This is a genomic window from Allobosea sp. TND4EK4 (genome assembly GCF_900156025.1).
Taxonomy (GTDB): domain Bacteria; phylum Pseudomonadota; class Alphaproteobacteria; order Rhizobiales; family Beijerinckiaceae; genus Allobosea.
This window is the reverse complement of the sequence record NZ_FTMO01000006.1, coordinates 57,672-223,611: the sequence shown is the minus strand read 5'-3', so window position 1 is coordinate 223,611 and position 165,940 is coordinate 57,672. Positions and strand designations below refer to the sequence as shown.

The 165,940-nt window shown below is 68.5% G+C and carries 147 protein-coding genes, 1 pseudogene and 1 riboswitch; of the genes and pseudogenes, 75 read left to right on the top strand and 73 right to left on the bottom strand.

What is annotated here, in order from left to right; all coding sequences use genetic code 11:
- Positions 1-286: 286 nt before the first annotated feature.
- Positions 287-733 (bottom strand): RbsD/FucU family protein, encoded by a 447-nt coding sequence (locus BW981_RS13305; RefSeq protein WP_076439880.1) that lies wholly within the window; start codon positions 731-733, stop codon positions 287-289.
- Positions 733-1,758 carry an aldo/keto reductase gene (locus BW981_RS13300; protein WP_076439949.1) on the bottom strand — a complete coding sequence of 342 codons (1,026 nt, stop codon included), beginning with the start codon at positions 1,756-1,758 and terminating at the stop codon, positions 733-735. The genes BW981_RS13305 and BW981_RS13300 overlap by 1 nt, the downstream gene beginning before the upstream one ends.
- Before the next feature lie 316 nt (positions 1,759-2,074).
- Here BW981_RS13300 and BW981_RS13295 point away from each other — a divergent pair, with 316 nt between their 5' ends.
- From BW981_RS13295 to BW981_RS13270, 6 genes are all read left to right on the top strand, one after another.
- Positions 2,075-3,667 carry an ABC transporter substrate-binding protein gene (locus tag BW981_RS13295; protein ID WP_076439878.1) on the top strand — a complete coding sequence of 531 codons (1,593 nt, stop codon included), beginning with the start codon at positions 2,075-2,077 and terminating at the stop codon, positions 3,665-3,667.
- Positions 3,668-3,827: 160 nt separating this feature from the next.
- On the top strand, positions 3,828-5,444 hold the full coding sequence (locus tag BW981_RS13290; protein WP_076439876.1) for an ABC transporter substrate-binding protein: 1,617 nt from the start codon (positions 3,828-3,830) through the stop codon (positions 5,442-5,444).
- A 281-nt stretch (positions 5,445-5,725) separates the two neighbouring features.
- Complete coding sequence (locus BW981_RS13285; RefSeq protein WP_076439874.1) at positions 5,726-6,736, top strand: ABC transporter permease subunit; 1,011 nt, start codon at positions 5,726-5,728, stop codon at positions 6,734-6,736.
- A gap of 40 nt (positions 6,737-6,776) precedes the next feature.
- The gene (locus BW981_RS13280; RefSeq protein WP_076439872.1) at positions 6,777-7,688 is read left to right on the top strand and encodes an ABC transporter permease subunit; all 912 of its coding nucleotides are present in this window, start codon (positions 6,777-6,779) and stop codon (positions 7,686-7,688) included.
- Positions 7,689-7,692: 4 nt separating this feature from the next.
- A complete protein-coding gene (locus tag BW981_RS13275) occupies positions 7,693-8,715 on the top strand; it encodes an ABC transporter ATP-binding protein (RefSeq protein WP_076439870.1) in 1,023 nt (340 codons plus the stop codon).
- A complete protein-coding gene (locus BW981_RS13270) occupies positions 8,712-9,695 on the top strand; it encodes a peptide ABC transporter ATP-binding protein (protein WP_076439868.1) in 984 nt (327 codons plus the stop codon). Before BW981_RS13275 ends, BW981_RS13270 begins: the two co-directional genes overlap by 4 nt.
- Positions 9,696-9,871: 176 nt before the next feature.
- On the opposite strand, the gene BW981_RS13265 is transcribed toward BW981_RS13270, so the two are convergent.
- Complete coding sequence (locus BW981_RS13265; RefSeq protein ID WP_076439866.1) at positions 9,872-10,570, bottom strand: SDR family oxidoreductase; 699 nt, start codon at positions 10,568-10,570, stop codon at positions 9,872-9,874.
- Positions 10,571-10,777: 207 nt separating this feature from the next.
- Here BW981_RS13265 and BW981_RS13260 point away from each other — a divergent pair, with 207 nt between their 5' ends.
- Both BW981_RS13260 and BW981_RS13255 read left to right on the top strand, forming a co-directional pair.
- The gene (locus tag BW981_RS13260) at positions 10,778-13,330 is read left to right on the top strand and encodes a bifunctional acetate--CoA ligase family protein/GNAT family N-acetyltransferase (RefSeq protein WP_076439864.1); all 2,553 of its coding nucleotides are present in this window, start codon (positions 10,778-10,780) and stop codon (positions 13,328-13,330) included.
- A 33-nt stretch (positions 13,331-13,363) separates the two neighbouring features.
- Positions 13,364-14,296 (top strand): acetamidase/formamidase family protein, encoded by a 933-nt coding sequence (locus tag BW981_RS13255; RefSeq protein WP_076439862.1) that lies wholly within the window; start codon positions 13,364-13,366, stop codon positions 14,294-14,296.
- A 9-nt stretch (positions 14,297-14,305) separates the two neighbouring features.
- On the opposite strand, the gene BW981_RS13250 is transcribed toward BW981_RS13255, so the two are convergent.
- The 4 genes from BW981_RS13250 to BW981_RS13235 all read right to left on the bottom strand — a co-directional run bounded on the left by BW981_RS13250 (position 14,306) and on the right by BW981_RS13235 (position 18,372).
- Positions 14,306-15,118: an ABC transporter permease gene (locus BW981_RS13250; protein WP_076439948.1), complete on the bottom strand. Its 813-nt coding sequence runs from the start codon at positions 15,116-15,118 to the stop codon at positions 14,306-14,308.
- A complete protein-coding gene (locus tag BW981_RS13245; RefSeq protein ID WP_076439860.1) occupies positions 15,118-15,954 on the bottom strand; it encodes an ABC transporter permease in 837 nt (278 codons plus the stop codon). The genes BW981_RS13250 and BW981_RS13245 overlap by 1 nt, the downstream gene beginning before the upstream one ends.
- A 165-nt stretch (positions 15,955-16,119) precedes the next feature.
- Complete coding sequence (locus tag BW981_RS13240; protein ID WP_076439858.1) at positions 16,120-17,250, bottom strand: ABC transporter substrate-binding protein; 1,131 nt, start codon at positions 17,248-17,250, stop codon at positions 16,120-16,122.
- Between the two features lie 15 nt (positions 17,251-17,265).
- Positions 17,266-18,372 carry an ABC transporter ATP-binding protein gene (locus BW981_RS13235; RefSeq protein ID WP_244560320.1) on the bottom strand — a complete coding sequence of 369 codons (1,107 nt, stop codon included), beginning with the start codon at positions 18,370-18,372 and terminating at the stop codon, positions 17,266-17,268.
- A gap of 128 nt (positions 18,373-18,500) precedes the next feature.
- On the opposite strand from BW981_RS13235, the gene BW981_RS13230 reads away from it, so the two are divergent.
- Complete coding sequence (locus tag BW981_RS13230) at positions 18,501-19,016, top strand: 2'-5' RNA ligase family protein (protein ID WP_076439856.1); 516 nt, start codon at positions 18,501-18,503, stop codon at positions 19,014-19,016.
- 165 nt (positions 19,017-19,181) lie between these two features.
- On the opposite strand, the gene BW981_RS13225 is transcribed toward BW981_RS13230, so the two are convergent.
- Entirely contained in the window at positions 19,182-20,981 is a 1,800-nt protein-coding gene (locus BW981_RS13225; RefSeq protein ID WP_244560315.1) for a chloride channel protein, read from the bottom strand.
- Positions 20,982-21,242: 261 nt separating this feature from the next.
- Here BW981_RS13225 and BW981_RS13220 point away from each other — a divergent pair, with 261 nt between their 5' ends.
- From BW981_RS13220 to BW981_RS13210, 3 genes are read left to right on the top strand one after another with little or no spacing between them, the layout of a single operon-like run.
- Positions 21,243-21,980 carry a gluconate 2-dehydrogenase subunit 3 family protein gene (locus tag BW981_RS13220; RefSeq protein ID WP_076439854.1) on the top strand — a complete coding sequence of 246 codons (738 nt, stop codon included), beginning with the start codon at positions 21,243-21,245 and terminating at the stop codon, positions 21,978-21,980.
- A 15-nt stretch (positions 21,981-21,995) separates the two neighbouring features.
- A complete protein-coding gene (locus tag BW981_RS13215; RefSeq protein WP_076439852.1) occupies positions 21,996-23,759 on the top strand; it encodes a GMC family oxidoreductase in 1,764 nt (587 codons plus the stop codon).
- Complete coding sequence (locus BW981_RS13210; protein ID WP_076439850.1) at positions 23,756-24,976, top strand: c-type cytochrome; 1,221 nt, start codon at positions 23,756-23,758, stop codon at positions 24,974-24,976. The genes BW981_RS13215 and BW981_RS13210 overlap by 4 nt, the downstream gene beginning before the upstream one ends.
- A 135-nt stretch (positions 24,977-25,111) precedes the next feature.
- Here the strand turns inward: BW981_RS13210 and BW981_RS13205 are convergent, their stop codons facing one another.
- Positions 25,112-25,588: an Lrp/AsnC family transcriptional regulator gene (locus BW981_RS13205; RefSeq protein ID WP_076439848.1), complete on the bottom strand. Its 477-nt coding sequence runs from the start codon at positions 25,586-25,588 to the stop codon at positions 25,112-25,114.
- A 103-nt stretch (positions 25,589-25,691) separates the two neighbouring features.
- Here BW981_RS13205 and BW981_RS13200 point away from each other — a divergent pair, with 103 nt between their 5' ends.
- Both BW981_RS13200 and BW981_RS13195 read left to right on the top strand, forming a co-directional pair.
- Entirely contained in the window at positions 25,692-26,888 is a 1,197-nt protein-coding gene (locus BW981_RS13200) for a diaminopropionate ammonia-lyase (protein ID WP_076439846.1), read from the top strand.
- Positions 26,889-26,979: 91 nt separating this feature from the next.
- Positions 26,980-28,176: a multidrug effflux MFS transporter gene (locus BW981_RS13195; protein ID WP_076439844.1), complete on the top strand. Its 1,197-nt coding sequence runs from the start codon at positions 26,980-26,982 to the stop codon at positions 28,174-28,176.
- Positions 28,177-28,192: 16 nt separating this feature from the next.
- On the opposite strand, the gene BW981_RS13190 is transcribed toward BW981_RS13195, so the two are convergent.
- Positions 28,193-30,343 (bottom strand): transglycosylase domain-containing protein, encoded by a 2,151-nt coding sequence (locus BW981_RS13190; RefSeq protein ID WP_244560319.1) that lies wholly within the window; start codon positions 30,341-30,343, stop codon positions 28,193-28,195.
- Positions 30,344-30,658: 315 nt separating this feature from the next.
- On the opposite strand from BW981_RS13190, the gene BW981_RS13185 reads away from it, so the two are divergent.
- A complete protein-coding gene (locus tag BW981_RS13185) occupies positions 30,659-31,054 on the top strand; it encodes a DoxX family protein (protein ID WP_076439840.1) in 396 nt (131 codons plus the stop codon).
- Between the two features lie 79 nt (positions 31,055-31,133).
- On the opposite strand, the gene trxA is transcribed toward BW981_RS13185, so the two are convergent.
- From trxA to BW981_RS13115, 14 genes are all read right to left on the bottom strand, one after another.
- Positions 31,134-31,454, bottom strand: coding sequence for a thioredoxin (trxA, locus tag BW981_RS13180; RefSeq protein ID WP_038366779.1), 321 nt, complete (start codon positions 31,452-31,454; stop codon positions 31,134-31,136).
- Between the two features lie 120 nt (positions 31,455-31,574).
- Positions 31,575-32,234: a DUF1345 domain-containing protein gene (locus BW981_RS13175; protein ID WP_076439838.1), complete on the bottom strand. Its 660-nt coding sequence runs from the start codon at positions 32,232-32,234 to the stop codon at positions 31,575-31,577.
- Positions 32,231-35,728: a double-strand break repair helicase AddA gene (gene addA / locus BW981_RS13170; RefSeq protein WP_076439836.1), complete on the bottom strand. Its 3,498-nt coding sequence runs from the start codon at positions 35,726-35,728 to the stop codon at positions 32,231-32,233. The genes BW981_RS13175 and addA overlap by 4 nt, the downstream gene beginning before the upstream one ends.
- The gene (addB, locus tag BW981_RS13165) at positions 35,725-38,832 is read right to left on the bottom strand and encodes a double-strand break repair protein AddB (RefSeq protein ID WP_076439834.1); all 3,108 of its coding nucleotides are present in this window, start codon (positions 38,830-38,832) and stop codon (positions 35,725-35,727) included. Before addB ends, addA begins: the two co-directional genes overlap by 4 nt.
- On the bottom strand, positions 38,825-39,565 hold the full coding sequence (locus BW981_RS13160) for a nucleotidyltransferase family protein (protein WP_244560314.1): 741 nt from the start codon (positions 39,563-39,565) through the stop codon (positions 38,825-38,827). Before BW981_RS13160 ends, addB begins: the two co-directional genes overlap by 8 nt.
- Before the next feature lie 184 nt (positions 39,566-39,749).
- Positions 39,750-41,297, bottom strand: coding sequence for a tRNA (adenosine(37)-N6)-threonylcarbamoyltransferase complex ATPase subunit type 1 TsaE (gene tsaE / locus BW981_RS13155; RefSeq protein WP_139333754.1), 1,548 nt, complete (start codon positions 41,295-41,297; stop codon positions 39,750-39,752).
- A complete protein-coding gene (locus tag BW981_RS13150) occupies positions 41,294-43,690 on the bottom strand; it encodes a sensor histidine kinase (RefSeq protein ID WP_244560313.1) in 2,397 nt (798 codons plus the stop codon). Before BW981_RS13150 ends, tsaE begins: the two co-directional genes overlap by 4 nt.
- Before the next feature lie 483 nt (positions 43,691-44,173).
- Positions 44,174-45,568, bottom strand: coding sequence for an adenosylhomocysteinase (gene ahcY, locus BW981_RS13145; protein ID WP_076439826.1), 1,395 nt, complete (start codon positions 45,566-45,568; stop codon positions 44,174-44,176).
- A 121-nt stretch (positions 45,569-45,689) separates the two neighbouring features.
- Entirely contained in the window at positions 45,690-46,049 is a 360-nt protein-coding gene (locus BW981_RS13140; protein ID WP_139333753.1) for a hypothetical protein, read from the bottom strand.
- A gap of 6 nt (positions 46,050-46,055) precedes the next feature.
- A complete protein-coding gene (locus tag BW981_RS13135; protein ID WP_139333752.1) occupies positions 46,056-46,388 on the bottom strand; it encodes an HPr family phosphocarrier protein in 333 nt (110 codons plus the stop codon).
- A gap of 15 nt (positions 46,389-46,403) precedes the next feature.
- Positions 46,404-46,805, bottom strand: a complete 402-nt coding sequence (locus BW981_RS13130; RefSeq protein WP_076439822.1) for a PTS sugar transporter subunit IIA — start codon at positions 46,803-46,805, stop codon at positions 46,404-46,406.
- A gap of 112 nt (positions 46,806-46,917) precedes the next feature.
- The gene (locus tag BW981_RS13125; protein ID WP_076439820.1) at positions 46,918-47,391 is read right to left on the bottom strand and encodes an HPr kinase/phosphorylase; all 474 of its coding nucleotides are present in this window, start codon (positions 47,389-47,391) and stop codon (positions 46,918-46,920) included.
- The gene (locus BW981_RS13120) at positions 47,381-49,180 is read right to left on the bottom strand and encodes a sensor histidine kinase (RefSeq protein ID WP_076439818.1); all 1,800 of its coding nucleotides are present in this window, start codon (positions 49,178-49,180) and stop codon (positions 47,381-47,383) included. The genes BW981_RS13125 and BW981_RS13120 overlap by 11 nt, the downstream gene beginning before the upstream one ends.
- A gap of 145 nt (positions 49,181-49,325) precedes the next feature.
- Complete coding sequence (locus BW981_RS13115) at positions 49,326-50,027, bottom strand: response regulator transcription factor (RefSeq protein WP_076439815.1); 702 nt, start codon at positions 50,025-50,027, stop codon at positions 49,326-49,328.
- 189 nt (positions 50,028-50,216) lie between these two features.
- Between BW981_RS13115 and BW981_RS13110 the strand changes: the two genes are divergently transcribed.
- The 3 genes from BW981_RS13110 (at position 50,217) to BW981_RS13100 (ending at position 53,925) form a co-directional block, all read left to right on the top strand.
- Entirely contained in the window at positions 50,217-51,005 is a 789-nt protein-coding gene (locus BW981_RS13110) for a HugZ family pyridoxamine 5'-phosphate oxidase (protein ID WP_076439813.1), read from the top strand.
- A 263-nt stretch (positions 51,006-51,268) separates the two neighbouring features.
- On the top strand, positions 51,269-52,879 hold the full coding sequence (locus tag BW981_RS13105; RefSeq protein WP_076439811.1) for a phosphoenolpyruvate carboxykinase: 1,611 nt from the start codon (positions 51,269-51,271) through the stop codon (positions 52,877-52,879).
- A 35-nt stretch (positions 52,880-52,914) separates the two neighbouring features.
- Complete coding sequence (locus BW981_RS13100) at positions 52,915-53,925, top strand: Lnb N-terminal periplasmic domain-containing protein (protein WP_076439809.1); 1,011 nt, start codon at positions 52,915-52,917, stop codon at positions 53,923-53,925.
- Between the two features lie 128 nt (positions 53,926-54,053).
- Here BW981_RS13100 and BW981_RS13095 read toward each other — a convergent pair whose 3' ends face one another.
- The 3 genes from BW981_RS13095 to BW981_RS13085 form a co-directional block, all read right to left on the bottom strand.
- Positions 54,054-55,469: a sodium:proton antiporter gene (locus tag BW981_RS13095; protein WP_076439807.1), complete on the bottom strand. Its 1,416-nt coding sequence runs from the start codon at positions 55,467-55,469 to the stop codon at positions 54,054-54,056.
- Positions 55,470-55,482: 13 nt separating this feature from the next.
- Positions 55,483-57,144 (bottom strand): TRAP transporter large permease, encoded by a 1,662-nt coding sequence (locus BW981_RS13090; protein WP_076439940.1) that lies wholly within the window; start codon positions 57,142-57,144, stop codon positions 55,483-55,485.
- A 158-nt stretch (positions 57,145-57,302) separates the two neighbouring features.
- Positions 57,303-57,902, bottom strand: a complete 600-nt coding sequence (locus BW981_RS13085; protein WP_076439938.1) for a TRAP transporter small permease subunit — start codon at positions 57,900-57,902, stop codon at positions 57,303-57,305.
- 277 nt (positions 57,903-58,179) lie between these two features.
- Between BW981_RS13085 and BW981_RS13080 the strand changes: the two genes are divergently transcribed.
- The 3 genes from BW981_RS13080 (at position 58,180) to BW981_RS13070 (ending at position 61,453) form a co-directional block, all read left to right on the top strand.
- Positions 58,180-58,968 (top strand): class II glutamine amidotransferase, encoded by a 789-nt coding sequence (locus BW981_RS13080; protein WP_076439805.1) that lies wholly within the window; start codon positions 58,180-58,182, stop codon positions 58,966-58,968.
- A 98-nt stretch (positions 58,969-59,066) separates the two neighbouring features.
- The gene (rocF, locus tag BW981_RS13075; protein WP_076439803.1) at positions 59,067-60,041 is read left to right on the top strand and encodes an arginase; all 975 of its coding nucleotides are present in this window, start codon (positions 59,067-59,069) and stop codon (positions 60,039-60,041) included.
- Positions 60,042-60,223: 182 nt separating this feature from the next.
- Complete coding sequence (locus BW981_RS13070) at positions 60,224-61,453, top strand: GTP-binding protein (protein WP_076439801.1); 1,230 nt, start codon at positions 60,224-60,226, stop codon at positions 61,451-61,453.
- Positions 61,454-61,457: 4 nt separating this feature from the next.
- Here BW981_RS13070 and BW981_RS13065 read toward each other — a convergent pair whose 3' ends face one another.
- Positions 61,458-62,534, bottom strand: coding sequence for an ornithine cyclodeaminase (locus BW981_RS13065; protein ID WP_076439799.1), 1,077 nt, complete (start codon positions 62,532-62,534; stop codon positions 61,458-61,460).
- 126 nt (positions 62,535-62,660) lie between these two features.
- Here BW981_RS13065 and BW981_RS13060 point away from each other — a divergent pair, with 126 nt between their 5' ends.
- Positions 62,661-63,098: an Lrp/AsnC family transcriptional regulator gene (locus tag BW981_RS13060; protein ID WP_076439936.1), complete on the top strand. Its 438-nt coding sequence runs from the start codon at positions 62,661-62,663 to the stop codon at positions 63,096-63,098.
- 66 nt (positions 63,099-63,164) lie between these two features.
- Here BW981_RS13060 and BW981_RS13055 read toward each other — a convergent pair whose 3' ends face one another.
- The 3 genes from BW981_RS13055 to BW981_RS13045 all read right to left on the bottom strand — a co-directional run bounded on the left by BW981_RS13055 (position 63,165) and on the right by BW981_RS13045 (position 65,832).
- Positions 63,165-63,653: an Lrp/AsnC family transcriptional regulator gene (locus BW981_RS13055; protein WP_076439796.1), complete on the bottom strand. Its 489-nt coding sequence runs from the start codon at positions 63,651-63,653 to the stop codon at positions 63,165-63,167.
- Positions 63,654-63,682: 29 nt separating this feature from the next.
- On the bottom strand, positions 63,683-64,450 hold the full coding sequence (locus BW981_RS13050; RefSeq protein WP_076439793.1) for an SDR family oxidoreductase: 768 nt from the start codon (positions 64,448-64,450) through the stop codon (positions 63,683-63,685).
- Positions 64,451-64,632: 182 nt separating this feature from the next.
- On the bottom strand, positions 64,633-65,832 hold the full coding sequence (locus BW981_RS13045) for a mandelate racemase/muconate lactonizing enzyme family protein (protein WP_076439791.1): 1,200 nt from the start codon (positions 65,830-65,832) through the stop codon (positions 64,633-64,635).
- A gap of 213 nt (positions 65,833-66,045) precedes the next feature.
- On the opposite strand from BW981_RS13045, the gene BW981_RS13040 reads away from it, so the two are divergent.
- The 6 genes from BW981_RS13040 to BW981_RS13015 all read left to right on the top strand — a co-directional run bounded on the left by BW981_RS13040 (position 66,046) and on the right by BW981_RS13015 (position 70,826).
- Complete coding sequence (locus BW981_RS13040) at positions 66,046-66,816, top strand: GntR family transcriptional regulator (protein WP_076439788.1); 771 nt, start codon at positions 66,046-66,048, stop codon at positions 66,814-66,816.
- Positions 66,817-66,824: 8 nt separating this feature from the next.
- Positions 66,825-67,802, top strand: coding sequence for a 2-hydroxyacid dehydrogenase (locus BW981_RS13035; protein ID WP_076439786.1), 978 nt, complete (start codon positions 66,825-66,827; stop codon positions 67,800-67,802).
- A gap of 79 nt (positions 67,803-67,881) precedes the next feature.
- The gene (locus tag BW981_RS13030; RefSeq protein ID WP_076439784.1) at positions 67,882-68,685 is read left to right on the top strand and encodes a transporter substrate-binding domain-containing protein; all 804 of its coding nucleotides are present in this window, start codon (positions 67,882-67,884) and stop codon (positions 68,683-68,685) included.
- An 80-nt stretch (positions 68,686-68,765) separates the two neighbouring features.
- Positions 68,766-69,461, top strand: a complete 696-nt coding sequence (locus tag BW981_RS13025; RefSeq protein ID WP_076439782.1) for an amino acid ABC transporter permease — start codon at positions 68,766-68,768, stop codon at positions 69,459-69,461.
- Positions 69,461-70,114, top strand: coding sequence for an amino acid ABC transporter permease (locus tag BW981_RS13020; protein WP_076439781.1), 654 nt, complete (start codon positions 69,461-69,463; stop codon positions 70,112-70,114). Before BW981_RS13025 ends, BW981_RS13020 begins: the two co-directional genes overlap by 1 nt.
- A complete protein-coding gene (locus BW981_RS13015; RefSeq protein ID WP_076439779.1) occupies positions 70,095-70,826 on the top strand; it encodes an amino acid ABC transporter ATP-binding protein in 732 nt (243 codons plus the stop codon). The genes BW981_RS13020 and BW981_RS13015 overlap by 20 nt, the downstream gene beginning before the upstream one ends.
- A gap of 96 nt (positions 70,827-70,922) precedes the next feature.
- Here BW981_RS13015 and BW981_RS13010 read toward each other — a convergent pair whose 3' ends face one another.
- The 5 genes from BW981_RS13010 to BW981_RS12990 all read right to left on the bottom strand — a co-directional run bounded on the left by BW981_RS13010 (position 70,923) and on the right by BW981_RS12990 (position 76,727).
- The gene (locus BW981_RS13010; RefSeq protein ID WP_076439777.1) at positions 70,923-71,327 is read right to left on the bottom strand and encodes a DUF983 domain-containing protein; all 405 of its coding nucleotides are present in this window, start codon (positions 71,325-71,327) and stop codon (positions 70,923-70,925) included.
- Between the two features lie 108 nt (positions 71,328-71,435).
- Positions 71,436-72,833: a dihydrolipoyl dehydrogenase gene (lpdA, locus tag BW981_RS13005; protein ID WP_076439775.1), complete on the bottom strand. Its 1,398-nt coding sequence runs from the start codon at positions 72,831-72,833 to the stop codon at positions 71,436-71,438.
- A 168-nt stretch (positions 72,834-73,001) separates the two neighbouring features.
- Positions 73,002-74,306, bottom strand: coding sequence for a dihydrolipoamide acetyltransferase family protein (locus BW981_RS13000; RefSeq protein WP_076439773.1), 1,305 nt, complete (start codon positions 74,304-74,306; stop codon positions 73,002-73,004).
- A complete protein-coding gene (locus BW981_RS12995) occupies positions 74,306-75,322 on the bottom strand; it encodes an alpha-ketoacid dehydrogenase subunit beta (RefSeq protein WP_076439771.1) in 1,017 nt (338 codons plus the stop codon). The genes BW981_RS13000 and BW981_RS12995 overlap by 1 nt, the downstream gene beginning before the upstream one ends.
- Before the next feature lie 127 nt (positions 75,323-75,449).
- Positions 75,450-76,727 (bottom strand): thiamine pyrophosphate-dependent enzyme, encoded by a 1,278-nt coding sequence (locus BW981_RS12990; protein ID WP_244560312.1) that lies wholly within the window; start codon positions 76,725-76,727, stop codon positions 75,450-75,452.
- A gap of 212 nt (positions 76,728-76,939) precedes the next feature.
- On the opposite strand from BW981_RS12990, the gene BW981_RS12985 reads away from it, so the two are divergent.
- Positions 76,940-77,437, top strand: a complete 498-nt coding sequence (locus BW981_RS12985; RefSeq protein ID WP_076439769.1) for an Lrp/AsnC family transcriptional regulator — start codon at positions 76,940-76,942, stop codon at positions 77,435-77,437.
- A 142-nt stretch (positions 77,438-77,579) separates the two neighbouring features.
- Here the strand turns inward: BW981_RS12985 and BW981_RS12980 are convergent, their stop codons facing one another.
- On the bottom strand, positions 77,580-78,617 hold the full coding sequence (locus tag BW981_RS12980) for an LLM class flavin-dependent oxidoreductase (protein ID WP_076439766.1): 1,038 nt from the start codon (positions 78,615-78,617) through the stop codon (positions 77,580-77,582).
- Between the two features lie 185 nt (positions 78,618-78,802).
- Here BW981_RS12980 and BW981_RS12975 point away from each other — a divergent pair, with 185 nt between their 5' ends.
- From BW981_RS12975 to BW981_RS12930, 10 genes are all read left to right on the top strand, one after another.
- Positions 78,803-79,717, top strand: coding sequence for a LysR family transcriptional regulator (locus BW981_RS12975; protein ID WP_175624122.1), 915 nt, complete (start codon positions 78,803-78,805; stop codon positions 79,715-79,717).
- A gap of 227 nt (positions 79,718-79,944) precedes the next feature.
- On the top strand, positions 79,945-80,415 hold the full coding sequence (locus BW981_RS12970; protein WP_076439764.1) for an NAD(P)H-dependent oxidoreductase subunit E: 471 nt from the start codon (positions 79,945-79,947) through the stop codon (positions 80,413-80,415).
- A 14-nt stretch (positions 80,416-80,429) separates the two neighbouring features.
- The gene (locus tag BW981_RS12965; RefSeq protein WP_244560311.1) at positions 80,430-82,013 is read left to right on the top strand and encodes a formate dehydrogenase beta subunit; all 1,584 of its coding nucleotides are present in this window, start codon (positions 80,430-80,432) and stop codon (positions 82,011-82,013) included.
- A gap of 14 nt (positions 82,014-82,027) precedes the next feature.
- Positions 82,028-84,910, top strand: a complete 2,883-nt coding sequence (fdhF, locus tag BW981_RS12960) for a formate dehydrogenase subunit alpha (protein WP_076439761.1) — start codon at positions 82,028-82,030, stop codon at positions 84,908-84,910.
- Positions 84,897-85,739, top strand: coding sequence for a formate dehydrogenase accessory sulfurtransferase FdhD (fdhD, locus tag BW981_RS12955; RefSeq protein WP_076439759.1), 843 nt, complete (start codon positions 84,897-84,899; stop codon positions 85,737-85,739). Before fdhF ends, fdhD begins: the two co-directional genes overlap by 14 nt.
- Positions 85,736-86,020, top strand: a complete 285-nt coding sequence (locus tag BW981_RS12950) for a formate dehydrogenase subunit delta (RefSeq protein WP_083712330.1) — start codon at positions 85,736-85,738, stop codon at positions 86,018-86,020. The genes fdhD and BW981_RS12950 overlap by 4 nt, the downstream gene beginning before the upstream one ends.
- A gap of 101 nt (positions 86,021-86,121) precedes the next feature.
- Entirely contained in the window at positions 86,122-87,780 is a 1,659-nt protein-coding gene (locus BW981_RS12945; protein WP_076439757.1) for an OFA family MFS transporter, read from the top strand.
- A gap of 347 nt (positions 87,781-88,127) precedes the next feature.
- On the top strand, positions 88,128-88,937 hold the full coding sequence (locus BW981_RS12940; protein WP_076439755.1) for an alpha/beta fold hydrolase: 810 nt from the start codon (positions 88,128-88,130) through the stop codon (positions 88,935-88,937).
- 99 nt (positions 88,938-89,036) lie between these two features.
- Positions 89,037-89,438 carry a c-type cytochrome gene (locus BW981_RS12935; protein ID WP_076439753.1) on the top strand — a complete coding sequence of 134 codons (402 nt, stop codon included), beginning with the start codon at positions 89,037-89,039 and terminating at the stop codon, positions 89,436-89,438.
- 192 nt (positions 89,439-89,630) lie between these two features.
- Positions 89,631-90,080, top strand: a complete 450-nt coding sequence (locus tag BW981_RS12930) for an NUDIX hydrolase (protein WP_076439751.1) — start codon at positions 89,631-89,633, stop codon at positions 90,078-90,080.
- A gap of 15 nt (positions 90,081-90,095) precedes the next feature.
- On the opposite strand, the gene BW981_RS23080 is transcribed toward BW981_RS12930, so the two are convergent.
- The 16 genes from BW981_RS23080 to BW981_RS12860 all read right to left on the bottom strand — a co-directional run bounded on the left by BW981_RS23080 (position 90,096) and on the right by BW981_RS12860 (position 108,031).
- Positions 90,096-90,233, bottom strand: a complete 138-nt coding sequence (locus BW981_RS23080; RefSeq protein ID WP_175624121.1) for a hypothetical protein — start codon at positions 90,231-90,233, stop codon at positions 90,096-90,098.
- 17 nt (positions 90,234-90,250) lie between these two features.
- A complete protein-coding gene (locus BW981_RS23075) occupies positions 90,251-90,427 on the bottom strand; it encodes a hypothetical protein (protein ID WP_175624120.1) in 177 nt (58 codons plus the stop codon).
- 733 nt (positions 90,428-91,160) lie between these two features.
- The gene (locus BW981_RS22315) at positions 91,161-91,394 is read right to left on the bottom strand and encodes a DUF2267 domain-containing protein (protein WP_348521406.1); all 234 of its coding nucleotides are present in this window, start codon (positions 91,392-91,394) and stop codon (positions 91,161-91,163) included.
- 49 nt (positions 91,395-91,443) lie between these two features.
- Entirely contained in the window at positions 91,444-91,635 is a 192-nt protein-coding gene (locus BW981_RS22310) for a DUF2267 domain-containing protein (RefSeq protein WP_083712328.1), read from the bottom strand.
- Between the two features lie 315 nt (positions 91,636-91,950).
- Positions 91,951-93,342, bottom strand: coding sequence for an ATP-binding protein (locus tag BW981_RS22610; protein WP_076439747.1), 1,392 nt, complete (start codon positions 93,340-93,342; stop codon positions 91,951-91,953).
- Between the two features lie 119 nt (positions 93,343-93,461).
- A complete protein-coding gene (uvrB, locus tag BW981_RS12910; protein ID WP_076439745.1) occupies positions 93,462-96,122 on the bottom strand; it encodes an excinuclease ABC subunit UvrB in 2,661 nt (886 codons plus the stop codon).
- Between the two features lie 555 nt (positions 96,123-96,677).
- Positions 96,678-96,962, bottom strand: coding sequence for a GIY-YIG nuclease family protein (locus tag BW981_RS12905; protein ID WP_076439743.1), 285 nt, complete (start codon positions 96,960-96,962; stop codon positions 96,678-96,680).
- Positions 96,963-97,170: 208 nt separating this feature from the next.
- Complete coding sequence (locus BW981_RS12900; protein WP_076439926.1) at positions 97,171-97,392, bottom strand: hypervirulence associated TUDOR domain-containing protein; 222 nt, start codon at positions 97,390-97,392, stop codon at positions 97,171-97,173.
- Positions 97,393-97,443: 51 nt separating this feature from the next.
- Positions 97,444-98,661 (bottom strand): TIGR03862 family flavoprotein, encoded by a 1,218-nt coding sequence (locus BW981_RS12895; RefSeq protein WP_076439741.1) that lies wholly within the window; start codon positions 98,659-98,661, stop codon positions 97,444-97,446.
- Positions 98,662-98,810: 149 nt separating this feature from the next.
- Positions 98,811-100,538 (bottom strand): Na/Pi cotransporter family protein, encoded by a 1,728-nt coding sequence (locus BW981_RS12890; RefSeq protein ID WP_076439739.1) that lies wholly within the window; start codon positions 100,536-100,538, stop codon positions 98,811-98,813.
- A gap of 175 nt (positions 100,539-100,713) precedes the next feature.
- A complete protein-coding gene (locus BW981_RS12885; RefSeq protein WP_076439737.1) occupies positions 100,714-101,793 on the bottom strand; it encodes an ABC transporter ATP-binding protein in 1,080 nt (359 codons plus the stop codon).
- Positions 101,794-101,803: 10 nt separating this feature from the next.
- Positions 101,804-104,011, bottom strand: coding sequence for an ABC transporter permease (locus tag BW981_RS12880; RefSeq protein WP_076439735.1), 2,208 nt, complete (start codon positions 104,009-104,011; stop codon positions 101,804-101,806).
- A gap of 233 nt (positions 104,012-104,244) precedes the next feature.
- Positions 104,245-105,285: an ABC transporter substrate-binding protein gene (locus BW981_RS12875; RefSeq protein WP_076439734.1), complete on the bottom strand. Its 1,041-nt coding sequence runs from the start codon at positions 105,283-105,285 to the stop codon at positions 104,245-104,247.
- Between the two features lie 91 nt (positions 105,286-105,376).
- On the bottom strand, positions 105,377-106,177 hold the full coding sequence (locus tag BW981_RS12870; protein WP_244560310.1) for an inositol monophosphatase family protein: 801 nt from the start codon (positions 106,175-106,177) through the stop codon (positions 105,377-105,379).
- Positions 106,177-107,175, bottom strand: a complete 999-nt coding sequence (iolG, locus tag BW981_RS12865; protein WP_076439732.1) for an inositol 2-dehydrogenase — start codon at positions 107,173-107,175, stop codon at positions 106,177-106,179. Before iolG ends, BW981_RS12870 begins: the two co-directional genes overlap by 1 nt.
- 58 nt (positions 107,176-107,233) lie before the next feature.
- Positions 107,234-108,031: an SDR family oxidoreductase gene (locus tag BW981_RS12860; RefSeq protein WP_076439730.1), complete on the bottom strand. Its 798-nt coding sequence runs from the start codon at positions 108,029-108,031 to the stop codon at positions 107,234-107,236.
- A gap of 558 nt (positions 108,032-108,589) precedes the next feature.
- Here BW981_RS12860 and BW981_RS12855 point away from each other — a divergent pair.
- The 7 genes from BW981_RS12855 to BW981_RS12825 all read left to right on the top strand — a co-directional run bounded on the left by BW981_RS12855 (position 108,590) and on the right by BW981_RS12825 (position 117,172).
- Positions 108,590-110,377, top strand: coding sequence for a peptide ABC transporter substrate-binding protein (locus BW981_RS12855; protein WP_076439728.1), 1,788 nt, complete (start codon positions 108,590-108,592; stop codon positions 110,375-110,377).
- 234 nt (positions 110,378-110,611) lie between these two features.
- The gene (locus BW981_RS12850; RefSeq protein ID WP_076439726.1) at positions 110,612-111,571 is read left to right on the top strand and encodes an ABC transporter permease; all 960 of its coding nucleotides are present in this window, start codon (positions 110,612-110,614) and stop codon (positions 111,569-111,571) included.
- On the top strand, positions 111,537-112,475 hold the full coding sequence (locus tag BW981_RS12845) for an ABC transporter permease (RefSeq protein ID WP_076439724.1): 939 nt from the start codon (positions 111,537-111,539) through the stop codon (positions 112,473-112,475). The genes BW981_RS12850 and BW981_RS12845 overlap by 35 nt, the downstream gene beginning before the upstream one ends.
- An 18-nt stretch (positions 112,476-112,493) precedes the next feature.
- A complete protein-coding gene (locus BW981_RS12840; RefSeq protein WP_175624119.1) occupies positions 112,494-114,344 on the top strand; it encodes an ABC transporter ATP-binding protein in 1,851 nt (616 codons plus the stop codon).
- A 149-nt stretch (positions 114,345-114,493) separates the two neighbouring features.
- Complete coding sequence (locus tag BW981_RS12835; RefSeq protein WP_076439722.1) at positions 114,494-115,195, top strand: L,D-transpeptidase; 702 nt, start codon at positions 114,494-114,496, stop codon at positions 115,193-115,195.
- A gap of 161 nt (positions 115,196-115,356) precedes the next feature.
- Complete coding sequence (locus BW981_RS12830; RefSeq protein WP_210188666.1) at positions 115,357-115,755, top strand: hypothetical protein; 399 nt, start codon at positions 115,357-115,359, stop codon at positions 115,753-115,755.
- A gap of 61 nt (positions 115,756-115,816) precedes the next feature.
- A complete protein-coding gene (locus BW981_RS12825; protein WP_076439920.1) occupies positions 115,817-117,172 on the top strand; it encodes a PepSY-associated TM helix domain-containing protein in 1,356 nt (451 codons plus the stop codon).
- A gap of 48 nt (positions 117,173-117,220) precedes the next feature.
- Here the strand turns inward: BW981_RS12825 and BW981_RS12820 are convergent, their stop codons facing one another.
- Positions 117,221-119,260, bottom strand: coding sequence for an NAD(+) synthase (locus BW981_RS12820; RefSeq protein ID WP_076439718.1), 2,040 nt, complete (start codon positions 119,258-119,260; stop codon positions 117,221-117,223).
- A 188-nt stretch (positions 119,261-119,448) separates the two neighbouring features.
- Between BW981_RS12820 and BW981_RS12815 the strand changes: the two genes are divergently transcribed.
- Together BW981_RS12815 and BW981_RS12810 are read left to right on the top strand one after the other, a co-directional pair.
- On the top strand, positions 119,449-121,116 hold the full coding sequence (locus BW981_RS12815) for a GMC family oxidoreductase (RefSeq protein WP_076439716.1): 1,668 nt from the start codon (positions 119,449-119,451) through the stop codon (positions 121,114-121,116).
- Between the two features lie 134 nt (positions 121,117-121,250).
- Entirely contained in the window at positions 121,251-121,778 is a 528-nt protein-coding gene (locus BW981_RS12810) for a hypothetical protein (protein ID WP_076439715.1), read from the top strand.
- A 3-nt stretch (positions 121,779-121,781) separates the two neighbouring features.
- Here the strand turns inward: BW981_RS12810 and BW981_RS12805 are convergent, their stop codons facing one another.
- From BW981_RS12805 to cobD, 3 genes are all read right to left on the bottom strand, one after another.
- Positions 121,782-122,996 (bottom strand): MFS transporter, encoded by a 1,215-nt coding sequence (locus BW981_RS12805; protein ID WP_076439713.1) that lies wholly within the window; start codon positions 122,994-122,996, stop codon positions 121,782-121,784.
- An 8-nt stretch (positions 122,997-123,004) separates the two neighbouring features.
- Positions 123,005-123,976 (bottom strand): D-2-hydroxyacid dehydrogenase, encoded by a 972-nt coding sequence (locus BW981_RS12800; protein ID WP_076439712.1) that lies wholly within the window; start codon positions 123,974-123,976, stop codon positions 123,005-123,007.
- 76 nt (positions 123,977-124,052) lie between these two features.
- A complete protein-coding gene (gene cobD / locus BW981_RS12795; RefSeq protein ID WP_076439918.1) occupies positions 124,053-125,084 on the bottom strand; it encodes a threonine-phosphate decarboxylase CobD in 1,032 nt (343 codons plus the stop codon).
- 21 nt (positions 125,085-125,105) lie between these two features.
- On the opposite strand from cobD, the gene cbiB reads away from it, so the two are divergent.
- The 3 genes and pseudogenes from cbiB (at position 125,106) to BW981_RS12780 (ending at position 126,820) form a co-directional block, all read left to right on the top strand.
- Complete coding sequence (gene cbiB / locus BW981_RS12790) at positions 125,106-126,092, top strand: adenosylcobinamide-phosphate synthase CbiB (RefSeq protein WP_076439710.1); 987 nt, start codon at positions 125,106-125,108, stop codon at positions 126,090-126,092.
- Between the two features lie 68 nt (positions 126,093-126,160).
- Positions 126,161-126,382, top strand: coding sequence for a hypothetical protein (locus BW981_RS12785; RefSeq protein ID WP_076439708.1), 222 nt, complete (start codon positions 126,161-126,163; stop codon positions 126,380-126,382).
- A pseudogene (locus BW981_RS12780) lies at positions 126,379-126,820 on the top strand (TA system VapC family ribonuclease toxin). Before BW981_RS12785 ends, BW981_RS12780 begins: the two are co-directional and overlap by 4 nt.
- Positions 126,821-126,826: 6 nt before the next feature.
- Here BW981_RS12780 and cobO read toward each other — a convergent pair.
- Both cobO and cobU read right to left on the bottom strand, forming a co-directional pair.
- Positions 126,827-127,435 carry a cob(I)yrinic acid a,c-diamide adenosyltransferase gene (gene cobO / locus BW981_RS12775; protein WP_076439917.1) on the bottom strand — a complete coding sequence of 203 codons (609 nt, stop codon included), beginning with the start codon at positions 127,433-127,435 and terminating at the stop codon, positions 126,827-126,829.
- Positions 127,436-127,449: 14 nt separating this feature from the next.
- Positions 127,450-127,965 (bottom strand): bifunctional adenosylcobinamide kinase/adenosylcobinamide-phosphate guanylyltransferase, encoded by a 516-nt coding sequence (gene cobU, locus BW981_RS12770; protein WP_076439706.1) that lies wholly within the window; start codon positions 127,963-127,965, stop codon positions 127,450-127,452.
- A 50-nt stretch (positions 127,966-128,015) separates the two neighbouring features.
- Positions 128,016-128,202, top strand: a riboswitch (cobalamin riboswitch).
- A gap of 36 nt (positions 128,203-128,238) precedes the next feature.
- Here cobU and BW981_RS12765 point away from each other — a divergent pair.
- Genes BW981_RS12765 through cobJ form a run of 9 tightly spaced genes read left to right on the top strand, consistent with a single transcriptional unit; the run spans position 128,239 to position 137,521 of the window.
- Positions 128,239-128,415, top strand: coding sequence for a CbtB domain-containing protein (locus tag BW981_RS12765; protein ID WP_076439704.1), 177 nt, complete (start codon positions 128,239-128,241; stop codon positions 128,413-128,415).
- A 12-nt stretch (positions 128,416-128,427) separates the two neighbouring features.
- Positions 128,428-129,168: a CbtA family protein gene (locus BW981_RS12760; protein ID WP_076439702.1), complete on the top strand. Its 741-nt coding sequence runs from the start codon at positions 128,428-128,430 to the stop codon at positions 129,166-129,168.
- A gap of 41 nt (positions 129,169-129,209) precedes the next feature.
- Positions 129,210-129,629, top strand: a complete 420-nt coding sequence (locus BW981_RS12755) for a DUF1636 family protein (RefSeq protein WP_076439700.1) — start codon at positions 129,210-129,212, stop codon at positions 129,627-129,629.
- A 4-nt stretch (positions 129,630-129,633) separates the two neighbouring features.
- Positions 129,634-130,692, top strand: a complete 1,059-nt coding sequence (gene cobW, locus BW981_RS12750) for a cobalamin biosynthesis protein CobW (protein WP_076439698.1) — start codon at positions 129,634-129,636, stop codon at positions 130,690-130,692.
- Positions 130,693-130,701: 9 nt separating this feature from the next.
- Complete coding sequence (gene cobN, locus BW981_RS12745) at positions 130,702-134,064, top strand: cobaltochelatase subunit CobN (protein ID WP_076439696.1); 3,363 nt, start codon at positions 130,702-130,704, stop codon at positions 134,062-134,064.
- The gene (gene cobG, locus BW981_RS12740; RefSeq protein ID WP_076439694.1) at positions 134,061-135,353 is read left to right on the top strand and encodes a precorrin-3B synthase; all 1,293 of its coding nucleotides are present in this window, start codon (positions 134,061-134,063) and stop codon (positions 135,351-135,353) included. The genes cobN and cobG overlap by 4 nt, the downstream gene beginning before the upstream one ends.
- A complete protein-coding gene (locus tag BW981_RS12735; protein ID WP_076439692.1) occupies positions 135,350-135,982 on the top strand; it encodes a precorrin-8X methylmutase in 633 nt (210 codons plus the stop codon). The genes cobG and BW981_RS12735 overlap by 4 nt, the downstream gene beginning before the upstream one ends.
- Positions 135,983-135,998: 16 nt before the next feature.
- Positions 135,999-136,733 (top strand): precorrin-2 C(20)-methyltransferase, encoded by a 735-nt coding sequence (locus BW981_RS12730; protein ID WP_083712326.1) that lies wholly within the window; start codon positions 135,999-136,001, stop codon positions 136,731-136,733.
- Complete coding sequence (gene cobJ, locus BW981_RS12725) at positions 136,730-137,521, top strand: precorrin-3B C(17)-methyltransferase (RefSeq protein ID WP_076439687.1); 792 nt, start codon at positions 136,730-136,732, stop codon at positions 137,519-137,521. The genes BW981_RS12730 and cobJ overlap by 4 nt, the downstream gene beginning before the upstream one ends.
- Here the strand turns inward: cobJ and BW981_RS12720 are convergent.
- Positions 137,464-138,228, bottom strand: a complete 765-nt coding sequence (locus BW981_RS12720; protein ID WP_076439685.1) for a cobalt-precorrin-6A reductase — start codon at positions 138,226-138,228, stop codon at positions 137,464-137,466. The two genes, cobJ and BW981_RS12720, sit on opposite strands and share 58 nt — an antisense overlap.
- On the opposite strand from BW981_RS12720, the gene cbiE reads away from it, so the two are divergent.
- The 5 genes from cbiE to bluB are packed head-to-tail and all read left to right on the top strand — an operon-like array spanning position 138,227 to position 142,568.
- Positions 138,227-139,474 carry a precorrin-6y C5,15-methyltransferase (decarboxylating) subunit CbiE gene (gene cbiE, locus BW981_RS12715; protein WP_076439683.1) on the top strand — a complete coding sequence of 416 codons (1,248 nt, stop codon included), beginning with the start codon at positions 138,227-138,229 and terminating at the stop codon, positions 139,472-139,474. The genes BW981_RS12720 and cbiE overlap by 2 nt on opposite strands.
- Positions 139,471-139,860 carry a cobalamin biosynthesis protein gene (locus BW981_RS12710; protein WP_244560309.1) on the top strand — a complete coding sequence of 130 codons (390 nt, stop codon included), beginning with the start codon at positions 139,471-139,473 and terminating at the stop codon, positions 139,858-139,860. Before cbiE ends, BW981_RS12710 begins: the two co-directional genes overlap by 4 nt.
- A 4-nt stretch (positions 139,861-139,864) precedes the next feature.
- Positions 139,865-140,629: a precorrin-4 C(11)-methyltransferase gene (gene cobM / locus BW981_RS12705; RefSeq protein WP_076439679.1), complete on the top strand. Its 765-nt coding sequence runs from the start codon at positions 139,865-139,867 to the stop codon at positions 140,627-140,629.
- Positions 140,626-141,957, top strand: coding sequence for a cobyrinate a,c-diamide synthase (locus BW981_RS12700; RefSeq protein WP_076439677.1), 1,332 nt, complete (start codon positions 140,626-140,628; stop codon positions 141,955-141,957). The genes cobM and BW981_RS12700 overlap by 4 nt, the downstream gene beginning before the upstream one ends.
- Positions 141,954-142,568: a 5,6-dimethylbenzimidazole synthase gene (gene bluB, locus BW981_RS12695; RefSeq protein WP_175624118.1), complete on the top strand. Its 615-nt coding sequence runs from the start codon at positions 141,954-141,956 to the stop codon at positions 142,566-142,568. Before BW981_RS12700 ends, bluB begins: the two co-directional genes overlap by 4 nt.
- Positions 142,569-142,643: 75 nt before the next feature.
- Here the strand turns inward: bluB and BW981_RS12690 are convergent, their stop codons facing one another.
- Positions 142,644-144,311, bottom strand: a complete 1,668-nt coding sequence (locus BW981_RS12690) for a caspase family protein (protein ID WP_139333750.1) — start codon at positions 144,309-144,311, stop codon at positions 142,644-142,646.
- 411 nt (positions 144,312-144,722) lie between these two features.
- Between BW981_RS12690 and BW981_RS12685 the strand changes: the two genes are divergently transcribed.
- The 5 genes from BW981_RS12685 (at position 144,723) to BW981_RS12665 (ending at position 149,568) form a co-directional block, all read left to right on the top strand.
- Positions 144,723-145,490: an ABC transporter ATP-binding protein gene (locus BW981_RS12685; protein ID WP_076439674.1), complete on the top strand. Its 768-nt coding sequence runs from the start codon at positions 144,723-144,725 to the stop codon at positions 145,488-145,490.
- The gene (locus tag BW981_RS12680) at positions 145,477-146,223 is read left to right on the top strand and encodes an ABC transporter ATP-binding protein (RefSeq protein ID WP_076439672.1); all 747 of its coding nucleotides are present in this window, start codon (positions 145,477-145,479) and stop codon (positions 146,221-146,223) included. The genes BW981_RS12685 and BW981_RS12680 overlap by 14 nt, the downstream gene beginning before the upstream one ends.
- Positions 146,224-146,288: 65 nt before the next feature.
- Entirely contained in the window at positions 146,289-147,491 is a 1,203-nt protein-coding gene (locus tag BW981_RS12675) for an ABC transporter substrate-binding protein (protein WP_076439670.1), read from the top strand.
- Positions 147,492-147,668: 177 nt separating this feature from the next.
- Entirely contained in the window at positions 147,669-148,556 is an 888-nt protein-coding gene (locus tag BW981_RS12670) for a branched-chain amino acid ABC transporter permease (RefSeq protein WP_076439669.1), read from the top strand.
- Between the two features lie 19 nt (positions 148,557-148,575).
- A complete protein-coding gene (locus BW981_RS12665; RefSeq protein WP_076439667.1) occupies positions 148,576-149,568 on the top strand; it encodes a branched-chain amino acid ABC transporter permease in 993 nt (330 codons plus the stop codon).
- A 12-nt stretch (positions 149,569-149,580) separates the two neighbouring features.
- On the opposite strand, the gene BW981_RS12660 is transcribed toward BW981_RS12665, so the two are convergent.
- Both BW981_RS12660 and BW981_RS12655 read right to left on the bottom strand, forming a co-directional pair.
- Entirely contained in the window at positions 149,581-150,111 is a 531-nt protein-coding gene (locus tag BW981_RS12660; RefSeq protein ID WP_076439665.1) for an isochorismatase family protein, read from the bottom strand.
- 13 nt (positions 150,112-150,124) lie between these two features.
- Positions 150,125-151,180, bottom strand: a complete 1,056-nt coding sequence (locus BW981_RS12655; protein WP_210188667.1) for an alpha/beta fold hydrolase — start codon at positions 151,178-151,180, stop codon at positions 150,125-150,127.
- Between the two features lie 258 nt (positions 151,181-151,438).
- Between BW981_RS12655 and BW981_RS12650 the strand changes: the two genes are divergently transcribed.
- Positions 151,439-152,932, top strand: coding sequence for an MDR family MFS transporter (locus tag BW981_RS12650; protein WP_076439661.1), 1,494 nt, complete (start codon positions 151,439-151,441; stop codon positions 152,930-152,932).
- A gap of 86 nt (positions 152,933-153,018) precedes the next feature.
- A complete protein-coding gene (locus tag BW981_RS12645) occupies positions 153,019-153,582 on the top strand; it encodes a DUF1269 domain-containing protein (RefSeq protein ID WP_076439659.1) in 564 nt (187 codons plus the stop codon).
- Positions 153,583-153,700: 118 nt separating this feature from the next.
- Here the strand turns inward: BW981_RS12645 and dapD are convergent, their stop codons facing one another.
- From dapD to BW981_RS12625, 4 genes are all read right to left on the bottom strand, one after another.
- The gene (gene dapD / locus BW981_RS12640; protein WP_076439657.1) at positions 153,701-154,543 is read right to left on the bottom strand and encodes a 2,3,4,5-tetrahydropyridine-2,6-dicarboxylate N-succinyltransferase; all 843 of its coding nucleotides are present in this window, start codon (positions 154,541-154,543) and stop codon (positions 153,701-153,703) included.
- A 65-nt stretch (positions 154,544-154,608) separates the two neighbouring features.
- Positions 154,609-155,364 carry a precorrin-6A synthase (deacetylating) gene (gene cobF / locus BW981_RS12635; protein WP_076439655.1) on the bottom strand — a complete coding sequence of 252 codons (756 nt, stop codon included), beginning with the start codon at positions 155,362-155,364 and terminating at the stop codon, positions 154,609-154,611.
- Positions 155,365-155,416: 52 nt separating this feature from the next.
- A complete protein-coding gene (locus BW981_RS12630) occupies positions 155,417-155,701 on the bottom strand; it encodes a hypothetical protein (protein ID WP_076439653.1) in 285 nt (94 codons plus the stop codon).
- Between the two features lie 172 nt (positions 155,702-155,873).
- The gene (locus BW981_RS12625) at positions 155,874-156,857 is read right to left on the bottom strand and encodes a TRAP transporter substrate-binding protein (protein WP_076439651.1); all 984 of its coding nucleotides are present in this window, start codon (positions 156,855-156,857) and stop codon (positions 155,874-155,876) included.
- Between the two features lie 150 nt (positions 156,858-157,007).
- Between BW981_RS12625 and BW981_RS12620 the strand changes: the two genes are divergently transcribed.
- Positions 157,008-157,898 carry an aldose 1-epimerase family protein gene (locus BW981_RS12620; protein ID WP_076439649.1) on the top strand — a complete coding sequence of 297 codons (891 nt, stop codon included), beginning with the start codon at positions 157,008-157,010 and terminating at the stop codon, positions 157,896-157,898.
- Between the two features lie 2 nt (positions 157,899-157,900).
- Here BW981_RS12620 and BW981_RS12615 read toward each other — a convergent pair whose 3' ends face one another.
- The 5 genes from BW981_RS12615 to phaZ all read right to left on the bottom strand — a co-directional run bounded on the left by BW981_RS12615 (position 157,901) and on the right by phaZ (position 163,123).
- Entirely contained in the window at positions 157,901-159,400 is a 1,500-nt protein-coding gene (locus BW981_RS12615; protein ID WP_076439647.1) for a serine hydrolase domain-containing protein, read from the bottom strand.
- A gap of 5 nt (positions 159,401-159,405) precedes the next feature.
- The gene (locus tag BW981_RS12610) at positions 159,406-160,563 is read right to left on the bottom strand and encodes an amidohydrolase (RefSeq protein ID WP_076439913.1); all 1,158 of its coding nucleotides are present in this window, start codon (positions 160,561-160,563) and stop codon (positions 159,406-159,408) included.
- A gap of 123 nt (positions 160,564-160,686) precedes the next feature.
- Entirely contained in the window at positions 160,687-160,902 is a 216-nt protein-coding gene (locus BW981_RS12605) for a hypothetical protein (protein ID WP_076439645.1), read from the bottom strand.
- 94 nt (positions 160,903-160,996) lie between these two features.
- A complete protein-coding gene (locus tag BW981_RS12600) occupies positions 160,997-161,737 on the bottom strand; it encodes a M48 family metallopeptidase (protein WP_076439643.1) in 741 nt (246 codons plus the stop codon).
- 84 nt (positions 161,738-161,821) lie between these two features.
- Positions 161,822-163,123 carry a polyhydroxyalkanoate depolymerase gene (gene phaZ, locus BW981_RS12595; protein ID WP_076439911.1) on the bottom strand — a complete coding sequence of 434 codons (1,302 nt, stop codon included), beginning with the start codon at positions 163,121-163,123 and terminating at the stop codon, positions 161,822-161,824.
- A gap of 191 nt (positions 163,124-163,314) precedes the next feature.
- Here phaZ and BW981_RS12590 point away from each other — a divergent pair, with 191 nt between their 5' ends.
- Positions 163,315-164,658 (top strand): ActS/PrrB/RegB family redox-sensitive histidine kinase, encoded by a 1,344-nt coding sequence (locus tag BW981_RS12590; protein ID WP_076439909.1) that lies wholly within the window; start codon positions 163,315-163,317, stop codon positions 164,656-164,658.
- Positions 164,659-164,752: 94 nt separating this feature from the next.
- The gene (locus BW981_RS12585) at positions 164,753-165,319 is read left to right on the top strand and encodes an ActR/PrrA/RegA family redox response regulator transcription factor (protein ID WP_076439907.1); all 567 of its coding nucleotides are present in this window, start codon (positions 164,753-164,755) and stop codon (positions 165,317-165,319) included.
- Positions 165,320-165,323: 4 nt separating this feature from the next.
- On the opposite strand, the gene BW981_RS12580 is transcribed toward BW981_RS12585, so the two are convergent.
- Positions 165,324-165,800, bottom strand: coding sequence for an MmcB family DNA repair protein (locus BW981_RS12580; RefSeq protein ID WP_076439903.1), 477 nt, complete (start codon positions 165,798-165,800; stop codon positions 165,324-165,326).
- Between the last annotated feature and the right edge of the window lie 140 nt (positions 165,801-165,940).

Here is a 165,940-nt window from a genome sequence, read left to right as displayed (position 1 = left end):
CAGATCGGCTACAACCGCGCCGCATCCATCATGGAGCGCATGGAACACGAAGGCATCGTCGGACCCGCAAACCACGCCGGAAAAAGAGAGATCCTGGTCGATGGCGTGAGCCGGATCGACGACGAGGATTGAGGTCCCGGTTCCGACTTGGCGTCGTCCCGGGCGACCGGAGACAGACCCGGGATCCATGCCGGAACCTGACCGACAGCGTTCCGGAACGGATCCCGGATCGGCGCCGCTTAGCGGCTTGTCCGGGATGACTGTTCATTTAGCCGGATAGCGAGGCCTAGCCAGCGATCACGCCCTTACGGAGCAGAAAGCAGCCATAGGGCCGCGCATCGCCAACCTGGACCACGCCGAAGGATCTGCGCGCCGCCTCGTAGAAGGCGAAGCGCTCGATGCCGGGCAGCGGGCCCGCCTGCAGGCCTGCGCCGGCCACCTCCGCCGCCACCTCCTGCTGCACCAGCGGCACGGCTGAGGCATCGCCCACCACCAGCATCCGGCGGATCGGATCGGGCTCGAAATCGTCGATCGGCAGCACGGTGAGGATCGCGCGCAGGGCGCGCGCCATGGTCAGGCCCGGCAGCCGCACGATGCGGCCGGTGGTCGTGGCCCGCGCGATCGTCTCGGCGGGATGGTTGGCATCGACCACCGCGAGGTCGTCGCCATGGCCCATGGCGGCGAGCAGCCAGAGCAGGTCCGGGCCGAGAACGGGGTCGATCGATTTCAGCATCATGGCACCGGGGCGTGGGCGGGGATGAGCCCCCCGGCGCGCAGATCGCTCCAGAGGGCGGCGGGGACGGGGCGGGCGACCAGCGCGACGTTGCGCTCGATCTCGGCGGGTGTCACCGCACCGAGGACGACCGTGGCGACGGCAGGATGGGCGGAGGCGAAGGCCGGCGCCGCCTGCGGCAAGGCAACGCCGTGGGCCGCGCAGACCGCCTCGATGCGCGCGACCTTCGCGAGAATGTCGGGAGGCGCCGGCTTGTAGTTGTAATGCGCACCGGGCCTGGCCCCCGTCGCGAGGATGCCGGAATTGAAGACGCCGGCCAGCATCACCGCGATGCTCTTCTCCAGCGCCAGCGGCAGAAAGCCGTCGAGCGCGCCCTGCTCCAGCAGCGAATAGCGGCCAGCCAGCATCATCACGTCGAAATCGCCGGCGCGGGCGAAGCGCTCGCACATCTCGGATTCGTTGACGCCGACGCCGATGGCCTTGACCGTGCCGTCGGAGCGCAGCTTCTCCAGCGCCCTGTAGGCGCCGTCCATCGCCTCGGCGAAGCGCTGCTCCATCATCGCGCCATGGGTCCAGACATCGACGTCGTGGATCAGGAGGATATCGACATGGTCGGTGCCGAGCCTGAGCAGGGACTGCTCCAGCGAGCGCATGGCGCCGTCATAGGAATAGTCGATCACGGCCGGATGCGGCAGGCCGCCGGCATAGCCGGAGCCGTCCGTCTTGGGCGCGCCGGCTCTCATCCAGCGGCCGACCTTGGTGGAGAGGATCACGCTGTCGCGCGGAACGCTGCGCAGCGCTGCTCCGATGCGATGCTCGGAGAGGCCGTGGCCGTAGAGCGGCGAGGTGTCGATCAGGCTGATGCCGGCGCCAAGCGCCGCGGTCACCGTCGCCTGCGCGGTCTTCTCCTCGAGATGGCCGTAGAGGTCCCCGAGCGGCGCGCCGCCGAAGCCGATCAGGCTGGGCTTCAGCCCGGCGATCGGCCGACCCTCGGGCATCGGTGTCGCAGTCGCTCCGGCGGTCATCGCGCTCCCCTTTTCGGCGGCGCGCATCTGAGGGGGCTTCGCACCGGAAATCAACCGGAGCGGACCGTGGAGCGGCATCGGCGGGCTCGCCCGCTACGGGATTTCGCGGGCGGCCTGTGGGGAGCGCTGAACGCGGCCGGCGGCCTTAACCCTGCCCCGAGCCCCGCGCGACACCACCTTTCGGACCCCTATTCCTGCCAATCGAGTTTCAATAAGACTATCCGGCAAGGCAGCACCGGGCCTCAGGCCTGCGGAGCTTCCGACAAAACAGGGCCGCCTTCGCCGGAGGGGCGAAGCGGCGCTCAAGGAGACATCCATGAAGAAAATCCTTTTGGCGACGCTGTCGGCCTCCGCGCTGATGGCGGCCTCGCCGCTGATGGCGAAGACGCTGGTCTACTGCTCGGAGGGCAGCCCCGAGAACTTCGCGCCGAGCGTCAACACCACCGGCACCTCCTTCGACGCCAACACGCAGATCTACGACACCCTCGTGCAGTTCGAGCGCGGCGGCACCAAGGTCCAGCCGGCGCTGGCGGAGAAGTGGGACATCTCGGCCGACGGCCTGACCTACACCTTCCATCTGCGCAAAGGCGTGAAGTGGCATTCGAACAAGACGTTCAAGCCGACGCGCGATTTCAACGCCGACGACATCATGTTCATGATCGAGCGGCAGTGGAAGGAAAACCACCCGTTCTTCAAGGTCACCAGCTCGAACCACTCCTACTTCAACGACATGGGCATGCCCAAGCTCTTGAAGTCGGTCGAGAAGGTCGATGACTACACCGTCAAGATCACGCTGAACCAGCCGGAAGCGCCGTTCCTCTCCGACCTCGCGATGCAGTATGCCAGCGTGCAGTCGAAGGAATATGCCGACGCGATGCTGAAGGCGGGCACGCCCGAGAAGATCGACCAGGACCCGATCGGCACCGGCCCGTTCTACCTGGTGCAGTATCAGAAGGACGCGATCATCCGCTACAAGGCCTTCGCGGACTACTGGGCCGGCAAGGCCAAGATCGACGATCTCGTCTTCGCGATCACGCCCGATGCGTCGGTGCGCTGGGCCAAGCTCCAGAAGGGCGAATGCCATGTCATGCCCTATCCGAACCCGGCCGATCTCGACGCGATGAAGAAGGACGCCAACGTCCAGATTCTGGAGCAGCCCGGCCTGAACATCGGCTATCTCGCCTACAACACGACCAAGAAGCCCTTCGACAACGTCAAGGTGCGCCACGCCATCAACAAGGCGATCAACAAGAAGGCGATCATCGACGCCGTCTACCTGTCCAGCGGCATCGCGGCCACCAACCCGATCCCGCCCTCGATGTGGTCCTATAACGAGACCATCAAGGACGATCCCTTCGATCCGGAGGCCGCCAAGAAGGAACTGGCGGAAGCCGGCTATCCGAACGGCATGGAGATGGACCTCTGGGCCATGCCGGTGCAGCGCCCCTATAACCCCAACGCCAAGCGCATCGCCGAGCTGATGCAGGCGGATCTGGCGAAGATCGGCGTCAAGGCCGAGATCAAGACCTATGAATGGGGCGAGTACCGCAAGCGCATGCAGGCGGGCGAGCACCAGACCGGCATGCTCGGCTGGACCGGCGACAATGGCGACCCGGACAACTTCCTGCACACGCTGCTGGGCTGCGACTCGGCCAAGACCAACGGCTCGAACGTCGCCAAGTTCTGCTACCAGCCCTTCGAGGATCTGGTGGTGAAGGCCAAGACCGTGACCGACCAGGCCGAGCGCGAGAAGCTCTACCGGCAGGCGCAGGTGGTGTTCAAGGAGCAGTCGCCCTGGTTCACCATCGCCCATGCGGTGCAGCTGAAGCCGGTGCGCAAGGAGGTGAAGGACTTCAAGCTCTCTCCCTTCAGCCGCCACACCTTCTACGGCGTCGACATCGGCAACTGAGCCGCGTCAGGCGCGCCGGCCACCTCTCCGACAGGCTGGCGCTGTTCCTGCATCACGATGCTGCGGCCCGTCACGGGCCGCAGCACTTCGGAGCGGGACGACGACGGGACATGAGCCCCGCGCCGGCTCCCGGCTTCACCGCGATCCCGAGAGACTGCCCATGTCACGTCCCCTGCTTCACGCCGCTCTCGCCTTGAGCCTCGGCGCGGTCACCCTGCCCGCCGCAGCACAGGCGCAGGCGCTCGTCGTCTGCACCGAAGCGAGCCCCGACTTCCTCAATCCGCAATTCAGCAGCCAGAACACGGCCTATGACGTCGCCGCGCAGGTCTATGAGCGGCTCACCGCGACGGAGCGCGGCGGGTCGCAGATCATTCCCAGCCTGGCGGAATCGTGGACGATTTCGGATGACGGGCTCGCCTATACCTTCAAGCTGCGCAAGGGCGTGAAATTCCATTCCGCGAAGGGCTTCACGCCGACTCGGGATTTCAACGCCGACGACGTCGTCTTCTCGCTCGGGCGCATGGCCGACCCCGCGAACCCCTTCAACAAGGTCGGCAGCGGCAACTACCAGTTCTTCAACGAGATCGTGAAGCCGAGCTTCAAATCGGTCGAGAAGATCGACGATCTCACCGTCAGGATCACGCTCTCCAGGCCGAATTCGCCGCTGCTCTCGGCTCTGTCGGTGGAGCCGATGTCGATCCTCTCGGCCGAATATGCCGCCGCGATGATGAAGGCCGGCACGCCCGAGCAGATCGATTTCCAGCCGGTCGGCACCGGCCCGTTCTCGTTGCTGTCCTACCAGAAGGACGCGACCATCCGCTTCAAGGCCGTGCCCGACCATTGGACCAAGGCCGTCGGCAACAAGGACAGGATGGCGCTGGTCAGCGACCTCATCTTCGTGATCACGCCGGATGCGGCGGTGCGTTTCGCCAAGGTTCGCTCCGGCGAGTGCCAGATCGCGCGCTATCCAAACCCCGGCGACCTGCCGGCCATGAAGGCGGATTCCAACCTCTCGATCCTCCAGGGCAGCATCGCCGACCAGAGCTTCCTGGCGTTCAACGAGCGCAAGAAGCCCTTCGACGACCAGCGCGTCCGCGAAGCGCTGGCCTATGCCACGAACATCCCGGCCATCATCGACGCGGTCTATCAGGGCACCGGCAAGGCCGCCGCCGCCGCCGTGCCCCCCGCCCTCTGGTCGCATGACGAGAAGCTGAAGCCGCGCCCCTACGACCCCGAGAAGGCCAAGGCGCTGCTCAGGGAAGCGGGCCTGCCGAACGGTTTCGAGACGACGCTCTGGGCCATCCCCGTGGTCCGGGCCTATATGCCGAACGGGCGCCGCGCTGCGGAGCTGATCCAGGCGGACTGGGCCAAGGTCGGCGTCAAGGCCAACATCCAGACCTTCGAATGGGGCGAGTACCTCAAGCGCGGCCGGGCCGGCGAGCATGAGGTCGGCATGTTCGGCTACACCTGGGACTATCCGGACCCGAGCCAGATCCTCCTCTCGGGCTGGACCTGCGCGGGCGTGAAGAGCGGCTCCAATCGCGCCGGCTGGTGCAACCAGGAAGCCTCGGACGCACTGGACAAGGCCAACACGATCACCGACCAGGCCGAGCGCGCGAAGCTCTACACCCGCTTCCAGGAGCTCTTCCATCAGGATGTGGCCGGTCTGCTCTTCGCCAATGCGCAGGCCTTCACGCCGGTGCGCAAGGAAGTGAAGGACTACAAGATCCACTTCTTCGGCGGCCAACCCTTCTACGGCGTGTCGGTCGCGAAGTAATTCGAGCCTCGGCACAAAATCGGCGCCGCCGCGCATTCGTTGCGCTGGCGGCGCCGCTGCTTTCCTGCCATTGCTCGGCAGCCGCCTCGATCTTGCCGAACATTGCGGGGCGAGGTTGGCCGCGAAAGCCTTCAAAACGGCCATGCCCAAATTTCCGCCACGTGGCGCTTGATCTTGCCGCCGATCTGGTGTTTCCGCTGCGCCGGATTTCGAAATCGACTAAAAAACGACAAGAACGGAACGCCGCGCGCCGACGTGCCCGGCTTTAACACTGGCAAACCATGCTCCGCTTCATCTTCACGCGGGTCAGCCTGGTGATCCCGACCTTCGTCGGGATCACGCTGCTCGCCTTCTTCCTCGTGCGGCTCGTGCCGGGCGATCCGATCGAGACCATGGCCGGCGAGCGCGGCATCGACGCGACGCGCCATGCGCAGCTGCTGAAGGAATATGGCCTCGACCAGCCCGTTCTGGTCCAGTACGGCAAATACATCGAACGGGTCGTGCAGGGCGATCTCGGGAAGTCGATCGTCACCCGCGACAGCGTGCTCGGGGAGTTCGGCCAGCTCTTCCCGGCCACGATCGAGCTCGCGCTCTGCGCCATCCTGATCGCGCTGGTCATCGGGCTTCCGGCGGGCATCCTGGCGGCGGTGAAGCGAAACTCGGTCTTCGACCATGGCGTGATGGGCATTTCGCTCACCGGCTATTCGATGCCGATCTTCTGGTGGGGCCTGCTGCTGATCCTGCTGTTCTCGGTGCAGCTCGGCATCACGCCGGTCTCGGGCCGGATCGCGGTGCAGTACTTTATCGAGCCCGTGACCGGCTTCCTGACCATCGACAGCCTGCTGGCGGGCGATGTCGACGCCTTCTGGTCGGCCCTGTCGCATCTCGTCCTGCCGGCAATCGTGCTGGGCACCGTGCCGCTCGCGGTCATCGCCCGCATGACCCGCTCGGCGATGCTGGAGGTGCTGGGCGAGGACTATATCCGCACGGCCCGCGCCAAGGGCATGGCGCCGCTGCGGGTCGTCGCGCTGCATGCGCTGCGCAACGCGCTGATCCCGGTGGTCACCGTGATCGGCCTGCAGGTCGGCACGCTCTTTACCGGCGCGATCCTGACCGAGACGATCTTCTCCTGGCCCGGCGTCGGCAAATGGCTGATCGAGGCGATCAGCCGGCGCGACTATCCGGTCCTGCAGGGCGGCACATTGCTGCTCGGCATGGTGGTGATGAGCGTCAACCTGATCGTCGACCTGCTCTACGGCCTGATCAACCCGCGCATCAGGCACGCCCGATGACCCGTCTTTCGAACCGTCGCGCCAACTGGAGCCATCGCCCATGAGCGCCGAGACCCTCGAAGCCCCGGCCGTCGCCGCGCCGGGCGGCGCACCACCGCATCCGGCCCGCGAGTTCTGGAGCTATTTCAGCGCCAACAAGGGCGCCGTCGCCGGGCTCGCCGTCATCGTCGTGGTGCTGGTCTGCGCGCTTTTTGCCCCGCTGATCGCGCCGCATAACCCCGACCTCACCAACAACGCCGTCTTCCTCAAGCCGCCCTTCTGGCAGGAGGGTGGCTCGCTCTCCTACCCGCTCGGCACCGACGCGATCGGCCGCGACATCCTCTCGCGCCTGATCTATGGCGCCCGGCTCTCGCTGGTGATCGGCATCGCGGTCGTCGCGCTGGCCATCGTCATCGGCGTCGTGCTCGGGCTCGTCGCCGGCTATTTCAAGGGCGTCGCCGACATCGCGATCATGCGGTTGATGGACATCCTGATGACGATGCCGAGCCTGCTGCTCGCCATCGTCATCGTCGCGATCCTCGGCCCCGGCCTGATGAACGCGATGCTGGCGGTCGCCATCGTTGTGCTGCCGCATTACGTGCGCATCACGCGCGCCGCGGTCATCACCGAGGCGAGCAAGGACTATGTCGTGGCGGCGCAGGTCAGCGGCGCCCAGACGATCCGGCTGATGTTCTCGGAGATCCTGCCGAACTGCGCCGCGCCCCTCATCGTGCAGGCGACGCTCGGCGTCTCCACCGCCATTCTCGACGCGGCCGCGCTCGGCTTTCTCGGCCTCGGAGCCCAGCCGCCGACACCGGAATGGGGCACGATGCTGGCCGATGCGCGCGAATTCGTGCTGCGCGCCTGGTGGGTCGTGACCTTCCCCGGCCTCGCCATCCTGATCACGGTGCTCGCCTTCAACTTGCTCGGCGACGGTCTGCGCGATGCGCTCGACCCCAAACTGAAGCGCTGATCCCATGCCCCTTCTCGAAATCGAAAACCTCAGCGTCGAGTTTCCCACCTCGCAGGGAACCTTGCGCGCGGTCGACCGCATCGACCTCACCCTCGAAGAGGGCGAGATCCTCGGCGTGGTCGGCGAATCCGGCTCCGGCAAGAGCGTCACCATGCTCGCGCTGATGGGGCTGGTCGCCTATCCCGGCCGGGTCCGCGCCGACAAGCTGCGCTTCGACGGGCGCGACCTGCTGACCATGTCCGCGCGCGAGCGCCGCCACCTCACCGGCAAGGACGTGGCGATGATCTTCCAGGAGCCGACGACCAGCCTGAACCCGTGCTTCACCATCGGCTTCCAGCTGGCCGAGACCCTGAAGAAGCACGAGGGCATGGACAGCAAGGCCGCCAAGCGCCGCTCGATCGAGCTGCTCGAACAGGTCGGCATTCCCGCCCCCGAGAGCCGCCTCAAGGCCTTTCCGCACCAGATGTCGGGCGGCATGAACCAGCGCGTGATGATCGCGATGGCGATCGCCTGCAATCCGCGCCTGCTGATCGCGGACGAGCCGACCACCGCGCTCGACGTCACCATCCAGGCGCAGATCCTCGACCTGCTGATGTCGCTCCAGAAGGAGCGCGGGATGGCGCTGGTGCTGATCACCCACAATATGGGCGTGGTGGCCGAGACGGCGCAGCGCATCATGGTGATGTATGCCGGCCAGATCATGGAGGAGCGCAAGGTCGACGCGCTCTTCGCCGCCCCGCAGCATCCCTATTCCGCCGCCCTGCTCTCGGCCCTGCCTGAGCGCAGCGAGAACGCGACGCGGCTCGCCACCATCCCCGGGATGGTGCCGGGACTGAACGACCGGCCCAAGGGCTGCCTGTTCAGCCCGCGCTGTGCCTATGCCACCGAGCATTCGCGCCTGGTCCAGCCGCAGCTGCGTCCCTGGATGGACGGCAGGGTACGCTGTCACTACCCGCTGGGCGATCCCCAGCGCGAGGCCGAGCGTGCCCGCGACGAGGGCCGGGCGACGACGGAGGCGAGCCGATGAGCGACATCGTCATCGAGGCCCGCGAGCTGACGCAGACCTACCCGGTCAAGCAGGGGCTGTTCAAGCCGCCGGCGCAACTGCAAGCCGTCAACAAGGTGTCGTTCTCGGTCGCGGCGGGGCGGACGCTCGCCATCGTCGGCGAATCCGGCTGCGGCAAGTCCACGCTCGCGCGCATGGCGACGCTGATCGAGAAGCCGACCTCCGGCGAGCTGACGCTCGACGGGCTGGACGCCGTCAACCCGCCGGCCGACCAGCGCCGGCACCTGCGCCGCACCGTGCAGTTCGTCTTCCAGAACCCGTATGGCTCGCTGAACCCGCGCAAGAAGGTCGGCACGATCCTCGAACAGCCGCTGCTGATCAACACCAAGCTCAGCAAGGCCGAGCGCGAGGCCAAGGTGCGCGCGATCATGGCCAAGGTCGGCCTGCGGCCGGAACACTACAACCGCTATCCGCACATGTTCTCCGGCGGGCAGCGCCAGCGCATCGCGATCGCGCGCGCGCTGATCCTCTCGCCGAAGCTGGTGGTGGCGGACGAGCCGGTCTCGGCGCTCGACATCTCGATCCAGGCGCAGGTGCTGAACCTGCTGGCCGATCTGCAGGAGGAACTGCATCTCGCCTATCTCTTCATCTCGCACGATCTCGGCGTGGTCCGGCACATCGCCCATGACGTGCTGGTGATGTATCTCGGCAATGCGATCGAGCACGGGCCGAAGGAGGCGATCTACGCCCGCCCCCTGCATCCCTATACGCAGGCGTTGCTGGCCTCGACCCCGCGCGTCGATGGCGGCAAGCGCGAGCGGATGATCCTGCGCGGCGAACTGCCCTCCCCGCTCGATCCGCCGAAGGGCTGCGTGTTCTCGACGCGCTGCCCCTTCGTGACCGATCGCTGCCGGGCCGAGCGGCCGGAAAAACGCGAGATCGACGGGCGGCTGGTCGCCTGCCACTACGCCGAGGATTTCCTGGCGAAGGCGGCGGCTTAGCCGAATTTCCTCGCTCTTGCAGGTTGCCGCAAAAAGCGAGCGTCATGCCCGGCGCAGCGAAGCGAAGACCCGTGATCCATGCCGGAACAGTTCAGGCATGGATCCAGGGTCTCCCTCCGGTCGCCGGTGATGACCGACTATGAACAACAGGCTACAGAACGCGCGCCCGATCGTTCTCAAATTCCCTTGGTCACGCCGCCATCGACGCGGATGTTCTGGCCGGTGATGTAGCCGGCATCCGCCGAGAGCAGGAAGGCGACCGTGCCGGAGATCTCGTCGGCGCTGCCATAGCGCTGCATCGGCACCGTGGCCCGGCGCGCCTCGGTCGCGGGCAGGCTGTCGATCCAGCCCGGCTGGACGTTGTTGATGCGGATGTTGTTGGCCGCGTATTTGTCGGCGAAGATCTTGGTGAAGGTGGCGAGGCCGGCCCGCGCCATCGCCGAGGTCGGGAACATGTCGCTCGGCTCGAAGGCCCAGGCAGTGGAGATGTTGACGATGGCGCCGCCGTTCTGCCGCTCCATCACCGGCGTCACCAGCCGGATCGGCCTGACCGCGCTGAGGAAATAGACGTCGAGCCCCTTCTGCCAGTCCGCGTCGGTAAGATCGAGGATCGGCGCGCGCGGGCCGTGGCCGGCGCTGTTGACCAGCGCGTCGATGCGGCCCCATTTGTCGAGCGTGGCATCGACCAGCCGCTTGACGTCGTCGTTCGACTGGTTGGAGCCGGTGATTCCGAGGCCGCCGAGCTCCTGCGCCAGCGCCTCGCCCTTGCCGGAGGAGGACAGGATCGCGACCTTGTAGCCGTCCCGGGCCAGGCGCCGCGCGACAGCGGCCCCCATGCCACTCCCGCCGGCGGTGACGATCGCGACCTTGTCCATGCGCTGCGCTCCAGAATTTCGTTGACGCTCGATGCGGGAGAGGCCGCCATTCTGGACGAGGCCGGTCCCGGGCGCCACCGTCATCTGCCCGAGTTGGCCCGGCCGGCGGGCCTATGTCAAAGCGCGAGGTCGGCTTTTGGCGGATTCTCTTTCCGGCACGCCCGGGATCATGTCTGATACGGGCTCGAGGCAGGATTTGTTCGAATCATGACGCTCGCTCAGCTCAAGCGCATGCTCGCGCCGCAATCGGTCGCCGTCCTCGGCACCGCCGACGCTTGCGCGCGGATCGGCAGCTCGATCGAGGCCGGCGGCTTCCGCGGCCGGCTGTCGCGCATCGCGGATATGGCGGAGGGGGCCGCCCTGCCGCAAGGCTATGACCTCGTCATCGCGGGAGCCGCGGATGCGACGCATCTCCTGCCGAAAGGCGCGCTGGACGGCTCCGCAGGGTTGCTCGTGCCGGACGGCTCGGCATCCGCGGCGGTAGAACTGCGCTCTGCTGCGGGCGCCGCCGGAATCCGCCTGATCGGCCCGGATGCTCTTGGCCTGATGGCGCCGCGCCTCGGCCTCAATGCGACACCCATCTCCGCGATGCCGCCGGCCGGCTCGCTGGCGCTGGTGGCGCAGTCCAACTCGATCGCGGCGGGCATCATCGCCTGGGCGGCGCGGCGCGGCATCGGCCTTTCCGGCGCGGTCACGCTCGGCGAGGGCGCCGATGTCGATGTCGCCGACTGCCTCGACCATTTCGCCAATGACGGGGCGACCCGCACCATCCTTCTCGCCATCGACGAGGTGACGCAGGCGGGGCGCTTCCTCTCCTCGGCGCGGGCCGCGGCGCGGCTGAAGCCGGTGCTGGTCCTGAAGCCGCCGGGACGACCGCCGGAGGGACCCGCCCTCACCCATGCCGCGCTGATCGTGACCAGCGACGCTGCCCATGACGCCGCCTTCCACCGCGCCGGCCTGCTGCGCGTCAGCGACCTCGACGAACTCTTCGCCGCCGCCGAAACCCTCGGGCGGGCCCGCGCGGCGGATGCGGGCCGCCTCGCGATCGTCAGCAATGGCGACGGGCTCGCAGCCCTGGCCGCGGGCCAGCTTCGCCAGCTTGGCGGATCGCCGCGGCTGGAGCGGGAGCCCCTCCGGGTGCGCAGCGCCGCCGATTACCGCAGCGCCACGGCTGAACTGCTCGCCGATCCGGAGATCGACGCCGTGCTGGCGCTCAACGCCCCGATCCCGCCCGGCGATCCGCTGGATTGCGCCCGTGCCGTGGTGGACGCACGGCAGGACGCCGCATCGCGCAAGCCCGTCCTCGCCGTCTGGCTCGGCGGGTCGGACGAGGTCACCGCCCTGTTCGCTGCCGGCGGCATCCCCTCTTTCTCGACCGAGGCCGAGGCGGTCACCGGCTTCCAGCACCTCACCCGGCATGCCCGGCTGCAGCGCGAGCTGATGGCGACGCCGCCCTCCAATCTGCAGGACCGGCCGACCGACCTCGCAGCGGCGCGCGGCATCGTCGGCAGGGCCCTCGCCGACGACCGGCATTGGCTCAATCCGGACGAGGTGAGCGACCTGCTGGCGATTTTCGACATCCCGATGTTGCGGCCGCTCGTCGTGCCGGACGAGGCCTCCGCCGCGGCCGCAGCCCGGCCGTTCATCGCCGCCGGACGGACCGTCGCGCTCAAGATCGTCTCCCCCGACGTGGCGCATAAATCCGATGTCGGCGGCGTGGCGCTGGACCTCGCCAGCGAGGATGCCGTCGTCCAGGCAGCGCGGCGGATGGCGGCACGGCTGAAGGAGCTGCGGCCCGAGGCCCAGCTCGACGGCTTCTCGATCCAGCCGATGGCGCATTGTGCCAAGGCGCGCGAACTGATCGCCGGCTTCGCCACCGACCCCTGCTTCGGCCCGGTAATCATCTTCGGGCGCGGCGGCACGGCGGCCGAGCTGATCGCCGACACGCATGCGGCGCTGCCGCCGCTCGACCTCGCCTCGGCAGAGGGGCTGATCTCTCGCACCCGCGTCTCGCGCATCCTCGCCGCCTATCGCGACGTGCCGGCGGCCGATCGCGGCGCCATCGCGGCCGTCCTGGTGGCGCTGGCGGAGATGGCTTCGAGCCTCCCGGAAATCCGCGAGATCGACCTCAACCCGATCCTCGCCGATGCCAGCGGGGCGGTGGCGGTCGATGCCCGCATCGTGCTGGAGCCGACCCCCGCGCTGCGCCGGCGCCCGGCGATCCGGCCCTATCCGGCGAGCTGGACGCGCCGCCTGTCGCTCGGTCAGCGCCATTTCGCCGTGCGCCCGATCAAGCCGGAGGACGAGGGCGCCATCGCGGACATGCTGAAGCGGGTGACGCCGGAGGATCTGCGCCTGCGGTTCTTCGCGCCGGTCAAGAGCTTCAGCCACAACTTCCTCGCCCGGCTGACCCAGCTCGACTATGCGCGGGAAATGGCCTTCATCGCTTCCGAGGACAACAGCGGCGCGGCTGCGGGCGTGGTGCGGCTGCATGCCGACCCGGGGCATGTCGAAGCCGAATACGCCATCCTGCTGCGCTCCGACCTCAAGGGCATCGGGCTCGGCCGTGCCTTGATGCTGCTGATCATCGAATGGGGCCGGGCCGAGGGGCTTTCGCTGATCCAGAGCCAGGTGCTGGCGGAGAACGGGCCGATGCTCGAACTCTGCCGCAGCCTCGGCTTCTCGGTCTCGGTCGATCCTGAGGACAGTGCCATCCGGCGGGTCACTCTTGTCGTCCCGCCTCCCTCCCCCGGCGCCTGACGCCGGCCAGCCACCGCTACGGGATCGCTTGTCATGACGCAGCATCGCTTCACGCCGACGCAGTATTGGAACGTGATCGGCACCGTGCCGCCAGTGCTCGAACTCGCGAGCGGCGACAGCGTCGTCACCACGACGCTCGACGCCGCCGGCTTCGATGGCGAGGGCGTGCAGCGTGCCCCGCGCGGCAACCCGATGACGGGGCCTTTCGCGGTCGCGGGCGCCGCGCCGGGCGACGCGCTGCTGGTGACGATCCGGCGGATGACGCCGAACCGGCGCACCGGCTGGACCTACGCGCCGCTGGCCCCCGGTGTCCTCGATCCGGCCGCTCTCGCCGGAATGCCCAGGCAGGAGCGCCACGAATGGGCTATCGATGCCCAGGCCGGCACGGTGTCGCTGCTCGATCCCTCGCCCCGCATCCGCGACTGGCGGTTTCCGCTGCGGCCGATGCTCGGGTGCTTCGGCGTCGCGCCCGATCGGGGCCAGGCGATCTCCACCGCCACGAGCGGTCCCCATGGCGGCAATATGGATTACCGGCTGTTCGGCCCCGGCGCCACCATCGCCTTTCCCGTCTTCGCCGAGGGCGGGCTGTTCTTTCTTGGCGACGGCCATGCCAGCCAGGGCGATGGCGAGATCGCCGGCACCGGCGTGGAGACCAGCTTCGAGGTCGAGTTCAGCGTCGAGTTGCGCAAGGGGCTGCCCCTCCGCTGGCCGCGCTGCGAGACGGAGACCGACGTGCTGGTGATCGCCAGCGGGCGGCCGCTCGACCAGCCGCTGCAGTTCGCGACGACGGAGATGCTGCGCTGGGCGGGCGAGGCCCTGGGTGTCGACGCGGTCGAGGCGAGCCACCTGCTCGGCCAGGCGGTGCGCTACGACGTCGCCAACGTCTTCAACCCGGCGTATTGCGTCGCCTGCCGGCTGGAGAAGACTGCGATCACGCAGGCGATGTCGCTGCGCGGCGCCGGCTGAAGCCGGCGCTCAGGCGCCGACCTTCGCCAGCACGTCGGCCCGCAGGAAGCGCTCGATGAACAGCATGAACAGGACCGAGGGCACGAGCAGGATCAGCGCCGTGATCGAGGCAACCTGGTAGTTGCCGCCCATCGCCGCATTGTAGAGCAGCAGCGGCAGCGTCGTGACCTGCGGCACGCCGACGAAGAAAGTGCCGGTGAACTCGTCGAGCGATTCCAGGAAGACGAAGATGCCGCTGGCGATGATGCCAGGGGCTGCGAGCGGCAGCGTCACCGAAAAGAAGGTCTTCATCGGCGAGGCCCCGATGTTGCGCGCCGCCAGTTCCAGATCCTTGTCGACCGCCCCGAACGCCGCCGCCGCGATCCAGACCGAATAGACCAGCCCATGCGCGGCATGGACCAGCACCACCGCGAAGACCGTGCCGTTTATGCCGAGCTGGTAGAAGACGCGCGCGACGTTGATGTAGATCGCGACCGAGGGGAAGGCTTGCGGCAGCAGGAACAGCACCATGAACAGCGCCCGCGCCGGCAGCTTCAGCCGCGCCAGCGCGTAGCCGGCCGGGATCGAGAGCGCGAGCGCCACCACGACCGTCAGCACCGCGATCCAGACCGAGGTGCCGAGCGAGGCCATGGCGTCCCCGGTCGGGCGGAAGACCTGCTCCCAATAGCGCGTGCCGTAGACGACCGGCAGCTTGTAGGGCGTGTACCAGCGCTCGGCGACCGACCAGAGCGCAAGATTGGCCAGCGGGCCGATCAGCACGAAGGCGAAGGCCGCGAGCAGGAAGGCCGCGAGCGCCGTCTTCAGCGAGGAGGCGAGGCGGATCACCGTGTGCTCTCCTGCGACATGCCGCGTTTCAGATAGATGATCGCCGCCCCCGCCGAGAGCAGGTAGGTGATGACGCCGAGCGCGTTGGCCGTGGAGTAATCGCCATAGGCATTGATGCGGAAGGCCATGTCGACCGTCAGCATGGTCGGCTGCGAGCCGGACACCATCATCGGCACCGAGAGGACCGAGAGCATCGTCACGAAGGAGAGGACGAGCGCGACGAGGAGCTGCGGCATCACCTGCGGCAGGGCGAGTTCGACCAGCACCCGCAGCCGCGAGGCGCCGAGATTGCGGCCGGCCTCCAGCGTCGCGCGGTCGAGCGAGGCGAGCGCGCCAGCCAGCAGCAGCGCGACGAAGGGCGTCTGCTTCCAGACGAAGGTGGCGATGATGCCGCGCCAGTCGAGGAAGCTGACCGCCTGCAGCGGCTCCATCAGCCCGAGCGAGACGAAGGTGTTGTTCATCAGCCCGTTCTTGGCGAGGAAGGTGCGCATGCACTGCGCCGCCACGATGAAGGGGATGAAGAGGGGCCAGCGATAGAGCGCCTTCAGCGTGCCGACGATGTAGCGGTTCTCTCCCAGCGTCAGCGTGCCGGCGATGACGACCGCCATGAGGCCCGTGAGCAGGCAGGAGGAGAGGACGATGACGACGGTGAAGACCACGTCGCCGGAATAGAGCTCCCAGGCCTTGCGGAACGACCCGAGCGAGAAACCGCCATCGGGGCCGGTGAAGGCCGAGACCAGCGAGAAGCTGAGCGGATACAGGAACAGCGCCGCAACGAGCGCAAGGCCGGGCGCGATCAGCAGCAGAGCGAGGTTGCGTTGTGAGAGGGGCATGCGGCGCGGCTTTTCGGCAGGGGCGGGATGTCATCCCGGACGCAGCGAAGCGGAGATCCGGGACCCATGCCGGAACGGCTCAGGCATGGATCCCGGATCGGTGTCGCTGACGCGACTTGTCCGGGATGACGCGGTCTCTCTCCGCCTCATCCCGGCAGGCGAACCTCAGTTCGCGACCTTCTTCTCGTAGCCCTCGAGAATGTCGTTGAAGTAGGGCGCGATCGGGAAGGGCTTGGCGTTCTTCGACAGATCGGTGGGCGTGATGTCCGTGAAGAGCTTGTCCCAGGCGGCCTTGTCGAGCTTGCCCTCGAGGTTCTTGGCGTCGATGCCCGGATACCAGTTGAACTTCTTGACGATGCCGTCCGCCTGCACCTGGGGGCTGGTGGCGAGCGCGATGAACTCCTCCGCCAGCTTTCGCTGAGCCGACTTCTCCGGCACCGCATAGTACATCGGCTGGCCCGGCATGCCCGGCGCGGCGAGCTTCAGCTTCATGTTCGGCGGCAGCTTGCCGTCGGCCTGCCAGGAATAGAACATGTCGACCCAGACAGGCCCCATCGCGATCTCGCCGCGGTTGAGCATGTCGAGCGTGCCGGCATTGCCGGGGGTGATGACGGCGTTCTTGTTGAACTCCTTCAGCTCGGCGAAGGCAGTGTCCCATTTGGCCTTCTCGGCCGCGTCGTAGGGACCCTGCACCAGCTTGTTCGCATCGCCGCCGAAGGCGTAGACCCAGCCGGCGACGAAGGCGACGCCGGACATGCCGCCCTTGATGCCGTTATAGCCGAACTGCTTGGGGTTCTTCTTCGCCCAGTCCTTCAGCTCGGCGAAGCTGTTCGGCGGGGTCTTCAGCATGTCGGCGTTGTAGGCGAGTGCCGTCTGCGACTGGAACATCGGCATGACATAGCCGGAGACGTCCGCGCCGAGCGAATTCTTGGCGGCCTCGCTGGAGACGAGCTTGGCGGTGTCGATCTTGTCGGTGTACTTCGCCAACAGGCCGTCCTTGACCATCTGGCCGGCGGCCTTCTGGTGGATAACCACCACGTCGAAATCGGTGGTCGCAGAGCCCTTCTGGGCGTCCAGCTTCTCCAGGATCTTCTGGGACCCGGAATCGCCGGGGCCGGTGCCGACCGAGACGACCTTCACGCCGGGATGGGCCTTCTCGAACATCGGGCCGAGATAGTCCTTCACATAGTCGACCATATTCTGGTCGCCGGCGGAGGCGACATTGAGCGTCTGCGCCGAAAGCGGGGATGCCGCCATCAGCGCGGCGAGCGAGCAGGCAAGCGTGAGGATGCGCATCGTGTCCGACTCCTGTCAGGCGGAGATCCCGGCCTCGGATGCCGGGAAAATGTGAAGGCGCTGCAGCGGGATGCGCAGGCCGACCTTGGTTCCGAGTTCGTGACGGTCGGCGTCGTCGACCGTGATCTGGCGGCCGGCGGCCTCGACCTTGTAGCGATAGACGCCGCCGGGATAGGCGCGCGCCGCGATGGTGCCGGGCACGACGAGATCGCCGCCCGCGGCGGGAGCATCGGGCGCGCCGAGCCGCGCGACGTCGTCGCGGAAATAGGCCAGCGTCTCGCCGGCCGGCAGCGCCGAGGCCGGAGCGCCCGTGAGGATGGCACGGGCCTCGCCGGCGGCGACGGAGGCCTGGCCCTCGCCCTGCGTGACGACAAGCGGCAGCACGTTCTCCGCACCCATGAAATTCGCGACGAAGGCGCTCGCAGGGTGGTCGTAGACCTCCTCCGGCGTGCCGACCTGCGCGACGCGGCCGGCCTGCATGATGACCAGCCGGTCGGCCATGGTCATGGCCTCCTCGCGGTCATGCGTGACATGGACGGCGGTGAGGCCGAGCCGCTGCTGGATGGAGCGGATCTCGTGACGCATCACCATGCGGATCTTTGCGTCGAGATTGGAGAGCGGCTCGTCGAGCAGCAGGATGCCGGGGTCGATGGCGAGCGCACGTCCCAGGGCAACCCGCTGGCGCTGGCCTCCGGACAGAGCCGTGACCTTGCGATCCTCATAGCCGGCGAGGCCGAGGAAACGCAGCATCTCGCCGACCTTGGCGGCGATCTCCGCCTTCGACCTGCCGCGCAGCTTGAGCCCGTAGCCGATGTTCTGCAGCACGGTCATGTGCGGCCAGAGCGCATAGGACTGGAAGACCATCGCCATGCCGCGCTTCTCGGGCGGCAGGCCGGCGACATTGCTGCCGCCAACGACGATGGAGCCGCTCTCGACGGGGACGAAGCCAGAGAGCGAGCGCAGCAAGGTGGTCTTGCCGCAGCCGGAGGAGCCGAGCAGCGCCGTGAAGCTGCCGGGCGCGAAGTCGAGATCGACGCCGTGCAGCACGCGAGTGCCGCCATAGGCGACCTGAAGACCGCGCACGGCGATGGCCGAGCCACTGCCCGTTCTGGCTTGCGTCACCGGCTGCAAGGCGCCACTCCTGATTTCCTCTGGCGTCAGCGAATTGGAATATTTCTTCCATTGCCGATCTGTTTGATACAAACATTGCATCGGCAAGGGCCTATCTGCAAGGGATTTGTGAAACTCCGATGACAGCGACGATTCATTCGATCTGGCTGATGCCGGTGGCTCCCGACGAGGCCCTGCTGGCCGGCATCGTGACCGAGCTCTCAGTGCGGTTCGGCACACCGGTTTTCGCGCCGCATCTGACCGTGCTGGGCGATAGCGAGACGGCCGCCGAGCGCCTGCGCCAGGCGATCCAAGCGGCGGCCGGCCAGGTCACGGCGTTTGCCGAAGACGTCCGCGCAGTCGAGACCAGCGAGAGCTATTTCCGCTCGTTCTATGCGCGCTTTGCCGTGGCGCCCTCGCTGGCGCGGTTGAAGCAGGCGCTCGATCCGCAAGGGCTCGACAGCTTCATGCCGCATGTCTCGCTGCTGTACGGGGCGGTCGAGGCCGCCGCGAAAGCGGCGGCGGCGCGGGAGATCGGCGAGCGGCTGGCAGGACGGAGCCTCCGCTTCGACCGGCTCTGCGTCGTCACCTCGGGGCAGCACATCCCGATCGCGGACTGGCGGGTTGCGGCAGCGGCGCCGCTGGCCGGGGCATAGGGCCGACCAGGCTGTCACGGAAATGCTGGTCATCCCTGGCGAAGCGGAGCGGAGACCCGGGATCCAGCCGGAACCGTTCAGGCATGGATCCCGGATCGGAGCCGCTGTGCGGCTTGTCCGGGATGACGCGGTCCTGCCGTATGGGAGAGCGCGCCCGTCGAACGCCTACTCCCCCGTCAGCTCCCGGTTGCGGCGGCTGACTTCCTCGCTGTAGCGCTTGATCGCATGCGCCTCGCTGAGAATGCCGACGAGCCGGCGGCTGCCGCGGTCGGCCACCACCGGCAGGGCCTCGCTTTCGGCCTCGTCGAAGAGCTTGAGCGTGTCGCGGACCGACATGTTGGAGAGCAGCATCCTGTCGGGATTGCGCAGGAGATCGCGGATCGTGACGGGCTTGGGCGCATCGGCATTGCCGTCCAGCGCGAGCTCCGGATCATAGAGCGCGCCGGGCGAGACCATGCCGGCATAGGCGTCGCCGGGACCCACGGCCACGAGATAGTTGGTGGAACCCGGCGGATACTTCAGCCGCGCCTCGGCAATCGTGGCCGCGACATCGATCTTGGGCACCTCCAGTCGCATCATGCTGCCGGCCGTCAGGTCGCGGATCCAGCCGACATCATAGGCGCCGCGGATACTCTCTCCGCGCAGATGGAACCGCCAGGTGGCGAAGGAGAAGCCGAAGAGCCGGCGCGTGACGAGCGAGGCCGCGCCGGCCGCGCCCATGACCGCGAGCGTCAGCTTGAGGTCGCCGGTCATTTCCAGCGCAAGCAGCGCCATCGTCATCGGCCCGCCGACGACCGAGACCGCGAGCGCGCTCATGCCGACCAGCGCGAAAAGGGTCTGATGGGCCGCGACATCGGGGAAGAGCAGCGAAAGCAGCCCTGCAAAGAGCCGCCCCGTCAGGACGCCGAGCAGCAGCGAGGCGAAGAACAGGCCGCCGCGAAAGCCGGCGCCGATCGAGACCGAGGAGGCCAGAGCCTTCGCGATCAGGACGAGCGCCAGCAGGCCGAGCCCGATCGGCGCACCGATGAACAGGTTGATCGCGCCGTGGCCGGCCGAGAAGACGTAAGGGTTCCAGATCGCAAGCCCGCCGACGACCAGTCCGCCGAAGGCAGGTCGCAGGTAGTTCGGGATGCGCGAGCGGCGGAAACCGGCCTCGACGAAGGCGGCCGCACGCATCACCACGATGCCGACGAGGCCGCAGGCGCCGCCCAGCAGCACGACGAGCGGCAGGTCGGCGATGGTGATCTGTCCGACCGGCGGCACTTCGATCGCGAGCAAGGCAGGCGCGATCAGATCATGCGTCACCGTCGCCATGAAGGTCGCGGCCATGACCGGCACGAAGACGGCGATCGAGTAGCTGCCGAGGATCAGCTCGAAGGCATAGAAGGCGCCGGTCAGCGGGGCGTTGAAGGCGGCGCCGATCGCGCCGCCCGCGGCGCAGCCGACGATGAGACGCATATCCGCCCGCCGCAGCCGCAGGCGCCGGCCGAGATGGGAAGCGAAGCCCGAGGCCGCCTGCGTATAGCCGGCTTCCAGCCCGACCGAGGCGCCCGAGCCGCTGGAGCCGATCGTCTGCAGCGCCAGAGCGATGCTGTCGCGCATCGACATCCGCCCGCCATGCAGCGCGTTGGCCTCGATCGGGTCGATCGGGGCGCTGCGCCGGCGGAAGAAGAGCCAGGTCGACAGGCCGATCACCAGCCCGCCGAGGACGGGGCCGGCCAGGGCGCGCCATGGCGGAATGCCCTCCGACACCGAAAGATGCTCGCCGCGGCCGATGCCGAAGATGAGCTCGTGCAGGGCCTGTGTCGCCGCGGACATCGCGACGACGATGAGGCCCGCCATCACGCCGACGAGCGAGGCGAGGATGACGATCCCGATCTCGTTCGAGCGGATGAAGGCGCGCAAGCCCCCCTGCGGCGGATCGGCCGGAGCGGTGGCGGGTTCGGAGGCTTTGACCGTGATCACGAAAAGGGCTCGCCCGGAAGGATCGGCACTTGTCGGCCCGCGGTTCGCACATCGCCGGCTCGAGAACAAGGCGAAGCTGCGCGCTTTGCCGGGTTTGGTGCGGAAACCGGGCGTTCGCGGGGTTCTGCCGGCTCCTGCGGATTGTTCCATGCTCCACACGCATGACGGAGCAGAGGCCCCCGCGATTGCCTGTCATGATTCCAAGGTAGAGCGTTCAGCGCCTTCAGCGGTGCGGTAGCGCACGGAAGAGTGAGAGTTCCTATGCCCCTGCGCCCGCAGAGCCGCCGCCAGTTCCTCTCCTCGACAGGGATGCTGCTGCTCGCCGCCTCGATGCCGGCCAGCGCCGCCGAGCATTCCGGAACGTTGCCCTGGCGGCCCTTCGCGGCCCTTCCGCCCGATCCGCTGCCCGGCGGGCGCTGGTATGTGTTCACGCCGGAGGAGGCGCGCACCGTCGAGGCGATCGTCGATCGCATCGTGCCGTCCGACGATCTCAGCATCGGCGGCAAGGAAGCGGGCTGCGCCAGCTTCATCGACCGGCAGCTCGCCGGCAGCTACGGCACCTCCGACCGGCTCTACATGCAGGGGCCGTTCATGCCGGGGCTGCCGACCCAGGGCTATCAGGGCAGCGCCGCGCCGGCTGCCCGCTATCGGGACGGCCTTGCCGCGCTCAACAAGCACAGCCGCGACAAGCTCGGCGGCAAGGCCTTCTTCGAACTGGCGCCGGCCGAGCAGGACCAGGTCCTCAAGGATTTCGAGGCCGGCAAGGTCGAATACAAGGCCTCCGCCGGCTTCTTCAACCTCGTGCTGCAGAACACGATGGAGGGCTTCTTCGCCGACCCGATCTATGGCGGCAACAAGGACATGGCCGGCTGGAAGTTCATCGGCTTCCCCGGCGCCCGCTATGACTACCGCGACTATGTCACGGCCCATAACAAGCCCTTCCCGCTGCCGCCGCTCTCGATCGGCGGCCGGCCGGAATGGAAGACCGGAAGCCGGTAGGCGGGAGCGTTCGAGATGGTGAGAAAACTGCCCCGCAAGGATGCCGTGATCATCGGCCTGGGCTGGACCGGCGCGATCCTCGGCCATGAGCTGACCGATGCCGGCCTCGATGTCGTCGCGATCGAGCGCGGCCCCTGGCGCGACACGGCGACCGACTTCAACGTCGCCTACGCGCCCGACGAGCTGCGCTACGCCGTGCGCAAGGACCTGTTCCTGCAGCCGGCGCAGGAAGCGATGACGATGCGCAACAACGTCTCGCAGACCGCGCTGCCGATGCGCGACTACGGCTCCTTCCTGCCCGGCCATGGCGTCGGCGGCGCCGGCACGCACTGGAACGGCCACACCTGGCGCTTCTTCCCGAGCGATTTCCGGCTGAAGTCCCATCTCACCGAGCGCTATGGCGCCGAGCGGGTGCAGGATCTCCAGATCCAGGATTGGGGCGTCAGCTACGACGAACTCGAAAGCGCCTTCGACCGCTTCGAGTATCTCTGCGGCATCTCCGGCAAGGCCGGCAACCTGAACGGCACGATCCAGGATGGCGGCAATCCCTTCGAGGGGCCGCGCAAGCGCGACTATCCGCTGCCGCCGATGCAGATGACCTATGCCCCGACGCTGTTCGCGGAAGCGGCGCGGGCGAAGGGGCTGCATCCCTTCCCGACGCCCTCGGCCAATCTCTCGGGTGCCTATGTCAATCCGCTCGGCGTCGCGATGGGGCAATGCACCTTCTGCGGCCATTGCGAGCGCTTCGGCTGCGCGAACTACTCGAAGTCGAGCGCGCATACGACCGTGCTGCCGGTGCTGATGCGCAAGTCGAACTTCGAGGCGCGCACGGAATGCGAGGTGCTGAAGATCAACCTTGCGCCGGACGGCAAGAGCGCAACCGGCGTGACCTATATCGACGTCAACGGCGAGATCTTCGAGCAGCCGGCCGACATCGTGCTCCTCAACGCCTATGGCCTGTTCAACGTCCGGCTGATGCTGCTCTCGGGCATCGGCAAGCCCTATGATCCGTCGACCGGCGAAGGCGTGGTGGGCCGCAACTACTGCTACCAGACCAATGCCGGCACGCAGGTCTTCTTCGAAGGCAAGCACATGAACCCGTTCATCGCCGCCGGCGCGCTCGGCCAGACGGTGGACGACTACAATGGCGATGCCTTCGACCATGGCGCGCTCGACTTCGTCGGCGGGGCCGGCCTCAACTGTATCCCCACCAATGGCCGGCCGATCCAGTACCGGCCCGTACCGCCCGGCACGCCGCGCTGGGGCTCGGAATGGAAGAAGGCGACGAAGGCCTACTACAACAACACGCTGACCTTCTCGTCTCAGGGATCGTCCTACGCGACGCGCGGCAATTATCTCGACCTCGACCCGACCTACAAGGATCGCTTCGGCCGCCCGCTGCTGAGGATCACCTTCGACTTCCCGGATAACGACATCCGCATGTCGAACTGGATCAGCGGCCGCATGCAGGAGATCGCCGACCAGCTCGGCGGCAAGCAGGCCGTGGTCGCCAGGGCTCGCAAGGGCTGGAATTCCGTGCCCTATCAGAGCACGCACAACACCGGCGGCGCGATCATGGGCACCGATCCGAACACCAGCGCGGTCAACCGGCATCTGCAGAGCTGGGACGTGCCGAACGTCTTCGCCATCGGCGCCTCTGCCTTCCCGCAGAACGCCGGCAAGAACCCGACCGGGCCGGTGGGCGCGCTGGCCTATTGGGCGGCGGATTCGATCCGAAACCACTACCTCAAGAACCCTGGCAGGCTGGTGGAAGCATGAAGACGGCAGCGCTCTTCGCCGGCCTCGCGGCCGCCACTCTGGTCGGCACGGCAGGCTTCGCCTCCGACCTGTTCGACCGGATCGAGGCCGGCCGCTACCAGGCGATCCTGGGCGACTGTTCGGCCTGTCACACCCGGCCCGGGGGCAAGCCCTTCGCTGGCGGCGAGCCGCTGGAGACGCCCTTCGGCAGGCTCGTGCCCTCCAACATCACGCCCGATCCGGAAACCGGCATTGGCCGCTGGAGCTACGAGGATTTCCGCAGCGCGCTGAAGCGCGGCATCGGCAAGGACGGCAAGCGGCTCTATCCGGCGATGCCCTACCCCGCCTATTCCTCGATGAGCGATTCCGACATCGCCGATCTCTGGGCCTATTTCCAGAAGGTCGAGCCGGTCTCCAACCGCGTCGTCTCCAACCAGCTGCCCTTCCCCTTCAGCATCCGCACCGTGATGGCAGGCTGGAACCTGCTGAACTTCTCGCCGAAGGAATTCCAGTCCGACCCGGCCAAGTCTGCCGAATGGAACCGCGGTGCCTATCTCGTCAACGGAGCCGGTCATTGCGGCACCTGTCATACGCCGCGGAGCCTGACCGGAGCCGACAAGGGCGGGGAGTTCCTGCGCGGCGGCAATCTGCAGGACTGGTTCGCGCCGAGCCTGACCGGCGACCCGCACAAGGGCATCGGCGCCTGGTCGAAGGACGACGTCGTCGCTTATCTCAAGACCGGGGCGAACCGCTTCGACATCGCCTCGGGTCCGATGGCCGAGGCGGTGGCTCAATCGACCAGCAAATGGGCGGATTCCGACCTCCAGGCCGTCGCGACCTATCTGAAGGACGTGAAGAGTGACGGCACAGCTGCGCCGAAGCCTGTCGCGGCCGACGAGCAGGCGATGGTCAGCGGCAAGGCGGTCTATTTCGACCGCTGCTCTGCCTGTCACGTCTCCTCTGGACAGGGCCAGCCCTCGCTCTTCCCGACGCTGGCCAAGGCGCCCCTCGTGAACAGCACCGACCCGAGCTCCCTGATCCGGGTGGTGCTGGCGGGCAGCCAGGCGGTCGGCACGGCGGCCAAGCCGACGACCCCCGCGATGCCGTCCTTCGCCTGGAACCTCGACGACGCGGCAGTGGCCAACGTCCTGACCTATGTCCGCAACAGCTGGGGCAATGCGGCACCGGCCGTGACACCGGGTCAGGTGAAGGACATGCGGGCGAGCTTGCGGAAGTAGCGCCCATCGGCCCTTCCGCGCCGTCATTGCGAGGAGCGCAGCGACGCAATCCAGGGGGGTGGAGCGCACCCGCCCCCCTGGATTGCTTCGCTGCGCTCGGAATCACGATGATGCGTGCGGCGGGCGGAAGAGCACTCAATCGACCGGCACGCCGAGCCCCGCCTTGACCCGGTCCATCGCCACGAAGCTGCGGAACTTGCGGATGTTGGGGTTGGCGAAGAACAGCCGGCGCGTCAGCGCCTCATAGGCCGCCATGCTCGGCACCAGCACGACCAGCATGAAGTCGACCTCCCCGGTGACGTAGTAGCATTGCTGGACTTCCGCAGCCGCGAGGAAGGCGTTCTTTGCGGCATCGATGTCGGGCGCGGTTTCGCTCACCAGCTCGACCTCGACGAAGATCGTGATCGGGTGGCCGAGCGCGGCAGGGTCGACCACCGCGACATTGGCGCGGATGATTCCTTGCGCCTCCATCCGCCGGATACGGCGCTGCACCGCCGGCGCCGACAGATTGACCCTCTCCCCGATCACCCGCTGCGGAATGGAATTGTCCTGCTGCAGGATGGCGAGGATCGCCCTGTCGAAGGCGTCGAGGCGAGAGTCCGTTTCAGGCATGGGTCTTGTCGCGATCCGAACTTGCACGGGTCCGGCGAGAATGCAGCGTTCTTTTCGCCGCGATTGCAATATCCATTCGCCAACGATGATGGCGAGGCCCCCGATGCTGCTGCTCAACACCCATCCCGACTACAAAAGCGATCTCGATCCGAGAGACCTCGCCATGCTAGGCCCCGACGGGGCCGCAGCCATTGGCCGGCATCTGGCGGCGCGGGAGAACCCGATGCCGACGCCGCTCCGCGCGCTGCCGGGGCTGGCTGCCGCGCTGGGGATCGGCGCGCTCTTCGTCAAGGATGAGGGCCAGCGGCTCGGTCTGGGCAGCTTCAAGGCGCTGGGCGGCGCCTATGCGGTGATCCGGCTCGCGATCGAGGAGGCCTCGCGTCAGCTGGGGCGGCAATTCGACGATGCCGACATCGCCGATCCGGCCCTGCGCAAGGCGGCGGCGACGATGACTTTCGCCTGCGCGACGGATGGCAACCATGGCCGGTCGGTGGCGCAGGGCGCCGGACTCGTCGGAGCCAAGGCCGTGATCTTCGTGCATGGCGGGGTGAGCGCGGAGCGGGTCGCGGCCATCGCCCGCTTCGGCGCCGAGATGGTGCGCGTCGCCGGAACCTATGACGACTCGGTTAGGGAGGCTGCGCGCGTCGCGACCGAGCGCGGCTGGACCGTCGTCTCCGATACCTCATGGGAGGGCTATGAGCGCATTCCAGGGCTGGTGATGCAGGGCTACACGGCGATCGCAAGCGAGGCGTTCGCCCAGCTTCCGCAGGCTCCGACCCATGTCTTCGTCCAGGCCGGCGTCGGGGGGATCGCCGCAGCGATGGCGGCACAGATGGCGACGCATTATGGCCCCGCCCGGCCGCTCTTCACCGTGGTCGAACCCGAGCTGGCGGCCTGCCTCTTCGAGGCGGCGCGCCAGGGCCGGCCGGTGACGATCGCGCATGGCAAGCCGACCGTCATGGCGATGCTGGAATGCTACGAGCCCTCCCCGATCGCGCTGCGCGTGCTGTATCGCGCCGCCGACGCCTTCATGACCGCGACCGATGCCGATGCCGTGGAGGCGATGAACCGCCTCGCCCGCCCGACCGCCGGCGATTCCGCCATCGTCGCGGGCGAAAGCGGAGCGGCAGGGCTTGCCGGATTGCTGGCCGCGATGCGGGACCCCGAAGCCCGCACCGCCTTGAAGCTCGATGCCCGCTCGCGGGTGCTGCTGATCAATACGGAAGGCGCGACCGATCCGGCCCGCTATGCCGAGCTGGTCGGCCTCTCTCCCGAACAGGTGCTGGCGGGAGCCGCATGAGCGACCTGCCCGCCCTGCCCTTGCAGGCGCTCGGCCCGGCATCGTAGCAGGGTCTTGCGGCGCGGCATGCGGGCCGCGCCGGAGGCGCCCGATGAAGCTTCGTCCCGACACGCTGGCGATGACCGCCGTCCTCGCCATGCTGACGGCGCTCGGGCCGCTCTCGACCGATTTCTACCTGCCCTCCCTGCCCGAGATCGTGCGCGTCATGGGCACGGATGTCGCCGGGGCGCAGGCGACGCTCTCCTCCTTCCTCTTCGGCTTCGCCGCCGGGCAGATCGTCTGGGGGCCGCTGTCCGACCGCATCGGCCGCAAGCCGATCCTGCTCGCCGGGCTCGGCCTCTTTGCTCTGGCGACGCTCGCCTGCGCCATCGCTCCCTCGATCGGCGCGCTGACGGCCGCGCGCGCCCTGCAGGCGCTGGGCGCCTCGGGCCCGATCGTGCTGGGCCGCGCCATGGTGCGCGACCTTTATGAAGGCCCGCGTGCCGGCAAGGAGCTGGCGCGGATGGGCATGATCATGGGGCTGGTGCCGGCGGTCGCGCCGGTGCTCGGCGGCGTGCTGCAGGTCGCCTTCGGCTGGCGCTCGACCTTCGTCGCCTCGCTGGTCTTTGCGCTGGCACTGACCGCGGTGATCGTCGCGGTGATGCCGGAAACGCTGCGGCAGCGCTCGCCCCAGCCGCTCTCGGTCAAGGCGATCTTCGGCGGCTACGGCGTCCTGCTCCGCAACCGTGCCTTCCGCGTCTATGTCGCCCTGACGGCGCTCGCCTATGCCGGGCTGTTCGCTTTCATCTCGGGCTCCTCCTTCGTTCTGAGCGGCGTTTACGGGCTGACGCCGGTGCAGTACGGCTTCTCCTTCGCCTTCGGCGTGCTCGGCTTCATCGGCGGAACGATCCTGGCGCAGCGGCTCGTCGGCTCGCGCGGCATGGACGGGGTGCTGGGGCTCGGCGTGCTGTTCCTCGCGCTCGGCGGCCTGCTCATGCTCGGCAGCGTCGCGACCGGAGCCGGAGGAGCGGTCGGCATCGCCCTGTCCTGGGCCGTCTATGCCTGCGGAGTCGGGCTCACCATGCCGCAGGCCCAGGCCTCGGCGATGATGCCGTTTCCGGACCGGGCCGGTGCGGCCTCCTCCTTCAATGGACTGTGCCAGATGCTGCTCTCGGCCTGCGTCGGGCTGCTCGTCGGCCACCTGCTGAAGGGCTCCGCCCTGCCGCTGCCGCTCGTGATGTCGGCACTCGGCCTCGCGGCCTTCGCCACCTTCAAGCTGAGTGCGGGGATCCGGGCGGCGAAGCGCTGAACGCGGATACCGAAGGCTACCCGCCGAAGAGCCGCTCGAGGAAGTTCTTCTCCTGCGGCGCCGGCGGCGCCCAGGCCCTGTCGCTGCTCGGCGGCGCCTCGTTCGGCTGCCGGGCATCGGCCACCGGCGCACCGGTGTCGAGCGGGCGCGGGGCGCCCTGCCAGAAGCCGCCCGGCAGCGGGATCGGCTGCGAGCCGACATGGGCCGCCTTCATGAACTTGCCCCAGATCTCTCCCGGCAATCCGCTGCCCGTGACGCGCTTCATGTTGGAGTTGTCGTCGTTGCCGACCCAGACGGCGGTGACCAGCTTGGCGGTGAAGCCGACGAACCAGGCGTCGCGGAAGTCCTGCGTCGTCCCAGACTTGCCGCCGACCTGCCAGCCGGGAATGTTGAACTTGGCGCCGGTGCCGCCGGTCATCACGCCGTTGAACATCGTGTCCATCATGGCGAGATATTGCGGCTGGATCACCTGGCCGAGATTGGCCCCCTTGCGGGCATAGACCACCTTGCCATCGGTCTGGCGCACCTCGCGGATGACATAGGGCAGAACGGACTGCCCCCCATTGGCGAAGGTCGCGTAGGCTGCCGTCATCTCCAGCGGCGTCACCTCGGAGGTGCCGAGCGCAAGCGACAGATTGGGCTGCAGCGCCGAGGTGATACCCAGGCGCTGGGCCGTGCGGATGACCTCCTTCGGCGTCACCTCCTGGATCAGCCGGGCCGCGACCGTGTTGAGCGAGTGCTGCATCGCCGTCGCCAATGTCACCGGGCCGCGATAGTTGCGCGAGTAGTTCTCCGGCTCCCATCCCTTGATCGAAACCGGCGCGTCGTCGCGGATCGTGTCCGGCGTCAGGCCCTTCTCCATCGCTGTCAGATAGACGAAGGGCTTGAAGGAGGAACCGGGCTGACGCTTGGCGGCGGTGGCGCGGTTGAACTGGCTGCGAGTGTAGTCGCGCCCGCCGATCAGCGCGCGCAGCGCGCCGTCCGGCGCGAGCGAGACGACCGCGCCCTGCGAGGCGTGGAGCTTTGCCCCCTGCGCCGACAGCGCATCGACCAGGGTGGTCTCGGCCGAGGCCTGCAGCCTGGAATCGATCGTGGTCAGCACGGTGACGTCGCCATCGACCGCGCCGATGAAGTCGTCCAGCACATCCATCACATAGTCGGCCGCATAGTTGACCGAGCCGGCACCGATGCGCTCGGGCACCTCGGCCGGGGCCGTCAGCGCGGTCTTGGCCGCGTCCTGCGTGATGAAGCCCTGATCGGCCATCGCGGCGATGACGAGCTGGGCGCGCTTTTCGGCGAGCTCCGGATTGCGGTTCGGCGCCAGCCGCGAGGGCGCCTGGACGAGACCCGCCAGCATCGCGGCCTCGGCGATCGTCACCGAGCGGGCCGACTTGTTGAAGTAACGCTGCGCCGCCGCCTCGACGCCATAGGCGCCGGAGCCGAAATAGACGCGGTTGAGATAGAGCTCGAGGATCTGGTTCTTGCTGTAGGTCCGCTCCAGCCAGAGCGACAGGATCGCCTCCTGGATCTTGCGGGAAGCGGTGCGCTCCTGCGTCAGGAACAGGTTCTTGGCGAGCTGCTGGGTGAGGGTCGAGCCGCCCTGAACGCCGCTGCGACCACGCAGATTGTTGACCACCGCGCGGGTGATGCCGATCGGATCGATGCCGAAATGGTCGTAGAAGCGGCGGTCCTCGATCGCGACGAAGGCCTTGGGCAGATAGGGCGGCACCTCGCCGATGGTGACAGTGCGCCCGCCGGTCTCGCCGCGATTGGCGAGCAGGGAGCCGTCAGCCGCCAGAATCGCGATGTTCGGCGGCCGCTTCGGCACCGTGAGCTGATTGATCGGCGGCAATTGCGAGGCGTAGTAGGCGACGATGCCGCCCAGTCCGATCACGCACCAGAGGCCGAGCACCATCGTCCAGTAGATCAGACCGCCGAACAGCGAGCGGCGGCGCCGGCGGCGCTTGCCCGGGCTCTTGCCGCCGCCTCCGCCGCCATTGCCCCCACGCTTCGGCGGGTTGCGCAATTGCCGAGCCGGCTCTGGCCGTGCGGGTGCTGTGCGGAAGGGGGTGGCGCGGTCGTCTGGAGATAGGCGCATGTCACCGTCGTCGCGGCTCTCGCCACGCCCGTAGCCAAAGGAGGGCTCGCGCCGCTCGCCTCGTGAAATCCGGTCGTTCATCCTGTCCCGTTCGGCCGCCAGCCCCAGAGCCGGATACGGCCGGGCTCGATCGCCCGATCGGCTCTCGTCCGGACGCCCGTCAAAGCGGCTCCGTCAATGGGGATTTAAACATGGCGCTTTTAAGGGTTCGTAAAGCCTGGCCCGAGACCTGCGTGCGAAGGTCACGCTCCACCGTCGCGCGAACGTGATCAATCTTGCAATCACGCAATGGAAAGATGGCCACCCTGGGATATTGCGCAAAATCCTCCGGGCTGTCACCAAACTGCCGGACCTGCCGTATCGTTTCCCCGACAGAGGATACCCATGCTGACCTCCCTGAACCGCTATGCGCCGCATGCCCTTGGCGTTCTGCGCATCGTCACCGCGCTGATCTTCATCGCCCACGGCACCCAGAAGCTGTTCGGCTTCCCGGCGCTGCCGCCGAGCGGCAGCCTGCCGCCCGCCATGTCGATCTACTGGTTCGCGGGCGTTCTGGAACTCGTCGGCGGCCTGCTGATCCTCGTCGGCTTCCAGACCCGGATCGTCGCCTTCATCCTCTCAGGCCAGATGGCGGTCGCCTACTGGATGGCCCATGCGCCGAAGAGCCCCTTCCCCGTCCTGAACAGCGGCGACGCGGCGATCCTGTACTGCTTCGTCTTCCTGTACCTCGTCTTCGCAGGCGCCGGCGCCTTCGCGATCGACAAGGACAGCCGCGCCTGAGCTCGCCATCTGCTTCAAACGGAAAAGGCCCGCTTCCTCACGGAAGCGGGCCTTTTCATGTGGTGCAGGTGCTGGCGAATCAGACCGCGGCGGAAATCCAGCGGGAGAGATCGCTCTTGGGTGCGGCGCCGACCTTCTGGGAGGCGAGCTTGCCGTCCTTGAACAGCATCAGCGTCGGGATCGAGCGGATGCCGAACTGGGCCGGGATCTGCTGGTTCTCGTCGACGTTCATCTTCACGATCTTGACCTTGCCGTTCAGCTCGGTCGCGATCTCCTCGAGCGCCGGGCCGATCATGCGGCAGGGGCCGCACCATTCCGCCCAGAAATCGACCACGACCGGCTCGGACGACTTCAGCACGTCGGCCTCGAAGCTCTGATCGGTTACCTTGCTCGTCGCCATGGCTGGCTGCCTTTCGGTTCACGGTGGGCGGCAGCGCCGCCCTTCGCCACCGAAGCTATGAATGCCCGTTGCCGCGGTCAAGGCGCGTGCCCCGCAGGGCAGAGGCGCCGCGCATGCTGGTCACTGGCCGCCCGAGACCAGGCTCGCTCCGACATTGATGCCCAGCGCCAGGATCGTGGTGTTGAAGACGAAGGCGAGGATCGAGTGCAGGAGCACCACGCCGCGCGCCTGCCGCGTCGTCACCGCCACGTCCGATGTCTGCGAGGTGCAGCCGACCGTGTAGGAGAAATACAGGAAGTCGAGATAGTTCGGATCGCCCTCGCCGGGGAAATCGAGGCAGGGCTCGCTCCTGCCGCCGCGATAATAGCTCCCCGCATAGTGCATGGTGAAGAAGGCGTGCAGCAGCGTCCACGAGCACAGCACGGTGATGCCGCCGAGGGCGAAATGCCAGCCCTTCTGATCTGCCGGCACGCTGCCGAGGCCGGCGAACTGCACCGCGATGGCGACGAGGCTCATCGTCGCGGCGAGGCTGGCGATGATCAGGATCGCCAGCGCACCTTCATCCTGCTCCTCGGCGCGCGCGCGGATCTGGTCGACGGTTTCCGTCAACATCGTCGTGGACAGCAGTACGAGGTAGAGGATCGCCCCGGCGTCCCAGGCGACGAGCAGGCGTGTCGCCCAGCGCCATTCGCCCGGCAGGGCGATGGCCAGCAGCGCCAGCGCCGCGAGCGCGATCAGCAGCCGCGGGCGCACCAGCAGCGAACGGGGAACGAATCTCATCGTGGCGCCTGCTCCTGCGGCGGATCGAGGCTCGCTCCCTGCGCCTGCTCCGCCAGTCCCGCAAGCGCCGCCCGGCGCTGGCCAGCATCGAGCGCGAAGCAACTCAGATCGGCGGTGTAGACGGCGAGCGCCCGGACCCGCCGGTCCGGATAGATCTCTCCCATCAGAGCCGCATAGGCGGCAAGCTGCGCGACCGTCTGCGGCGCGATCGCCTCAACCCGTTCGGGCGGCCGGGCCGTGGTTTTGAAATCCGCGATCACCACGGCGTCGGGCAGGACCACGAGCCGGTCGATCCGTCCGGAGACCGCGCGCCGCGTACCGCCCGGCAGCCCGATCTCGCCGGAAATGGGCACCTCCGCCAGCGCGGAGGGACCGAACAGGGCAGCGAGGAAAGGCTCCTCGAGCAGGCGCAGCGCGTCCAAGACGATGCGTGCACGCCGCTCCGCCGGCAGACTGCGGCCGCGGGCTTCAGCGAGGCTCCGCGCGGCCTCGGCCCGGTTTCCCGCAGGCACGTCCGGCAGGATCTGGAGAAGGAGATGGGCGAGGCGCCCGGCCGCGGCCGCCTCCGCCAGGAAGGGACCATCGCCCGGGCGCTCCTCGCCATCGGCGGCGGCGAGCGCACCGGAGGGCCTGAGCGGAGGCGCCGGCTCGGCCTCGCGGGATACCGGCTGGTCCAGCCAGGGCGGGACGGCAGAAGAGCTCGCTTCGGGAACCCGCACCGCGTCTTCAGGCGTCGCCGGCGGCGTCACGCTGAAGCGCCGGATGGCTTCGTCCCCCGTGCCGATCTCCTGCAGGCCGGGCTCGGAGGCAGCGAGACCTTCTGCGATCATCGCGTACCAGCTTCCGGCGGGCGCCTCGCCCTTGGCCTGCGCGGCGCAGACGATCAGGCGGTCCTCCGCGCGGGTCATCGCGACATAGAGCAGGCGGTGGTGCTCCTCGACCATCTGCGCGACGACGGCAGCCTTGGCCTGCGCTGTCCGGGCCGTATCCTCGGCGCTGGCAGGCGGCCAGATCGGGACGAGCACGCTGCGCGGTGCCGGCACGGCCAGGATCTTGGGCAGGCGCTTATGGCCGGGCTCGGGGCCAAGATCGGCGAGGATGACGATCTTCGCCTCGAGGCCCTTCGAGCCGTGGACGGTCATGACCCGGACCTCGCCCGCGCTGGCGGAGAGGTCGCGCTTCACATCGGTCGCGCTGCCGGTCACGTATTGCAGGAAGCCGGCCAGGGAGGGGCCGTAGCGTCGCTCATGGTCGAGCGCGGCGTTGAGGAAGGCGTCGAGCGCATCGCCCGCCTCGGCGCCGAGCCGGGCGAGCGCGAGGCTCCGTCCGCCGCCCGGCCCGAGCAGGTCGGCATAGAAGCGGAAGGGGCCGCAGCGCCCGGCCTCCCGCGTCCAGCGGACCAGCTTGTCCTCGGCAGCGGCGTAACGCGGCTCGGCCAAGGCCGCGGCCTGCAAGGCCGCGCGCAGCGAGCCCTCGCGCAACGGCGCAAGCCGCAGCAGGTCGTCGTCGTCGAGGTCGATCAGCGGCGTCTTCAGGGCGGTCGCGAGCGCCAGGTCGTCGTCGGGCAGCAGCAGCACGCGGCCGAGCACGACGAGGTCCTCGACCGCCGGATGCTCGGCGAGCGTCAGCCGGTCGCGACCGGCCACCGGGACCCCCGCATCCTTCAGCGCCTTCACGATCGCCTCGAACAGCGCCCCGCGCTGGCGCAGCAGGATCATGACGTCGCCGGCCCCGAAGGGATTGCCGCGATCGTCACGGCGGTCCCGGTGCCAGCGCTGCAAGGTCCGGGCGATGCGCTCGGCGAGCTTGACCGTGCCGCTGCGCCGCTCGGGCGCATCGACCGGCGTCGTCCAGGCGTCAGGCGGCTCACCCGTATCGTTGGCCGCGAGAGGCCAGATATCGACGGTGCCCGGCGCGCCATGGCGCACCGTGTCGTGCGTCTCGGGCCGCGGCGAGCCGTCGAAGACGAGGCCGCGCGCATGGTCTGGCAGCGCGAAGACGGCATCCACCGCCTGCATGATGTCCGGCGCCGAGCGGAAGGAGGTGTTCAGGCTGATCGCCTCGAAGGCCAGTTCCGCTTCCCTGACGCGCCGGTCGAGCGCGCGCCGCTCCTCGCCGAAGGCGCTGGGGGCTGCCCCCTGGAACCCATAGATCGACTGCTTCTCGTCGCCGACGACGAAGATCGTCCGCGGCTTCTCGCGGATGTCGCCGCCGCTGGTGAACTCCTCGGCCAGCTTGCGCAGGATCGCCCATTGCGCCTCGCCGGTGTCCTGTGCCTCGTCGAGCAGGATGTGGTCGATGCCGGCATCCAGCTTGTAGAGCACCCAGGCCGCCTCGACCCGCTCGAACAGCGCGCGCGTCCGGGCGATCAGGTCGTCATAGTCGAGGAGCGAGCGCAGGCTCTTCTGGCGCTGATAGGAGGCGAGCATCCGCGTCACCAGCAAGGCGAGCGCGGCGCTGCGGTCCCGGATCGCGACCGCGTTCAGCCGTTCGGCAGCCGCCAGAACGAGGTTGCCCAGCGCCTCCAGCGCCGCGAGCGGCGCGCCTTCCAGCTCGGATTTGCCGCGGCCGCGAATATGGCTGCTGACCGTCCCTTCCGCGGTGATCAGCCCACGCCGGCAGAAGGCGACCGGGTCGCCGTCATCCTGCCCCGCCAGCAGCGTGCGCAGGCTCGTCGCGCAATTCTGCCGCGTGGTGCTGCCGGCCTGGAGCGTCTCGATCAGCAGCGGCAGACCGGGCAGGGCCGCGAGCTCGCGCCGGAACGCGCTCCTGACGCTGTCCGCGTCGAGATCGGGCGCGATGCCCAGGACCGCGCTGATGCCGGCGCGCATCTCGGAGGCATCGCGGGCGCGGCCGTTCTCGTCGTTGAACAGGGCCCGCTGGCGCAGGGCCTCCTGCACCATGGTCTCGAAGGAATCCTGCGCCGCGAGCCGCGCCAGGAGGTCGAGCGCCCTGGCCTCGGCACCGCCCGGATGCGTGGCGACGAAGGCGAGCAGTTCCCGGCGCGCCTCGCGCAGCATCTGCGCCTGCGCCAGATCGTCGGCGACCTCGAAGCGCGGTGGCACATTCGCCTCGAAGGGCGCCGCCTGCAGCACGCGGGTGCAGAAGGCGTGGATCGTCTCGATGCGCAGCCCGCCCGGCGTTTCCAGCGATTCCGCGAAGAGGCGGCGCGCCTTGGCCCGCTCGGCCGGCGTCGGCGAGCGCCCCGTCAGCTTCGCCAGCGCCTCGGCCAGGGCCAGCTCCGGCATGGTCGCCCAGTCGCCCAGCGCCTTGAAGATGCGGTTCGCCATGTTGGAGGCGGCCGCCTTGGTATAGGTGATGCACAGCATGCGGCCGGGCGCGACGTCGTCGAGCAGCAGCCGCAGCACCCGGTTGACCAGCACATGGGTCTTGCCCGAGCCGGCATTGGCCGAGACCCAGGCGGACAGACGCGGCTCCGCCGCCCGCGCCTGGCGCTGGCTGGTGAGCGGCGGGACGTTCCAGCCCGGCTTCACGCCTCGCCCCCTTCGTCACCGCCCGGAGCGGCCGACCATTCCTTGACCCGGGCGAGGTGGTCATAGGGACTGGCATAGCGGATGTAGTCCGGCGCGCGCCGGGAGAGATAGGCTTCTTTCCCGGACCGCAGCGCCTCGATGTGCTCGAGCAGGTTCTGGAGATGCCGGGCCGCCACGTCGGCGAGGCTCTCCTCGCCGAAAACCAGCGGCTTGTCCTTCTCCCAGCCCTTCGGATCGTGGTGGAGCTTCATGTAGATCACGCCGGACACGGGCGTCGGGCCGGCGAGGCCCTTGAAGCCGGCGCGGGCGGCCAGCTCCGCCTCCAGGGTGAGCTGCGGCGCAAAACCCTTCTCCACCTGCGCCTTGCTCGGCGGAGCACCCGTCTTGAAATCGACGATGCGCAGGCTCGGCTCGCGCGTCAGCTCGATGCGGTCGGCGCGGCCATGCAGGCGGAATTCGGAGCCGTCGCTCAAGGGGAAGCTCGCCCCGGTGCCGAGCTCGACGCCGATGCGCGCGATGTCGCTCCGGCGGCGCTCCTCCCAGCGGATGAAGTGCCCGGCCGTCAGCAGGAAGCGCGGCCACCAGAAGGCGCGCACCTCGGGCACGTCGTCATAGTCGCGGAAGAGCCGGTCTCCGATCGCGACGATCTGCGCCTGCGCATCGGCCGGAAGCCGCTCGGGATAGGTCTTGGTGAAGGTCTCGACGATGCCGTGCAGCAGCTTGCCGCGATCCTGCGCCGTCGGCTCCTCGACCAGCGCGTCGAGCGCATCGAGCCTCAGGATCTTGCGGGCGTGGATCTGGTAGGGGTCGCGATACAGCGTCTCGACCTCGGTGACGCTGAGCGAGAGCGGCTGCAGCGCGCGCGGCGGCCGCGGCTGCGGGCGTCCCACGGGCTTCGCCTCGGCCGGCACGCCGAGCACCCCGGCGAGGCGGCGCAGGGCCGCGCCTTGCCCCAGAGCCTCCTGCCAGACCGGCGGCGGCGTCACCGCCTGCAGTCGCTGCCAGAAGCGGGAGGCGATCGTCTCGGCCTCGCCGGCCTTGCGCGGGCGGGTCAGCGTGACGGAGCGCGCCATCAGTGCCTGCGCGAAATCATGCGCCGTCTGGCCGATGCGGCGCTCCGGCGGCGACAGCCCCAGTTCGGCACGCATCGGCCGGTTGATGAAGGAATCGGTCGTGGTCTGCGGCGGCCAGACCGTCTCGTTCAGCCCGCCGAGCACGACATGGTCGGCCTCCAGCAGGCGTGCCTCCAGCAGCCCCCAGATCGCGACGCGCGGATGGGCGGAGCCGGCGCGCCGCACCGCCTTCTCGTTCAGGAGGCCGTCGAGGATGGCGACAAGGTCCTGAGGCCGCCCGCCCGGCGGCATCGCATCCTGCGCGGCGGCAAGCTCGTCGAAGAGCCCGGCCAGCGCCTCCCCATCCGGCCCGACGAAGGCGAGCGAGCCCCCGCCCTGCATCGCGCCAAAGGCTTCCACCGCGCCCTGCGCCGCGCGGGCGACGGCCGCCAGCGAGGGAGCCTCCAGAAAAAGGGCTTCGAGCAGCGGCGCGCTCGCCTTCTCGATCGCGTGCAGCAGCGCGGTCGCGGCGGCCCGGTCCTCCGCTGCCAGCCGCGCGCGCGGGCCCGGCACGTGCCGCCCTTCGCGCAGCGTGTCCCATTCGCCGAGCGCGACATGCAAGCCCGCCAGTCCCGGCCCGACCGCATGGCCGCGCCAGGTCCCGATCTCCAGCGCCGCGGCGCCTTTCAGAACGGCCTCGCGGTTGAGCCCAAGGCGGCAGAGCGGATGGGCGAGCAGGGGCACCAACGCGGAAGGGGCCATCTTCGTCAGCGCCGCGTCGACCACCAGCCGCAGCAGCGATCCGGCAGGCCAGCGTCCCAGTGGAAGACCGGCCGAATCGTCGACCTCGACATTCCAGCGCTTCAGCTCGACGACGACGCGCTCGGCGAGGCCGCGATCAGGTGTCACCAGCGCCACGTTCGAATCCGGCTGTTCGAGGGCCTCGCGCAGCGCGAGCGCGACGCAGAGAGCCTCTTCCCGCTCGTCGGCCGCCTCGACGATGCGCAGACCGCGCATCGCCTGTTCTGCAAGTTCGGGCGGAAGGCGCTGATCAAGTCCCGCCCAAAGTTCTGTCACGGAGGCCGGCAGCATGGCCTCCCGCAGCAGGCCGGCGCGGGCGGAGCGCAGCGCATCCGGCTCGGCCAGCTCGCGCACGTCCTCCCGCGTCGCCTGCAGAACCTGCATCAGGTGGTGCAGCGCCGCCTGCGGATGCGAGGGAGCGGGCTCGGTCCCGATGGCACTCCAGGCGCGCTCGGGCAATGCGAGGTCGAGACCGGGCAGGACCACCGCCCCCTCCGGCAGACGGGCGATGGCGGCGAGCAGTTCGGCCGTCGCGGGCACCGTGCCGGTCGAGCCGGCGGCGATGATCGGGCCCCTCGCCCCACCCGCCAGAAGCCGCTCGCGCTCCGCCGCGAGCATGCGGTTGCGGAAGGCGGCAGGGTCGCAGAGGCCTTCGGCGTCGAGAATCTTCGGCCAGGCCTCGCCCAGGATGGCGAGGAAGCTGGCATTGAGCTGCCAGACCTTGTCGAAGCGCTGCGCGTCGAGGCTGGCCAACCTCTCCACCGCGACGCGCTCGGTCTGCAACTGGTCGAGCAGCGTGGCGAGATCGCCGGCGAGCGCATAGGCATCCGCCAGCGTCGCCGGTACCAGGGCAGGCTCGGACGGGTCGAGGCGCAGATGGCTGCGGTTGGCGCTGCGGCCCCAGGCATCGACGAGCTGCGTCAGCAGCATGCGCCGCCGCAGCGGCTCGATCGGCGCGATGCGCTCGGCCGCCCAGCCCCCGGCCCCGATCAGGGCGGTCTCGGCCTCGTCGACATCGCCGAGCGGGACGATCCGCGGCAGCAGCAGCGGCCGGCCGCCGAGCTTCTGCGCCAGCAGTGCCGTGAAGGCGCGCGCGGCACGGCGTGTCGGCAGGTAAAGCGTCGTCCGCGCCATCGCGGCGGGGTCCGCCGGATCGTGGACGCGGCCAAAGCGGCCGTCGAGCATCGCCTGCGCCAGCACCTCCAGGAAGGGCGCGCCGGCCGGGATATTGAACAGGTTGAGTTCAGGCATCGACCGGCGGGGCGGCGAAGGCGGCCTCTGCCGGCGCGATCGCCTCCGGCCGGTCGACATGCAGCCAGCGGCCTTGCAGCACATGGCCGAACAGGCGCCCGCGCCCGATCGCGAAATCGAACATCCGGTTCAGCGAGAACGAGCCCTCCGGCATATGGACATAGAGTTCGGGCTTGGAGATCGCGACCCCGGCATAGACATAAGGCGCGCTCTGCGCCCCGCCGCGCCGGGTCAGGTGCCCCGCCCCGCCGCGAAAGAAATCGCCCGCGCCGTTGAAGCCGATGCTCTCCCCCCGGTCCGCCAGCAGCAGCAGCATGTCCATCCGCTCCGGATCCCAGGCCGCGGCCATTCCGGCGATGTTGCTGACGCCCCACTCGCTCCAGAGCGAATCCGAGTTGACGCTGAAGATCGGGTCGCTGCCCAGCAGAGGCAGTGCCTTCTTGACCCCGCCGCCGGTTTCCAGCAGCTCGCCGCGCTCGTCGGAAATGGTGATGCGCGGCCGCGTGCGGCCGGCCAGATGCGCCTCGACCTTGTCGGCGAGGTGATGGACATTGACCACTGCCTCCTCGACGCCGGCCTCGGCCAGCCTGTCGAGCGCATGGTCGAGCATCGCCTTGCCGCCGATCGTCACCAGCGGCTTGGGCAGCGTGTCTGTGATCGGGCGCATGCGCTGGCCGAGCCCCGCCGCCAGCACCATCGCGCGGCGGATTGGCTGCGAAGCGGGTTGGGTCACGCGAATCTCTCCGTTGGTCGCGCACACGCTAGCAGCCGCACGCGTTTCCCGCACTCCCGTTGCAGCCCGCGTCATTCACGCGCGGAGCACAGCGCAGACCCGGGAATCTCTCGATAATGAGGCGCCGGAGCCCTTTTCGGCCGCAGATGCTCGGGTCAGGCCGGAGCATGACGGCGGTGTTCCCTCAAGCCGTCTCGAACAGCTTCGGCATATGCGCCTCATACCAGGCCTTGAGCTCCTCCAGCGCCGGGTGCTCGAGGTTGCGGCGCAGATAGGCCTCGATGCGCGGCAGGTGCTTGAGATAGACGGGCTTGCCGTCGCGCTTGTCGAGGCGGGCGAAGATGCCGGCGATCTTGGTGTTGCGCTGGGCACCGAGGATGGCATAGGCGCGGGCAAACTGGGCGAGGTCGAATTCCGGTGCGTCGGAGCGCCTGGCAGAACCGTAGGCCGCCAGCAGGCGCAGCTCCAGCGCGGCCGGCACATCGACGCGCGCATCCTGCCCGAGCGAGACGAGGTCATAGGCCGGGTGGCCGAGCACCGCGTCCTGGAAGTCGATCAGGCCGATCCTGCCCAGCCCCTCGCGCTCATGCAGCCAGATCAGGTTGGGCGAGTGGAAGTCGCGCAGCGTCCAGGTGGACGGCGCGGCCAGGATTTCGTCGAACAGCTTGTTCCAGATGCGGCCGAACTCGGCCTGCGTCACTGCCGGCAAGGTCACGCCGGCGATATGGGGACCGTACCAGTCGAGCATCAGCTCGGTCTCGATCGCCAGCGCCTGCCGGTCGTATTCCGGGATCGCGTGGTCACGCCCCTCGGCCACGGGCAGGATCGCCGGCAGAGTGTGGCGGTGCAGGTCGGCGAGCAGCCGGGCCGAGGCTTCGTAGCGCTCGACGATCGGCCTGCGCTCGGCATCAAGCACGCCCTCGCCGCCGAGATCCTCGATCAGCAGCAGCCCGCTCTCCAGATCCTCGGCGAGGATTTCCGGCGCCGAATAGCCGAGCGAGCGCAGGCCGCGATCCATCGCGACGAAAGCATCGACGGTCTCCGCCAGATGCGCGATGGCGCTGTAGGACTTGCCCATGCGGATCGGCGGGCCGTCCGGCCGCGGCGGCGAGATCATCAGCACCGCGGTCGTGCCGCCCGGCATCGTCAGGCGCTCATAGGCCCTGGTCGAGGCGTCGCCCATCATGAAGTCGCGACGCGCATCGGCCCAGCCGGCGCCGTCGATCAACCGCCGGGCCGCCACCGCGATGGCGAGCCGCTGCTTCCAGAGCACGCCGCCGGCGAGGTCGACGATGCGGCCGGTCTCCGGCCGGTCGGGATCGACCTCCAGCACGATGTCGAGCCGGCGCCCTGCAGCCAGGCGCGAACCGGCGCGATCGGGCCACTCGACCAGCAGCACCGCCTGCTCGATATCCTCGATCAGGCCGATATCGTCGAGCTCATCCGGCGAGCGCACGCGGTAGAGATCGGCGTGGAGCACCGGGCCGCGCGGCGTATCGTAGCTCTGGACGAGCGTGAAGGTCGGGCTCGGCGCGTCGAGCGCGGGATCGTCCGCAAGTTCGCGCAGCATTGCGCGGGCGAAGAAGGATTTGCCGGCGCCGAGATGCCCCGACAGCGCGACGATGTCGCCCGGTCTGACGATGGCGGCGATGTCGGCAGCCAGCCGGATGGTCGCCGCCTCGTCGGCGAGCGCGAGCCGGTGCTGACCGGCCGTTCCCGTATCGTCCATCATTCGGCGGCGTCCGAAAGCGGCACGCCGCGGGCCGGGAACACCGCGGTGACGCAGGTGCCCTCGCCGGGGCTCGACTCCAGCTCGACATGGCCGCCATGGAGCTCGACGATCGACCGCACGATCGACAGGCCCAGGCCCACGCCGCGATGGCCGGACCCAAGCGCATGGCTCTCGAAGCGCTCGAACACCTTTTCGCGGATCTCGGCCGGAATGCCGGGCCCCTTGTCTGAGACGGCAATGCGCACGTCGTTGCCGCCACGCCCGGCGCTGACAACGACGGTCTGGCCCGGGGCCGAGACGCCGATCGCGTTGGAGAGCAGGTTGAACAGCACCTGGCGCAGGCGCTTGCCATCGGCGCGCAGGGGGCCGGTGCGCGGGTCGATCTCGACCTTGAGGGCGAGGCGGCCATCGGTCAGGCGGTCCTGCAGCCCGGCGGCGGCCTCGGCGATCGTCTCCGCCACGTCGATGTCCTGGACGTCGAGCGTCAGCGCGCCATTGTCGATGCTGGCGAGGTCGAGAATGTCGTTGATGATCGCCAGCAGCGCGCCGGACGAGCGCACGATATGGCCGGTGTAGTCGCGCTGCTTCTCGTTGAGCGCGCCGACCGTCTCGGTGCCGAGAAGCTGGGCGAAGCCGATGATGTTGGTGAGCGGCGAGCGCAGCTCGTAGGAGACGTGGTGGACGAAGTCCTCGCGCAGCCGCGAGACCTTCTCCAGCGCGTCGTTCTTCTCCGTCAGCGCCCGCTCGACATTGACGCTGGCGGTGACGTCGGCGAAGGAGATCAGCGTCGCGCCATCGGGGAGCGGGGCGGTGGCGATGTCGAGCACCGTGCCGTCGCGGCGCTCGATGCGGCTGCGATATTCCTCGCGCGCATCGCGGACGCCGGTGACGGCGCTGACGAGTTCGCGCCAGACATCCTCCTGCGGGAAGAGCGGGCGGCAGAGCGTGACCACCTGCTCGACATGCGGGGCGCTGGCGAGCAACCCGGCATCGATGCGCCAGGACTGGGCGAAAGCCGGGTTGGAGAGCTTGAGCTTGCCGTCCGAGCCGAACACGGCGACGCCTTCGCGCAGCGAATCCAGCGTCTCGCGCTGGGTACGCATCAACGCGTTGAAGCGCGATTCCAGCGTGAAGCGCTCGGTGACGTCGTCATAGAGATAGGTGACGCCGCCCTGCGGGTTCGGGCTGGAGACGACGTGGATGGTGCGCCCGTCGGGCAGATACCACCAGTCCTCGCTCGCCCGCGTTGCGGTGTAGGCGGCGTGGACCGCCCCCTTCCAGCTGCGGTAATCGCCAAGCTCGGGCAGGCGGCGCTCGGAGCGCAGCCGATCCAGAATCTCGCCATCGGTCGGCAGCCCGTCGAGGAATCCCGGATCGAGCGACCAGAGCGTCTCGAAGCCGCTGTTGCGGTAGACCAGGCGCTGCGAGCCGTCGAAGACCGCGACCGCCGTCTTCAGGCGATCGAGGGTGCGGACATGGGCATCCATCTGGCGCTGGAGATCGGCACGCACCGCCTCCAGCTCGCTCATATCAGTGGCAAATCCGGCAAAGCCGCTGGGGGTCGGCAGTTCGACCACGTCCAGCATGCGGCGCTGGCCGGCCATGACAGCAGGCGTGCGCAGCGAGAACGAATTGCCCTCGCGGCGGGCCCGCAGGGCGGTATCGCGATCGTTTCGGTCAAGGAGCTCGAGCCCGGACGCGACGCAACTTGCAGGGTCCGCGGCTTCGACCGCCTTGGCATAGGCGGGATTGACCCAGGTGAGGCGCCCGTCCGTATCGCGCATCCAGGCCGGATGGGCGAGACCGCCGAGCAGGCTGGTGAAGGCGGCCTGCTGGGCAGTCGCCCGCTCGAGCTCGCTGCGCAGCGTCATTGCCTTGGCTCGCTCGCCCGTCACCTCGCGGAACCGGATGACGGCACGCCCGGCCACGGGTCTGCCCTCGACATCGATGAAGGGACCGGACTTGCTGCGCAAGGTGAAGCCGAAGGCCTCGCCGCGCTCCTTCAGCGCGTCGGTGGCGATTTCGAGCCGCTTTGCATCGGCCGGCGGCGCCCAGCTTCCATAAGCCAGCGCAAGCGTCGAACCGGGAGCGCCGAGGAAGCCGCTGTCGCCCTCGAAGACGGGCTGCGCATCGCGCCCGCTCCAGCTCACCACCACCTGGGGGTCGGAGGCCAGCAGCATCGACAGCCGCTCCTGGTGGCTGCGGGCTGCTTCGAGGTCACCCGCGAGCTTGGCCTCGCGCTTCTGCCAGCGGGCGCGCTCGCGCACATAGACGAAGGAGGTCGTGGCCGCGAAGACGGTGAGCCCGGCAAAGATCAGGGACAGCGCTCCGGCGGCATTCACGATGTCGCTCTTCACCGGGGTGAGCCAGGCATGCTGGGCAAGAGCCGGCATGGGAACCAGGCTCAGGGCGGCCGGCAGAAGAATGCGCGGTCGGCGGCCGCGATCCTTCATCTGTCGCTTTGCGCATCTCATCTCTGCGTCTGCCGCCTTTTGCGCCCGAAGCGCATCATTCAAGCGTATCGCACCCGGAATCGCCGCCGCAGAGCCGGGCTTCCGCCCATCCCTCCGACGCCGACAACTGAGCGCCACCACGCCAATCACATAGAGCTTGGAACGGGTCCTGCGTGCCGCGCAGCCCCGAATCAGCCCCACTGTAATCATCGCCCGACTCCGTCAGGAAGTGCTTAATCGGGCGTAAACGGAGGGTTTTTTGCTCCGCCTGCGACAAGATGCGCAGAACACGCAAGGACTAGGCGAAGCCGCGCCCTCGGACACTATTAGTGGTGTACCGGCGTCGTATGCGCATCATCCACAGGCGCATAAAAAAGGCCCGGCTGACGCCGGGCCTTCCGCATCCGGGGGCTGGCCCGAATGTCAGTAGCGATAATGCTCGGGCTTGAAGGGGCCCGCCTGCGGCACGCCGATATACTTTGCCTGCTGGTCGTTCAGGACGGTCAGCTTGGCGCCGACCTTGGCGAGGTGCAGCGCCGCGACCTTCTCGTCGAGGTGCTTGGGTAGGGTGTAGACCTTGCTCTCGTACTTCGCGTGGTGGTTCCAGAGCTCGATCTGGGCCAGCGTCTGGTTCGAGAACGAGCAGGACATCACGAAGGAGGGGTGGCCGGTGGCGTTGCCGAGATTCACCAGGCGGCCTTCCGAGAGCAGGATGATGCGCTTGCCGTCGGGGAACTCGACCTCGTCGACCTGCGGCTTGACGTTATCCCACTTGAAGTTCTTCAGGCCGGCGACCTGAATCTCCGAGTCGAAATGGCCGATGTTGCAGACGATGGCGCGGTGCTTCATCGCCCGCATGTGGTCCACCGTGATGACGTCGAGATTGCCGGTGGCGGTGCAGAAGATGTCACCGCGGGGAGCCGCGTCGTCCATCGTCACGACCTCGTAGCCTTCCATCGCCGCCTGCAGGGCGCATATCGGGTCGACCTCGGTGACGAGCACGCGGCAGCCGGCCTGGCGCAGCGAGGCGGCCGAGCCCTTGCCGACGTCGCCATAGCCGGCGACGACCGCGACCTTGCCCGACATCATCACGTCGGTGCCGCGACGGATGGCGTCGACGAGCGACTCGCGGCAGCCATAGAGGTTGTCGAACTTCGACTTCGTGACCGAGTCGTTGACGTTGATCGCCGGGAACGGCAGGCGGTTCGCCTTGGCCAGCTCATAGAGGCGGTGGACGCCGGTGGTGGTCTCCTCGGAGACGCCCTTGATCGCGTCGCGGGTCTTGGTGAACCAGCCGGGGTTGTCATTGAGCTGGCGCTTGATCAGCGCGAAGAAGATCGTCTCTTCCTCATTGCCCGGCTTGTCGAGGAACGCGGCCTTGCCGGCCTCGGCCTCGGCACCGAGGATGATCAGCATGGTGAGGTCGCCGCCGTCGTCTAGGATCATGTTGGGCGTGCCGCCGTCACCCCAGGTCGCGGTCTTCAGCACATACTCCCAGTAGTCCTCCAGCGTCTCGCCCTTGATGGCGAAGACGGGGGTGCCGGTCGCGGCGATGGCGGCGGCGGCGTGGTCCTGGGTCGAGAAGATGTTGCAGGAGGACCAGCGGACATCGGCGCCGAGTTCCTTCAGCGTCTCGATCAGCACGGCGGTCTGGATGGTCATGTGCAGGCAGCCGGCGATGCGCGCGCCCTTGAGCGGGGCCTTGCCCTTGTGCTCCTCGCGGATCGCCATCAGGCCGGGCATCTCGTCCTGCGCCATGTTGATTTCCTTGCGGCCATAATCCGCAAGCGCGATGTCCTTGACGATGTAATCCGACACGGGGTGTCTCCGCTGCTGTCCCGAAATGATGCGCGTCCTTAGCAGGGCCGGCGAGGGCGCGCAATCAAAGATATAAAGATGTCTTTATATCCTCGTGGCAATGGTCAACGGAATCCTTCGCTCACTTCGGGCAGGCGAAGGGCGGGAAGGTGCTGGCCATGCCGGCATTCATCGCAACGATGACCATGATGTTCGCCATCTTCAGCTCCTCCGCTGACCGCGCGCAGACGTCGTGCGCGCCGCTGCAACCGGAGGCAAGGAAGGCGTCGTGACGCGCGAGGAACTGGGGACCGAGGCCCGCCTGGCCGAAGCGCTTCAGCGCCTCGCTCCAGCCCCTGCCGTAGCGGACGCATTTCTCGTCGGCCCAGTTGCGCTTGGAGGGAGCGGGCTGCGCCGCGACGGGAGAAAGGTCGGAGGCGGACAAGGCCGCGAGGAACGCGAAGGCAAGCGGCAAGCTGCGCCGATCGGCAGATGACGGCATCGTGGCCTATTCGCCCTCGCCGAACCGATCGGCGATGAGCGCGCCCAGCGCATCGAGCGCTTCGGCCGCGTCAGGCCCTTTGGCGATGATGGTGATGGTCGAGCCGATGCCGGCGCCGAGGGTCAGCACGCCCATGATCGAGGTCGCGCCCACGGTTTCGCCGCAGCGGCTGACGGTGACCTCGGAGTCGAAGCGGGCGGCGCATTGCACGAACTTCGCCGTGGCGCGGGCGTGCAGCCCCTTCTTGTTGACGATCTCGAAGTCGCGATGGAGGGCGCCGGGAGGGATCTCGGTCTCGGGGCAGTCGCAGTCGTCCTCCATGCCGATCGCCCTCTCCATCCGGTCGCGCCGCTCCTACTTGCCCGCCAGCACGCGGCTGGCGACGGTGATGTATTTGCGCCCCGCATCCTGCGCGGCCGTCACAGCCTCGTCGAGGGTCTTTTCCTCGCGGACGCTGGCGAGCTTGATCAGCATCGGCAGGTTGACGCCGGCGACCACGTCGATCCGGCCCGGCTCCATCACGGAGATGGCGAGGTTCGACGGGGTGCCGCCGAACATGTCGGTCAGGATGACGACGCCGCGGCCGCTCTCGACCTGCTCGACAGCCGTGATGATGTCGCGGCGGCGGCTCTCCATATCGTCATCGGGGGCGATGGCGATGGTGGCGAGATGGGCCTGGGGGCCGACGACGTGTTCGAGCGCGGCGCGGAACTCCGTCGCCAGGTGCCCATGAGTCACGAGGACCAGTCCGATCATTCAATCCATCACCGGAGAGCGCGCGAGGGCGCCCGGACAAGGTGGCGGTTTATGCGGCAGGTGCGAGACAATCGCAAGCCGGTTGCCGACAAAGATGTCGAAAACACGGCGTTCAGCCGGCTTCAATGAACAGATCCAGGGCGGCGAGCACCAGCCTCTCGTCCCCGGCACGTCCCGCCACGCGCAGCCGCGGCAGGTCGATCCCGCAGAGGTTGTCGACCAGGTCCTCCGGCTCGGGCATGCGCGCCGGCTCCTCGCCGAGCAGATCGACCACCAGCCGCAGGACGGCTGCCGGTGTCGCAGCTTCGGGGGTGAGGCCGAGCCCGCGGCGCTCGACGACGCCGGCGAGCGGGGCGACAGGCCTCGCGATCAGCCGGCCTGCGCCGGCCGCCAGTTCGACCCGGTCGTCGCCGACGAGGCGGGCGAAGCGGCCGGAGCCTGCGGCAAGGCCGATCAGGGCCAGCGCAAGGATCGATTTGCCGGCGCCGGACGCGCCGCGGATCAGGATGCCCGCCTCGCCGATGGCGATCGCCGTGGCATGGACGCGCTCGGGCCGTGGCGGGACGGATGCGGGTTCAGGCGGCATGCTGATGCGCCGCGGGCAGCCGGACGATGAAGCGGGCACCCAGCCGCTGCGCCTCTCCGTCCGGTCCCGGTGGACCCAGGCGGTTCTCGGCGCGGATCGAGCCGCGATGAGCCTCGATGATCTGGCGCGAGATCGAGAGGCCGAGCCCCGAATTCTGCCCGAAGCCCTCATTGGGGCGGTCGGTGTAGAAGCGCTCGAAGACACGCTCCAGCGCGTGCGGCTCGATGCCCGGGCCCTCGTCCTCGACGGTCACGAGCACGTCATTGGCGACCCGCGACAGCGTGACCTTGACCGGCTTGTCCGGCGGCGAGAAGGAGCGGGCATTGTCGATCAGATTGACCATGACCTGGCCGATCCGGGAATCGTGCCCCAGCACGAAGAAGGCATCGTCGCCGAGCTTCTGGCTGCGGCGGTCGGCGGTGAGCTCGATCCTGGCCTGACCCTCGCGGCGGGTCTCGTTCTGGATGGTCGTCACCGCCTCCAGCACCTGTGCGACATCGACCGGGGCGGAATCGTTGCGAGCGAGTTCGGCGTCGAGGCGGGAGGCATCGGAGATGTCCGAGATCAGCCGGTCGAGCCGGCGCACATCGTGCTGGATCACGGCCATCAGGCGACCGCGGGACTCGTCGTTCTTGGCGCGCGGAAGCGTCTCGACGGCGCTGCGCAGCGAGGTGAGCGGATTCTTCAGCTCATGCGCGACGTCGGCCGCGAAGCTCTCGATCGCCTCGATGCGGCTGTAGAGCGCCTCGGTCATCTCGCGCAGCGAGCCGGAGAGATGGCCGATCTCGTCGTGGCGGCTGCTGAAATCGGGAATCTGCTCGCGCGACTTGACGCCCCGCCGCACGCGCTGGGCCGCATCGGCGAGCTTGCGGATCGGCTCGGCGATGGTGCCGGCGAGCAGTACCGAGAGCACGATCATGACGGCGGCCGCCACCGCGAAGACCTGGAAGATGGCGAAGCGTTCGGAGCCGATCACGGCGTCGATGTCGCCGCCTTGCGTCGAGAGCAGCAGCGCACCCTTGATGGCGCGGAAGCGCTGCACCGGCACCGCGACCGAGACGATGGTCTGGCCGCGCGTGTTGACGCGCACGACGCTGGCCGGCGCACCGGAGAGGGCCCGCGCCACCTCCGGATAGGATTTTCCGTTGGCGTTCTCGAAATCGTCATAGGTCGGCACGTCGGCACGGCCGAGCTTGTTGCGCAGCATGTTCCAGGTGCGCTCGAGCAAAGGCGGCTCGTCCGGCTCGCCGACGCGCGGCAGGTCGAGCCTCAGCACCTCACCGCGCGAATACAGGCTGCGCGAGTCGATCGTCAGCATCCCGTCCCTGTCATAGACGCGGGCCCGCGTCTTGGTCGGGGTGACAAGGCGGCGCAGCAGCGGCGCCACCTTTTCCGGATTGATCGAGAAATCGAGCGGGTCCTCGGCGATGCCGGCGCTCTCGCCGGCCTGCATCTGGAGCAGCTTGTCGGGATCGATGGTGATGGCATCGGTATCGACCGTGGCGGAGGCCGCGATCGCGCCGGCAATGATCTCGCCCTGCGTCAAGAGGCTCTGGACGCGGGCCTCGATCAGCCCCTCGCGGAACTGGTTGAGGTAGAGGAAGCCGACGAACAGGGCGAACAGCCCGCCGAGATTGAGCACGACGATGCGGCGCGTCAGACTGGAGGCGGCGCGCGAGGAGACGGCTCGTCCGAGCCTGCGGCCCGCCAGGACGAGCCGTTTGCGCAAGCCCCCGCCCGGCGCCCTGCCGGCCGGAGCCGGCCGGGCTTCATCGTCGATCGTTGCCATCGTCCGCGATCGTTGCCATTTCCGGCCGGGCCCAGCCCCGGCTCGCGACCGTCACCCGCGGGACCGGCGTGGCCCGCCTTGCGACCGGATCACCCGTCCCGCCCCTCTCCGGACCGTGCTTTCACACCCGGAGAGATGCCATGCCTCAGGCTTCCTTGAAGCGATAGCCGACGCCGTAGAGCGTCTCGATCATGTCGAATTCCGCATCGACCTGGTTGAACTTCTTGCGCAGCCGCTTGATGTGGCTGTCGATGGTGCGGTCGTCGACATAGACCTCGTCGTCATAGGCCGCATCCATCAGCGCGTTGCGGCTCTTCACCACGCCGGGACGCTGCGCCAGCGACTGCAGGATCAGGAACTCGGTCACCGTCAGCGTCACCGGCTCGCCCTTCCAGGTGCAGGTGTGGCGCTCCGGGTCCATGCGCAGCAGGCCGCGCTCAAGCGCCTTGGCGTCTTCCGCGCGGGTCGTGGCGGTGGCATCCTTGGCGCCGGCCCGGCGCAGGATCGCCTTGACGCGCTCGACCAGGAGGCGCTGGGAGAACGGCTTCCGGATGAAGTCGTCAGCGCCCATCTTCAGGCCGAAGAGCTCATCGATCTCCTCGTCCTTCGAGGTCAGGAAGATGACCGGCAGGTCGGATTTCTGGCGCAGCCGGCGCAACAGCTCCATCCCGTCCATGCGCGGCATCTTGATGTCGAAGATCGCCAGATCCGGCGGGTTCTGCTTCAACCCGTCGAGGGCCGAGGCGCCGTCCGTATAGGTCATGATCCTGTAGCCCTCGGCTTCGAGCGCGATGGAGACCGAAGTCAGGATGTTGCGGTCGTCATCGACCAGCGCAATCGTCGGCATCAGAATGACATCTCTTGTTCTTGCGGTAATAAAGATGGGTCCACTCCCCTGCGAGAGCGGCCAAAGCATGGCAGCAATCTAGCGGGTTATGGGCGGGTTCGCTATGGCTGAACGCTCGGGCGCTGCGGGAGTTCGTCGAGAGCGCCATTCCGCAGCTTCAGAATGCCAGGGGACATGGGCCCAAGAGACATGACCGAAGCGACGACCGCACCCGCCATTACCCCGCGCGGCCTGGAGCTCGGCGGCAGCGCGCCCGCCGATTTCGACCCGGTCGCGATGGCTCGGCAGGTGCTGCGCACGGCGCGGACCGCGGCGCTGGCGACGCTCGACCCGCAGAGCGGCTTTCCGCTGGCAACGCTGACGAATATCGCGACGGATGCCGACGGCAGCCCGCTCTTCCTCGCCTCGCGGCTCTCGCTCCACACCCGCAACATCGAGGCGGATGCGCGCCTCTCGCTGCTGGTGTCGTCGCTCGGCAAGGGCGACCCGCTCGCCGCTTCCGCGCGGCTCTCGGTCGTCGGCCGCGCGCAGCGCTGCATCGACGTCAATGCCAGGCGCCGCTTCCTCGCCCGGCATCCCAAGGCGAAGCTCTATGCCGACTTCCCCGATTTCGCGCTCTACCGCGTGGAGGTGCTCGGGCTCCACCCCAATGGCGGTTTCGCCCGCGCCGGAGAGATCGCGCCGGGGGAGGTGTTGCTCGACCTCTCCGGTTGCGAGGCGCTCCTGGCGACCGAGGGCGAGGCGCTGGAGCATCTGAACGCCGATCATGCCGAGGCGCTCGCCCTGTATGCGACACGGCTGCTCGGCCTGCCGGCCGGGCGCTGGAAGGCGAGCGGGCTCGATCCCGAGGGGCTCGACCTGGTCAGCGGCGAGGAAGCGGGCCGGCTGATCTTCCCGGAGCGCATTCGCGAGCCCTCGGCGCTGCGCCGCGTTCTCGTCGCTCTCGCCGACAAGGCCCGCGCGCAGGCGGACAGCTAGGGCGAAGAGACAGCTAGGGCGTAGAGGAAGATTCGCAGGGCTGTTCACCATTCCCCGGGTTCAATCGATCCCTGGGATTCAATCGATTTAGCTTCCGGCGGCGCGATTTTTGTCTTTTCAATGACTTGAGCCGGAAGCCGCCACGCCCTAAGAACCGCGGCAAGCCAACAGGCCACGTCTCGGCGCCCGCTTTGTCACAAGGCGGGGCGCGTCCGTTACGATACCCGGCCCGATCGGGAGCGGCCGGCATCCGGAGGATCCCTGTGAAGAACATCGGTCAGTTCAACGCCGCCCAAGACTCCGAGGGCTTCGGCTTCCGCAAGCTGGCGGCGGTTCGCTGGAACCTCGAGGCGCCGCAGCTCTATGAAGAATCCCTGCGTCGCGGGGAGTCCGAGCTGGCGCGTGGCGGCGCGCTCTGCGCCGATACCGGCACCCATACCGGCCGCTCGCCGAAGGACAAGTTCACGGTGCGCGACGCGCTGACCGAGAACACCGTCTGGTGGGACAACAACAACGCGATGAAGCCCGAGCAGTTCGAGACGCTGCTGGCCGACTTCATCGCCCATGCCGAGGGCAAGGAGCTCTTCGCGCAGGATCTCTATGGCGGCGCCGATCCGGCCCACCGCGTCAAGGCCCGCGTCTACACCGAGCTGGCCTGGCACTCGCTGTTCATCCGCAACCTGCTCATCCGGCCGGAGCGCGCCGAGATCGACGGTTACGTGCCCGAGATGACGATCGTCGACCTGCCGAGCTTCAAGGCGGATCCCGCCCGCCATGGCTGCCGCAGCGAGACCGTCGTCGCGATCGACTTCACCCGCAAGATCGTCCTGATCGGCGGCTCGGCCTATGCCGGCGAGATGAAGAAGTCGGTCTTCACCTATCTGAACTACGTGCTGCCGACCAAGGGCGTGGTGCCGATGCACTGCTCGGCCAATGTCGGCCCGAAGGACGACCCGGCGATCTTCTTCGGCCTCTCCGGCACGGGCAAGACCACGCTTTCGGCCGACCCGGAGCGCACCCTCATCGGCGACGACGAGCATGGCTGGTCGAAGGAAGGCATCTTCAATTTCGAGGGCGGCTGCTACGCCAAGACGATCCGCCTCTCGGCCGAGGCCGAGCCGCAGATCCACGCCGCCTCGCTGCGCTTCGGCACGGTGCTCGAGAACACGGTGATGGACGAGATCACCCGCGAGGTCGATTTCGACGACGAGAGCAAAACCGAAAACACCCGCTCGGCCTATCCGCTCGACTTCATCCCGAACGCCTCGCGCACCGGCCGCGCCGGCATCCCGAAGAACATCGTGATGCTGACCGCCGACGCCTTCGGCGTGATGCCGCCGATCGCCAAGCTCACCCCGGCGGAGGCGATGTACCACTTCCTCTCCGGCTACACCGCCAAGGTCGCCGGCACCGAGCGCGGGCTGACCGGCGTCACGCCGGAATTCTCGACCTGCTTCGGCTCGCCCTTCCTGCCGCGGCACCCGTCCGAATATGCGAACCTGCTGCGCGACTTCATCGCCAAGCACCATGTCGATTGCTGGCTGGTGAACACCGGCTGGACCGGCGGGCAGTACGGCACCGGCCGGCGCATGCCGATCCGCGTCACCCGCCGCCTGCTCTCGGCCGCGCTCGACGGCTCGCTCAACCGCGCCGACTTCCGACGCGACCCCTATTTCGGCTTCGCGGTGCCGACCTCGGTGCCCGGCGTCGAGCCGCATATCCTCTATCCGGTGAAGACCTGGGCCGACAAGGCCGCCTTCGCCGAGACGGCCAAGAACCTGACCGAGATGTTCGCCAAGAACTTCGCCAAGTTCGAGGCCCATGTCGACGATGCGGTGAAGGCGGCGGCGCCCGCGAGTTCGCTGGCCGCCTGAGACCACCTGCCGAAACCATGCTAGGAGAGGCGGCGATGAGCCGCCTCTTTTTCGTTGTGCTGAAGCTTCTGCTGATGCTCCTCATTCTCGGCGCCACGCTGTGGGGCGCCGGCCTGCTGTTTTTCCGGCTGCCTGGCGCCATGGGCGTCGTCGCCGCGCTCGGATTCGGGCTGGCAGGCCTCGCCGGGCTCATTGGGCTCTGGACGCAGGAGCCGCGGCTGCCGCTCGGCTTTGCCATGCTGCTTGTCTCCCTGCTCGGGTGGTGGGCGACCCTGGCGCCGTCGCACCAGCGCGACTGGATCCCCGAGCTCGCGCATCTGCCGGTGATCTCGCGCGACGGCGATGTCCTCACCGTCTCGAACCTGCGCGACTTCAGGTGGCGGACGGAGCAGGATTACGACCAGCGCTGGGAGACGCGGCGCTACGATCTGGCGAAGATCACCGGAACGGATGTCTTCCTGAGCTACTGGACCGGGGAGGCGATCGCGCATCTGCTCGTCTCCTTCACCTTCTCCGATCAAGCGCCCCTGACCTTCTCGGTCGAGATCCGGCGGCAGCAGGGGCAGGATTACTCCGCGCTGGCCGGCTTCTTTCGCAGCTACGAGATGGCCTATGTCGCGGCCGACGAGCGCGACATCGTGGCGCTGCGCACCAATGCCCGCCGCGAAGATACGCGGCTCTACCGGATCAACGCCTCGCCGGCCCAGTCGCGCGACCTGCTGCTGGCCTATGCGCGCGACATCAACGACCTTGCCGCCAGGCCGCGCTGGTACAACACGCTGACGACGAACTGCACGACGGTGGTCTTCCATCTCGTCGGACAGGTCGCACCAGCCTGGAAATTCTCGCTGCCGCTCGATCCGCGCGTGCTGCTCTCGGGCTATCTCGCCGGCTACCTCCAGCAGATTGGCGCGCTCAACCAGCATGTCCCGCTCGCGGAGCTGACAAGGCTCGCCCGCATCAGCGACAAGGCACGCACGCTCTCGCCGGACGACCCGGATTTTTCCGCGAAGATCAGGGAAGGCGTTCCCGCGGGAGGGCCTTGAACGGCTCCGCCATTGCGAGGCGTCCAACGCCGAAGCAATCCGCGGAGACCGGGATCAACCGTTGGACCCGATCCCTGTGGATTGCTTCGCTGCGCTCGCCATGACGGCGAATACGGCTCCCGCTGACTTTACCGGAAGAACAGCAGCGTCTGCACCAGGAAGAGCGGGATGAGGATGCCGCCCGACCAGAGCATGTAGCCGAAGAAGCTCGGCATCCTGACCTTCCGGTCCTTGGCGATGGCGTAGACCATGAAGTTGGGCGCATTGCCGATATAGGTGTTGGCGCCCATGAAGACCGCGCCGGCCGAGATCGCCGCCAGCGTCAGCGCCCCGGTCATCATCAGTTCCCTCGCATTCCCGCCAGCCAGCTCGAAGAAAACGAGATAGGTCGGCGCATTGTCGAGGAACGACGAGAGGATGCCGGTCAACCAGAAATAGGCGACGGTGTCGTGGCTGCCATCGGCGTGGTTGACCAGGCCGACCAGCCCGGAGAAGGCCCCCTCGCGCCCCGCCTGCAGCATCGCCAGCACCGGAATGATGCAGACGAAGATGCCGGCGAAAAGCTTCGCGACCTCGAGGATCGGCCCCCAGGAGAACTCGTTGCCGGCGCGCACGGGCCGCGGCGTCAGCCAGAGCGACAAGCCGGCGAGCCCGAGCAGGATCAGGTCGCGCGCAAGGTTCTGCCATTCGACGGCAACGCCGTGGACGGTGAAGGCCACTCCCGGCTTCCAGTTCGCGGAGAGCAGGATGGCTGCGACGACACCGGCCAGCAGCGGCAGGTTGACCTTGCCCCAGAGCTTCAGGTTGCGGTCCGGGGTTGGGTCCTTCAGCGGCGGCATGCCGGCATCGCGGCGGTAGAGAAAGCTGTCGATCGCGTAGAACAGCGCGAGAAGGACGATCACGGCAAAGCCGGTCTCCGGCAGGAGATGCGTCGTCGTCCAGAAGAAATCGACGCCGCGCAAGAAGCCGAGGAAGAGCGGCGGGTCGCCGAGCGGCGTCAGCGAGCCGCCGATATTCGAGACCAGGAAGATGAAGAAGACTACGACATGGACGTTGTGGTGCCGCTCGTCATTGGCCCGCAGCAGCGGCCGGATCATGATCATCGACGCGCCCGTCGTGCCGACGAGGCTCGCCATCACCGTGCCAATGGCGAGGATCGCGGTGTTGGTCGCCGGAGAGCCGTGCAGGTTGCCGGTGATCAGGATGCCGCCGGCGATGGTGAAGAGAGCGAAGAGGAGGATGATGAAGGGCAGGTATTCGAGCAGCGCAGTGTGCAGCAAGGCCGCCAGCGAGGCGTCGATCCCACGCAGCAGAACGAGCGGTACCAGCAGCAGAAGTGCCCAGAACGCAGCGAACTTGCCGTAATGCAGTTCCCAGAGGTGGGGAAAAAGGATCGGGCCGAGCGCGATCGAGAGCAGCATGCCGGCGAAAGGCAGGGCCCAGAGAGGGCCCATGCTCGCGCCGCCGATCTCGCTCGCGAAGGCCGTCCCCGGTACCAGCGTGGCCAGCGCCACGCAGGCGAGCCCCTTGCCCCAACCCCGCATGGCCGTTCCCCGGTTAAGGCTTGGGCGCGTCGAAGGTCGGCGGGGCGCTGAAGTCGAAGCCTCCCGGCCCGCCGATGCCCGGCACCTGGATCTGCTCGAACTGCTTGTCGATCGCCTTCTGGTCGAGCTGCACCGCGGACGCCTTGTAGTGCATCACCATCTGCGGGAAGAGCACGACCAGCGCCACCATGATGCACTGGATCACCACGAACGGCACGGCGCCCCAATAGATCTGCGCGGTGGTGACGGGCTCCATCATGCGGCCGGTGACGCGGTCCCTGTAGGGGTTTTTCGGCGCGACGGAACGCAGGAAGAACAGCGCGAAGCCGAAGGGCGGGTGCATGAAGGAGGTCTGCATGTTCACGCCCAGGATGACGCCGAACCAGATCAGGTCGATGCCGAGCTTCTCGGCCGCGGGGCCGAGCAGCGGCACGATGATGAAGGCGAGCTCGAAGAAGTCGAGGAAGAAGGCGAGCAGGAAGACCATGATGTTGACCACGATCAGGAAGCCCGTCGACCCGCCCGGCAGACCGACCAGCAGATGCTCGACCCAGACATGGCCGTTGACGCCGTAGAAGGTCAGCGAGAAGACGCGGGCGCCGACCAGGATGAAGAGCACGAAGGCCGAGAGCTTGGCGGTCGATTCCACGGCCTGCTTCAGCAGGTCGAAGGTCATGCGCTTCTTGCCAAGGGCAAGGAGGATCGCGCCAGCCGCGCCCATGGCGCCGCCTTCGGTGGGCGTCGCGACGCCGATGAAGATGGTGCCCAGCACGAGGAAGATCAGCGCCAGCGGCGGCACCATCACGAACACGACCTGCTCGGCCATGCGCGAGAGCAGGTTGAGGCCGAGCGCCTTGTTGACCAGCGCGATGATGAAGGAGACGCCGACGGCGATCGACATCGTCAGCACCACGAAGTCGGAGCCGGCCGCGACCTTGGTGTAGAACTTCATATAGGCGTAAGCGACGGCAAACGAGATGACCGTGACCACCAGCAGCGAGAAGCGCCGGGTCTGGCCATCCGCATCGCGCAGGGTCTGCGCCTCAGGCGGCAGGCCGGGCGCGCGGCGGGGCGCGATCATGGTGATGATGAAGACGTAGCCGGCATACATCGCCGAGAGCACGAGGCCGGGGATGAAGGCCCCTTCATACATGTCGCCGACGGAGCGGCCGAGCTGGTCGGCGAGCACGATCAGCACGAGCGAAGGCGGGATGATCTGCGCCAGCGTGCCCGAGGCCGCGATGACACCCGAGGCCAGGCGCCGGTCGTAACCGTAGCGGAGCATGATCGGCAGCGAGATCAGGCCCATCGAGATCACCGAGGCGGCAACCACGCCGGTCGTGGCCGCCAGCAATGCGCCGACGAAGATCACGGCATAGGCAAGGCCGCCACGCACCGGGCCGAAGAGCTGGCCGATGGTGTCGAGCAGATCCTCGGCCATGCCGGAACGCTCGAGGATGAGCCCCATGAAGGTGAAGAACGGGATCGCCAGCAGCACGTCGTTGTTCATCGTGCCGTAGATGCGTTCCGGCAGCGCCTGCAGGAAGTTCTCCTGGAACAGGCCGAGCTCGATGCCGAGGATCGCGAAGAGCAGGCCGTTGGCAGCGAGCGCGAAGGCGACCGGATAGCCCAGCAGCAGGAAGACGACGAGCGTCGCAAACATCACCGGCGCCATGTTGACGCGCAGGAAATCGCCGAGGCCGCCACCCGCGGCGAAGGCATCGCCGGTGTGCAGGCTGAAGAAGGCGAAGACGGTGAGCGCCAGCAGGAGCGCGGCGGCGCGCGAGGAGCGGAGCAGGGTCATGGCAGGTTTCCGATCGTCTCGCTGGCGGCTCACGAGGCCAGGCCCTGCTGCTTGGCCTGGTCGAGGAGGCGCTGGGCCTCCGCCTCAGCGGCGGCGGCGTGGCCGGCTGCCGCCTCCTGGTCCTCCAGCTCGCCGCGCATGATCGCGATCTGCTTGATGATCTCGGAGATGCCCTGGATCGTCAGCATCACGAAGCCGACGACGACCAGCCCCTTGGCCGGCCATTGCGGCAGGCCGCCGGCCGAAAGCGACTGCTCGCCGATGGCGTAGGAGCGCGTGAAGAACGGCCAGGAATGGTAGACGATCAGCAGGCAGAACGGCATCAGGAAGAAAATATGGCCGAGCAGCTCGATCCACTGGCGGACGCGCCGGGGCAGCGTGCTGTTCACGATGTCGATGCGGATATGCTCCTTCACCTGCATCGTCCATGACGCGCACATCAGGAAGACCGCGCCGAACAGCATCCATTGCAGCTCGAGCCAGGCGTTCGACGACATGTTGAACACCTTGCGGATGATCGCGTTCACGGTCGCGACGATCACCGCGACGAGAATCAGCCACGCGACCTTCTTGCCGATCTGGCTGTTGACCGCATCGATGACCCGGCTGACGGCTAGCAGACCCTTCACGTCGCTCGCTCCCCTCGCGATAAGTTCCGCCCGGCCATGCCGGGCAGGCCTGTCGGCCATGCGCTGGTGTTTCCGGTATAGGAGCGGCCGAAACGGCGCAAGACGGGGCCGGCCTTATCCATTAGACGAAAGCCTTAGGGCCGCTGGCCCGGCGGAGGCTGCGGCCCCCCCCGTGCCAGGCCCGTTCGTTATGTCCGCATTCATCAAAGTGCATTAAACCTCTCCGGGTCGCCCGTCGGGCCGACGGCCGATTCGAGCCCGCCCATTCGAGCCTGCCATGTGCCGTTTCCTCGCCTATTCCGGACTTCCCGTCTTTCTCGAGGACTTCGTCGCCTCGCCCTGTCATTCCTTGATCCACCAGTCGCTCCATGCCGAGGAGGCCAAGACGGGGACCAATGGCGACGGCTTCGGCGTCGGCTGGTACGGGGACAGGCCCGAGCCGGGGCAGTACCGCGAGGTCAGGCCGGCCTGGTCGGACGAGAACCTGCTTTCCATCGCGCGGCAGGTGCGCTCGCATCTGTTCTTCGCGCATGTGCGCGCCGCGACCGGCACGGCGACGACGCGGGCGAACTGCCACCCCTTCGTCCATGGCCGCTACATGTTCATGCATAATGGCCAGATCGGCGGCTATGGCGGCATCCGCCGCAAACTCGAGGCGCTGATCCCGGATTCGCTTTACGCCGCGCGTGCCGGCACCACCGATTCCGAGGCCCTCTTCTTGCTCGCTCTCGCGCATCTCGAACAGGGCTTCACGCCGGGCGAAGCGCTGGCGGCCGCGATCGGGGATGCGCTGTCGCTCATGCTCCTTTCCGGCACGCGCGAGCCGCTGCGCTGCGCGGCCGCGCTCGCCGACGGCGAGACGATCCACGCCGTGCGCTGGTCCTCCGACGCCAAGCCGCCGAGCCTCTATCTTTGCGAGAAGCCCGACAGCATCGTCGTCGCCTCGGAGCCGGTTGATGCGGCGCGCGAATGCTGGCACGCCCTGCCCTGCAACACGCTGGCGACGGTTTCGGCCGGCCGCGTGACGCTGACGCCGCTCACCATCGCGCTGAACGAAGCGGCCTGAGCCTGCCGCACAGCCGCCTCGCGGCCGATGGCTCTCGACAAGGCCTCCCGGCTGGGCCAAGCACGGCGCCCCACGACCCTTTCAGGACGAGAGCCGCCATGAGCGCCCCCGCCATTCCGGCCGATGCCGGCCGCATCGCCCTGCTGGGCTGCCCGATCGAGGTCGGGGCGTCGCAACGCGGCGCGCTGATGGGTCCCGCCGGTCTGCGCACCGCCGGCCTCGCACGGGTCCTTGAAAGCCTCGGCTACAGCGTTCAGGACCATGGCGACATCCTGCCGCGTGACCTGACTCCGGTGGGAGGCGCCGCGCCCGAGAATGCGCGCTTCTACCATGAGATCGCCGCCTGGATGCGGGCGCTCAGCGCCCGCTCCTACGAGATCGCCCGCTCGGGCGCGACGCCGATCTTCCTCGGTGGCGACCACAGCCTGTCGATGGGCTCTGTCAACGGCGTCGCCCGCCATTGGGCCGAGCAGGGCCGCAGCCTCTTCGTGCTCTGGCTCGACGCCCATGCCGACTACAACATGCCGGCGATCTCCCCCTCCGGGAACATGCACGGCATGTCCTCGGCCTTCCTCTGCGGCGAGAGCGGGCTCGACGACCTGCTCGGGCCTGAGCCGCGAGCCTCGATCACGCCTGCCCAGCTCAGCCTGTTCGGCATCCGCTCCATCGACCCGCTCGAAAAGGCCGCGGTGAAAGACCGCGGGGTGGACATCGCCGATATGCGGGCCATCGACGAGCATGGCGTCGGCGTGCTGATCCGGCAGGTGATCGACAAGGTGCGCGCGGCCAACGGCGTGCTGCACGTCTCCTTCGACGTCGACTTCCTCGATCCGCCGCTGGCGCCCGGCGTCGGCACCACCGTGCCCGGCGGCGCGACCTATCGCGAGGCGCATCTCGTGATGGAGCTGCTGCACGATTCCGGACTGGTGCGCTCGCTCGACATCGTCGAGCTCAACCCGTTCCTGGACGATCGCGGGCAGACGGCGCGGCTCGCGGTGGAACTGGCGGGCAGCCTGTTCGGCCAGCAGATCACCGATCGGCGCACCCCTTCGAACGCCATCGGCGCGGCCTGAGGCGTACTGCCTCGGTCGCGCTTGCGCCGGGCTTGGCAGGCAACCCCAGGCAGGTTCCTGCGCCGACGATCCTTCAGGCGCCACAGGCGAGCGGGCCCGCCCGGAGGAGCGTCGCGACGGTTGACATATGTGTTATGTTATACTGTAACAAATTTCTCCTTGTTACAGATCGAGCGCCTCCGATGCCTTCTTCCGACCTGTTCGTCGACCGGCGCCTGCCGGTCACGGTCCTCTCCGGCTTTCTCGGCGCCGGCAAGACCACCCTGCTCAACCACATCCTCAACAACCGCGAGGGCCGGCGCGTCGCCGTCATCGTCAACGACATGAGCGAGGTGAACATCGACGCCGATCTCGTGCGGGAGGGCGGCGCCAACCTGTCGCAGACCGAGGAGCGGCTGGTCGAGATGAGCAATGGCTGCATCTGCTGCACCCTGCGCGACGACCTGCTGAGCGAGGTGCGCCGCCTCGCCGCCGAGAAGCGGTTCGACTACCTGCTGATCGAAGGCACGGGCATCGCCGAGCCGCTGCCGATCGCCGCGACCTTCTCCTTCCGCGACGAGAAGGACCGCTCGCTCGACGACGTGGCGCGGCTCGACACCATGGCGACGGTGGTCGATGCGCTGAACCTGCTCAAGGACTACGACAGCCGCGACTTTCTCGCCGATCGCGGCGAAACGGCCGGGGAAGGCGATCAGCGCACGCTGGTCGATCTGCTGGTCGAGCAGATCGAGTTCGCCGACGTGGTGGTGATCAACAAGGCGAGCGAGGTCACGGCGGACGAGCTGGAGAGAGTCAGGCAGGTGGTGCGGGGGCTGAATGCCGACGCGCGCATCGTCGAGGCCGATTTCGGCCGCGTGCCGCTCGATCGATTGCTCGACACCCGGCTCTACAGCGAGGAGAAGGCGCAGAACCACCCGCTCTGGCACAAGGAGCTCTACGGCTTCGACCAGCATGTGCCGGAGACCGAGGAATACGGCATCCGTTCCTTCGTCTACCGGGCGCGCCGCCCCTTCCATCCAGGCAAGCTGCACGCTTTCATGGACGCACTCTGGCCCGGCCTGATCCGGGCCAAGGGCCATTTCTGGCTGGCGACGCGGCCGCACTGGGTCGGGGAGTATTCGCTGGCCGGGCGCATCGCCCGGACCGAGGGCATGGGGCGCTGGTGGGCGGCGGTGCCGAAGGAGCGCTGGCCGCGCTCGGAAGAGTTCCAGTCGCTGATGCGCAAGCACTGGTCGCCGACATGGGGTGACCGGCGCCAGGAGATGGTCTTCATCGGTGGCCCGGCGATGGACGAGGCTGCGATCCGCGCAGCGCTCGACGCCTGCCTGACCGGCAGCCCTGCCACCGGGATGACGCAGGCGCTGCTCGGGCTGGAAGACCCCTTTCCGCAATGGGACCGTTCGGCGGCCTGACCGCTCAGGCCACGGCGGCGGGCTTCGGCGCCACGCGGATTTCGGGCGCCGCGCGCATCAGCATGCCGAAGAGATCGCGCGGATCGTCCGGATCGGCGATCAGGTCGAGTTCGGCATAGGTGCCGGCCTCGCGGATGCGGGCGTGGACGTAGCGCAGCGCCGAAAAATCCTCGATCGCGAAACCGACCGAGTCGAAGAGCGTGATCTGGCGCGGATCGGAGCGGCCGGGCTTCTGCCCGGCGATGACCTGCCACAGCTCCTCGACCGGGTGATCGGCCGGGAGCTGCTGGATATCGCCTTCGACGCGCGTCTGCGGCGGGTATTCCACGAAGATGGCGGAGCGCCTCAGCACGTCCGGATGGATCTCGGTCTTGCCGGGGCAGTCGCCGCCCACCGCGTTGATGTGAATGCCGGCGCCGACCATGTTGTCGGTCAGGATCGTCGCCTGCTGCTTGTCGGCAGTGACGGTGGTGACGATCTGCGCCCCCTCCACCGCCTCCATCGCGCTGGCGCAACGGGTGATGCGGAAGCCGTGCCGGGTGAGGTTGCGGGCGCATTTGTCGGTCGCGGCCGGGTCGATGTCGTGGAGCCGCAGGCTCTCGATGCCGAGCAGCGCGCGGAAGGCGAAGGCCTGGAACTCCGACTGGGCCCCGTTGCCGATCAGCGCCATCGTCGCGGCGTTCTTGGGCGCCAGATATTTCGCCGCCACTGCCGACATCGCCGCGGTGCGCAAGGCGGTCAGGATCGTCATTTCGGAGAGCAGCACCGGATAACCGGTCGCGACGTCGGAGAGCAGGCCGAAGGCGGTCACCGTCTGCAGGCCGGCCTTCATGTTGCGCGGGTGGCCGTTGACGTATTTGAAGCCGTACAGCGTGCCGTCGCTGGTCGGCATCAGCTCGATCACGCCATCGAGGCTGTGCGAGGCGATGCGCGGCGTCTTGTCGAAGCTCGGCCAGCGCCGGAAATCCTCCTCGATCGCCGCCGCGATCTCCGACAGCATCCGCTCGATGCCGATCGCATGGACGAGCTTCATCATGTCGTCGACGCTGACGAAGGGAACGACGTTGAGCGGGTTCGACATGCAGCCTCGCGCGAGCGTTTCAAAGACCCATTGCAGCGGGTTTCGGCGGCAGGAGGAAGAAGCCGGATCGCGCAGGATGCGCACCGATTTGCCCGATCTGGTTAAAGCGATTATCCAATCCGGATGATCGACGAGACGGATCGCAAACTCATCACGCTGCTGCGCCATGATGGGCGGCGCAGCATCTCCGACCTCGCGGCCGATCTCGGCCTGACCCGCGCGACCGTGCGCGCCCGGCTCGAGAAGCTGGAAAAGGCCGGCGAGATCGTCGGCTTCACCGTGATCCTGCGCTCGGACGCGATCGATCTGCCGGTGCGCGGCATCACCATGATCGAGATCTCGGGACAGGCGGCGGATGCGGTGATCGCGGCGCTCTCCGGCTTCAGCGAGGTCTCCAGCGTGCACACCACGAACGGGAAATGGGACCTCGTGGCCGAACTCGGCACCTCGGACCTGATCGCCTTCGACCAGGTGCTGCGCCGCATCCGCATGATCCCCGGCGTTGCCAACAGCGAGACCAGCCTGCTGCTGGCCACGCCGCGCAGCGTCAAGGCGCGGCTCTAACGCTGGCTGCGGGACAAGCGCCGCGCCCCGGACAAGCCCGGATGACGAGGTGTTTGCGCGCTTGTCTCAGTCGTCGTCCGGCAGGGCGGCGATCGGCAGGGCGCTGGAGCGCTTGACCTGGCCCAGCGCGAAGCTCGACTCGATCGAGGCGACGCCGTCGAGGCGCGTCAGCTTGTCCTTCAGGAAGCGCTCATAGGCCGGCAGGTCGCGCACGACGATACGCAGCAGATAGTCGCGCTGGCCGGTCATCAGGTAGCAATCCACGACCTCCGGCCACCGCGCCACCGCCTGCGAGAAGCGGTCCAGCTCGTCCTCGCGCTGGCGTTCCAGCTTGACGGAGACAAAGACGCTGATCGGCAGGCCGACCTTGGTCTGGTCGATGATCGCGGCATAGCCCTGGATGACGCCCGCCTCCTCCAGGATGCGGATGCGCCGGGCGCAAGGGCTGGCGGAGAGGCCGACCCGCTCCGACAGCTCCTGCACCGAGAGGCGAGAATTGCTCTGCAGCTCGGCGATGATCCTGCGGTCGAGCGCATCGAGGCGCGGGCGCGGCATTCGTCTCCTCCGGGATGGAACGGCCCTTCTTACAGGACCGCGAGCATCCCGCCATCGACATAGATGATCTGGCCGTTGACGTAGTCCGAGGCCGGCGCGGCGAGGAAGACCGCGGCGCCGACGATCTCGTCCGGACGGCCCCAGCGCTTCGAGGGCGTGCGGCCCTTGACCCAGGCGTCGAAGGCCGGGTTTGCGATCAGCGCCTCGTTCATGTCCGTCAGCATGTAGCCCGGCCCGATGGCGTTGGCCTGGATACCGTGCTCGGCCCATTCGGCGGCCATCGCCTGGGTCAGCATCTTGATGCCGCCCTTGGCCACCGTATAGGGCGCGACCGTGGCCCGCGCGAGCGCGCTGGTGAGCGAGCCGATGTTGATGACCTTGCCGTGGCCGCGCGCGATCATGCGCTTGGCCGCCTCGCGCCCGATGACGAAGGCGGAGGTCAGGTTGGTGTCGATGACGCGCTGCCAGTCGGCCGTGGCCAGTTCGACCATCGGCTTGCGGAACTGGATGCCGGCATTGTTGACGAGGATGTCGACGGCGATGCCCTCGGCGTCGAACCGCTCGAAGGCAGCGACGATCTGGTCTTCGGACGTCACGTCGAAGGCCGCGGCATCGGCGTCATAGCCGGCCTGGCGCATCTCCTTGACCGCCGCGTCCGCGCGGGCGGCGTCGGTGCCGTTGACGAGGATGCGCGCGCCGGCCTTGGCGAGGCCTTCCGCCATGGCGCGGCCGAGGCCGCGGGAGGAACCGGTGACGAGGGCGGTCCGGCCGGTGAGGTCGAAGAGCGGGTTGGTCATGGGCACTGGCCTCCAACAGTCATGGTGATGCGAAGCAACCTCGCCGTCCTCCCGGACAAGCCGCGCGAGCGGCGCCGATCGGGTATCCATGCCGGAGCGTCCCGGCAGGTTCAGGCATGGATCCCGGGCCTGCGCTTCGCTCCGCCCGGGATGACGGCACGTTTGAAGCCCGAGAGCGGAGACTACAGGCTCGAGCGGCGCACGGTCAGGTCCGAACGCTCGAACACCGCCGGCAGCAATTCGACGCCCAGGCCCGGCGCCTCCATCGGGTAGACATAGCCGCCCTCGATGCGCGGCATCTCTGTCACCAGCTCCTTGTACCAGCCGGTGTAGAAGGCCCGCACCGATTCCTGGATCAGCGTGTTGGGCTGGCTGAAGGAGGCGTGGATCGCGGCGATGAAGCCGACCGGGCCGATGCAGTCATGCGGCGCGAAGGGGCGGTGATAGGTCTCGGCCATGGCGGCGATCTTGCGGCCCTCGGTCAAGCCGCCGGTCCAGCACAGATCGGCCATCACGACATGCATCGCGTCGCGGTCGAGCATGTCCTTGTAGGGGAAGCGCGAGCCCAGCGTCTCGCTCGCCGTCACCGAAACCGTCGTCGAGCGGGCGAACTCGGCCAGCGCCTGCGGCGAATTCATCCGGATCGGGTCCTCGTACCAGCTCGGCTCGTACTGCTCGAGCACGCGGGCGATCTTGATCGCGGTCGGCAGGTTCCAGAGCGAATGGAACTCGACCATGATCTCCATCCTGTCGCCGACGGCCTTGCGGATCTTCTCGAAGGGCTCGCAGGCCTTGCGCATCTGGTCGGGCGTGATGAACAGGCCCTGGTTCTCGATGGCAGGCGGATCGAAGGGCCAGATCTTCATCGCGGTGATGCCGCTCGCGAGCAGGCTCTCGGCGACCTCGTCGGCGCGGGTCATGAAGCCGTGCAGATCTTCATAGGGGCCTTCGGCCGCGCCGAAGTTCCAGGTCGAGACCGGCTTGATGTTGTGCGAGCGGACATATCCGTAGCCGGCGCAGGTGTTGTAGATGCGCTGCTTGTCGCGGCACAGCCCGCCCAGCATCTGATGCACCGGCTGGCCGCAGACCTTGCCGAAAATGTCCCACAGGGCGATGTCGACCGCCGAGGTGGCGCGCGATTCCGCCCCCGTCGAGGCCTGCGCCATCGGCAGGTTCGTCATCTCCTTGTGCAGCGCCTCGATATGCAGCGGGTTCTTGCCCAGCAGCCGCATCGCCAGCGTGTCGTGCAGATGCGCCTCGACGGAGGCCGCGCCGTAGAAGGTCTCGCCGAGCCCGACGATGCCGGCATCGGTATGCACCCGCACCCACAGGACATTGGCAAACTCTTCCGTCCGCAGGGTCTCGATCGCGGTGATCTTCATGGTTGCTTCCCCTGGCTCGGCCTCGGCTTCGACTTTGGTCGAGCGGCCTGCGTGCTTTTGTGCGCGTCGCCGCCATCCTAGACTGGCCGGGCGCGGCGCCGACCATAAGAGCGCTTGTAAAATATCACAACATGTTTATCGTTCCGGGAAAGGCCATCGAAGAGCCTGCCGGAACGTCGCATCCACGGCGAGCCGTGCCTTTGGGAGGAATCGATGGCTGCACGGAAGGCCAAGCCGCAGCTGGTCTTGCAGGATTCGCTGGACCCGCCGCCGCGGCGCAACCGGCTGAACTTCTTCGAGCTCGCCTATGAGCGCATCGAGGCGATGCTGATCGACTGCCAGCTCAGGCCCGGCCGTCTGCTGACGATGCAGGATCTGCAGGAGATGACCGGCTTCGGCCGCACCCCCGTGCACCACGCCGTCAGCCGGCTGGCGGCCGATACGCTGATCACGGTACGTCCGCGCCACGGCCTGCAGATCGCCCCGATCGACCTTGCCCGCGAGCGCCTTCTGCTGAAGCTGCGCCGCGACCTCGAACGCTTCGTCGCCCGCCTTGCGGCGGAGCGGGCCGGCCCGATGCACCGCAACCAGATGCTGCACATGGCCCGGCTGCTGCGCGACAAGCGCGAGGAGATGACGCTGGCGGCCTTCAACCCGCTCGACCGGCGCATCGACCAGATGATCCTGTCGGCGGCGGGCGAGCCCTTCCTCGAGCACACGCTGCGGCCGCTGCACACGATCTTCCGCCGCATCGGCCACATCTATCACAGCCATGTCGCGACCCCCGCCGACCTCAGCGGGACGATCGACCACCATCTCGCCTTGCTCAACGGCATCGCATCCTCCCAGGCCGACCGTGCCATCGCCGCGTCGGACGCGCTCGTCGGCTTCGTCGACGGCATGTTCGACGAGCTCGAGAAAACCGTCGATCCCGCGCTGCTCGACTGCAGCATCGAACCGCTCCTGCCTCATCAACCCGGCTGACCCCCATCATGCGCATTGTCTTCCACGGCGAGAACGCCGCTTCCTTCAGCCACGGCTTTGCCGAGCGACTGGGCCAGCCCGCCGAGATCGCGCTGCTGCCCGACACGCTGGCGAGCGAGGCCGACCGGGCGGCCTATGCCGCGGCGGAGGCGATCATCGGCGTGAAGTTCGATGCGAGCCTGCCGAGCCCGGCCGGGCTGAAGCTGTTCCATGTCCCGGGCGCCGGCTACGACATGGTCGATCTCCCGGCCCTGCCGGCCGCGACGGCGGTCTGCAACTGCTTCGGACACGAGCAGGCCATCGCCGAATACGTCATGAGCGCGATCCTCTCCCGCCATATTCCGCTCGCCGATGCCGACGCCCGCCTGCGCCGGGGCGACTGGACCTACTGGGCGGGCGCTCCCGAGCGCGTCCATGGCGAGATCGCGGGCAAGACCATCGGCCTCCTCGGCTTCGGCCATATCGGCAAGGCCATCGCCGCCCGTGCCAAGGCCTTCGAGATGACGGTCCATGTCGCCAATCGCAGCAAGGTGGCGACCTCCGCCCTCGTGGACCGCGCCTTCACGCTCGACGCCCTCGGCGATTTCTGGGGCTCGGCCGACATCATCGTCGTCTCGGTGCCGCTGACCGCGGAGACCAAGGGCATCGTCGCCGCCGCCGCCTTCGCCGCGATGCGGCCGGACGCGGTGGTGATCAATGTCGGGCGCGGCCCGACCATCGACGAAGAGGCGCTCTATGCGGCGCTGAAGGACAAGCAGATCGGCGGGGCGATCATCGACACCTGGTATCGCTACCCCTCTGCTGGGGACAGCAAGCCGCTGCCGTCGAATCTGCCTTTCCACGAGCTTTCAAACGTTTTAATGACCCCGCATATGTCCGGATGGACAAGTGGCACGATCAGCCGCAGGCAGGGGGTCATCGCCGACAACATCAGGCGGCGTTTCGCGGGCGAACCGCTCGTCAACGTCGTGCGTGAAGGCGCCTGACCTTTTTCCATTCCCAGAGCCGGCCAGCAAGAGCCGGGTTCAAGATCGGCGGCAGCGCCGCAGCAGAGAGGAAACGAGCATGACCTTCTTCAAGCATCTCCGCATCGCGGGCACGTTGCTGGCGCTCGGCGCCGGCATGATGGCCGCCAGCCAGGCCTCGGCCCAGTCGGTCACCGACATCGTCAAGCGCGGCAAGGTGCGCATCGGCGTCCTGATCGGCGCCCCGCCCTATGGCTCCGTCGATTCGACCGGCAACGCCATCGGCTATGACGCCGACGTCGCGACCCTCGTCGCGAAGTATCTCGGCGTGCCGATGGAAGTGGTGCAGCTGACCCCGCCCTCGCGCATTCCCGCGCTGGAAGCCGGCAAGGTGGACTTCCTCGTCGCCACCCTGGCGCCGACGCCCGAGCGCGCCCGCGCGGTGATGTTCACCAGCCCCTACAGCGCCTTCCAGATGGGCATCTACGCCAAGAAGGGCACGCCGATCAAAACCTGGGCGGACCTCAAGGGCCGCACCGTCGGCGTCAACCGCGGCTCCAGCGTCGAGCGCGAATTCACCAACCGCGAGAAGGAGCTGAACCTCAAGATCCTGCGCTTCGAAGACGACGCCACCACGATGCAGGCGCTGTTCTCCGGCCAGGTCGAGGCGATCGCGGGCCCCGACGCCCAGGCGAATGCCGCCATCAAGGCGCGTGGCGAGACCGAGACCGAGGTGAAGTTCTTCTTCGGCATGCAGCCGAACTCGATGACCGTCCGCAAGGACGCCTATGAGCTGAAGCAGTGGCTCGACAACGTCATCTACTACATCAAGCAGAACGGCGAGCTCAACGCGATCTCGGAGAAGTGGGTCGGCGGCCCGCTGCCGCAGCTCCCGACCTTCTGAAGTCCAGCCGGCCTGACAAGGCCTGATATCGACCGCCGGCGGATCGCTCCGCCGGCGCCCGAGGCAAGGATATCCCGCCGATGCAATTCCAGTTCGAGCCGGTCATCGCCGAGAGCGACCGGATCATCCAAGGCGTGCTGCTGACGATTGGCCTGTCCTTCGGGGCGATCGTGCTGGGGCTGACGTTGGCGGTGCTGCTCGTCGCGGCCAAGAGCCTGTTCGGCCGCTGGGTCGGCCTGCTGGTCGACTCTTATGTCGAGCTGATGCGGAACACGCCCTTCCTGGTCCAGCTCTTCATGATGTTCTTCGGCCTGCCGCTGCTCGGCATCCGGCTGGCGGGCACGGAAGCGGCGCTGCTGGCGATGACGCTGAATCTCGGCGCCTACGCGACCGAGATCATCCGGGCCGGCGTGGACTCGATCCACCGATCGCAGATCGAGGCCGGCCTGTCGCTCGCGATGACCAAGCGCCAGGTCTTCCAGCATGTCGTGCTGATGCCGGCTCTGGCGCGCGTCTGGCCGGCGCTGTCCTCGCAATTCGTTCTGATGCTGCTGGCCTCCTCGATCTGCTCGTTCATCGCCGTTCCGGAACTTTCCGGCACCGCCGCGATCATCGAGCAGAACACCTTCCGCAGCTTCGAGACCTACATCATCGTGACGATCATCTACCTGGTGCTCGCGCTGACGCTGAAGGTCGCGCTGAACCAGCTGGGCCGCGCCCTCTTCCCGCGGGTCTCCAGCATCGACAGGCTCGACGCCAAGGCGGAGGCAGCCTGATGACCACGTTCGGCTGGCCCGAAATCCTCTTCCTGCTCCGCGCGGCGGGCTGGACGCTGCTGCTGACGGCGATCGCCTTCCTGATCGGCGGGGCCATCGGCGGCGTCTTCGCGATCATGCGGCTGTCGCGGATCAAGATCCTGCGCCGGATCGCCGCGACCTACATCCTGGTGATCCAGTCGATCCCCGTGCTCATGGTGCTGTTCATGAGCTATTACGGGCTGTCGGTGATCGGCTTCGAGCTGCCGCCCTTCCTGGCGGCTTCCGCCTCGCTCGCGATTTATGTCAGCGCCTATCTCGCCGAGATCTGGCGCGGCTCGATCGAGTCCGTGCCCTTCCAGCAATGGGAGGCGTCGTCCTCGCTGGCGCATTCGCGGGCGCAGACCTATCGCTACGTCATCCTGCCGCAGGCGATCCGGATCTCGCTGCCGCCGACGGTCGGCTTTCTCGTCCAGCTGGTGAAGAACACCTCGATCGTCTCGGTCGTCGGTTTCGTCGAGCTCGCGCGCGCCGGCCAGCTCGTCAACAACGCGACCTTCGATTCCTTCCGCGTCTTCGGGCTCGTCGCGCTGATCTACTTCGCGATCTGCTTCCCGCTGTCCCGGCTCAGCCGCCATCTCGAAAAGGTGATGAATGCCAGCCGTCCTCATTGACGACGTCCACAAGAGCTACGGCAAGCTCGAGGTCCTGAAGGGCGTCTCCCTCTCCGTCGAGACCGGCCAGGTCATCGCGCTGATCGGCCGCTCCGGCTCGGGCAAGTCGACGCTGCTGCGCTGCATCAACGGGCTCGAGGCCTTCCAGTCCGGCCGGATCGAGGTCGCCGGCCATGTCCTCGACCAGGACCCCAAGCATCTGCGCGAGCTGCGCAAGGATGTCGGCATCGTCTTCCAGAGCTACAATCTCTTCCCGCACCTCACGGTCGGGCAGAACATCATGCTCTCGCCGCGCATCACCAAGAACGTGCCGCAAGCCGAAGCGCTGGCGCTCGCCAAGGAGGTGCTGGCGCAAGTCGGCCTCTCCGACAAGTTCGACGCCTATCCCGACAATCTCTCCGGCGGACAGCAGCAGCGTGTCGCCATCGCCCGCTCGCTGGCGATGAAGCCGAAGGTGATGCTGTTCGACGAGGTGACTTCGGCGCTCGACCCGGAGCTGACGGGCGAAGTGCTGCTCGTGATGGAAAAGCTCGCCCAGGGCGGCATGACCATGATCCTGGTCACGCACGAGATGAACTTCGCGCGCAATGTCGCCAGCACCACGGTCTTCATGCATCAGGGCAAGATCTGGGAACAGGGCCCCTCGAAGGAGCTGTTCGCCAACCCGCAGACGCCGGAACTTCGCGGCTTCGTCACCGCCGGCGCGCATTGAGGCGACGCGCCGTGCGGCGCTTCTGCAGCCTCCCATAGGCGCTTCATTACACGGTCATCCCGGGCTTGCCCCGGGATGACGCAGTTCGACGGGGCGTCAGCCCTGAACGCCGCCTTCCGGCGCGGGCGGCGCCAGGCGCCCCTCCTCGGCCTTGTGGACATATTGCGAGGCGACCAGCCAGCCCTTGAGCGGCTGGAGCGGCGGGATGCAGGTGAGCAGGATCAGCGGCAGGGTCGTGACCAGATGCACCCAGCCCGGCGGGTCGTAGGTCAGCTCCAGCCAGAGCGGGAAAGCCACCGCCGGTACGCAGACGAACATCATCACGAAGAAGGCCGGGCCGTCCGCCGGATCGGCGAAGGAGTAGTCGAGCCCGCAATTCTCGCAAACCGGCTTGATCTTCAGGAAGCCCTCGAACATCCGCCCCTGGCCGCAGCGCGGGCAGCGGCCGCGCAGGCCGGTCTGGAGGGGGGACAGTGTCGGCCATTCGGTCTGGGCAGGCATGATCTCACTCGCGGTGCTGCGCCTCGGTCGGCGGCTTTGCTGGAGATCGCGCCAGCTTTGCCACAGATCAAGGCGCCAGCGTGACGCTGCGCCGAAACGCCGCGCCGGCTAGATATGCAGCGCGTGCCCCAGCGCCTTCATCGCCGCTTCCGGGAAGGCTTCCCCGAGCGTCGGATGGGCATGGATGGTGCCGGCGACGTCCTGCAGGGTCGCACCCATCTCGATGGCGAGCCCGAAGGCCGCCGAGAGTTCCGAGACGCCCTGCCCCACCGCCTGGATACCCAGAACGAGATCGTTGCGCGCATCCGCCACCACCCGCACGAATCCGGCCTCGCCATGGCGCGTCATCGCCCGGCCATTGGCCTGGAACGGGAACTGGCCCAGCTTGAGATCGTGGCCGGCCTGCTTCGCCTGCTCCGGCGAGAGCCCGACCGAGACGATCTCGGGATCGGTGAAGCAGACCGCCGGCATGGCGCGCTTGTCCCAGGCGCGGGCCAAGCCCGCGACGATCTCGGCCACCATCTCGCCCTGAGCCATGGCGCGGTGGGCCAGCATCGGCTCGCCGGTGACGTCGCCGATGGCGTAGATGCCGCGCATCGCGGTCTCGCAGCGCTCGCCGATGCGGACGAAGCGGCCCTCCATGTCGAGAACGAGGTTTTCGAGCCCGAGATCCTCGGTGACGGGCTTGCGGCCGACCGTGACGAGGATCCTGTCGGCCGGCAGCTCCCGCTCGCGCCCCTCGGCCGTCTCGATGCGCAGGCCGTCGCCCTTCGCCGTCGGGCCGAGGGCCTTGGCGCCCGGCAGCACCTCGACGCCGAGCGCAGTCAGCCGCTTGGCCACGGGCGCGGTCAGTTCGGCATCGTAGAGCGGCAGGATGCGCTGCTGCGCCTCCACCACCGTGACCTTGGCGCCAAGCTTGGCGAAGGCGGTGCCCAGCTCCAGCCCGATATAGCCGCCGCCGACCACGACCAGGCGCTTCGGCACCTCGGTGAGCGCAAGCGCTCCCGTCGAGGAGATCACGTTGCCGCCGAAGCGCAGGAAGGGCAGCTCGACCGGGGCAGAGCCGGTGGCGATGACGATCGCCTCGGCATGGATCGTCTTCGGACCGGTCTCGGTGTCGACGACGACCGTCTTGCCGTCGCGGAAGCGGGCGCGGCCCTGGACGATCTTCACCTTGGCCTTGCGCAGCAGGCCGCCGACGCCGCTGTTGAGGCGCTGGACGATGCCGTCCTTCCAGGCAACGGCCTGCTTCAGGTCGAGCTTCGGCTCGGCCGAGGTGAGGCCGAAGGGCGTCTTGCCGGCCGCCGCCTCGGTGGCCTTCTCGAACTCCTCGGCGACATGGATCATCGCCTTGGACGGGATGCAGCCGACATTGAGGCAGGAGCCGCCGAGCTTGCCGCTCTCGACGATGACGGTGTCGAGGCCGAGCTGCCCGGCGCGGATGGCGCAGACATAGCCGCCGGGCCCGGCTCCGATGACGAGGAGCTTGCAGGTGATGTCGGTCATGAACGGTCTCCGCCATCGAAGGCGCGCATTTCTCGCCTGAACCACGCCTTCATCCCGGGCGTGGCCCGGAATCCATGCCGGAGCGCTTCCGACGGAGACTCAGGCATGGATCCCGGATCTCCGCTGCGCTGCGTCCGGGATGACGTCGTGTTTCCGCGCTTCACCGCATCACCCATCGATAAACAGCGTCGCCGGGGTCTCCAGCAGCTCCTTCAGCCGTTGCACGAAGACGGCGGCGTCCCAGCCGTCGACGACGCGGTGGTCGAAGCTGGAGGAGAGGTTCATCATCTTGCGCGGCACGAAGGTCGCGCCGTCCCAGACCGGGCGCATGGCCATCTTGTTGACGCCGACGATGGCGACCTCCGGATGGTTGATCACCGGCGTCGTCGCGATGCCGCCCATCGCGCCGAGCGAGGTGATGGTGATGGTCGAGCCGGTGAGCTCGTCGCGCGTCGCCGTGCCGTCGCGGGCGCGGTCCGCGATGCGGGAGAGTTCGAGCGCGCAGCCCCAGAGATCGCGCGCCTCGGCATGCTTCACCACCGGCACGATCAGGCCCGACGGCGTCTGCGTCGCGATGCCGATGTCGATCGCGGCATGGCGACGGACGATACCCGCCTCGTCGTCATAGAGCGCGTTCAGCCCCGGCTGCTCGGCGAGCGCCTTGACCATGGCGCGCATCAGGAAGGGCAGCACGGTCAGCTTCGGCCGCTCCGCCGTCGGCTTCCTGTTGAGGGCCGCCCGCAGCTCCTCGAGCGCGGTCATGTCGACCTCCTCGACGATGGTGATGTGCGGGATGCGCGACTTCGACAGCGCCATCTTCTCGGCGATGCGGCGGCGCAGGCCGACCACCTTCACCTCGGTGACGGCGCTCTTCTCGACCAGCCCACCGCCGCGCGCTGGCTCGGGGCCGCGCAGCAGGAAGGCGTCGATGTCCTCATGGGTGATGCGGCCGGCCGGGCCGCTGCCCTGGACCTGGCGCAGGTCGACGCCGGCCTCGCGGGCCTTCAGGCGCACGGCCGGCGAGGCGAGTGGCTTTTCTCCGGCGGCTCGGCGCTGGACGGCGACCGCTCCGAGGCGAGCCGGGGCGGGCTTCGGCGGCGCGACCGATGCGGCCGGCCCGGCGGGAGCCGGTTGCGCCGCAGGCCGCTCGGCTTTCGGCGCGGGCGGGGCGGGAGCCGGCTTCTCGGCAGGCGCGACATCGACAGCCTCTTCGGCTGCCGCGCCGCCCTCGCCCGCCACCTTCAGCTTCACGATGACCGAGCCGATCGGGACCGTGTCGCCAACCTCGGCGCCGATCCAGGTGACCTCGCCATCGGTCGGCGCGGGGATCTCCACTGTCGCCTTGTCGGTCATCACCGCGGCGAGCAGATCATCCTCGCGGACGATGTCGCCGATCTTGACGTGCCATTCGACCAGTTCGGCCTCGGCGATGCCCTCGCCGACGTCGGGCAGCTTGATGATGCGCTCGGCCATCAGCGGGCCTCCACGATGTCGCGCAGCGCCTGGCCCAAGCGGGCGGGGCCGGGGAAATAGTCCCATTCCTGCGCATGCGGATAGGGCGTGTCCCAACCGGTGACGCGCATGACCGGCGCTTCCAGATGATAGAAGCAATGCTCCTGCACCAGCGCGGCCAGCTCGCCGCCGAAGCCGGAGGTCAGCGTCGCCTCGTGCAGCACGATGCAGCGGCCGGTCTTCTCGACCGAGGAGACGATGGCCTCCAGGTCGAGCGGGACAAGGGTACGCAGGTCGATGACCTCGGCGTCGATGCCGGTGTCCTCGGCCGCCGCCAGTGCGACATGCACCATGGTGCCATAGGCGAGGATGGTGACGGCCGAGCCCTCGCGCCGCGTCGCCGCCTTGCCGAAAGGCACGGTGTAGTGGCCTTCCGGCACCTCGGAGAGCGCGTGCTTCGACCAGGCCGTGACCGGCCGGTCGTGATGCCCGTCGAAGGGGCCGTTATAGAGCCGCTTCGGTTCGAGGAAGATCACCGGGTCCGGGTCCTCGATGGCGGAAATCAGCAGGCCCTTGGCGTCGTAGGGGTTGGAGGGAACGATCGTCTTCAGCCCCGCGACATGGGTGAAGAGGGCTTCCGGGCTCTGGCTGTGGGTCTGGCCGCCGAAGATGCCGCCGCCGGTCGGCATGCGGATCACCAGCGGGCAGGTGAAATCGCCGGCCGAGCGATAGCGCAGCCGCGCCGCCTCCGAGACGATCTGGTCATAGGCCGGATACATGTAGTCGGCGAACTGGATCTCGACGCAGGGCTTGAGGCCATAGGCGGCCATGCCGATCGCCGTGCCGACGATGCCGGCCTCGCTGATCGGCGCGTCGAAGCAGCGCGAGACCCCATATTTCTGCTGCAGGCCATGGGTGCAGCGGAAGACGCCGCCGAAATAGCCGACATCCTCGCCGAAGACGACGACATCGTCGTCGCGGTCCATGGCGACGTCCATGGCAGAGCGGATCGCCTCGATCATCGTCATGCGCAGCATGAGATGCTCCCCCCGTCATTGCGAGCCAAGCGAAGCAATCCAGCCGGCCCGCTCGACGTCCCCCTGGATTGCTTCGTCACTGCGCTCCTCGCAATGACGGCGTGATGCTCGCGCGCCGAGGCCATCCTCACACCCCGATCTGCTGGCGCTGGCGGCGCAGATGCGGCGGCAGCTCGGCATAGACGTCCTCGAAGATGTCGCGCGCCGAGGGCTTGCCGCCGGAATGCAGGGTGCCGAAGCTCTCGGCCTCCTTCTGCGCGGCGATGACGGTGGCGAGGATTTCGGCCTCCGTCTGCTTGTGCCGCTCCTCCGACCAGGCGCCGATGGCGATTAGGTGCTGCTTCAGCCGGATCAGCGGGTCGCCCAGCGGCCAATCGTCGGATTCGTGCTTGGGGCGATAGGCGGAGGGGTCGTCCGATGTGGAGTGCGCGCCGGCGCGGTAGGTGACGTACTCGACCAGCGTCGGCCCCAGGTTGCGGCGGGCCCGCTCGATCGCCCATTGCGCCACCGCATAGGTGGCGAGGTAGTCGTTTCCGTCGACGCGCAGCGCCGGGATGCCGAAGCCCAGGCCGCGGGCAGCGAAGGTGCCGGAGCCGCCGCGGGCGATGCCCTGGAAGGTCGAGATCGCCCACTGGTTGTTGACGACGTTGAGGACGACCGGCGCCTTGTAGGTCGATGCGAAGACCAAAGCGGCATGGAAATCCGATTCCGCCGTCGAGCCGTCGCCGATCCAGGCGGCGGCGATGCGCGTGTCCTGCTTGATCGCGGACGCCATCGCCCAGCCAACAGCCTGCACGAACTGCGTCGCGAGATTGCCGGAGATCGTGAAGAAGCCGTGGTCCTTCGATGAATACATGATCGGGAGCTGGCGCCCGCGCAGCGGGTCGCGCTCGTTCGAGTAGATCTGGTTCATCATGTCGACGAGCGGGTAGTCGTTCGCGATCAGCAGCCCGGCCTGGCGATAGGTCGGGAAGTTCATGTCGCCGGGCTTCAGCGCGATGCGGAAGGCGCAACTCACCGCCTCCTCGCCGGTGTGCTGCATGTAGAAGGAGGTCTTGCCCTGGCGCTGCGCCATCTGCATGCGCGCATCGAAGGCGCGCAGCGTCATCATGTGCCGCAGGCCGCGGATCAGCTCGTCCTGGCCGAGGTCCGGCACCCAGGGGCCGACCGCCTGTCCCTCGCGGTTGAGCACGCGGATGATCGAATAGGCGAGGTCGCGGATGTCCTTGGGGTCGACATCGACCGGGGGGCGGTCGACCGTGCCGGCGCGCGGGATCACCACATGCGAGAAGTCGGGTTTTTCGCCCGGCCGGCTCGCGGGCCTGGGAACATGGAACTGCAGGGGCTGTGGCGCAGCCGATCCGGACCGTGCCGCCGCCGGCCTGCTCGCCTCGTCACCGCTCATGCGCCTCTCCCTGCCTGGCCTCTGCCCATCGCGCCGCGACGAGCAAGGCCATCGACCCGCTCCCGCCGGCAACCGGCAAGCCCGGGCGATCGTTCCCCTTGCAACCAACGCTAGACCCAGTTTCGCGGAGGTTCATTCCGAACTTGCCCGCCCGGTTGCGATTGGGCAGAAAATCCTTTGGCAAATTCCTCGATCGGCGGAATAATTCTTCGATGACCCGCAAGGCCCCGAACGGCTCCGCCCTCGATCCGATCGACCGCAAGATTCTGGCGGCGTTGCGCGAGGATGGGCGGCTGACGACGCAGGCCTTGGCCGAGAAGGTGGGCCTTTCGCCCTCGCCCTGCTGGACGCGGGTGAAGCGGCTGGAGGAATCGGGCGCGATCGAGAGATATGTCGCGCTGCTCGATCACAAGGCGCTCGGCTACGCCAACATCGTCTTCGTCGAGATCACGCTCGACAAGCATGACGACAAGGTGCTCGACCAGTGCGGCGAGGCGCTGGTGCGCGCGCCGGAGGTGATCGAGGCCTATCTCGTGACCGGCGAATACGACTATCTCGCCAAGGTCGCGGTCAGCGGCACCGACCATTACGAGCGCTTCCTGCGCGAGACGCTCTACAGGCTTCCGGGCGTGAGGCAGACGCGCACGACCTTCGGCCTGCGGGCGCTGAAGCGCTCGATCTCGGTCGATCCGCTGAAGGCGCCCATTTAACCCGCCGGTCATTCCAGGCGACCGGAGGGAGACCCGGGACCCATTCCGGAACGCCGGCGATCGAGGTTCAGGAATGGATCCCGGATCGGCGCCGCGTCGCGGCTTGTCCGGGATGACGGCGCGAAGGCCGGCGAGAGCGAGCCTACGCCGGCATCAGCATCTCACGCACCAGCGGCACGACCTCTTCGCCATAAAGCCGGATGCAGTCCATCATCCGCTCATGCGCCAAAGGCCCGGCGCTGTATTTGAGCTGGAAGCGCGAGAGCCCCAGCCCCTTGGCCGTCGCCGCGATCTTGCGCGCCACCGTCTCGGGCGAGCCGAGATAGAGCGAGCCGCGCGCGACCTCGCGCTCGAACTCGTCGCGGCCCATCGGCGGCCAGCCGCGCTCGGCGCCGATGCGGTCGCGATTGGCCTTGAAAGCCGGAAAGAACTCCTCCTTCGCCTGCTCGTCGCTCGCCGCGACATAGCCCGGCGAATGCACGCCGACCGGCTTCGGCGGCCGGCCGAGCTGTTCGAAGGTGCGCTGGTAGAGATCGACATAGGGTTTGAAGCGCAGCGGGTCGCCGCCGATGATGGCGAGCATCATCGGCAGGTCGTAATGCGCCGCGCGCACCACCGACTCCGGGCTGCCGCCGACGCCGATCCAGGTGGTGAGCCGGCCGTTCTCGACCGGCGGATAGACGAGCTGGTCGCGCAAGGGCGGGCGCAGCGAACCCTGCCAGGTCAGCGGCTTCTGCGGCAGCAGCGCGGTGAAGAGGTCCAGCTTCTCCTCGAACAGCGCCTCGTATTGCCGCAGGTCGAAGCCGAAGAGCGGGAAGGACTCGGTGAAGGAGCCGCGGCCGAGGATGACTTCGGCACGGCCGTTCGAGACCGCATCGACGGTCGAGAAGCGGTGGAAGACGCGGATCGGGTCGTCGGAGCTGAGTACCGTCACCGCCGAGCCCAGACGGATGCGGCTGGTGCGCGCGGCAATGGCCGCCAGCACGACATCGGGCGCCGAGACGGCGAAATCCTCGCGGTGATGCTCGCCGACGCCGATGAAGTCGATGCCGACCCGGTCGGCCAGAACGCCCTGCTCGACGAGATCGCGGATCGCCTGCGCATGCGGCAGCGCCTTGCCGTCCGCGCCGTGGGTGACGTCGCCGAAGGTGTCGAGACCGAAGGTCAGTTCCTGTGCCATGCCCTGTCCATCCTGCACGACCGGAAGGGCGGCCGCGCCTTCGGGCTCAGATGGCCTGCCGCTTGCGCCGGCGCAATGGCGCGGGCTCGGCACGGGTGCAAGCGGCGGCTTGAAGCCGTGCAACGGCGCCGCTTGCCACAGGCGGCTCCGCCGGGAATGCTGCGGGCCCGACAGCGCGACGCATCATGATCATCCGACAGCTCATCTATCTCGACGCCCTGGCGCGGGAGAAACATTTCCGCCGCGCGGCCGAGGCCTGCCATGTTTCGCAGCCGACACTGTCGGCCGCGATCGTGCAGCTGGAGGAAGAACTCGGCGTGATGATCGTTGAGCGCGGGCGCCGCTTCCAGGGCCTGACCAAGGAAGGCGAGGTGGTGCTTGCCCATGCGCGGCGTATCCTCGCCGAGGCCGACCAGATGAAGTCCTCGATCGCGGAGCTGCGCGAGGGGCTGTCCGGCCGCATCCGGCTGGGAGCCATTCCCACCGCCCTGCCGATGATCGCCCATATCACCGCGCCGTTCTCGGCGCGGTATCCGACGGTCTCGCTGACCGTGCTGTCGCTGACCTCGCAGGAGATCCAGCAGGGCATCGATAATTTCGAGCTGGATGTCGGGCTGACCTATCTCGACAACGAGCCGCTCGACCGGGTGATCTCGAAGCCGATCTATCAGGAATCCTATGTGCTGCTGAGCCGGGAGGACGGGCCGCTCGGCACGCGCGACACCATCTCCTGGGCGGAAGCGGCCGAGCACAAGCTCTGCCTTTTGACCGGCGACATGCAGAACCGGCGGATCATCGACGGGATCTTCCGGTCCGTGGGAGCATCGCCGCGCCCGGTCATCGAGACCAACTCGATCTTCAATCTGGTGTCCCATGCCGGGATCGAGGGCATCGCCAGCATCGTCTCGCTGCAATTGCTGGAGTTCTTCGGCGTGCCGCTCGGCACCCGCGCGCTCCAGCTCGTGGAACCGGAGGCGCAGCGCACCATCGGGCTCATCGTCGCCGACCGGCAGCCGATCGCGCCGCTGGCGCGCAACCTGCTGATGATGACCAAGCCGGTCACGGATGCCGGCCTGCCGCGCCGGCCCATTATCCGATAGTTGCGATCTATCGTAGGCACTGATCCAAGCCATATTGCAGTGCACAATAGATGATGCAGCGCAACTTTCGGCAGTCAAACCTCTCTGCCGCGGCGCAGAATGAGCCTCCAGCGCCTTTTTGATAGACTGTACCTATCGTTCGGTCGGAACAAACGATTTGAAATGATTCCAGGAAGGCGCACCCTCTGCCGAAGCAGTGCCCGGCGAACCGGGCCGATGGAGGAAGCATGGCGGCCTACCCAGCCTGGGATCCCGAAAGCGCCCGCGCCATTGTCGCGCGTCTCGCCCATCTCGAAGGGGCGACGCTGCCGATCCTGCATGCGCTGCAGGAGGAGTTCGGCCATGTCGATCCGCAGGCGGTCCCGCTGATCGCGGAGGCGCTGAACCTGTCGCGCGCCGAGGTCCACGGCACGCTGACCTTCTACCACGACTTCAAGACCGCGCCGCAGCCGGCGCGCATCGTCAAGCTCTGCCGGGCCGAGGCCTGCCAGGCCCTGGGCTGCGAGGCGATCGTCGAGACGCTGGCGCGCGAGCACGGCATCGCGGTCGACGATCACCATCGGGCCGATGCGCTCGTCGAGACCATCTACTGCCTCGGCAATTGCGCGCTCGGCCCCTCGGCTCTGGTCGATGGGGAGCTGCTCGGCCGGGTCGATGCCGACCGCATCGCCGCGCTCTGCCGAGGCCAGACGCAATGAGGGAGGACGCAGTGATGGCGCCGAGCACCCCGATGCGCGTCTACGTGCCGATCGACGCCGCCGCCCTCTCCGTCGGGGCCGAAGCGGTGGCCCAGGCCGTGGCGCGCGAGGCTCAGGCGCGCGGCCTGACCGTCGAGATCATCCGCAACGGCACGCGCGGCATGCTCTGGCTCGAGCCGCTGGTCGAGGTCGAGACACCCGAGGGCCGCATTGCCTATGGGCCGGTCGCGGCCAAGGATGTCCCCGGGATGTTCGATGCCGGCCTGTTCGTCGGCGGCGTCCATCCGCTGCGCCTCGGCAAGACCGAGGAGCTCGACTGGATGAAGCGTCAGCAGCGACTGACCTTCGCCCGCGTCGGCGTCACGGATCCGCTCTCGATCGCCGATTATCGCGCGCATGGCGGGCTCAAGGGCCTGGAGAAGGCGCTGGCGCTGACCGGCCACGACATCGTGCAGGTGGTCAAGGCCTCGGGGCTGCGCGGGCGCGGCGGCGCCGGCTTCCCGACCGGGATCAAATGGCAGACGGTGCATGATGCACGGGCGGAGCAGAAATACATCGTCTGCAACGCCGACGAGGGCGACAGCGGCACCTTCGCCGACCGCATGCTGTTCGAGGGAGACCCCTATCTCACCATCGAGGGCATGGCGATCGCCGCCGTCGCTGTCGGGGCGACGCGCGGCTACATCTATCTGCGCTCGGAATATCCGCACGCCTTCCGCACGATGCAGCGTGCCATCGAGAAGGCCGAAGCCGCGGGGCTGATCGGCGCCTCGGTGATGGGCTCGAACCACGCCTTCCATCTCGAGGTCCGGCTCGGCGCCGGCGCCTATATCTGCGGCGAGGAGACCTCGCTGCTGGAAAGCCTCGAAGGCAAGCGCGGCGTGGTCCGGGCGAAGCCGCCGCTGCCGGCGCTGCAGGGCCTGTTCGGCAAACCGACTGTCGTCAACAACGTGCTCTCCTTTGCGGCCGTACCCTGGATCCTGGCTCATGGCGCGCAGGCCTATGCCGATTACGGCCTGGGCCGCTCGCGCGGCACGCTGCCGGTGCAGCTCGGCGGCAACGTCAAGCGCGGCGGGCTGATCGAGCTCGCCTTCGGCATCTCGCTGCGCGCGATCATCGAGGAGATGGGCGGCGGCACGCTGTCGGGCCGGCCGATCCGCGCCGTGCAGGTCGGCGGGCCGCTCGGCGCCTATCTCACCGCCGCGCAGCTCGACGTGCCGATGGACTACGAGGCGCTGGCGGCGATGAAGGCGATGCTCGGCCATGGCGGCATCGTGGTTTTCGACGAAACGGTCGACATGGCGAAGCAGGCGCGCTTCGCCTTCGCCTTCTGCGCCAAGGAAAGCTGCGGCAAGTGCACGCCCTGCCGCATCGGCGCGACGCGCGGCGTCGAGGTGATGGACCGCATCATCGCCGGCACCGACGTGCCGAAGAACATCGCGGTGCTGCGCGACCTCTCCAAGCTGATGACCGACGCCTCGCTCTGCGCCCTGGGCGGGCTGACGCCGATGCCGGTGATGAGCGCGATCACCCATTTCCCCGAGGATTTCGACCGTCCTCCCAGCCTACGGCAAGACATTCCCATGGCGGCCGAGTGAGGAGGACTGAGACCATGAGCCTGATCAAGGAAATCGACTACGGCACGCCGATCCGCATCGCCGACAAGACGGTGACGCTGAGCATCGACGGCCAAAGCGTCACGGTCCCGGCCGGCACTTCGGTGATGGCCGCCGCCATGAGCCTCGGCACCAAAATCCCCAAGCTCTGCGCCACGGATTCGCTCGAACCCTTCGGTTCCTGCCGGCTCTGCCTCGTCGAGATCGAGGGACGGCGCGGCACGCCCGCCTCCTGCACCACGCCGGCCGAAGAGGGCATGGTCGTGCGCACCCAGTCGGAGAACCTGTCGGGCCTGCGCAAGGGCGTGATGGAGCTCTACATCTCCGACCATCCGCTCGACTGCCTGACCTGCTCGGCCAATGGCGATTGCGAATTGCAGGACATGGCCGGCGCCGTGGGACTGCGCGAGGTCCGCTATGGCTATGAGGGTGAGAACCACGTCTTCGCCAGGGGCAGCGACGGGCTCGCCAACGAGAACTGGCTCGCGAAGGACACCTCCAACCCCTATTTCACCTACGATCCGTCGAAATGCATCGTCTGCAATCGCTGCGTGCGCGCTTGCGAAGAGGTGCAGGGCACCTTCGCGCTGACGATCACGGGGCGCGGCTTCGACTCGCGCGTCGCGGCGGGACCGACCGATTTCCTCGGCTCCGAATGCGTCTCCTGCGGCGCCTGCGTGCAGGCCTGCCCGACCGCGACGCTGATCGAGAACAAGGTGATCGAGCACGGCCAGCCCGAGCATTCCAAGGTCACGACCTGCGCCTATTGCGGCGTCGGCTGCTCGTTCAAGGCCGAGATGCAGGGCGACCGCGTCATCCGCATGGTGCCCTACAAGGACGGCAAGGCCAACGAGGGCCATAGCTGCGTCAAGGGGCGCTTCGCCTGGGGGTACGCGACCCACAAGGACCGCATCACCAAGCCGATGATCCGCGAAAAGATCACCGATCCCTGGCGGGAGGTGACCTGGCAGGAGGCGATCGACTATGCGGCGAGCGAGTTCAAGCGCATCCAGGCGCAGTACGGCCGGGAATCGGTCGGAGCCATCACCTCCTCGCGCTGCACCAACGAGGAGGTCTTCCTCGTCCAGAAGCTGGTGCGCGCCGCCTTCCGCAACAACAATGTCGACACCTGCGCCCGGGTCTGCCATTCGCCGACCGGGTACGGGCTGAAGACGACGCTCGGCACCTCGGCCGGCACGCAGGACTTCAAGTCGGTTGCCAAGGCCGACGTCATCCTCGTCATCGGCGCGAACCCGACCGACGGCCATCCGGTCTTCGCCTCGCGGATGAAGAAGCGCATCCGGCAGGGCGCGAAGCTGATCGTCGCCGACCCGCGCAAGATCGACATGGTGGAGTCGCCGCACATCAAGGCGGATCATCACCTGCCGCTGAAGCCCGGCACCAATGTCGCGCTGCTCAACGCGCTCGGCCATGTCGTCGTCACCGAGGGGCTGATCGACGAGGCCTATGTGCGCGAGCGCTGCGACCTCGGCGATTTCGAGCACTGGGCCCGCTTCGTCGCCCGCGAGGAGAACGCGCCCGAGGCGAGCGAGCAGTTCACCGGCGTGCCGGCGGCGGAGGTGCGCGCCGCGGCGCGGCTCTACGCCACCGGCGGCAATGCCGCGATCTATTACGGGCTCGGCGTCACCGAGCACAGCCAGGGCTCGACCACGGTGATGGCCATGGCGAACCTCGCCATGGCGACCGGCAATATCGGGCGCGAGGGGGTCGGCATCAATCCGCTGCGCGGGCAGAACAATGTCCAAGGCTCCTGCGACATGGGCTCCTTCCCGCATGAATTCTCGGGCTACCGCCATGTCGCGGACGATGCGACGCGGCAGGTCTTCGAGATGATGTGGGGCGTGCCGCTCGATCCCGAGCAGGGCTTGCGCATCCCCAACATGCTCGACGAGGCGGTCGAGGGCAGCTTCAAGGGGCTCTATGTGCAGGGCGAGGACATCGCCCAGTCCGACCCCAACACCAAGCACGTCACGGCGGGTCTGGCGGCGATGGAATGCGTCGTCATCCAGGACATCTTCCTGAACGAGACCGCGAAATACGCCCATGTCTTCCTGCCGGGCGCCTCCTTCCTGGAAAAGGACGGCACCTTCACCAATGCAGAGCGGCGCATCAACCGCGTGCGGCAGGTGATGGCGCCGCTTTCCGGCAAGGACGAGTGGCAGGTGACGATCGAGCTCGCCAGGGCGCTGGGCTATGAGATGGCCTATGGCCACCCGAGCGAGATCATGGACGAGATCGCCCGGCTCACCCCCTCCTTCGCCGGCGTCTCCTACGACAAGCTGGACAAGCTCGGCTCGGTGCAGTGGCCCTGCAACGACAAGGCGCCGACCGGCACGCCGCTGATGCATGTCGACCGCTTCGTGCGCGGCAAGGGCAGGTTCATGATCACCGAGTTCGTGCCGACCGAGGAACGGACGGGCCCGCGCTTCCCGCTGCTGCTCACGACCGGCCGCATCCTCTCGCAATACAATGTCGGCGCGCAGACGCGGCGCACCGAGAACAGCGCCTGGCATGACGAGGACGTGCTGGAGATCCACCCCTTGGATGCCGAAAGCCGCGGCATCCGCGACGGCGACCTCGTTGCGCTCGCCAGCCGCTCGGGCGACATCGCCCTGCGGGCCGAAATCTCGGAGCGCATGCAGCCGGGCGTGGTCTACACGACCTTCCACCACGCGCAGACCGGCGCCAACGTCATCACCACCGACTTCTCCGACTGGGCCACGAACTGCCCGGAATACAAGGTCACGGCCGTCGAGGTGCGCCGCACCAATGCCTGGTCGTCCTGGCAGGAGAAGAACTTCGAGGAAGACATCACCCTGCGGCGGATCGCGGAGCGCCTGCCCGATGCCGCGGAATGAGGCGCCCGCCCAGCCGCCGGCTTCGCTGGCGGTAACGGCCCGGCCGCTGCGCTTCGGCACCGCGGAGCCGGGCGCGCGCGGCATCGAGGTCGCGGTCGAGACGCCGATCAACATCGTCTACGGCACGATGCCCTATGCGGTGATGATGGCGAGCCCCTCGGATCTGGAAGACTTCGTCACCGGCTTCAGCCTGACCGAAGGCATCGTGCGGGGGGCCGACGAAATCCGCGGCATCAGCGTCGATCCGAAGGACGGGGGCATCGCCGTGACGGTCGAGCTCGCGCCCGGGCGCTTCCGCGAGCATCTGGCAAGGCGGCGCAACCTTTCGGGACGAACCTCCTGCGGGCTTTGCGGGGTCGAGACCATCGAGGAGCTGCCGCTCGCCGATGGGACGGCCCGCGGCGCAGATGCCGTCCCGGCCTCGGCGATCGAAACCGCCCTCGCGGAACTCGACCAACACCAGCCGCTCAACCAGTTGACCCGCGCCGTCCACGCCGCCGCCTGGTGCGACGCGCGCGGCCGGGTTGTCACCGTCCGCGAGGATGTCGGCCGCCACAACGCGCTCGACAAGCTGATCGGCGCCCGGCTTCGAGCCGGCGCCGATGCAAGCGACGGCTTCCTGCTCGTCACCAGCCGCGCCTCGTTCGAAATGGTCGAGAAGGCCGCCATCTTCGGCGCCGGCATGCTGGTCGCGATCTCGGCGCCGACCTCGCTCGCGATCGAGCGGGCGGCACATCTCGGCCTCACGCTGGCAGCGGTGGCGCGACGCGACGGCTTCATCGTCTTCACCGGGGCGCTGGCGCCCGAGCCGGAGGGCATCGCGCGATGACCGACACCGTGACGGCCCAGGATCCGGCGGCGCCTCAGGCCGGGCACAGCGTCCATGACGACAATCTGGCCAAGCTGCTGCGCATGGCCGGGCAGATCGCCGATTTCTTCAAGGCCTATCCGGAAGCGGAGGCGGTGCCCGCCATCGCCGACCACATCAACCAGTTCTGGACCGGGCGGATGCGGAACGATTTCCGCGCCGCCTATGCGGATCGCGCCGATGCTCTGCCGCCGCCGTTGCGGCAGGCGCTGCCGCTGATCCGGCCCGCCCGCACCAGCTGACGACATCGGCACGGCCCGCCGGCCGCGCCGCCTCACAGGGCCACGAGCCGGGAACAACCCGGCCTTTTCACAGACGGGTTTCGGGGAAAGGAAACTGGGGAATGAGCATCGCACAGGATATCGGAGCGGTCGGAGCCGCAACGGGGCTTCTCGATCGGGAACGGACCATCGCCAAGGCTGGGTTCAACCGCTGGCTGGTGCCGCCGGCCGCGCTCTGCATTCATCTCTGCATCGGCATGGCCTATGGCTTCTCGGTGTTCTGGCTGCCGCTGAGCCAGGCGATCGGCGTGACCAAGCCCGTCGCCTGCGCGGCGGATATCGGCCTGATCGGCTCGCTCTTCACCACCGCCTGCGACTGGAAGGTCGCCGATCTCGGCTGGATGTACACGCTGTTCTTCGTGCTGCTCGGCTCCTCCGCCGCGATCTGGGGCGGCTGGCTCGAGCGCGTCGGCCCGCGCAAGGCCGCCTTCGTCTCGACCCTGTGCTGGTGCGGCGGCCTGCTGATCTCCGCGCTCGGTGTCTACTGGCACCAGCTCTGGATGCTGTGGGTCGGTTCCGGCGTGATCGGCGGCATCGGCCTCGGGCTCGGCTACATCTCGCCGGTCTCGACGCTGGTGAAGTGGTTCCCGGACCGGCGCGGCATGGCGACCGGCATGGCGATCATGGGCTTCGGCGGCGGCGCCATGATCGGCTCGCCGCTGGCCGACCTGTTGATGAACACGTTCAAGACGGCGAACTCGGTCGGCGTCTGGCAGACCTTCGTCGCGATGGCGGCGATCTACTTCGTCTTCATGATGGCCGGCACCTTCGGCTACCGCGTGCCGCCGGCGAACTGGCGCCCGGAAGGCTGGACGCCGCCGGCGACGCAGAACGCGATGATCACCTCCGGCCATGTCCATCTTCAGAATGCGCACAAGACGCCGCAGTTCTGGCTGATCTGGGCGGTGCTCTGCCTCAACGTCTCGGCCGGTATCGGCGTGCTCGGCATGGCCTCGCCCATGTTGCAGGAGATCTTCGCCGGCTCGCTGATCGGCAAGCCCGAGATCGGCTTCGCCGCGCTCGACGCCGGGCAGAAGACGCAGATCGCGACCATCGCCGCCGCCTTCGTCGGACTGCTCTCGTTGTTCAACATCGCCGGGCGCTTCTTCTGGGCCTCGCTCTCGGACAAGCTCGGCCGCAAGCTGACCTATGCGACCTTCTTCGGCCTCGGCATCCTGCTTTACGGCCTGTCGCCCTGGGCGGCGCATGCCGGATCGCTGGCGCTCTTCGTCGCCTTCTTCTGCATCATCCTGTCGATGTATGGCGGCGGCTTCGCCACCGTGCCGGCCTATCTCGCCGACATGTTCGGGACGCAGTTCGTCGGCGCCATCCATGGCCGGCTTCTGACGGCCTGGTCGACCGCCGGCATCATCGGCCCCGTCGTGGTGAACTATATCCGCGAGGCGCAGATCAATGCCGGCGTGCCGCGCGCGCAGGTCTATGACCGCACCATGTACATCCTCGCCGGCATGCTGGTACTCGGCTTCCTCTGCAACCTGCTGGTCCGCCCGGTCGCGGCCAAATGGTTCATGAAGGACGCAGAGGTCGCCGCGCTGCAGGCCAAGTCGAGCAATGCCGCCGCAGGCACGCATTACGGCTCCTTCGGCATCGGCAAGGGCGGCTTCGACGGTACCGCGCTTCTTGCCTGGGCCGTGGTCGGCCTCCCGCTGGCCTGGGGCGTCTGGATCACCCTGACCAAGTCACTCGCCCTGTTCCGGTAAGAGACCGGCGCGAGCCATCGACAGCAGGGCCGGCATCGACGGATGCCGGCCCTGCCTTTGCGTCGCGGCGCCTCCGGACGGTGCGACATCGCGCTGCCCAGAACCCATGCTCCGCACGCGGAGCGGCCGCATCTCTCCCGCGGCGCCTTGCGCCATAAGCAGCCCGCCCCTCGCGCTCGCGCCATGGCGAGGCCTGCCCGCATCGGTCATTCTTCAGAGAAATCAGCCGTTTCCGAGGAGGCGGCCGAAGCAGGGACGAGGGACGGCCTTCGCTGCGGGAGACGGGGCGCGCGACAGGGCGCTCCACGCAGCACCGGCCGCCGCGGCAGCACCGCTGGGCAAAAGACATGACGCAAGAGATCATCCCCTTCCGCGCCGAGACCGATGACGGGGCGGTGCTGCAGGCCTATCGCGAGGGCCAGGGACCGGCGCTGCTGCTGATCACCGGGCTCGGCGGCACGGCCGGCTTCTGGAACGACATCGCCGGGACGCTGGGCCGCTCGTTCCAGACCCTCCGCTTCGACCAGCGCGGCCTCGTCGACAGCACGCGCGGGAGCGCGCCCTGCGACATCGACCGGCTGGCGCGGGACGCGCTGGCCGTGCTGGACGCCGCGGGCCTCGACCGGGCCGTCGTGCTCGGCCACTCGACCGGCGGCTGCATCGCCCAGGCGATGGCGAATCTGGCGCCGGAGCGCTTCGACGGGCTGATCCTCAGCGCCGCCTGGCTGAAAGCCTGCCGCTACATGACGGCGCTGTTCGGCTCGCGCCGGGCGATCCTCGATTGCAACCCGCAGGCCTATGCCGCGACCTCGCTGCTCAGCGCCTACCAGCCGCGCTGGATCGAGGCGCACTGGCATGTCTACGAGGCCGCGATCGCCGCCGCTCCGGTCAGCGAGGAGGCCCGCAGCGTGCTGCGCGAGCGGATCGACGCGCTGCTCGCCTTCGACGGGACCGCCGGCATCGCCGAGACGATGATGCCGGTGCTGGTGATGGGCGCGCGCGACGACATGGTCGTGCCGGTCTACCATCAGGAGGCGCTCGCGGCCGCCCTGCCCGGCTGCCGCCGCGCGATCATGGAGACCGGCGGGCATCTCTTCCCGAACTCGCGGCCCGACTTCTTCACCGCCAGCGTGGCGGAGTGGATCGGCGAGCTCTAGAACCGGGCGCGGCATCAGGCCCCATCCGCAACGAAACGGACGCGCGGTACACAAGAACGCTTCCAGAGAAGCGTCCGTCCCGCCGCCGCGAGTCCTGCCATGCGCCTTATCCCTCTTCGCCCGATTCTCGCCGTTTCGCTCCTGGCCGGCGCGCTGACCGCCGCCTCGGCCCAGGCGCAGGACCTCGAGGCCGGGCAGCGCTCCTTCAACAAGTGCCGCGCCTGCCACCAGATCGGCGAGGGCGCGCGCAATCTGGTCGGCCCGCAGCTCAACGGGCTGATCGGCCGGCATTCCGGCTCGGCCGAGGGCTATGCCTATTCGGCGGCCAACAAGAATTCCGGCCTCACCTGGGACGAGGCCACCTTCACCGACTACATCAAGGACCCGAAGGCCAAGATCCCCGGCACCAAGATGATCTTCGCCGGCATCAAGAACGAGAAGGAGATCGCCGACCTGATCGCCTTCCTCAAGCAATACGACAAGGACGGCAAGAAGCTCTGACGCAGCGCCAAAGCCGGCGCGAACACCTAGCGGAAACGGTCATGCCGATTCCGCAGGCCTGCCGCGCGCGGTAATTCCGCAGAACGCCTCTTCCATTTCGACAAAGCGATGCAATATTTATTCGTTCCGGCGCATGATGCGATTCGGAGCCGGACAGTGGTTCGGCCCTGCGAAGAGGAACTTTACGCGTCGATGAAGAAGGCCAAGCGCAAATCGGGGGAGAAGCGGTCGCAGATCGCCGCCATGCCGGTTCGCCGCGGTGCCGATGGCGCGACCGAGATCCTGCTCGTCACCTCCCGCACCACCCGCCGCTGGATCGTGCCCAAGGGCTGGCCGATGAAGGGGCTCGACGACGCCGACGCCGCGGCGCGCGAGGCCTTCGAGGAGGCCGGCGTGGTCGGGCGCATCAGCCGCGACCCGGCAGGCCATTACAGCTACTGGAAGCGCATGCGCGACCACTTCACGCTCTGCGAGGTGAAGCTCTTTCTGCTCGAGGTCGAGCAGCAGCTCCCCGATTTCCTCGAACAGGCCGAGCGCGAGCTGCGCTGGTTCCCGCTGGCCGACGCGGCCGACCTCGTCGACGAGCCGGAGCTGAGCACCGCGATCCGCCAGCTCGACACGCAGCTCTCGCTGGCGGCGTAAGCCCCTTCCACGCCTTCAGAGATCGTCGAACGGCGTGCGGCCATCCACGGCGATCATGCGCTCGCGGGCGATCCGGTCGGCCTCGGCCGGGCTCGCGCCGCCGGCCCGGGCGGTGAGCACCAGCCGGGCATATTGCTTGATCTCCTCGGGCATCGCCTCGAGGAAGGCGTTCAGGCAGAGCTTCGGCCGCTCGTTGCGGCAGCTCCGCAGCCGCCGGCAGCCTTGCGCGGACAGAAGGACCAGACCTGGAACGCGTCCACCAGCCGGCGATGCTGCCGCGCCCGCTGCGCGTCGTACTCGGCCTGCCACTGCGCCTGCTCCGGCGTCTGCCAGCTCTGCCGCGTCATGATCTGCTCCTTGCATCGCGCAGGCGGTGCGCCGGCCATGGCGGACCGGCCGCCCGCGCCGGTGGCGCGTTCGTCGGGGATGAGGGGCAGCGGAGCGCCGCGAGGCGCGAGTTGTAGAAGCCGCTTCCGTTGAGCCAGGATGCGGCGCGGAGGGATTGAGCCACCCTCCGCACGCCCCGTGGCGCTCCGCTTCCGGCGATTTTAAAGCCACGGGCCGCGCTTATAGGGCTAGCGTCGTGTCGGGTTGGTCGTCCGCCCGGCTGCGCCTGAGGCCGCTGGCATCGGGTCGCGGGAGGGGCTTGTCCCTCGCCGGCCCGAACCGGCCTCGTCGCAGCCTTGCTCGCGAAAACCCTTCGCGCCGCTCTCCGTCCAGCGAGCTCCTCGCACAGGGGCCGTAGTACCCCCAGGGCGGTGCCCCGCGACCTCCCGGGAGTGGATCGTGACTCCACCCGCAGGCGCCGACCGCGTCCCCACCAACGGCACACCTCCGGATGGCTGCCCCTCGGGGACGAGGTGGTGGGAGATTAGAGGCGCGGTGGGAGGCGGGGATAAGTTCTGGAGAGGCTGTGCCCCCTGTCATTCCGGGGCTCGCGCAGCGAGAACCCGGAACCCACGATCAGGCCCCACCCTCTCCCCTCACGCGGACGGGAGCCCAGTCGCCAACGCTCACCCGGTCGTGGGTTCCGGGTTCGGCCTGCCGGCCGCCCCGGAATGACAAGGGGGGGGCGACGCCCTACACCGCCCAGAATTCCCGCGCGCCCGGCGGCAGCTTGGCCAGCGCGTGCTCGAAGGCTTGCGGCTCGACATGCCGGCGCAGGGCGCAGGCGATTTCGGCGATGCCGGTTTGCGGCAGGAGGGTGTGGTCGTGGCGGTGGCCGATCGCCTCCCGCGTCAGCGCCGCGCGCTCTCCGAAGGGCTTTGGCGGCTGCGCCGTGTCCCAGCCCTGCAGGACCATCGCGCCGAGCAGCGGCGGCAGGGCGTGGTGTCCGGCGCCGCCGGTCTTTTGCGAGGCGGATTCACGCCTCGCGCCGGCGCGCGAGCCGATCCGGCTCGAGCGCCGGCGTCAGCCGCGCCCGGAAGGTGACGAGAACGGCCCGCACCGCCGCATAGGCCTGATGCGTGGTGCCGATCCCGAGCTCGTCCCGCGCATCGAGCAGGAACCGTTCGCGATCGCGCGAGGCGTGGATGAGAGCGGAGGGGACGGTCATGGCGCCCTTCTAGCGCGCCGCACGCACCCCTTCATGATCAGGCAGTCGCGGGCTCGGCACGAGGGCGACCATCATGGCGAGGCGGCGGAACCGCGCCGCCCTTTCCTTCTCCCGGATGGGAGAAGGTGGCGCGGAGCGCCGGGTTAGGGTGTGCTCTTGCCGCAGAAGGCAAAGCGGCGCCGTTGCGGCTCAATATGCAGCGGCGGTCTTTCATCCCTGCCCTTCTCCTATCCGGGAGAAGGGTTCCCCGCGCTCCGCCTTGCCGGGCTCGCCGGGAAAGAAAGCACTCGAGAATTCCTCAGACGCAACGACGCGTTAATCCTTGTCAACGCGCGCTTTCTGAAAAAATTCCTTTATATATTCGATCGAGAAAGATCTTTCCTTTGCAATTTCCGATGCATCATCTGCCCAATCCGTCCTAAGAAGGATCTCAAGAAAATCTAATTGCTTAGGTTGATCTGTTTTTAAGGTTCGCCATCTTACATAAAACAGAAATGATGGTTCAATTATATATAATATTTCCTCAGACGGCCGCCACTCAAGAAGATCAAAACCTCTTTTTTCTTGGAATTTCCGTAGAGCTCCAAAAGTTGAATTCATGGATGCGGCGGGCGGAATCTCAGACGGAATAACGATAAGCTTAGCCATCCTCTGATCAATCTCCTTTCTTCTTAGCGAAAATTTGATTGGATCAAGGGTGAAACATCCTAGGATTAGTTCATACGTCTTGTATTTCCGAGCCTTCTCTCTCGGCCCACTAATCAAGGTGCTATAATATGATTCAAATTGCGTATATTTTTGCCTTGCTACAGAATGTAGAGCGCCTTCTGCATCTCTTTTTGTAAGAGTTATTTTCTTCTTTTTGGCCTGCTCTACAGTCTCAACTCCGCGATCCACCATCATTTGCAAGCACGATTGCTGCACAATAATTGGAAGACCAACAGCCTCTTGAGATAAGGACGATTTCAACCCGGAACTTATCGAAACTCCTATATGATTAAATCCACTTGCGCATATTTTCTCCAAGTCATCATGCGACCACTGGAGTACATCAATTTGAGATATTCTTCCAATTAAATCTTTGTTACTATTGGCAATATCAACAGCTCTATGAGTTGTCCCAAGAACTAAAACGGAAACCTCGTTGTCGATGAATCTTTTCCATTGTTGGAAAAGAAGAATCTTCTCATCGTCATCAAGATAATGAAAATCCTCTATAATTAGCACATAATTTGTTCTCTGAAGAATTGGCACAAGCAAATCTGGCCCAGGATCAGAAAGTACTAGTTTCCTTATCTCTGAATCTGACGCTTCTTCTGCATAAGAACCTTTGAATCTAATTGTGGCATCAGCTAACCACTGCCATCCGAAGCGATGTTGAATTTCCGCCTCAACCGAAGTTCTCGTAGCGTTCAAAACAGTTTTTTGTTCAGCTCTTGAAAAATCAACTTCCTCGAGAGCCTTCTTCCATATTTCCGGGCATTTTAATGATTTATCACAGCGAACAACGAGAGGAATCTCCTTTCTACGGGACAGGACCTGACGATATAGCGTTGTCTTACCTGTCTTTGATGGGCCCGTCACCAGACATAGCTGCCCCCTTTCGTTAAGGGCCGAATGAAGGGCATGATCTAATTTTCCAGAATCTCTTTCAACGTACGTTATAGTTGGCTGCCCAACTGTTTTAAACACATCGGCGATTAGCATCGGGCAATCCTAGGCTAAGGGCACAGCAGCGTACGAAAAGCTGAAGTTGGCATTGGATATCTTCTATCCTGCGGTTTGCTTCTGCGACAAGGGCGGAAAAGCTTCCGCTCCTGTCCGTGTCACCGCCGCCCGCCCCGCCTCTCCCCGGCCCCCTTCGGCCGCTGCTCCGTCCTTGGCCCCATCTCGTCGAGCGTCGGCTTTCTCGGCAGCGCCCGCGACACCGGCTTGCCCTCGCCGCCGCCGAAATTATGCGGGCCCATATCGGCGTCCGTGGGCTTCCGGGCGCGGGTGGGCGGCAGGTTGGCCGCGTCGCCGTAATCCCGCGTCCCCTTGTACTTCCCGGCGCTGGCCTCGACGTCGCGCTGGGTGGCCATCGGGTCGTCGCTGATCGCGAGTTCGGTGGCCTGCAGGCGCTTGATCTCGTCGCGCAGGCGGGCGGCGGTCTCGAATTCGAGGTCGGCCGCGGCCTCGCGCATGCGCTTTTCGAGATCGGCCAGCGCCGCCTTGAAGTTGTGGCCGGCGGCCGGGGTGGCGAGGCCGGTGTCGACCGTGACGTGGTCGCGCTCGTAGACGGAACCGAGGATGTCGCCGATGGCGCGCTTGATCGTCTGCGGCGTGATGCCGTGCGCTTCGTTATAGGCGACCTGCTTCTCGCGGCGGCGGTTCGTCTCCGCCATCGCCCGCTCCATCGAGCCGGTGATGTGGTCGGCATAGAGCACGACCTTGCCGTCGACATTGCGCGCGGCGCGGCCGATGGTCTGGATCAGCGAGGTCTCGGAGCGCAGGAAGCCCTCCTTGTCGGCGTCGAGAATGGCGACGAAGCCGCATTCGGGAATGTCGAGCCCCTCGCGCAGCAGGTTGATGCCGACCAGCACGTCGAAGGCGCCGAGGCGCAGATCGCGCAGGATCTCGATGCGCTCGATGGTGTCGATGTCGGAGTGCATGTAGCGCACGCGCACGCCGTTCTCGTGGAGATACTCGGTCAGGTCCTCGGCCATGCGCTTGGTCAGCACGGTGACGAGCGTGCGATAGCCCTTGGCCGTGACCTCCTTGACCTCGTCGAGCAGATCCGCGACCTGGTGCTTGGCGGGGCGGATCTCGACCGGAGGGTCGATCAGCCCGGTCGGGCGGATGACCTGCTCGGTGAAGACGCCGCCGGTCTGCTCCATCTCCCAGCCGCCGGGCGTGGCCGAGACATGGATCGACTGGGGCCGCATCGCGTCCCACTCCTCGAAGCGCAGCGGCCGGTTGTCCATGCAGGAGGGCAGGCGGAAGCCGTATTCGGCCAAAGTCGCCTTGCGGCGGAAGTCGCCCTTGTACATGGCGCCGATCTGCGGAACCGTGACATGGCTCTCGTCGGTGAAGACCAGCGCGTTGTCGGGCAGGTATTCGAACAGGGTCGGCGGCGGCTCGCCCGGCTTGCGGCCGGTGAGATAGCGCGAATAGTTCTCGATGCCGTTGCAGGAGCCGGTGGCCTCGATCATCTCGATGTCGAAGGTGCAGCGCTGGTCGAGCCGCTGCGCCTCGAGGAAGCGGCCCATGCGGTTGAGCTCGTCGAGCCGGCCCTTCAGCTCCTGCTTGATCGACTTCACCGCCTGCGTCAGCGTCGGGCGCGGCGTGGTGTAGTGCGAATTGCCGTAGACCTTGACGAATTCGAGCTCGCCGGTCTTCTGCCCGGTGAGCGGGTCGAACTCGCTGATGCTCTCGACCTCGTCGCCGAACAGGCCGATGCGCCAGGCGCGGTCCTCATAGTGGGCCGGGAACAGCTCGATCACGTCGCCCCTCACCCGGAAGGTGCCGCGGGCGAAGTCGTGCTGGGTGCGCTTGTATTGCAGGGCGACCAGATCGGCGATGAGCTGGCGCTGCTCGATGCGCTCGCCGAGCTTCACCGAGAAGGTCATCGCCGTATAGGTCTCGACCGAGCCGATGCCGTAGATGCAGGAGACCGAGGCGACGATGATGACGTCGTCGCGCTCCAGCAGCGAGCGCGTCGCCGAATGGCGCATGCGGTCGATCTGCTCGTTGATCGAGGATTCCTTCTCGATATAGGTGTCCGAGCGCGGCACATAGGCCTCGGGCTGGTAGTAGTCGTAATAGGAGACGAAGTACTCGACCGCGTTGTCGGGGAAGAAGCTCTTGAACTCGCCATAGAGCTGCGCCGCCAGCGTCTTGTTCGGCGCCAGGATCAGCGCCGGGCGCTGGGTCTTCTCGATCACCTGCGCCATGGTGAAGGTCTTGCCCGAGCCGGTGACGCCGAGCAGCACCTGGTCGCGCTCCTGCCGGCTGATGCCGTCGACGAGATCGGCGATCGCGGTGGGCTGGTCGCCGGCGGGCTCGTAATCCGAGTTCATGCGGAAGCGGATGCCGCCTTCCGACTTCTCCGGCCGCGCCGGGCGATGCGGCGTCCAGGGCTTGCCCTGCTGGATGAAGGGGCTGCCGGTCTCCAGCAGCGCCTGCAGCGAGGTCGCGGTGGCGGCGGCCGCGCCCTCCGCGCCGACGAAGGCGGAATCGGCCTTCTTGGAGAGCTTGCGCTTGGGCCTCTCCTCGCCGCCGGGCCGCTCCGTGGCGTAGCTCGGCTTCGCCTCGTAGCCGGCCTGCGGCTTGTCGGAAAACCCGGAGGCGCCGCCCGGCACGGCATTGCCGCGGTTGATCGCGGGGTTCAGCAGATCGGCGAGATAGCCCTCGAGCGGCTTCAGCGCCGGCTTGCTCGCCTTGGAATTGGGCGTGCGGGCGCTGGCGGGCTTTTTGGCGGGTTTGGGCTTGGCGGGCGTGTCGGACATGGCGGCAATATGGGGCGACTCCGCCCCGCGCGCGAGGGGGCAAGGCGCATGGCCGGCGCACTGGTGACGGGAGATGGCAGGAGAGTCCTTCCCTGTCATTCCGGACAAGCCGCGCCAGCCGCGCCGATCCGGAATCCATGCCGGAGCGTGTGTCGGAGAGGTTCAGGCATGGAATCCGGGTCTCCGCTTCGCTACGCCCGGAATGACGGGGTGGGAGAGAGGGGAGAACAGTCCGGAAGCTGCCGTCATTCCGGACAAGCGGCGCAGCGGCGCCGATCCGGAATCCAGGCCGGGGCGCTTGCCGGGGAGGCTCAGGCATGGATTCCGGGTCTCCGCTTCGCTGCGCCCGGAATGACGGGGTGGGAGAGAGGGGAGAACAGTCCGGAAACTGCCGTCATTCCGGAAGCCGCGCAGCGGCGCCGATCCGGAGTCCAGGCCGGAACGCGTGCCGGAGAGGTTCAGGCATGGATTCCGGGTCTGCGCGGAGTTTATCCTTGGGCCGATCGCAGATCGGACCCGAGGGCTGCGCCCGGAATGACGGGGCATCCGGATCATTCAGTCCAGATGAACCGTCCCGTAAAGATCGTTCCAGTCCGGATTGCTCTTTTCGATCAGCGCGATCTTCCAGGCCCGGCGCCACCCCTTGATCCGTGTTTCCTGCTCGATCGCCTCGTCCGCACGATCATAGGCTTCGGCATAGACGAGCCGCGTGACGCCATAGCGCCTGGCGAAAGCCGAGCCATGCCCCTCACGATGCTCGGACACGCGTTGCGCGAGGCTGTTCGTCACCCCGACATAGAGCGTTCCATGCTTCTGGCTGGCCATGATGTAGACCCACATGCCAACGCCCCTCCCCAACGACACGCTCGCACTCAACCGTCATTCCGGACAAGCCGCGAAGCGGCGCCGATCCGGAATCCAGGCCGGGGCGCTTGCCGGAGAGGCTCAGGCATGGGTTCCGGGCACTGCGGAGTTTATCCTTGGGCCGATCGCAGATCGGACCCGAGGGCTGCGCCCGGAATGGCGGGCGGGGGGAGATCGACATGCGTCACTGCAGCCGCTCCAGCTCGGTATGGGATTTGAGGGCGTAGCCGCCATCCGGCTGGGTCACGAGATAGGCCGGCTTCGCCTCGGAGGCGTTGCGGCGCACGCGGGTGCCCTTGATCGTGCGGCTGACCGGCTTGGTGAAGACCTGCTCGACGCGCCCGCGGGCGCGGTGGGCGCCCCAGCGCCAGCTCACATCGGTTCCCGGCTTGAGGTGCTGGGTCATCATCGGCTCCGCTGGGTTGATGCGTTCTCAACGCGGCAGGGCGGGGCAGGTTCACCGATCCCGCTCGGCCAGCCAGGCCTCGATGCCGGAGGCGGCGGCCACGCCCGTGGCGAAGCAGCCCTGGAGCAGATAGCCGCCGGTCGGCGCCTCCCAGTCCAGCATCTCGCCGGCGGCGAAGACCCCCGGCAGGGCCTTCAGCATGAAGCGCGCGTCGAGCGCCTCGCGGGCGATGCCGCCGGCGGTCGAGATCGCGCGGGCGATCGGCATCGACCCGTCCAGCCGCAGCGGCACGGCCTTGATGCGCGCGGCCAGCGCGCCGGCCTCGTCCGGCGGCGTCCCGGCCTCGCGCAGCAGGGCGATGGCGGCCGGCGAAAGCCCCGCCGCCTTGCGCAGATGGTTGCTCAGCGTCTCGCCCTTGCGCCGCCGGGCGAGGCGCGCGGCCAGCGCCTCCTCCGTGAGGTCGGGCCGCAGATCGATGCGGATCTCGGCAAAGCCTTCGCGGGCGATGGTCTCGCGGATGGCGGCGGAGAGGGCGTAGATCGCGCCGCCCTCGATGCCCTCGGCGTCGATCATCGCCTCGCCGGTCGCGGCCTCGGAGCCGAGGCGGAGCGCGATGCGCTTCAGCGGCTGGCCGGCGAAGCGCTCCCGCAGCAGCGGCGACCAGCGGGTCAGGAAGCCGGCATTGGCGGGGCGCAGCGGCGTGATCGCGACGCCCTGCGCGGCCAGCAGCGGCACCCAGCCGCCATCGGAGCCGAGACGCGGCCAGCTCGCCCCGCCCAGCGCCAGCAGGACCGCGTCGGGCCGGATCGTTTCGGTTTCGCCGGTCGGCAGGCGGAAGGCCAGGGCGCCATCCGCGTCCCAGCCGGTCCAGAGCCGGCCGGAGGCGAGCGTCACGCCGAGGCCCTGCAGCCGCCCGAGCCAGGCGCGCAGCAGCGGCGAGGCCTTCATGGCGCGCGGGAAGACACGCCCGCTGCTGCCCACGAAGGTGTCCGCACCCAGCCCGTCCGCCCAGTCGCGCAGGGCCTGCGGCGGGAAAGCGCCCAGGGCCGGCTCCAGCCAGCCCTGAGCCTCGCGATAGCGCGGCAGGAAGGCGCCCAGCGGCTCGGCATGGGTGAGGTTCAGCCCGCCGCGTCCGGCCAGCAGGAATTTGCGCGCGGGCGAGGCCATGCGCTCATGCAGCGTCACGCGATGGCCGGCCTGCGCCAGCCGCTCGGCCGCGATCAATCCGGCCGGGCCGGCGCCGATGATGGCGATGTCGCGCCCGGGCATGTTCTCTGCAACTCCCTGCGAACCCGATCGGCGTCATCCTGAACGAAGCGAAGCGTCGACCCGGGATGACGGGTTGTTTCCGTCCGAGGCGTCAACGCTTTAGACTCATGCCACCTCTCCGGGAAGCCCCGCGACGCCGGCAAGCGGCGTCAGCCGCCCGCCTGCGGGGACGGGATCAGCACGGCCGGGGTCTCGCGCGCGCGGGCGGCGTCCTTGGTCTCGCGCAGGCGGCTCTCGCGCAGCTCGTTGGCGGTCTCGAGAATCGGGTAGGCGATCGAGACGACGTGGCCGTGGATGCGCTTGAGATCGCGGATGATGTCGAGATGGATGGCGCTGGTCTCGATCGATTCCGGCCTCCCCGAGCGCAGGCGCTGGAAATGGCTGTCGGCGGCGCGCCGCTCGGCCTCGCGCATCGCCGCCTTGTCGGCGAAGAGCTGGCGGGCGAGATCGAGGTCGCGCGTGGCAAAGACGTTGAGCGCCAGTGCCAGGGCCGCCGCGACGCGGTGGTGGAAGTCGCGGATCTCGCCCAGCCCTTCGGGGGAGAAGGAGTAGCGCTTGCGGATCTTCTTCTCGGCGAGCTCGCGCAGGTTCTTGTCGATGATGTCGCCGATATGCTCGAGATTGGTGATCAGGGTGATGATCTCGAACAGGCGCCGGCTCTCCTCCTCGGTCAGCTCGTTGCGCGAAACCTTCACCAGATAGAGCTTGATCGATTCATGGATGGTGTCGACGCCGTCATCGGCCGCGGCGATCGCGCGGGAAAGCTTGAGCTCGTCCTTCTCCAGCAGGGTCATGGTGTCGCGCAGCATGGCCTCGACCCTGTCGCCGAGGCGCAGCGATTCCCGCATCGCGCAGGCGAGCGCCTGCGTCGGCGCGTCGAGCGCGCTGGCGTCGAGATAGCGCGGCGCGACGGCCTGCGCCTTGGCCTCGCCGCCCGGCACCAGGCGCCCGACCAGGGCCATGATCGGCCTGACGAAGGGCAGGAAGACCAGCGCGCCGAGGACGTTCAGGAGGACATGGAACTCGATGGCGAGCCGCCCATCCGGGGAGGGCAGCGCCAGCAACCCCTGCGAAAGCGGGCCGACGAAGGGCAGGATGGCGAGCGCCAGCACGAGCCGGGTGGCGAAATTGGCGATGGCGGCGCGGCGCTGGGCGGCCGGCGCCCCGAGCTGGTCCAGCACCGGGATCAGCGCATTGCCGAGATTGGCGCCGATGACCAGCGTGAGCGCCGTCGCGGACGGAAACAGGCCGGAGGCAGCGAAGGTCGCGACCAGCAGGATGACCGCGATCGAGGAATGCACCATCCAGGTCGCGGCGACGGCGGCGAGAATGCCGAGCAGCGGCTCGGAGCCCATCGCGGCGAGGACGGTACGGAAGGTCTGCGACTGGGCGAGCGGGGCCGCGGCCGCGTTGAGCTCGATCAGCGCCAGCAGGATCAGGCCGATGCCGACAAGCACGCGGCCGATATTGCGCGGCCGCTCCATCGCCTCGCTGGACAGGTACATCGCGACGCCGACCGCGACGCAGAGCCCCCAGATCCAGCCTAGATCGAGCGAGATGACGAAGGCCGCGAGCGCGGTGCCGAGATTGGCGCCGAGCAGCACGGCGAGCGCCATCGCCGGCACGATCAGCGCCTGGCCGGCGAAGGAGGAGACGAGCAGCGTGGTCGCGGTCGAGCTCTGCAGCACCATCGTCACCGCGATGCCGCTGCCGAAGGCGGCGAAGCGGTTGCGGGTGAAGCTCTGCAGGGCCTGGCGGAGCTGGGAGCCGAAGGCGCGCATGGCGCCCGTCCGCACCAGCCGGACCGCCCAGATCAGCAGCGCGACGCCGCCGGCGAGGTGGATCAGGATGGTGGTGGCGCTTTCGCTCGCATTCATTCGGCGGGGTTCTTTCTCCGGCTCAGAGTCTGGGTTGGTCGGCGAAATCCGGGCTGAGAATGCCTCGCTTTGATTAGCCAACTCAACAGCAATAGACGCTCAATCGGCCGAGAATGAGGCAGCCATGCCGAATTTCTCGCCCGTGGAACAAATCTTCCATGAACGGCAGGCCCGTTCAGCCGGGCGGAATCAGCGTCACACCCGTGTCGGCGAAGGAAACCGAGACCGGCGTGCCCGGTTCCCACATCTGCCTTGCACCGTACCGGACCACGAAGAGCTCGCCGATGGCGGTGTCGACCATGATGTCGAGGTGGTTGCCGAGATAGGCGCATTTGGCGATGCGGCCGGAGAGCGAGCCGGGCGCGGGAGTCTGCGACAGCAGCAGCGCTTCCGGCCGGATCGCGACCTTGGCCGGGCCGGCGGAGAGGCTGCGGGCCGGCAGGGTCACGCTCGCCTCGCCGATCTCGACATGGGCGAGGCCCTCCAGCACGCTCTTCACGGTGACGGCGAGGATGTTGGCGTCGCCGATGAAATCGGCGACGAAGGCGTTGGCGGGCGCCTCGTAGAGATCGCGCGGCGCGCCCTCCTGGGCGATCCGGGCGTTCGACATCACGATGATGCGGTCGGAGACGGCCAGCGCCTCCTCCTGGTCGTGGGTGACATAGGCGACGGTCAGGTTGAGCTTCTGCTGCAGCTCGCGGATCTCCTCGCGGACGCGGCGGCGCAGCTTGGCGTCGAGATTGGAGAGCGGCTCGTCGAAGAGCAGCACCTGCGGCTCCAGCACCAGCGCGCGGGCGACGGCGACGCGCTGCTGCTGCCCGCCCGACAATTCGGAGGGGTAGCGGTTCTCGAAGCCCTTGAGGCCGACCAGCGCCAGCTTCTCCAGCGCCATCTGCTTCGCGACGTCCTTGCCGAGGCCCTTCACGGTCGGGCCATAGGCGGCGTTCTCCAGCACGCTCATATGCGGGAAGAGCGCGTAGGACTGGAACACCATCGAGACGTCGCGGTCGGCGGCGGAGAGCTTGGTGACATCCTTGCCGCCGATCAGGATCTGGCCCTCGCTGGCGATCTCGAGGCCCGCGATCATGCGCAGGGTCGTGGTCTTGCCGCAGCCGGACGGACCCAGCAGCGTGACGAGCTGTCCCGGCTCGATGGTGAAGCTGACGTTGTCGACCGCCGTCACGGCGCCGTAGCGCATCGAGACGTTGCGGAATTCGACGGAAGCGGGCCCGGTCTTCGTGCTCGGCTCAGGCATGATGCGGTCCTTATCCGATGGCGGGGGCCGGCGCCGGAGCGGCGACCGCGGCCACGCGGGAGCGCCGGCCGAGCTTGCGCTCGCCGACGAGAAGCTGGATCAGCACGATGCCGAGCGCCATGAAGACGATCAGCGCCGAGGAATAGGCGATGGCGAGGCCGAACTCCCCCGCCTCGACGCGCCCGACGATATAGGCGGTGGAGAGGTTGTACTCGGCCGAGACCAGGAAGATCACGGCGCTGACCGCGGTCATCGAGCGCACGAAGGAATAGACCAGCGCCGAGACGAGCGCGGGCTTCAGCAGCGGCAGCACGACGCGGGTGAGCGTCGTGAAGCTGCGGGCGCGCAAGGTGGTGGAGGCTTCGTCCAGGCTCTTGTCGATCTGGGAGAGGCCCGCGATGCCGGAGCGGACGCCGACCGGCATGTTGCGGAAGACGAAGGCGATGACGAGGATCAGCCCCGTGCCGGTGATCTCGATGGGCGGCACGTTGAAGGCCAGGATATAAGCGACGCCGAGCACCGTGCCGGGAATGGCGAAGGAGAGCATCGTCGCGAATTCCAGCGCGGCGCGGCCATGGAAGCGCTGGCGGGTGAGCAGATAGGCGGTGAGCAGGCCGATCAGCGCCGTCAGCGGGGCCGAGATCGCCGCCACCTTCACCGTGGTGAAGAAGGACGACCAGGCCGAGCCTTCGAAGAAGAGGCCGTCGCTGACGTCGATGGCGAAGCCGGTGCGGTAATGCTCCAGCGTCGGGGTGAAGTCGCGGCCCATATTGCGGACGAAACCACCGACCAGGATGACGAGATAGATCACGACCGTCAGCAGCACCCAGGGCACGATCGCGGCTGCCGCCAGCCAGGTGATGCGGCGCGGCAGCGGCGTCGGCAGGCCCGCATCGCCCTTGCCGGTGACGGTGGTGTAGGAGCGGTTCCCGAGCCAGCGCTGCTGGATCCAGAAGGCACCGAGCGTGAAGGCGAGCAGGATGATGGCGAGCACCGCCGCCTGGCCCTGATTGTAGGAGGCGCCGACCACGGCGAAGAAGATCTTGGTCGAGAGCACCTCGAAATTGCCGCCGAGCACCAGCGGATTGCCGAAATCGGCCATGCTCTCGACGAAGCCGAGCAGGAAGGCGTTGGCGATGCCCGGCCGCAGCAGCGGCCAGGTCACGGTGCGGAAGGTCTGCCAGCGGCGGGCGCCCAGCGTCTGGGAGGCTTCCTCCAGGCTCGGCGCGATGCCCTGCACCACGCCGATCAGGACGAGGAAGGCGATCGGCGCGAAGGCCAGCACCTGCGCCAGCAGCACGCCCGGCAGGCCGTAGAGCCAGCGCGAGCGCGGGATGGCGAACCATTCGTAGAGCAGGGTCGAGATCGCCCCCGCGCGGCCGAAGAGCAGGATAAGGGCCAGACCGATGACGAAGGGGGGCGTGATGATCGGCAGCACCGTCAGCGCCCGCATGATCCGCTTGCCCGGCATGCCGGTGCGCAGGATCAGGAGCGCGCAGGCGAGGCCCAGCAGCGTGGTGATGACGCCGCAGAGGACGGCCAGCACCAGCGTGTTCCAGGCGACGCCGCAATTGGTGCCGCTGGTGACGCAGCCCAGCCCCCAGATGGTGGAATCGAAGAAGCGGGCAAAGAAGGCGGCCGGGGCGAAGGTGCCATCGGCCTCGATCAGCGCGCTCTTCAGGATGATCCAGACCGGGAAGAAGATGAACAGGCCGATCAGCAGGACGACGATGCCGATCGAGGAGGTGGTGAAGAGGTCGCCCCGGCACACGCCGCGATAGGCCAGCCCGTGGCAGAGCAGGAGCAGCAGGGAAAGCAGCGTCAGGAAGGCGCCGCCGCCCATGCCGCGCTGGGCCGCCCCCGCCCCGCCGAGCAGGGCGGCGAGGGCCGGCATGCCCTGATCCTTCAGCACGATGGCGAAGGCCTGGGCGAAGAAGAGCAGCATGCCGAGCGCGCCCGCCGCGATCAGCACCGTCGCGGTGCGGCGGCGGTTGGTGCTGCCGGCAAAGGCGGTCGCCGCGAGCAGGGCCAGCCCCGGCGGCAGCAGCCAGGGCGCCTGCCCCGACAGCGCGAGCGCCAGCGCGCTGCCGGCCTTGCCGAGCGGGTAGCCGGCGAGCCAGCCGAACCGGGTCAGCCCCATGCCCTCGACGAGGTACCAGGGCAGGAGCGCATAGCCGATCCAGCCGATCAGCAGCACGAGTCGTGTCGCCGGTGCCATGCTCGCTCGTTTCCCTCGCCCTCGCGCGGCGGACCGGTTGTCCCGGTTCTGGGGCCGCGAAGTTGTGTCCTGATATCGCCGCGCGGTCATCCCGGACGCAGCGCAGCGGAGATCCGGGATCCATGGCTGAAGCTTTACCGGATGCGCTCCGGCCTGGATCCCGGGTCAAGCCCGGGATGACGGCGGTGGTTCAGAGGTGAACCCGGCAACGTCATCGGAAGGTCTTGCCCCGATTACTTCGGCAGAGCCTTCACTTCCTTGTCCCACTTCGCCAGCAGGCGGGTGCGCTCGGCCGAGGAGCCGTATTTCACGAAGTCGTAGTCGATGAGCTTCATCTCGCTCATCTTCGGCGCCTGCGCCGGGATGGGCGCGTTCTTGTTCGAGGGCACCTGATAGGACTTCGCCGGGGCGGCCAGCGCCTGGGCGGCCGGGGTCAGGGCCCAGTCGTAGAACTTCTTGGCGTTGTCGAGATTGCGCGCGCCCTTGACGATCGACATCGAGCCGATCTCGTAGCCGGTGCCCTCGCAGGGGGCGACCGGCTTGATCGGGTCGCCCTGCACCGCGAAGACCACCGCGTCATGCACGAAGACGATGCCGACCGCCGTCTCGCCGAGGCTCGCCGCCTTGGCGGGGGCCGCGCCGGACTTGGTGTACTGGCTGACGTTCTTGTGCAGGGCCTTGAGGTAGTCGAAGCCCTTGTCCTCGCCCATCAGCTGCACGACGGTGGCGAGCAGGTTGTATGCGGTGCCCGACGAGTTCGGATCGGCGACCTGGACGTCGTCCTTGAGCTTGGCGTTGAGCAGGTCAGCCCAGCATTTCGGCTCGGGAACGCCCTTCTGCTTGATCAATTCGGTGTTGTAGCCGAAGCCGAGCGCACCGGCGTAGATGCCGATGGTGCGCTTCTTGGCGGCCTTCCACTGGCTGATCGCCCAGTCGTTCAGGTCCTTGTTCATCGGCGATTCGTATTCGGTGGTCAGGCCTTCCTCGGCCGCCTGCAGATGCGGGTCGCCGGTGCCGCCCCACCAGATGTCGCCGCGCGGATTGGACGACTCGGCCTTGAGCTGGGCGTAAATCTCGCCCGCGGACTTGCGGGTCATCGCGACCTTGATGCCGGTTTCCTTCTCGAAGGCGATCGACATGGCGCGGCACCACTCCTCCTGGACGCCGCAATACATGACGAGCGAGCCTTGCTGCGCCTGTGCCGACCCCGCGTGGAGAGCGACGCCCGCGGCGGCGGCGAGAAGCCCCGCCCTGAGCCAAGACCTGATCTGCATGATGAACCTCCCTGGAAGATGTCCGGCTTTTCGCCGGTTATCGTGAACCTGCGACGACTTGGTCGCCGAAATCAATCATATACGGTGCCGGCTAAGCGATCCCGGTGAGTTTGCCGAGCGGAGCGGCCAGTTCCGGCGTGCAGCAGAGGATCGGATTGCCCTTCGAGATGCCTTCGCCGGCGAAGAAGTCGTTGACATGGGCGCCGGCCTCCTCGGCGATGACGATGCCTGCCGCCACGTCCCAGGCATTGATGTGCAGCTCGGCATAGGCGTCGCTCGCGCCGTTCGCGACATGGCAGAGCCCGAGTGTGCCGGAGCCGGCCCGCCGGACGGCCGCGCCCGCGGCGTAGCAGCGCCCGATGATCTCGACATAGCGCTCGGCCGGAATGCGGGTCGACCAGCCGAGCTCGACCGAGGCGCGGGCGATGTCGCCGCCGCCCGAGACCCTGATCGGATCGCCGTTCAGCGTCGCGCCGGCGCCGCGCCTTGCGGCGAACACCTCGCCGAGGGCAGGGGCCGCGACGACGCCGATCTCCGGCCTGCGGTTGGCAAGGAAGCCGATCGAGATGCACCAGTTGCGGTCGCCATGGGCGAAATTGGCGGTGCCGTCGATGGGATCCAGAATCCAGACCGCGTCGGAAGCCGCGCCGCCGCCCTCCTCGCCGATGACCGTATCGTGCGGGAAGAGCAGGGAGAGACGCTCGCGCAGGAAGGCCTCCACCTTGCCGTCGGCGACGGTCAGCCAGTCCTGGGCGCCCTTCATGGTGGTGCCGAGTGTCTCGCGCCGGGTGAAATAGCCCATCGCCAGATGGCTTGCTTCCGCGGCGAGGCCGAGCGCCGCGTAATAGCGCAGGTCGCGTTCCGCGGATGTCATCGCCTGAGGGGCGCCCATCACTTCGTCTCCCCGTCGACGCGGACGGGCTGGCCGGTCTGCGCCGAGCGGGTCGCGGCATCGGCCAGGATCTGCGCCTTGAGGCCGTCGAGCCCGGTCGGCGACGCGGACACCTTGCCGTGGCAGGCGGCGAGGAAGGCGTCGAGCTCGGCGCGATAGGCGGCGGCGTAGCGCTCGAGGAAGAAGTTCTGCACCGGGTCGGCACGGAAACCGGAGGCAGTGGCACTTTCGACCGTGGTCTCGTGGATGTTGCCGGCGCGCAGCATGCCCTTGGAGCCGTGGACCTCGATGCGCTGGTCGTAGCCATAGGTGGCGCGGCGGGAATTGCTGATCTGGGCGATCTTGCCCGAGGCCGTCTTCATGACGACGGCGGCGGTGTCGGCGTCGCCGGCCTCGCCGATCGCCTTGTCGACCAGCGCCGAGCCCAGCGCGAAGACCTCGGCCGGCTCCTCGCCGAGCAGGAAGCGCGCCATGTCGAAATCATGGATCATCATGTCGCGGAAGAGCCCGCCCGAACGCTTGACGTAATCGACAGGCGGCGGCGAGGGGTCGCGCGAGATCACGGTGACGATCTCGATCTCGCCCGCCTCGCCGGCCCGCAGGCGCTTCTCCAGCGCGGCGAAGTTCGGATCGAAGCGGCGGTTGAAGCCGATCATCAGCGGCTTGCCGGATTGTTCGACCGTGGCGAGGCATCGGCGGATTCGGGCGGCATCGAGGTCGACCGGCTTCTCGCAGAACACGGCCTTTCCGGCCGAGACGGCCTGCTCGATCAGGTCGGCATGGGTGTCTGTCGGGGTGCAGATCAGCACGGCGTCGATGCCGGGATCGGCGAGGATGGCCTCGGTGCTCGTCGCCTTGGCGCCGGTCTCGGCGGCCAGCGAGGCCGCGGCCTGTTCCACCGCATCGGTCACCGCGACCAGCCTGGCGTCGCTGCGCGCGGCAACGTTCCCGCCATGGATGCGCCCGATGCGGCCGGCGCCCAGCAATCCGATCTTCATGGTCCGTCTCGTCCCGTCGTCATGTCGGCAACCGTCTGCCGTGTTTGGCCACGCGATTCTAGTCTCGCGCGCCGAGAATGTTCTGGTCGAAATCGATGTTGGCGCCGGTCATCAGGCCCGATTCGCCGGAAGCGAGATAAGCCACCGCCTTTGCGACCTCGCGCGGGTCGAGCAGGCGGCCGAAGGGCTGCGCGGCGGCGGCCTGCGCCAGCCAGCCTTCGCCGGCACCGTGCCTGAGCTTCATGATCGCATCCTCGCCGGGCGTCGCCATCCAGCCGATATTGAGCCCGTTGACGCGGATGCGGTGCTTCAGGAGCCCGTAGGCAGCGTTCTTCGTCAGCGCGGCGAGCGCCCCCTTCGAGACGCTGTAGGCGGCGAGGAAGGGCTGGCCGCCATGGCCCGACATCGACTGGATGTTGACGATCGCCCCCTCGGTCCCCTGCCGCTGCATCGCTTCGGCCGCATCCCGAATCAGGAAGAAGGGTGCGCGCAGGTTGACCGCCATGATGCGCTCGTACAGCTCGGGCGTGGTCTCGGTGATGCTGCCGCGATCGGTGTCGCCGGCGGCGTTGACGAGGATGTCGAGGCGGCCGAACGCTTCTTCGGCCGCCGGGACGATCTGACGCACGGCGGCGAGATCGGACAGATCGGCGGCCTGGAACAGAACCTCGCAGCCGGCGCCGCGCAGGCTCTCGGCCACCGCGTCCCCACGTGCGGCATTGCGCCCGGTGATGAGCAGCGCCCGTATGCCGCGCGCCGCGAATTCGCGGGCGACCGCTTCGCCCAGGCCCTGCGTGGCGCCCGTCACGATGGCGACCTTGCCGGTCAGCTCGCGCTGGAAGGCCCGATCCTCCACCTGCCGCTCCTCCCGATTGTCTGGCAGGTTTATTTTATGACCCTGCTATATGGAATAAACATTCCATCATTGGAGTCGAGCGTCAAGCTGCGCGCGCACCCTCCCCCGGGTTTCGCGATGCCTGCTTTCCAGTCATCCGATGGGGCGTTGGGCCATGCAGATGCGCCCTGAGCCTGAAGCGACGGCAGGCGCGGCCCGTTCCATGGGCAGGTCCGCCTGCCGCGCCTGGGCGCCCGGCGCGCCCGCTGAGCCGACCCCGCCGAGGCGGCTGCCGAATTTCAATCCCATGACACCCCCTGCGCCAAAAAGCTGCGGAGAGCAATAATTTGCGGCAATACAACCAAATTCTGATTCAAATTTTCGTCTGTTTCGCGATTTTATGGCTATTTCTTGCGCCTTCCCTGATGGGATCGATTGCGCTTTGCACGTCGGCCCCGACTTGCCGCGCTGCACAGTTGACGCTTTTGTTGGCACATGCCTTGCTGAGGCGTTCAACGATAAGACGGCGTGAAAGCGCCGGGGAACTGTTTGCGGCCTAACGTTAGTGGAGGTTTCTCGATGAAAGACACCGAGATCCGCGGCTTGATCGCGGATGTGAAGGAGGGCTCGCTGTCGCGGCGTTCCTTCATCAAGAGAATGGCAGCCGTTGGGATCGCGGCCCCGATCGCCAGCCAGATCCTGGTCTGGAACGACGTCGCGATGGCGAATGCCACGCTGCCATACAAGCCGACCAAGGCCGGCGGCGCCGGCCCGCTCAAGATCCTGCTCTGGCAGGCGCCGACGCTGCTCAACCCGCATTTCGCCTCGGGCACCAAGGACCAGATCGCGTCCCGCATCTTCTACGAGCCGCTCGCCGGCTGGGACAAGGAAGGCAACCTCATCCCCTGCCTCGCCGCCGAGGTTCCGACCAAGGCCAATGGCGGCCTCTCGGCCGACGGCACCACCGTCACCTGGAAGCTGAAGCCGGGCGTCAAGTGGCATGACGGCAAGCCCTTCACCGCCGACGACGTGGTCTTCACCTGGCAGTATGCCAAGGACCCGGCGACCGCCGCCTACACCACCGGATCCTACAAGGACATCAAGGTCGAGAAGGTGGACGACCTGACCGTGAAGGTCGTCTTCACGCAGCCGACGCCGTTCTGGGCCGACCCCTTCGTCGCCACCGTCGGCCAGATCCTGCCGAAGCACCGCTTCGCCGATTATGTCGGCGCCAAGTCGCGCGAGGCTCCGGACAATCTGAAGCCGATCGGCACCGGCCCCTACAAGTTCACCGACTTCAAGCCGGGCGACATCCTGACCGGCGAGCGCTTCGCCGACTACCACATCAAGAACCAGCCGGCCTTCGACTCGATCGAGGTCAAGGGCGGCGGCGACGCGGTCTCGGCGGCGCGCGCCGTGCTGCAGACCGGCGAATACGACTATGCCTGGAACCTGCAGGTCGAGGAGGAAGTCCTCAAGCGCATGGAGACCGGCGGGCGCGGCAAGACGAGCGCCGTGGCCTCGGGCGATATCGAGTTCATCATCCTCAACACCACCGATCCGAACACCGAGGTCGATGGCGAGCGCTCCAGCGTCAAGACGAAGCACCCGACGCTGTCGGACCCGGCCGTGCGCAAGGCGATCAACCTGCTGATCGACCGCGACTCGATCCAGAAGTTCATCTACGGCCGCGGCGGCACCGCCACGGCGAGCTTCGTGAACGAGCCCAAGCAGTTCAAGTCAACCAAGCTGAAATACGAGTTCAGCATCGACAAGGCGAACAAGATCCTCGACGAGGCCGGCTGGAAGAAGGGCTCCGACGGCGTCCGCGAAAAGGACGGCAAGAAGCTCAAATACGTCTACCAGACGTCGATCAACGCCCCGCGCCAGAAGACCCAGGCGATCATCAAGCAGGCCTGCCAGAAGGCCGGCATCGAGCTGGAGCTGAAGTCGGTGACGGCGTCGGTGTTCTTCTCCTCGGACGTGGCGAACCCCGACACCTACACCAAGCTCTACTGCGACATGGAAATGTACACCACGACGCAGCCGCAGCCGGACCCGGAGCGCTTCCTCAACCAGTTCACCTCCTGGGAGATTGCAAGCAAGGAGAACAAGTGGCTCGGCCGCAACGTCTCCCGCTATTCCGATCCGGAGGCTGACAAGGCCTACAAGGCCGCGCAGGGCGAACTCGACCCCGCCAAGCGGGCCGCGTTGCTGATCAAGGTCAACGAGATCTTCTGCGAGGCCAACGTCATCCTGCCGCTGCTGTCGCGTACCCGCGTCGCTGCAGCGGCGAACAACCTGATGCACGACCATTCGGGCTGGGACGTCGATAGCTGGAACATCGCAGCCTGGTACCGGACCTGACCGAACTTGCGCTCCCCGCGATGCCCACGGCATAGCGGGGAGCCTGTTCCGGAAGCCCGCCCGCGGCCTGCCGCGGACGGGCATTTCCTGTAGATCGTCAGGCCTCGTCACTGGCGCGACGCCAGCGATCTGTGGCTTTGTCGGCCTTCCGAACCGATCGTCGAGCGAAGTTCGCTCTGCGGTCGGTGCTTTCAGCGTTCAGTTTGCGGCCCTGCCGCGCATTCGAGATCATTCATGGCGACATATCTGATACGGCGGCTTCTCATCGCCATTCCAAGCCTGCTCGGCATCAGCCTCATCCTGTTCACGGTGCTCGCGCTCGCGCCGGGCGACCCCTTTTCCGAGATGGCGACGAATCCGAACGTGCCACCGGAGGTCCGCGAGGCCATCCGCGCCAGCTTCGGCCTGAACGACCCGATCCTGGTGCGCTATCTGCGCTGGCTCTCGGCCATGGTGCAGGGCGACTGGGGCTTCTCCTTTGCCAGCCGCATCAATGTCGACACGCTGATCCTGCAGCGCCTGCCGACCACGCTCTTCGTCGTCGGCTCCTCGCAGATCCTGGCGCTGTGCGTGGCGCTGCCAGTCGGCATCTACGCGGCGACACGGCCCTATTCGGTGTTCGACCAGATCGCCAACACGCTGGCTTTCGTCGGCTTCTCGCTGCCGACCTTCTTCACCGGCCTGCTCTTCATCCTGATCTTCTCGGTGTCGCTGGACTGGTTTCCCTTCGTCTACCGCTCCGACATCGCCGCGACCGGCTGGCGCTGGTACTGGGAGATGTTCCGCCAGGCGATCATGCCGATCACGGTGCTCGGCCTGTTCCAGGCGGCGTCCTATACGCGCTATGTGCGCTCCTCGGTGCTCGACGTGATCCGGCTGGACTACGTCACCACCGCCCGCGCCAAGGGACTGAGCGAGCGCAAGGTCACGCTGCGCCACATCACGCGCAACGCGCTGATCCCCGTCGTCACGCTCGTCGCGCTGCAGATGCCGGCCGTGTTCGGCGGCGCGCTCGTCACCGAGCAGATCTTCCGCGTCCCCGGCATCGGCTCCCTGCTGATCGACGCGATCCTCGCCAACGACACACCGGTGATCATGGCCGTGACCTTCGTGTTCGCCTGCCTGGTGGTCCTTTTCAATCTCATTGCGGATGTCCTTTATGGCTGGCTCGACCCTCGCATCTCCTTCAGTTGATCCCGTGGTCGCGGCCCCGGCCTCGGCCCCGGTTTCGCCGGGGCGCGAGACCTGGCGCCGGTTCCGGCGCCACAAGCTCGCGATGATCTCGACCTTCGTGCTCGCCTTCCTGGTGCTCGGCGTCGTCATCGGGCCCTGGCTGTGGCCGATCCCGATCAACGACATCGACTTCTCGGCGCAGCTTCACGGCCCGAGCTGGGAACACCCGCTCGGCACCGACGATCTGGGCCAGGATATCCTGGCGCGGATGATGTATGGCGGGCGCATCTCGCTCGCCGTCGGCCTCGCCGCGATGATCGTCGCGACGATCGTCGGCGTCATCATCGGCGCCTTCGCCGGCATGTCGCGCAAATATGCCGATCCCGCGCTGATGTGGGTGACGGACCTGTTCCTGTCGCTGCCGCAGCTGCCGCTGCTGCTGCTGGTGATCTATCTCTTCCGCGAGCAGCTCAAGGCGCTGTTCGGCGTCGAGGGCGGGGTCTTCGTGCTGATCGTCGTCGTCATCGGAGGCCTGCGCTGGATGCCCGTCGCCCGTCTGGTGCGGGCGCAGTTCCTCTCGCTGCGCGAGAAGGAATTCGTCGAGGCGGCGCGCGCGCAGGGCGCGACCAAGCTGCGCCAGATGGTGGCGCATATCCTGCCAAACGCGCTCGGCCCCGTGATCGTCGCCGCGACGATCGAGGTTTCCGCCGCGATCATCGCCGAATCGACCCTCTCCTTCCTCGGCCTCGGCTTCCCGCCGGACATCCCGACCTGGGGTCGCCTGCTCTTCGACGCGAAGGACCACCTCGATTCCGCGCCGCACTGGGCGCTGTTCCCCGGCGCCTCGATCTTCCTCACCGTGCTCTCCATCAACTTCATCGGCGACGGCCTGCGTGACGCGCTGGACCCCCGCCGCGTCATCTGATCCAGAGAAGGAATGCTCATGACCTCTCCGATCCTTTCCGTTTCGAACCTGACAACGTCCTTTCGCGTCGACGGGCGGTGGAAGTCGGTCGTCCGCAACATCTCCTTCGACATCAAGCCGAAGGAGACGCTGGCGGTGGTCGGCGAATCCGGCTCCGGCAAGAGCGTGACCGCGCTCTCGATCATGCGCCTCACCCCGCCGCAGTCGAGCAAGATCGAGGGCTCGATCAAGCTCAACGGCAAGGAGTTGCTGACGCTGCCGGATTCCGAGATGCGCCACATCCGCGGCAACGAGATCGCGATGATCTTCCAGGAGCCGATGACCTCGCTGAACCCGGTGCTGACCATCGGCTTCCAGATCGCCGAGGCGCTGATCCTGCATCGCGGCCTGTCGCGCTCGGAGGCCGAGGCCGAGACCGTGCGCCTGCTGGAGAAGGTCCGCATTCCCGCGGCGAAGTCGCGCTTCCACGAATATCCGCACCGCTTCTCGGGCGGCATGCGCCAGCGCGTGATGATCGCGATGGCGCTGGCCTGCAAGCCGAAGCTGCTGATCGCCGACGAGCCGACCACGGCGCTCGACGTGACGATCCAGGCGCAGATCCTTGAGCTGATCAAGACGCTGCAGGACGAGGAGGGCATGTCCGTCCTCTTCATCACCCACGACATGGGCGTCGTTGCCGAGATCGCCGACCGCACGGTGGTGATGTACAATGGTGACGAGATCGAGACCGGCGCGACCGAGGAGATCTTCCACAACCCGCAGAAGCCCTACACCAAGTCGCTGCTCTCGGCCGTGCCGAAGCTCGGCTCGATGCTCGGCAAGGCCCGCCCGATGCGCTTTCCGGTCGTCGATCGCCTGACCGGCGAATCCGACGTGCCGACCGAGACGCCCGACACCGTCCAGGCGGCCGAGCGGCCGGTGCTGGAGGTCTCGGGCCTGACCACCCGCTTCGAAATCCGCGGCGGGCTGCTCTCCTCGGTTCGTGGCCGCGTCCACGCGGTCGAGAACGTCTCCTTCAGCCTCAAGGCCGGCGAGACGCTGGCGCTTGTCGGCGAATCCGGCTGCGGCAAGTCGACGACCGGCCGCTCGGTGATGCGCCTGATCGAGCCGCTGGCCGGCTCGGTGCTGCTCGACGGCGTCGACGTGCTGAAGCTCAGCCAGCATGACCTGCGCGAGCAGCGCAAGCGCATGCAGATGATCTTCCAGGACCCCTTCGCCTCGCTCAACCCGCGCATGAATGTCGGCACCGCGATCGCCGAGCCGCTGCTGATCAACAACCTCGCCAGCCGCTCGGAAGCGCGCGACAAGGTCGCCGATCTGCTGAAGCGCGTCGGCCTCTCGCCCGACATGTCCAACCGCTTCCCGCACGAGTTCTCGGGCGGCCAGCGCCAGCGCATCTGCATCGCCCGCGCGCTCGCGGTCGAGCCGCGGCTGATCGTGGCGGACGAGGCGGTCTCGGCGCTCGACGTCTCGGTGAAGGCGCAGGTGGTCAACCTGATGCTCGACCTGCAGGCCCGCATGGGGCTGGGCTATCTCTTCATCAGCCACGACATGGCGGTGGTCGAGCGCGTCAGCCATCGCGTCGCGGTGATGTATCTCGGCGAGATCGTCGAGATCGGCCCGCGCGTCTCGATCTTCGAGAACCCGCAGCACCCCTACACCAAGCGCCTGCTGGCGGCCGTTCCGGTCGCCGACCCGGCGCGGCGCCTCGTCAAGCGCCCTGTCTCGAACGACGAGATCAAGAGCCCGGTCCGTGCTCCCGACTACGAGCCGCCGGTGCGCCAGTATCGCGAGGTCTCGCCCGGCCACGCCGTGATGGTCTGGGGCGAGGAGTGGGAGAAGAAGGAGCCGGCGGCGGTCGCCGCCTGAGCCTTCCCGCTTCGCAAACATCGACCCGCGGTGCAGGCCGCGGGTTTTTTATTCGGCGGAGGGGTTCGAGATACCGGGCATGCGCCTCTTCACCCGGCCGTAACCTTAATTTCCGATACCGGGCGGTGGACCACTGCCGGGATTCCGCCATGCTCGACCGACGCGCTTTTTCCCTCTCAGGGCTGACGGCCATCGCCGCCGGGCTCGGCGCCTGCTCGTCGGGGAGCGTCACCGCGCTGCGCAGCACGCCACCAGCCGAGCGGCGCAGCTCGCGCACGCTGTCCAGGCCGAATTACGCCGAGGTCTACGCGGCCTATCCCGGCGAGCGCTTCCCGATCTTCGCGGTCGATTACGGCAGGATCGATCCGCGCTATCTGCGCCAGACCGTGGAATTCCCCTGGCGGGAACCTCCGGGCTCGATCGTGGTCGATCCGGGCTCGTATCATCTCTATTTTGTCGAGTCGCTCGGGGTTGCGACGCGCTACGGCGTCGGCGTCGGCCGCGAAGGGTTCGGCTGGGCCGGCGCTGCGCGCATCAACATGAAGCGGGACTGGCCGGACTGGGTGCCGCCGCGCGAGATGGTCGAGCGCCAGCCCGAGATCCGCGCCCAGCTCGAACAGACGCCGCGAGGCCTCGGTGTACGCGGCGGTCCGAAAAGCCCGCTCGGCGCGCGCGCCATGTATCTCTTCGGCGAGGGGCGCGACCTCGGCTACCGCATCCACGGCACGCTGGAGCCCGAGACCGTCGGCTCGAACGTGTCGTCAGGCTGCGTCCGGATGATCAACCAGGACATCGCGCATCTCTATGCGCGGGTCGCGCTCGGCACCCCCGTGACCGTGCTGGCGGCATAGCCGGGCCGTGCGGAGATGCTGCCGCGCCGTCAGCGCGACATCATGTCCGCGCCACCGGCGGCGATGCCTGCGGCTTTCCTCGGGCGCCGCGGTTTCCCCGGTTGCTCAAGCACGCTAAGGCTGCGGACGATGCGACAACGGGGGTCGGTCGACGATCGATGATGGCGTTCTGCCGAAAGCTGAGGCGGATCGGGGGGCCGGAGCTTCTGCTGCTCCTCGCCTTTTCCGTGCTCGCCCGCTTCATCGGCCCCGTCATCGGCGTGCCGCCGCGCGAAGGCTTCATCCCGCTCTGCTCGGGTACCGAGATCATCTATCTCTCGCTCGGCCACGGCGAGGACGGCCCCCCCGCGGCGCCTGCGGACGCCGACAAGCGACAGCCGGGCGACCACGTTCCCTGCCCCTGGCTCGGGCCGCTGCTGGCGCTGCTGCCGCTGCTCGTCGTTCTGGCACTGCCTGCTTGCCGCCCCCAGTTGCCGCAACCGCGGCTGGAAGGCGGCTTCGGGTCGGCACGCACCCTCAAGCCCTTCCATTCGCGCGGGCCACCTCTCCTCTCAGCCTGAAACCGCACAGGGCCGAATGCGCTTCGGCCGGTTCCTTCACGCTGAATTCGAGGTTGTTTGCATGTCTTCCACGTCTCGCGGCGGGGCTCTCGGCTCCGTGCTCTATCGCGCGCTCTGGCGCTGGCATTTCTTTGCCGGACTTCTCATCCTGCCCTTCGTGATCCTGCTCGCCGTCACGGGCTCGATCTACCTGTTCAAGAACACGATCAATGACGGGCTGCACGGCGATCTGCGCCTCGTCACGCCGCAGCCCAGCCCCGCAAAGGCACCCTCCGAGCTGGTCGCCAGCGCGCTTGCAGCCCATCCCGGATCGCTGCGCGGCTACAATCCCGCCCCGGCCCCCGACCGCTCGGCCGAGGTCAGGATCCTGGGCTCCGACGGGCTGAAGGACACGGTTTATGTCGACCCCTATTCCGGCAGGGTGCTCGGCAGCCTTTGGGATGCGGGGGCGGCCGGCTCCCCCGCCATGTACACCGTGCGCAAGCTGCACAGCCTGAAGTCGGCCGGCTGGGCGGCGGAGCGGATCATCGAGGGCGTCGCCGGCTGGATGGTGCTGATGACCGCATCCGGCCTGTATCTGTGGTGGCCCCGCGGACAGAAGGGCGGCATCGTCTCGGTGCGGGGCACGCCCGCCAAACGCATCTTCTGGCGCGATCTCCACGCCGTGACCGGCCTTCTCGTCGGCGGCTTCATCGTCTTCCTGGCGATGACGGGCCTGCCCTGGTCGGGCTATTGGGGCAAGAAATTCTACAGTTACTCCTACGCCCTCGGCCTCGGCATGCCGGACGGCTACTGGGACAAGTACCCGGTCTCGACCGTGCCGCTGAAGGAGGTGGTCGACCGCGCGCCCTGGGCGATCGAGAACCAGCCGGTGCCGCTCTCGCGCGCCTCTGCCGGCGTCCCGGCCAAGCTCGACGACGTCGTCCGCACGCTGGGCAGGATCGGCATGGCGCCGGGCTATGCGATCAACATTCCGACCAAGCCGGACGGGGTCTTCACCGCCTCGGTCTATCCCGACGACATCCGGCAGGAGCGGGTCGTACACCTCGACCAGTATACCGGCCAGGTGCTGTTCGACATGGGGCTCAGCGATCTCGGGCCGCTCGGCCGGATGGCCGAATGGGGCGTCAGCATCCATATGGGGCAGGCCTTCGGCCTCGCGAACCAGTTGGTCCTGCTGGCGGCACTGGCCGGCATCGTCCTGCTGTCGGTGTCAGGTTGCATCATGTGGTGGAAGCGCCGTCCGGCCGGCGGGCTCGGCGCGCCGACCCTGCCCGCCGGGAACACGGTGCCGCTTCCGCTTCTGGCGCTCGCGCTGGCCACCGGCGTGTTCTTCCCGATGGTCGGCCTCTCGATGCTCGCCTTCCTGCTGATCGAAGGCGCGAGCTACGGGATCCGTAACTTGCGGACGGCATGAGGCAGAGCCGGCCCGGGCCGATACGCCCGGGCCGGCACCCCTTTCGATTCAATCCGGAATCCGCTGCCAGTCCGCCAGCCAGGCCGCGGCCGAAGCGTCGCTCGGCGCGCGCCAGTCGCCGCGCGGGGAGAGCGAGCCGCCCGACGAGACCTTGGGGCCGTTGGGCATGGCCGAGCGCTTGAACTGGCTGGTTTCGAAGAAACGGCGGATGAAGACGCCGAGCCAGCGCTTGATCACCGGCAGCTCATAGGCGAGGCGCCGGGCCTCCTCCATATGAGGCGGCCAGGTGCCGACCTCCGCGTCGCCCCAGGCCTTCTCGGCAAGGAAGGCGATCTTCCCGGGGCGGAAGCCATAGCGCGTCGTATAATAGAGGTTGAAGTCCTGCAGCGCGTAGGGGCCGACGAAATCCTCGGTCTTCTGCGCCGGCTCGTCGCCCTCCCCCGGCACCAGCTCGGGCGAAATCTCGGTGCCGAGGATGTCGAGCAGGACGTCCGAAGCCTCCTCGCCGACGCGGCCGGACTGGGCCACCCAACGGATCAGATGCTGGATCAGCGTTTTCGGGACCGAGCCGTTGACGTTGTAATGGGACATCTGGTCGCCGACGCCATAGGTGCACCAGCCCAGCGCCAGCTCCGAGAGATCGCCGGTGCCCATCACCAGCGCGTTGTGCTTGTTGGCGAGGCGGAAGAGCACCGAGGTGCGGGCGCCGGCCTGCACGTTTTCAAACGTGATATCGTAGAGCGGCTCGCCCTTGGCGAAGGGATGGCCGATATCGACCAGCATCTGCCGGCAGGCCGGCGTCATGTCGATCTCCTCGGCCGAAACGCCGAGCGCCCGCATCAGCCGCCAGGCCTGGTCCTTGGTGCCCTTGCTGGTGGCGAAGGCGGGCAGCGTATAGGCAAGGATGTTCTGGCGCGGCAGGCCGAGCGCATCGAAGGTATGGGCCGCGACGAGCAGCGCCTGCGTCGAATCAAGGCCTCCGGAGACGCCGATCACCACCTTCTCGAGCTTCGTTGAGGCGAGCCGCTGGCGCAGGCCGTGCGACTGGATGTTGTAGGCCTCGAAGCAGAGCTCGTTCAGGCGGGCATCGTCGCTGGGGACGAAGGGGAAGCGCTCGACGGCGCGGGCAAGACCAAGATCGCTCCCCCGATCCGGATTCAGCTCGAATCCGACGCGCCGGAAGGCGAGCTTCTCGCGATGGGCGTCGATGCTGTCGCCGAAGGTGTTCTGGCGGATGCGGTCCATCACCAGCCGCTCGAGGTCGATATCGGCGAGGATCAGCTCGGGATCTTCGGCGAAGCGCTCGGCCTCTGCGAGAAGCGCCCCGTTCTCGTAGATCATCGCCTGCCCGTCCCAGGCGAGATCGGTGGTGGATTCGCCCGTGCCGGCGGCGGAATAGGCATAGGCGGCGATGCAGCGCCCGGAATGGGCCTTGCACAAGGCATGGCGCCATTCCGACTTGCCGATGGTGACGTTGGAGGCCGAGAGGTTGAGCAGCACGGTCGCGCCCGCGAGCGCCCCGTAGGAGGAGGGCGGGATCGGCGTCCAGACATCCTCGCAGATCTCCATATGGACGACGAAGTCGGGCAGATCGGTCGCAGAGAGGAGAATATCCGTGCCGAAGGGCACGTCCTGGCCGCAGAGTTCGATGGTGAGCGCCCCTGCCCGCTCGCCGGGCGCGAACTGGCGGCGCTCGTAGAATTCGCGGTAGTTCGGCAGGAAGGTCTTCGGCACGGCGGCGAGGATGCGGCCGCGATGGATCGCGACCGCACAGTTGAACAGCCGCCCCTCCACCCGCAACGGTGCGCCGACGACGGCAACGCAGGCGAGCGTCCGGCTTTCCTCGACGAGGCGCGCGAGCCCGGCCTTCACCGCGTCCAGCAGCGGGTTCTGAAGCAGGAGATCGTCGATCGCGTAGGCGCTGATCCCGAGTTCGGGGAAGAGGCACAGCGAGGCGCCGGCCTCGTCCGCCTTCTGCAGCATGGCGAGGGTGCGCTGCGTGTTGAAGGCGGGATCGGCCACCTTCACGCGGGGCGCCGCGCAGGCGACGCGAACCAGGCCGTGCTCGTGGATGTTGCGGAAGCCCATGGATACTCCGTCTCGCCGTCCCCGCTTATCGCGCAGGGGCGGGGGCACTAGCAAGGCGGCGCGGCGCGCGGCGGCGTCTTGCTCCCGGCATGGTTGATCGTCGCATGCCCGCGCGATTGCCGTGTCATGGCGGCAGGCGCTATCCCTCATCGCCTGAGAGCGGCCCAGCCGCCGATCCGGGAAACGCCATGTCCGATGCCAAGCCCGCCGCAGACCGCCGCCTGATCGGCCGCTTCGACCATGTCGTGATCGGCGCCGGCTCGGCCGGCAGCGTTGTCGCCAGCCGTCTCGCCGCCAACCCCAGCCACAAGGTGCTGGTGCTGGAGGCCGGCGGCAAGGACGACTGGATCTGGCTGCACATCCCCGTCGGCTATCTCTACGCCATCGGCAATCCGCGCGCCGACTGGCTGTTCAAGACAGAGCCGCAGGCGGGCCTGGGCGGGCGGGCGCTGGCCTATCCGCGCGGCAAGGTCGTCGGCGGCTCCTCGGCGATCAACGCGATGATCTACATGCGCGGGCAGGCGGCCGATTATGACGGCTGGCGCCAGCTCGGCCTGACGGGCTGGGGCTGGGACGACGTGCTGCCCTATTTCCTGAAGCATGAGGACCATATCGCCCCGCCGCCCGGCGGCCTGCACAAGGCGGGCGGGGAATGGCGGGTCGAGAATCCGCGTGTGCGCTGGGCGATCCTCGACGCCATCCGCGACGCGGCGGAGGCGGCCGGCATCGCCAAGATCGCCGACTTCAACACCGGCGACAACGAGGGCTCGGCCTATTTCCAGGTCAACCAGCGGCGCGGGCGCCGGCTCAGCGCCTTCAACGCCTTTTTGAGGCCGCTGCTCGACCAGCGCGACCGCGACAATCTGCGGGTGGAGACGCGGGTGCATGTCGAGCGCGTCGTGTTCGAGCAGGGCCGGGCCGTGGCCGTCGAGTTCACCCATGGGCTGGGGACGCCGAGCGAGGAGAAGCTGAGGGTCGAGGTGGAGGGCGAGGTCGTGCTGTCGGCCGGCGCCGTGGCCTCGCCCCTGCTGCTGGAGCGCTCGGGGATCGGCGCCGGCGAGCGGCTGCGCTCGCTCGGGCTGGATGTCATCGTCGATGCGCCCGGCGTCGGCGAGAACCTGCAGGACCATCTGCAGATCCGGCCGGTCTACAAGGTCCAGGGCATCCGCACGCTGAACGGCGACTATGCCAGGCTCTGGCGCCGGCCGTTGATGGCGCTGCAATGGGCGGCGCTGCGCTCGGGCCCGCTGACCATGGCGCCCTCGCAGGTCGGCGCCTTCGTCAAATCCTCGCCCGACTATGCGACGGCCAACCTGCAATATCATTTCCAGCCGCTCTCGCTCGACAGCTGGGGCTCCGGGCTGCACCCCTTCGACGCGTTTACGGCGAGCGTGTGCAATCTCAGGCCGACAAGCCGCGGCAGCGTGCATCTGCGCTCGCCGGACCCGCGGGACATGCCGGTCATCTCGCCAAACTATCTCGATACCGAGGAAGACCGGCGGGTCGCGGTCGATGCGCTCAAGCTGACGCGCCGGATCGTGGCGCAGGCGCCGCTTTCCCGCTACCGGCCGGAGGAGCATTCGCCCGGCCCCGCGGCACAGTCGGACGAGGACCTGCTGGCGGCGGCAGCCCAGCTCGGCACGACGATCTTCCACCCCGTCGGAACCGTGAAGATGGGCCGCGACGACGACCGGATGGCGGTGCTGGACGAGCGGCTGCGCGTGCGCGGCGTCAGCGGCCTGCGGGTCATCGACGCCTCGGTGATGCCGGCGATCACCTCCGGCAACACCGCCAACCCGACGATGATGATCGCGGAGAAGGGCGTCGCGATGCTGACGGAGGATGGGCGGGGGTAAGTTCATCGCTTGTCGCCGGCAGTCCCGTCATCCCGGGAGGAGCGAAGCGCAGACCCGGGATGACGACGCATCAAGGCTGCGACCTTAGCCACGGCCTTGAAACGCCCCGAATCCGCGCTCTACATTTCGATCGCATGCCCGAGCCCCTGTCCTTCCCGCCCCCGCCGAAGCGCGGCCCCGTCCTGCGCGGCCTGCTGGCGCTGCTGCGCGGCGTGCTGACCGTCTTCGTCGTCGTCGACGAGCTGCTGCGGCCGCTCTACCGGCCGCTGCTGCGGTGGATCGCGGGCTTGCGCGTGATGAAGCGGCTGGAGGAGACGGTCGCCGGGCTGCCGCGGCCGCTCGTGCTCGTCGCGCTGGCTGTTCCCTTCGCCATCGCCGAACCGCTGAAGATCTTCGGCCTCGTCCTGTTCGCGCGCGAGCAGTTCTGGGCGGGTCTGGCCGTCACCGCCTTCGCCCATCTGATGAGCTTCGTCTTCGTCGAGCGCATCTATGAGGCGGGCCGCGAGAAGCTTCTGAGCTATCCCTGGTTCGCCTGGATCATGGGGCAGGTCGTGCGCGTGCGCGACCGGGTTCTGGGCTGGGTCCGGGCCACCGCCGCCTATGGCTTCGCGGTGCGGGTGCGCGACAGGGCGCGCGACTGGTGGCGGACGGTCTCCGCCTGAGGCTCAGGCCTTCGCCGCCCGGGCGAGCGCGAGCAGGGCCGCCGCCGCCAGAGCCGAAATGGCCGCGAGCAGCAGCGTCGAGGCCGAGACGCCCGCCCGCTCCAGGCTGACTGCGAAGACGAGCGGCGCCGCCGCCTTGATGACCAGGCCCGGCGCCGAGAGCCGGCCCATCATCGCGCCGAAGCCGACCGGGCCGAAGAGCTGCAGCGGCACCGTTCCGCGCACGATCGAGCTCAGCCCCATGCTGATGCCGAAAGCGACCGCGAAGGCGCCGGCCACGAGCGGGACCGCCCCGCCGGCGAGCAGGAGCAGGAGACCGACCGGCATCAGGCAGGCCGAGACCCAGGCCGTCGTCACAGGCGGCACGGCGCGGCCGAACAGCATCTCGACGAGGCGGCCCGCCACCTGCGAAGGGCCGAGCATCGCGCCGATCGCCACGGCGACCGAGCCGGCAAGGCCGAAGCCGCGCAGCAGCGTGAGCATGTGCACCGCCATGGCCGAGACCACGAAGCCCTGCAGCGAGAAGGCGAGCGCCAACAACAGGAAGGCACGGCGGCGGACGGGGCCCGTCAGATAGTCCACCTCCTCCGGCACCGCATTGGCGGCGGCCACGCCGGCCTGCTCGACAACCGGCCGGCGCACCCGCCCGGGCAGCAGGAGCAGATGCAGCGGCGCGCAGACCAGGATCTGCGAGAGCCCGTAGAGCCGGTAGACGCCGCGCCAGTCGAGCCAGGCGAGAAGCGCGCTGGTGAGGGGCCAGAACAGGGTGGAGGCGAAGCCGCCGATCAGCGTGAGCTGGCTGATGGCACGGCGCGCCTGCCCGCCCCGCGCCTGCGTCAGGGCCGCGAAGGCAGCATCGTAGAACACGGCGGTGGTCACCGCCTGCAACGCCACCATCGCCGCGACGTAGCTTGCCAGGCCCTGCGCCTCAGCAAGGACGATCAGGGACAGCCCCGCCAGGACCGATCCGACGGTCATGACGAGCCGCGTGCCGTGGCGGTCGATGAGGCTGCCGGTCAGCGGCGCCACGGCCCCGCCGAGAAGGAGCCCGGCGGCGAAGCCGCCGAAGGTCCATTCCGGCGGCCAGCCGAATTCGGCGGTGATACGCGGCGCGAGCACCGTGAAGGCGTAGTAAAGCGCTCCGTATCCGAAGACCTGGGTCACGCCCAGAGCGGGAATCAGCAGCGGGCCGCCGGGGCGGAGCGGGCGGGCCGGCATCGTGATCCTCAGACGATCGGGTTGCGCAGGACCGGTTCGCCGCGGCGAAAGCGGGCGAGATTGTCGAGCAGCAGGTCGATGACGTTGCCCTCATAGGCGCGGGTCTCGCCGGCGCTGTGCGGCGTGACGATGACCTGCGGGAGGACCCAGAAAAGCGAGGCTGCCGGCAGCGGCTCCTCGTGGAAGCAGTCGAGCCCGGCACCGGCGATGCGGCCGGCCTTCAGCGCCTCGAGCAGCGCGGCCTCATCGACGACGCGGCCGCGCGCGACGTTGATCAGGACTGCGGACGGCTTCATCGCCGCGAGGATCTCCGCGTCGATCAGCCCTTCCGTCTCCGGTGTCAGCGGGCAGGTCAGCGCCACGACATCCGCCTGCGCCACCACCTCGGCGAGCTGGTCCGGCCGCACGACCGCCTCGACATGGTCGGCCGGCTCCGGGCTGCGGCGCACGCCGATGACGCGCATGTCGAAGGCGCAAGCGAGCTTCGCCAGCCGCAGCCCGATGCGGCCAAGGCCGACGATGACGAGAGTCTTGCCGCCGAGCTCGTCCTCGCGGCGGGCGCGGTCGCCGATCATCGGGCGCCACTGCCGGGCGGCCTGGTTGTCCCGGCCGAGATGGAGCTGGCGGGACAGGGAGAGGATCAGCGCCATCGCATGCTCGGCCACCGCCCGCTCGTTGCTGCCCTGCGCGCTGGCGAGCCTGACGCCCGCGGCGGCGAGCGCGGCCTTGTCGAACTGGTCGGTGCCGGCGCTGATCGACTGGATGAAGCGCAGCTTCGGCAGGGAGGGCAGCAGCTCGTTGCGCCACAGGCCGGAGACGACGAGCACATCGGCCTCCGGCGCCCGTGCCCTGAGATCGTCGAAAGTCCGGACCTCGAAGCTCTTCGCCTTGAGGCCGCGCGCGAGATACTCGTCCCGCATCTGATAGGCGGCATGGGCGAAGCCGATGGTGAGCGCCTCGTCCCCGGGCAGGAAGGCCATGCGTGTCGTGCTCCTCGTTCGTCGACGGCGGCAATGCTGGGCCGGCGCCGATCCGGCCCAACCTCGCACGCAAATCTCATGCGCCGCGAGTGGCTCCCAGCGCATCCGTGTCCAGCGCCGCCTGCAGGCGAGACCACTGCGCCTCATCCCCCGGCAGGCCGAAACGCAGGCGGCGCGGCGCGTCGCGGAAGCGGCGGACATAGATGCCGCTACGCCCGAGGCGGGCGAAGAGGGCGGGGGCCTGCGGCGTCTCCAGCAGACGGAACAGGCTCGTGCCTCCGACGACATGGCCATGCGGGGACAAAAGCGCGTCGAGCCGGGCTGCATCCCGCGCGCGGGACGCAGTGGCGCCGGCCAGCCAGGCAGCGTCGCTCAGGGCGGCGGCGCCGACCGCCAGAGCCGGCCCGGCGACCGCCCAGGGGCCCAGGGCCGCGCAAAGCCTCTCCGTCAGCTCGGGCGCGGCGATGGCAAAGCCGAGCCTGACCCCGGCAAGGCCATAGCTCTTGCCGAAGGACCGCAGGATAACGGCGCCAGGCGGGAGCGCGGAGACGAGGCTGGCCTCCGGCACGACATCACAGAAGGCCTCGTCCACCACCAGCAGGCCACCACGGGCCGCACAGAGCGCGGCCTGCCCCGCGAGCGCCTCCCGCGACAGCAGACGGCCATCGGGATTGTTCGGATTGACGACGATGACGGTCGCAGCCTCACCCGCCCCCTCCAGCGTCGCGACCTCCCTCACCGCGAAGCCGCCTTTTCGCCAGGCATGGGCGTGCTCGGCATAGGTCGGCCCCAGCACGGCGACGGGCCCGCTCGGCGCCAGGCGCGGCAGCAACCCGATCAGGATCTGCGTGCCCGGCGCCGCGACGATGCCCGCGGAGCTGGGGACGCGATAGGCGACGCGCGCGGCGGCGAGCAGCGCCTTTTCCTCCGCGGCACCGGGAAGCCGCGCCCACAGGCTTAACGGCAGCTCCGGAAGCGGATAGGGGATCGGGTTGATGCCGGTGGAAAGATCGACCCACGGCTCGGGCGCCTCCGGAAACAGCGCGCGGGCCGCGGCGAGGTCCCCGCCATGCCAGATGCCCTGATCAGCCGCTCCTGCCTCAGCCACGCTCACCCGTCCTCGCCCCGCATGAATCTCGCCGACAGCCTGCCGCTTCTCCTGCTCGCCCTCGTGGCGGAGGCGGCGTTCGGCTATCCGCAGGTGCTCTACTCTGCCATCGGCCATCCCGTCACCTGGATCGGCGCGCTGATCGGGTGGCTCGACCGCGGCCTGAACCGGGAGACGGCCTCCTTCGCGTGGCGCAAGACAGCGGGCGTGCTGGGCCTTGCCATCCTGCTCGTGGTGACGATCACGCTCGCGGCGGCGGTCCAGTGGCTGGTCCTGACGGCGGGACCGCTCGGGCTGGTGCCGCTGGCGCTCCTCGCCTCGACGCTGCTCGCCCAGCGCAGCCTGCACGAGCATGTAACGCGTGTCGCCGAAGGATTGGAGCAGGACGGTCTGGACGGCGGGCGGGCGGCCGTGGCGATGATCGTCGGGCGCAATCCCCGGACGCTCGACGAGCCCGGCGTGGCGCGCGCCGCGATCGAGAGCCTGGCGGAGAATTTCTCGGACGGGATCGTCGCGCCCGCCTTCTGGCTGGGCTTCGCAGGCCTGCCGGGAATAGCCGCCTACAAGGCGATCAACACCGCCGATTCGATGATCGGCCACCGCACCCCGCGCCATCTCGCCTTCGGCTGGGCGGCGGCGCGGCTCGACGATCTCGTCAACCTTCCGGCCTCGCGGCTGACCGCGCTGCTGCTGATCGGCGCGGCCGCGCTCGATCGCGATGCCGATGCATGCGGCGCCTGGCGCGCCGTGCGGCGGGACGCGGGCCGGCACAAATCGCCCAATGCCGGCTGGCCGGAAGCGGCGATGGCCGGGGCGCTCGGTCTCAGGCTGGCCGGCCCGCGCGTCTATGGCGACACCCCTGTCGACGACCACTGGATGGGCGACGGGCGGGCGCAGGCCCATGCCGGAGACATCCGCCGGGCGCTGGGGCTGTACCGGAAAGCCTGCGGGCTGCTCTGGGGGCTGGCGGCGGCGGGGGCCGTGGCCGCGCTAATGGCGAGCCGCTGAGCGGACGCAGCGCTTACCGATCCCTCACAGATGGCTGGAATGGCTCCATTCCGCCGCAGGAGGCCGCCTTGGGCACGCATGTGACGACCGACGACGACGTCGTCCGCGCCGCCGAAAAGCTGGCGCAGGAGCAGAACCGCAGCATCGGCGAGGTGATCTCGGAGCTGGCCCGCAGCGCGCTACCGCAAACGGAGATCGAATGCCGCAACGGGATCCCGCTGTTGCCGCGGCGGCCCGGCGTCGTCGTCACGCTCGAAATGGTGAATGCGCTCCGCGACGAAGAGCCGTGACTTATCTGCCCGACATCAATGTTCTGATCGCGCTGATCGATCCTCAGCATATCCATGCTTCGGCGGCCCATGAATGGTTCGCGGCCACTGGCCATCGTTCCTGGGCGACCTGTCCCCTGGTTGAGAACGGCACGATCCGGATCCTCGGGAATCCTCGCTATCCATTTCCGCAGGCTCAATCGTCCCCGCAGGGGTGGCACGCATTCTGGGAGAACTGCGCCGCGCGCCCGGCCACTGTTTTTGGCCGGACTCGATCAGCCTGCTGGACGAGCCGCTGGTCGAGTTGCCGCAACTCATTCATTCCCTGCATGTGACCGATACCTATCTCCTCGCGCTCGCCGTCTCGAAGGCGGCCGGTTGGCCACCTTCGATGCGCGGCTCGCGGCAAATCCCGTCCGCGGCGGCGCAGCGGCTCTGCATCTGATTCCGCAGAGCTGAAGCCGTTCAGAACTCGATCCCTTCCTGCGCCTTCACGCCGGCGGCGAAGTGGTGCTTCACCAGCGTCATCTCGGTGACGAGGTCGGCGGCGGCGATCAGCTCCGGCTTGGCGTTGCGGCCGGTCACGACGATGTGCAGGTCGGGGCGGCGGGCGCTCAAGGTCTCCACGACCTCGGCGAGCGGCAGATAGTCGTAGCGCAGGGCGATGTTGAGTTCGTCGAGCACGAGCAGCCGGATCTCAGGGTCGGCCATCAACTCCCTGGCCTTGCCGAAGGCGCGGGCGGCGGCGGCGATGTCGCGGGCCTTGTCCTGCGTCTCCCAGGTGAAGCCCTCGCCCATGCTGTGCCAGTCGACCTGCCCCGGAAAGGCCGCCAGCGCCTTGCGCTCGCCGGTCTCCCAGGCGCCCTTGATGAACTGCACCACGCCGACGCGCCAGCCATGGCCGAGCGCGCGCAGCATCAGCCCGAAGGCGGCGGTGGACTTGCCCTTGCCCGGCCCGGTGTTGACGATCAGCAGGCCCTTCTCGAGGGTCTTTCCGGCGACCTCGGCGTCCTGCACCGCCTTGCGCTTCGCCATCTTGGCCTTGTGGCGCGCGGCGTCTTCGGTGTCCGTCATTCTTTCGCTCAGATTCATTTCACCTGCATCGGCAGGCCGGCCACCATGAAGACCACGCTCGACGCCCGCGCCGCAAGCGCCTGATGGAGGCGCCCGGCCTCGTCGCGGAAGCGCCGGGCCAGCGCGTTGTCCGGCACGATGCCAAGCCCGACCTCGTTGGAGACCAGCACCAACGGAGCGCAAGCCCGCTCGCAGGCGGCGAGGAGGGCGGCGCCGGCAGCAGCCGTATCGCGTTCGGCGAGGATGAGATTGGTCAGCCAGAGCGTCAGGCAATCGCCCAGGATCGGCCGACCGGCATGGGCCGCGATCGCCTCGGGAAGCTCGAGCGGGGCGTCGACCGTCTCCCAGCCGCTCGGGCGGCGGGCGCGGTGCAGGGCGATGCGTTCGCGCATCTCCTCGTCCCAGGCCTGCGCGGTCGCGACATAGGTCCAGGGCGCCGGCAGCGCCTCGATCAACGCCTCGGCGTGGCGGCTCTTGCCGGAGCGGGCGCCGCCGAGAACGAGGGTGAGATGGGGAAGTTCACTCGGCATCAGATCGACTTCATGTCCTCACGCCCTCATTGCACAGCCCCCGCAGCAAGGCTAATGATGTTCGGGACGGTGCCTCCGCGAGGAGGTGAAAAGGGAACGCGGTGCAAGACCGCGGCTGCCCCCGCAACTGTAAGCGGCGAGTTCTGCGCCATCGGCCACTGGGAGCCATCCCGGGAAGGCGGAGCAGGATGCCTAGACCCGCGAGCCAGGAGACCTGCCGTCGACCCGCAACGATCCAACAGGCTGCCGGCGGGGCGGCTACGGAGAACAGTCATGAACACCGTCTCGGTTTCCATCCCCCAAAGCAGCGTCTCGGAGCGCGTGAAGGCCGTCGCGGCCGCGCTCGTGATCGGTCTCGCGCTGGTCTACACGACCGGTTTCGCGGCCTCGACGAGCGTGCACAACGCCGCGCACGACACCCGCCACGGCCTCGCTTTTCCCTGCCACTGAGGAAAAGCCATCATGGTCACGCGTGTTCTCACGGTCAGCCTGCTGGCCGGGCTTCTGGCTGGGCTCGTCATCGCCGCCCTTCAGCATGTCACCACCACACCGCTCATCCTGAAGGCGGAACGCTATGAAAGCGCGCTCGCCGCGCCTCCCGCCCCGCATGCTGCCCTGACCGGCGGCGCGCGCATCATCCTCGCCCATAGCGGCACCGATCACGCCGCAGGGGCCGAGCACGATGAATGGAAGCCCGCGGACGGCCTCCAGCGCCTGCTCTTCACCAGCGCCACGACCATCGGCACGGCGATCGGTTTCGCGGCGTTGCTGCTCGCCGGGATGATCGCGGCGGGCGACGCCATCGATCCGCGCCGGGCGCTGATCTGGGGTGCCTGCGGCTTCCTTGCCTTCGGCCTCGCGCCGGGGATGGGGCTCGCACCGGAATTGCCGGGCGCCGCTTCGGCCGCCTTGCAGGAGCGACAGATCTGGTGGCTCGGCACGGCCGCGGCGACAGGGACCGGGCTCTTCCTGTTCCTGCGCCACGAGGCGCCCTGGCTCAAGCTGCTGGCGGTCGCACTGATCCTGCTGCCGCATCTCGTCGGGGCGCCGCATGCGCCGACACCGGAAAGCAAGGTTCCGGCCGAGCTCGCCGCGCATTTCACCTCGCTCTCGCTCGGCATCCAGGCGGCGCTGTGGCTGGCGACCGCCTTCGCGGTCGGCACGCTCTGGCCGCGCATGGACCGGCGCATGGCCGCAGCGTGAGCGGCGCCGCCCCTGCGGGCGCCACTTCACAGAGGCAAGCCATGACCGAGGGCGACCTCGCCATCCAGGGCCGTGCCATCCAGGATCTCACGATCCATGTCTGCACGGCCTGCCGCCGCGCCCGCGCCGATCTCCCGGAAGGCTATGACCAGCCGGGCATTGCGCTCGCGGAGGCCCTGACCGCGCAGCTTTCGGCAAAGGGCAGCACGATTGCCGTGCTGCCCGTCGAATGCCTCGCCGTCTGCAAGAGGCCCTGCACCATCGCGCTCAGCAGCGAGGGCAAATGGACCTATCTGATCGGCGACCTCGACACCCAGACCCATCTCGACGAGATCGTCGGCGCGGCGGAGGCCTATGCCGCCAGCGCCAACGGCATCGTTCCCTGGAAAGAACGGCCGCAGTCCTTCCGCAAGGGCGTGGTCGCGCGCGTGCCGCCTCTGCCGGCGCGCCAGCAAGGATAAGCTCATGACCGACTCTTTGACCAAGACCGCACTGACCAAGACGCCCTGCACCATCGTCACCGGCTTCCTCGGGGCCGGAAAGACGACGCTGGTGCGGCATCTGCTCGAAAACGCCGAGGGCAAGAAGCTCGCCGTGCTCGTCAATGAATTTGGCGATCTCGGCTTCGACGGCGAGTTCCTGAAGGGCTGCGGCATCGCCGGCTGCTCGGAGGAGGACGTGGTCGAGCTGCCGAATGGCTGCATCTGCTGCACCGTGGCCGACGATTTCGTGCCGGCATTGGAAAAACTGCTGAACCGGGCCGAGCCCCCCGAGCATATCCTGATCGAGACCTCCGGCCTCGCCCTGCCCAAGCCGCTGGTGCAGGCCTTCAACTGGCCGGCGATCCGCGCCCGCGTCACCGTCGACGGTGTCATCGCGGTGGTCGACGGGCCGGCGGTGGCGGAAGGCCAGTTCGCCGACGACCCGCAGGCTCTCGCGGCCCAGCGCGCGGCCGATACCAATGTCGATCACGACAATCCGCTGGAAGAGGTGTTCGAGGACCAGATCCTCTGCGCCGACCTGATCCTGCTCAACAAGAGCGACCTCCTCGACGAGGCTGCCCGGGCGCGGGTGAAGGGGGAGATCGCCGCGCATCTGCCCAGGGCGATCAAGATCGTCGAGACCAGCCACGGCAAGGTCGAGCCCGCCTTGATCGTGGGCTTAAGCGCGGCTGCCGAGAGCGATCTGGCCGCGCGGCCCTCCCACCATGGCGAGGGCGAGCACGAGCACGACCATGACGATTTCGACTCCGTCGCGCTGCCGCTGCCGGCGGGCTTATCGCCGGAGGACCTGTCGGCCCGCGTCGCCAAGGCGGCCGAGGCGGATGGCGTGCTGCGGCTCAAGGGCTTCGCTTCCGTGCCGGGCAAGCCGATGCGCCTCGTGGTGCAGGGCGTCGGGCGGCGTGTCGGCCATCATTTCGACCGGCCCTGGGCGGCGAGCGAAGCGCGCGACGGCAAGCTGACCGTGATCGGCCTCAAGGGCTTCGATCTCAAGGCGGTGGAAGCCGCGCTCGCCGGAGCCTGACCGCGCCCCATGCACCTCCTGCCCACCAGCGAGATCAGGCTCGACGACGGCGAGGACGCCGTCGATCTTGGCCTGCCGCGGGGGGATGTGCTGGTGCTCTCCTTCGCCGACAGCGACCTTTCGGCGCTGGCGGCGGCGGCCGCTGGAGCAGGCACGCCGTCGGTCCGCCTCGCCTCGCTCAGGCGGCTGAAGCACCCGCTCTCGGTCGATCTCATGATCGGGAAGACCGCCTCGCAGTGCCGCTTCGTGCTGGTGCGCTGCCTCGGCGGGCTGGACTACTGGCGCTACGGCGTCGAGCAACTGGCGCGAACCTGCCGTGCGAAGGGCATTGCACTCGCCGTCCTGCCGGGAGACGACCGGGATGACGACCGGCTGGCGGAATACGGCACCGTGCCCGCCCTCTGCGCGCAGGCGATCCTCGGCTATTTCAGGGCCGGCGGCGCCGAGAACATGCGCCGGCTGCTGGCTGTGTCGGGACGATTCCTGGCCGCCACGAACGCGCCATTGCTCGCCGGCGGGTCCGTTCCGGACCAACTGCCCGACCCCGCCGCTCTGGCGCCGGTCCCGCTGCCCCCGCTCTTCGCGCTGGACGAGGCGGCCAGACCGCTGCCCTGGCGGGACGCGCTGGCGGTCTTGCCGCGGGACAGGCCCCTCGTCCCGATCCTGCTCTACCGCTCCGGCATCGCCGCCGGAGACACCGCCATGGCCGAGGCGCTTGCGGCGGCCCTGGCCGCGCGCGGGCTGGCGCCGCTGCCGCTCGCCCTGACGGGCCTGAAGGATCCTGCGGTGCTGGCGGAACTGGCGGCGCTGACGGCCGCTGCCAAGCCGGCGCTGATCGTCGCCACCACCGGCTTCTCCGCCCGTGAGGATGACGGCTTCGCGCTCGATGGCGGCGATTGCCCGATCCTGCAGGCGGTGCCGGTCGGCAGCCCGCGCGACGCCTGGGCGGCTTCCCCGCGGGGTCTCTCCGCCACCGACCTCGCCATGCAGGTGGCGCTGCCGGAATTCGACGGGCGCATCGGTGCGATCCCCGTCGCCTTCAAGGCGGAGACGGTCGATCCGGGAACGGGGCTCGCGATCCGCCGGCTCGTGCCCGATCACGACGGTGTCGCGGCTCTGGCCGATCTCGCTGCCGGCTGGATCGGGCTGGCGCGCAAGCCCATCGCTGATCGCAGGCTCGCGCTGGTGATGTCGGATTACCCCGCTCGCGGGGGCCGGGCCGGATTTGCCGTCGGGCTCGACACGCCGGCAAGTGTGGCGGCGATCCGGGCGTTGCTGGCGGAGGCGGGATATCAGGTGGAGGCGCCCTCGGAGCGCGCGGATCCGACCGAAGGCGCGCGGCTGATGCAGGTCCTGACCGCCGGCCCCGCCGACCTTGCCCTCCCCCTTGCCGCCTATCGCGACTGGCTGGGCACCATCCCCGCCGCCGCGCGCCAGGCTCTGCTCGCCGCCCATGGCGAGCCGGAGACCGACCCCGCCTGCCATGACGGGGTCTTCCGCTTTCGCGCCGTGCGCTTCGGCACCCTCGCTGTCGCGCTGCAGCCGCCGCGCGACGCCACGCCCGACCGCAAGGCGCGCTATCACGACCCGGACGCGCCGCCTTGCCATGGCTATCTCGCCTTCTACCTCGCGCTGCGTCGCAGCGAGGCCATCGATGCGCTGATCCATCTCGGCACGCATGGCACGACGGAGTGGCTGCCGGGCAAGGCGGTGGCGCTTTCGGCCGCGTGCTGGCCACGCCTGGCGGTCGGCGGGCTGCCGGTGATCTACCCCTATGTGGTCGACGACCCCGGCGAGGCCGCGCCGGCCAAGCGCCGGCTCTCGGCGGTGACGCTCGGCCATCTGCCGCCCCCGCTCGCGGCGAGCGAAGCGGCGGGCGAAACCGCCCTGCTGCGCGATCTCGTCGAGGAATTCAGCCAGGCGCAGATGCTCGACCCGCGCCGGGCCGATCTCGTCGCGGCGGAGATCCTGTCCCGGGCCGAGGCAAGCGGGCTCGCAGCCTCCTGCGGCGTCACGCCGGGCATGGCGATGAGCGAGGCGTTGACCCGGCTCGACGCGCATCTCTGCGACATCGCCGAACTGCCCTTCCGCGACGGGCTGCACGTCTTCGGGCACTCCGAGATCGACCCGGCTTCGGCCGCAAACGAACGGGAAAGCCTCCTTGCCGCGCTCGGCGGCCGCTTCGTGCCGCCCGGACCCGCCGGCTCGCCGCATCGCGGCCGGCCGGACGTGCTTCCGACCGGGCGCAACCTCTCGACGCTCGACCCGCGTGCCATTCCCACGCGCGCCGCCGCGCGACTCGGAAAGCTCGCGGCGCAGGCAGTCGTCTCGCGGCACCTGCAGGAGCATGGCGATTATCCGCGCCGCATCGTGATGGATCTCTGGGCCTCGCCGACGCTGCGCTCCGGCGGCGAGGACATCGCCCATGTGCTGGCGCTGATGGGGGTGGAGCCGCTCTGGGACACCGCCTCGACCCGCGTCACCGGCTTTTCCGTCACCCCCCAGCCGAAGCTCGCCTTTCCCCGGCTCGACGTGACGGTCCGGATTTCGGGGACTTTCCGCGACACGTTTCCCGCGCAGATCGGGCTGATCGACCAGGCGGCCCAAGCCGTCGCCGCGCTGGACGAGAGCGACGAATGGAACGAGCTGGCGGCGGCGCGGCGGCGCGGCGAGCAGGCTGCGCGCATCTTCGGCGCCGCGCCCGGCCGCTACGGCGCGGCGATGGCCGACCGGGCTCTCGACGGCGTGTGGAGCGAGCGAGCCGAGCTGGGTGCGGCTTACCTCGCGGCGTCGGACCATGCCTATGGCGGGCCGGAGGGAACGGCGGCGGCAGATGCCGGTTTCGCCGGACGTATCCGAGCGGCCGACGCCTTCATCCATGTCAGCGACACGCCCGGCCGCGATATCCTGGAGGCGACGAGCGCGGCCGACGCCATCGGCGGGCTGGCAGCCGCGGCGAAGGCGCTCGGCGCCGAGCCCGCCCTCTACAGCCTCGACAGCTCGCAGCCGGAGGCGCCCAAGGCCCGCATGCTGGCCGAGGACATCGCCCGCATCGTGCATGGCCGGCTGACGCATCCGCGCTGGATTTCCGCCCAGCTCGCCCATGGCTGGCGCGGCGCGGCGGAACTCGCCGAGGCCTGCGACACGCTGTTCGTCTTCGCGGCGAGCACGGATGCGGTCTCGGACGGGCTGTTCGAGGCGGTCTTCCAGGCGTGGTGCGCCGATGCGCAGGTCTGGGCCGCGATCGAGGCCGCCAATGCGCCGGCCGCCGCCGCAATCCGCGCCCGCCTCACTGACGCCGCACGCCGGGGCCTGTGGACCAGCCGGCGCAATTCCGTCGGCGCCTTCCTGGCGCGGGAGGCAGCGGAATGAGCGAGGCGGCAAGAGACGCCATGCGCCGCGGCTGGTGCCCGAGCACGCTGAAGCCGATGGAAACCGGCGATGGCTGGCTGGTGCGGCTCTACCCGCCGGGCGCACGGCTGACGCCGCAGCAGCTCGGGCGGATCGCGGCTCTGGCGCTGGCGCATGGCAACGGACTGGTCGAGATCAGCGCCCGCGCCAGCCTGCAGTTGCGCGGCGTGACGGCCCTGAGCCATCCGAGGCTGGTCGATGACCTTCTGGCGGAGGGACTGCTGGACGAGCCCGACCGCGACGGTCCGAAGCGGATCACGCTGGTTTCGCCGCTGGCGGGCCTCCCTCGCCTCGACGCCGTTCTCCCGATCGACGCCTTCGCCCTTGCCGAACGGATCGAGGCCGCCGCCCGGACCATCGAAGGGCTGCCGCCGAAATGCACGGTGATCGTCGATGATGGCGGCCCGTCCTCGCTGGACGGCATCGCCGGCGACATCCGCCTCGTCGGGGCGGGAGGCGGGCGGATCGTCCTGAGCCTGGCGGACGGCCCGTGCTACGGGCCTCTGGCCGAAGGCGAGGCCCCGGACCTCGTCGCCGCGATCCTGCGCCGCTTCGCCGCGCTGCGACGGGCGGCGCCCGAGCGCATTCGCCGCCTGCGCGACCTGCCGGCCGATGCGCTGTCGGGGCTCGTCGACCTGCCGGACGCCGCCGCGCCGGCCCCGCGCCCCGCGCCACGATGCGCGGGGCTTTTTTCCCAGTCCGATGGGCGCGTCACGGCGCTGATCGCCCTGCCCTTCGGCCGCAGCCGGGCGGAGATGCTCGCCGCTCTGGCGCAGGCCGTGCGGGACGAGCCGGCCGAGATCAGGCCATCGCCCTGGCGCGGGCTCGCTTTCCGGGGGCTGTCGCCGGCTGCGGCCGGGGCGCTTCTCGCGCGGGCACAAGCGCAGGGGCTGATCGTCGACGACAGCGATCCGCGGCTGTCGGTGCAGGCCTGTGCGGGCAGCCCGGCCTGCACGCGGGCGCAGGCGCCCGCCGCGGCCGATGCCGACAGGCTGGCCGGCACGCTCGCCGCGCTGCTGCGCGAGGGCCTCGATCTGCACGTCTCCGGCTGCGCCAAGGGCTGCGCCCATCCGGCGGCGGCCGACCTCACCCTGACCGGGCGGGACGGGCGCTATGAGGTCGTCATGGAGGGCCGCGCCGGGGATGCGCCGCTCGCGACGCTTGACCTGCCGGCGCTGCTGGCGCGATTGCAGCCGGGACAGGATTGGCACGCGCGCCTTGAGGCGCGCGGGACGAGGCGGAACCGTTGAGCAGGGCCTACGATTACATCCAGGACGGCGCGGCGATCTATGAGCGCTCCTTCGCGATCATCCGGGCCGAGGCCGAGCTGGCGCGCTTCTCGGGCGTCGCCGAGCGCGTGGTCGTGCGGATGATCCATGCCTGCGGGATGACCGACCTGCCGCGCGACGTCGAAATGTCGGCCGATTTCGCCGAGGCTGCCCGCAACGTGCTGAGAGGCGGGGCGCCGATCCTCTGCGATGCCAAGATGGTCGCCAACGGCGTGACCCGGGCGCGGCTGCCGGCCGGCAACGACGTGCTCTGCACGCTCGACGATCCGCAGGTTCCGACGCTCGCCAGCGAGATGGGCACGACGCGCTCCGCCGCCGCGATGGAGCTGTGGCGGCCGCGCCTCGCCGGCTCGCTCGTCGTGATCGGCAATGCGCCGACGTCCCTCTTCCGCCTGCTGGAGATGCTGGATGCCGGCGCGCCGAAGCCGGCGGCGGTGATCGGCATCCCGGTCGGCTTCGTCGGAGCAGCGGAATCCAAGGCGGCGCTGGCGCAGGACGGGCGCGTGCCCTTCCTCGTCGTGCATGGACGGCGCGGCGGCTCGGCGATGGCGGCAGCGGCCGTCAACGCGCTGGCGCAGGACAAGGAATAGCGCGTTGAGCGGGACGATGCCTGCCAGGACCCTGCTCTACGGCGTCGGCCTCGGCCCCGGCGCGGCCGACCTCATGTCCGTGCGAGCCCGCAATGTCATCCTGTCCGCCGACAGGCTGGTGCATTTCTGCAAGCGCGGCCGGCGCGGCAATGCCCGGACCACGGCGGACGCGGTGATCGCGCCCGATCCGGCCCGCGAGATCGTCCTGACCTATCCGGTCACGGTCGAGGCCGAGGTCGGCGACCCCGCCTATGACGGGCCGATCGCCGCCTTCTACGAGGAGGTGGCCGAGCAACTCGCCAGCGAGATGGAGGCGGGGCGCGTGCTCGCCGTGCTCTGCGACGGGGACCCCTTCTTCTACGGCTCCTTCATGCATCTGTGGCGGCGGCTGTCGCCGCGCTTCCCGACCGAGATCGTGCCGGGCATCCCCGCCATGGCGGGAGGATGGGCGGCGGCGGGCGCGCCGATCACCTGGGGCGACGACGTGATGACGGTGCTGCCCGGCACGTTGCCCGAGGCCGAGCTGACGCGCCGCCTGGCCGACACGGACGCCGCCGTGATCATGAAGCTCGGCCGCCATCTGCCGAAGGTGCGCCGGGCGCTGACCGCGGCCGGCCTTGCCGCGCGGGCGATCTATGTCGAGCGCGCCACCATGGCCCAGCAGGCGGTCTGCCGGCTCAGCGAGAAGGCGGACGACGAGGCGCCCTATTTCGCGCTGGTGCTGGTGCCGGGCGAAGGGCGCCGGCTGTGAGCGGCTCGCTCACCATCGTCGGCCTCGGCCCGGGCACGCCGGAATGGATCACGCCGGCGGCGCAGGCCGCGCTCGCGGCGGCGAGCGATCTCGTCGGCTATGGCCCTTATCTCGACCGGGTGCCGGAGCGTGCGGGGCGGACGAAACATGCCTCCGACAACCGCGTCGAGGTCGAGCGCGCGGCGCATGCGCTGCGGCTGGCGGCCGAAGGCAGACGGGTCGCGGTGGTTTCGGGGGGCGATCCCGGCGTCTTCGCCATGGCCGCGGCCGTGTTCGAGGCGCTCGAGGCGGGTCCGGAGCCATGGCGCGCGATCGCCATTACCGTCGAACCCGGCATCACCGCGATGCTGGCGGCAGCGGCGCGGGCGGGGGCGCCGCTGGGCGGCGATTTCTGCGCGATCTCGCTCTCGGACAATCTCAAGCCCTGGGAGGTGGTGACCGCCCGGATCGAGGCGGCGCTCGCCGCCGATTTCGTGATCTGCCTCTACAACCCGATCTCGAAGGCGCGGCCCTGGCAGCTCGGCAAGGCGCTGGAACTGGCGGCGGCGCGGCGCGACGCCTCGACGCCGGTGCTCTTCGCCCGGGCCGTCGGGCGGCCGGACGAGGCGCTGCGCGTGCTGACGCTGGCCGAGGCCGTCGCGGCCGCCGACACGGCCGACATGGCGACGCTGGTGATGATCGGGGCTTCGAGCACGCGGCTGATCGCGCGCGAGGGCGCCGCGCCTTACGTCTACACGCCGCGCTCGGTGACGAAGAGCCCCTGCGCCACCAGCCAGGGCAGGACCTGATCGATATGGTCGACGGTCTCGACATCCGGCTTGGGCGGGCGCTCCACCATCACCACCGGCAGGGACAACCGGCGCGCCGCCACGAGCTTGCCGACCGTCGCCGGCCCGCCGGAATTCTTGCTGACCAGGACCTCGACACCCTCCTGGCGCATCAGCGCCTCCTCGTCCTCGGCCGTAAAGGGGCCACGGGCGAGGATGACATCGGCATGGGGCACCGGCAGCCGGTCGCCGATCGGCTCGATCGCGCGGACCAGATAGCGGTGCTGCGGCGCGTCCGCGAAAGCGGGCAGCTCGAGCCTTCCGATCGTCAGGAAGACGCGGCGGGCTTCCGGCCCCAGCGCCTCGGCCGCCGCCTGTATATCCGGGACGCAGGTCCAGCGGTCGCCGTCCTGCGGCCTCCAGCTCTCGCGGCGGATCGCCAGCAGCGGCACGCCCTCGGCCTTGCAGGCATGCTCGGCATGGAAGGGCATGATCGCCGCGAAGGGATGGGTCGCGTCGATGACGGCGACGATGCCCTCCTCGACCAGATAGCGCCGCAGGCCCTCGACGCCGCCGAAGCCGCCGATGCGGACCGGCAGGTTGCTCGGGCGGGGGTCGACGGTATGGCCCGCAAGCGAGATGATGGCGCGGATTTCGGGCGCCTGCTCGGCCAGGAGCTGGTCGAGCGCGGCAGCTTCGCTCGTTCCGCCGAGGATGAGGACGGTCATGGCAACAGTCTTGCGTGAATCGGATGAGCTGTCGAGCCGGACGGCGCAGCCCTGGCTCAGCCTGATCGGGCTGGGGGAGGACGGGGCAGCGGGCCTGTGCCGCGAGGCGCTGACGGCGCTGAACGAGGCCGAAATCGTCTTCGGCGGGGAGCGGCATATCGCGCTGGTCGGCTCCGTGCCCGGCGAATTGCGACCCTGGCCGCAGCCCTTCCGCAATGCGCTGCCGCAGATCCTCAAGGAGCGTGGCCGCAAGGTCTGCGTGCTCGCGACCAGCGACCCGTTTCATTACGGCATCGGCAACAGCCTGAGCCGGGCGATCCCCGCCAGCGAGATGCGGATCATCCCGCAGCTCTCCTCCTTCTCCATGGCCTGCACCCGCATGCGCTGGCCGCAGGAGGAGTGCGCGCTGGTCTCGCTGCACGGACGCACGCTCTACCGCATCGTGCCGCATCTCCAGCCCGGCGCGCGCGTCCTCGCCCTGTCCTGGGACGAGACGACTCCGAGGGCCGTCGCCGAGCTGCTGACCGCGCGCGGCATGGGCTCTGCGCGCATCGTGGTGATGGAAGCGCTGGGCGGGCCGAAGGAGCGCATCCGCGAGAGCCGGGCCGACGATTTCGCGCTCGACGAGGTGGTGCCGCTCAACCTGATCGCGGTCGAGATCGGCGAAGCCCGCGATGCGCGCATCCTGCCGCTGGCACCGGGGCTGGACGAGGACTGGTTCGCCCATGACGGGCAGATCACCAAATCGGAAATCCGCGCGATCACGCTCTCGGCGCTGGCGCCACGCGCGGGCGAACTGCTCTGGGATGTCGGGGCCGGCTCAGGCTCCGTCGCGGTCGAATGGTGCCAGCGCCATCTCCGCAACCGCGCCATCGCCTTCGAGGCGAAGACGGAACGGGCCGAGCGGGTCCGCCGCAACGCTCTGGAGCTGGGCGGGCTTTCGATCGAGATCGCGGGTGCCGCGCCGGCCGCGCTGGTCGGCCGCGAGCCGCCGGACGCCGTGTTCATCGGCGGCGGGCTGACGGAAGACGGGCTGTTCGAGGCCGCGTGGGCGGCGCTGAAACCCGGCGGCCGGCTGGTCGCCAATGTCGTCACCATCGAGGGCGAGGCACGGCTCGCGGCGCTGCATGCCCTGCATGGCGGTTCGCTGCGCCGCATCTCGATCGACCGGCTCGCACCCGTCGGCGGCAAGCATGGCTGGCGGCCGGCCATGCCGGTGACGCAGTGGCGGGTGGAGAAGCCGTGAGCGGGCGCCTCATCGCCGGCATCGGCATCCGGCCCGGCACGGAGGCCGCCGACATCCTCGCCTGCCTGGACGAGGCGCTGGCGCAGGCGCGGCTCGCCGGCAGCGCGGTGCCGCGCCTTGCGACCCTCGCCAGCCGCGCCAGCGAGGTGGGAATGATCGCGGCAGCCGCCGCCCGCGACGCCCAGCTGATCGCCATTCCCGACGAGGCGCTGAAGGGCTTCGAAGCCTCCTGCGCCACGCGCTCGACGCGTATCGCCTCGCTCTATGGCGTCGGCTCGGTGGCGGAGGCCGCGGCGCTCGCCGCCGCCGGGCCGGGAGGAACCCTGGTGCAGCCTCGCATCGCCACCGCCCGGGTCACCTGCGCGCTGGCGCGCGCGGTGTCGTAGAGCCATGACGATCCATTTCATCGGCGCCGGCCCCGGCGCGCCCGACCTCATCACCCTGCGGGGGCGAGACCTGATCGCGGCCTGCCCCGTCTGCCTCCATGCGGGATCGCTGGTCCCTCAGGCGATGCTGGGCTGGTGCCCGCCCGGCGCGCGCATCGTCGACACCGCCCCGCTCGATCTCGACGCGATCATCGCCGAAATGCAGGCCGCCGACGCGGCGGGACAGGATGTGGCGCGGCTGCATTCCGGCGATCTCTCGATCTGGAGCGCTTGCGCCGAGCAATACCGCCGGCTCGATGCGCTCGGCATTCCCTATACGGTGACGCCGGGCGTGCCGGCCTTCGCGGCCGCGGCGGCGGCCCTGAAGCGCGAGCTGACGCTGCCGGGCGTCGCGCAATCGCTCGTCCTGACCCGCACCTCGGGCCGCGCCTCGGTCATGCCGGAGCGGGAGAAGCTGGCGGCTTTCGCGGCCTCGGGCGCGACGCTCGCCATCCATCTCTCGATCCATGTCGTCGAGCAGGTGGTGGTGGAGCTGACGCCCTTCTACGGCGCGGATTGCCCCGTCGCCGTCGTGTTCCGCGCCTCCTGGCCGGAGGAGACGGTGCTCGCCGGCACGCTCGGCGACATCGCGGCACAGGTGCGGGCGAGCGCGCTGGAGCGGACCGCGCTGATCCTGGTGGGGCCGGCGCTGGCGGCGCGGGATTTCGGCGAGAGCGCGCTCTATTCGGTCGATTACGACCGCCGCTTCCGGCCGCGGGGCGGGGCATGACCGCGGCCGGCCTCATCATCGGCGCGCCGCGCTCGGGCTCGGGCAAGACCACGATCACGCTCGGCCTGCAGCGCGCGCTGGCGCGGCGCGGGCTGACCGTGCGCGGGCTGAAATGCGGGCCGGACTATATCGACCCCGCCTTCCATGCGGCGGCGACCGGCGCTCCCAGCGCCAATCTCGATTCCTATGCGATGCCGCCGGGCCTCCTGGCGCGGATTGCCGGCGAGGCGGCGGCGCAGGCAGACCTCGTCATCGCCGAGGGCTCGATGGGGCTGTTCGACGCGGTTCCCGGCCCCGCGGGCCGGACCGGTGCGGGCGCCGACATCGCCGCCATGACCGGCTGGCCGGTGATCCTCGTCATCGACGTGTCCGGGGCGGCGCAGTCGGCCGCTGCGGTGGCGCTGGGCTGCCAGGCCTATGACCCGCGCATCCGCATCGCCGGGGTGATCCTCAACAAGGTCGCCAGCGCGCGGCACGAGCGGCTGGTGCGGCAGGGCATGGAGCGGATCGGCCTGCCCGTTCTCGGCGCGCTGCCGCGCGAGGCAAGCCTGATCCTGCCCGAACGCCATCTCGGCCTCGTCCAGGCCGGCGAGACCGCGGACCTCCACGCCCGGCTCGACGGGCTGGCCGATGCGGTCGCCGCCGCCATCGATCTCGACGCCGTTCTGGCGGCCGCGGCCACCTCGCAGCCGACGGCGGCCGAAGGCGGAGACGCAACGCCCGCCCTGCCCGCCCCCGGCCGGCGGGTCGCGATCGCGCGCGATGCCGCCTTCTCCTTCATCTATCCGCATGTCGAGGCCGGCTGGCGCGCGGCGGGGGCCGAGCTCATTTCGTTCTCGCCGCTCGCGGACGAGGCGCCGCCCGACACCTGCGACGCCTGCTGGCTGCCGGGCGGCTATCCCGAGCTGCATGCCGGCCGGATCGCCGGCGCCGGCCGTTTCCTGGACGGCTTGCGCCGCTTCGCCGAAGCGCGGCCGGTTCATGGCGAATGCGGCGGCTACATGGTGCTCGGCGCCAGCCTGATCGATGCGGACGGCGCGACGCATGCGATGGCCGGGCTGCTCTCGGTCGAAACCTCCTTCGCCAAGCGGAAGATGAATCTCGGCTATCGCCGGGCTGTGCTGGAGGCCGGCGGGCCGCTCGGCCCGGCCGGCGCGACGCTGACCGGGCATGAATTCCACTATGCCAGCATCGTCACGCAGGGCGAGGACCCGCCCTTCGCGACCGTCACGGATCCGCATGGCTCGGCCCCCGCCCCGGCCGGCAGCCGACGCGGGCTCGTCACCGGCTCCTTCTTCCACGCCATCGCGACGGCGGAGCCCGTGTGAGCGCCCCGCCGATCTTCGACGCCGCCTTCGCGGCACAATTCGAGACGTTGCTGCGCTGGCGGCGCGATGTGCGCCGCTTCCGCCGGGACGCGCTGCCCGCGGGAGTGGTCGAGGCGCTGCTGGAACTGGCGGTGCTCTCCCCCTCCGTCGGCCATTCGCAGCCTGCGCGCTGGCTGCGCGTCACCGACCCGGCGCAGCGGCAAGCGGTCCAGGAGAGCTTCACCCGCTGCAACGAGGCGGCGCTGGCCGCATACGATGGAGAGCGGGCGCGGCTCTATGCCAGCCTCAAGCTCGAAGGGCTGAAGGAGGCGCCTGAGCAGATCGCCGTGTTCTGCGACCATGGCACGCCGCGCGGCCACGGGCTCGGCCGGCAGACCATGCCGGAGATGCTGGACTACTCGGTCGTGGCGGCGATCACGCAGCTCTGGCTCGCCGCGCGCCTTCGCGGCGTCGGCCTCGGCTGGGTTTCGATCCTCGATCCCGTCGAGGTGGCCGCAGCCCTTGGCGTGCCGCCGGGCTGGAAGCTGATCGCCTATCTCTGCCTCGGCTGGCCGGAGCAGGAGAGCGAAACGCCAGACCTCATCCGTGCCGGCTGGGAAGACGGGCGCTGACGGCCAGAACGGCAAGAGCCGGCCACGAGGGCCGGCTCCTTCCTCCGCGTCTGCCGCGGTCGGCGTCTGGCGCCTTCAGCGGCCGCGCAGGATGCCGCCCATGATGGCGCCGCCGATGATCGAGCCGAAGGCGGCCGCGCCGGCCGCGCTGGCGGCGGTATCGGCCGGCTGGGTGCGCGGCCGGGCCTGCGTCGCCGTGCGGGCCGGGGGCGTGTAGGCCTGGCCGCGTTCGCGGGCGAGATCGGCCTTGTACATCTCGTCGCCTTCCAGCGTGACGTTGCGCGAGGCCTTCTCGCCGCCGCCCTCGCGATTGGCCGTCTTCTTGATCTTGCGCTCGGCCGCGGCCTTCTCCTCCTGCGCCAGCAGGTTCTGGTAGGCCGCTTCAGTCTGGGCCCGCAGCGCCGTGGCCTGCAGCGCCGACAGGAAGCCGGTCTCCGGCACGCTGCGCGACTTCTGCCAGGCCTGGATCGCCTTGCGCTGGCTCGGCCCGAAGGTGGCCGCCGCCTTGCCCGGCTGGAAGCCGGCCGAGCGCAGACGCGTCTGCAGCTCGCGGCGGTCGGCAGGGGTCAGCTTCATCGCGGTTTCCGTCTGGGCCGTGCCGACCTCCTTCTTCAGGGCCTCGTCGTCGATGGCGGGCGACGGGTTGAGCGCGGCGACGGCCGGCGTGGTCTGGGCGCTGGCGGCCGGTGCCGACTTTTCGAGGCTGGCGAGGCGATTCTTGGCAAAGGCCGCGAACTGGCCGGCCGGGAAGGCCTCCAGATAAGCGCGGTAATCGCCGGCCGAATTGCCGCGTTCGGCGCTCTCCCAGGTGCGCACGTCGAGCTGCGCGCGGTCGAAGCTGGGCAGGCCCGGCATGGCGGGCGCCGGCACGGCGGCGTCGATCGCCTTGGCGGCCGCACCGCTGTTGCCGATGCTGGTGGCATCGACCGAAGCGAGCTGCACCTTCGGGTTCATCCTGAATTCGCCGATGATCGACGAATTGGTCCAGGGCTTCTGCTTCTTGCCGGTGGCTTCCCAGACATCGGCGCGCACCCGGTCCATCACCGTGGTGATCGAGACCTCGGGCGTCTCGATATGCTTGAGCAGCGCATTGGTGAAGGGGCTGTGTCCGTCGCGGTCGCCATCCAGGGCCGTGGCGCGCGGATCGGTGGCGAAGGCGATCAGGATGCCTGAGGCCGACTGCGTCTCGATCGCGGTCAGGCCGCGGGTGACGGCCCGCGACTTCGCCGCGAGCTGGTTGGCGAAGGGATTGTCGCGGCAGGCGTCGAGAATGACGATGTTGACGCGCTCGTCGCGCTGCATCTGGCGCAGGACGAGCTGGACGTTGACGGCGCGGAAATCGAGATCGGCCTCGGACCGCAGCGACGCATCGACCGGAATGAGGTAGTTCTCGTCGCCGACGGCGATGCCGTGCCCGGCATAATAGACGAGGCCGGCCTTGGCGCCGTCGAGCTTGACGGCATAATCCCGCACCAGGGACGTCATCTCGTCCATCTTGAGGTCGTAGCCTTCGACCACCTCGAAGCCGAGGCGTTTCAGCGAGGCCGAGACGCCCTTGGCGTCCCGCATCGGGTTCGCCAGCGGCGGCACGGCCGTGTAGGCGCTGTTGCCGATGACGAGCGCGACGCGGCGCTCGGGCGCCGCGGCCGAGCCCGGCGAGACCCATGCAAGCGCTCCGAGCAGCAGCGCAAAGGCCGCGGCCATCCGAAGACGGAACCGCGGAACCCGAACCGAGAAGCTCACGACAACCTCCCCATATCAAAGAGCGGCGCCACAACGCCGGCAGCACGAGCCCGCGCGCATGCTGCGCGACCGAAGGCTTCCAGACGACCGAAGGCAAGAACAGAGCGCATTTTCTACCGCAACACCCTCAGCGGGTAAACCGCCATTATGCCTTGGTCGCGCCGCATTCACGCCAGGTTCAACGGGCCTGACAGAATCAAGAGGGCGCCAGCTTCAATCGCCGCGTGCCTGCGCGCATCCGTCATTCGAACGATCCCGGCAGGGGCATCAGACAAAGGGATGAGAAGGCCCTTCGGCTCCGTCTTTCGCGCCGCCGCAGCGTTGACTTATGCCTTGGGCGCGGTGCAGCATGACATGCAAGGGGAAACGAACAGCCAAGAAAGATCAGGCTTATGAGGGCTGGCGCTCGGGATGTCTGAAGATATTATTCTGTCGACATCAGGTCTCACGAAAGCATTTGCCGGCTTCACGGCTGTGAACGGGGTCGATCTCAAGGTCCGGCGCGGCTCGATCCATGCGTTGATCGGCCCGAACGGCGCCGGCAAGACGACCTGCTTCAATCTGCTGACGAAATTCCTGCCGCCGACGAAGGGGTCGATCGTCTATAACGGCCGCGACATCACGCGCGAGAAACCGGCCGAGATCGCCCGGCTCGGGCTGGTGCGCTCCTTCCAGATCTCGGCAGTCTTCCCGCAGCTCTCCGTGCTGACCAATGTCCGCATCGCGTTGCAGCGCAAGCGCGGCGACTCCTTCGACTTCTGGCGCTCCGAGCGCAGCCTGAAAAGACTGGACGGCGAGGCGAAGGCGCTGGTCGAGGCCGTGGGCCTGACGCCCTTCCTGCATCTGACGGCGGGCGAGCTGAGCTATGGCCGCAAGCGGGCGCTGGAGATCGCGACGACTTTGGCGCTCGATCCCGAGATGCTGCTGCTCGACGAGCCGATGGCCGGCATGGGCCGCGAGGATGTCGAGCGCATCGAGGCGCTGATCCGGCAGGTGTCAAAGAATCGCACGATCCTGATGGTCGAGCACAATCTCTCGGTCGTGGCCTCGCTGTCGGACCGGATCACCGTGCTGGCGCGCGGGCAGGTGCTGGCGGAGGGCGACTACGCCACCGTCTCCAAGGATCCGCGCGTGGTGGAGGCCTATATCGGCTCGGGAGGCGGACATGGCCACCATTGAGGCTGTGAAGGCTCCGGCCGTGGCGACCGCGGCCGCGCCGCTGCTCAAGGTGCGCGGGCTCGAGGCCTGGTATGGGGAATCCCATGTGCTGCATGGCATCGATCTCGATGTCGCGCCGGGCGAGGTGGTGACGCTGCTCGGCCGCAACGGCGCCGGCAAGACCACCACGCTGAAGTCGATCATGGGCGTGATCGGCAAGCGCAGGGGCTCGGTGGTGATGGAAGGCACCGAGACCATCGGGCTGCCGTCGCGCGCCATCGCACGGCTCGGGCTCGGCTTCGTGCCGGAGGAGCGGGGGATCTACGCCTCGCTCTCGGTCGAGGAGAACCTGATGCTGCCGCCCAAGGTGCGCGAGGGCGGGCTGCCGCTGGAGCGCATCTTCAAGCTCTTCCCGAATGTGAAGGAGCGGCTCAGGAGCCAGGGCACCAAGCTCTCCGGCGGCGAGCAGCAGATGCTGGCGATCGCCCGCATCCTGCGCACCGGCGCACATCTTCTCCTGCTCGACGAGCCGACGGAGGGGCTGGCCCCGGTCATCATCGAGCAGATCGGCCGCACCATCGCCGAGCTGAAGCAGGAGGGGTTCACCATCATCCTGGTGGAGCAGAACTTCCGCTTCGCCCAGACGGTGGCCGACCGGCACTATGTCGTCGAGCAGGGCAAGGTGATCGACATGATTCCCAATGCCGAGCTCGACGCGAACATCGACAAGCTGCACCGCTATCTCGGGGTCTGAGCGCCGCTCACACCTCCAACCAGAACAGGCCGGCAAAGACCGGCATCATCTCAGGGAGATCCAGAATGAAACTCAAGACCCTCCTCGCCACCGGCCTGCTCGCCGCGGTCATGGCAAGCCCCGCCGTCGCCCAGCAGATCTCGATCAAGGCCGGCGTGCTGAACGACCGCTCCGGCCTCTATGCCGACCTCTCCGGCGAAGGCTCGGTGATCGCCGCGCGCATGGCGGTGGAAGACTTCAAGGCCGCAGACAAGGGCATCAAGGTCGAGATCGTCTCGGCCGACCACCAGAACAAGCCCGATGTCGGCTCGACCATCGCGCGCCAATGGTACGACCAGGACGGCGTGGACCTGATCCTCGACGTGCCGACCTCGTCGGTCGCGCTCGCGGTCAGCCAGATCACCAAGGAAAAGAACAAGATCCTGATCAATTCGGGCGCCGGCTCCTCCGACCTCACCGGCAAGGCCTGCACGCCGAACACGATCCACTGGACCTACGACACCTATGCGCTCGCGCAGGGCACCGGCGGCGCGATGGTGAAGGCCGGCGGCGACACCTGGTTCTTCATGACCGCCGACTACGCCTTCGGCCAGGCGCTGGAGCGCGACGCCACCGCCGTCATCACCAAGGCCGGCGGCAAGGTGGTCGGCTCGGTCAAGACGCCGTTCCCGGGCACCGACTTCTCCTCCTTCCTACTGCAGGCGCAGGCTTCGAAGGCCAAGGTCATCGGGCTCGCCAATGCCGGCGGCGACACCGTCAACTCGATCAAGCAGGCGGGCGAGTTCGGCATCACCCAGGGCGGGCAGAAGCTTGCGGGCCTGCTGACCTTCATCAGCGACGTGCATGCGCTCGGCCTGCAGGCGGCGCAGGGCCTCGTCCTGACTGAGGCCTTCTACTGGGACAAGGACGACCAGACCCGCGCCTGGTCGCAGCGCTTCGCCAAGGCCAATGGCGGCAAGATGCCGACGATGGTGCAGGCCGGCGTCTATGCCGGAATGCTGCATTATCTGAAGGCCGTCGAAGCGGCCAAGACCAAGGATACGGCCGCGGTCGTCGCCAAGATGAAGGCAACGCCGACGGACGATGCGCTCTTCGGCAAGGGCTCGATCGAGGCGAACGGGCGCACGATCCACGACATGTATCTCTACGAGGTCAAGAAGCCGTCCGAGTCCAAGGGCCCGTGGGACTACTACAAGCTGGTCTCGACCATTCCGGGCAAGGATGCCTTCCAGCCGGTGGCCGAGAGCGGCTGCAACCTGCCGAAGTGAGCTGACCGCCGGCCACAGCGTCATTCTCGGGCTCGTCCCGAGAATCTCCCGACCAGAAGCCACTGGTTCTCGGGATGGTCGGGCCAAGCCCGACCATGACGGCGCGGGCCACCCAACCGGGATGCCGTCGGCCTTCCCGGTTCCTTCGATAATACGATTGATCGAGTCGAGCCACGCATGTTCGAGCTTCTCGGAGTCCCGCCCCAGGCGCTGTTCGGCCAGGTCCTGCTCGGCCTGATCAACGGCTCCTTCTATGCGATCCTGAGCCTGGGGCTCGCGGTGATCTTCGGGCTTCTGAACATCATCAACTTCACCCATGGCGCCCAGTACATGATGGGCGCCTTCGTGGCCTGGATGGCGTTGAACTATCTCGGACTGAACTACTGGGCGGCGCTGATCGTGGCGCCCATCGTGGTCGGGGCGGTCGGCATCGCGATCGAGCGGCTGCTGCTGCGGCGCATCGCCCATCTCGACCATCTCTACGGGCTGCTGCTGACCTTCGGCCTGGCCCTGATCATCCAGGGCCTGTTCCGCAACCAGTACGGCTCCTCGGGCCTGCCCTACGCGATCCCCCCGCAGCTTTCGGGCGGACAGAATCTCGGCTTCATGTTCCTGCCGAACTACCGCGCCTGGGTGATCGTCGCCTCGCTCGTCGTGTGCCTCGGCACCTGGTTCCTGATCGAGAAGACCAAGCTCGGCTCCTATCTGCGCGCCGCCACCGAGAACCCGACCCTGACCCAGGCCTTCGGCATCAACGTGCCGCTGCTGGTGACGCTGACCTACGGCTTCGGCGTCGCGCTGGCCGCCTTCGCGGGCGTGCTTGCCGCGCCGATCTATTCGGTCAACCCGAACATGGGCGGCGACCTCATCATCGTCGTCTTCGCGGTCGTCGTCATCGGCGGCATGGGCTCGATCATGGGGGCGATCGTCACCGGCTTCGCGCTCGGCCTCGTCGAGGGCCTGACCAAGGTGTTCTACCCGGAGGGCGCCGCCACCGTGATCTTCGTCATCATGGTGCTGGTGCTGCTGGTGAAGCCGGCCGGCCTGTTCGGCCGCCAGGCCTGAGACGCGAGGAGCCTCATCCATGACCGACCTCGCCACCACCGAAGCGCCCGCCGGCAGCATCGCGCTCGCCGACACCGACGACAGCACCGCGCGGCTGCACCGCAACCTGTTCATCGCGCTCGCCGCGCTGCTCGTGGTCGCGCCCTTCGTCGCCTATCCCGTCTTCGTGATGAAGGTGCTCTGCTTCGCGCTGTTCGCCATCGCCTTCAACCTGCTGCTCGGCTATGGCGGCCTGCTCTCCTTCGGCCACGCCGCCTATTTCGGCATGGCGAGCTATGTCAGCGCCTATACCGCCAAGCAATGGGGCCTGACGCCCGAGCTCGCGATCCTGCTCGGAACCGCCGTCGCCGCCCTGCTCGGCACCGTGTTCGGCGCGCTCGCGATCCGCCGCCAGGGCATCTATTTCGCCATGATCACCCTGGCGCTGGCGCAGATGGTCTATTTCTTCTCGCTGCAAACCCCGCGCTTCACCGGCGGCGAGGACGGCATCCAGGCCGTGCCGCGCGGCAAGTTCCTCGGGCTCTTCAGCCTCGCCGACGACCGCGCGCTGTACTGGCTGGTGGCGGCGATCTTCCTTTGCGGCGTGCTGATGATCTACCGCATCATCCACTCGCCCTTCGGCCAGGTCTGCAAGGCGATCCGCGACAACGAACCCCGCGCGATCTCGCTGGGCTACCGCGCCAACCGCTACAAGCTGATGGTGTTCGTGCTCTCGGCCACCTTCGCGGGCCTGGCCGGCGCGACCAAGGCCATCGTCTTCCAGCTCGCCTCCCTCACCGACGTCTACTGGACGATGTCCGGCGAGGTCGTGCTGATGACCCTGGTCGGCGGGCTCGGCACCGTGTTCGGGCCGATCGTCGGCGCAGCCGTGATCGTCGCGATGCAGAATTACCTCGCCAGCCTCGGCTCCTGGGTGCTCGTCGTCCAGGGCGTGATCTTCGTCGCCTGCGTGCTCCTCTTCCGCGAGGGCATCGTCGGCGTCATCGCAAAATGGATCAGGAAGCCGCTCTGACGGGCCGCCTCGTCAGCGGATCAGGGTCGACACCGCCCTGAATTGCGGGTGATCCGCCGTTCGCAGCCACTCGAACAGCACCATCTCGGTCGTGACGATGTCGGCGCCATGGGCGGCCATGCGCGCCAGCGCGGCCTCGTGCGATTCCGGCCGGCGCGAACCGACGGCGTCCCGCACGATCACGACGCGGCGGCGATGCGCCAGGAGCGTCAGCACGGTCTGGAGGACGCAGACATGCGCCTCGCAACCGGCGACGACCAGTTCATGGTCCCCGGCGACCGCATCCAGGAATGCCGGCTCGGCGCAGGCATCGAAGCTCGTCTTGGCGAGCACAGCCCCGACATCGCCGAGCTCCGGCACGGTGCGACCGAGCTTGGCGGGGCTCTGCTCGGTCGTGACGGCCCTCACGCCGAGGAGCCTGGCCGCCTGCAACAGCCGGCCGGCATTGGCCAGAACAGCCTCCGCCCGGTCGATCGCCGGCATCAGCCGTGCCTGAAAATCGATCAGCACCAGCTGCGTGTCGCGGACATCCATCAACGGCATCGCCCCGCCCCCTTTACTCTGCGGCACGCCTGGGCAAACCGGGCAGCCAGGCCGCCAGATCCTTCGCCCAGAAGCGAGCCAGGCCCGTCGTTCCGTGGCCGCGGGTCTCGCTGCTGGCGGGGATCAGCAGCAGCTTGGCGTTCGGCAGCCGCTTGAGCTGCTCCTCCATGATGCCGGTCTCGGGCGGGTTGCGCTCGTCGTCGGCGGAGTTGATCGCCAGCACCGGGGCCTTGATCTTCTCCAGCCCGGGCGCCGCGTCGTAGTCGCGCGAGGCATCCCACTGATACATGAAGTCGTTGGCGTCGGCGTTGAAGGGCGCGGCCAGCCGCTCGTCGAGCAGCCTGTCGGCCGCCTCCCGCGTCGGCGCCTGCTTCTGATAGGCGAGCGTGCCGCCGCTCGTGGCGATGCCGAAGAACACGTTGGCCACCCGCAGGGCCGGCGGCTGCGTGGCGTAGTCGCCGTTCTTCCAGGCCGGGTCGTTGCGCACGGCATCGATGATCATGCGCCGCATCATCCAGTTGCGGCTCGACATCTCCGTGGGCTGAGAGGCCATCGGCACCAGCGCATCCATGTAGTCGGGGTATCGCTGTCCCCACATCCAGGCATGCATGCCGCCCATCGAATTGCCCAGCACGAGCCGGACATGCTTGAAGCCGAGCCCCTCGCTCACCAGCCGGTACTGGGCCGTGACCATGTCGGCGTAGTCGTAGCGCGGGAACTTCGCCTTGAGGCCGTCCGAAGGCTTGGAGGACGCGCCGGCGCCGATCGCATCGGGAATGATGATGAAGTATTTCGTCGCGTCGAGCGCCTGGCCGGGCCCGAACAGCTCGCCGGCGAAGATCGGGCTCAGCATGCTCCGGGCCGAGCCGGCCGTGCCGTGCAGGATGACGACGGGCTCGCCCTTGGGGTCCCCGACCGTGGCATAGCCGAGCTTCAGCTCCGGCAGGGTCTCGCCGGTGTGGAAGCGGAAATCCTTCACCGTCCAGACGCCGCGCTGGGGAGCCGGATAGTCGGCGGCCTGCGCGAATCCGCCAATCAGGGCGAAGCCGGCCAACGCGGCTGCGCGCATCATCGTCATCGATCGCTGCATCGTTCTGCCCTGTCGTTTCCACGCGGCTCTGCGGCCGCCCTCGTCCCTGACGACACCATCGAACGATGCCGAAAGGATCGCAACCGTGGAAGCGACACGGTTTCGTGCAAGCCGCGATCATGCGGCCCCTGCCCCGTCGTGACCGCAGAGCGGCCCCGCCGTCACCCGCATGGCGCATGACGAGAGGGTTCGTTACTGATGCAACCTTCCCCTGACGCAGATCGGGTCAGCCATCCCATGGACCAGCGGGTCGAAACCCCGGCTCCCGCCGCGCCTCTGACGCATGCCGATATCCGCTCGATCCTGATCGGCGTGATGACGGCGATGTTCCTTGCAGCGCTCGACCAGACCATTGTCGCCACCGCCATGCCGACGATCGGCCGGGAGCTCGGCGACGTCACGCATCTTCCCTGGATCGTGACCGCCTATCTGCTGGCCTCGACCGCCGTCACGCCGCTCTACGGCAAGCTGGCTGACATCCATGGCCGCCGCATCGTCATGCTGTCCGGGATCGCGGTCTTCATCGTCGGCTCGGTCGCCTGCGCCGTGGCGCCAAGCCTCTGGGTGCTCGTCGTCGCCCGCTTCGTGCAGGGCATGGGCGGCGGCGGACTGATCGCGCTCGCGCAGACCATCGTCGCCGACATGGTGCCGCCCAAGGAGCGCGGCCGCTATCAGGTCTACTTCGCCAGCGTCTTCATGTCCTCGTCCCTGCTCGGCCCGGTGCTCGGCGGCGTGATGGCGGAAAAGCTGCACTGGTCGGCGATCTTCTGGATCAACATCCCGCTCGGCTTCTTCGCCTTCTGGATGGCGAATGGCGCGCTGAAGCGGCTGCCGCGGCACGAGCGGCCCCACAAGCTCGACGTGCTGGGCGCGCTGCTGATGACCGCCGGCACGATGTCGCTGCTGCTGGCGCTGTCATGGGGCGGCACGGCCTATCCCTGGCGCTCCTGGCCGATCGCCGCCCTGCTGTGCGGCACCCTGGCCCTGTGGAGCCTGTTCGCCCTGCGGGTGAGGACGACGCCCGAGCCGCTGATCCCGCTGGACATCATGAGCAACCCGGTGGTGCGGATGGGCACTGTCGCGGCCGGCTTCGGCATGGGCACCTTCATCGGCCTCACCATCTATCTGCCGCTGTATTTCGAGACCGTGATGGGTCTCAGCGCCAGCAATTCCGGGCTGGGGCTGCTGCCGCTGACCTGCGGCACCGTGCTCGGCGCGACCAGCTCCGGCCGGGCGCTGACGCGGCTCACGCATTACAAGCGCGTGCCGATGGTGGGGCTGTTCGTCGCGATGTGCGGCGCGGCATTGCTCTCGATCTTCTCCGGCCAGATCCCGCTCGTGCCCTTCTGCATCCTGCTGGCAGTGGTCAGCCTCGGGCTCGGCACCGTGCTGCCGGTCGCGACGGTCTCGATCCAGAATGCGGTCAAGCCGCATCAGCTCGGGACCGCGACGGCCGTCGCCAACTTCTTCCGGCAGATCGGCGGGGCGCTGATCGTGGCGCTCTTCGGCGCGATCGTGCTGGGCGGCGTCGGCACCGGCACGGGCGCAATGCTCTCGCCGGAGGCGTTGCGGCTGGGCACGGTGGACCGGGCCACCATGGTCACGCTGTTCCACTACGTCTTCGGTGCAGCCACTCTCGGCTTCGCTCTCGCCCTCTTCTTCCTGGCGCGGATGCAGGAGCTGCCTTTGCGCGGCCGGGCGACGGAAGCCGCGCATGCTGTCGCGGAGTGACGGGGGAACTCCGCTTTCGCGCCCGGCGTTGCCTTAGACCTGTCACGAGCCCCTGACAGAGTGAAGCTTCAGCGCAGGAGACCTCCATGTCCGATCTCGTCGTCATCGTCTATCCGACCGAAGCGCGCGCCGAGGAAATGCGCCAAAAGATCATCGGGCTGCAGAAGGAATACCTGATCGAGATCGGCGACGCCGCCATCGCGGTCATGCATGAGGGCGGCAAGGTCAAGCTCAATCAGTTGCTCAACACCACCGCGCTCGGCGCCGTCTCCGGCTCGTTCTGGGGGCTGCTGATCGGCGCGATCTTCCTGATGCCGGTGTTCGGTGCGGCTCTGGGCGCGGCTTCCGGCGCGCTTGGCGGGGCGCTGACCGATTACGGCGTCAACGACGGCTTCATGAAGGAGCTGTCGGCCAGCCTGCAGCCCGGCAATGCGGCGCTGTTCGTGCTGGTCAACAAGATGACGGCCGACAAGGTGCTGGAAGCGCTGCGCGGCACCGGCGGGACCGTGCTCAAGACCTCGCTCGACCGCTCGCAGGAGCAGAAGCTGCGCGACGCGCTGGCGGATGCCCACAGCGCGCAGCCGCCGGCAGCCGATGCCCCGCCAGCCCCCTATCCGCAGGGCAGCGGTTCTCCCTCGCCGGTGGGGTGAGCGATCCTGAACGGTCATTCTCGGGCCGCGCTTGGCGCGGACCCGAGAATCCCATGACACAGCGATACCGGTTTTCGAGATGCTCGGGTCAAGCCCGAGCATGCGTCCGGGGCAGCCCTCAGTCGCGGAGCAGCTCGTTGATGCCGGTCTTGGAACGGGTCTGGGCATCGACCGTCTTGACGATGACGGCGCAGGAGAGCGAGGGGCCGGGCGTGCCGTCCGGGAAGGGCTTGCCCGGCATCGAGCCCGGCACCACCACAGAATAGGGCGGCACCTTGCCGATATGGACCTGGCCGGTCGCGCGGTCGACGATCTTGGTCGAGGCCGAGATGAAGACGCCCATCGAGAGCACCGAGCCCTCGCCGACGATCACGCCCTCGACGACCTCGGAGCGGGCGCCGATGAAGCAGTTGTCCTCGATGATGGTCGGGTTGGCCTGCAGCGGCTCGAGCACGCCGCCGATGCCGACGCCGCCGGACAGATGCACATTCTTGCCGATCTGAGCGCAGGAGCCGACCGTCGCCCAGGTGTCGACCATCGTGCCTGAGTCGACATAGGCGCCGATGTTGACGAAGGACGGCATCAGCACCACGCCGGGGGCGATGAAGGAGCCCTTGCGCGCGGCGGCCGGCGGCACGACACGGAAGCCGGCGGCGCGGAAGCGGTTCTCGCCCCAGCCCTCGAACTTGGAGGGCACCTTGTCCCAGAACACGCCCTCGCCGGGGCCGTTGGCCATGATGACGTTGTCGGTCAGGCGGAAGGAGAGCAGCACCGCCTTCTTCAGCCACTGATGCACGACCCACTCCGTGCCCTGCTTCTCGGCAACGCGCGCCTCGCCGGAATCGAGCATCTCGATCGCCTGCTCGACCGCCTCGCGCACCGCGCCCTTGGTGTTGATGCCGATCTCGGCCCGGTTCTCCCAGGCGGCATCGATGGTGGCGGCGAGATCGGCATGGGACATCAGGGCGGCTCCGGTGGGCTCTGTCGGAAAATCGGGGGGAGCGATGGCGGATGCTGGAACCTGCGTCAAGCGCGGCGGCGCAGCAGATAGGTGTCCATGATCCAGCCATGCCGCTCGCGGGCCTGGGCCCTGACGCGCGCGATTTCGCCTGCGAGCTCGGCGAGCGGGCCCGCGACCAGCAATTCGTCGGCGGTGCCGAGATAGGCGCCCCAGAAGATGTCGAGCCCGGCCGGATCGATCGTGCCGAAAGCCTGCTCGCCGTCGAGCATCACCACCACGCTGTCCTGATCGGCCGGAAACCCGGCGCCAAGACGCCGCCCGGTCGTGATCAGGACGGGGCCGCCGATGGTGTTGAGCGGGATGCGGTGGCGCGCCGCCAGCACCTGCACGCTGCTGATGCCGGGATAGACCTGCCAGTCGAGGCCGAGGCCCGACGCCGCGACGCGCTCCATGATGCGCAGCGTGCTGTCGTAGAGCGCCGGATCGCCCCAGACCAAGAGCGCGCCGGTTTCGCCCTCCGCCAGTTCGCGGCTGAAGAGCTCGCGATAGCTGTCGGCGATGCGCTGGTGCCAGTCGTCCACGGCTCCGCGATAATCGTCGCCCGCCGCGGCCCGTTGCGGTATCGGCACCGGCACGCTGCGCCAGGACCGCTCGCGGATGAACCGGGCGCAGATCTCCTCGCGCAGGCGGCGCAGCGCCGCCTTCTCCTCGCCCTTGTCGGGAATGAACAGGACATCGGCCCGGTTCAGGGCGGCGATGGCCTCCAGCGTCATGTGCTCGGGATTGCCGGCGCCGATGCCGATGATCAGGATGTTGCGCATGGTCCCGCCCGTGTCGCCCGGCCTTATCACGGCGCGGCGCAGGAAGGCGAGATCAGCCGGCGAGGCGCCTCGGGCGGAGGCCGTCCGCCGGCCTCGCGCCGCGCCGCGGCTGGCGCGGGCCGACCGGCTCCGGCACCGCCACGGAAAGCAGGTCGACCAGCCGCTGCATGCGCGGCGGCAACGCCTCCGTCGCCGTCAGGTCGGCCGGGGTGCGGACCAGCTCCAGCGCCTTGCGGATTTCGTGGTGGCTCGCCTGCGTGCGCACCACCTCGCGCATGATGATCTCGTCGATCCTGCCGATCGCAGCCGCGACATCGGCCTCGGTGACCCCACCCATCCCGGTGTCTCCCTCGTCGATTCGCCTCAGGCGAGGGAGAGATAGAGCGGTCGGCCAACGCAGGCAAGTCGTTGTTTTCGCTATATAAATAGAACGATTCGAAGGTAATTCGCCTTTGTCGCCGATGCGCGTGACGAGATCATGACCGGCGAGCGCCGGCGGCCGGCCGCGCTCACCCGGCGGCGATCGCCTCGATCTTCTCCAGCCCGCCGAGCCGGGGCGCGAGCTCGCCCCAGACCTTCCGGGCCCCGTCCTGCCAGGCCGCACGGTCCTGCATCGGAAAGACCTTGCCGCCAGCTCGCGCCGCCTGCGCCATCGAGGCCTCCTCGTCGGCGATCATCGCAGCGTCGAACCAGGCGACGCCCTCGGTGGCCGCGGCCGTCAGCGCCTCCCTGTCGGCGGAGGACAGGCCCTTCCAGAAGGGCGCCGCGACCATCATCACGCCGCTTGCCCAGATATGGCCGGTCTCGATCAGGCAGGGCACGACCTCGTAGAGCCGGAAGCCGGCATAGGCCGATTTCGTCAGGTCCATGCAGTCGACCACGCCGGTCTGCAGGGCGTTGTAGGTCTCGGGGATGGGGAGCGGCGTCGGATAGGCTCCGAAGCTCGACCAGAGCGCGGTATGGAGCGGGCTCTGGATCACCCGGATGCGCTTGCCCCTGACCGAGGCCGGCGTCGTCAGCGGCTCCTTGGCGAGGAGATGGCGGGCGCCGTAATTGATGAAGCCGAGCACGACGAAACCCTGCGCCTCGTAACCGGCCCTGAGTTCGCTGCCGAGCGGGCCGGCGAGCACGCGCCTGAGATGCTCGCGATCGCGGAAGAGGAAGGGCAGATCGAGGATCTGGCCCTGCGGCAGCCAGCCCGACAGGGCCGAGATCGTCGAAAGGGCCGCCTGGATCGAGCCGAGGCGCAGGCCCTCGGCCACCTCCTTCTCGCCGCCGAGGGCGGCATTGGGAACGATGCGCAGGTCGAAGCGGCCGGGCGCGGTCTTCGCCAGGGTCTCGGCGATACGCCGCCAGACCCTGGTCTCCGGCTTGTCCTCGCCGAGCAGCGAGGCGACGGTGACGGGCCGGCCGGCGGCATGGCCGGCCGGCGCGCGGAGCACCGCGGGCGCGGCGAGCAGCCCGGTGACGAGATGGCGGCGTGTCGGCAGCATGGTCGGTCTCTCCTGAACGCCCCATCGCCCAATCGCGGGGCGCCCGCAAGCCCGGTGCGACGGCGTACCGCGCAGCGCGCCCTGCGGCGGCGGGGGTTCAGCACGGGCGGCGCTTGTTCTATCGAGGGCGTTGACGCGATGGAGCCTGCGATGAGCGACACCCACGAGATTGCCTCCGACAGGCTGAGCGCAACCATCCGCGCGCAGGGCGGGGAGCTGATCGCGCTGTCGAATGCGGACGGGCCGGCGCTCTGGAACGGAGGGCCGGAATGGCCGCGCCATGCGCCCGTGCTGTTTCCGGTGGTCGGCCGCCTCAAGGACGACACGCTGATCCACGAGGGGCAAAGCCACCGCCTGACGCAGCACGGCTTCGCCCGCGATGCCCTGTTCGCCTGGGTGGAGCGCAGCCCCGCCCGCGCCGTGCTGGAGCTGCGCGAGAGCGAGGCGACGCTGGCCGCCTTTCCTTTCCGCTTCCTGCTGCGGATGACCTATGAAATCGAGGCTGCGACGCTGACCGTCGTGACCCGCGTCGAAAATCCCGGCGACAGGCCGCTGAGCTGCGGGGTCGGCGCGCATCCGGCCTTTCCCTGGCCACTGGCTGAGGCCTCAGGCAAGGAAAACCATGTCCTGGTCTTCCCGCAGCCCGAGCCCGGCCCCGGCCGCGGCGTCGAGGCCGGACTGCTCGTCGGCGACATCCCCCTGCCCTTCGAGGGGCCGGAGCTGAGGCTGTCGGAAAGCCTGTTTGCCAACGACGCCATCGTCATTCCCGGTGCCGCCAACAGCTCGGTCCGATTCAGCGCGCGGAATGGCGAAGGGCGGGAAATCAAGGCCCTGACCGTGGCTTGGGAGGGCTACAAGGACCTCGGCATCTGGTCGAAGCCGACGGGCGCGCCCTTCCTGTGCATCGAGCCCTGGTACGGCATGGCGAGCGACGCCGGCTGGCAGGGCGAATTCACGGAGAAGCCCGGCCTGCTGACGCTGGCACCCGGCGAGGGCCGCGACCTCGTCTGGCGCGTGACGCTGGAGTTCGTGCCCGGCTGACGTCAGGCGCGCTCCATCCGCAGGATGCGGGCGCGATGACCGCCGAGCCGCAACGTCTCGCCCTCGAGCCAGAGGCAGGGGCGATAGAGCCAGGGCCCGTGCTGAAGCTGTGCCAAGGCACGCCCGTTCGGCAACGGGGTCAACGGGGCGATGCGGCCCCCGGCCGGCCAGGGCATGAGCGCCGTGGAGTCCGGCCGGATGTCGATCTCGGTGCCGAAATGCGGATCGCGCCAGCGGCCGACGAGGCGGGGGTCGAGACGCGTATCCTTCGGAACGCGGCGCAGCTTCTGCCGGACGCCGCCGATACGGCCGGCCAGCCCATCCTCGCCCTCACGCCGCAGGCGGATCTCGAGATAGGCCGGGAAGCTGCGCAAGCCCGCCTTGCCATCGGCGAACAGGCGCTCATAGCCGCCCATGAAGCCGATCGAATCGGCTGCGACCTCGGCCCAGAACGGCCCTTCCTCGCTGGCGAACAGGCCCGGAGAGAGCTTGGCCGGCTCCGGCAGTTCCTCGCCGACGAGCGCCGCCATGACCGTCATGGCGTGCCAAAGCGCCTCTTCCTCGCGATTGGTCAGGACGACGACGCCGACCCCGAGGTCAGGCGCCATCAGCATGTGGTTGCGATAGCCCGGCAGAGAGCCGCCATGGCCAGCCAGATCGACCGCGCCGAGGCGGTTGCAGACGAGGCCAAGCCGGTAGACGCTCTCGGCTCCGTCGGCGAAATGCCGCGGCGCGGTCAGGCGCCCGAGCATGCCGGCGAGCGGTCCGCGCCCGGCGAGCAGGGCCGAGGCCCAGTTGGCGAGATCGTCGGCCGAGCCCGCGATGCCGCCCGAGGCCGAGAAATGCATGCCGTAATGGCCGCGCCTCCAGCTCTCGCCCTCCCGCCAATAGCCGGTGGCAAGGCCGGGTACGATCTCCGCGCCGTCATAGGGCAGGCGGATGCCCGTCCCTGTCGCCGCGCCCAGCTCGGCTACGATGTCGGCATAAGGCCGGCCCGAGACCTGCTCCAGCACGCGCTGGGCCAGCCGCCAGCCGGTGTTGGAATAGGCCATCTCGGTGCCGGTCCCGGCGCTGAGGCCGGGGAATCGGCAGGCCAGCGCGAAGATCTCCCCGGCGCCCAGCGTCGCGGTGAAGGGCACGCCCTGCTGCCAGAGCGCCTCCATCATGTCGGGCAGGCCGCCGGTCATGTCGAGCGCGCGGCCGAGTTCGACCGCAGCGAGCGGCGGTGGCAGCTCCGCCAGCCAATGGCCGAGCGGCCGGTCGAGCGGCAGGCCGGCTCGCAGCAGCGCGACGGCAAGCACATGCTTGCTGATCGAGGCGTAGCGGTTCGGCGTCGCCGGCGTGAAGGGCAGCGCATGCTCGATGCTGGCGAGGCCGCCGGCAAAGGCCTCTCGGATGCCCTCCCGGTCGAACAGCACGATCGCGCCGCCGGGTCCTGCGGTTCCAGCCCAGCCCGCGGCCAGCGCGGCCGCGCGGGAAGCGGCCTCCGTCCAGTTCGCCATCGCCGTCAGGTCCTCGCAGCCTCGCCCAGCAGATTGCGCAGGGCGCGCATCAGCACCCGCGCGCCCGGAGCGATGGCGTCGTCGGGAAAATCGTAATCCGGGTTGTGGAGATGGGCGGTGTCGCCCGAACCGAGCAGGAACATCGCCGCCTTGGCCTTGCGGCCGAAGAGCCCGAAATCCTCCGAGCCGCGCGAGGGCGCGGTCGGCCCGTGGGGGACGTTCTCCTCGTCCATCGCCTTGCGCAGCAGGGCGACGGCCTCGGCGTCGTTCTCGCAGTGATGGAAGACGTCGTGATAGCTCATCGCGACATCGAGGCGGCTCCGCCCCGCGACCTCCCGGGCCAGCGCCTCGGCCGCCTCGCAGAGGGCGCCCATCTGCGCATCGTTCAGCGTGCGCAAAGTCGCCCAGAGCTCGCCATGGCCGGGGGTGATGCCGAAGGCAGGCTCGCCGATCGCGACATGGGTCACCGTGACGAGCCGGAAATCGGCATCGATCTCGCCGCCAGGTCCCAGCGCCGTCAGCGCCGGAATGAGCTCGGCGATCGCCGGGGCCGGGGAACGGGCATGATGCGGCGTCGAGGCGTGCGAGGTCTCGCCCGTCAGCACGATCTTGATGCCGCGCGAGGCGCAGTTCGCCGCGCCCTCCGAAATCCGGGCGTGGCCCACCGGCACGCCGGGGCGGTTGTGCAGGGAAAAGGCGTAGTCCGGCGCGATCCCGGCGAATGCCGGATCGGCGATCACGGCCGCCGCGCCCGCTCCGGTCTCCTCCGCCGGCTGGAACAGCAGCACGGCACGGCCGCGCCGGGGCCGGTTGCGGGCAAGGCCCCGCGCCAGGCCGGCGATGATCGCCATATGGCCGTCATGGCCGCAGAGATGACCCTTTCCGGGAATCTCGGAGCGATGATCGCTGGTCGAGATCTCCTCGATCGGCAACGCGTCGAGCTCGCAGCGGACCATCACGGTCGGGCCGGGCTCGGCGCCCTCGTAAATGGCGGCGACGCCATGGCCGCCGAGCTGGGTGACGATGCGGTCCGGACCGGTCGGCTCGAGGAACGCAACGATGGTCGCGGCGGTCTCGCGCTCCTCGCCGGAAATCTCGGGGCGCCGATGCAGCCTGTGCCGCAGATCGACGAGATCGACCATATCGCTGTTGCCGAGGAACATGCGGCGCATCTCTCCCTGTCCGGCCATCGGCCGCGATCGTTGGGAGCGAAGCTTCGCCAAATCGGCGGGCGCCACAACCCGCGCGGGAGACGGGCAGCCATGCAGGGCGCGGCAGGAGCGTCCTCAGTGGCCGAGTTCGGCCTCGATCTCGGCGTTGAACGCGTCGGCCAGCATGGCGCGGCAGGCCTCGGCCTGCTCGCGGGCCGCGTCGAGTGCGATATGAGGCATGATTTCCGCCAGATCCCGCAGAGCGAAATCGACGGCCGACATCAGGCCGAGGACCGGCTGATCGGGGCGGGCCGGGGCTTGCGGGCGGCGGAAAGCGATGACCTGACCCATAGGCTTACTCACACACGGGAAGCGAATCGGCCTTCACTGTGCGGGCGCAGCCTTCAGAAAGTGGTTAACGCGGCGGCCGTGGTCGGTTCGGGCCTCAACCATAGCCGTGGAGGCTGGCCCCGTGGCGCTTCAGCCAGGCCTCGGCCTCCTCGGTGCGGGGGCAGAGCTTGTGCGTCAGCGCCCAGAAGCGGTGGGAGTGGTTCATCTCCTTGAGATGGGCGACCTCGTGGGCGGCCAGATAGTCCAGCACCAGCGGCGGGGCGAGGATCAGCCGCCAGGAGAAGTTGAGATGGCCCTGCGAGGAGCAGGAGCCCCAGCGGCTGATGGTGTCGCGTATCGTGATCTTGCGCGCGGGGATCCCGAGCTGCGCCGTGTGGTGGCGCACCGCCTGTTCCAGATCCTCCAATGCGAGGCGCCGCAGGAAGTCCTTGATCCGGCGGGGGACATGGGCCGGCTCGCCCGCCACCGCGATGATCGGCGCGCCGTCCTTGTCCTGCGTGGCCTGCGTCAACCCGCGGGCCTTCGACCAGTGGACGATGCGGTGGGGCACGCCGCGCAGCGGCACGCTCTGGCCGGGCTCGAAAGGGATCGCCGCGGGGCGCTTGGCGAGGCGCGCCGCGATCCAGCCGCCATGGTTCTCGGCGAAGCTCCGGCCGGAGGCGAAATCGACCCGCTCGGGCAAGGTGAGCGTGATCTCGCCGGTCGCCTGCGAGACGCGCAGGGTCATGCGCCGCGCATTGGCGCGGCGCTTCACCGAGACCGGATAGAGCTGGCCGGCATGGGCCACCTCGATGCGGTCCGGGTCCGGCTGGCGCTTGAACAGGGAGATGCGCATGCGGCGTCAATATGCGGATTCGGCAACGCCGCGGCAATGGCTTCCTCGGCCCGCCGCCGTCAGCGGCGGAGCTCGGCTTCAGCCTCAGGCAACGACCTTGAGACCCTTGCGCTGCTCGGCGGCGCTGTCGTTGCGGCGCCCCTTGGCGGCCTCCATGTCGAGGCTGACCATGAAGTCGGAGATGCGCGGCTGGATTTCCGAGCGGAAACGCGAGCCGTTGAAGACGCCGTAATGGCCGACCTTGGGCTGGAGGTAATGCACCCGCTTGTCGTCGGGGATGTTGACGCAGAGGTCATGCGCCGCCTTGGTCTGGCCGACGCCCGAGATGTCGTCGTTCTCACCCTCGACCGTCATCAGGGCCACGCGGCGGATGGCGGTGAGATCGACCGGCTTGTCGCGATGCATCATCTCGCCCTTGGGCAGGGCATGCTTGACGAAGACCGTGTCGACCGTCTGCAGGTAGAACTCGGCGGTCAGGTCCATGACGGCGAGATACTCGTCGTAGAAATCGCGGTGCTTCTCGGCGGAGTCGCCATCGCCGGTGACCAGATGCTTGAACATGTCGTAATGAGCGGTCAGGTGCCGGTCGATGTTCATCGCCATGAAGCCCGAGAGCTGCATGAAGCCGGGATAGACCTGCCGGAACGCGCCCATATTGGGCAAGGGCACGGTGGTGATGCAGTTGCGGCGGAACCAGTCGATACCGCGTTCCATGGCGAGCTCGTTCACCGCGGTCGGGGAGCGGCGGGTGTCGATCGGCCCGCCCATCAGGGTCATCGAGCGCGGCGCGGCGTCGTCGTCCTCGGCCTCCATGCGGGCGATGGCCGCCAGAACCGGCACCGAGGGCTGGCAGACGGCCATGACATGGGTGTCGGGGCCGAGCGTGTGCAGCATGTCGATGACGTAGTCGACATAATCGTCGAGATCAAAGGGGCCCGCGCTGAGCGGCACCAGACGGGCGTCGACCCAGTCGGTGATGTAGACTTCATGTCCGGGCAGGAAGGCCTCGACGGTGCCGCGCAGCAGCGTGGCGTAATGGCCCGACATCGGCGCGACGAGCAGGATCTTGGGCTGCGGCTTGCGGCGACCGGTGATCTTGCGGTCGAAATAGACGAGCTTGCAGAAGGGTCGTTCCCAGACCACCCGCTCCTCGACCGGGACCTTCACGCCATCGATGGTCGTTTCGCCCAGGCCGAAGGCCGGCTTGCCGTAGCGGCGCGTCATGCGCTCGAAGAGCTCGCAGGAGGCGGCGACGGTGCGGCCGAGAGGCGTGTAGGTCAGCGGATTGGCCGGGTTCTTGAAAGCGAGCTGCATGGCGTCGGAGACGCCCCGCATCGGGCTCACCATCATGTGCACGGCTTCGTAGGCATGGTAGGCGAAGGACATGGTGGCCCCGTTCATGCTCGATCATCTTTCCGGCGTCGCAGCAGAGGATGCCGCAACGCAACAAACCACTCTACGTCGAATTTGTTCTCATTCAACCCGGCTAAAGGCTAAGATTCTCCTGCCATGCTGATGACCGATGCAAGGAAGGCTCCCGCGCCCGTGCCGCCCCGACAGTGCCCGGACCGGCGGCGATGACGGCGCAGGACCTGGCGGAATCGGTGCTGCTGCGCCAGAATCGGCATCTGCGCCTCGATACGCTGGTCAGGCTGCGCTGGCTCGCGGTGGCCGGCCAGAGCGCCGCGGTCGCGGGCGTGCATTTCGGCCTCGGCTTCACCCTGCCCTTCGGCTGGTGCTTCGCCGTCATCGCGATCTCCGCCTGGCTCAACATCGCGCTGCGCATCCGCTTCCCGCTCAGCCACCGGCTGAAGGACGCGCCGGCGACGGCCCTGCTCGCCTTCGACATCGTGCAGCTCGCCGCGCTGCTCTACATGACCGGCGGCCTGCAGAATCCCTTCGCCATCCTGTTCCTGGCGCCGGTGCTGATCTCGGCGACCGCCCTGCCGCCCGCGCGCACGCTCGCGCTCGGCGGGCTCGCCGCCGTGCTGGCGACGGCGCTCAGCCTGTTCCACATGCCACTGCCCTGGACCGGTGCCGACCGGCCGGTGCTGCCGCCGGCCTACCAGTTCGGCAACTGGACCGCGCTGGTGCTCGGCCTCGCCTTCACCGGCATCTACGCCTGGCGCGTCGCCAAGGAGGCGCGAGACCTCTCCGATGCGCTCGCGGCGACCGAGCTGGTCCTGGCGCGCGAACAGCATCTCTCCCAGCTCGACGGGCTCGCCGCGGCCGCCGCCCACGAGCTCGGCACGCCGCTCGGCACGATCGCACTGGTGGCACGCGAGCTGACCCGGCTCGCCCCGCCCGAGGGCGAAATGGCGGAGGACATCGCGCTGCTGCGCGAGCAGGTGGAGCGCTGCCGCGGCATCCTCGCCAAGCTGTCAAGCCTGCAGGACGAGGATGCCGGCCCGCTCGACCAGCTAACACTGCGCCTGCTGATCGAGGAAGCGGCCGGGCCGCAGCGGCCCTTCGGCGTGCCCTTCGAGATCAGCCTGACGGGCGAGAAGCCCGAGCCGGTCTGCCGCCGCAATCCCGGCATGATCTACGGCCTCGGCAACATCGTCGACAACGCCGTCGATTTCGCCAGGACGACCGTGTCGATCAAGGCGGACTGGACCGCGAGCCATGTCCTGCTCACCATCGCCGATGACGGGCCGGGCTTTCCGCCGGACGTGCTGATGCGGGCCGGCGAGCCCTATCTTTCACGCAGCTCGGGCGAGAGCCGGGCGGGCGGCGGGCTCGGGCTCGGCCTGTTCATCGCCAAGACGCTGCTGGAACGGGGGGGAGCCGCGCTCGAATTCTCCAACCGGCCGGCGCCCGAAACCGGGGCCTCGATCCGCATCGCCTGGCCGCGGGAGATCTTCGAAGCCGGCGCCTCTTTCCCCTCGGGGTACCCAAACGCCGCCGCCGAGCCTAGATGATGAGGTCCGTTGGCGTGCCAGATGCGTATCAACGGCGATCATCCGGAGAACCCGCGCAGCCGCAGCGCGTTTGGACAAGCGGCAGGAGATCATGATGCAGTCGGAAACGAGCCAGAGCGCGACCACCGATCCCGCGGCGGACATGTCCCTCCTGCTGGTCGATGACGACAAGCCGTTCCTGACCCGCCTCGCCCGCGCCATGGAAGGGCGCGGCTATACCGTCCGCATGGCCGACACCGTCGCGGCCGGGCTTGCGGCGGTGGAAGAGGCGCCGCCCGCCTTCGCGGTGATCGACCTGCGCCTGGGCGACGGCAACGGGCTCGACGTCATCGCCAGGCTGAAGGAAAAGCGGCCGGATGCGCGCGGGATCGTCCTGACCGGCTACGGCAACATCGCCACCGCCGTCAGCGCGGTGAAACTCGGCGCCTTCGATTTCCTGGCCAAGCCCGCCGATGCCGACGAAATCCATGCCGCCCTCGCCGCCCTGCGCGACGCGCGCCCGCAGCCGCCGGAAAACCCGATGTCGGCCGACCGGGTGCGCTGGGAGCATATCCAGCGCGTCTATGAACTCTGCAGCCGCAACGTCTCGGAGACGGCCCGGCGCCTCGGGATGCACCGGCGCACGCTGCAGCGCATCCTGGCGAAGCGCGCCCCGCGCTAGACCCTCACCTGGCCAACCCGTCCAGCCCGTCCGGATCCTCGATCTGCGCCAGCCGCCCGGCCGCCAGCCGGGCGAAGGCGATGGTCAGCATCTTGCGGCGGGCCGGGGCGAGCGGATGCCGGGGCGGCTCCCGCAGGAGCGCGCCGCCATAGCCGTCGGCGACGATCAGCCCGACATCGTCGGGCAGGATCTCCTGCGGAAAATCCGGGGCGACGGCGAAGAGGAAGCCGTCGCAATAGTCCCGGTAGTCCGGCCATTTGCCGTCGACCCGGTAGTCGAGCACGCCGGACTTCACCTCGACAACCCACAATTCGCCGCTCGGCAGCAGCGCGACGATGTCGCCGCGACGGCCGTTGGCGAAGGTCATCTCCTTGACGACGGCATAGCCGCGTTCGCGCAGGTGCCGGCTCGCGCCGCGGCAGACGGAGCGTGTGATCTCGGGCCGCGCCGGCGCGGGATTGAGGACGGCAAGGGCTGGCATCGGACGATGAATCTGCTTTTGGGCCTCGGAGCGCAACCCCGCACATGGCCGGCAGCGCGCTTGGTGTAGGACGAGCGATAGGCGCAGGCGCTGCCAGCCGGCGTCAGCAAGCTGTGGAGGGCGCCGCACGCATCGGCGAC

Bases quoted from the DNA above. Each gene is read 5' to 3' on its own strand.
- BW981_RS13305 (WP_076439880.1), bottom strand. From the start codon at position 733: ATGCTGAAATCGATCGACCCCGTTCTCGGCCCGGACCTGCTCTGGCTG.
- BW981_RS13300 (WP_076439949.1), bottom strand. From the start codon at position 1,758: ATGACCGCCGGAGCGACTGCGACACCGATGCCCGAGGGTCGGCCGATC.
- BW981_RS13295 (WP_076439878.1), top strand. From the start codon at position 2,075: ATGAAGAAAATCCTTTTGGCGACGCTGTCGGCCTCCGCGCTGATGGCG.
- BW981_RS13290 (WP_076439876.1), top strand. From the start codon at position 3,828: ATGTCACGTCCCCTGCTTCACGCCGCTCTCGCCTTGAGCCTCGGCGCG.
- BW981_RS13285 (WP_076439874.1), top strand. From the start codon at position 5,726: ATGCTCCGCTTCATCTTCACGCGGGTCAGCCTGGTGATCCCGACCTTC.
- BW981_RS13280 (WP_076439872.1), top strand. From the start codon at position 6,777: ATGAGCGCCGAGACCCTCGAAGCCCCGGCCGTCGCCGCGCCGGGCGGC.
- BW981_RS13275 (WP_076439870.1), top strand. From the start codon at position 7,693: ATGCCCCTTCTCGAAATCGAAAACCTCAGCGTCGAGTTTCCCACCTCG.
- BW981_RS13270 (WP_076439868.1), top strand. From the start codon at position 8,712: ATGAGCGACATCGTCATCGAGGCCCGCGAGCTGACGCAGACCTACCCG.
- BW981_RS13265 (WP_076439866.1), bottom strand. From the start codon at position 10,570: ATGGACAAGGTCGCGATCGTCACCGCCGGCGGGAGTGGCATGGGGGCC.
- BW981_RS13260 (WP_076439864.1), top strand. From the start codon at position 10,778: ATGACGCTCGCTCAGCTCAAGCGCATGCTCGCGCCGCAATCGGTCGCC.
- BW981_RS13255 (WP_076439862.1), top strand. From the start codon at position 13,364: ATGACGCAGCATCGCTTCACGCCGACGCAGTATTGGAACGTGATCGGC.
- BW981_RS13245 (WP_076439860.1), bottom strand. From the start codon at position 15,954: ATGCCCCTCTCACAACGCAACCTCGCTCTGCTGCTGATCGCGCCCGGC.
- BW981_RS13240 (WP_076439858.1), bottom strand. From the start codon at position 17,250: ATGCGCATCCTCACGCTTGCCTGCTCGCTCGCCGCGCTGATGGCGGCA.
- BW981_RS13230 (WP_076439856.1), top strand. From the start codon at position 18,501: ATGACAGCGACGATTCATTCGATCTGGCTGATGCCGGTGGCTCCCGAC.
- BW981_RS13220 (WP_076439854.1), top strand. From the start codon at position 21,243: ATGCCCCTGCGCCCGCAGAGCCGCCGCCAGTTCCTCTCCTCGACAGGG.
- BW981_RS13215 (WP_076439852.1), top strand. From the start codon at position 21,996: ATGGTGAGAAAACTGCCCCGCAAGGATGCCGTGATCATCGGCCTGGGC.
- BW981_RS13210 (WP_076439850.1), top strand. From the start codon at position 23,756: ATGAAGACGGCAGCGCTCTTCGCCGGCCTCGCGGCCGCCACTCTGGTC.
- BW981_RS13205 (WP_076439848.1), bottom strand. From the start codon at position 25,588: ATGCCTGAAACGGACTCTCGCCTCGACGCCTTCGACAGGGCGATCCTC.
- BW981_RS13200 (WP_076439846.1), top strand. From the start codon at position 25,692: ATGCTGCTGCTCAACACCCATCCCGACTACAAAAGCGATCTCGATCCG.
- BW981_RS13195 (WP_076439844.1), top strand. From the start codon at position 26,980: ATGAAGCTTCGTCCCGACACGCTGGCGATGACCGCCGTCCTCGCCATG.
- BW981_RS13185 (WP_076439840.1), top strand. From the start codon at position 30,659: ATGCTGACCTCCCTGAACCGCTATGCGCCGCATGCCCTTGGCGTTCTG.
- trxA (WP_038366779.1), bottom strand. From the start codon at position 31,454: ATGGCGACGAGCAAGGTAACCGATCAGAGCTTCGAGGCCGACGTGCTG.
- BW981_RS13175 (WP_076439838.1), bottom strand. From the start codon at position 32,234: ATGAGATTCGTTCCCCGTTCGCTGCTGGTGCGCCCGCGGCTGCTGATC.
- addB (WP_076439834.1), bottom strand. From the start codon at position 38,832: ATGCCTGAACTCAACCTGTTCAATATCCCGGCCGGCGCGCCCTTCCTG.
- tsaE (WP_139333754.1), bottom strand. From the start codon at position 41,297: ATGATGGACGATACGGGAACGGCCGGTCAGCACCGGCTCGCGCTCGCC.
- BW981_RS13150 (WP_244560313.1), bottom strand. From the start codon at position 43,690: ATGCCGGCTCTTGCCCAGCATGCCTGGCTCACCCCGGTGAAGAGCGAC.
- BW981_RS13140 (WP_139333753.1), bottom strand. From the start codon at position 46,049: ATGCCGTCATCTGCCGATCGGCGCAGCTTGCCGCTTGCCTTCGCGTTC.
- BW981_RS13135 (WP_139333752.1), bottom strand. From the start codon at position 46,388: ATGGAGAGGGCGATCGGCATGGAGGACGACTGCGACTGCCCCGAGACC.
- BW981_RS13130 (WP_076439822.1), bottom strand. From the start codon at position 46,805: ATGATCGGACTGGTCCTCGTGACTCATGGGCACCTGGCGACGGAGTTC.
- BW981_RS13125 (WP_076439820.1), bottom strand. From the start codon at position 47,391: ATGCCGCCTGAACCCGCATCCGTCCCGCCACGGCCCGAGCGCGTCCAT.
- BW981_RS13120 (WP_076439818.1), bottom strand. From the start codon at position 49,180: ATGGCAACGATCGACGATGAAGCCCGGCCGGCTCCGGCCGGCAGGGCG.
- BW981_RS13115 (WP_076439815.1), bottom strand. From the start codon at position 50,027: ATGCCGACGATTGCGCTGGTCGATGACGACCGCAACATCCTGACTTCG.
- BW981_RS13110 (WP_076439813.1), top strand. From the start codon at position 50,217: ATGACCGAAGCGACGACCGCACCCGCCATTACCCCGCGCGGCCTGGAG.
- BW981_RS13100 (WP_076439809.1), top strand. From the start codon at position 52,915: ATGAGCCGCCTCTTTTTCGTTGTGCTGAAGCTTCTGCTGATGCTCCTC.
- BW981_RS13095 (WP_076439807.1), bottom strand. From the start codon at position 55,469: ATGCGGGGTTGGGGCAAGGGGCTCGCCTGCGTGGCGCTGGCCACGCTG.
- BW981_RS13090 (WP_076439940.1), bottom strand. From the start codon at position 57,144: ATGGCGCCGGTGATGTTTGCGACGCTCGTCGTCTTCCTGCTGCTGGGC.
- BW981_RS13080 (WP_076439805.1), top strand. From the start codon at position 58,180: ATGTGCCGTTTCCTCGCCTATTCCGGACTTCCCGTCTTTCTCGAGGAC.
- rocF (WP_076439803.1), top strand. From the start codon at position 59,067: ATGAGCGCCCCCGCCATTCCGGCCGATGCCGGCCGCATCGCCCTGCTG.
- BW981_RS13070 (WP_076439801.1), top strand. From the start codon at position 60,224: ATGCCTTCTTCCGACCTGTTCGTCGACCGGCGCCTGCCGGTCACGGTC.
- BW981_RS13065 (WP_076439799.1), bottom strand. From the start codon at position 62,534: ATGTCGAACCCGCTCAACGTCGTTCCCTTCGTCAGCGTCGACGACATG.
- BW981_RS13055 (WP_076439796.1), bottom strand. From the start codon at position 63,653: ATGCCGCGCCCGCGCCTCGATGCGCTCGACCGCAGGATCATCGCCGAG.
- BW981_RS13050 (WP_076439793.1), bottom strand. From the start codon at position 64,450: ATGACCAACCCGCTCTTCGACCTCACCGGCCGGACCGCCCTCGTCACC.
- BW981_RS13045 (WP_076439791.1), bottom strand. From the start codon at position 65,832: ATGAAGATCACCGCGATCGAGACCCTGCGGACGGAAGAGTTTGCCAAT.
- BW981_RS13040 (WP_076439788.1), top strand. From the start codon at position 66,046: ATGGCTGCACGGAAGGCCAAGCCGCAGCTGGTCTTGCAGGATTCGCTG.
- BW981_RS13035 (WP_076439786.1), top strand. From the start codon at position 66,825: ATGCGCATTGTCTTCCACGGCGAGAACGCCGCTTCCTTCAGCCACGGC.
- BW981_RS13030 (WP_076439784.1), top strand. From the start codon at position 67,882: ATGACCTTCTTCAAGCATCTCCGCATCGCGGGCACGTTGCTGGCGCTC.
- BW981_RS13025 (WP_076439782.1), top strand. From the start codon at position 68,766: ATGCAATTCCAGTTCGAGCCGGTCATCGCCGAGAGCGACCGGATCATC.
- BW981_RS13020 (WP_076439781.1), top strand. From the start codon at position 69,461: ATGACCACGTTCGGCTGGCCCGAAATCCTCTTCCTGCTCCGCGCGGCG.
- BW981_RS13015 (WP_076439779.1), top strand. From the start codon at position 70,095: ATGCCAGCCGTCCTCATTGACGACGTCCACAAGAGCTACGGCAAGCTC.
- BW981_RS13010 (WP_076439777.1), bottom strand. From the start codon at position 71,327: ATGCCTGCCCAGACCGAATGGCCGACACTGTCCCCCCTCCAGACCGGC.
- lpdA (WP_076439775.1), bottom strand. From the start codon at position 72,833: ATGACCGACATCACCTGCAAGCTCCTCGTCATCGGAGCCGGGCCCGGC.
- BW981_RS13000 (WP_076439773.1), bottom strand. From the start codon at position 74,306: ATGGCCGAGCGCATCATCAAGCTGCCCGACGTCGGCGAGGGCATCGCC.
- BW981_RS12995 (WP_076439771.1), bottom strand. From the start codon at position 75,322: ATGCTGCGCATGACGATGATCGAGGCGATCCGCTCTGCCATGGACGTC.
- BW981_RS12990 (WP_244560312.1), bottom strand. From the start codon at position 76,727: ATGAGCGGTGACGAGGCGAGCAGGCCGGCGGCGGCACGGTCCGGATCG.
- BW981_RS12985 (WP_076439769.1), top strand. From the start codon at position 76,940: ATGACCCGCAAGGCCCCGAACGGCTCCGCCCTCGATCCGATCGACCGC.
- BW981_RS12980 (WP_076439766.1), bottom strand. From the start codon at position 78,617: ATGGCACAGGAACTGACCTTCGGTCTCGACACCTTCGGCGACGTCACC.
- BW981_RS12975 (WP_175624122.1), top strand. From the start codon at position 78,803: ATGATCATCCGACAGCTCATCTATCTCGACGCCCTGGCGCGGGAGAAA.
- BW981_RS12970 (WP_076439764.1), top strand. From the start codon at position 79,945: ATGGCGGCCTACCCAGCCTGGGATCCCGAAAGCGCCCGCGCCATTGTC.
- BW981_RS12965 (WP_244560311.1), top strand. From the start codon at position 80,430: ATGGCGCCGAGCACCCCGATGCGCGTCTACGTGCCGATCGACGCCGCC.
- fdhF (WP_076439761.1), top strand. From the start codon at position 82,028: ATGAGCCTGATCAAGGAAATCGACTACGGCACGCCGATCCGCATCGCC.
- fdhD (WP_076439759.1), top strand. From the start codon at position 84,897: ATGCCGCGGAATGAGGCGCCCGCCCAGCCGCCGGCTTCGCTGGCGGTA.
- BW981_RS12950 (WP_083712330.1), top strand. From the start codon at position 85,736: ATGACCGACACCGTGACGGCCCAGGATCCGGCGGCGCCTCAGGCCGGG.
- BW981_RS12945 (WP_076439757.1), top strand. From the start codon at position 86,122: ATGAGCATCGCACAGGATATCGGAGCGGTCGGAGCCGCAACGGGGCTT.
- BW981_RS12940 (WP_076439755.1), top strand. From the start codon at position 88,128: ATGACGCAAGAGATCATCCCCTTCCGCGCCGAGACCGATGACGGGGCG.
- BW981_RS12935 (WP_076439753.1), top strand. From the start codon at position 89,037: ATGCGCCTTATCCCTCTTCGCCCGATTCTCGCCGTTTCGCTCCTGGCC.
- BW981_RS12930 (WP_076439751.1), top strand. From the start codon at position 89,631: ATGAAGAAGGCCAAGCGCAAATCGGGGGAGAAGCGGTCGCAGATCGCC.
- BW981_RS23080 (WP_175624121.1), bottom strand. From the start codon at position 90,233: ATGCCCGAGGAGATCAAGCAATATGCCCGGCTGGTGCTCACCGCCCGG.
- BW981_RS23075 (WP_175624120.1), bottom strand. From the start codon at position 90,427: ATGACGCGGCAGAGCTGGCAGACGCCGGAGCAGGCGCAGTGGCAGGCC.
- BW981_RS22310 (WP_083712328.1), bottom strand. From the start codon at position 91,635: ATGACCGTCCCCTCCGCTCTCATCCACGCCTCGCGCGATCGCGAACGG.
- BW981_RS22610 (WP_076439747.1), bottom strand. From the start codon at position 93,342: ATGCTAATCGCCGATGTGTTTAAAACAGTTGGGCAGCCAACTATAACG.
- uvrB (WP_076439745.1), bottom strand. From the start codon at position 96,122: ATGTCCGACACGCCCGCCAAGCCCAAACCCGCCAAAAAGCCCGCCAGC.
- BW981_RS12905 (WP_076439743.1), bottom strand. From the start codon at position 96,962: ATGTGGGTCTACATCATGGCCAGCCAGAAGCATGGAACGCTCTATGTC.
- BW981_RS12900 (WP_076439926.1), bottom strand. From the start codon at position 97,392: ATGACCCAGCACCTCAAGCCGGGAACCGATGTGAGCTGGCGCTGGGGC.
- BW981_RS12895 (WP_076439741.1), bottom strand. From the start codon at position 98,661: ATGCCCGGGCGCGACATCGCCATCATCGGCGCCGGCCCGGCCGGATTG.
- BW981_RS12890 (WP_076439739.1), bottom strand. From the start codon at position 100,538: ATGAATGCGAGCGAAAGCGCCACCACCATCCTGATCCACCTCGCCGGC.
- BW981_RS12885 (WP_076439737.1), bottom strand. From the start codon at position 101,793: ATGCCTGAGCCGAGCACGAAGACCGGGCCCGCTTCCGTCGAATTCCGC.
- BW981_RS12880 (WP_076439735.1), bottom strand. From the start codon at position 104,011: ATGGCACCGGCGACACGACTCGTGCTGCTGATCGGCTGGATCGGCTAT.
- BW981_RS12875 (WP_076439734.1), bottom strand. From the start codon at position 105,285: ATGCAGATCAGGTCTTGGCTCAGGGCGGGGCTTCTCGCCGCCGCCGCG.
- BW981_RS12870 (WP_244560310.1), bottom strand. From the start codon at position 106,177: ATGGGCGCCCCTCAGGCGATGACATCCGCGGAACGCGACCTGCGCTAT.
- iolG (WP_076439732.1), bottom strand. From the start codon at position 107,175: ATGAAGATCGGATTGCTGGGCGCCGGCCGCATCGGGCGCATCCATGGC.
- BW981_RS12855 (WP_076439728.1), top strand. From the start codon at position 108,590: ATGAAAGACACCGAGATCCGCGGCTTGATCGCGGATGTGAAGGAGGGC.
- BW981_RS12850 (WP_076439726.1), top strand. From the start codon at position 110,612: ATGGCGACATATCTGATACGGCGGCTTCTCATCGCCATTCCAAGCCTG.
- BW981_RS12845 (WP_076439724.1), top strand. From the start codon at position 111,537: ATGGCTGGCTCGACCCTCGCATCTCCTTCAGTTGATCCCGTGGTCGCG.
- BW981_RS12840 (WP_175624119.1), top strand. From the start codon at position 112,494: ATGACCTCTCCGATCCTTTCCGTTTCGAACCTGACAACGTCCTTTCGC.
- BW981_RS12835 (WP_076439722.1), top strand. From the start codon at position 114,494: ATGCTCGACCGACGCGCTTTTTCCCTCTCAGGGCTGACGGCCATCGCC.
- BW981_RS12830 (WP_210188666.1), top strand. From the start codon at position 115,357: ATGGCGTTCTGCCGAAAGCTGAGGCGGATCGGGGGGCCGGAGCTTCTG.
- BW981_RS12825 (WP_076439920.1), top strand. From the start codon at position 115,817: ATGTCTTCCACGTCTCGCGGCGGGGCTCTCGGCTCCGTGCTCTATCGC.
- BW981_RS12820 (WP_076439718.1), bottom strand. From the start codon at position 119,260: ATGGGCTTCCGCAACATCCACGAGCACGGCCTGGTTCGCGTCGCCTGC.
- BW981_RS12815 (WP_076439716.1), top strand. From the start codon at position 119,449: ATGTCCGATGCCAAGCCCGCCGCAGACCGCCGCCTGATCGGCCGCTTC.
- BW981_RS12810 (WP_076439715.1), top strand. From the start codon at position 121,251: ATGCCCGAGCCCCTGTCCTTCCCGCCCCCGCCGAAGCGCGGCCCCGTC.
- BW981_RS12805 (WP_076439713.1), bottom strand. From the start codon at position 122,996: ATGCCGGCCCGCCCGCTCCGCCCCGGCGGCCCGCTGCTGATTCCCGCT.
- BW981_RS12800 (WP_076439712.1), bottom strand. From the start codon at position 123,976: ATGGCCTTCCTGCCCGGGGACGAGGCGCTCACCATCGGCTTCGCCCAT.
- cbiB (WP_076439710.1), top strand. From the start codon at position 125,106: ATGAATCTCGCCGACAGCCTGCCGCTTCTCCTGCTCGCCCTCGTGGCG.
- cobO (WP_076439917.1), bottom strand. From the start codon at position 127,435: ATGACGGACACCGAAGACGCCGCGCGCCACAAGGCCAAGATGGCGAAG.
- cobU (WP_076439706.1), bottom strand. From the start codon at position 127,965: ATGCCGAGTGAACTTCCCCATCTCACCCTCGTTCTCGGCGGCGCCCGC.
- BW981_RS12765 (WP_076439704.1), top strand. From the start codon at position 128,239: ATGAACACCGTCTCGGTTTCCATCCCCCAAAGCAGCGTCTCGGAGCGC.
- BW981_RS12760 (WP_076439702.1), top strand. From the start codon at position 128,428: ATGGTCACGCGTGTTCTCACGGTCAGCCTGCTGGCCGGGCTTCTGGCT.
- BW981_RS12755 (WP_076439700.1), top strand. From the start codon at position 129,210: ATGACCGAGGGCGACCTCGCCATCCAGGGCCGTGCCATCCAGGATCTC.
- cobW (WP_076439698.1), top strand. From the start codon at position 129,634: ATGACCGACTCTTTGACCAAGACCGCACTGACCAAGACGCCCTGCACC.
- cobN (WP_076439696.1), top strand. From the start codon at position 130,702: ATGCACCTCCTGCCCACCAGCGAGATCAGGCTCGACGACGGCGAGGAC.
- cobG (WP_076439694.1), top strand. From the start codon at position 134,061: ATGAGCGAGGCGGCAAGAGACGCCATGCGCCGCGGCTGGTGCCCGAGC.
- BW981_RS12730 (WP_083712326.1), top strand. From the start codon at position 135,999: ATGCCTGCCAGGACCCTGCTCTACGGCGTCGGCCTCGGCCCCGGCGCG.
- cbiE (WP_076439683.1), top strand. From the start codon at position 138,227: ATGGCAACAGTCTTGCGTGAATCGGATGAGCTGTCGAGCCGGACGGCG.
- BW981_RS12720 (WP_076439685.1), bottom strand. From the start codon at position 138,228: ATGACCGTCCTCATCCTCGGCGGAACGAGCGAAGCTGCCGCGCTCGAC.
- cobM (WP_076439679.1), top strand. From the start codon at position 139,865: ATGACGATCCATTTCATCGGCGCCGGCCCCGGCGCGCCCGACCTCATC.
- BW981_RS12700 (WP_076439677.1), top strand. From the start codon at position 140,626: ATGACCGCGGCCGGCCTCATCATCGGCGCGCCGCGCTCGGGCTCGGGC.
- BW981_RS12685 (WP_076439674.1), top strand. From the start codon at position 144,723: ATGTCTGAAGATATTATTCTGTCGACATCAGGTCTCACGAAAGCATTT.
- BW981_RS12680 (WP_076439672.1), top strand. From the start codon at position 145,477: ATGGCCACCATTGAGGCTGTGAAGGCTCCGGCCGTGGCGACCGCGGCC.
- BW981_RS12675 (WP_076439670.1), top strand. From the start codon at position 146,289: ATGAAACTCAAGACCCTCCTCGCCACCGGCCTGCTCGCCGCGGTCATG.
- BW981_RS12670 (WP_076439669.1), top strand. From the start codon at position 147,669: ATGTTCGAGCTTCTCGGAGTCCCGCCCCAGGCGCTGTTCGGCCAGGTC.
- BW981_RS12665 (WP_076439667.1), top strand. From the start codon at position 148,576: ATGACCGACCTCGCCACCACCGAAGCGCCCGCCGGCAGCATCGCGCTC.
- BW981_RS12660 (WP_076439665.1), bottom strand. From the start codon at position 150,111: ATGCCGTTGATGGATGTCCGCGACACGCAGCTGGTGCTGATCGATTTT.
- BW981_RS12655 (WP_210188667.1), bottom strand. From the start codon at position 151,180: ATGCGCGCAGCCGCGTTGGCCGGCTTCGCCCTGATTGGCGGATTCGCG.
- BW981_RS12650 (WP_076439661.1), top strand. From the start codon at position 151,439: ATGGACCAGCGGGTCGAAACCCCGGCTCCCGCCGCGCCTCTGACGCAT.
- BW981_RS12645 (WP_076439659.1), top strand. From the start codon at position 153,019: ATGTCCGATCTCGTCGTCATCGTCTATCCGACCGAAGCGCGCGCCGAG.
- dapD (WP_076439657.1), bottom strand. From the start codon at position 154,543: ATGTCCCATGCCGATCTCGCCGCCACCATCGATGCCGCCTGGGAGAAC.
- cobF (WP_076439655.1), bottom strand. From the start codon at position 155,364: ATGCGCAACATCCTGATCATCGGCATCGGCGCCGGCAATCCCGAGCAC.
- BW981_RS12630 (WP_076439653.1), bottom strand. From the start codon at position 155,701: ATGGGTGGGGTCACCGAGGCCGATGTCGCGGCTGCGATCGGCAGGATC.
- BW981_RS12625 (WP_076439651.1), bottom strand. From the start codon at position 156,857: ATGCTGCCGACACGCCGCCATCTCGTCACCGGGCTGCTCGCCGCGCCC.
- BW981_RS12620 (WP_076439649.1), top strand. From the start codon at position 157,008: ATGAGCGACACCCACGAGATTGCCTCCGACAGGCTGAGCGCAACCATC.
- BW981_RS12615 (WP_076439647.1), bottom strand. From the start codon at position 159,400: ATGGCGAACTGGACGGAGGCCGCTTCCCGCGCGGCCGCGCTGGCCGCG.
- BW981_RS12610 (WP_076439913.1), bottom strand. From the start codon at position 160,563: ATGTTCCTCGGCAACAGCGATATGGTCGATCTCGTCGATCTGCGGCAC.
- BW981_RS12605 (WP_076439645.1), bottom strand. From the start codon at position 160,902: ATGGGTCAGGTCATCGCTTTCCGCCGCCCGCAAGCCCCGGCCCGCCCC.
- BW981_RS12600 (WP_076439643.1), bottom strand. From the start codon at position 161,737: ATGCGCATCTCCCTGTTCAAGCGCCAGCCGGACCCGGACCGCATCGAG.
- phaZ (WP_076439911.1), bottom strand. From the start codon at position 163,123: ATGTCCTTCGCCTACCATGCCTACGAAGCCGTGCACATGATGGTGAGC.
- BW981_RS12590 (WP_076439909.1), top strand. From the start codon at position 163,315: ATGACGGCGCAGGACCTGGCGGAATCGGTGCTGCTGCGCCAGAATCGG.
- BW981_RS12585 (WP_076439907.1), top strand. From the start codon at position 164,753: ATGCAGTCGGAAACGAGCCAGAGCGCGACCACCGATCCCGCGGCGGAC.
- BW981_RS12580 (WP_076439903.1), bottom strand. From the start codon at position 165,800: ATGCCAGCCCTTGCCGTCCTCAATCCCGCGCCGGCGCGGCCCGAGATC.